The organism is Rhizobium sp. BK418, assembly GCF_004341105.1.
Lineage (GTDB): Bacteria > Pseudomonadota > Alphaproteobacteria > Rhizobiales > Rhizobiaceae > Rhizobium.
Window position 1 is genome coordinate 559,984 of sequence record NZ_SLZK01000001.1, and the last position, 227,650, is coordinate 787,633.

Annotated in this window: 214 protein-coding genes, 4 tRNA genes, 3 pseudogenes and 1 riboswitch (2 of these 222 running past the window's edge); of the genes and pseudogenes, 128 read left to right on the plus strand and 93 right to left on the minus strand. The window is 59.9% G+C overall.

What is annotated here, in order from left to right; translation table 11 throughout:
- The 13 genes from eno to EV281_RS02885 all read left to right on the plus strand — a co-directional run.
- Positions 1–680: the 3' portion of a phosphopyruvate hydratase gene (eno, locus tag EV281_RS02825; protein ID WP_132651410.1), read on the plus strand. The gene continues 595 nt to the left of window position 1, outside the view; 680 of the gene's 1,275 nt are visible here — the last part of the coding sequence; its start codon lies off the left edge, out of view; its stop codon occupies positions 678–680.
- A gap of 145 nt (positions 681–825) precedes the next feature.
- Positions 826–1,146, plus strand: coding sequence for a septum formation initiator family protein (locus EV281_RS02830; RefSeq protein ID WP_132651411.1), 321 nt, complete (start codon positions 826–828; stop codon positions 1,144–1,146).
- A gap of 146 nt (positions 1,147–1,292) precedes the next feature.
- Complete coding sequence (gene pdhA / locus EV281_RS02835) at positions 1,293–2,339, plus strand: pyruvate dehydrogenase (acetyl-transferring) E1 component subunit alpha (protein WP_132651412.1); 1,047 nt, start codon at positions 1,293–1,295, stop codon at positions 2,337–2,339.
- Between the two features lie 15 nt (positions 2,340–2,354).
- Positions 2,355–3,752, plus strand: a complete 1,398-nt coding sequence (locus EV281_RS02840) for a pyruvate dehydrogenase complex E1 component subunit beta (protein WP_132651413.1) — start codon at positions 2,355–2,357, stop codon at positions 3,750–3,752.
- Between the two features lie 15 nt (positions 3,753–3,767).
- The gene (locus EV281_RS02845) at positions 3,768–5,126 is read left to right on the plus strand and encodes a pyruvate dehydrogenase complex dihydrolipoamide acetyltransferase (protein WP_132651414.1); all 1,359 of its coding nucleotides are present in this window, start codon (positions 3,768–3,770) and stop codon (positions 5,124–5,126) included.
- 21 nt (positions 5,127–5,147) lie between these two features.
- Positions 5,148–5,789: an SGNH/GDSL hydrolase family protein gene (locus tag EV281_RS02850; protein WP_132651415.1), complete on the plus strand. Its 642-nt coding sequence runs from the start codon at positions 5,148–5,150 to the stop codon at positions 5,787–5,789.
- A 2-nt stretch (positions 5,790–5,791) separates the two neighbouring features.
- Entirely contained in the window at positions 5,792–6,370 is a 579-nt protein-coding gene (locus EV281_RS02855; RefSeq protein WP_132651416.1) for a GNAT family N-acetyltransferase, read from the plus strand.
- A gap of 16 nt (positions 6,371–6,386) precedes the next feature.
- Positions 6,387–7,832: a dihydrolipoyl dehydrogenase gene (gene lpdA, locus EV281_RS02860; protein ID WP_132651417.1), complete on the plus strand. Its 1,446-nt coding sequence runs from the start codon at positions 6,387–6,389 to the stop codon at positions 7,830–7,832.
- A 101-nt stretch (positions 7,833–7,933) separates the two neighbouring features.
- Positions 7,934–8,188, plus strand: a complete 255-nt coding sequence (locus EV281_RS02865; protein WP_007822459.1) for a GlsB/YeaQ/YmgE family stress response membrane protein — start codon at positions 7,934–7,936, stop codon at positions 8,186–8,188.
- Positions 8,189–8,201: 13 nt separating this feature from the next.
- Positions 8,202–8,450 carry a GlsB/YeaQ/YmgE family stress response membrane protein gene (locus EV281_RS02870; RefSeq protein WP_112547158.1) on the plus strand — a complete coding sequence of 83 codons (249 nt, stop codon included), beginning with the start codon at positions 8,202–8,204 and terminating at the stop codon, positions 8,448–8,450.
- Between the two features lie 104 nt (positions 8,451–8,554).
- Complete coding sequence (gene lipA, locus EV281_RS02875) at positions 8,555–9,526, plus strand: lipoyl synthase (RefSeq protein ID WP_132651418.1); 972 nt, start codon at positions 8,555–8,557, stop codon at positions 9,524–9,526.
- 162 nt (positions 9,527–9,688) lie between these two features.
- A complete protein-coding gene (locus EV281_RS02880) occupies positions 9,689–10,282 on the plus strand; it encodes an AAA family ATPase (RefSeq protein ID WP_132651419.1) in 594 nt (197 codons plus the stop codon).
- A gap of 9 nt (positions 10,283–10,291) precedes the next feature.
- A complete protein-coding gene (locus EV281_RS02885) occupies positions 10,292–10,738 on the plus strand; it encodes a type II toxin-antitoxin system RatA family toxin (RefSeq protein WP_132651420.1) in 447 nt (148 codons plus the stop codon).
- A 3-nt stretch (positions 10,739–10,741) separates the two neighbouring features.
- On the opposite strand, the gene EV281_RS02890 is transcribed toward EV281_RS02885, so the two are convergent.
- The 3 genes from EV281_RS02890 to EV281_RS02900 form a co-directional block, all read right to left on the minus strand.
- A complete protein-coding gene (locus EV281_RS02890; RefSeq protein ID WP_132651421.1) occupies positions 10,742–11,047 on the minus strand; it encodes a hypothetical protein in 306 nt (101 codons plus the stop codon).
- Between the two features lie 78 nt (positions 11,048–11,125).
- A complete protein-coding gene (locus EV281_RS02895; protein ID WP_132651422.1) occupies positions 11,126–11,620 on the minus strand; it encodes a CinA family protein in 495 nt (164 codons plus the stop codon).
- Positions 11,617–12,837, minus strand: a complete 1,221-nt coding sequence (locus tag EV281_RS02900; RefSeq protein ID WP_132651423.1) for a bifunctional 2-C-methyl-D-erythritol 4-phosphate cytidylyltransferase/2-C-methyl-D-erythritol 2,4-cyclodiphosphate synthase — start codon at positions 12,835–12,837, stop codon at positions 11,617–11,619. The genes EV281_RS02895 and EV281_RS02900 overlap by 4 nt, the downstream gene beginning before the upstream one ends.
- A gap of 144 nt (positions 12,838–12,981) precedes the next feature.
- Between EV281_RS02900 and dusB the strand changes: the two genes are divergently transcribed.
- The 8 genes from dusB (at position 12,982) to hflX (ending at position 23,097) form a co-directional block, all read left to right on the plus strand.
- Positions 12,982–13,998 (plus strand): tRNA dihydrouridine synthase DusB, encoded by a 1,017-nt coding sequence (gene dusB, locus EV281_RS02905; protein ID WP_184327081.1) that lies wholly within the window; start codon positions 12,982–12,984, stop codon positions 13,996–13,998.
- A complete protein-coding gene (locus EV281_RS02910) occupies positions 13,995–15,149 on the plus strand; it encodes a nitrogen regulation protein NR(II) (protein ID WP_132651425.1) in 1,155 nt (384 codons plus the stop codon). Before dusB ends, EV281_RS02910 begins: the two co-directional genes overlap by 4 nt.
- Positions 15,146–16,597 (plus strand): nitrogen regulation protein NR(I), encoded by a 1,452-nt coding sequence (gene ntrC, locus EV281_RS02915; protein ID WP_132651426.1) that lies wholly within the window; start codon positions 15,146–15,148, stop codon positions 16,595–16,597. Before EV281_RS02910 ends, ntrC begins: the two co-directional genes overlap by 4 nt.
- Before the next feature lie 184 nt (positions 16,598–16,781).
- Positions 16,782–19,052 carry a PAS domain-containing sensor histidine kinase gene (locus tag EV281_RS02920; RefSeq protein WP_132651427.1) on the plus strand — a complete coding sequence of 757 codons (2,271 nt, stop codon included), beginning with the start codon at positions 16,782–16,784 and terminating at the stop codon, positions 19,050–19,052.
- A complete protein-coding gene (locus EV281_RS02925) occupies positions 19,042–20,406 on the plus strand; it encodes a sigma-54 dependent transcriptional regulator (RefSeq protein WP_132651428.1) in 1,365 nt (454 codons plus the stop codon). Before EV281_RS02920 ends, EV281_RS02925 begins: the two co-directional genes overlap by 11 nt.
- A gap of 70 nt (positions 20,407–20,476) precedes the next feature.
- Positions 20,477–21,340, plus strand: a complete 864-nt coding sequence (locus tag EV281_RS02930; protein WP_132651429.1) for a D-amino-acid transaminase — start codon at positions 20,477–20,479, stop codon at positions 21,338–21,340.
- 110 nt (positions 21,341–21,450) lie between these two features.
- Positions 21,451–21,693: an RNA chaperone Hfq gene (gene hfq / locus EV281_RS02935; protein ID WP_003539403.1), complete on the plus strand. Its 243-nt coding sequence runs from the start codon at positions 21,451–21,453 to the stop codon at positions 21,691–21,693.
- 78 nt (positions 21,694–21,771) lie between these two features.
- A complete protein-coding gene (gene hflX / locus EV281_RS02940; RefSeq protein WP_132651430.1) occupies positions 21,772–23,097 on the plus strand; it encodes a GTPase HflX in 1,326 nt (441 codons plus the stop codon).
- Between the two features lie 16 nt (positions 23,098–23,113).
- On the opposite strand, the gene mazG is transcribed toward hflX, so the two are convergent.
- Complete coding sequence (gene mazG, locus EV281_RS02945; protein ID WP_132651431.1) at positions 23,114–23,959, minus strand: nucleoside triphosphate pyrophosphohydrolase; 846 nt, start codon at positions 23,957–23,959, stop codon at positions 23,114–23,116.
- A gap of 6 nt (positions 23,960–23,965) precedes the next feature.
- Positions 23,966–24,553 carry a nucleoside deaminase gene (locus tag EV281_RS02950; RefSeq protein WP_132651432.1) on the minus strand — a complete coding sequence of 196 codons (588 nt, stop codon included), beginning with the start codon at positions 24,551–24,553 and terminating at the stop codon, positions 23,966–23,968.
- Positions 24,554–24,842: 289 nt separating this feature from the next.
- Between EV281_RS02950 and cysG the strand changes: the two genes are divergently transcribed.
- The 5 genes from cysG to EV281_RS02975 are packed head-to-tail and all read left to right on the plus strand — an operon-like array spanning position 24,843 to position 30,049.
- Positions 24,843–26,279 carry a siroheme synthase CysG gene (gene cysG, locus EV281_RS02955; RefSeq protein ID WP_132651433.1) on the plus strand — a complete coding sequence of 479 codons (1,437 nt, stop codon included), beginning with the start codon at positions 24,843–24,845 and terminating at the stop codon, positions 26,277–26,279.
- 1 nt (position 26,280) lies between these two features.
- Positions 26,281–26,595, plus strand: coding sequence for a DUF2849 domain-containing protein (locus EV281_RS02960; protein ID WP_132651434.1), 315 nt, complete (start codon positions 26,281–26,283; stop codon positions 26,593–26,595).
- Positions 26,596–26,603: 8 nt separating this feature from the next.
- A complete protein-coding gene (locus EV281_RS02965; protein ID WP_132651435.1) occupies positions 26,604–28,274 on the plus strand; it encodes a nitrite/sulfite reductase in 1,671 nt (556 codons plus the stop codon).
- A 10-nt stretch (positions 28,275–28,284) separates the two neighbouring features.
- On the plus strand, positions 28,285–28,797 hold the full coding sequence (locus EV281_RS02970; protein ID WP_132651986.1) for a DUF934 domain-containing protein: 513 nt from the start codon (positions 28,285–28,287) through the stop codon (positions 28,795–28,797).
- Between the two features lie 40 nt (positions 28,798–28,837).
- A complete protein-coding gene (locus EV281_RS02975; protein ID WP_132651436.1) occupies positions 28,838–30,049 on the plus strand; it encodes a UbiH/UbiF family hydroxylase in 1,212 nt (403 codons plus the stop codon).
- 99 nt (positions 30,050–30,148) lie between these two features.
- On the opposite strand, the gene EV281_RS02980 is transcribed toward EV281_RS02975, so the two are convergent.
- Positions 30,149–30,898, minus strand: a complete 750-nt coding sequence (locus EV281_RS02980) for a cytochrome c biogenesis CcdA family protein (RefSeq protein ID WP_132651437.1) — start codon at positions 30,896–30,898, stop codon at positions 30,149–30,151.
- 485 nt (positions 30,899–31,383) lie between these two features.
- Between EV281_RS02980 and EV281_RS31540 the strand changes: the two genes are divergently transcribed.
- On the plus strand, positions 31,384–31,563 hold the full coding sequence (locus EV281_RS31540) for a hypothetical protein (RefSeq protein ID WP_132651438.1): 180 nt from the start codon (positions 31,384–31,386) through the stop codon (positions 31,561–31,563).
- A gap of 87 nt (positions 31,564–31,650) precedes the next feature.
- On the opposite strand, the gene EV281_RS02990 is transcribed toward EV281_RS31540, so the two are convergent.
- Positions 31,651–31,926, minus strand: coding sequence for a hypothetical protein (locus EV281_RS02990; RefSeq protein WP_132651439.1), 276 nt, complete (start codon positions 31,924–31,926; stop codon positions 31,651–31,653).
- A 248-nt stretch (positions 31,927–32,174) separates the two neighbouring features.
- Here EV281_RS02990 and EV281_RS02995 point away from each other — a divergent pair.
- Both EV281_RS02995 and EV281_RS31015 read left to right on the plus strand, forming a co-directional pair.
- Positions 32,175–32,250 (plus strand) — tRNA-Lys (locus EV281_RS02995).
- A gap of 37 nt (positions 32,251–32,287) precedes the next feature.
- Entirely contained in the window at positions 32,288–32,455 is a 168-nt protein-coding gene (locus EV281_RS31015; protein WP_165911827.1) for a hypothetical protein, read from the plus strand.
- A 14-nt stretch (positions 32,456–32,469) separates the two neighbouring features.
- On the opposite strand, the gene EV281_RS03000 is transcribed toward EV281_RS31015, so the two are convergent.
- From EV281_RS03000 to EV281_RS03010, 3 genes are read right to left on the minus strand one after another with little or no spacing between them, the layout of a single operon-like run.
- Positions 32,470–33,336: a DMT family transporter gene (locus EV281_RS03000; RefSeq protein ID WP_132651440.1), complete on the minus strand. Its 867-nt coding sequence runs from the start codon at positions 33,334–33,336 to the stop codon at positions 32,470–32,472.
- Between the two features lie 10 nt (positions 33,337–33,346).
- Complete coding sequence (locus tag EV281_RS03005) at positions 33,347–35,743, minus strand: PIG-L family deacetylase (RefSeq protein WP_132651441.1); 2,397 nt, start codon at positions 35,741–35,743, stop codon at positions 33,347–33,349.
- A 37-nt stretch (positions 35,744–35,780) separates the two neighbouring features.
- The gene (locus EV281_RS03010; protein WP_132651442.1) at positions 35,781–37,001 is read right to left on the minus strand and encodes an ROK family protein; all 1,221 of its coding nucleotides are present in this window, start codon (positions 36,999–37,001) and stop codon (positions 35,781–35,783) included.
- 261 nt (positions 37,002–37,262) lie between these two features.
- On the opposite strand from EV281_RS03010, the gene EV281_RS03015 reads away from it, so the two are divergent.
- From EV281_RS03015 to EV281_RS03060, 10 genes are all read left to right on the plus strand, one after another.
- Entirely contained in the window at positions 37,263–38,519 is a 1,257-nt protein-coding gene (locus EV281_RS03015) for an extracellular solute-binding protein (RefSeq protein ID WP_132651443.1), read from the plus strand.
- Positions 38,520–38,603: 84 nt separating this feature from the next.
- The gene (locus tag EV281_RS03020) at positions 38,604–39,476 is read left to right on the plus strand and encodes a sugar ABC transporter permease (protein ID WP_165911844.1); all 873 of its coding nucleotides are present in this window, start codon (positions 38,604–38,606) and stop codon (positions 39,474–39,476) included.
- Positions 39,473–40,330 (plus strand): carbohydrate ABC transporter permease, encoded by an 858-nt coding sequence (locus tag EV281_RS03025; protein ID WP_184327078.1) that lies wholly within the window; start codon positions 39,473–39,475, stop codon positions 40,328–40,330. The genes EV281_RS03020 and EV281_RS03025 overlap by 4 nt, the downstream gene beginning before the upstream one ends.
- A 3-nt stretch (positions 40,331–40,333) precedes the next feature.
- Complete coding sequence (argH, locus tag EV281_RS03030) at positions 40,334–41,848, plus strand: argininosuccinate lyase (RefSeq protein WP_132651445.1); 1,515 nt, start codon at positions 40,334–40,336, stop codon at positions 41,846–41,848.
- Positions 41,848–42,879, plus strand: a complete 1,032-nt coding sequence (ugpC, locus tag EV281_RS03035) for a sn-glycerol-3-phosphate ABC transporter ATP-binding protein UgpC (protein WP_132651446.1) — start codon at positions 41,848–41,850, stop codon at positions 42,877–42,879. Before argH ends, ugpC (EV281_RS03035) begins: the two co-directional genes overlap by 1 nt.
- Positions 42,876–43,772, plus strand: a complete 897-nt coding sequence (locus EV281_RS03040) for a PfkB family carbohydrate kinase (RefSeq protein WP_132651447.1) — start codon at positions 42,876–42,878, stop codon at positions 43,770–43,772. The genes ugpC (EV281_RS03035) and EV281_RS03040 overlap by 4 nt, the downstream gene beginning before the upstream one ends.
- Positions 43,773–44,065: 293 nt before the next feature.
- On the plus strand, positions 44,066–45,361 hold the full coding sequence (locus tag EV281_RS03045; protein ID WP_132651448.1) for an efflux RND transporter periplasmic adaptor subunit: 1,296 nt from the start codon (positions 44,066–44,068) through the stop codon (positions 45,359–45,361).
- Positions 45,362–45,373: 12 nt separating this feature from the next.
- Positions 45,374–46,090, plus strand: a complete 717-nt coding sequence (locus tag EV281_RS03050; RefSeq protein ID WP_132651988.1) for an ABC transporter ATP-binding protein — start codon at positions 45,374–45,376, stop codon at positions 46,088–46,090.
- Positions 46,080–47,282, plus strand: a complete 1,203-nt coding sequence (locus EV281_RS03055) for an ABC transporter permease (RefSeq protein WP_132651449.1) — start codon at positions 46,080–46,082, stop codon at positions 47,280–47,282. The genes EV281_RS03050 and EV281_RS03055 overlap by 11 nt, the downstream gene beginning before the upstream one ends.
- 101 nt (positions 47,283–47,383) lie before the next feature.
- On the plus strand, positions 47,384–47,998 hold the full coding sequence (locus EV281_RS03060) for a GntR family transcriptional regulator (protein ID WP_132651450.1): 615 nt from the start codon (positions 47,384–47,386) through the stop codon (positions 47,996–47,998).
- 48 nt (positions 47,999–48,046) lie between these two features.
- Here EV281_RS03060 and EV281_RS03065 read toward each other — a convergent pair whose 3' ends face one another.
- A complete protein-coding gene (locus EV281_RS03065; RefSeq protein WP_132651451.1) occupies positions 48,047–48,859 on the minus strand; it encodes a ferredoxin--NADP reductase in 813 nt (270 codons plus the stop codon).
- Between the two features lie 243 nt (positions 48,860–49,102).
- Between EV281_RS03065 and pcsA the strand changes: the two genes are divergently transcribed.
- The 14 genes from pcsA (at position 49,103) to EV281_RS03135 (ending at position 65,228) form a co-directional block, all read left to right on the plus strand.
- Positions 49,103–49,828 (plus strand): phosphatidylcholine synthase, encoded by a 726-nt coding sequence (gene pcsA / locus EV281_RS03070; RefSeq protein ID WP_132651452.1) that lies wholly within the window; start codon positions 49,103–49,105, stop codon positions 49,826–49,828.
- 11 nt (positions 49,829–49,839) lie between these two features.
- The gene (locus EV281_RS03075; protein WP_132651453.1) at positions 49,840–50,820 is read left to right on the plus strand and encodes a quinone oxidoreductase; all 981 of its coding nucleotides are present in this window, start codon (positions 49,840–49,842) and stop codon (positions 50,818–50,820) included.
- A gap of 39 nt (positions 50,821–50,859) precedes the next feature.
- Positions 50,860–52,428, plus strand: coding sequence for an ABC transporter ATP-binding protein (locus EV281_RS03080; RefSeq protein WP_132651454.1), 1,569 nt, complete (start codon positions 50,860–50,862; stop codon positions 52,426–52,428).
- Complete coding sequence (locus EV281_RS03085; protein ID WP_132651455.1) at positions 52,418–53,503, plus strand: ABC transporter permease; 1,086 nt, start codon at positions 52,418–52,420, stop codon at positions 53,501–53,503. Before EV281_RS03080 ends, EV281_RS03085 begins: the two co-directional genes overlap by 11 nt.
- Entirely contained in the window at positions 53,500–54,420 is a 921-nt protein-coding gene (locus EV281_RS03090) for an ABC transporter permease (RefSeq protein ID WP_132651456.1), read from the plus strand. The genes EV281_RS03085 and EV281_RS03090 overlap by 4 nt, the downstream gene beginning before the upstream one ends.
- A gap of 54 nt (positions 54,421–54,474) precedes the next feature.
- A complete protein-coding gene (locus EV281_RS03095; protein WP_132651457.1) occupies positions 54,475–55,551 on the plus strand; it encodes a BMP family ABC transporter substrate-binding protein in 1,077 nt (358 codons plus the stop codon).
- Positions 55,552–55,697: 146 nt separating this feature from the next.
- Positions 55,698–56,660, plus strand: coding sequence for a galactofuranose ABC transporter, galactofuranose-binding protein YtfQ (ytfQ, locus tag EV281_RS03100; protein ID WP_132651458.1), 963 nt, complete (start codon positions 55,698–55,700; stop codon positions 56,658–56,660).
- Positions 56,661–56,776: 116 nt separating this feature from the next.
- The gene (gene ytfR, locus EV281_RS03105; RefSeq protein ID WP_132651989.1) at positions 56,777–58,300 is read left to right on the plus strand and encodes a galactofuranose ABC transporter, ATP-binding protein YtfR; all 1,524 of its coding nucleotides are present in this window, start codon (positions 56,777–56,779) and stop codon (positions 58,298–58,300) included.
- Positions 58,297–59,307, plus strand: coding sequence for an ABC transporter permease (locus tag EV281_RS03110; protein WP_132651459.1), 1,011 nt, complete (start codon positions 58,297–58,299; stop codon positions 59,305–59,307). Before ytfR ends, EV281_RS03110 begins: the two co-directional genes overlap by 4 nt.
- On the plus strand, positions 59,304–60,272 hold the full coding sequence (gene yjfF, locus EV281_RS03115; RefSeq protein ID WP_132651460.1) for a galactofuranose ABC transporter, permease protein YjfF: 969 nt from the start codon (positions 59,304–59,306) through the stop codon (positions 60,270–60,272). Before EV281_RS03110 ends, yjfF begins: the two co-directional genes overlap by 4 nt.
- A gap of 13 nt (positions 60,273–60,285) precedes the next feature.
- On the plus strand, positions 60,286–61,059 hold the full coding sequence (locus tag EV281_RS03120) for a FadR/GntR family transcriptional regulator (protein WP_132651461.1): 774 nt from the start codon (positions 60,286–60,288) through the stop codon (positions 61,057–61,059).
- Positions 61,060–61,122: 63 nt separating this feature from the next.
- Entirely contained in the window at positions 61,123–62,484 is a 1,362-nt protein-coding gene (gene glmU / locus EV281_RS03125) for a bifunctional UDP-N-acetylglucosamine diphosphorylase/glucosamine-1-phosphate N-acetyltransferase GlmU (RefSeq protein WP_132651462.1), read from the plus strand.
- A gap of 107 nt (positions 62,485–62,591) precedes the next feature.
- The gene (gene glmS, locus EV281_RS03130; protein WP_132651463.1) at positions 62,592–64,418 is read left to right on the plus strand and encodes a glutamine--fructose-6-phosphate transaminase (isomerizing); all 1,827 of its coding nucleotides are present in this window, start codon (positions 62,592–62,594) and stop codon (positions 64,416–64,418) included.
- A 123-nt stretch (positions 64,419–64,541) separates the two neighbouring features.
- Positions 64,542–65,228: a DUF502 domain-containing protein gene (locus EV281_RS03135; protein ID WP_132651464.1), complete on the plus strand. Its 687-nt coding sequence runs from the start codon at positions 64,542–64,544 to the stop codon at positions 65,226–65,228.
- Here EV281_RS03135 and recG read toward each other — a convergent pair.
- Positions 65,225–67,330: an ATP-dependent DNA helicase RecG gene (gene recG / locus EV281_RS03140; RefSeq protein WP_132651465.1), complete on the minus strand. Its 2,106-nt coding sequence runs from the start codon at positions 67,328–67,330 to the stop codon at positions 65,225–65,227. The genes EV281_RS03135 and recG overlap by 4 nt on opposite strands.
- A 94-nt stretch (positions 67,331–67,424) precedes the next feature.
- On the opposite strand from recG, the gene EV281_RS03145 reads away from it, so the two are divergent.
- Together EV281_RS03145 and mfd are read left to right on the plus strand one after the other, a co-directional pair.
- Positions 67,425–67,727, plus strand: coding sequence for a succinate dehydrogenase assembly factor 2 (locus tag EV281_RS03145; RefSeq protein ID WP_132651466.1), 303 nt, complete (start codon positions 67,425–67,427; stop codon positions 67,725–67,727).
- Entirely contained in the window at positions 67,724–71,233 is a 3,510-nt protein-coding gene (gene mfd, locus EV281_RS03150; protein WP_132651467.1) for a transcription-repair coupling factor, read from the plus strand. Before EV281_RS03145 ends, mfd begins: the two co-directional genes overlap by 4 nt.
- Positions 71,234–71,289: 56 nt before the next feature.
- On the opposite strand, the gene EV281_RS03155 is transcribed toward mfd, so the two are convergent.
- The gene (locus EV281_RS03155; protein WP_132651468.1) at positions 71,290–71,961 is read right to left on the minus strand and encodes a DsbA family oxidoreductase; all 672 of its coding nucleotides are present in this window, start codon (positions 71,959–71,961) and stop codon (positions 71,290–71,292) included.
- Between the two features lie 125 nt (positions 71,962–72,086).
- A complete protein-coding gene (locus tag EV281_RS03160) occupies positions 72,087–73,889 on the minus strand; it encodes an extracellular solute-binding protein (protein ID WP_132651469.1) in 1,803 nt (600 codons plus the stop codon).
- A gap of 284 nt (positions 73,890–74,173) precedes the next feature.
- Between EV281_RS03160 and EV281_RS03165 the strand changes: the two genes are divergently transcribed.
- A complete protein-coding gene (locus tag EV281_RS03165; protein ID WP_132651470.1) occupies positions 74,174–74,845 on the plus strand; it encodes an invasion associated locus B family protein in 672 nt (223 codons plus the stop codon).
- Between the two features lie 111 nt (positions 74,846–74,956).
- On the opposite strand, the gene hspQ is transcribed toward EV281_RS03165, so the two are convergent.
- From hspQ to EV281_RS03180, 3 genes are all read right to left on the minus strand, one after another.
- Positions 74,957–75,286, minus strand: coding sequence for a heat shock protein HspQ (hspQ, locus tag EV281_RS03170; RefSeq protein WP_132651471.1), 330 nt, complete (start codon positions 75,284–75,286; stop codon positions 74,957–74,959).
- A 153-nt stretch (positions 75,287–75,439) separates the two neighbouring features.
- Positions 75,440–76,849: a type I glutamate--ammonia ligase gene (glnA, locus tag EV281_RS03175; protein ID WP_132651472.1), complete on the minus strand. Its 1,410-nt coding sequence runs from the start codon at positions 76,847–76,849 to the stop codon at positions 75,440–75,442.
- Positions 76,850–76,929: 80 nt separating this feature from the next.
- Positions 76,930–77,268 carry a P-II family nitrogen regulator gene (locus tag EV281_RS03180; RefSeq protein WP_003539626.1) on the minus strand — a complete coding sequence of 113 codons (339 nt, stop codon included), beginning with the start codon at positions 77,266–77,268 and terminating at the stop codon, positions 76,930–76,932.
- A gap of 344 nt (positions 77,269–77,612) precedes the next feature.
- On the opposite strand from EV281_RS03180, the gene EV281_RS03185 reads away from it, so the two are divergent.
- Positions 77,613–79,085, plus strand: coding sequence for an NAD(P)H-hydrate dehydratase (locus EV281_RS03185; RefSeq protein WP_132651473.1), 1,473 nt, complete (start codon positions 77,613–77,615; stop codon positions 79,083–79,085).
- Positions 79,086–79,089: 4 nt separating this feature from the next.
- On the opposite strand, the gene EV281_RS03190 is transcribed toward EV281_RS03185, so the two are convergent.
- From EV281_RS03190 to uvrA, 3 genes are read right to left on the minus strand one after another with little or no spacing between them, the layout of a single operon-like run.
- Complete coding sequence (locus EV281_RS03190; RefSeq protein ID WP_132651474.1) at positions 79,090–79,896, minus strand: DUF72 domain-containing protein; 807 nt, start codon at positions 79,894–79,896, stop codon at positions 79,090–79,092.
- A gap of 24 nt (positions 79,897–79,920) precedes the next feature.
- The gene (locus EV281_RS03195) at positions 79,921–80,382 is read right to left on the minus strand and encodes a GNAT family N-acetyltransferase (RefSeq protein ID WP_132651475.1); all 462 of its coding nucleotides are present in this window, start codon (positions 80,380–80,382) and stop codon (positions 79,921–79,923) included.
- Positions 80,379–83,303 (minus strand): excinuclease ABC subunit UvrA, encoded by a 2,925-nt coding sequence (gene uvrA / locus EV281_RS03200; protein WP_132651476.1) that lies wholly within the window; start codon positions 83,301–83,303, stop codon positions 80,379–80,381. Before uvrA ends, EV281_RS03195 begins: the two co-directional genes overlap by 4 nt.
- Positions 83,304–83,557: 254 nt before the next feature.
- Between uvrA and EV281_RS03205 the strand changes: the two genes are divergently transcribed.
- Positions 83,558–84,109, plus strand: coding sequence for a single-stranded DNA-binding protein (locus EV281_RS03205; protein ID WP_132651477.1), 552 nt, complete (start codon positions 83,558–83,560; stop codon positions 84,107–84,109).
- Between the two features lie 47 nt (positions 84,110–84,156).
- On the opposite strand, the gene EV281_RS03210 is transcribed toward EV281_RS03205, so the two are convergent.
- Positions 84,157–84,804, minus strand: coding sequence for a MarC family protein (locus EV281_RS03210; RefSeq protein WP_132651478.1), 648 nt, complete (start codon positions 84,802–84,804; stop codon positions 84,157–84,159).
- Positions 84,805–85,028: 224 nt separating this feature from the next.
- On the opposite strand from EV281_RS03210, the gene gyrA reads away from it, so the two are divergent.
- Positions 85,029–87,830 (plus strand): DNA gyrase subunit A, encoded by a 2,802-nt coding sequence (gene gyrA, locus EV281_RS03215; protein WP_132651479.1) that lies wholly within the window; start codon positions 85,029–85,031, stop codon positions 87,828–87,830.
- A 341-nt stretch (positions 87,831–88,171) separates the two neighbouring features.
- Here gyrA and EV281_RS31020 read toward each other — a convergent pair whose 3' ends face one another.
- Together EV281_RS31020 and EV281_RS03220 are read right to left on the minus strand one after the other, a co-directional pair.
- Positions 88,172–88,315: a hypothetical protein gene (locus tag EV281_RS31020; RefSeq protein ID WP_165911811.1), complete on the minus strand. Its 144-nt coding sequence runs from the start codon at positions 88,313–88,315 to the stop codon at positions 88,172–88,174.
- Between the two features lie 163 nt (positions 88,316–88,478).
- Positions 88,479–88,754, minus strand: a complete 276-nt coding sequence (locus EV281_RS03220; protein ID WP_132651480.1) for a hypothetical protein — start codon at positions 88,752–88,754, stop codon at positions 88,479–88,481.
- Positions 88,755–88,845: 91 nt separating this feature from the next.
- On the opposite strand from EV281_RS03220, the gene coaD reads away from it, so the two are divergent.
- The 5 genes from coaD (at position 88,846) to tgt (ending at position 92,759) form a co-directional block, all read left to right on the plus strand.
- On the plus strand, positions 88,846–89,340 hold the full coding sequence (gene coaD, locus EV281_RS03225; protein WP_132651481.1) for a pantetheine-phosphate adenylyltransferase: 495 nt from the start codon (positions 88,846–88,848) through the stop codon (positions 89,338–89,340).
- A 26-nt stretch (positions 89,341–89,366) separates the two neighbouring features.
- Positions 89,367–89,939, plus strand: coding sequence for a peptidylprolyl isomerase (locus EV281_RS03230; RefSeq protein ID WP_132651482.1), 573 nt, complete (start codon positions 89,367–89,369; stop codon positions 89,937–89,939).
- A 25-nt stretch (positions 89,940–89,964) separates the two neighbouring features.
- Complete coding sequence (locus EV281_RS03235) at positions 89,965–90,474, plus strand: peptidylprolyl isomerase (protein WP_132651483.1); 510 nt, start codon at positions 89,965–89,967, stop codon at positions 90,472–90,474.
- 72 nt (positions 90,475–90,546) lie between these two features.
- Positions 90,547–91,632 carry a tRNA preQ1(34) S-adenosylmethionine ribosyltransferase-isomerase QueA gene (gene queA, locus EV281_RS03240; RefSeq protein WP_132651484.1) on the plus strand — a complete coding sequence of 362 codons (1,086 nt, stop codon included), beginning with the start codon at positions 90,547–90,549 and terminating at the stop codon, positions 91,630–91,632.
- The gene (gene tgt, locus EV281_RS03245; RefSeq protein WP_132651485.1) at positions 91,629–92,759 is read left to right on the plus strand and encodes a tRNA guanosine(34) transglycosylase Tgt; all 1,131 of its coding nucleotides are present in this window, start codon (positions 91,629–91,631) and stop codon (positions 92,757–92,759) included. Before queA ends, tgt begins: the two co-directional genes overlap by 4 nt.
- Here the strand turns inward: tgt and EV281_RS03250 are convergent, their stop codons facing one another.
- From EV281_RS03250 to EV281_RS03270, 5 genes are all read right to left on the minus strand, one after another.
- A complete protein-coding gene (locus tag EV281_RS03250) occupies positions 92,760–93,188 on the minus strand; it encodes a DUF4864 domain-containing protein (RefSeq protein ID WP_132651486.1) in 429 nt (142 codons plus the stop codon).
- Between the two features lie 63 nt (positions 93,189–93,251).
- Positions 93,252–94,517 (minus strand): beta-ketoacyl-ACP synthase II, encoded by a 1,266-nt coding sequence (gene fabF / locus EV281_RS03255; RefSeq protein ID WP_132651487.1) that lies wholly within the window; start codon positions 94,515–94,517, stop codon positions 93,252–93,254.
- 116 nt (positions 94,518–94,633) lie between these two features.
- Positions 94,634–95,140, minus strand: a complete 507-nt coding sequence (locus tag EV281_RS03260; RefSeq protein ID WP_132651488.1) for a helix-turn-helix domain-containing protein — start codon at positions 95,138–95,140, stop codon at positions 94,634–94,636.
- Positions 95,141–95,186: 46 nt separating this feature from the next.
- A complete protein-coding gene (locus EV281_RS03265; protein WP_132651489.1) occupies positions 95,187–95,495 on the minus strand; it encodes a hypothetical protein in 309 nt (102 codons plus the stop codon).
- Between the two features lie 143 nt (positions 95,496–95,638).
- The gene (locus tag EV281_RS03270; protein ID WP_132651490.1) at positions 95,639–97,465 is read right to left on the minus strand and encodes a calcium-binding protein; all 1,827 of its coding nucleotides are present in this window, start codon (positions 97,463–97,465) and stop codon (positions 95,639–95,641) included.
- A gap of 258 nt (positions 97,466–97,723) precedes the next feature.
- Between EV281_RS03270 and EV281_RS03275 the strand changes: the two genes are divergently transcribed.
- Both EV281_RS03275 and EV281_RS03280 read left to right on the plus strand, forming a co-directional pair.
- Positions 97,724–99,439: a type I secretion system permease/ATPase gene (locus EV281_RS03275; protein WP_132651990.1), complete on the plus strand. Its 1,716-nt coding sequence runs from the start codon at positions 97,724–97,726 to the stop codon at positions 99,437–99,439.
- The gene (locus EV281_RS03280) at positions 99,439–100,734 is read left to right on the plus strand and encodes an HlyD family type I secretion periplasmic adaptor subunit (protein ID WP_165911828.1); all 1,296 of its coding nucleotides are present in this window, start codon (positions 99,439–99,441) and stop codon (positions 100,732–100,734) included. Before EV281_RS03275 ends, EV281_RS03280 begins: the two co-directional genes overlap by 1 nt.
- A 71-nt stretch (positions 100,735–100,805) precedes the next feature.
- Here EV281_RS03280 and fdhA read toward each other — a convergent pair whose 3' ends face one another.
- Both fdhA and EV281_RS03290 read right to left on the minus strand, forming a co-directional pair.
- Entirely contained in the window at positions 100,806–101,996 is a 1,191-nt protein-coding gene (gene fdhA / locus EV281_RS03285; protein WP_132651492.1) for a formaldehyde dehydrogenase, glutathione-independent, read from the minus strand.
- A gap of 397 nt (positions 101,997–102,393) precedes the next feature.
- A complete protein-coding gene (locus EV281_RS03290) occupies positions 102,394–105,201 on the minus strand; it encodes a M16 family metallopeptidase (protein WP_245508207.1) in 2,808 nt (935 codons plus the stop codon).
- Between the two features lie 152 nt (positions 105,202–105,353).
- On the opposite strand from EV281_RS03290, the gene EV281_RS31025 reads away from it, so the two are divergent.
- Positions 105,354–105,491: a hypothetical protein gene (locus tag EV281_RS31025; protein WP_165911829.1), complete on the plus strand. Its 138-nt coding sequence runs from the start codon at positions 105,354–105,356 to the stop codon at positions 105,489–105,491.
- A 741-nt stretch (positions 105,492–106,232) separates the two neighbouring features.
- Here EV281_RS31025 and EV281_RS03295 read toward each other — a convergent pair.
- Together EV281_RS03295 and EV281_RS03300 are read right to left on the minus strand one after the other, a co-directional pair.
- Positions 106,233–107,771: a helix-turn-helix domain-containing protein gene (locus EV281_RS03295; protein ID WP_165911830.1), complete on the minus strand. Its 1,539-nt coding sequence runs from the start codon at positions 107,769–107,771 to the stop codon at positions 106,233–106,235.
- A 293-nt stretch (positions 107,772–108,064) separates the two neighbouring features.
- Entirely contained in the window at positions 108,065–109,366 is a 1,302-nt protein-coding gene (locus tag EV281_RS03300) for a glycosyl hydrolase family 28 protein (protein ID WP_132651495.1), read from the minus strand.
- 211 nt (positions 109,367–109,577) lie between these two features.
- On the opposite strand from EV281_RS03300, the gene EV281_RS03305 reads away from it, so the two are divergent.
- Genes EV281_RS03305 through EV281_RS03315 form a run of 3 tightly spaced genes read left to right on the plus strand, consistent with a single transcriptional unit; the run spans position 109,578 to position 112,584 of the window.
- Positions 109,578–110,819 (plus strand): extracellular solute-binding protein, encoded by a 1,242-nt coding sequence (locus EV281_RS03305; RefSeq protein WP_132651496.1) that lies wholly within the window; start codon positions 109,578–109,580, stop codon positions 110,817–110,819.
- Positions 110,816–111,769 (plus strand): sugar ABC transporter permease, encoded by a 954-nt coding sequence (locus EV281_RS03310; protein WP_132651497.1) that lies wholly within the window; start codon positions 110,816–110,818, stop codon positions 111,767–111,769. The genes EV281_RS03305 and EV281_RS03310 overlap by 4 nt, the downstream gene beginning before the upstream one ends.
- The gene (locus EV281_RS03315; RefSeq protein WP_132651498.1) at positions 111,766–112,584 is read left to right on the plus strand and encodes a carbohydrate ABC transporter permease; all 819 of its coding nucleotides are present in this window, start codon (positions 111,766–111,768) and stop codon (positions 112,582–112,584) included. The genes EV281_RS03310 and EV281_RS03315 overlap by 4 nt, the downstream gene beginning before the upstream one ends.
- A gap of 63 nt (positions 112,585–112,647) precedes the next feature.
- On the opposite strand, the gene EV281_RS03320 is transcribed toward EV281_RS03315, so the two are convergent.
- Together EV281_RS03320 and EV281_RS03325 are read right to left on the minus strand one after the other, a co-directional pair.
- On the minus strand, positions 112,648–114,393 hold the full coding sequence (locus tag EV281_RS03320) for a glycogen debranching protein (RefSeq protein ID WP_184327069.1): 1,746 nt from the start codon (positions 114,391–114,393) through the stop codon (positions 112,648–112,650).
- A 17-nt stretch (positions 114,394–114,410) separates the two neighbouring features.
- Entirely contained in the window at positions 114,411–115,382 is a 972-nt protein-coding gene (locus EV281_RS03325) for an ROK family protein (RefSeq protein ID WP_245508208.1), read from the minus strand.
- Positions 115,383–115,536: 154 nt separating this feature from the next.
- Here EV281_RS03325 and EV281_RS03330 point away from each other — a divergent pair, with 154 nt between their 5' ends.
- Together EV281_RS03330 and ugpC (EV281_RS03335) are read left to right on the plus strand one after the other, a co-directional pair.
- Positions 115,537–116,736 (plus strand): ROK family transcriptional regulator, encoded by a 1,200-nt coding sequence (locus EV281_RS03330; RefSeq protein WP_132651499.1) that lies wholly within the window; start codon positions 115,537–115,539, stop codon positions 116,734–116,736.
- A gap of 259 nt (positions 116,737–116,995) precedes the next feature.
- The gene (gene ugpC / locus EV281_RS03335; protein WP_132651500.1) at positions 116,996–118,132 is read left to right on the plus strand and encodes a sn-glycerol-3-phosphate ABC transporter ATP-binding protein UgpC; all 1,137 of its coding nucleotides are present in this window, start codon (positions 116,996–116,998) and stop codon (positions 118,130–118,132) included.
- 86 nt (positions 118,133–118,218) lie between these two features.
- Here ugpC (EV281_RS03335) and EV281_RS03340 read toward each other — a convergent pair.
- Together EV281_RS03340 and EV281_RS03345 are read right to left on the minus strand one after the other, a co-directional pair.
- Positions 118,219–119,051, minus strand: a pseudogene (locus EV281_RS03340) (IS30 family transposase); the annotation flags it as partial.
- A 125-nt stretch (positions 119,052–119,176) separates the two neighbouring features.
- On the minus strand, positions 119,177–119,845 hold the full coding sequence (locus EV281_RS03345; protein ID WP_132651501.1) for a DUF2161 domain-containing phosphodiesterase: 669 nt from the start codon (positions 119,843–119,845) through the stop codon (positions 119,177–119,179).
- Positions 119,846–120,049: 204 nt separating this feature from the next.
- Between EV281_RS03345 and EV281_RS03350 the strand changes: the two genes are divergently transcribed.
- Positions 120,050–120,664, plus strand: coding sequence for a TerC family protein (locus EV281_RS03350; RefSeq protein WP_132651502.1), 615 nt, complete (start codon positions 120,050–120,052; stop codon positions 120,662–120,664).
- Here EV281_RS03350 and EV281_RS03355 read toward each other — a convergent pair.
- Genes EV281_RS03355 through metG form a run of 3 tightly spaced genes read right to left on the minus strand, consistent with a single transcriptional unit; the run spans position 120,661 to position 123,818 of the window.
- Positions 120,661–121,473, minus strand: coding sequence for an MBL fold metallo-hydrolase (locus EV281_RS03355; protein ID WP_132651503.1), 813 nt, complete (start codon positions 121,471–121,473; stop codon positions 120,661–120,663). The two genes, EV281_RS03350 and EV281_RS03355, sit on opposite strands and share 4 nt — an antisense overlap.
- Before the next feature lie 4 nt (positions 121,474–121,477).
- The gene (locus tag EV281_RS03360; RefSeq protein ID WP_132651504.1) at positions 121,478–122,260 is read right to left on the minus strand and encodes a TatD family hydrolase; all 783 of its coding nucleotides are present in this window, start codon (positions 122,258–122,260) and stop codon (positions 121,478–121,480) included.
- A 4-nt stretch (positions 122,261–122,264) separates the two neighbouring features.
- Positions 122,265–123,818 carry a methionine--tRNA ligase gene (gene metG, locus EV281_RS03365; RefSeq protein WP_132651505.1) on the minus strand — a complete coding sequence of 518 codons (1,554 nt, stop codon included), beginning with the start codon at positions 123,816–123,818 and terminating at the stop codon, positions 122,265–122,267.
- A gap of 233 nt (positions 123,819–124,051) precedes the next feature.
- Between metG and EV281_RS03370 the strand changes: the two genes are divergently transcribed.
- A complete protein-coding gene (locus EV281_RS03370; RefSeq protein ID WP_132651506.1) occupies positions 124,052–124,840 on the plus strand; it encodes a sulfite exporter TauE/SafE family protein in 789 nt (262 codons plus the stop codon).
- On the opposite strand, the gene EV281_RS03375 is transcribed toward EV281_RS03370, so the two are convergent.
- The 4 genes from EV281_RS03375 to EV281_RS03390 form a co-directional block, all read right to left on the minus strand.
- Entirely contained in the window at positions 124,841–125,866 is a 1,026-nt protein-coding gene (locus tag EV281_RS03375; protein ID WP_132651507.1) for a DNA polymerase III subunit delta', read from the minus strand.
- A complete protein-coding gene (gene tmk / locus EV281_RS03380; RefSeq protein ID WP_132651508.1) occupies positions 125,859–126,536 on the minus strand; it encodes a dTMP kinase in 678 nt (225 codons plus the stop codon). The genes EV281_RS03375 and tmk overlap by 8 nt, the downstream gene beginning before the upstream one ends.
- Before the next feature lie 135 nt (positions 126,537–126,671).
- A complete protein-coding gene (locus EV281_RS03385) occupies positions 126,672–127,865 on the minus strand; it encodes a D-alanyl-D-alanine carboxypeptidase family protein (protein ID WP_132651509.1) in 1,194 nt (397 codons plus the stop codon).
- 83 nt (positions 127,866–127,948) lie between these two features.
- Positions 127,949–129,115, minus strand: a complete 1,167-nt coding sequence (locus EV281_RS03390; RefSeq protein WP_132651510.1) for a septal ring lytic transglycosylase RlpA family protein — start codon at positions 129,113–129,115, stop codon at positions 127,949–127,951.
- Between the two features lie 453 nt (positions 129,116–129,568).
- Here EV281_RS03390 and EV281_RS03395 point away from each other — a divergent pair.
- Both EV281_RS03395 and EV281_RS03400 read left to right on the plus strand, forming a co-directional pair.
- Positions 129,569–129,658 (plus strand) — tRNA-Ser (locus EV281_RS03395).
- 140 nt (positions 129,659–129,798) lie between these two features.
- Complete coding sequence (locus EV281_RS03400; protein WP_132651511.1) at positions 129,799–130,911, plus strand: NAD(P)/FAD-dependent oxidoreductase; 1,113 nt, start codon at positions 129,799–129,801, stop codon at positions 130,909–130,911.
- A 58-nt stretch (positions 130,912–130,969) separates the two neighbouring features.
- Here the strand turns inward: EV281_RS03400 and EV281_RS03405 are convergent, their stop codons facing one another.
- A complete protein-coding gene (locus EV281_RS03405) occupies positions 130,970–131,869 on the minus strand; it encodes a DMT family transporter (RefSeq protein WP_132651512.1) in 900 nt (299 codons plus the stop codon).
- Between the two features lie 350 nt (positions 131,870–132,219).
- On the opposite strand from EV281_RS03405, the gene EV281_RS03410 reads away from it, so the two are divergent.
- Positions 132,220–132,474, plus strand: a complete 255-nt coding sequence (locus tag EV281_RS03410) for a GlsB/YeaQ/YmgE family stress response membrane protein (RefSeq protein ID WP_132651513.1) — start codon at positions 132,220–132,222, stop codon at positions 132,472–132,474.
- Between the two features lie 65 nt (positions 132,475–132,539).
- On the opposite strand, the gene EV281_RS03415 is transcribed toward EV281_RS03410, so the two are convergent.
- Positions 132,540–132,821, minus strand: coding sequence for a hypothetical protein (locus EV281_RS03415; protein ID WP_132651514.1), 282 nt, complete (start codon positions 132,819–132,821; stop codon positions 132,540–132,542).
- A 217-nt stretch (positions 132,822–133,038) separates the two neighbouring features.
- On the opposite strand from EV281_RS03415, the gene EV281_RS03420 reads away from it, so the two are divergent.
- Genes EV281_RS03420 through glp form a run of 5 tightly spaced genes read left to right on the plus strand, consistent with a single transcriptional unit; the run spans position 133,039 to position 138,503 of the window.
- Positions 133,039–134,931: a SurA N-terminal domain-containing protein gene (locus tag EV281_RS03420; RefSeq protein ID WP_132651515.1), complete on the plus strand. Its 1,893-nt coding sequence runs from the start codon at positions 133,039–133,041 to the stop codon at positions 134,929–134,931.
- Positions 134,932–134,945: 14 nt separating this feature from the next.
- The gene (gene trpD / locus EV281_RS03425; protein WP_132651516.1) at positions 134,946–135,962 is read left to right on the plus strand and encodes an anthranilate phosphoribosyltransferase; all 1,017 of its coding nucleotides are present in this window, start codon (positions 134,946–134,948) and stop codon (positions 135,960–135,962) included.
- A gap of 9 nt (positions 135,963–135,971) precedes the next feature.
- On the plus strand, positions 135,972–136,784 hold the full coding sequence (trpC, locus tag EV281_RS03430) for an indole-3-glycerol phosphate synthase TrpC (protein WP_132651517.1): 813 nt from the start codon (positions 135,972–135,974) through the stop codon (positions 136,782–136,784).
- A gap of 1 nt (position 136,785) precedes the next feature.
- The gene (gene moaC, locus EV281_RS03435) at positions 136,786–137,283 is read left to right on the plus strand and encodes a cyclic pyranopterin monophosphate synthase MoaC (protein ID WP_132651518.1); all 498 of its coding nucleotides are present in this window, start codon (positions 136,786–136,788) and stop codon (positions 137,281–137,283) included.
- Positions 137,280–138,503 (plus strand): gephyrin-like molybdotransferase Glp, encoded by a 1,224-nt coding sequence (gene glp / locus EV281_RS03440; protein WP_132651519.1) that lies wholly within the window; start codon positions 137,280–137,282, stop codon positions 138,501–138,503. The genes moaC and glp overlap by 4 nt, the downstream gene beginning before the upstream one ends.
- On the opposite strand, the gene EV281_RS03445 is transcribed toward glp, so the two are convergent.
- The 3 genes from EV281_RS03445 to EV281_RS03455 all read right to left on the minus strand — a co-directional run bounded on the left by EV281_RS03445 (position 138,472) and on the right by EV281_RS03455 (position 140,918).
- Complete coding sequence (locus EV281_RS03445) at positions 138,472–139,713, minus strand: multidrug effflux MFS transporter (RefSeq protein ID WP_207896865.1); 1,242 nt, start codon at positions 139,711–139,713, stop codon at positions 138,472–138,474. The genes glp and EV281_RS03445 overlap by 32 nt on opposite strands.
- Positions 139,710–140,162: a MarR family transcriptional regulator gene (locus EV281_RS03450; RefSeq protein ID WP_132651520.1), complete on the minus strand. Its 453-nt coding sequence runs from the start codon at positions 140,160–140,162 to the stop codon at positions 139,710–139,712. Before EV281_RS03450 ends, EV281_RS03445 begins: the two co-directional genes overlap by 4 nt.
- 99 nt (positions 140,163–140,261) lie before the next feature.
- Complete coding sequence (locus tag EV281_RS03455) at positions 140,262–140,918, minus strand: 50S ribosomal protein L11 methyltransferase (RefSeq protein WP_132651521.1); 657 nt, start codon at positions 140,916–140,918, stop codon at positions 140,262–140,264.
- A 172-nt stretch (positions 140,919–141,090) separates the two neighbouring features.
- Here EV281_RS03455 and EV281_RS03460 point away from each other — a divergent pair, with 172 nt between their 5' ends.
- Entirely contained in the window at positions 141,091–141,864 is a 774-nt protein-coding gene (locus tag EV281_RS03460; RefSeq protein WP_132651522.1) for an alpha/beta hydrolase, read from the plus strand.
- Between the two features lie 54 nt (positions 141,865–141,918).
- Here the strand turns inward: EV281_RS03460 and EV281_RS03465 are convergent, their stop codons facing one another.
- The 4 genes from EV281_RS03465 to EV281_RS03480 form a co-directional block, all read right to left on the minus strand.
- On the minus strand, positions 141,919–143,841 hold the full coding sequence (locus EV281_RS03465) for a DEAD/DEAH box helicase (protein WP_132651523.1): 1,923 nt from the start codon (positions 143,839–143,841) through the stop codon (positions 141,919–141,921).
- 100 nt (positions 143,842–143,941) lie between these two features.
- Positions 143,942–145,798, minus strand: a complete 1,857-nt coding sequence (locus tag EV281_RS03470; RefSeq protein WP_132651524.1) for an adenylate/guanylate cyclase domain-containing protein — start codon at positions 145,796–145,798, stop codon at positions 143,942–143,944.
- Between the two features lie 8 nt (positions 145,799–145,806).
- Positions 145,807–146,325, minus strand: coding sequence for a FecR domain-containing protein (locus EV281_RS03475; RefSeq protein WP_132651994.1), 519 nt, complete (start codon positions 146,323–146,325; stop codon positions 145,807–145,809).
- A gap of 135 nt (positions 146,326–146,460) precedes the next feature.
- Complete coding sequence (locus EV281_RS03480) at positions 146,461–147,600, minus strand: citrate/2-methylcitrate synthase (RefSeq protein WP_132651525.1); 1,140 nt, start codon at positions 147,598–147,600, stop codon at positions 146,461–146,463.
- Positions 147,601–147,684: 84 nt separating this feature from the next.
- Between EV281_RS03480 and EV281_RS03485 the strand changes: the two genes are divergently transcribed.
- Positions 147,685–148,773, plus strand: coding sequence for a citrate synthase/methylcitrate synthase (locus EV281_RS03485; RefSeq protein ID WP_132651526.1), 1,089 nt, complete (start codon positions 147,685–147,687; stop codon positions 148,771–148,773).
- Positions 148,774–148,820: 47 nt separating this feature from the next.
- Here EV281_RS03485 and EV281_RS03490 read toward each other — a convergent pair whose 3' ends face one another.
- The 4 genes from EV281_RS03490 to EV281_RS03505 all read right to left on the minus strand — a co-directional run bounded on the left by EV281_RS03490 (position 148,821) and on the right by EV281_RS03505 (position 153,053).
- Complete coding sequence (locus EV281_RS03490; protein ID WP_132651527.1) at positions 148,821–150,449, minus strand: CTP synthase; 1,629 nt, start codon at positions 150,447–150,449, stop codon at positions 148,821–148,823.
- Between the two features lie 143 nt (positions 150,450–150,592).
- The gene (gene secG / locus EV281_RS03495; protein ID WP_132651528.1) at positions 150,593–151,171 is read right to left on the minus strand and encodes a preprotein translocase subunit SecG; all 579 of its coding nucleotides are present in this window, start codon (positions 151,169–151,171) and stop codon (positions 150,593–150,595) included.
- 108 nt (positions 151,172–151,279) lie between these two features.
- Positions 151,280–152,050 (minus strand): triose-phosphate isomerase, encoded by a 771-nt coding sequence (tpiA, locus tag EV281_RS03500; RefSeq protein ID WP_132651529.1) that lies wholly within the window; start codon positions 152,048–152,050, stop codon positions 151,280–151,282.
- Between the two features lie 124 nt (positions 152,051–152,174).
- Positions 152,175–153,053 carry an alpha/beta hydrolase gene (locus tag EV281_RS03505; RefSeq protein WP_132651530.1) on the minus strand — a complete coding sequence of 293 codons (879 nt, stop codon included), beginning with the start codon at positions 153,051–153,053 and terminating at the stop codon, positions 152,175–152,177.
- A 201-nt stretch (positions 153,054–153,254) separates the two neighbouring features.
- On the opposite strand from EV281_RS03505, the gene parE reads away from it, so the two are divergent.
- The 3 genes from parE (at position 153,255) to EV281_RS03520 (ending at position 157,886) form a co-directional block, all read left to right on the plus strand.
- Positions 153,255–155,306 (plus strand): DNA topoisomerase IV subunit B, encoded by a 2,052-nt coding sequence (parE, locus tag EV281_RS03510; protein WP_132651531.1) that lies wholly within the window; start codon positions 153,255–153,257, stop codon positions 155,304–155,306.
- A 145-nt stretch (positions 155,307–155,451) separates the two neighbouring features.
- A complete protein-coding gene (locus tag EV281_RS03515; RefSeq protein ID WP_132651532.1) occupies positions 155,452–156,585 on the plus strand; it encodes an esterase-like activity of phytase family protein in 1,134 nt (377 codons plus the stop codon).
- Between the two features lie 119 nt (positions 156,586–156,704).
- Entirely contained in the window at positions 156,705–157,886 is a 1,182-nt protein-coding gene (locus EV281_RS03520; protein WP_132651533.1) for an AI-2E family transporter, read from the plus strand.
- Positions 157,887–157,907: 21 nt separating this feature from the next.
- Here EV281_RS03520 and EV281_RS03525 read toward each other — a convergent pair whose 3' ends face one another.
- Positions 157,908–158,369 (minus strand): GNAT family N-acetyltransferase, encoded by a 462-nt coding sequence (locus tag EV281_RS03525; RefSeq protein WP_132651534.1) that lies wholly within the window; start codon positions 158,367–158,369, stop codon positions 157,908–157,910.
- 130 nt (positions 158,370–158,499) lie between these two features.
- Between EV281_RS03525 and EV281_RS03530 the strand changes: the two genes are divergently transcribed.
- Positions 158,500–158,913 carry a hypothetical protein gene (locus EV281_RS03530; protein WP_132651535.1) on the plus strand — a complete coding sequence of 138 codons (414 nt, stop codon included), beginning with the start codon at positions 158,500–158,502 and terminating at the stop codon, positions 158,911–158,913.
- On the opposite strand, the gene EV281_RS03535 is transcribed toward EV281_RS03530, so the two are convergent.
- From EV281_RS03535 to EV281_RS03545, 3 genes are all read right to left on the minus strand, one after another.
- Complete coding sequence (locus EV281_RS03535; RefSeq protein WP_132651536.1) at positions 158,910–160,040, minus strand: DUF2336 domain-containing protein; 1,131 nt, start codon at positions 160,038–160,040, stop codon at positions 158,910–158,912. The genes EV281_RS03530 and EV281_RS03535 overlap by 4 nt on opposite strands.
- A gap of 124 nt (positions 160,041–160,164) precedes the next feature.
- Positions 160,165–160,767 carry a flavin reductase family protein gene (locus tag EV281_RS03540; RefSeq protein WP_132651537.1) on the minus strand — a complete coding sequence of 201 codons (603 nt, stop codon included), beginning with the start codon at positions 160,765–160,767 and terminating at the stop codon, positions 160,165–160,167.
- On the minus strand, positions 160,767–161,351 hold the full coding sequence (locus EV281_RS03545) for a nitroreductase (protein WP_132651538.1): 585 nt from the start codon (positions 161,349–161,351) through the stop codon (positions 160,767–160,769). The genes EV281_RS03540 and EV281_RS03545 overlap by 1 nt, the downstream gene beginning before the upstream one ends.
- Before the next feature lie 113 nt (positions 161,352–161,464).
- On the opposite strand from EV281_RS03545, the gene EV281_RS03550 reads away from it, so the two are divergent.
- Positions 161,465–162,574: a hypothetical protein gene (locus EV281_RS03550; protein ID WP_132651539.1), complete on the plus strand. Its 1,110-nt coding sequence runs from the start codon at positions 161,465–161,467 to the stop codon at positions 162,572–162,574.
- A 26-nt stretch (positions 162,575–162,600) separates the two neighbouring features.
- On the opposite strand, the gene EV281_RS03555 is transcribed toward EV281_RS03550, so the two are convergent.
- From EV281_RS03555 to EV281_RS03580, 6 genes are all read right to left on the minus strand, one after another.
- Positions 162,601–163,440, minus strand: a complete 840-nt coding sequence (locus EV281_RS03555) for a lysophospholipid acyltransferase family protein (protein WP_132651540.1) — start codon at positions 163,438–163,440, stop codon at positions 162,601–162,603.
- A 110-nt stretch (positions 163,441–163,550) separates the two neighbouring features.
- Complete coding sequence (gene thrS / locus EV281_RS03560) at positions 163,551–165,557, minus strand: threonine--tRNA ligase (RefSeq protein ID WP_132651541.1); 2,007 nt, start codon at positions 165,555–165,557, stop codon at positions 163,551–163,553.
- Between the two features lie 120 nt (positions 165,558–165,677).
- Positions 165,678–166,205, minus strand: a complete 528-nt coding sequence (locus tag EV281_RS03565; RefSeq protein WP_132651542.1) for a DUF1697 domain-containing protein — start codon at positions 166,203–166,205, stop codon at positions 165,678–165,680.
- Positions 166,202–166,621 carry a DUF2267 domain-containing protein gene (locus tag EV281_RS03570; RefSeq protein ID WP_132651543.1) on the minus strand — a complete coding sequence of 140 codons (420 nt, stop codon included), beginning with the start codon at positions 166,619–166,621 and terminating at the stop codon, positions 166,202–166,204. Before EV281_RS03570 ends, EV281_RS03565 begins: the two co-directional genes overlap by 4 nt.
- A 5-nt stretch (positions 166,622–166,626) precedes the next feature.
- Positions 166,627–167,028, minus strand: coding sequence for a membrane protein insertion efficiency factor YidD (gene yidD / locus EV281_RS03575; protein ID WP_132651544.1), 402 nt, complete (start codon positions 167,026–167,028; stop codon positions 166,627–166,629).
- Between the two features lie 3 nt (positions 167,029–167,031).
- Positions 167,032–167,478 (minus strand): iron-sulfur cluster assembly scaffold protein, encoded by a 447-nt coding sequence (locus EV281_RS03580; RefSeq protein WP_132651545.1) that lies wholly within the window; start codon positions 167,476–167,478, stop codon positions 167,032–167,034.
- 302 nt (positions 167,479–167,780) lie between these two features.
- On the opposite strand from EV281_RS03580, the gene folE reads away from it, so the two are divergent.
- The 3 genes from folE (at position 167,781) to EV281_RS03595 (ending at position 169,959) form a co-directional block, all read left to right on the plus strand.
- Positions 167,781–168,395 (plus strand): GTP cyclohydrolase I FolE, encoded by a 615-nt coding sequence (folE, locus tag EV281_RS03585; protein WP_132651546.1) that lies wholly within the window; start codon positions 167,781–167,783, stop codon positions 168,393–168,395.
- Between the two features lie 25 nt (positions 168,396–168,420).
- The gene (gene hisI / locus EV281_RS03590; protein WP_132651547.1) at positions 168,421–168,873 is read left to right on the plus strand and encodes a phosphoribosyl-AMP cyclohydrolase; all 453 of its coding nucleotides are present in this window, start codon (positions 168,421–168,423) and stop codon (positions 168,871–168,873) included.
- A gap of 117 nt (positions 168,874–168,990) precedes the next feature.
- Entirely contained in the window at positions 168,991–169,959 is a 969-nt protein-coding gene (locus tag EV281_RS03595; RefSeq protein ID WP_132651548.1) for a patatin-like phospholipase family protein, read from the plus strand.
- A gap of 68 nt (positions 169,960–170,027) precedes the next feature.
- On the opposite strand, the gene EV281_RS03600 is transcribed toward EV281_RS03595, so the two are convergent.
- Complete coding sequence (locus tag EV281_RS03600; protein WP_132651549.1) at positions 170,028–170,462, minus strand: CBS domain-containing protein; 435 nt, start codon at positions 170,460–170,462, stop codon at positions 170,028–170,030.
- 97 nt (positions 170,463–170,559) lie between these two features.
- A complete protein-coding gene (locus EV281_RS03605) occupies positions 170,560–171,345 on the minus strand; it encodes a rhomboid family intramembrane serine protease (RefSeq protein ID WP_132651550.1) in 786 nt (261 codons plus the stop codon).
- Between the two features lie 394 nt (positions 171,346–171,739).
- Between EV281_RS03605 and EV281_RS03610 the strand changes: the two genes are divergently transcribed.
- The 7 genes from EV281_RS03610 to EV281_RS03640 all read left to right on the plus strand — a co-directional run bounded on the left by EV281_RS03610 (position 171,740) and on the right by EV281_RS03640 (position 178,424).
- On the plus strand, positions 171,740–172,354 hold the full coding sequence (locus EV281_RS03610) for a PAS domain-containing protein (protein ID WP_132651551.1): 615 nt from the start codon (positions 171,740–171,742) through the stop codon (positions 172,352–172,354).
- Between the two features lie 133 nt (positions 172,355–172,487).
- Positions 172,488–173,099: a PilZ domain-containing protein gene (locus EV281_RS03615; protein WP_132651552.1), complete on the plus strand. Its 612-nt coding sequence runs from the start codon at positions 172,488–172,490 to the stop codon at positions 173,097–173,099.
- A 326-nt stretch (positions 173,100–173,425) separates the two neighbouring features.
- On the plus strand, positions 173,426–174,385 hold the full coding sequence (gene pip, locus EV281_RS03620; RefSeq protein ID WP_132651553.1) for a prolyl aminopeptidase: 960 nt from the start codon (positions 173,426–173,428) through the stop codon (positions 174,383–174,385).
- Between the two features lie 383 nt (positions 174,386–174,768).
- Entirely contained in the window at positions 174,769–175,377 is a 609-nt protein-coding gene (locus tag EV281_RS03625; protein WP_132651554.1) for a transglutaminase-like cysteine peptidase, read from the plus strand.
- Positions 175,378–175,593: 216 nt separating this feature from the next.
- The gene (locus EV281_RS03630) at positions 175,594–176,358 is read left to right on the plus strand and encodes a hypothetical protein (RefSeq protein WP_132651555.1); all 765 of its coding nucleotides are present in this window, start codon (positions 175,594–175,596) and stop codon (positions 176,356–176,358) included.
- Positions 176,359–176,458: 100 nt separating this feature from the next.
- Complete coding sequence (locus tag EV281_RS03635) at positions 176,459–178,036, plus strand: SPOR domain-containing protein (protein WP_132651556.1); 1,578 nt, start codon at positions 176,459–176,461, stop codon at positions 178,034–178,036.
- Between the two features lie 112 nt (positions 178,037–178,148).
- Entirely contained in the window at positions 178,149–178,424 is a 276-nt protein-coding gene (locus EV281_RS03640; RefSeq protein WP_112547680.1) for a hypothetical protein, read from the plus strand.
- Between the two features lie 15 nt (positions 178,425–178,439).
- Here EV281_RS03640 and EV281_RS03645 read toward each other — a convergent pair whose 3' ends face one another.
- Positions 178,440–178,877, minus strand: a complete 438-nt coding sequence (locus EV281_RS03645; RefSeq protein WP_132651557.1) for a DUF1489 family protein — start codon at positions 178,875–178,877, stop codon at positions 178,440–178,442.
- A 61-nt stretch (positions 178,878–178,938) separates the two neighbouring features.
- Positions 178,939–180,345 carry an L-serine ammonia-lyase gene (locus EV281_RS03650; RefSeq protein ID WP_132651558.1) on the minus strand — a complete coding sequence of 469 codons (1,407 nt, stop codon included), beginning with the start codon at positions 180,343–180,345 and terminating at the stop codon, positions 178,939–178,941.
- 212 nt (positions 180,346–180,557) lie between these two features.
- On the opposite strand from EV281_RS03650, the gene EV281_RS03655 reads away from it, so the two are divergent.
- Together EV281_RS03655 and EV281_RS03660 are read left to right on the plus strand one after the other, a co-directional pair.
- Entirely contained in the window at positions 180,558–181,325 is a 768-nt protein-coding gene (locus EV281_RS03655) for a DUF599 domain-containing protein (RefSeq protein ID WP_132651995.1), read from the plus strand.
- Positions 181,326–182,351, plus strand: coding sequence for a heparan-alpha-glucosaminide N-acetyltransferase (locus tag EV281_RS03660; protein WP_132651559.1), 1,026 nt, complete (start codon positions 181,326–181,328; stop codon positions 182,349–182,351).
- Here EV281_RS03660 and EV281_RS03665 read toward each other — a convergent pair whose 3' ends face one another.
- A complete protein-coding gene (locus EV281_RS03665) occupies positions 182,352–182,738 on the minus strand; it encodes a MerR family DNA-binding transcriptional regulator (RefSeq protein WP_132651560.1) in 387 nt (128 codons plus the stop codon).
- A gap of 69 nt (positions 182,739–182,807) precedes the next feature.
- Entirely contained in the window at positions 182,808–184,223 is a 1,416-nt protein-coding gene (gene mgtE, locus EV281_RS03670) for a magnesium transporter (protein WP_132651561.1), read from the minus strand.
- A 238-nt stretch (positions 184,224–184,461) separates the two neighbouring features.
- Between mgtE and EV281_RS03675 the strand changes: the two genes are divergently transcribed.
- From EV281_RS03675 to sugE, 14 genes are all read left to right on the plus strand, one after another.
- Entirely contained in the window at positions 184,462–184,956 is a 495-nt protein-coding gene (locus EV281_RS03675) for a peptide deformylase (protein WP_132651996.1), read from the plus strand.
- A 79-nt stretch (positions 184,957–185,035) separates the two neighbouring features.
- Entirely contained in the window at positions 185,036–185,533 is a 498-nt protein-coding gene (locus EV281_RS03680) for a BON domain-containing protein (protein WP_132651562.1), read from the plus strand.
- Between the two features lie 328 nt (positions 185,534–185,861).
- A complete protein-coding gene (locus EV281_RS03685; protein WP_132651563.1) occupies positions 185,862–186,233 on the plus strand; it encodes a hypothetical protein in 372 nt (123 codons plus the stop codon).
- Positions 186,234–186,429: 196 nt separating this feature from the next.
- Positions 186,430–186,514 (plus strand) — tRNA-Leu (locus EV281_RS03690).
- A gap of 422 nt (positions 186,515–186,936) precedes the next feature.
- Positions 186,937–187,509: a DUF1190 domain-containing protein gene (locus EV281_RS03695; RefSeq protein WP_132651564.1), complete on the plus strand. Its 573-nt coding sequence runs from the start codon at positions 186,937–186,939 to the stop codon at positions 187,507–187,509.
- Between the two features lie 10 nt (positions 187,510–187,519).
- Positions 187,520–188,683 (plus strand): glutathionylspermidine synthase family protein, encoded by a 1,164-nt coding sequence (locus tag EV281_RS03700; protein ID WP_132651565.1) that lies wholly within the window; start codon positions 187,520–187,522, stop codon positions 188,681–188,683.
- A gap of 115 nt (positions 188,684–188,798) precedes the next feature.
- Entirely contained in the window at positions 188,799–189,524 is a 726-nt protein-coding gene (lipB, locus tag EV281_RS03705) for a lipoyl(octanoyl) transferase LipB (RefSeq protein ID WP_132651566.1), read from the plus strand.
- Between the two features lie 63 nt (positions 189,525–189,587).
- Positions 189,588–190,547, plus strand: coding sequence for a DMT family transporter (locus tag EV281_RS03710; protein WP_132651567.1), 960 nt, complete (start codon positions 189,588–189,590; stop codon positions 190,545–190,547).
- A 64-nt stretch (positions 190,548–190,611) separates the two neighbouring features.
- Positions 190,612–191,316 (plus strand): hypothetical protein, encoded by a 705-nt coding sequence (locus EV281_RS03715; RefSeq protein ID WP_132651568.1) that lies wholly within the window; start codon positions 190,612–190,614, stop codon positions 191,314–191,316.
- 99 nt (positions 191,317–191,415) lie between these two features.
- Positions 191,416–193,425 carry an acetyl/propionyl/methylcrotonyl-CoA carboxylase subunit alpha gene (locus EV281_RS03720; RefSeq protein ID WP_132651569.1) on the plus strand — a complete coding sequence of 670 codons (2,010 nt, stop codon included), beginning with the start codon at positions 191,416–191,418 and terminating at the stop codon, positions 193,423–193,425.
- Positions 193,426–193,496: 71 nt separating this feature from the next.
- Positions 193,497–194,624, plus strand: coding sequence for an S-(hydroxymethyl)glutathione dehydrogenase/class III alcohol dehydrogenase (locus tag EV281_RS03725; RefSeq protein WP_132651570.1), 1,128 nt, complete (start codon positions 193,497–193,499; stop codon positions 194,622–194,624).
- Entirely contained in the window at positions 194,624–195,097 is a 474-nt protein-coding gene (locus EV281_RS03730; RefSeq protein WP_132651571.1) for a GNAT family N-acetyltransferase, read from the plus strand. The genes EV281_RS03725 and EV281_RS03730 overlap by 1 nt, the downstream gene beginning before the upstream one ends.
- A gap of 10 nt (positions 195,098–195,107) precedes the next feature.
- Entirely contained in the window at positions 195,108–195,551 is a 444-nt protein-coding gene (locus EV281_RS03735) for a YaiI/YqxD family protein (RefSeq protein WP_132651572.1), read from the plus strand.
- A gap of 162 nt (positions 195,552–195,713) precedes the next feature.
- A complete protein-coding gene (gene sugE / locus EV281_RS03740; protein WP_132651997.1) occupies positions 195,714–196,028 on the plus strand; it encodes a quaternary ammonium compound efflux SMR transporter SugE in 315 nt (104 codons plus the stop codon).
- A gap of 67 nt (positions 196,029–196,095) precedes the next feature.
- Here sugE and EV281_RS03745 read toward each other — a convergent pair whose 3' ends face one another.
- The 7 genes and pseudogenes from EV281_RS03745 to EV281_RS31545 all read right to left on the minus strand — a co-directional run.
- Positions 196,096–196,491: a DoxX family protein gene (locus EV281_RS03745; protein WP_132651573.1), complete on the minus strand. Its 396-nt coding sequence runs from the start codon at positions 196,489–196,491 to the stop codon at positions 196,096–196,098.
- Between the two features lie 126 nt (positions 196,492–196,617).
- The gene (locus tag EV281_RS03750; RefSeq protein ID WP_132651574.1) at positions 196,618–198,150 is read right to left on the minus strand and encodes an acyl-CoA carboxylase subunit beta; all 1,533 of its coding nucleotides are present in this window, start codon (positions 198,148–198,150) and stop codon (positions 196,618–196,620) included.
- 79 nt (positions 198,151–198,229) lie between these two features.
- Positions 198,230–198,682 carry a hypothetical protein gene (locus tag EV281_RS03755; protein WP_132651575.1) on the minus strand — a complete coding sequence of 151 codons (453 nt, stop codon included), beginning with the start codon at positions 198,680–198,682 and terminating at the stop codon, positions 198,230–198,232.
- 67 nt (positions 198,683–198,749) lie between these two features.
- Positions 198,750–199,535 carry an ATP12 family chaperone protein gene (locus tag EV281_RS03760; RefSeq protein WP_132651576.1) on the minus strand — a complete coding sequence of 262 codons (786 nt, stop codon included), beginning with the start codon at positions 199,533–199,535 and terminating at the stop codon, positions 198,750–198,752.
- Positions 199,536–199,544: 9 nt separating this feature from the next.
- On the minus strand, positions 199,545–200,198 hold the full coding sequence (locus tag EV281_RS03765) for an HAD-IA family hydrolase (RefSeq protein WP_132651577.1): 654 nt from the start codon (positions 200,196–200,198) through the stop codon (positions 199,545–199,547).
- Positions 200,195–201,193 (minus strand): RluA family pseudouridine synthase, encoded by a 999-nt coding sequence (locus EV281_RS03770; RefSeq protein ID WP_132651578.1) that lies wholly within the window; start codon positions 201,191–201,193, stop codon positions 200,195–200,197. The genes EV281_RS03765 and EV281_RS03770 overlap by 4 nt, the downstream gene beginning before the upstream one ends.
- A gap of 96 nt (positions 201,194–201,289) precedes the next feature.
- Positions 201,290–201,446 (minus strand): annotated as a pseudogene (locus EV281_RS31545) (CrcB family protein); the annotation flags it as partial.
- 88 nt (positions 201,447–201,534) lie between these two features.
- On the opposite strand from EV281_RS31545, the gene EV281_RS03780 reads away from it, so the two are divergent.
- Positions 201,535–201,798: a hypothetical protein gene (locus EV281_RS03780; RefSeq protein WP_132651579.1), complete on the plus strand. Its 264-nt coding sequence runs from the start codon at positions 201,535–201,537 to the stop codon at positions 201,796–201,798.
- A 62-nt stretch (positions 201,799–201,860) separates the two neighbouring features.
- Here EV281_RS03780 and EV281_RS03785 read toward each other — a convergent pair.
- Positions 201,861–202,253: pseudogene (locus EV281_RS03785) on the minus strand (copper chaperone PCu(A)C); the annotation flags it as partial.
- Positions 202,254–202,548: 295 nt separating this feature from the next.
- Positions 202,549–202,640, plus strand: a riboswitch (glycine riboswitch).
- A gap of 153 nt (positions 202,641–202,793) precedes the next feature.
- On the opposite strand from EV281_RS03785, the gene gcvT reads away from it, so the two are divergent.
- The 5 genes from gcvT to EV281_RS03810 all read left to right on the plus strand — a co-directional run bounded on the left by gcvT (position 202,794) and on the right by EV281_RS03810 (position 207,889).
- The gene (gene gcvT / locus EV281_RS03790; RefSeq protein WP_132651581.1) at positions 202,794–203,930 is read left to right on the plus strand and encodes a glycine cleavage system aminomethyltransferase GcvT; all 1,137 of its coding nucleotides are present in this window, start codon (positions 202,794–202,796) and stop codon (positions 203,928–203,930) included.
- A gap of 24 nt (positions 203,931–203,954) precedes the next feature.
- Positions 203,955–204,317 (plus strand): glycine cleavage system protein GcvH, encoded by a 363-nt coding sequence (gene gcvH, locus EV281_RS03795; protein WP_132651582.1) that lies wholly within the window; start codon positions 203,955–203,957, stop codon positions 204,315–204,317.
- Positions 204,317–207,181 (plus strand): aminomethyl-transferring glycine dehydrogenase, encoded by a 2,865-nt coding sequence (gcvP, locus tag EV281_RS03800; protein WP_132651583.1) that lies wholly within the window; start codon positions 204,317–204,319, stop codon positions 207,179–207,181. The genes gcvH and gcvP overlap by 1 nt, the downstream gene beginning before the upstream one ends.
- Positions 207,182–207,301: 120 nt before the next feature.
- Positions 207,302–207,547, plus strand: coding sequence for a DUF982 domain-containing protein (locus EV281_RS03805; RefSeq protein WP_165911846.1), 246 nt, complete (start codon positions 207,302–207,304; stop codon positions 207,545–207,547).
- A 266-nt stretch (positions 207,548–207,813) separates the two neighbouring features.
- Positions 207,814–207,889: transfer RNA gene (locus tag EV281_RS03810), tRNA-Thr, on the plus strand.
- A 52-nt stretch (positions 207,890–207,941) separates the two neighbouring features.
- On the opposite strand, the gene EV281_RS03815 is transcribed toward EV281_RS03810, so the two are convergent.
- Complete coding sequence (locus tag EV281_RS03815; protein ID WP_132651585.1) at positions 207,942–208,910, minus strand: SDR family NAD(P)-dependent oxidoreductase; 969 nt, start codon at positions 208,908–208,910, stop codon at positions 207,942–207,944.
- Between the two features lie 135 nt (positions 208,911–209,045).
- On the opposite strand from EV281_RS03815, the gene EV281_RS03820 reads away from it, so the two are divergent.
- Together EV281_RS03820 and EV281_RS03825 are read left to right on the plus strand one after the other, a co-directional pair.
- Complete coding sequence (locus tag EV281_RS03820; RefSeq protein WP_132651586.1) at positions 209,046–209,630, plus strand: TetR family transcriptional regulator; 585 nt, start codon at positions 209,046–209,048, stop codon at positions 209,628–209,630.
- Between the two features lie 123 nt (positions 209,631–209,753).
- A complete protein-coding gene (locus tag EV281_RS03825; RefSeq protein ID WP_132651587.1) occupies positions 209,754–210,059 on the plus strand; it encodes a flagellar basal body protein in 306 nt (101 codons plus the stop codon).
- A gap of 14 nt (positions 210,060–210,073) precedes the next feature.
- Here EV281_RS03825 and EV281_RS03830 read toward each other — a convergent pair whose 3' ends face one another.
- From EV281_RS03830 to EV281_RS03865, 8 genes are all read right to left on the minus strand, one after another.
- Entirely contained in the window at positions 210,074–210,694 is a 621-nt protein-coding gene (locus EV281_RS03830; protein ID WP_132651588.1) for a LysE family transporter, read from the minus strand.
- Between the two features lie 107 nt (positions 210,695–210,801).
- Entirely contained in the window at positions 210,802–211,197 is a 396-nt protein-coding gene (sufA, locus tag EV281_RS03835) for a Fe-S cluster assembly scaffold SufA (RefSeq protein ID WP_132651589.1), read from the minus strand.
- Positions 211,198–211,273: 76 nt separating this feature from the next.
- A complete protein-coding gene (locus EV281_RS03840) occupies positions 211,274–211,648 on the minus strand; it encodes an SUF system Fe-S cluster assembly protein (protein WP_132651590.1) in 375 nt (124 codons plus the stop codon).
- A gap of 10 nt (positions 211,649–211,658) precedes the next feature.
- Positions 211,659–212,900 (minus strand): cysteine desulfurase, encoded by a 1,242-nt coding sequence (locus EV281_RS03845; protein ID WP_132651591.1) that lies wholly within the window; start codon positions 212,898–212,900, stop codon positions 211,659–211,661.
- 12 nt (positions 212,901–212,912) lie between these two features.
- The gene (gene sufD, locus EV281_RS03850; RefSeq protein ID WP_132651592.1) at positions 212,913–214,187 is read right to left on the minus strand and encodes a Fe-S cluster assembly protein SufD; all 1,275 of its coding nucleotides are present in this window, start codon (positions 214,185–214,187) and stop codon (positions 212,913–212,915) included.
- 23 nt (positions 214,188–214,210) lie between these two features.
- On the minus strand, positions 214,211–214,966 hold the full coding sequence (gene sufC / locus EV281_RS03855) for a Fe-S cluster assembly ATPase SufC (RefSeq protein ID WP_132651593.1): 756 nt from the start codon (positions 214,964–214,966) through the stop codon (positions 214,211–214,213).
- Between the two features lie 234 nt (positions 214,967–215,200).
- On the minus strand, positions 215,201–216,670 hold the full coding sequence (sufB, locus tag EV281_RS03860) for a Fe-S cluster assembly protein SufB (RefSeq protein ID WP_132651594.1): 1,470 nt from the start codon (positions 216,668–216,670) through the stop codon (positions 215,201–215,203).
- A gap of 146 nt (positions 216,671–216,816) precedes the next feature.
- Complete coding sequence (locus EV281_RS03865; protein WP_132651595.1) at positions 216,817–217,983, minus strand: cysteine desulfurase family protein; 1,167 nt, start codon at positions 217,981–217,983, stop codon at positions 216,817–216,819.
- A 216-nt stretch (positions 217,984–218,199) separates the two neighbouring features.
- Between EV281_RS03865 and EV281_RS03870 the strand changes: the two genes are divergently transcribed.
- Complete coding sequence (locus EV281_RS03870) at positions 218,200–218,877, plus strand: alpha/beta hydrolase (RefSeq protein WP_132651596.1); 678 nt, start codon at positions 218,200–218,202, stop codon at positions 218,875–218,877.
- Here the strand turns inward: EV281_RS03870 and EV281_RS03875 are convergent.
- Both EV281_RS03875 and EV281_RS03880 read right to left on the minus strand, forming a co-directional pair.
- A complete protein-coding gene (locus tag EV281_RS03875) occupies positions 218,870–219,397 on the minus strand; it encodes a GNAT family N-acetyltransferase (protein WP_132651597.1) in 528 nt (175 codons plus the stop codon). The genes EV281_RS03870 and EV281_RS03875 overlap by 8 nt on opposite strands.
- Positions 219,394–220,518, minus strand: coding sequence for an anhydro-N-acetylmuramic acid kinase (locus EV281_RS03880; protein WP_132651598.1), 1,125 nt, complete (start codon positions 220,516–220,518; stop codon positions 219,394–219,396). Before EV281_RS03880 ends, EV281_RS03875 begins: the two co-directional genes overlap by 4 nt.
- Before the next feature lie 121 nt (positions 220,519–220,639).
- On the opposite strand from EV281_RS03880, the gene tyrS reads away from it, so the two are divergent.
- The gene (gene tyrS, locus EV281_RS03885) at positions 220,640–221,896 is read left to right on the plus strand and encodes a tyrosine--tRNA ligase (protein ID WP_132651599.1); all 1,257 of its coding nucleotides are present in this window, start codon (positions 220,640–220,642) and stop codon (positions 221,894–221,896) included.
- Positions 221,897–221,968: 72 nt separating this feature from the next.
- On the opposite strand, the gene EV281_RS03890 is transcribed toward tyrS, so the two are convergent.
- Together EV281_RS03890 and EV281_RS03895 are read right to left on the minus strand one after the other, a co-directional pair.
- A complete protein-coding gene (locus EV281_RS03890; protein WP_132651600.1) occupies positions 221,969–222,451 on the minus strand; it encodes a GNAT family N-acetyltransferase in 483 nt (160 codons plus the stop codon).
- Positions 222,452–222,466: 15 nt separating this feature from the next.
- A complete protein-coding gene (locus tag EV281_RS03895; RefSeq protein ID WP_132651601.1) occupies positions 222,467–225,856 on the minus strand; it encodes a DUF3971 domain-containing protein in 3,390 nt (1,129 codons plus the stop codon).
- A 139-nt stretch (positions 225,857–225,995) separates the two neighbouring features.
- Here EV281_RS03895 and EV281_RS03900 point away from each other — a divergent pair, with 139 nt between their 5' ends.
- The 3 genes from EV281_RS03900 to EV281_RS03910 all read left to right on the plus strand — a co-directional run.
- The gene (locus EV281_RS03900; protein WP_132651998.1) at positions 225,996–226,469 is read left to right on the plus strand and encodes a peroxiredoxin; all 474 of its coding nucleotides are present in this window, start codon (positions 225,996–225,998) and stop codon (positions 226,467–226,469) included.
- Positions 226,469–227,284, plus strand: coding sequence for a ferritin-like domain-containing protein (locus EV281_RS03905; protein WP_132651999.1), 816 nt, complete (start codon positions 226,469–226,471; stop codon positions 227,282–227,284). The genes EV281_RS03900 and EV281_RS03905 overlap by 1 nt, the downstream gene beginning before the upstream one ends.
- A 106-nt stretch (positions 227,285–227,390) precedes the next feature.
- Positions 227,391–227,650, plus strand: the start of a protein-coding gene (locus EV281_RS03910; RefSeq protein ID WP_132651602.1) for a peptidoglycan DD-metalloendopeptidase family protein. 1,060 nt of this gene lie beyond the right edge of the window; the window shows 260 of its 1,320 coding nt (coding positions 1–260); its start codon is at positions 227,391–227,393; its stop codon lies beyond the right edge, outside the window.

Below are 227,650 nucleotides of genomic sequence, written 5' to 3' on the forward strand. Positions count from 1 at the left end.
CCAACGTCGGCGACGAAGGCGGTTTCGCGCCGGGCCTGAAGAGCGCTCCGGAGGCTCTCGACTTCATCATGAAGTCGGTCGAGAAAGCCGGCTACAAGCCGGGTGATGACATCTGCCTCGGCCTCGACTGCGCCTCGACGGAATTCTTCAAGGACGGCAAGTATGTGCTGGAAGGTGAAGGCCGCACGCTCGAATCCGGCGCCATGGCTGAATACCTTGCCGAACTCGTTGCCAAATATCCGATCATCTCCATCGAAGACGGTATGGCCGAAGACGATTGGGAAGGCTGGAAGACGTTGACCGATCTCGCCGGCAAGAATTGCCAGCTCGTCGGCGACGACCTCTTCGTCACCAACTCGGCGCGTCTGCGCGACGGTATCCGCATGGGCGTCGCAAACTCGATCCTCGTCAAGGTCAACCAGATCGGCTCGCTGACGGAAACGCTCGATGCGGTCAACACCGCGCACAAGGCTGCCTACACCGCCGTCATGTCGCATCGTTCGGGCGAAACCGAGGACTCCACGATCGCCGATCTCGCAGTTGCCACCAACTGCGGCCAGATCAAAACCGGCTCGCTGTCGCGCTCGGATCGTCTTGCCAAATACAACCAGCTTATCCGCATCGAAGAAGGTCTTGGTCCGCAGGCACAGTATGCCGGCCGTTCCATCATCCGCGGCTAATACGAACTGTTAAATCAGGGATTTGGAACCCGCGCTCCGGCGCGGGTTTTTTGTTGAGTCTGTGCCGGAGAGCTTCAGAGTCAACGAACGGTTAATCTCTGCGCGTTAAATTGAGATGATTGGTAATGCGTTAGAGCATGCGTGTATGTGGACAAAGCATCATAAGAAGAGAAAGACCGGTCGCTTCGTCATTCCGGCCATGACGGTCGCCTTCCTCTCCTATTTCGGCTATCATTGTATCCATGGTGACTATGGTCTGCGTGCGACGGAGGCGTTCGAGCGCCAGCGTATCGCGCGCGAGAAGGAATTGGCCGTGTTAAAGGCCAAACGCGAGCATCTGGAGGCGCAGGTGGCGTTGCTCAGTGACGGCTCGCTGGACAAGGATATGCTTGACGAAAAGGCCCGGTATCAGCTCAATATGTCGCGCGCGGACGAGATTGTCATTTACAATCATTACCGCAATTAACCGAATTCAAGTTAATTTAATATTTTTGTTTTTTATCAATAATTTACTGGTGAATATGAGCCATGCAATTATGGCATTGCTGTGGTCATTTTTCTTCCCTATGGTACGCGCCACCTGAGAACCGATAAATCCATAGGGAGGGTTGAATGGCGTTGCGCAAAACCGCGACCGTTTCCAGCCGCAAAACCAGTGCGAAATCTGCAGCCAAGGCGTCGAATGGCGGTCCCATCGCCGATTTCGATCGCGATGAGGAGCTGAAGGCCTATCGCGAGATGCTGCTCATCCGCCGTTTCGAAGAAAAGGCGGGCCAGCTGTACGGCATGGGTTTCATCGGTGGTTTCTGTCACCTTTATATCGGCCAGGAAGCTGTCGTCGTCGGCATGCAGATGGCGCAGAAGGAAGGCGATCAGGTCATCACGGCCTATCGCGACCACGGTCATATGCTGGCTACCGGCATGGAAGCCCGCGGCGTCATGGCAGAGCTGACCGGCCGTCGCAGCGGTTATTCGCGCGGCAAGGGCGGCTCGATGCACATGTTCTCCAAGGAGAAGCATTTCTACGGCGGTCACGGTATCGTTGGTGCGCAGGTGTCGCTCGGCACCGGTCTCGCCTTCGCCAACAAGTATCGTGGCAACAATTCAGTCGCTGTCGCCTATTTCGGTGACGGTGCGGCCAACCAGGGGCAGGTCTACGAGAGCTTCAACATGGCTGCTCTCTGGAAGCTGCCGATCGTCTATATCGTCGAAAACAACCGCTACGCCATGGGTACCTCGACGGCCCGTGCCACCGCGCAATCGAACTACTCGCTGCGCGGTTCCGGCTTCGGCATTCCCGGCGTTCAGGTCGACGGCATGGACGTTCGCGCCGTCAAGGCGGCTGCCGACGAAGCACTTGAGCATTGCCGCTCCGGTAAGGGCCCGATCATCCTGGAAATGCTGACCTATCGTTATCGCGGTCACTCCATGTCCGACCCGGCGAAATACCGTACGAAGGAAGAAGTGCAGAAGATGCGCTCCGAGCAGGATCCAATCGAGCAGGTGCGCGTGCGCGTCATGGAAAAGGGCTGGGCGACCGAAGACGATCTGAAGGCGATCGACAAGGAAGTCCGCGATATTGTCGCCGACAGCGCCGATTTCGCCCAGGCCGATCCAGAACCGGATGCATCCGAACTCTACACCGACATTCTGCTCTAATCGGGGAGGGAACCCATGCCTATCGATATCCTCATGCCCGCCCTCTCTCCGACGATGGAAGAAGGCACGCTGTCCAAGTGGCTCAAGAAGGAAGGTGACAAGGTCACATCAGGTGACGTGATTGCCGAAATCGAAACCGACAAGGCGACGATGGAAGTTGAAGCCGTCGATGAAGGCATCATCGGCAAGCTCCTGGTTCCGGCCGGTACCGAAAACGTAAAGGTCAATGCCAAGATCGCCGTCTTGCTGCAGGACGGCGAATCCGCCGACGCGATTTCCGCCGCGCCGGCTGCCGCTCAGCCGGCTCCGGCCGCTGCCCCACAGGTTGCCCAGGAAGAGAAGCCGACCAACACCGGTTCGGCCGCTGCTCCCGTCCCGGCTGAGCCCAAGGCATTCGTACCGAACGATCCGGAAATTCCGGCTGGCACCGAGATGGTCTCGACCACGGTTCGTGAGGCGCTTCGCGATGCCATGGCCGAAGAAATGCGCGCAGACGAAAGCGTTTTCGTCATGGGTGAAGAAGTCGCCGAATACCAGGGCGCCTATAAGGTGACCCAGGGCCTGCTGCAGGAATTCGGTGCACGCCGCGTCGTCGATACGCCTATCACCGAGCATGGTTTTGCCGGCGTCGGCGTCGGTGCGGCTATGGCCGGCCTGAAGCCGATCGTCGAATTCATGACCTTCAACTTCGCCATGCAGGCGATCGACCAGATCATCAACTCCGCTGCCAAAACGCTCTATATGTCCGGCGGCCAGATGGGTGCTCCGATCGTCTTCCGCGGTCCGAACGGCGCTGCTGCTCGCGTTGCGGCCCAGCACAGCCAGGATTACGCCGCATGGTACAGCCATGTCCCGGGTCTCAAGGTCGTCATGCCTTACACGGCATCCGACGCTAAGGGCCTTCTCAAGGCTGCTATCCGTGATCCGAACCCGGTCATCTTCCTCGAGAACGAAATTCTCTACGGCCAGCATTTCGATGTCCCGAAGCTCGACAATTTCGTCCTGCCTATCGGCAAGGCCCGCATCCACCGTCCGGGCAAAGATGTCACGGTCGTTTCCTTCGGCATCGGCATGACCTATGCGACGAAGGCGGTTGCCGAGCTCGAAAAGATCGGCATCGACGTCGAACTGATCGACCTTCGCACCATCCGCCCGATGGACCTTCCGACGGTCATCGAGTCGGTCAAGAAGACCGGCCGTCTGGTCACCGTCGAGGAAGGCTATCCGCAGTCGTCGGTCGGCACGGAAATCGCCACGCGGGTCATGCAGCAGGCCTTCGATTACCTCGATGCGCCGATCCTGACGATTGCCGGCAAGGATGTTCCGATGCCTTACGCCGCCAACCTCGAGAAGCTCGCGCTTCCGAATGTCGGCGAAGTGGTCGATGCGGTGAAAGCCGTTTGCTACAAATAAGGGGAGGGCCTTTCGATGCCGATCAATATCACGATGCCCGCCCTCTCTCCGACCATGGAAGAAGGCAACCTGGCCAAGTGGCTGGTCAAGGAAGGCGATACGGTCAAATCTGGTGATGTGATCGCCGAGATCGAGACCGACAAGGCGACGATGGAAGTCGAAGCTGTCGACGAAGGCACTGTTGCCAAGCTCGTCGTTCCCGCTGGCACCGAAGGCGTCAAGGTCAATGCCCTGATCGCCGTTCTGGCAGGCGAAGGCGAAGATGTCGCCGCTGCTGCAAGCGGTGCTGGTTCGGCCGCCCCTGCGCCGAAAGCAGAAGCTGCTCCGGTGCAGGCCGAGGCGCCGAAGGCTGAGGCAGCACCTGCGCCGGCGCAATCGGCTCCGACAACTGCTCCGGCACCGGCTGCCGTTTCGTCCAGCGGCGCGCGCACTTTCTCGTCGCCGCTTGCCCGTCGTCTCGCCAAGGAAGCCGGGATCGATCTTTCCGCTGTTGCCGGCACTGGTCCCCATGGACGTGTCGTCAAGAGCGATATCGAAGCCGCCGTTGCCGGCGGAGCCAAGCCCGCCCCGGCCGCCGCTGCTGCGGCTGCCCCGCAGGCCGCTGCACCGGCTCCGGCCGCTGCCGCTCCGAAGGGCGCTTCGGACGAAGCCGTCCTCAAGCTCTTCGAGCAAGGTTCTTACGAACTCGTACCGCATGACGGTATGCGCAAGACGATCGCCCGCCGCCTCGTGGAATCCAAGCAGACCGTTCCGCATTTCTATGTGTCGGTCGATTGCGAGCTCGATGCACTGATGGCTCTGCGTGCCCAGTTGAACGATGCCGCTCCCCGCAAGGACGGTGCTCCGGCCTACAAGCTCTCGGTCAATGACATGGTCATCAAGGCCATGGCCCTGGCGCTACGCGATGTTCCGGACGCCAACGTTTCGTGGACCGAAAGCGCCATGGTCAAGCACAGGCACGCCGATGTCGGTGTGGCTGTCTCGATCCCCGGCGGCTTGATCACGCCGATCGTCCGCAAGGCCGAGGAGAAGACGCTGTCGACCATCTCCAACGAGATGCGCGATCTCGGCAAACGAGCGAAGGACCGCAAGCTGAAACCTGAGGAATATCAGGGCGGTACGACTTCGGTCTCCAACATGGGCATGATGGGCGTGAAGAACTTCGCAGCCGTCATCAACCCGCCGCATGCGACAATCCTCGCAGTCGGCGCAGGCGAACAGCGCGTCATTGTCAAGAATGGCGAAATGGCGATTGCAACGGTCATGACCGTGACGCTCTCGACCGACCATCGCTGCGTCGACGGCGCTCTCGGCGCCGAGCTGCTGCAGGCTTTCAAGGGCTACATCGAAAATCCGATGGGCATGCTGGTCTAAGCAAGACGCGGGAGGGCGGACATGACGAAGACTGTTCTTTGCTATGGTGATTCGCTGACCTGGGGCTATGACGCCGACACGATCGGCCGTCATGCCTACGAGAACCGCTGGCCGAGCGTGCTTCAGGCAACGCTCGGAAGCGAGGCTCGCGTCATCGCGGAAGGCCTGAATGGCCGCACCACTGCTTTCGATGACCATCTTGCCGATTGTGATCGCAACGGCGCACGCATCCTGCCGACTATACTGCAGACGCATGCGCCGCTCGATCTCGTCATCCTGCTGCTCGGCACCAATGACATGAAGCCGGTCGTCGCCGGCTCCGCCTTTGCCGCATGCCAGGGCATCGGTCGTCTGGTGCGTCTGATCCGCAACCATGCCTGGCCCTTCGAATTCGACGGGCCGGAGATCCTGATCGTGGCGCCGCCGGCGATCTGCGAGACGGGCAACGTGCCCTTCGCAGCATCATTTCCCGGCGGCATCGAGGAATCGGCAAAGCTTCCGACGCTTTACCGTGACCTTGCCGACGAACTCGGATGTGGCTTCTTCGACGGCAATTCCGTCGCAAGGACCACGCCGCTCGACGGTATCCACCTCGATGCCGAGAATACGCGTGCGCTCGGTCGCGGTCTCGAGCCAATCGTTCGGATGATGCTGGGTCTCTGACGGTGGTGGCCTTCCTCGCCCTCCGAACAGCTTCCCGAAGGGATGCCTCGGAGCTGGCGATCCTGGCGGACATTGCCTCACATGGCTTTGCCTCGTGGCTCTGGTTTGCCGATGTTGCAAGCGGCATGAGCGATACGCCGCTCGAGCGGGGCCGGCTGAAGATGAGCGACGAGGCGCTGGGCGGCTGGAAGAATGCGGTCATCGGCGAGGCCTATGACGAGATCGCCGGAATGGCGATCGGTTATGAAGTGGATGAAGGCATCCGCGATCTCGAAGCGCGGCATCCGGCCATAGCGCCGATGCTGGCGATGCAGAGATCGGTGATTGGACACTGGTTTATTGGCAGTCTCGCGGTCTATCGCCATATGCGCGGTATCGGCATCGGCAAGAGATTGCTTGGGGACCAGATAGAGAGGGCAAGTGGGCTGCCGGTCAGCCTGATCACCTCCGATAATAATGAAGCGGCTCTGTCGCTTTACGGAAGAAACGGATTTTCGGAAGCGGCGCGCATGGACGCTGTGCCGTTCTTCGATAACAGCAAGAAGCACGCCTGGGTTCTGATGACCCGCGCGGGAGCGTAACAAAGGCAGGGAAGCAATGGCTCAATCCTACGACGTCATCGTCATCGGTTCCGGTCCCGGCGGTTATATCGCCGCCATCCGCGCCGCACAACTCGGCCTCAAGGTCGCCTGCGTCGAGCGCGAACATCTTGCCGGCATCTGCTCCAACTGGGGCTGCATCCCGACCAAGGCATTGCTGCGCTCCGCAGACGTCCTGCATGCCGCACAACACGGCAAGGATTACGGTCTGACGCTTGAAGGCACGATCAGGCCTGATATCAAGGCGATCGTCGCCCGTTCGCGCGGCATCGCACATCGCATGAACAATGGCGTCGGCTTCCTGTTCAAGAAGAACAAGGTCGATGTCATCTGGGGCGAAGCCAAGATCACCAAACCCGGCGAGATCGTCGTTTCCAAGACGACGAAGAAGCCGATGGAGCCGATGGGTCCGGTGCCGAAGAATGCGCTGGGCGAAGGCACCTACACCGCAAAGCACATCATCGTCGCGACCGGTGCCCGTCCGCGTGCCCTGCCGGGCATCGAGCCGGATGGAAAGCTGATCTGGACCTACTTCGAAGCGATGAAGGCTGACGAATTGCCGAAGTCCCTGCTCGTCATGGGCTCGGGCGCAATCGGCATCGAATTCGCAAGCTTCTACCGCACCATGGGCGTCGACGTCACCGTGGTCGAAATCATGAGCCAGGTCATGCCGGTCGAGGATGCGGAAATCTCTGCCTTCGCCAAGAAGCAGTTCGAGCGCCAGGATCTGAAGATTCATCTGGAAGCCAAGGTCGCCAAGGTGGAGAAGGGGGCAAACTCGATCACCGCCACCATCGAGAAGAAGGATGGCACGACCGAGACGATCACTGCCGACCGCATGATCTCGGCCGTTGGCGTACAGGCCAACGTCGAAGGCATCGGCCTTGAAGCTATTGGCGTGAAGACCGATCGCGGTTTCATCGCCGTCGACGGTTATGGCAAGACCAACGTACCCGGAATCTATGCGATCGGCGACGTTGCCGGCCCGCCGCTTCTGGCTCATAAGGCCGAGCATGAAGGCGTCATCTGCGTCGAAAAGATCGCCGGTCTGCCGAATGTTCATCCGATGGACAAGCTGAAGATCCCGGGCTGCACCTATTGCAACCCGCAGGTGGCTTCCGTCGGACTGACGGAGGCCAAGGCCAAGGAGCAAGGCCGCGATATCCGCGTGGGCCGTTTCCCTTTCAGCGCCAACGGCAAGGCTGTCGCGCTCGGCGAGGATCAGGGGCTGGTCAAGACGATCTTCGACAAGAAGACCGGCGAACTGCTCGGCGCCCATATGGTTGGCGCTGAAGTCACCGAACTCATTCAGGGCTTCGTGGTCGCCATGAATCTGGAGACGACCGAAGAAGAACTGATGCACACGATCTTCCCGCATCCGACAATTTCAGAGACGATGAAGGAAAGCGTGCTCGATGCTTACGGCCGCGTGCTGAACGCTTGATAATTTCCTAAGCTGCCCTCTATCCGGGCGGGGCGGAAAGCCGCTGCCCGGGGTGAGAAATCGATCCCTTCCCGGGCTGGAAAAAACGAGAGGAAATCATCATGTCTATGGGCACGCAGTCGCTTCTCATCTTTCTGCTGATCGGCCTGGTCGCGGGCTTTCTCGCAAGCCTGGTCGTCGGCGGGGGTGGGTTGATACGATGCCTCCTGAGCGGCATCATCGGCGCGTTCGTGGGCGGGTTTCTGTTCAATGCGCTGGGGATATCGCTGGGCATTGAAAATGCATTGGTGGTTCAGATCATCCATGCAACAGTCGGCGCCATTGTCGTGGTGCTGATTGCAAGGGCGATAGCGTAGGGCAAGAGATAGGATGGAAGGCGTCGGCTGGATTTCGGCAATCATCATCGGCGGACTTGCAGGCTGGCTTGCGGGCAAGCTGATGGAAGCGCGTTACGGCGTCTTGCTGAACATTGTGCTCGGCATTGTCGGTTCGGTTGTCGCTACCGCTATCCTGGCGCAGTTCCATATCGAGGTCGCCGGCGGAAGGTTCGGCTATTTCGTGACGGGCTTCATCGGCGCCTGCCTGCTTATATTCTTTGCACGGCTCGTTCGAAGATGAAGTGCGAAGATAGCGCGCATCCCTCCGGATCGAAGATTTGAATTAAGGGACGATGCGCAATATGAGAAGCCGGGCCGCATGGGGCGGCGGAAAGTTGAACTGACATGGTCACCATTCTCGACACGATCAATCCCGATGTTAAGCGCGTGCGGCATCCGGAAAAGGCGCATCGCCCCGATACGGAAGTCTTGCGAAAACCGGACTGGATCCGGGTGAAGGCGCCGACATCGAAAGGCTACGCCGAAACCCGCTCGATCGTGAAGGAGCACAAGCTTGTCACCGTCTGCGAAGAAGCAGGCTGCCCGAATATCGGCGAGTGCTGGGACAAGAAACACGCCACCTTCATGATCATGGGCGAGATTTGTACCCGCGCCTGCGCCTTCTGCAATGTCGCCACCGGCAAACCGAATGCGCTCGACATGGCAGAGCCTGAAAATGTTGCCAAGGCCGTCAAGGAAATGGGCCTGTCGCATGTCGTCATCACCTCCGTCGACCGTGACGATCTGGAAGATGGCGGCGCCGAGCATTTCGAGAAGGTGATCTGGGCGATCCGTGCCGCCTCGCCGATGACGACCATCGAAATCCTGACCCCCGACTTTCTGAAGAAGCCTGGCGCGCTGGAACGGGTCGTTGCTGCCAAGCCCGACGTCTTCAACCACAATCTGGAAACGGTCGCCGGCAACTATCTGACGGTTCGCCCCGGTGCTCGCTACTTCCACTCCATCCGCCTGCTGCAGCGCGTGAAGGAACTCGATCCCACTATGTTCACCAAATCGGGCATCATGGTCGGTCTCGGTGAGGAGCGGAACGAAGTCCTGCAACTGATGGACGACCTGCGCACCGCCGATGTCGACTTCCTGACAATCGGCCAGTACCTGCAGCCGACCCGCAAGCATCATGCGGTCATGAGCTTCGTCACGCCGGAAGAGTTCAAGTCCTACGAGACAGTTGCCTACACCAAGGGCTTCCTGATGGTGGCCTCCAGCCCGTTGACCCGCTCCTCGCACCATGCCGGCGACGATTTCGCCCGCCTGAAGGCTGCGCGCGAGAAGAAGCTGCTGATGGCAGCCGAGTAAAAGCTTACCCCCAGTTTTTAACAGGACCGCGGCGATTTTCGCCGCGGTTTTTCTTTGTGCGCTTCACTGTCATCATTAGGTCATGCGAAGCAGCTAGCCAGCACGCCGCTCTTCGCAAATAGATCAGTCCGCGAAGGCGATCCTGTCGAAAGCGAGCCTGCCATGCATCAAGTGACGACGTCGCCTGAACCCATTCGTGCGGTCTCTGTTGCCGAGGCTGCCGATATCATTCCACATGCCGAGCGTATCATGGTCATCGGCTGTTCGGGCGGCGGCAAGTCGACGCTTGCCCAGAAGCTGGCAAGCCATTTCAGCCTGACTTACCTGTCCATTGACCGCGACATCCTGTGGCTGCCGGGCTGGGTCCAACGCAGCAAAGAGGAACAGCGCCAGCGTATCATTGATAGGATTGCCGATGAGCGCTGGATTATGGATGGCACCAATACGTCCACGTTCGATATCCGCCTGCCGCGCACGGATATCGTCATTTGGGTGCGAATGCCGCGCCTGCTTTGCGTTTGGGGCGTGCTGACGCGCTGGCTGAAGCATCTTGGCCGCACGCGTCCGGAGATGGCACTCGGCTGCGTCGAAAAAGTCGACTGGCAGTTTCTGGAGTTCATCTGGACTTTCGAGAAAAAATTTACGCCGCGCATCACTGCCGCGATTGCTGCCCACGGGCCGCAGGTGCCGGTTTTGCAGGTGAAATGCCGCCGCCAGATGCGCGCGCTTCTTGATCTTCTCGGTGTGCCGGCTTAACTGCGCTTCATGCCGCAATTCGAAACGCATCGCTCCGTCCCGCACACGCCCGACCAGATGTTCGACCTAGTGTCCGACGTCGAACGTTATCCGCAGTTTCTGCCATTGTGCGAGGCCCTTGTCGTGAAGAGCCGCAAGGAGCGCGACGGCAAAGAACTACTGATTGCCGACATGACCGTCGGTTACAAGGCGATCCGCGAAACCTTCACGACCCAGGTTCTGCTGAACAGGGCGGAGCGTATCATCGACGTCAAATATATCGACGGCCCGTTCCGCTACCTTGATAACCGCTGGCGGTTCGTCGAGGCAGAGGGTGGCGGCTGTACGGTCGATTTTTTCATCGACTATGAGTTCAAGAGCCGCATTCTCGGTGCGCTTATGGGATCAATGTTCGATAGGGCTTTCCGCATGTTCACGGAAGCCTTCGAAAAGCGGGCGGCGACGATCTACAGTTGATGGTCAGCGATCGAAGAAATGATCGAAGACACGGTTCGCGGGATAAGCGAAGGCGCCACGATCGGTGAAGCCGTGGCGATAGAGGCAGCCTCTGAGCGCGGCGTTGTAGATCAGACCGTTCGTGTCAGGCGAACCGCGCTTGCCCATGGCTTCCGGCTCGCAGCGGCCGAGTGCGTGGTCATACTTGCGCAGCAGAACCGGATCGGAATCCACCCGGACGCCGCCACGGACCTGATAATTGGAGGGGGCTTCTGCTGCCGATACGCAGGCGAGGCTAAGTACAACACCGATGCATGCAAGATATTTCATCTGAATGGTCCCCAAACCGGATCTTGCTTTAGACGGAGCAGAAATCGGAATTTCTGCCTTATATTTCTTTACCCTATCTCACGCGATTCTAATAAGCATTTGAAGTGCCGTCCGGATTGTCGCCAGCCGCACTTCTGTGCGACCGATGTCTCCGTAATGCATCTTGCTGTGTACGAGCTTACCTGAGCGTGATTTCGCTGCAAGATGCACCAGGCCGACAGGTTTATCCGTCGATCCGCCGCCAGGACCGGCAATGCCGGTGACGGCAACCGCAAGATCAGCCCGTGAGCGGAAGAGGGCGCCATGCACCATCTGGCGCGCCGTTTCCTCCGAAACCGCCCCAAATCGGGCAAGCGTTTCTTCCTGCACGCCGAGCATCTGCATCTTAGCGGTATTCGTATAGGTCACGAAGCCGCAGTCGACGACGGCAGACGATCCGGAGATTTCCGTCAGCGCTCCGGCGATCAGCCCTCCAGTGCAGGATTCTGCCGTCGAGACCATCAGACCCGCAGCCGTGAAGTCGCGGATGATGCTCTCCGCCGTCGCAGTGATATCTGCGGGGAATAGGCTCATCGCTTCATGCCTCCATAGACGACGGTTGCGGTCGCGATCGCGGCGATCCCTTCGCGTCGGCCCACGAAACCGATCTTCTCGTTGGTGGTCGCTTTGACGGAGCAGCGTTCGATATCGATGCCGAGGAATTCGGACAGATTGGCGCGCATAGCCTCGCGGTGCGGCCCGACTTTTGGTGCCTCCGCGATCAGCGAAATATCGGCGTTGGTAATCGTGCCGCCGTGCTCACGCACGATCTTTGCCGCATGTTCGATGAAGATGCGAGAAGCCGCACCCTTCCATTGCGGATCGGATGGCGGAAAATGGTCGCCGATATCGCCGGCGCCACAAGTGGCGAGCAGCGCATCCGTCAGCGCATGCAGCGCTACGTCGGCATCCGAATGGCCCTTGAGCTTCTGGTCATGCGGAATGAAGACGCCGCAGAGGGTCACGCCGTCGCCGGGCTCGAGTTGATGCACGTCATAGCCGTTGCCGGTGCGCACATCGGGAATACGGGCGCCCGAGAGCTTGTCGTCTGCCATGGCAATATCGCTCCTGACCGTCAGCTTCACGTTTGTTGCAGCACCCTCGACGATAACAACGGGGATATCGAGCCATTCGGCGATCGAGGCATCATCGGTGAAATCCGTCCGGCCGCTGGCGGCTGCCTTTTCATGAGCTGCGAGAATGGTGCGGAAATCGAAGGATTGCGGCGTCTGGGCCGCGTAGAGCTGACTGCGCGGAATGGTCTTGATCACGGTTCCATCGCTGCCGGCCTGTTTCAGCGTATCGGCCACCGGGACTGCAGGCAGGACTGCGGGTGCGCCCGCCGAAAGCGTATCGGCGATCCGATCAAGAAGCTGGTGATCGAAGAAGGGGCGCACCGCATCATGGATCAGCACATGGCTGATGCCTTTATCCTTGAGATGCCTCAGCCCCGCGAGCACCGATTGCTGGCGCGTGGGACCGCCATGGACGGTGTCGATCGGGATTGCTGAGATGATGTGCCGGGAGGCTCTGGCAAAGAGCGTCTCATCATCCGGGTGGATGACCACAACGATGCGAGTTGCCGGCTCCCATGTCATGAAGTTTTCAAGCGTATGGACGATAACCGGTTTGCCGCCGACCATCCGGTATTGCTTAGGGCCTTCTTCGGGCGATCCGGCGCGTTCGCCGCGGCCCGCCGCAACGACAACAATTCCAGCCGATATCGGTTGCTTACTATGCATTTGCAGCATAAATCCCTGAAATATGCGGAATGGATGTCAGTTGCTCTATCGTCTTGCTCGGCCCTTTTCCAGCATCTGCCCAAAAAATATCAATTCGAGCCCGACCCTCTTGGCAAGTCATGGATCTATGGCTAAAAATAATGCAGTTACATCGTGTGCCTGAAAGATAATCATTTGATATCCAAGGACCTCGCAACGCCTTTTCGAATCGGATCCGTATCCGTGCGCAACCGCGTTGTGCTTGCACCGATGTCCGGCGTGACGGACATGCCGTTCCGCGAACTTGCCTGGCGCCATGGCGCCGGGCTCGTCGTCACCGAAATGGTGGCAAGCCGGGAATTGGTAAACGATACCGCCGAATCCTGGGCGCGCCTGCGCGCCGCTGGTTTCCGTCCGCATATGGTGCAACTCGCCGGCCGCGAGGCTTACTGGATGGCGGAAGCTGCGAAAATCGCCGCCGATAATGGCGCCGACATCATCGATATTAATATGGGCTGCCCGGCCAAGAAGGTCATCGGTGGCTATTCTGGTTCGGCCCTGATGCGCGATCCCGATCATGCACTCGAGTTGATCGAGGCAACCGTCAAGGCGGTCGATATCCCGGTGACACTGAAGATGCGCCTTGGCTGGGACGAGAACACCCTTAACGCTCCGCATATTGCCAAGCGCGCGGAAGAGGCGGGCATTCAGCTCATCACAATCCATGGCCGCACCCGCATGCAATTCTATACGGGCAGGGCGGACTGGGATGCAATCCGTCCCGTGCGCGACGTCATTTCCGTGCCGCTGATCGCCAATGGAGATGTAGAAACGGCTGATGATGCGCAAGAGATCCTGCGCCGTTCAGGCGCCAATGCGGTCATGATTGGCCGCGGTTGTCAGGGCAGGCCGTGGCATGCCGGTGTTCTTGCCGGCGCTCGCAAACCGTTGCGCTCGGAGATCGTCGCAATTGCCATCGAGCATTACCGCATGATGTTGGAATTTTACGGCGAGACCGTTGCCGTCAGGCACGCCCGCAAACATCTCGGCTGGTATCTGGAGCGCTTTGCGCCGGACCTGTCGGGCGAACATAAGGCTGCCATCATGACATCGCGCGATCCTGACGATGTGATTGCCCGCTTCGGCGATGCAATGGCGGCAGGTACAGGGGAACAGCGGGAGGCAGCATGAGCACGGACGGCACATCTTCTTCCGAGGGCGCAGTCAATGCCGTCGCAATGTCGGTGCTGAACGCTATCCAGAACCCTGTTGTCATGGTGGATGAGGGTGGCTTTATCGCCTTTGCCAACTGGGAAGCCGAAGCCTTCTTCGGCGCCAGCGCCGCACACCTTTCCCGCTATCGCATTTCAACCTTCATTCCCTTCGGCAGCCCGCTTCTGGCATTGATCGACCAGGTGCGCGAACGCAAGGCACCGGTCAATGAATATCGCGTGGACCTGAGCTCGCCGCGTCTCGGCCAGGACAAGCTCGTCGATATCTATGTCGCCCCCGTCATTACCGAACCAGGCTCGGTCGTTGTGGTCTTCCAGGAACGGTCGATGGCCGACAAGATCGACCGGCAGCTCACGCATCGGGCGGCTGCTCGTTCAGTGACGGGCCTGGCCTCCATGCTGGCACATGAGATCAAGAACCCGCTCTCCGGCATCCGCGGCGCTGCGCAGCTTCTCGAACAATCCGTAGTTGACGATGACCGCGCCCTGACCCGGCTGATCTGCGACGAAACGGACCGCATCGTCTCGCTGGTCGATCGCATGGAAGTCTTTTCCGACGAGCGCCCGGTCGATCGCGTGCCTGTCAATATCCATTCCGTGCTCGACCATGTGAAGGCCGTTGCCAAGGCAGGCTTCGCCCGCAATATCCGTATGACGGAGAATTACGACCCGTCGCTGCCGGCTGTTTATGCCAATCGCGATCAGCTCGTACAGGTTTTCCTCAATCTGGTGAAGAACGCAGCCGAAGCCGTCGGCGACCGGCCGGACGGCGAGATCATCCTGACGACGGCCTATCGTCCGGGCATCCGGCTGTCCGTTGCCGGTACGCGCGAGAAGATCTCGCTGCCGCTGGAATTCTGCGTCATCGACAATGGTCCCGGCGTGCCGATGGACCTTCTGCCGCATCTTTTCGACCCCTTCATCACCACAAAGACGAATGGCAGCGGCCTCGGCCTTGCCCTCGTTGCCAAGATCATCGGCGATCATGGCGGCATCATCGAATGCGACAGCCAGAACAACCGCACGATTTTTCGCGTCCTCATGCCGGCCTCCAAGGATGCCTCGCTTGATGATGCTGGTATTGCAAGCTCGACAGGACCCAATAGATGACAGCCACGATCCTCGTTGCAGATGACGATGCGGCCATCCGCACGGTGCTCAATCAGGCCTTGAGCCGCGCCGGTTATGATGTGCGCATTACCTCCAATGCCGCTACGCTGTGGCGTTGGGTTTCGGCCGGCGAGGGCGATCTCGTCGTGACCGACGTTGTCATGCCCGATGAGAATGCTTTCGATCTTCTGCCCCGCATCAAGAAGGCGCGGCCGGAACTGCCGGTTCTCGTCATGAGCGCGCAGAACACCTTCATGACGGCGATCAAGGCTTCTGAAAAAGGTGCCTATGACTATCTGCCGAAGCCTTTCGACCTGACGGAGCTGATCGGCATCATCGGCCGGGCGCTCGCCGAGCCGAAGAAGAAGCCTGCAAAGCTCGACGAGGACATGCAGGATGGCATGCCGCTCGTCGGCCGCTCGGCCGCCATGCAGGAAATCTACCGCGTTCTCGCCCGCCTGATGCAGACCGATCTGACATTGATGATCACTGGCGAGTCCGGCACCGGCAAGGAGCTTGTCGCCCGCGCGCTGCACGACTACGGCAAGCGCCGCAACGGGCCGTTCGTCGCCATCAACATGGCCGCCATCCCGCGTGACCTTATCGAATCCGAACTCTTCGGCCACGAGAAGGGCGCCTTCACTGGTGCGCAGACCCGCTCGACCGGCCGTTTCGAACAGGCTGAAGGCGGCACGCTCTTCCTCGATGAAATCGGCGACATGCCGATGGACGCCCAGACGCGCCTTCTGCGCGTGCTGCAGCAGGGCGAATATACGACTGTCGGCGGGCGCACCCCCATCCGCACCGATGTGCGCATCGTTGCGGCGACCAACAAGGATCTGAAGCAGGCGATCAATCAAGGTCTCTTCCGCGAAGACCTCTACTATCGCCTCAATGTCGTGCCGCTGCGTCTGCCGCCGCTGCGCGACCGCGCCGAGGACATCCCGGATCTCGTTCGCCATTTCGTCCAGCAGGCAGAGAAGGAGGGTCTTGGCTCCAAGCGCTTCGATCAGGAAGCGCTGGAGCTGATGAAGGCCTATGCTTGGCCGGGCAACGTGCGTGAGCTCGAAAACCTCATCCGCCGCCTGATGGCGCTTTATCCACAGGATGTCATCACCCGCGAAATCATCGATGCCGAGCTGCGCTCCGACGTTCCCGACAGCCCGATCGACAAGGGCCCGATCCGCAGCGGAACGATGACGATTGCCCAGGCGGTCGAAGAAAATATGCGCACCTATTTCGCAAGTTTCGGCGAAAATCTACCGCCGCCTGGCCTGTACGATCGAGTGCTGACGGAAATGGAATATCCGTTAATACTTGCGGCGTTGACGGCCACCCGCGGCAATCAGATCAAGGCTGCCGATTTGCTCGGTCTGAACCGCAATACGCTGCGCAAAAAGATCCGAGAACTCGGTGTTTCCGTCTACAGAAGCTCGCGCACTGCCTGACCTTCGACCTTGACATTGTGGCAGACCGCGTTGCATTTTCGCCACAATGCGTTGCTTAAAGGTCACGCATAAGGTTTGGACATTCGCCCACGATCGAGTCGTTTGGACGCCGGTTTTCGTAAGCCGATGCCGTTCGATTTCCCGTTGGGCGCGGCGGCAGAAATGCCGTTCGAAGAGAGGCTGAATGGACGAAGAAGGGCTATCGCCAGAATCGGCGAACGAGGCGGTGACAACGGTGACCGACCGTCGTGCCCTGTTTGCCGTACCTGGCCTGGTGCTTGCCGGCGGCGCATTGGTCTGCGCGACCGTCACGCTCTTCGTGTTGCTCGGCGTCACACCGATCGCGCCGACGTCGCATGTCGTCATCGGCTCCGTCGTCATCAATTCCTTTTTCGTGCTCGGGCTGATCGCGCTGATCGGTCGCGAGGTCGCGCGGCTTTTCAAGGCCCGCACACGTGGCCGCGCCGCAGCACGCCTTCACATTCGTATCGTCGTGCTTTTCTCGATCGTCGCAATTACGCCGGCGATCCTGGTGGCGATCTTTGCCAGTATCACGCTGAATGCCGGTCTCGATCGCTGGTTTGCGCTGAGAACCCAGGCGATCGTCAGCTCGTCCCGCAATATCGGCCAGGCCTACATGCTGGAAAATGCCAGCTATCTGCAGGGCCAGACGGTTTCGATGGCAAATGATCTGGAGCGCAACCGCGCGCTCTACAGCCTCGACAAGACCGGCTTTGCCGACTTGATGACGCGCCAGGCAAGGGGCCGTGGTCTGCTCGGCGCCTTCCTTGTCGAGCGCGACGGCTCGGTCAATGTTCAGGCCGACATCACGACGGAAAAGCCGCTGCCCGCCATTCCGCAGGATGCGCTGGAAAAGGCCGCGGCCGGTCAGCCGACGCTGATTCCGCCCGGCGTGACCAACCTTGTCGGCGCCATTATCCGGCTCGAAGCGATCCCCGGAACGTTCCTCTATACGGTGCGTGCAGTCGACCCCAAGGTCATGAACGCCATGCGTATGATGGAGGAGAACGCCACAGAATACCGTTCGATGGAGGCCGGTCGCGTCTCGCTGCAGATCGCCTTTGCGGTTCTCTATATCGGTTTTGCGCTGATCGTGCTGCTGGCGGCGATCTGGACCGCGATTGCCGTCGCCGACCGTATCGTGCGGCCGATTCGCCTGCTGATTACCGCTGCCGACAGCGTTGCATCGGGCAATATGGATATCGTTGTGCCCGTCCATGCCGTCGACGGTGACGTTGCCAGCTTGTCGCGCACCTTCAACAAGATGATCTCGGAAATTCGTACGCAGCGCGACGAGATCCTCGAGGCCAAGGACGAAGTGGATGACCGCCGCCGCTTCATCGAGGCCGTGCTGTCGGGCGTGACGGCTGCCGTCATCGGCGTCGAGCAGGATCGGCGCATTACCATCGTCAACAGTTCGGCCGAGACGCTGATGGCGCTGAAGGCCGACGAAATGCTCGGCAAGCAGCTGTCGGAAATCGCCCCCGAAGTGGATCAGGTGCTGACGGAAGCTGCCTCACGCTATCGCGGTGATTTCCGCAAGCAGATAGCGCTGGTGCGTGGCGGCACCGTTCGCACGCTGAGCGTCCAGGTGACCCGCGAGGAAGTGCGCGATCTCAGCGAATCCTATGTGATTACGCTCGACGACATTACCGATCTCGTCATTGCCCAGCGCTCCACCGCCTGGGGCGATGTTGCGCGCCGCATCGCCCACGAGATCAAGAATCCGCTGACGCCGATCCAGCTTTCGGCCGAACGCATCCGCCGTCGTTACGGCAAGCAGATCGACCAGAACGATCGCGCCGTCTTCGACCAGTGCACTGACACCATCATCCGACAGGTTGGCGATATCGGCCGCATGGTCGATGAATTCTCGGCCTTTGCGCGCATGCCGAAGCCGACGAAGGAGCCGAGCGACCTGCGCGCCATTCTTCATGATGCAATCTTCCTGCGCGAGATGGGCAATAACCATATCACCTTCCTGCAGGAACTTGGCGAAGAGCGGCTGGAAGGTTTGTTCGACAGCCGCATGCTGGGGCAAGCATTTGGCAATCTGATCAAGAATTCTGTGGAGGCGATCGAAGCCGTGCCGAGTGAGGAGCGCGAAGAGCGCAAGATCCTCGTCCGCACGTCCAAGGATGAAGCGCGCGACCGCTTCACGGTCGATATCATCGACAACGGCCGCGGCCTGCCGGTCGAGAATCGCCATAGCATTCTGGAGCCGTACATGACGATGCGCGAGAAGGGCACCGGCCTCGGCCTCGCCATCGTCAAGAAGATCATCGAGGAACATGGCGGGCAGCTCGAACTGCATGATGCGCCCGCAGATTTTGACCAGGGAAGAGGGGCCATGATCCGCGTGCATCTGCCGCGCCGGGATGTGACTTCCTCTACCCCGTCAGCTAGTGACAAGGAAAGCGTTTATGGCCTCTGATATTCTCGTCGTCGACGATGAACATGACATTCGCGAGATCGTCGCCGGTATCCTGTCGGATGAGGGCCACGAAACCCGCATGGCGCATGACAGCGACAGCGCGTTAGCGGCAATTTCTGACCGCGTGCCGCGTCTCGTCTTCCTCGATATTTGGATGCAGGGCAGCAAGCTCGACGGGCTCTCGCTGCTGGACGAGATCAAGACGCGCCATCCCGACCTTCCGGTTGTCATGATTTCCGGTCACGGCAATATCGAGACGGCTGTCTCCGCCATAAAGCGCGGCGCTTTTGACTTCATCGAAAAACCGTTCAAGGCCGACCGTCTGATCCTGATCGCCGAAAGGGCGCTGGAGAATTCCAAGCTGAAGCGTGAAAATACCGAGCTGAAGCGCCGGACCGGTGATGCTCTGGAACTGATCGGCACGTCGGTTGCCGTTTCGCAGCTGCGCCAGACGATCGAAAAGGTTGCCCCCACCAACAGCCGCATCATGATCTTCGGCGCATCCGGCTCCGGCAAGGAGCTGGTGGCGCGCATGATCCACAAGAAGTCGGCTCGTGCCAACGGTCCCTTCGTGGCGCTGAATGCCGCCAACATTACACCTGACCGTATGGAAGTGGCGCTTTTTGGCACGGAAGGCGGGCCAGGACAGGCGCGCAAGATCGGTGCCCTCGAAGAGGCCCATCGTGGTATCCTTTATCTCGATGAAGTCGGCGAGATGCCGCGGGAGACGCAGAACAAGATCCTGCGCGTGCTGGTCGATCAGCAGTTCGAGCGTGTGGGCGGTTCCAAGCGCGTAAAGGTCGATGTGCGCATCATCTCTTCAACCGCCTATAATCTGGAAAGCCGCATCGCCGAGGGCTGGTTCCGCGAAGATCTCTATCATCGTCTTGCGGTCGTGCCGGTGCGCGTGCCCCAGCTTGCCGAGCGCCGCGAAGATATCCCTTTCCTCGTCGATCAGCTTATGCGCCAGATTTCGGAACAGGCAGGCATCCGGCCGCGCCGCATCGGCGATGACGCCATGGCGGTGCTGCAGGCCCATGATTGGCCGGGCAATATCCGCCAGCTTCGCAACAATATCGAGCGGCTGATGATTCTTGCCCGCACCGACGGCCCGGATGCGCCGATCACGGCAGATATGTTGCCGACCGATCTCGGCGACATGCTGCCGAAGGTTTCAGCCAAGAACGATTACCACATCATGACGCTGCCGCTGCGCGAGGCTCGCGAGATGTTCGAGAAGGATTACCTGATCGCCCAGATCAACCGCTTTGGCGGCAACATCTCCCGCACGGCCGAATTCGTCGGCATGGAGCGCTCGGCGCTGCACCGCAAGCTGAAGTCGCTCGGCGTCTGACTTTCTCCGGCGCGGTCGGCCGCGCAGGCTCCTCCTTTTGCCCCAAGCAGGTTTTCCAAACAGGGTTTCAATGCCAAGAATTGCCTATGTGAATGGACGTTACTTGCCGCATTCAGACGCCATGGTGCATGTCGAGGATCGCGGCTATCAGTTTGCCGATGGCGTTTATGAGGTATGCGAGGTCCGCCACGGCCAGATTGTTGATCTCACCCGGCATCTGAACCGCCTCGATCGTTCCCTGGGTGAATTGCGCATCGCCTGGCCGATGAGCCGTGCGGCTCTGACGCAGGTGATTCGCGAGACGCTGCGCCGCAACCATGTCCGCAACGGTCTCTTCTATTTGCAGGTGACGCGCGGCGTTGCCCGCCGCGACCATGTCTTTCCGGCCGAAGGCACGCCGCCTTCGGTCGTCGTGACCGCCAAAAGCACCGATCCCTCAGTCATCGCCAGGAAGAACGCCACCGGCATCAAGGCAATCACCGTTCCCGACAATCGCTGGGACCGTGTCGACATCAAGTCCGTCGGCCTGCTGTCGAACGCCCTTGCGCGCCAGCAGGCGAAGGAAGCCGGCGCTCAGGAAGCGATCTATATCGATGTCGATGGCATGGTGAAGGAGGGGGCGGCGACCAATGTCTGGATCGTCGATGCTGATGGTACACTGGTAACGCGGCCTGCCGAACATGGCATCCTGCGCGGCATCACGCGGACCACTCTCATCGATGTTGCGGCCAAACTGGGGGTGAAAATCGTCGAGCGGAAGTTCTCCGTTTCGGAGATGATGGCCGCCCGAGAGGTCTTCATCACCGCGGCCACAAGCATTTGTTTTCCAGTGGTTTCCATTGACGGACAGGCCATTGCCAACGGTCATCCGGGAAGCTTGTCACAGAATATTCGGGAAGCCTTTTTCGACGTTGCGGAAAAGATTGCGATTTGATACCAAGATTTGCTGGGCTGGAGGAATGAGGGTGCCACCTGCCTTGCTGGAGAGGTTGATTGATATTCTACCGGCTTGATCAGGTCGGCAATAAAGAAAGAAGCGGCGCGATGGCGGAACGTTCTCAGAATCTGCAGGACTTATTTCTCAATACTGTACGCAAGCAAAAGATTTCCCTGACAATCTTTCTGATTAACGGTGTAAAGCTGACGGGTGTTGTCACCTCCTTTGACAATTTCTGTGTTTTGCTTCGCCGTGACGGCCATTCGCAGCTGGTGTATAAGCATGCGATCTCGACTATCATGCCAGGCCAGCCGATGCAGATGTTCGAGAGTGAAGAAGCTGCGTCCTAAGTAAGGTCAGCCGTCATTTCGACACGCGATACAAAAAACGATTCCATCATCCCTGAAGCCGCCAAGCACAGGGATGACATGCGCGCGACAGTCGTCGTGCCGGTGCTAAAGTCACGCTCGCGCGGTGGACAGACCGAGTCGGCATCGACCCGTACACCTGAAAGCCGTCTCGACGAAGCGACAGGTCTTGCGCAGGCGATCGACCTCGACGTCGTCAATGCATCCATCGTGCCGGTCAACGATCCGCGTCCTGCAACGCTTCTCGGTACAGGCAAGATCGAGGAGATTAAGCACCTGCTCGATGAGCGCGATTCCGGTCTGGTCATTGTCGATCATCCGCTGACGCCGGTGCAGCAGCGCAATCTGGAAAAGGAGTGGAACGCCAAGGTTATTGACCGGACGGGCCTGATCCTCGAGATCTTCGGCCGCCGCGCCTCCACGAAAGAAGGAACGCTGCAGGTCGATCTTGCGCATCTGAACTACCAGAAGGGTCGGCTGGTCCGAAGCTGGACCCACCTTGAGCGCCAGCGTGGCGGCGGTGGCTTCATGGGTGGCCCGGGCGAAACCCAGATCGAAGCCGACCGGCGCCTGCTGCAGGATCGTATCATCAAGCTGGAGCGCGAGCTTGAGCAGGTGGTCCGTACCCGGCAACTTCACCGCGCCAAGCGCAGGAAGGTGCCGCATCCGATCGTGGCGCTCGTCGGCTATACGAACGCCGGCAAGTCGACGCTCTTTAATCGCATCACCGGGGCAGGGGTTCTTGCGGAGGACATGCTCTTTGCGACGCTCGACCCGACGCTGCGCCGCATGAAGCTGCCTCATGGCCGCACCGTCATCCTGTCCGATACCGTCGGCTTCATTTCCGATCTGCCGACCCATCTGGTCGCCGCCTTCCGAGCGACGCTCGAAGAGGTGTTGGAAGCCGATCTTATCCTGCATGTGCGCGACATGTCCGATGTGGACAATCAGGCTCAGAGCGCCGACGTGTTGCGCATCTTGAACGACCTCGGCATCGATGAAGCCGAAGGCCAGCGTCGTATTCTCGAAGTCTGGAACAAGATCGACCGGCTGGAGCCGGAAAGCCATGACGCCATCGTGCAGAAGGCTTCGGGCACACAGAATGTCATCGCCGTTTCCGCCATCAGCGGCGAGGGCGTGGACAGGCTGATGGACGAGATCAGCCGTCGTCTCTCCGGCGTTATGACGGAAACGACGATTACGCTGCCCGTCGATAAGCTGGCGCTGCTGCCATGGCTCTACGACCACGCTGTTGTCGACGGCCGTGAGGACAACGAGGACGGCTCGGTGACCCTGGACCTGCGTTTGTCGGAAACCGAGGCTGCCGAACTTGAGCGTCGCATCGGCAACGGTCCGAAGCCCGCAAAGGAAGATTGGGAGCGATAAGCCCGTTTGGGCGGAGTTATTCCGCCCCGGCTACGACGGCGCGCTCGATCGCTTTTGCTGCCTGCCAGATCTCTTCCATCCGCTCCAGGCTTGCTGCCTCGAGACTCTCGCCTTCCGCGTCAAGAACCGTCTCGATAAGGTTGAATCGGCGCCTGAATTTCGTATTCGTGCCACGCAACGCCTGTTCCGGATCGGCCTTGACATGCCGCCCGATATTGACCACAGCGAAGATCAGGTCGCCGAGTTCATCGCTGACCTTTGACTTATCGCCTTCGCGCAGCGCAACCCGCAGCTCACCGACCTCTTCCTCGATCTTGTCGAGGATAGGTTCGGGCGCCGACCAGTCGAAGCCAACCTTGGCTGCCCGTTCCTGAAGCTTGAGTGCTTCGGTCAGGGCCGGAAAACTACGCTGCACCGAGCCGAGGAAACCGGCCTTGAAATCTTCACTGATGCCGCGGCGTGCCCGGCGCTCCGAGCGCTCGCGTTTTTCAGCCTGCTTGATCTCGTCCCACTGCTTTTTGACGGCATCGGGCGTGTCCGCATCCGAACGCGCAAAGACATGCGGATGCCGGCGGATCATCTTGCGGGTGATCGCCTCCACGACATCCCCGAAGGAGAACTCGCCGGCCTCTTCGGCCATGCGCGCGTGAAAGACGACCTGCAGCAGCAGATCGCCCAGCTCATCGCAAAGATCGTCCATATCTTTGCGTTCGATCGCGTCAGCAACCTCATAGGCTTCTTCGATCGTGTAGGGTTTGATGCTCTCGAAGTCCTGCTCGATGTCCCACGGACAGCCGGTCACAGGATTGCGAAGTGCCGCCATGATCTCGATCAGGCGCGAAATGTCGTTCGAAGGTTCCATGGTCTCTCAGTTCAGCGGAATGTCGTTGGCGCTCTTGGTGGCCTGATAGGTGTTGGAAAGGGCGGCATAGCGCGACTTGATCCGCGCCGTCTGCTCCTTGAGTTCGGCTTTGAGCCGTTCATCCTCGGTCTCGACCAGATCGGCGATTGCAAAGCTCTTCCAGAAGGCGTTCTGCCGCCGGTAGCCGCCGGGTTCGAGCCCGAAGACTTCCTTCAGGATTTTTAGATCGTGCGGGATCGCGAAGCTGTCACGCGAATCCTCGTGACTGAAGAAATAGTAGAAATTATCGAAGCCGGCCCAGGTAATCGCCGACATGCACATGGTGCAGGGTTCGTGCGTCGAAAGAAAGATCAGGTCCTTCGTCGCCGGCTTGTCGTTAAGCTCGTAGAAGCGCTTCAGCGTATGCACTTCTCCATGCCAGAGCGGATTTTCGAGTTCGTTATTGGTTTCGGCAACGATGAGCGCCAGATCGGACTTGCGCAGGATTGCGGCGCCGAACACCTTGTTGCCGGAGGCGACGCCGAGTTCTGTCATTGGCAGGATATTGTCTTCCATAACCTGCAGGAGGCGGTTGGCGATTGTCTTTTCCGGCATGAAAATCTCCTGTTTTGTCCATCCTATCGCCGTCTGGAATGAAGCGGAATGCATAAGTCCGGCACTCGGAAATTTGCCACAGGCTTTATCCCCTTCGCGGTCGAGGTTCCTCTCGGGAAACCGGCGCGGCGGCCTCAAGATATGTGCTTTTTGCGTCGCACGGGTCAGTTTTCTCAAATCATTGATCAACCGGGTAAAAGAATACGCCGCTGGCCGGCCTTTGGAATTCTGTTTCTTCATTCGCTTGCCTGGAGAATGCATATTCGGCCATCTTCGAAGTGGATTGAGAATGCCCTCCAGGACTGAACAGCTTTCGGTGTTTCCCGCCTTCTTTCGCGTGGAAGGTCAGATCGCGGCCGTTTTCGGCAATGGCGATGAAGCTTTCGCCAAGGTTCGCCTGCTGTTGAACACGAAGGCGCGTATCGTCGTGCATGCCGATAGCCCGGAAGCCGATTACCACGCGTTTCTGATAGCTAACCGCATCGAGACCGTCCGCGAAGTGTTCGCGCCCGAACAGGTCGAAGGCGCGGCACTGGTATTCGCCGCGACTGGTGAGGCTGAGCAGGACCGCCGAATTGTCGAAGCTGCGCGCGCCGCGCGGATTCCGGTCAACGCCGTCGACCAGCCCGATTATTGCGATTTCTATACACCGGCTCTCGTCAATCGGGCGCCTGTTGCTGTTGCGATCGGTACGGAAGGTGCGGGTCCCGTGCTCGCCCAGATGATCCGCGCCCAGATAGATCAGCTTCTGTCGCCGTCCCTGGGGCGCCTCGCAACGCTTGCGACCAGCTATCGCAAGACGGTCGAGCATCTCGTTCCGCGCGGTGTTTCCCGCCGCATCTTCTGGCGTCGTTTCTTTTCCGGCCCGGTCGCTGATGCCGTTGCCAACGGCAATCTCCCGCAGGCCCGCCGATCTGCTAATGGCCTGCTGCGCTCACTGGATCGCGTCGAAGGCCATGTCTGGCTCGTCGGTGCCGGCCCCGGTGCCGAGGATCTTTTGACCTTGCGCGCCCAGCGCGTGATGATGGAAGCCGATGTCATTGTCTATGATGCGCTGGTGCCGCAGGCGATCGTCGATATGGGCCGCCGCGACGCCGAGCGTCTTTCGGTCGGCAAGCGCAAGGGCTGCCATTCGAAGTCCCAGGAAGAGATCAACGATCTCCTGGTCGATCTCGGCCGCCAGGGCAAGCGCGTCGTGCGCCTGAAGAGCGGTGATCCGCTTGTTTATGGCCGGGCAGGGGAAGAAATGGCCGCTTTGCGCGCCGCCGGCATCTGCTATGAGATCGTGCCTGGTATTACCTCTGCCTTTGCGGCTGCCGCCGATTTCGAGCTGCCGCTGACGCTGCGCGGTGTTGCCTCCTCGCTGGTCTTCACGACTGGTCACGATCTGACCGGCGACGTTCTGCCGGATTGGGCAAGCCTTGCTGTGTCCGGTGCCACGATAGCTGTCTATATGGGCCGAACAGTCGCGGCCTCCGTCGCCGAGCGGCTGATGCAGGCGGGCATTCCCGCCGAAACCACGGTTGCCGTCATCGAGAATGCCAGCCGCGCCGATCGTCGGCTGCTGCACGGTACTCTCCGCGATCTTCCCGACCTGCAACATCGCGACGAGTTGACCGGACCGGTCATGGTCATTATCGGCGATGCAGTCGCAGGCGCCAATTTCGAACTGTCCGAACCGCTGGTGCGAGAACGCGTCCGGTTCGATGAACTTGCAAGGAGCTGACATGGTAGACAAGGTTCTGACCGCCAACCGCCTGACGGACGGTGTTGCCGTCTGGCTGAATGCCAACGGCGAGTGGGTACTCTCGTTGCAGGAGGCGCTCGTCGCTCGCCATGCCGAAGCCGTTGCGGCCTTGGAGGAGATCGGCAAGAAATCCTACGCCGACAACAAGGTCGTCGACGTTGCAGTCGTCGACGTCCAGGAAACCAACGGTCAGCTCTGGCCGCTGCGCCTGCGCGAGCGCATCCGCGCCCAGGGGCCGACCATGGAATATGCGCCGGGCTACAAGCCGGCTGATCCAGAATTCATTGCAGTCTGAGGAAGACGATGTACCGTTACGACGAATTTGACCACGCCTTTGTCGCCGAGCGCGTCGAGCAGTTTCGCGACCAGGTCCAGCGCCGCCTTTCCGGCGAACTGACTGAGGATGCATTCAAGCCGCTGCGGCTGATGAACGGTGTCTACCTGCAACTCCATGCTTATATGCTGCGCATCGCTATTCCCTACGGCACGCTGAGCTCGCGCCAAGTGCGCATGCTCGCCCATATTGCCCGCACGTATGACCGGGGTTATGGCCACTTCACCACGCGTCAGAACTTGCAATTCAACTGGCCGAAGCTGTCCGAAATACCCGATGCGCTTGCCGACCTCGCGACCGTTGAGATGCATGCCCTTCAGACCTCGGGCAACTGCATCAGAAATGTGACAGCCGATCACTTCGCCGGCGCCGCTGCCGATGAAGTTGCCGATCCGCGTCCTTACGCCGAAATTCTGCGCCAATGGTCGTCCGTTCACCCGGAATTCTCTTTCCTGCCGCGCAAGTTCAAGATTGCCGTGACCGGCGCAGAGCGCGACCGCGCCGCTATCCAGGTTCACGATATCGGCCTGCATCTGAAGAAGAACGACAAGGGCGAAATCGGCTTTGCCGTCTATGTCGGCGGTGGTCAGGGCCGCACGCCGATGATTGCCAAGCTGATCCGGGATTTTCTGCCCGAGGAGGACCTGCTCTCGTATACGACCGCCATCGTGCGCGTGTACAATCTGCATGGCCGCCGCGACAACAAGTACAAGGCGCGCATTAAGATCCTCGTTCATGAGACCGGTGCCGAAGAGCTCGCCCGCCAGGTCGAGGCCGAGTTCGCACAGCTGAAGGATTCCGAGCTGAAGCTGCCCGAAGAGGACGTGCAGGCGATTGCCGCCTACTTCGCGCCGCCGGCACTGCCGGAGCGTGCCGAGGGCTGGGAAAATCTGGCGCGTTGGAAGAAGGCAGACCCGGCATTCGCTCGCTGGGTCCAGCAGAATGTCCAGCCGCACAAGAACCCCGATTACGGCATGGTGACGATTTCGCTGAAACCGATCGGCGGTATTCCGGGTGATGCGTCCGATGCGCAGATGGACGCCGTTGCCGATATCGCCGAGGAATATGCTTTTGACGAGATTCGCGTCAGCCATGAGCAGAATCTCATCCTGCCGCACGTCGCGCTCGCCGATCTCGAAGCCGTCTATCGCGGCCTCGTTGCTATTGGTCTTGCCGAGGCCAATGCCGGTCTCATCACCGATATCATTGCCTGTCCGGGTCTGGACTATTGCGCGCTCGCCAATGCGCGCTCCATTCCCGTCGCGCAGGAAATCTCCCGCCGCTTTGGCGATCCGGCCCGCCAGGCCGAGATCGGCGAACTGAAGATCAAGATCTCCGGCTGCATCAATGCCTGCGGCCACCACCATGTCGGCCATATTGGGCTTCTGGGTGTTGAGAAAAAGGGTGCCGAACTCTACCAGATAACGCTCGGCGGTTCTGGTGACGAACATACGTCGATCGGTGAAATCATCGGTCGAGGCTTCGAGCCGGACAAGGTGACAGATGCGATCGAGACGATCGTCGATACCTATCTCGGCCTGCGCCTCGATCCGTCAGAAAGCTTCCTCGCCGCCTATCGCCGCGTCGGGCCGCAGCCTTTCAAGGATGCGCTCTATGGCTCGGCAGCGGAAGCGGCATAAGGAGGGGATGATGACGAAGATTTGGAGAGAAACCGGTTTTGTCGAGAACGATCCCTGGGTAATCGAGACGGACGAGGTGAAGGCGACGGGCGATCAGAAGCCGCTTCTGACGCTCGACGAACTGATCGCCAAGGCCGATGAAAGCAATGATGGTGGCTTTGGTGTGCTGATCAAGCCGGCCGACAATATTCTGAAGCTCGAGCCCTATCTCTATCGCCTTGAAATCGTAGCCGTGGCGTTCCCGGCCTTCAACGATGGCCGTGCCTTCAGCCATGCTTCGCTGCTGCGTCAGCGCCTTGGTTACACCAACGAATTGCGCGCAGTCGGCGACGTTTTGATCGACCAGGTGCCACTGATGTTGCGCGTCGGTATCGACAGTTTCGCTGTCACCAACGAGACGGCGATCCGCCGTCTGTCGGAAAAGCGCCTGCCGTCCATTCCGCATCATTATCAGCCGGCGGTGCGTGACGCCGAAGCCGGCAAGGGCTATAGTTGGCGCCGTCAGGCAAAGCCGGCTGCCTGAGGCTGCCGGGTTGCCGTCTTTTTGATGACGGAATGATAGCATGAGCAAATTCGAAGTGGCGGTGATCGGCGGCGGTCTCGCCGGTATGATCGCTGCGGTCGCCCTGGCACGCGGCGGTCGCGACGTGGCGCTGGTCGCCCCTCCATCTCCCAAGGAAGATCGCCGCACCACGGCCTTGATGGACCAGTCGATTCGATTCCTGGATCGCCTCACACTCTGGGAAAAGCTGCGTCCCGCAGCCGCACCGCTCGCCAGCATGCGCATCATCGACGGCACCAACCGCCTGTTGCGTGCGCCGACCACGACCTTCCGCTCCACAGAAGTTGGACTCGATGCTTTCGGCTATAACTTTCCGAACAAGGCATTGATGGACGTGCTTGAGTCAGCAGTCGCGGCCGAAAGCAATATCACCTGTTTCACCGGCATGGCTGAAGCGATCGACATCGCCTCAGAAGGCGTGACGATCATGCTTGCCGGTGGCGAAGAGATCAGCGCCGATTTCGCTGTCGGTGCCGACGGCCGCAAATCCAAGCTCAGGGAAACCGCCGGCATAGATGTGCGCACCTGGTCCTATCCGCAGTCAGCCATGGTGCTGAATTTCGCCCATACATTGCCGCACCAAAATACCTCCACAGAGTTCCACACGGAGCACGGCCCGTTCACGCAGGTGCCCTTGCCGGGAAACCGATCCAGCCTCGTCTGGGTGCAGAATCCGTCAGATGCGACGGCGCGTATAGAGCTTTCGCTCGCCGAGCTCGGCAATGTCGTGGAAGAGCGCATGCAGTCCATTCTCGGCAAGGTCGAGGTTGAGGAGGGCGTACAGATCTGGCCGCTGTCAGGCACGATGGCCCATCGTTTCGGCAAGGGGCGCATCGCGCTGATCGGTGAGGCTGCCCACGTCTTTCCGCCCATTGGGGCGCAAGGCCTCAATCTTAGCCTGCGCGACATCATGGCGTTGACCGACCTTTTGTGCGCGCGAGCCGAATTGCCCATTCCTGCCGACGCCGGCAGCAGCTTCGATCGTAAGCGCCGCGCCGACATCATGACGCGCACTGCTAGCGTCGATCTCCTCAATCGATCTCTGTTGTCCGATTTCCTGCCGATGCAGATGCTGCGCGCCGCTGGCCTGCATGTCCTCTCGGTCGTTCCGCCGCTGCGCAATATCGTCATGCGCGAAGGCATCCAGCCGGGCCAAGGCTTTCGCGACATTCCCGATGCGATCACGGGATACTTTAAGCGAAAGAAAGCCTGATTTTATCGCAGCCGGAGTACCGCGGCAGATGGGAGCTCGTAGCCGCGGCAGGTTCCTGCTCACTACCTTAGGCATTTCGCGGAGCGGAGAGACTTACCCCTAGCCGATTTGCATCAGGATCGGAAAAGTCTGCTGGAACCAGATTGCGACATAGCTCACCCAACCGAGCAGGAAGGCGAGGCCTGTCAGCACGAGGAAGACGCCCATAATCTTCTCTACCGTGCCGAGATAGCGGCGGAAGCGAGCCAGGAAGCGCATGAAGGCCCCTGAAAAGCCGGCCGCAATCCAGAAGGGCACGGCAAGGCCGAGCGAATAGACCGCAAGAAGCCCAGCGCCGGAGCCGACAGTTTCACGCGATGCCGCGACACCGAGGATCGCCCCGAGCACGGGCCCGATGCACGGCGTCCAGCCGAATGCGAAGGCCAGCCCCATGACGTAGGCGCCCGTCACCGTCGCCGGCTTGCAGCTGCCCTGGAAGCGGGCCTCCCGCGCCAGGATGCCGATACGGAAAAGCCCGAGGAAATTGAGACCCATAATGATGATGATGAGGCCGCCGATCTTGGCAAGCAGGTCGAGATGCTGGCGCAGCACCATTCCGATTGTGGAAGCGCCGGCGCCGAGCGCCACGAAGACAGTCGCAAAGCCGAGCGTGAAGAAAAGTGCTGAAAAAAGTACGCCGCGCCGGACATCCGGAGCAGCGGCAACGGCACCGCCGCCGCGGAACTGCTCGACGGAAATTCCCGCCATATAACAGAGGTAAGGCGGAACGAGTGGAAGCACGCAAGGCGAGAGGAAGGAAAGCGCCCCGGCAAGCAGTGCGCTCCAAAGGGAAATATCGGCAATCGACACGCATTCTCTCCGGCAGCAATCGAGTGATGTTCCTAACGCCGCAGCGGGGGGATTGCCAATCACCTTTTTGCGCTGATCGGAGCTGGCCGGCGGCTCTGTACGATCCGAAGCGGGACAGAACATGTGGATATTAACTGGGCATAAACCATAACGGGCACTGTCTATGGATCGACTCGGGCGCTCTCGCTGGTATGGCCGGGCATTTGCGAACACCCCACCGCAAATGCCGGGAGGTCCGGCCAGGTATGCGAGAGGCCGATGCCGGATCTCCCGCTGCGCCGCCAGCCCGTTACTGGCGCTACTAACGATGTGAAGCTGGAAGTTGCGACTGGCAGTTCCGATGCCCGGCCATGGGGTGCAAATACGTAATGGTCACAGGGGTCAGCGCCGAGGAATTGGCTGTAAGACTTTTCCGGTATAAAGCGCATTAAGTTGCGGTGATCGCGTGATAGATTGCCGTCGGAGATCCATAAGGAGATGTATTTATGAGCAGATTTCGGGCATTTGTGGCAGCCGGAGCGCTGATTGGTATTTCGGTGTTGACGGCATGTGCAACTCCCCCGAATTCATACGGCTCCGCATCGGGATACGTGCCGGGAGATTCGATGAACCTCGCTTGCAGGGATGGCTTCAGGCCGAATGATGGCCGTTCCTGCAGCTATTGATGGTAACCGGACAAAACATCGACCTGCTGGGATTGCGGCGAGCCGCGTAAAACATCGTCTCGCTCATTTGCAGCCCGGCAGCGGCTATCAGTGCAGCTGCGGCTCATTCTCGTCCTCTTCGAGAAAGCTTCGCACGCCATCTCGTTCAGCGGTGGCCAGAAACTCTTCCCATGCATCCAGATCTGTGGCGAATTTATCTTCCCAGATCGTTACGACTTCGGTTTGGGAGATGACTTCAAGGGTCCAATCTCCATTGGTGCCCGCCGGCCGAAATATATCGACTAGCACGGTTACGCCGCCGTCTTCGAACTCGCCGGAGAAATCGGAGTGCTCGAGTTTCGGTTCTCTAGTCTTTTTCGTCATTTCAATCTCCAGCACCGAAAGGTGCATCATTCTCACAAAGACAGCGATACAGAACGTTTCGTACGTGCGCACTAGCTATAATCGCCCGTGCGCTTTATCGAGATGGGTTAGGAATGCGGGTTGTGAAAATGTCTGCCAAAGAAATGTGTCCAATACAATGAACGAAAAAATTTTTCGGTTGACCGCGATAGGTCGCCTGCATATGTTCCGCGCACTTCCAGCCGGGGTGCTTCGCACCTGCGGAGCGGGAGAGCGTAGCTCAGCCGGTAGAGCAACTGACTTTTAATCAGTAGGTCTCGGGTTCGAACCCCGACGCTCTCACCATAACTCCCTTTCTTTTCGCCGCAGTAAAGATAACGATTTGTGGATCGCTTGGCGCGCCGGAAGCCCAGGCGACAGCCTTGATCCGCTCGTCCGACGATCGGCGTCCGAACCCTGCATCGTGCTGGTGCCGGCAGTTATCATCATCGTCGTCACCACGCTTTCGGTATCCCTGGTCGGCGACTGGCTGGATATGACGCTGCGCTAAATAGACGAAAGGCGCTAGCGCCGGCGCCGCTCCAATAGAGCGACCGCTTGTAAGGTGGTGATGATCACGGCGATGCCGAAAAGCGTTCGAAGATCGGGCACCTCATCGAAGAAGATGTAGCCGCTGGCGGTCGCAAAGACGATCGACAGATAGCCGAACGGGGCAAGCAGGCTGGCGCTCGCAACTTGATAGGCCCGCAGGAAACAGAATTGTCCAAGCTGCGCCAGAAGGCCGATGCCGAGCAGGGCGGGCCAGTCTTCGCTGCGCACGGGTTGCCAGACGAAGAGGGCAGGAATGAAGGTGATGACAGTCAGGCCAGCCGTGTAGAAGACCATCATGACGGTGGTATTCTCGTAATGCAGCATCCGCGTCTGGATCGTCGCCAATGACCCGAAGACGATCGAGAGCAGCACTGCCATCAGCCCGATGTTCCACGCGAACGTATCTGGCGCCAGCATGATCAGCACGCCGACAAAGGCGAACACCGCGCCGATCCACCGCCAGCCGCTGACCCTCTCGCCGAGCATGACGACCGCCATTAGCATAGAGACCAGCGGTCGCGTGAAGCCGAGCGCATTAACCAGCACCAGCGGCAGCATCGGGAGCGCGACGAAATTGCTGGTCAGCGCAACCGCATTGCAGCTGATGCGCATGATGTTGCGCAACGGATCTCTGGAACTGGCAAGCTGCCGGCGATGGCGCCAGATCAACGGCAGGATGAGCATCAGCCCGATCAGCGCGCGAACGAAGACGAGCTGGATGGCCGGATAGGATGCGCCCTGCATCTTCACCAGCACTGTCATGCCAGTCACTAGCGTCGTATCGGAAAGCAGCCAGACGATGCCGAAATGGCTGTCCCTGGCTGCGACAGAGCGATCCATTTCGATTGCCTCAAGCGGGCTGCACGAGATTGGCAATCAGCCGGAAGGCGCCCGATGTCAGCTTGTCGAGCTGGTGATGCAGCACGAGGCTCGTATGCGTATGCCGGCCCTTGCCGATTTCGGCGGATAAAAGCGCCCCCTTGAGCGGCTGCTCCTCGGGGTCGTGCATGGCAACGAGCGGGACATAGGCATCGTCCCAGCGGGCGGCGAAATAGAGGCCGCGCTCCTTGTCCCAGCCATCCCAATCTGCGGATGTGATCCTGTTCGGCCCTTGCAGCAGCGGGTGCGTGGGCTCCAGGACGGTGACCTCCGATGTCGGATCGGTCACGCGCCAGCGGAGAGAGGGTGAGCCGATATCGATCCGCCGCGGCGGTGTGGCATCCGGCCGCCAGCCGTCACTCGGGCGATGATAGAGCGTCAGCAGATGTCCGCCTTCTTCGACGAAGCGATGCAGGCGGGCTGTCGCGGCGGCGAGATCCTTACGGATGCCGAAGGCAAATATACCGATGACGATTGTCGTAAAGCGAGAGAGATCGCCCGACAAAGTCTGTGCATCGAGCTCGGTGACATCGAGCCCCATACGATCAAGCCAGAGGCCAACGCGATCGGCGCCGCCACCAACATAGCCGATCTTCGCTCCATCAGGCAGTTTAAGATCGAGCGCCAGAACGCGCAGCAATTCCGGCTCGCGAAAGCTGGTGCGACCGATATGCGGATAGGCGATCGGCGATGTCCGCATGGCCGGTTGACCGTCTACAAGCGGTGTGATCGCGACGAGGCCAGCTGTTATCATTGCCGGAGGCGATAACCTGAGGAGACCGTTTTCTTCCTTGATCGTCCAGCCGGCGGGAGCGGAAAAGCCGATGCGTCCTGCTGATGCCGCCTTGACCAGCAGCTCTTGCCTGTCGCCTTCAACGGGAACAATGAAGGCATTGGGCTGAAGGCTCAGCGAGTGCTGCGGTGCGACGACAAGTAGTTCCTCGAGATCAACAGCCACCTCTGCCAGACGGCTGCCGATTTGAGCCCTGACAGCGACGAACGCATTGCCGTTGCCGCCGAGGCTCGACCATACCGGCAGAAATTGCCGGGTGAGGGGGGCATCTGCCGCCGATTTCAGTTCGTAAACGATCCGGTGCGGCGAGGTTTCCTTCAGGCTCGCCGAAACGCCCTCTGGCAATCTCATATCTGCATCTGATATCGCAGTGCATGCATCGCCGCTGAGGTGCAGCGTCAGTTTCCCGATTGAGCCCGGCGAAAGGTCCGCGGGGTCGGCAACAGCCCGGACGAAGACGTGCTCGGCCTCGCAAAGTGCTACATCGATTTCTACGAGCTTGCGCCGCAGACGATGGCCGTGTGCATCGAGGAATGCTGCAGGCGCCTCTGCGAGAGCTCTTTCAATTTCCGCAGCCGCCTTCAAGAGCGCATCCACGATGGCGGATCTTTCCGGGAAACGCTCGATCGCCTTGCTGATCGCGCCATCTGCTCTCATCAGTGCATCGACGACGGTTTGCCGCAGGTCCGCCTCCCGTGCAAGATCGGCGAGCGTCGAGGGAAGAGATTCGAGGATGGACGTCTCCGTAACGGAGCCTCTGGCGCTGAGCTTCAGATGCAGCGGCCATTCATTGTCGCCAATATCATGCCAGCGGCCCATGCCCTGTGAGGCATGGTAATAGCGCGACCATTCGCCGATGTGCGCGTAGCTGACGCCGCTGACGGATTCGAGGCCCGCGGCGTCGAGTGGCAGCGTCGTGGCCGGAGGCGGCACTTCGTCATCGTAGGTATCGCCGCCGCCTGGCCATGCCGGCAGGTAGAATTTTGCCACCTGCCAGGGTGTCAGCCCCTCGCCGAAATGTTCAGAAAAGGCGACGGGATCAGCGGCAAGATGGATCGCGGTTTCCGCCGCACGCGTCATGGCACGGTGGTGCCCATGCTGGCCCGGACCATCGAGGAAGGTCGGCAACACGATATCGGGACGTTCTGCGCGATAGGCGCGCACCAGCCGCTCGACAATACGCTTTTCGCCCCAGCGGTCAAACGTCCGGTCGCCATTCTTCGAGAAGCCGAAATCATGGATCGGATCTTCAGGACCGTGGCCGAGCCAGTGGATATCGGCATCGAGCTCGCGCGCCGCTTCCTCCATCTCCCGGCTGCGCACAATGCCGAGTGCGCCGAGCCGCTCTGGTCCGAGCGCATTCTGCCCGCCTTCGCCGCGTGTCGAGCAGGCAACGATGACGCGCATGCCAAGGCCGAGGCGCAGATAGGCGAGCAGGCCGTTATGCTCGTCGTCCGGATGCGCGCCGGTGTTCATCATGGTGACGGTCGAGGTCAGACGCGACAGCGCTCGATGCAGCCGCACGAGCGAAAGGCTCTGCTTCTGTTTCTCAATACGATCTCGATCGGTCAGCATGGTTCCTCCATTGGGGCGGACCGGGCGGCGCGCTTTCTTAGGCTGCGTTATCGGCGACGGCGGTCGGTGAAATGTCGAGTTTTGGGGTGACGGCTTCGAAGAGCGGCAGGGCAGCCGCGCCGAGTGCGGCGGTCAGCTGGCCCGTCTGGCCGCGAATGACACGGGGAAGCGCACGCGTACGCCGGCTGGCCACGGAAACCGGAAGCGCCTGCATGGCGGCGACGATCTCGTCAATGACCGCATCAGGGAGCGCACCGCCAAGGATGACGGTTTCCGGATCGAGGACGTTTTCCAGCATCCCCACCATCGGCGAAAGATAGTCGGCCGTCTCTGCGATCCATTCCTTCACGACAGGATTGCCGTTCCGGTGCAGCTCTTCGATCGCCGCAAAATCGGCATTCTCATAACCGGCCTCGGCAAGCTTTTCCTTCAGCGCATGTAGTGAGGCGTAACGTTCCAGGCAGCCGCGCTGGCCGCAGGGGCAGGGTTTTCCGCGCGGGGCGACGACCACATGGCCGATTTCGCCGGCATTGCCGAATGCGCCGCGGAAGGGCGCGCCATCATGGATGAGGCCGAGACCGACGCCGACGCCGAAATAGATCATGCAGAAATTGGAGATCGCGCGTCCCGCCCCAAACAGCCTTTCGCCGACGGCGGCCGCATTCGCATCGTTTTCGACGATCACGGTTTCGCCGCTGGCGTCACTCAGCACATCAGCCGGACTGATACGGCTCCAGCCGGGCAGGGTGGTGGGACCGACCGAGCTCATGCCCTCGATTTCGAAAGGGCCGGGCATGACAACGCCAATGCCAAGCAACTTGGAAGGGAAACGCTTTCGGACCTTCTTCACCTCGCCGGCAAAGAGCGGAACGATATGTTCAGGGCTGGTATTCTCCACCGGCATGATGGTCTCGGAGCGCACCTTGCCGGAGAGGTCGAGCACCGTCGTTACCATATGGTCGGCAGCGATTTCGACGCCGATGGTTACGGCGCCGTCAGGATTGACTGCAAACTGGATCGGTGGCTGGCCGCGGCCGGAGCGCAGCCGGCCAATCTCCATCAGCAACTGCTCGCTGACGAGTTCGTCGACGATATTGGCGACGGCCTGTGCAGTCAGATGCGTGAGCTTGGCGATATGCATGCGGCCAAGCGAACCGTGCATGCGCACGACATCGAGCACCACACGGCGATTGTGATCGCGGCTGCGCTCGGGATTCTTCCCCATCGCGATCTGCTGCTTGCCGGATTGCCGTGTCATCTCTCCGCCCTCGCCTCTGCCGATATGGATAGCGCCAATATCACGAAATGAGCAATACAATAATTAAACTAAATTATCTTATTGACAAAACGCCCTGTCCGAACCAGCCTGAAGGGGTCGCAATGCGATGCCGAGGAAGGAGGAGCCTCAGTTCCATCTTCCCGAGCCAATCAAATCGGGGCGCCGCTGATCTGCGGGATGCCCTGGGGAACTGGATGAGCGCGAGCGGCATGAAGGCTGGCTCGGCAATGGAGGGATAATATGCGTCGCGGAATCTTATTTGCCGGGCTGTTTGCTGGCATCAGCATGGTTGCGGTCAACAGCGCCCAGGCCGTCGAAATCGAATATTGGCAGTATGTCTACGACACGCGCGTCAAGGCGATGGATCAACTCATCGCCAATTTCGAGAAGGCCAATCCCGACATTACCGTCAAGCAGACGACCTTTCCTTACGCCGACTATCAGACACGCGTCGTTGCCGCCAATCTTGCCGGCAATGGCCCTGACGTGATGCAGCTTTTCTACGGTTGGCTCGACCAGTTCATCGCCGGCGGGCTGCTGCAACCGCTGCCGACAGACGCTTTCCCGCATGATCAGATCGAGAAGGATTTCTTCCCGATCGTGACCGCCATGAAGCGCGGCGACGATTATTACGGCCTGCCGACCGCCGTCCGTTCGCTGGCGCTCTTCTACAACAAGAAGCTCTTCCAGGAGGCCGGCCTCGACCCGAACAAGCCGCCGCAGACGATCGACGAATTCGTGGCTGCCGCCGAAAAGACGGTCAAGCGCGATGCCGCCGGCAACATTGCCGTCGAAGGCACGACGCTCGATATGGGTGGCCAGGATCACCAGTGGTGGCGCGAAGTGCTGATCCGCCAGTATGGCGGCGAGCCTTACACCGCCGATTATTCCAAGGTGACCTATAACAGCGATGCCGGCCTGAAGGCGCTGAAATTCTACACCAGCCTGCAGACGGAAAAGAAGGTCGGCCAGACCGGTTTCATGGATGAAGGCCAGGCTGCCTTCCGCGGCGGCAAGGCAGCGATGACGATCGACGGCACCTTCCGTCTCGGCTCCTTCGGCAGCATCAAGGATTTCGAGTGGGGCGTCACTGAGCTTCCGGCCAATGCTGACGGCATGCGCTCCAACTATGCGAGCTATTTCGCCAATGGTATCGGCGCCAAGGTCTCCGGCGAAAAGCTGGAAGCTGCCAAGAAGTTTCTCGCTTACGTGACTTCGCCGGAAGCCATGAAGATCTGGCTTGGCACCGTCGGCGAACTGCCGGCACGTCGCGAAGCAGCTCTGACCGATGAAAACCTCAAGAACCCGATCTATGCGCCCTTCCTGAAGGCCCTCGCTTATTCCCACACCTCGCTCTTCGTGGATGAAGCCGGCCAGCGCCAGAACGCCATCGATATGGTCAACCGAGTTCTTCTGGAAGGTCAGTCGCCCGAGGATTCCCTTGCTCAGGCCGCAACCGCCGAGCAGGAAATCATCGACAACGCCAAGAGCAAATAAGGGACGGCCATGAGCTCCGCACCCGCGAATACGGAGGGGACGGCTATCAGCCGTCCCGCCGGATCGTTCTGGGATCGGCTGACGATGCGCCAGAAGCGCCTCGTCTGGGTCTGGACATTCCTCGCCCTGCCGATCCTGTTTTACTGCGTGATCCGCTTCTATCCGACGCTGCAGGCCTTCTACCTGTCCTTCACCAATTGGAATCTGATGAAGCCGCCAAAATTTATCGGCGTCGCCAATTACGTGAAACTTTATAATGACCCGCAGTTCTGGAAAGTTTTCCGCAATACCTTCACCTATCTGATCATCGGCACGCCAATCAGCCTCGTCGTCTCCTTCGTCGTCGCTTTCTTCCTGGATCGCGTCCGTTTCCTGCACGGTCTGATCCGAGCGCTTTATTTCCTGCCGTTCCTGACGACGGCGGCTGCCATGGCCTGGGTCTGGCGCTGGTTCTACCAGCCGGCCCCGATCGGCGTCATCAACGACGTGCTCGGGATGATCGGCCTGCCGCAGCAGCAGTTCATCCGCTCTGTCGATCAGGCGCTGCCCTCGATCATGGTCACATCGATCTGGGCCGGTCTCGGCTTCCAGATCATCATCTTCATGGCGGGCCTGCGCGCCATTCCGAACACGTTCTATGAGGCAGCGAAGATCGATGGCCTCGGCGAATGGCCGATCCTCTGGAAAATCACGCTGCCGCTTCTGAAACCGACGACCGTCTTTCTCGTCGTCTTCTCCTCGATCGGCTTCCTGCGCATCTTTGACCAGGTTTACAACATGACGACCAACGATCCCGGCGGCCCGCTCGGATCGACCAAGCCTCTGGTTCTGATGATCTATCAGACGGCCTTTTCATCCTACAACATGGGTTATGCGGCAGCTCAGACCGTGGTGCTCTTCGCCATCCTGCTTTGCGTCTCCCTGCTGCAGCTCTGGATCCTGAGGGAGCGCAAATGAGTGCCGTGATGTCCAATACGGCAGCACCGCTGCCGAAAGCCAATATCCGCCCCGGCGCGATCATCATCTGGACGCTGCTCTTCATCGGCGGCCTCATCATGGTCTCTCCGCTGCTCTTCATGTTCTCGACCTCGTTGAAGACGGCAGGCCAGGTCTATGACTTGCGTCTCATTCCGGCTGAGCCGACGTTGCAGAACTACATCGCCGTTCTCTCCGACGGCCGCTTCATGCGCTGGTTCTTGAATTCGACGATCGTTGCCTGCATCGTGACGCTCTCGAACGTCTTCTTTGACAGTCTGGTCGGCTATACGCTCGCCAAGTTCGAATTCCGCGGCCGCTATCTGATTTTCCTGGCGATCCTCTCGACGCTGATGATCCCGACGGAAATGCTCGTCATCCCCTGGTACCTCATGTCGGCCCAGCTCGGCTGGCTAGACAGCTACTGGGGCATCATGTTCCCCGGTATGATGACAGCCTTCGGCACATTCCTGATGAAGCAGTTTTTCGAGACCGTACCGAACGACTTTCTGGAAGCCGCGCGTATCGATGGTCTCAACGAGTTCCAGATTTGGTGGAAGGTGGCCATGCCGCTGGTGACGCCTGCGCTCTCGGCACTGGCGATCTTCACCTTCCTCGGCAACTGGACGGCCTTCTTCTGGCCGCTGATCGTCACCACTAGCCGGGAACTCTACACGCTGCCGGTCGGCCTATCGAGCTTTGCCGTCGAGCAATCCATTCAATGGGAAATGATCATGACCGGTGCGGCGCTTGCGACATTGCCGACGCTCATCGTCTTCCTGGTGCTGCAGCGCTACATCGTGCGCGGCGTCATGCTGGCCGGCCTGAAGGGATAAGAGATGACCGAATCCAATCCACGCCTTGCCGACAAAAGCGTCTTTCCTGATCCGGTCTATAAGGAAACGGTGCTGAAGCCGCTCTTCGATGGCACCAAGTCACACCACGTCGAGGGTTTCCGCCGCATTGACCGTGCTCACCTGGTGATGCTCGTCGAAACCGGCATCCTCGACCGCGAGCAGGCCGGCAAGATCGCCAGCGCACTGGAAGCGATCGATCACGACATCAATCCGGAAAAGCTCGTCTATACTGGCGAGGTGGAGGATTTCTTCTTCCTCATCGAGAAGGAGCTGAAAGCCCGTATCGGCGTCGACATTGCTGGCCGCCTGCATACGGCGCGCTCGCGCAACGATATCGACCATACGCTGTTCAAAATTGGCCTGAGGGAGCGCCTCGATGCGCTGATGGTCAAGGCGCGCAAGCTGCTCCACGCGATGATTGCCACCGCCGACGGGGAAAAGGAGACCTTGATCGTTGCCTATACTCACGGTCAGCCGGCCCAGCCGACCACCTTCGGCCACTATCTTTCGGCGGCGATCGAAGTGCTGATCCGTGATATCGAGCGTTTCGCGGAGGCTCGCAGTATCGTCAATCTCAGCCCGATGGGCGCTGCGGCGATCACCACCTCGGGTTTTCCGATCGACCGTGCTCGCGTTGCCGAATTGCTCGGCTTTGCAGCGCCACTGCGCAATTCCTACAGCTGCATCGCAGCCGTCGACTACACGACCTCGACCTATAGTGCGATCGAACTGATGTTCCTGCATCTCGGCCGCCTGATCCAGGACTTCCAGTTCTGGACGAGCTTCGAGGTCGGTCAGATCTATGTGCCGAACGCGCTGGTACAGATCTCCTCAATCATGCCGCAGAAGCGCAACCCGGTGCCGATCGAGCATATGCGCCACCTCGCAAGCCAGACCTTCGGCCGCGCCCGCACCGTGCTCGATGTCATGCACAACACGCCCTTCACCGACATGAACGACAGCGAGGGTGAAACGCAAGGCATGGGCTACGAAGCCTTCCACTCGGCAGGCCGCGTGCTCGACCTGCTCGCCGCCTTCATCGCCCAGATCAGCATCGATCCGCAGCGCGTGGCAGACAATATCCGTCGCTCTTGCATCACCATCACCGAGCTTGCGGATTCGCTGGTGCGCCTTGAAGGGCTGTCCTTCCGGCAGGCGCATGAGATTGCCGCAACGGTTGCCCGCGCCGTGGTCGCCAAGGGCGGCGGTCTTTCGGATGATGGGTACGAGCCGTTCCTTGCCGCTTTCGAGGAACTGGCCGGCCGCAAACCCGGTGTCGACAAGGCGCAGTTTGCCGAGATCGTCTCGCCGGAACATTTCGTTGCCGTCCGTGCCCGCTTCGGCGGTCCCGCGCTGGCGCCGATGGCGGATGCGCTTGCAGCTTACCGGGAAAAGGCTGCCGCATTCGCCGCACAAGCGCAGGAGAATGCAGCGCGCGAAGCCGCCGCTGCTGAAGAACTTCAAACCAGATTCAAGGCATTGATGGGGACCGCCTGATGGCAAATATCGAACTGCAGGGGCTCGTCAAACGCTACGGCAAGCTCAATGTCGTGCACGGCATCGATCTCGCGATCGCCGATGGTGAATTCGTCGTCTTCGTCGGCCCATCCGGCTGCGGCAAATCGACGACGCTGCGCATGATCGCCGGTCTCGAAGATATCTCGGGCGGCACGCTGAAGATCGGCGGCGAGGTAGTGAACGAGCGCGAACCGAAACAGCGCAATATCGCCATGGTGTTTCAGAACTACGCCATCTATCCGCATATGAGCGTACGCCAGAATATCGGCTTCGGCCTTTACACCTCGAAGCTCTCGCAGGCGGAAAAGGATAAGCGCATCGACGAAACCGCACAGATCCTCGGCCTGACGGACTATCTCGCCCGCCGTCCGGCAGCCCTGTCAGGCGGCCAGCGCCAGCGTGTCGCGATTGGCCGCGCCATGGTGCGTAATCCTTCCGCCTTCCTCTTCGACGAGCCGCTGTCGAACCTTGATGCACAGCTGCGCACGCAGATGCGCATCGAGATCAAGCGCCTGCACCAGCGCTTGGGCACGACGATCGTCTATGTCACCCATGATCAGGTCGAGGCCATGACCATGGCCGACCGGATCGTCGTCATGAAGGACGGCCATATTCTGCAGGCGGGAACACCGATGGATATCTATGAAAATCCCGCCGACGTCTTCACCGCGCGCTTCATCGGCAGTCCGTCGATGAACCTTCTGCCGGGTACCGCTGCAGCCGATGGCATCCGCATCGGCGAGGGCGGTCCGCATCTGGTCGGCATACGCCCCCATGATCTCGTCATCGGCGAGGGCACCGGTATCCTGTCATTGTCGGGCATGGTAAGTGCCGTCGAGCCGCTCGGTGCCGAAACCCTGGTGCATTTCGATGTCGCGGGCGCGTCTGTGATTGCAACCGCACCCGGTAAGGTGATACCGGCCGTCGGCAGCGTCGTGAACGCCCATGCGGCGTCCGGAGCTCTCTATGTTTTCGATGCAAAAACGGAAAAGGCCCTCGGGCGCCAATGACATCTGATAATGACATGCGGTCCGCGGTGCTCAGCATCGGCCGGATCTATTGCGACCTGATCTTCACAGGACTGAAGACCATGCCCGTTCTCGGGCGTGAGATTTTTGCCGATAACCTGCGCATTGCTGCAGGCGGCGGGGCTTTCATCATGGCAGCTTATTCGGCCCATATCGGACGCAAGACCGCTCTGCTCTCTCGCCTCGGAACCGATGGGCTTTCGAATGGCCTGACCACGGAACTGCAGGCGAGCTGCGTCGATTTACGTTTTCTCGATCGGGCCGCCGATGCCGGTCCGCAGGTCACCGTCGCAATCAACAATGGTGAGGAGCGGGCCTTCCTCTCCCGCCGCGCCGGAGGGGCGGAGCCGGCAACGCTTGGTGAGGCCCTTACCTGGAGCGAGGCGCGCCACCTGCACATTGCCGAATTCGCGACACTGGCGGAAATCCCTAGGCTCATCGGAAAAGCCAAGGAGAATGGATTGACCGTATCGCTCGACCCGAGTTGGGATGAGACGCTGATCTACCAGCATGATTTTCTCGATCGCTGCGAAGGCGTCGATCTCTTCCTGCCGAATGTCGAAGAAGCCGTTGCCATCACCGGATACTCTGACCCGGCCGAAGCGCTGGACAGGCTTGCGGTGCGCTTCCCGATGGTGGCGCTGAAGGCAGGCGCTGGCGGTGCATATTATGCCGCCGGTGATATGCGCCTCCATCAGAACGCCCCGACCGTCAAGGTCGTGGATACGACCGGCGCGGGCGATGCCTTCAATGCCGGGTTCATCGACGCCTGGCTTGGCGGCGCGAGCCTCGATATCTGCCTGCGCGAAGGTATTGCCATGGGCAGCCTCGCGGTTCAGGCTGCAGGCGGCGCCGCAATCCTGCCCGCCCGGTAAAGCTTGGACAATGCCGCGGCCTTTCCACAGCCGCAGATCGCTCTAAGTTGATCGGGAGCTGCGCCGAATTTGCCACATTGATCCAACCCTGAACACTCTCGTCGACCCTGTGGTCTTCTTGCGGAACAGCTTGCACCGACTGCGCCATCCAGCTGTTTCCTTACGAATATTTCATGTTTTTCAGCCGCATTTCCGTACCATCACGGGGGCATCGGTAATGTTGGGTTCATCTTCATTATGATTATTTCGGCGTGAAGCAGACCCAACATGGCGAAGCATATATCGAGGATTAGATGGACAATTTGGAGGCTGGCAAAGAGACCGGTTCCGTAGCAGGCGCAAACGCCGACCTAGCTGCCGTGCTCGCCGCCGGCCGGCGGAGCAGGGGGCGTCGCTGGCGTGGCCGGCTGATCCTCTTGGTGCTTTTGATCCTTGCCGCAGCCGCTGCTACCTATTTCTACATGGGCCGAAGCCGTGCCGAATTCAGCTACACGACCCAGCCGGTCAAGCGCGGCGACCTGACAGTGCTCGTCACCGCCACAGGTTCAGTCCAGCCGACCCAACAGGTGGATATATCGAGCGAACTGTCGGGCACGATGCGCGACGTCAATGTCGACTACAACAGCACCGTTAAGGCAGGCGATGTTCTCGCCGTTCTTGATACAAACAAGCTGGAAGCCGACGTGAAGAGTTCTCGCGCCAAGCTCAATTCGGCAAAGGCCAACGTGGTCAAGGCGAACGCCGATTTGCAATCGGCTGCGACCTCGCTCGACCGTCTGAAAAGCCTCGTCAAGAGCAACGTTTCCACCCAGCAGAGCCTCGACGACGCGACCTACAAATATGACTCGGCTGTCGCCGCCAAGGATATTAACGAGGCCGACGTGCTGGCCTCCGAAGCCAACCTCCAGCTTGCCGAAGTCAATCTCGGCAAGGCGAAGATAGTCTCGCCGATCGATGGCGTGATCCTGACGCGCTCCGTCGATCCCGGCGCAACCGTTGCCGCCTCGCTCTCGGCACCGGTGCTGTTCACAATTGCCGGCGATCTGAAAAAGATGGAACTGCAGGTGGATGTCGATGAAGCCGATGTCGGTCAGATCGCCGTCGGCCAGAAGGCGAGCTTTACAGTCGATGCCTATCCGGATCGCACTTTCCCTGCTGTCATCGAGCAGATCCGCTTTGCTTCCGAGGTGGTGAACAACGTCGTCACCTACAAAGCCGTCCTCTCGGTCGACAATGCCGATCTGCTTCTCCGCCCAGGAATGACGGCGACCTCTGATATTACCGTCGAAGCCGTCAAGGATACGCTGATGGTCCCGAATGCGGCTCTGCGTTATGCGCCGCCGCAAACGGAAGCGCGCGGCGGCCGCGGCATTTTCAGCCTGTTCCGCCCGCCGCGTCCGTCGCGCAGTGGTGGTGCCGATTCGACGCTGAGCGGCACGCAGCGCCGGGTCTGGGTGCTCCGTAACGGCCACCCCGCGCCGGTCGTGATCCAGGTCGGGTCGTCCGATGGCCAATTCACGCAAGTCACCTCGGGCGAGATCACCGAAAAGGATGCTGTTATCACCGATGCCGCGGCGCGGACGAATTGACGGGAGCCGATGATGGAACGCCCGCCGCTTCTCGAATTCAGGCAGGTCTCGAAAATCTACGGCGAAGGCGTTGCGGCGATCCGCGCCCTCGACCATGTGGACCTTTCGATCCGCACGCATGAATTCGTCGCGATTATGGGACCTTCCGGCTCCGGCAAGTCGACGGCGATGAATATTCTCGGGTGTCTCGATGTGCCGACCTCTGGCGACTATGTCTTCCAGGGCATTTCGACCGGCGGTTTCGATCGCAGCCAGCTGACGCTTCTGCGCCGCCATATGCTGGGTTTCGTCTTTCAGGGCTTCAACCTGTTGTCGCGCACATCGGCGGTCGAGAACGTCGAACTGCCGCTGATCTATCGCGGGATGGCGGTCGGCGAGCGGCGTAAGCGCGCGAAAGAGGCACTCGGCCTCGTCGGCCTGTCTGGCCGGGAGCATCACAAGACACAGGAACTCTCCGGCGGTCAGCAGCAGCGTGTGGCGATCGCCCGTGCCATCGTCACCGAACCCGCACTGCTGCTCGCTGATGAGCCGACCGGCAATCTCGATACCAAGACCAGCATCGAGATCATGGATCTGATGACGCGGCTGAACCGCGAGCAGGGCATCACCATCGTCATGGTCACGCATGAGCCTGATATCGCTGCCTATGCGGGACGCCTGTTGCGCTTTGTCGATGGCAAGCTGGAAACCGAGGTGGAGCATCAGCGGAGGGCGGAGCATGTTCTTTGAAACGCTGAAGCTCGCGCTGCGCGCCATCAGCCGCAATCTGCTGCGTTCCTTCCTGACTGTACTCGGCGTCGTCATTGGTGTTGCCGCCGTCATCGCGCTCGTCACGATCGGCAACGGCACGACGGCGCAGGTTTCGACCGAGCTGTCGCGCCTCGGCACCAACATGCTCTTTGTGCGTCCCGGTCAGTTCGGTCCCGGCCGCGCCAGCGCCGAGGCGCGGCGCTTTACGCTGAAAGATGTCGAGGCGATCCGCGATCAGGTTCCCGGTCTGCGCGCCGTGGCGCCGTCCAACCAGTCGACGGCAACCGTCATCTTCGGCGGGCAGAATCATTCCACCACCGTCTACGGCACGACCAACGACTATTTCATCGCGCAGGACTGGGATCTGGCGCTTGGCCGCAATTTCACGCCGGCCGAAGAGCGCGGCCAGTCGCGCTGCATCATCGGTGAGACCGTGCGCGAGCAACTTTTTGGCGCCGCCGATCCGACCGGCCAGCAGATTCGTGTCGGCAAAGTTTCCTGCCCCGTTATCGGCGTGTTGGCAAAGCGCGGTCAGTCCGGCATGGGCAATGACCAGGACGATGTCGTCATCATGCCGGTAAAGGTTTTCCAGCGCCGCATCAGCGGTAGCTCCAATGTCCCGACCATCCTCATCTCGGCGCGCGACGGCGTGTCAACCTCAAAGGTGCAGGCCGATGTCGAGAACCTTCTTCGTGAACGCCGCAAAATCATTCCCGGCCGCCAGGATGATTTCAACGTCAATGACATGACGCAGATCGCTGAGGCGATGACCGGCACGACGACACTGCTGACTGGTCTGCTTGGTGCGGTCGCCGCCGTCAGCCTGCTCGTCGGCGGCATCGGCATCATGAATATCATGCTGGTATCGGTGACCGAGCGCACCCGTGAGATCGGTATTCGCCTTGCCATCGGCGCGCTCGAAAATCAGGTGCTGACGCAATTCCTCGTCGAGGCGGTCGCCCTGTCGCTCTTCGGCGGCATAGCCGGCATCATGCTTGGCCTGACGCTTGCCTACGGTACGGTCAGTTTACTGAATGTGCCCTTCGTCGTCAGCCCGCTCATCATCTTCATCGCCTTCGTCTTTTCGGCGGCCATCGGTATGATCTTCGGCTTCTTTCCGGCGAGACGCGCAGCCCAGCTTAATCCCATCGAGGCATTGCGCCACGAATAAGGGATTGTTCTCGCATGCTGCATGCTTTTGATATATCAGGATAACTTGTCTTTGGCGTTCAACCGTGCCAGTATTGATATATCAGCCTCGGATCCGCCCGCATGCAGGAATCGCTTAGCCATCTCGCCTATCTGGCGCTCGAGCATGCCATAGTGACGCTGGCTTTGGCGCCCGGTGCTCTGGTGACGGAAAAGCAGCTCATCGATCTTGCAGGCCATGGCCGCACACCGGTGCGCGAAGCGATCCAGAAACTCGCCTGGCAGGGGTTGATCGTGGTGAAGCCGCGTGTCGGTTTGCAGATCGCCGAGATCCGCGCCGAAGACCATGCGAATGTCATGCAAGTGCGTCGCAAGCTTGAGCCGGCAGCGGCGGCATTGGTCGCCGACGCGGCGAATGACGAAGAGAGGGCGCGGCTCATCCAATGTGCTGCCGCTATGGAGAGATGCGCTGTCGGCGGCGATCTGAAAGGTTTTTTCGCCGCGGATAAGGCTTTCGACGAGATTCTTGAGGATGCGTGTCCGAACCGCTTCATCACCGCGGCCCTCGGGCCCGTGCAGACCCACTCCCGGCGTCTGTGGTATTCGACTGCTAATCCGGAAAAGATGGATCGCTCCATTTCTCTCCATGTCACAGTGATCACAGCCATTCATCAGGGCGAGGTCGATCAAGCACGCGTGACGATGGCGGCGCTGATCGATTATCTGAGCCAGAAATAAGAACGGCCCCGTTTCCGGAGCCGTTGCCTGGAAAATCGTTTCGCAGCCTCAGCCGACGAATGCGCGCTCGATCACGAACTCCGCGGGTTTGCTGTTGGCACCCTCTTCGAGGCCGGCCTTTTCCAGAAGCTCCTTGGTGTCCTTCAGCATCGCGGAAGAACCGCAGATCATGCCGCGGTCAACCGCCGGATCAATTGGCGGGACGCCGAGATCGGTGAAGAGCTTACCGGAGGAAATCAGGTCGGTGATGCGGCCGCGATATTCGAAATCCTCGCGGGTGACGGTCGCATAGTGGCGCAGCTTGTCGCCGACCACTTCCTGGAGAAGTTCGTCATTCCGGATTTCGTCGAGAAGATCGAAGCCGTATTTTAGTTCGGAGATCTCGCGCGTCGTATGGGTGAGGATGACTTCGTCAAACTTCTCATAGGTTTCCGGATCGCGGATAAGGCTCGCGAAAGGTGCAATACCTGTGCCGGTCGAGAACATGTAGAGGCGCTTGCCGGGAGTGAGTGCGTCGAGAACCAGCGTGCCCGTCGGCTTCTTGCGCATCAGCACCTGGTCGCCCGGCTTGATGAGCTGCAAATGCGAAGTCAGCGGACCATCCGGCACCTTGATGGAGAAGAATTCAAGCTCTTCGGCCCATGCCGGGCTTGCGATCGAATAGGCGCGGAAGATCGGCTTGCCATCGACCATGAGGCCGATCATTGCAAATTCGCCCGAGCGGAAACGGAAGCCATCGGGCCGGGTCATCGTGAAGCGGAAGAGCCGGTCGGTATAATGCGTCACGCTCAGCACCGTCTCGGCATAGACGCCGGCGGGAATGGCGGAGGCGAATTCTTCGGTCTTTGCAGGAGCGTTCATTAGATATCGGGCTCGTCGTTCGCAAGATAATCATCACATGCGAGGCAGATATTACAAAACCCCGCTAAATTAAAGGCAATCCATTCCATCGCACGGCTGAGGAGCGAAATATGCATGTCACGGTCAGGATTTGCTGGCGGTGGCGACCTGTCGCTTTTGCGCTGGCTAAGCTCTTCAAAGGATGCATATTAGGCAAAAAAACGCCCGCCGCGGCGCGGGGCGTAACAGGTAGTACGGGGGAACATGAAAATTTTCAATTATAAGCGTGTTCCTTACGCGGAAATGCGCGCATTCTCCGTGCATATTCTGACGGCCTCCGGTTCCTTTCTCGCTTTTCTCGGTGTGGTCGCTGCTGCCGAGCACCGTTTCGTCGATATGTTCTGGTGGCTGGGCCTTGCGCTTCTGGTCGATGGCATCGACGGACCGATCGCCCGCAAGGTGCGCGTCAAGGAAGTGCTGCCGAATTGGTCTGGTGATACGCTCGACAATATCATCGATTACGTCACCTACGTGCTGCTGCCGGCCTTCGCGCTCTATCAAAGCGGCATGATCGGCGAGCCCTGGTCCTTCGTTGCCGCCGGCATGATCGTCGTATCTAGCGCCATCTATTATGCCGATACAGGCATGAAGACGGAGGAATATTTCTTCTCGGGCTTTCCGGTCGTCTGGAACATGGTGATCTTCACGCTCTTCGTCATGCATGCAGGCGAGATGACCGCTTTTATCGTCGTCGCCGTCTCCGTGATCCTGACCTTCCTGCCGGTCAACTTCCTGCATCCGGTGCGGGTCCAGCGTCTGCGCCCGCTGAACCTTGGCGTCTTCCTGCTGTGGTCGGCGCTCGGCGCCTATTCGCTGCTGATGTATTTCGATATGCCGCAATGGGCGGTCGCTCTCTTCATCGTGAGCGGCATTTATCTTTACGTCATCGGCGCGGTGCTCCAATTCTTTCCGGCGCTTGGACGCAAGTGAGGTAGAGAGCTATGGCAAAGACGAAGGCGGTTTCTTTTTCCAGGAACGGTGGACCCGAGGTTTTCGACTATGTCGATATCGATCTGCCGCCCCCGTCGGAAGGCCAGGTGCAGATCCGCCAGGAAGCGGTCGGTCTGAATTTCATCGACGTCTATTTCCGTGATGGTACCTACAAAGCACCGCATCTGCCCTTCGTGACTGGCAAGGAGGCCGCAGGTGTCGTTACGGCAGTAGGCTCCGGCGTAACCGATTTTACCGTGGGCGACCGCGTTGCCTATGCGGGCTCTGATGGGGCCTATAGCGCGGAGCGCAACATCGACACGAAACATCTGGTCCAGGTGCCCGAAGGCATCAGCCTCGAAACCGCAGCCGCCATGATGCTGAAAGGCATGACGGCCGAGTACCTCTTGAACCGCACCTTTAAGGTCGGCCCTGAGACGGTGTTGTTGTTCCATGCCGCAGCCGGCGGCGTCGGCCTGATTGCCGGCCAGTGGGCAAAGGCGCTCGGCGCCACCGTCATCGGCACGGCAGGCTCCGCCGACAAAGTCCAGCTGGCGCTCGAACACGGCTATGACCATGTCATCAACTACAGGACCGAGAATTTCGCCGAACGTGTGCGGGAGATCACCGGCGGCAAGGGGGTTGATGTGGTCTATGACTCGATCGGCCGCGACACTTTCCCGCAATCGCTGGATTGCTTGAAGCCGCGCGGGCTCTTTGCGTCCTTCGGCCAATCCTCCGGCGCGATCGAGAATTTCACCATGGGCCATCTCGCCCAAAGGGGCTCGCTCTATGCAACGCGCCCGACGCTCTTTACCTATATTGCCACGCGCCAAGAACTTACCGATTGTGCAAACAATCTATTTGATGTTGTGCGCAGCAACAAAGTGCGTATCAATATCAATCAAACCTATCCGCTGCGTGAGGTTGGGCGGGCCCACGCAGATCTGGAAACAAGAAAAACAACCGGAACGACGCTGCTGATTCCATGAGATCCAAACGGACCGGTCGGCAGAAGAAATGAGGGGAACGTGTCGCCATTGAATGTGCCGGATTCCGGCGCGTTATTATCGGTTCAGAAGCTGACGAAATTTTTCGGTAGCTTTGCCGCCTGCAATGAAATCGATCTCGATATAGCGCCGGGCGAAATTCATGCGCTTCTCGGCGAAAATGGCGCAGGCAAATCCACGTTGGTCAAGATGCTTTTCGGCGTTCTGGAGCCGACTGACGGGCAAATTCTCTGGGAGGGCAGGCCGGTCACGATCACGTCTCCCGGGGAGGCCCGCAAGCTTGGCATCGGCATGGTCTTTCAGCATTTTTCGCTGTTTGAGGCACTGACCGTTGCCGAAAACATCGCGCTTTCTCTCGATGACGGCATTCCGATCGGCAGGATCGCAGAGGAGGCGAGGGCGCTGTCGCAGGCCTATGGCCTGCCGCTCGACCCGCATGCGCATGTCGCGGATCTTTCGGTTGGCGAACGCCAGCGCATCGAGATCGTCCGCGCTCTGCTGCAGAACCCGAAGCTCATCATCCTCGACGAGCCGACCTCGGTGCTGACGCCGCAGGAAGCCGACAGGCTCTTCGAAACGCTCTTCAAGCTGCGCGCCGAAGGCCGCTCGGTTCTATATATCAGCCATCGCCTGGAAGAGGTGCAGCGCATCTGCGACCGCGCTACCGTGCTTCGACATGGCCGCGTGACAGGCGCCTGCGATCCGAAGCAGGAAACGCCTTCCTCTCTCGCCCGCATGATGGTCGGCAACGAAGTGGCGGCTGTCACCCATCCCGAGCGCAGCGACAAGGGAGAGGTGCAGCTTGCCGTCTCGAACCTCTCGGTCGCCGCCCGCACCCCCTTTGCCATGCCGTTGCGCGATGTTTCCATGGCTGTGCGCTCCGGTGAAATCCTGGCCATTGCCGGCGTTGCGGGGAATGGGCAGAGCGAGCTCTTTGATGCACTGTCGGGCGAGTATCCAGTTTCTTCGGCCGAAGCGATCGTCATTCGCAAGAAGCCCGTCGGCAGGCAGGGCATCACTGCCCGACGTCTGCTCGGCGCCGGCTTCGTGCCGGAGGAGCGGCATGGCCATGCCGCTGTTTCCGCGATGAAACTGTCCGACAATCTGGTGCTGGCCCGCAGCCAGTCTGATCGCAAGGCGTTTCTGGGTGTCCTCGGTATTATCAGGTATGGTGCGGTGAAATCCGCAGCACGCCGCATTTCCGAGGCCATGGACGTGCGCAAGAGCGGCGATGATCCAGCCGCAGGTTCGCTCTCCGGCGGCAATCTGCAGAAATTCATCGTCGGCCGAGAGCTTGACCGACAGCCGGCGGTGCTGGTCGTCAATCAGCCGACCTGGGGTGTGGATGCGGGTGCCGCAAGCCGTATCCGCCAGGCGCTCGTCGATCTCGCAAAGGCCGGTTCTGCCGTCGTCGTCATCAGCCAGGATCTCGACGAGATCTTCGAGGTGGCGACCGATATCGCCGTAATTTCTGAAGGACGGCTGTCCAAGCCCTATCCGGCCGGTGAGCTGACGCGGGAAAAAATCGGTCTGCTGATGGGCGGCCTGCATGAAGGCAAACACGCCGGGGAGCCCGCACTTGCGCATTGAACTGGAAAAGCGCCCGCAGGTCTCGAAGCTCTTTGCTTTCGTCTCGCCGCTCCTGGCCCTCGTTCTGACGCTGGTCGTCGGCGCGATAATGTTCGCCACGCTCGGCAAGGATCCGGTCGAGGCACTCGACGCCTTCTTCCTCGAACCGCTTCTGGAAATCTGGTCGCTGCATGAATTGGCAGTCAAAGCCGCGCCGATCATCCTGATCGCTGTCGGCCTTGCCGTCTGTTACCGATCCAACAACTGGAATATCGGCGCCGAAGGCCAGTTCACCATTGGCGCGATCACCGGCTCCTATATCCCGATCGTCTTCTACGACTGGCATTCGCCGTTGGTGCTGCCGCTGATGCTGATCCTTGGCGCGCTTGGCGGCGCGCTTTTTGCGGCCATTCCGGCGCTGCTGAAGGCGCATTTCAATACCAACGAGATTCTGACATCGTTGATGCTGGTCTATATCGCCCAGCTCTTTCTCGATTGGCTGATCCGTGGCGCATGGCGCGATCCGAAGGGCTTCAACTTTCCGGTCTCTCGGGACTTTGCTCCAGAGGCGATCGTGCCGGCGATATGGGAGGAATCTGGCCGTGCCCACTGGGCCTTCATTTTCGCCGTCGTCGCGGCCATCCTGGTCTGGTTTATGATGCGCTTCACTCTGAAGGGCTTCGAGGTTGTCGTGCTCGGCCAGTCGGAACGGGCGGGGCGCTTCGCAGGCTTCTCTTCGAAGAAGATGATCTGGTTCAGCTTCCTCTTTTCAGGCGCGCTGGCCGGGCTTGCCGGCATTTGCGAAGTGTCGGGCTCGATTGGTCATCTGCAGCCCGCGATTTCGCCGGGCTATGGCTTCACCGCCATTATTGTCGCCTTCCTCGGCCGTCTCAATCCGCTCGGCATTATCGCTTCGGGTTTGGTACTGGCATTGACCTATCTAGGTGGTGAGGCGGCGCAGTTATCGATCGGTGTTTCGGACAAGGTCACCCGCGTCTTCCAGGGGTTGATCCTCTTTTTCGTGCTCTCGTGCGACACGCTGATCTATTACAAAATCCGTATCGTCTTGTCGCGGGTAAGGGGTGGCGCGGCGTGAGCATTTTCGAAGCCATTCTTCTGACCGTTATCACCGCCTCCACGCCGCTCGTCATCGCAGCCCTTGGCGAACTCGTGACGGAGCGCTCCGGCGTCCTCAATCTTGGCGTCGAGGGTATGATGATCATGGGGGCAGTAGCCGCCTTTGCCGGCGCGCAGATGTCGGGGTCGCCCTATGCCGGCATCATCTGCGGCATCCTCGCGGGCGCGCTTTTCTCGCTGCTCTTTGCATTCCTGACGCTGACGCTGGTCGCGAACCAGGTGGCCACGGGCCTGGCGCTGACCCTTCTCGGTCTCGGCCTATCCGGCCAGCTCGGCGAACCCTATGTCAGCGTGCCCGGCATTCAGCTGAAAGAGATCGCCATCCCGCTGCTGTCCGATATCCCCGTTATCGGTCCGGTTCTTTTCAAGCAGGATCTGATTTTCTATCTATCGATCGCCTTGCTCCTTGGCGTCAGCTGGTTCCTGTTCAGAAGCCGCCTGGGCCTGAAGCTGAGAGCGATCGGCGACAGCCACGGCTCGGCCCACGCGCTCGGCATTCACGTCATCCGCACGCGCTATCTGGCGGTCATCTTCGGTGGTGCCTGCGCGGGTCTCGCCGGTGCGCAGCTCTCGCTCGTCTATACGCCGCAATGGGTGGAAAACATGTCGGCCGGCCGCGGCTGGATCACGCTGGCGCTGGTCGTCTTCGCCTCTTGGCGCCCGTGGCGGGTCTTTGCCGGCGGTTACCTCTTCGGAGCGGTCACGATCCTGCAGCTCCACGCGCAGGCCTTCGGCCTCGGTATCCCCGCGCAATTCCTCTCTATGTTGCCTTATGTCGCGACTATTGTAGTTCTCATCATCATTTCTCATAATCGGCGCACGACGTTGATCAATACGCCCGCGTCGCTTGGAAAAGCCTTCGTCCCGGAGCGATAAAACAAGAATACCAAGACGGGTTTCCGGAATAACTTCAAACCAACAGGGGTCATCATGAAGAAGTTCGCATTAGCACTTGCCGCATCGGCCGCAGCCGTGATCGGCATCTCCTCCGCAGCCGAGGCAGCAGAAAAGACGAAGGTCTGCTTCGTCTATGTCGGAGCGCACAACGACGGCGGTTATTCCCAGGCTCACGATGTCGGCCGTCAGCAGGTCCAGGCCGAGTTTGGCGACAAGATCGAAACGCCTTATCTCGAAAACGTGCCGGAAGGCCCGGATGCCGAGCGCGCCATCGAGCGCCTTGCGCGCTCCGGCTGCCAGCTGATTTTCGCGACGTCCTTCGGCTTCATGGACGCGACGGTCAAGGTTGCCGCCAAATTCCCGAAGGTCAAGTTCGAGCACGGCACCGGCTACAAGTCCGGCCCTAACCTCGCGACCTATAATTCACGCTTCTATGAAGGCCGCTACATCCTCGGCCAGATCGCCGCCAAGACCTCGAAAAATCACGGTGCCGCCTACATCGCCTCCTTCCCGATCCCGGAAGTTGTGATGGGCATCAACTCCTTCGAACAGGGCGCCAAGTCGATCGACCCGAGCTTCAAGCTCAAGGTCATCTGGGTCAATACCTGGTTCGATCCGGGCAAGGAAGCTGATGCCGCCAAGGCGATGATCGACCAGGGCGTCGACGTGCTGACGCAGCACACCGACACGACAGCGCCGATGCAGGTTGCCGAAGAGCGCGGCATCCACGCCTTCGGCCAGGCATCCGACATGATCGCAGCCGGCCCGAAAGCGCAGCTGACGGCAATTGTCGATACCTGGGGCAACTATTATTCAAAGCGCGTCCACGCGCTTCTGGACGGCACCTGGAAGTCTGAACAGAGCTGGGATGGCCTGAAGGATGGCATCCTCAAGATGGCGCCCTATACCAACATGCCCGACGACGTGAAGAAGATGGCTGAGGAAACCGAAGCCAAGATCAAGTCCGGCGAACTGCATCCCTTCACCGGCCCAATCAACAAGCAGGACGGCACGCCCTGGCTGAAGGCCGGCGAAAAGGCTGATGATGGCACGCTGCTTGGCATGAACTTCTATGTCGAAGGCGTAGACGACAAGCTGCCTGCGCAATAAGGCCAAACCTGTAACTCGCAGTTGCGAAAAGGCGCTCTGAAAAGGGCGCCTTTTTGCTGCAATGCATGCTAAAATGCTCATTTACAAAAGTATTACTATATGATTTTTTGATCCTGCGCCGCGAGACGCGGCATTGGGAGGACATCATGAAATTGAAGACTGCACTTTTGAGTGCCACGATTTTGGCTGCCTGCATGTTCGGTTCGGCTTCGGCCGCCGGCTTGACCGTCGGCTTCTCGCAGATCGGCTCGGAATCGGGCTGGCGCGCGGCTGAAACGACCGTCACCAAGCAGCAGGCTGAAAAGCGCGGCATCGACCTCAAATTTGCCGATGCTCAGCAGAAACAGGAAAATCAGATCAAGGCTCTCCGCTCGTTCATTGCCCAGGGCGTGGATGCCATCCTTATCGCTCCCGTCGTTGAAACTGGCTGGGATGCTGTTCTCAAGGAAGCCAAGGAAGCCAATATCCCGGTCATCCTTCTCGACCGTACGATCAAGGCTCCTGAAGACCTCTATCTGACGGCCGTCACCTCCGATCAGGTCCATGAAGGCAAGGTCGCCGGCGACTGGCTGGTCAAGACCGTCGGCGACAAGAAATGCAACGTCGTCGAGCTGCAGGGCACGACCGGCTCTTCACCGGCCATCGCTCGCAAGAAGGGCTTCGAGGATGCAATCAAGGGCCACGACAACTTCAAGATCGTCCGCAGCCAGACCGGTGACTTCACCCGCACCAAGGGCAAGGAAGTCATGGAAAGCTTCCTGAAGGCTGAAAACGGCGGCAAGGATATCTGCGCTCTCTACGCCCATAATGACGATATGGCTGTCGGCGGTATTCAGGCGATCAAGGAAGCTGGTCTGAAGCCCGGCAAGGATATCCTCGTCGTCTCCATCGACTCCGTGCCTGATATCTTCAAGGCCATGTCCGCAGGCGAAGCAAACGCATCCGTCGAGCTGACGCCGAACATGGCCGGCCCGGCCTTTGACGCCCTCGACGCATACCTGAAGGACAAGAAAGCTCCGCCGAAGTGGATCCAGACGGAATCCAAGCTCTACACGCAGGCTGACGATCCGATGAAGGTTTACGAAGAGAAGAAGGGTCAGGGTTACTGATTGATGCCGGAACCGCACCGGTCCATCATGGACCGGTGCGGAACTGCCAGTACCATCAAGGCATCATGCCCGTTCTGGTACAGGCTTCGGCGCAATATCAGGAAACAGCAGCCCTCATGGTTCACAATTTCGAGAATATTCTCGCAGCTTCGGGCATATCGAAATTCTTCCCCGGTGCCATCGCCCTGGATAAGGTGGATTTCACGCTGAGGCGCGGCGAGGTACATGCGCTTCTCGGCGAAAACGGCGCAGGCAAGTCGACTCTCATCAAATGCATTACGGGTGCCTATCGCCGCGATGCCGGAAGTCTGACGCTGGAAGGCAACGAGATCGATCCGGCTGACACGCTGGCGGCTCAGAAGCTCGGCATTGGCACCGTCTATCAGGAGGTTAACCTCCTCTCCAATCTCAGCATTGCGGAAAATCTGTTCCTCGGCCGTCAGCCGAAGCGCTTCGGCATGATCGATGCCCGAACCATGAACTGCAATGCCCGCGAGCTTCTGGCGGGCTACGGCCTCGATATCGACGTGACCGCTCAACTCGACCGTTTCTCGGTTGCCGTCCAGCAGATCGTGGCGATTGCCCGTGCCGTCGATCTCTCCGGCAAGGTCCTCATTCTCGATGAGCCCACCGCGAGTCTCGACACGCACGAAGTAGAGATGCTTTTCCGGGTTGTGAACGACTTGAAGAAGCGCGGATTAGGCATTGTCTTCATTACGCATTTTCTTGAGCAGGTATATGCGATCAGCGATCGCATCACCGTGCTGCGCAATGGCCGGTTGGTGGGAACGCATGACGCCGCCGAACTGCCGCGCCAGAATTTGATCGCCATGATGCTCGGGCGTGAACTGGCGCAGACCGAGCACGCCGCCAAGGAGCGCACGATTGACGCCGGCGCGGTGAAATATGCCTTCGAAGGATATGGCAAACGCGGCAAGGTAAGGCCCTTCGATCTCGAAGTTCGCGTCGGCGAGGTCGTCGGCATAGCGGGACTTCTCGGTTCCGGACGCACGGAAACCGCTGAACTGATGTTCGGCATAGAAAGCGCCGATAGTGGTGTCGCCAGCATCGATGGAAAGCCGGTGACGCTGTCGAGCCCGCGTGCGGCAATCGCCAGGGGCTTTGGTTTCTGCCCGGAAGACCGCAAGACCGACGGGATCATCGGTGACCTGTCGATTCGCGAGAATATCGCGCTCGCCCTGCAGGCCCGGCGTGGCTGGGCACGGCCGCTCTCTCGCGCCGAGCAGAATGCGATTGCCGACGAATATATCAAGGCGCTCGATATCCGCACGACGGACCGCGAAAAACCCATCCGGCTCCTCTCGGGTGGCAATCAGCAGAAGGCAATCCTTGCCCGCTGGCTCGCCACCAATCCGGATTTCCTGATCCTGGACGAGCCGACGCGCGGCATCGATGTCGGCGCGCATGCCGAAATCATCAAGCTCATCGAGCAACTCTGCGCCAAAGGCATGTCGCTGATTGTCATCTCCTCGGAACTGGAGGAACTGGTCGCCTACAGCTCACGCGTCATCGTGCTGCGTGATCGCGAGCATATTGCGGAGCTGACCGGTGAGCATATCAGCGCTGGCAGCATCGTCGACGCCATTGCTGCAGCCGACAAACGAACGGAGGATGCATGACTGCCTCGCTAAAGGCGCTTGGCTTTCGTCTTGCGCCACAATTGATTGCGCTTTTGGTTGTTCTTCTTTTGAATTTCAGCTTTTTCCCGCAATTTCTTAATGTGATTGCTCAAAATGGACGCCTCTATGGCAGCCTCATCGATGTGCTCAATCGTGGCGCGCCGGTAGCCCTGCTGGCGATCGGCATGACGCTGGTGATTGCCACCAAGGGCATTGACCTGTCGGTCGGTGCTGTCATTGCTATCTGTGGCGCCGTTGCCGCCTCCTCGATCGTTGAAGGCAATTCGCTTGCTTACACGCTCGTGCTGACTGTCATCATTGGCCTGCTCTGCGGTGTCTGGAACGGCTTCCTCGTCGCCGTCCTCAATATCCAACCGATCATTGCGACCCTCGTGCTCATGGTCGCCGGCCGCGGCATCGCCCAGCTCATCACCGAAGGCGCCATTATGACCTTCAACGATGACGGGCTGATCTTTTTCGGCAGCGGTTCTTTCGCCTTCCTGCCCATGCCTGTGGTCATCTGGCTGATCGTCGGCCTGCTGGTCATCCTGCTGGTTCGCCGCACCGCACTCGGCATGCTTATCGAAGCAGTCGGCATCAACAGGCGTGCCAGCACGCTGTCCGGCGTGCAGACGCCGGTGCTGCTGATGGCTGTCTATATGCTGAGCGGCCTCTGTGCTTCCATCGCCGGAATCATCGTTGCCGCCGACATCAAGGGGGCTGATGCCAACAATGCCGGTCTCTGGCTGGAGCTCGATGCGATCCTTGCGGTGGTCGTTGGCGGCAATTCCCTGCTTGGCGGCCGCTTCAGCATCATCGGCTCGCTGATTGGCGCCATGATCATTCAGTCGGTAAACACCGGCATCCTGCTGTCCGGCTTCCCGCCGGAATTCAATCTCATCATCAAGGCGATCATCATCATCGTCATTCTCGTCATCCAGTCGCCGGCGATGTCGTCGCTGACCGGCTTCCTGACCCGCCGGACGGACACTGGAGGGCGCAAATGAATTCCAAATACCTGCCGCTCCTTGCGACGATCGTCATCTTCGTGCTCGCCTATGCGGTCTGCACCCTACAATATCCGAACATGCTATCGACGCGTGTCATCGGCAACCTGCTGACCGACAACGCCTTTCTCGGCATCGCCGCCGTCGGCATGACCTTCGTCATCATCTCCGGCGGCATCGACTTGTCGATCGGCTCCGTCATCGCCTTTACTGGCGTCTTTTTGGCCGTGATCCTGCAGAACACCAGCATTCATCCGCTGGCTGCCTTCGCGATCGTTCTCATCATCACCACGGCCTTCGGCGCAGTTATGGGCATGATCATCCATTTCCTGCAGATGCCGCCCTTCATCGTGACTTTGGCCGGCATGTTCCTCGCCCGCGGCATGGCCTATGTCCTGTCGATCGACAGCATTCCGATCAATCACGAATTTTATTCGACGCTGACGAGCCTCTATTACCGTCTACCCGGCGGCGGCCGCCTGACGCTGATCGGCGGCATCATGCTGGTCGTTTTCGCAGCCGGCGTCTTCATCGCCCACCGCACCCGCTTCGGAACCAATGTCTACGCACTGGGTGGCGGGGTGCAGACAGCACAGTTAATGGGCGTACCGGTGGCACGCACGACGATCCAGATCTATGCCTTGTCGGGTTTCCTGGCGGGCCTATCCGGAATCGTTTTTTCCCTATACACGTCTGCCGGATATTCTCTTGCGGCGGTGGGCGTCGAACTCGATGCCATTGCGGCAGTCGTCATCGGAGGGACGCTGCTGACAGGAGGAGCGGGATTCGTGGCAGGGACCTTCATCGGTCTGCTGATCCAGGGGCTAATTCAGACTTACATCACCTTCGACGGTACGCTGTCGAGCTGGTGGACGAAAATCCTGATTGGCCTGCTGCTTTTTGCATTCATGGTTATGCAGAAGGCTATCCTTTTCCTTTCCAGTCTGAACAGGAGATACGGTTAGGAGGAGTGACGGATTGCGCAATAGATCGCTTGAAACCCGTAGGGCAGGGCGAAGAACCCGAACAAGCCACGCGCATGTCGTTGATGAACTCGGCCGGGCAATCGTTGCCGGCACCTATCCCGTCGGTACCATCCTGCCTGGAGACGGAGAGCTCGCTCAGCGCTTCAAGGTCTCTCGCACGGTGCTTCGCGAAGCGATGAAGACGCTTGCCGCCAAGGGTATGGTCGTCGCGAAGGCTCGCGTCGGTACACGTGTGACGGAAAAGAACTTCTGGAACATGTTCGACACCGAAATCATCTCCTGGCATTTTGCAAGCGGCGTGAGCGAAGAATTCCTCCTGCAGCTCTACGATATCCGCCTCGCTTTCGAACCGTTTGCTGCTGGTCTTGTGGCCGAACGTGCAAACCCGGCGGAGATCGAACTGCTGCGCGGCCTGGCGCTCGACATGGCCGCAAGCGGCCACACGTCTGAAAGCCTGGCACTCGCAGACTTGCGCTTTCATCTTGCGGTTTCCGAAGCATCCCACAATCCCTTCATGCGCACGCTCGGCGGGCTCATCGAGGCAGCCCTCGTCGGCATGTTCCGCATGAGCACGCCGCCCACGCAGAACGGTTTCGCCAACATAGCCGAAACTCATATGCGTATCGTCGAGGCCATCGCCGCCGGCAATACCGCGGCGGCGCGCAAGGCGATGGAAGATGTCATTATCGAGGGCAGGGAGCACGTCCACGAAGCCTTCTCCGCGCTCGCTGAGCCCACCATTTCCCTGCCGATTTCGTCTTTTTGAAGCCTCGCCTTGCTGCTATGAGCGGCAGAACAGCCGCCTAGCAATGGATTCTCGGAGTCTGCCATGGAACGCACCTGCCTTGCCGTCATTCTCGCCGCCGGCGACAGCACGCGAATGAAATCCGCAAAATCGAAAGTGCTGCATGAAGTTGCCGGCCGGCCAATGATCGCCCATGTCGTCGATGCCGTAGCGGCAACAGGAGTTTCCTCCATCGCCCTCGTCGTCGGTCGGGATGCGGAGAAGGTGGCGAAGGCTGCCGATGTCGGCGGTGTGACGATCAAATCTTATGTCCAGGAGCAGCGCCTCGGTACAGGCCATGCCGTTCTCGCCGCCCGCGAAGCGATTTCCGAGGGCTACGACGATATCATCGTGACCTATGGCGACGTGCCGCTGCAAACGGCAGGCCCGCTGCTCGAGGCCCGCAAGGCGCTCGCCGAAGGCAGCGACATTGTCGTCATCGGTTTCCATACCGACCGCCCAACGGGCTACGGTCGCCTGCTTGTCAAGGATGGCGAGTTGATGGCCATCCGCGAGGAAAGGGATGCGACGGATGCCGAGCGCGCCGTCAACTGGTGCAATAGCGGCCTCATGGCGATCAACGGCCGAAAGGCGCTCGACCTCCTGTCGCGCATCGGCAACAGCAATGCCAAGGGTGAATATTATCTGACCGATCTCGTGGAAATCGCCCGCGCGCTTGGCGGCCGCGTCACCGCCGTCGATGCGCCTGAGGTCGAGATGACCGGCTGCAACAACCGCGCCGAACTCGCCGCGATCGAGCGTTTCTGGCAGGAGCGCCGCCGCCACGAGCTCATGCTTTCGGGCGTGACGATGATCGCCCCGGAAACCGTTTTCCTCTGCTATGACACTGTCATCGGCCAGGATGCGCTGATCGAACCGAACGTCGTCTTCGGCCCCGGCGCCGTCATCGACAGCGGCGCAGTTATCCATGCCTTCTCGCATATCGAGGGTGCGCATGTCAGCGAAGGTGCAGCCGTCGGGCCGTTCGCGCGGCTGCGTCCGGGTGCGGATCTCGCCGCCGGTTCCAAGGTCGGCAATTTCTGCGAGGTCAAGAATGGCAGGATCGGCGAGGGCGCCAAGGTCAATCATCTGACCTATATCGGTGATGCTACCATCGGATCAGGCACCAATATCGGCGCTGGTACGATCACCTGCAATTATGACGGGGTGAACAAGTTTGAGACTGTTATCGGCAAGGATGCCTTCATCGGCTCGAATTCTTCGCTGGTCGCCCCGGTGACGATCGGCGATAGCGCTTATATTGCCTCGGGCAGCGTTATCACGGCGGATGTACCGCCGGAGGCGCTTGCTTTGGGGCGCGCCCGGCAAGAAATCAAGCCCGAGCGGGCCAAGCTCCTGCGCGAAAGGGCGCTCGCCGTCAAGGCGGCGAAGAAGGCCAAGGGCTGAGCCTTCTTCTTAACGTGCGGAAACTGAAAGTGACCGCTCTACCAATTGAGAAATAAACGAGAATCGCTAGGACTGGCGTCGATATTGGTGCCTGAGGGGATAGTTGCATGTGCGGAATTGTGGGGATCGTCGGAAATGCGCCGGTTGCGGGCCGTCTTGTCGATGCGCTGAAGCGGCTGGAATATCGCGGTTATGATTCCGCCGGTGTTGCCACAATTCATGAGGGCGTCATGGATCGCCGCCGGGCAGAGGGCAAACTCTTCAACCTCGAAAAGCGGCTGGACAGCGAGCCGCTGCCGGGAACGACGGGCATTGCTCATACCCGCTGGGCAACCCATGGCGTGCCGAACGAGACCAACGCCCATCCGCATTTCGTTGAAGGTGTCGCGGTCGTCCATAACGGCATCATCGAGAACTTTTCAGAACTGCGCGATGAACTGAGCCATGAAGGCGCTGCCTTCCATAGCCAGACCGATACGGAAGTCGTCGCCCATCTCATGGCGAAATATCTGCGTGAGGGCCTCTCTGCGCGCGAAGCCATGTTGAAGATGCTGAACCGCGTCACCGGCGCCTATGCGCTCGCCGTCATGCTTAAGAACGATCCCGGTACGATCATGGCGGCCCGCTCCGGCCCGCCGCTAGCCGTCGGCTACGGCAAGGGCGAAATGTTTCTGGGTTCGGATGCCATTGCTCTTTCGCCCTTCACCAACGAGATCACTTATCTCGTCGACGGCGACTGGGCGATCATCACCCGCGACGGCGCGACCGTGCTCGATTTTTCTGGCAAGGTCGTCAAACGTCCGCGCCAGATTTCACAGGCGACCGCCTATGTGGTCGACAAAGGCAATCACCGTCATTTCATGGAAAAGGAAATCTACGAGCAGCCGGAGGTCATTTCCCACGCGCTCAGTCATTATGTGGATTTCGCTGCCAACACGATCAGCCCCAATGCATCCGCCATTGATTTTAGGGCAGCGACCGGCCTTGCGATCTCTGCCTGTGGCACCGCCTATCTTGCCGGCTTGATCGGCAAATACTGGTTCGAGCGCTACGCGCGCCTGCCGGTCGAAATCGACGTCGCCTCCGAATTCCGCTATCGCGAAATGCCGCTGCAGCCTTCCCAGGCAGCCCTTTTCATTTCGCAATCGGGCGAGACTGCCGACACGCTGGCTTCGCTGCGCTACTGCAAGGATAACGGCCTGAAGATCGGCGCCGTCGTTAACGTGCGGGAATCGACCATCGCCCGCGAAGCCGATGCCGTCTTCCCGATCATGGCAGGCCCGGAAATCGGTGTGGCCTCCACCAAGGCGTTCACCTGCCAGCTTGCCGTGCTTGCCTCGCTGGCAGTCGGCGCCGGTCGCGCCCGCGGCGCGATTAGCGCTGACGACGAGAAGGCGATGGTGCGCCATCTGGCGGAAATGCCGCGCATCATGAGCAAGGTTCTCAATCTCATCCAGCCGCAGATGGAAGGCCTCTCCCGCGAGCTCTCCAAGTGCAAGGACGTGCTCTATCTCGGCCGCGGCACTAGCTTCCCGCTTGCCATGGAAGGCGCGCTGAAGCTCAAGGAAATCTCCTACATCCACGCCGAAGGATATGCTGCCGGTGAGCTGAAACATGGGCCGATTGCGCTGATTGACGAAAACATGCCCGTCATCGTCATCGCGCCTTATGACCGGTTCTTCGAAAAAACGGTGTCCAACATGCAGGAAGTCGCGGCCCGCGGCGGGCGCATCATCTTCATCACCGATGAGGCCGGCGCTGCTGCCTCCAAGCTGCCGACGATGGCGACGATCACGCTTCCCAATGTCGATGAGATCATCGCGCCAATGATCTTCTCGCTGCCGATCCAGCTGCTCGCTTACCATACTGCAGTCTTCATGGGGACGGACGTCGACCAGCCACGGAACCTCGCAAAATCGGTAACTGTGGAGTAAGTCCAAACGGGCTGAAACATGTTGTGCGACAAGGCGAATTCTGGCAGTTTTGTGCTCACGGACACAGGGGGAAGGCCGTTTCGACGGCCTGTCTGAAGACTGAAACGGAGTTCATCAGAAAAGATGACCGAGAAGGCTCCCCGAGTGCCGGTCGCAATGCGGCTGAGGAACAATTTTCTCGCCGGACTGATCATCTGCGCGCCGATTGCAATTACCATCTGGCTGACCTGGACCTTCATCCATTGGTCGGACAGCTGGGTGCGGCCCTATATCCCGGCGCGTTGGAATCCCGAGAGCTACATCAACTTCGCCATTCCCGGTTTCGGCCTGCTGATTGCCGTGGTGCTGATCACCATTGTCGGCTTTCTCGGAAAAAATCTTATCGGGCAGAGCATCGTCCGCTTCGGCGAATCCATCGTGCATCGCATGCCGCTGGTGCGGACTATCTACAGAAGCGTCAAGCAGATATTCGAAACAGTGCTGAAGGAGCAGCCGAACTCCTTCAAGAAGGTCGGCCTCATCGAATATCCGGGACCGGGCCTCTGGGCACTGGTCTTTGTCGCGACCGATGCCAGGGGCGAGATCGCATCGAAGTTCAACGCGATGGGACAGGACATGGTCGCTGTCTTCATGCCGCCGACGCCGGTGCCGACGGCGGGCTTCCTCATCTTCGTGCCGCGCGAAAAGATTGTCATGCTCGACATGAGCCCGGAGGATGCGGCTAAATTCTTGATTTCGGGTGGCCTCGTCGCCCCGGAACACTTGCCTGTCATGCGCCCCAAGCCGAAGGCGGTATCCAAAGTCGACTAACCAGCCCGGAGGAAGCGGATCGCCTCATCACGGCGGAACAGGTAGAGCAGGGTGCGTATTGCCTGCCCGCGCTCGCTCGTCAGCTCCGGATCGCGTTCGATCTGATAGGCTGCATCCTTGCGGGCGATTTCCAGGAGATCGGCATGCGCTTCGAGGCTGGCGATGCGAAAGCCCGGCGTGCCGGACTGACGCGTCCCGAGAACTTCGCCTTCCCCGCGCAGCTTCAAGTCCTCTTCCGCAATCCGAAAGCCGTCTTCCGTCTCGCGCATGATGGAAAGCCGCGCATGGCCCGTCTCGCCGAGTGGTCCCTTATAGAGCAGGATGCAGGTCGAAGCCTCATCGCCGCGCCCGACGCGCCCGCGAAGCTGATGCAGCTGTGCCAGCCCGAAGCGCTCTGCATGTTCGATCACCATGATCGTCGCATCCGGCACGTCGACGCCAACTTCGACAACGGTTGTCGCCACCAGCAGTCGCAATTCGCCGTTCTTGAAGGCGAGCATGACCGCATCCTTTTCGGGCCCGCTCATGCGCCCGTGGATGAGGCCGATGCCGGGGCCAAGCGCCGAGACCAGCGTCGAATGCCGCTCCTCCGCGGACATGAGGTCGACCTCTTCGGATTCTTCGACCAGAGGGCAAATCCAGTAGGCTTTCTTACCTTCGGCAAGCGCGCTCTTCAGTCGTCCGACAATTTCACCGGTTCGCTCAGTCGGCACGGTGATGGTCTGAATCGGCTTTCGCCCCGCGGGCTTCTCTGTCAGTTTCGAGACATCCATATCGCCGAAGGCGGCCAACACCAGCGTGCGGGGAATCGGCGTTGCCGTCATGACCAGCATATGAGGCGAGATGCCCTTTGCCGTGAGCCGAAGGCGCTGATGCACGCCGAAGCGGTGCTGCTCGTCGACGACCGCTAGCATCAGGTTCTTGTAGTTGACGCTATCCTGGAAGAGCGCATGCGTACCGATGATGATCTGCGCTTCGCCCGAGGCGATGCGTTCGAGAATATCTTCCCGCTCGCGGCCCTTGGTGCGCCCCGTCAGCACCTCGAGACCAAGGCCGGCGACAGCCGCAAATTTCGAGATCGTCGCGTGATGCTGTCGGGCGAGGATTTCCGTCGGTGCCATCAGTACGGCCTGTCCGCCGCTCTCAATGACGGCGGCCATCGACAGCAACGCAACCAGCGTCTTGCCGGAGCCGACATCGCCCTGCAGGAGCCGCAGCATGCGCTCCTCGCCGGCCATATCCTTCAGTATGTCGGCAACGGCATCCGTCTGGCTACGCGTTGGAGAAAACGGAAGGCTTTGCAATATCTTGCTGCTGATTTCTCCAGTAGCATGTACGGGCTGGCCGGCCACTTTACGCAGTCGTTGCCGCACCAGCGACAGCGATAGCTGGCCAGCTAGAAATTCGTCATAGGCAAGCCTGCGGCGGGCAGGAGTCTGCGGGTCGATGTCGGACGTATCCCGCGGCTCATGAAGCATATGGAAGCTGTCGCGGATCGAAGGCAGGCCCTGCTTTTGCGCCAGCGAAAGATCGATCCATTCCGGCAGGTCCGGCATGCGTGGCAATGCCACCTCGATGATCTTGCGCAATGTCTTGGGGGAAAGCCCCGCCGTCAGCGGATAGATCGGTTCGACCAGCGGCAGGTTCTCGCCTTGGCTGACCTTGACGATATAATCAGGATGGACCATCGAAGCGCGGCCATTGAACCAGTCCACCTTGCCGCTAACGGTTACCTCTTCATCGACCGGAAGCTGTTTTTCCAGCCATGCCGCCTGGCCACGAAAGAAGACAAGCGTAAGCTCGCCGGTTTCGTCATGCAGGAACACACGATAGGGGACGTTGCGATTGCCGCGCGGTGGCGCCTGATGTCGGTCGACACGCGCCGTGATCGTTACGATTGCGCCTTGTGGCGCACGAGCAATGCCCGGCTGATTACGCCGGTCAATCAGCGAGGAGGGCGCATGGAACAAGAGATCGATGATCCGGCAATCCTCGGGAGAGTCGCGCCCGAGCAGCTTGACGAAGAGCTCAGAGATCTTCGGGCCGACGCCTGGAAGCCCGGAAACGGGCGAAAACAGCGGATCGAGAATGGTGGGGCGCATGGACGCCAAAATGCGATGAACAATAGGGCCTTGGCAAGGCTGACAAGCCGCTTTCGAGGGTCTATAGAGGCGCATCAACAAGGAAGGTGATGCCATGACAGGTGTAACACTCACGAGCGCCGGTCTCGACCCCCGCCGCCGCCGGATCCTTTTCCGCTGCTGGCATCGCGGCATCAGAGAGATGGACCTTGTCTTCGGTCAATTCGCGGAGAACGAACTTCCCTCCATGAGCGAGGCTGAGCTTGATGAGTTCGAGAGGATCATGGCCGAAGAGGATAACGACCTGGTGCGCTGGATCATGGGAACCTGGCCGACGCCCGAGCATTTACAGACACCCATGTTTGCCCGCATCACCGCCTACAAGCCTGATTTCGACCTGCCCAGGAAGCCGGAATGATCCCTGGATTTGATGCTAGGAAGCTTGCAGCCGCCGCTGAGCCGCTGACGATCGGCAACGTGCCTGCGGGCATGGAGCCACTGCTGCTTGCCGAGCTCGCCCGCAACGGCGAACCGGTCGCTTATGTGCTGTCAGATGGCCAACGCATGGCCGATCTGGAACAGATGTTGGGCTTCATAGCGCCCGATATCCCAGTTCTGACGCTGCCTGCCTGGGACTGTCTTCCCTATGACCGCGTCTCGCCGAGCGCTGATACCTCTGCACGCCGTCTCGCCGCCCTTTCCGGCCTGATCGCCCATCACAAGAAGCCGCACGCGGCGATTGTTCTGGTCACGGTCAATGCAATGCTGCAGAAGGTGGCGCCGCAGGATATTATCGAAAGTCTGGCATTCTCTGCGCGCCCTGGCAATCAGGTGCGTATGGACGATATTGCCGGCCGGCTCGAGCGCAACGGCTTCGAGCGCGTCGCAACCGTGCGCGAAGTCGGCGAATATGCCGTGCGCGGCGGCATTCTCGATGTCTTCGTGCCCGGTTCAGAGGAGCCGGTCCGCCTCGATTTCTTCGGTGATACGCTGGAAAGCATCCGCAGCTTCGATCCGGCGAGCCAACGCACCACCGGGCAGGTGCGCTCCCTCGACCTCAATCCGATGAGCGAGGTAACGCTGACACCGGATACGATCAGCCGTTTCCGCAAGAATTACCTCTCCACCTTCGGTGCAGCCACGCGCGATGACGCGCTTTACCTCGCCGTCTCCGAGGGCCGCCGATATCCAGGCATGGAACACTGGCTGCCGCTTTTTTACGAGAAGCTGGATACGGTGTTTGACTACCTCTCCGGCTTCCGCATCGTTACCGATCATACGGTGCGCGAAGCGGCTGAAGAGCGCTCCAAACTCGTCTACGACTATTACGATGCCCGCCTGAATTCCGGCCAGCAGCAGGGCAAGGGCCAGATGGCGCAGGGCACACCCTATAAGCCTGTTACGCCAGGCCAGCTTTATCTCGATAGCAAGACCTTCGCGCGCACGTTGGATGCGATCAATGTCATCCGCGTGTCGCCCTTCAACGAGCATGAAGGGGAAGCTCGCCGCGTCGTCAATATTGATGCACGTCAGGGCCAGCGCTGGGCGCGTTCCAATGTAGAGAGCGGCGGCGATGTTGAGCGGATCAACGTCTTCGATGTTGTCGTCAAGCACGTAGCCGACCGGCGCGCCAGCGGCGCAAAAGTTGTTATCACCGCCTGGACCGAGGGATCGCTGGAACGCCTGCTGCAGGTGCTGAACGAACATGGTCTCGATCGGGTCAAGCCAATCGCAGCGCTTAAAGATATCGCAGGGCTTGCGAAGGGCGAGGTGGCGGCGGCAGTGCTCAGCCTCGAATCCGGTTTCGAAACCGGCGATCTGATCGTCATCGGCGAGCAGGACATTCTCGGCGACCGCATGGTGCGCCGCTCTCGCCGCAGGAAGCGCGCGGCTGACTTCATCTCAGAAGTTTCCGGCCTCGATGAAGGCTCGATCGTCGTCCACGCCGAACATGGCATCGGCCGTTTCGTCGGCCTGCGCACCATTGAGGCCGCGGGCGCTCCGCACGCCTGCCTCGAGCTGCAATATGCCGATGACGCAAAACTCTTCCTGCCGGTCGAAAACATCGATCTGCTCTCGCGTTTCGGTGGCGAAAGCACCGAGGTTCCTCTCGATAAGCTCGGTGGCGGCGCATGGCAGATGCGCAAGGCCAAGCTCAAGAAGCGGCTGCTGGATATGGCCGATGCGCTGATACGCATCGCTGCCGAACGCCTGACGCGCCATGCGCCTGTTCTGACGACCCCGGAAGGGCTCTATGACGAGTTCGCCGCCCGGTTCCCCTATGACGAAACGGAAGATCAGGAAAATGCCATCGAGGCTGTGCGCGGCGATCTTGGCGCCGGTCGCCCGATGGACCGCCTCGTCTGCGGTGACGTCGGCTTCGGCAAGACCGAGGTCGCATTGCGCGCCGCCTTCGTGGCGGCGATGAACGGCGTACAGGTCGCCGTCGTCGTTCCGACCACACTGCTCTCCCGCCAGCATTTCAAGACATTTTCCGAGCGCTTCCGCGGTCTGCCGGTCCGCATCCAGCAGGCCTCGCGCCTTGTTGGCTCCAAAGAGCTGGCGCTGACGAAGAAGGAAGTAGCCGAAGGCAAGACAGATATCGTCGTCGGTACCCACGCATTGCTCGGCGCAGGCATCAAGTTCGCCAATCTCGGCCTGCTGATCATCGACGAGGAGCAGCATTTCGGTGTCAAGCACAAGGAACGGCTGAAGGAGTTGAAGAGCGACGTACACGTTCTGACCCTCTCGGCAACGCCGATCCCGCGCACGCTGCAGCTTGCCATGACCGGGGTGCGCGAGCTTTCGCTCATCACCACGCCCCCGGTTGATCGCATGGCGGTGCGCACCTTCATTTCGCCCTTCGACAGTCTCGTCATCCGCGAAACGCTGATGCGCGAGCACTATCGTGGCGGCCAGAGCTTCTATGTCTGCCCGCGTCTTGCCGATCTTGCCGATGTGCATGCCTTCCTGCAGTCCGACGTGCCGGAACTGAAGGTTGCCGTCGCCCACGGCCAGATGCCGGCCGGCGAACTGGAAGACATCATGAACGCCTTCTACGAAGGCCGCTATGACGTGCTGCTCTCAACCACCATCGTCGAATCCGGCCTCGACGTGCCGACCGCCAACACGTTGATTGTTCATCGCGCCGATATGTTCGGTCTTGCCCAACTCTATCAGCTGCGCGGTCGCGTCGGCCGTTCCAAGGTGCGTGCCTTCGCGCTCTTCACTCTGCCGGTCAACAAGGTGTTGACGGCGACTGCCGAGCGCCGCCTCAAGGTGCTGCAGTCGCTGGACACGCTCGGCGCCGGCTTCCAGCTGGCAAGCCACGACCTCGATATCCGCGGCGCCGGCAATCTGCTCGGGGAGGAACAGTCCGGCCATATCAAGGAAGTCGGCTTCGAGCTTTACCAGCAGATGCTGGAAGAGGCCGTTGCCGAGGTGAAGGGTGTCGACGAGATCGCCGATACCGGCTGGTCGCCGCAGATCTCCGTCGGCACACCGGTCATGATTCCCGATGATTACGTGCCGGATCTGCATCTGCGCATGGCGCTCTATCGCCGCCTCGGCGAACTCACCGATCTCAAGGAAATCGACAGCTTCGGCGCTGAGATGATCGACCGTTTCGGGCCAATGCCATCAGAAGTGCAGCACCTGCTGAAGATCGTCTACATCAAGTCGCTCTGCCGCACCGCCAATGTCGAAAAGCTCGATGCCGGCCCGAAGGGCGTTGTCGTGCAGTTCCGCAACAAGGAATTCCCGAACCCGGCCAATCTGGTTGGCTATATTGGCAAGCAGGGCACGATGGCGAAAATCCGCTCCGACCATAGCCTATTTCTGACGCGTGACCTGCCGACCCCGGAAAAGCGCCTGCAGGGCGCGGCCGTCATCATGACTCAGCTTGCGGAGCTTGCAAAAAGCTAAGGGCAGCCCGGCTTCTCCAGGCTGCCCCTAACTCGCGTCTCTTTATCGCGCTAGAGTCAGTTCATGCCGGCGCGTGCTTCGGCCTTTGCCTTGGCGATTTCACGCAATGCGCCTGCAAGCACGTCCGGCGTCTGCGCGCCACTGACGGCATATTGCTGGTCGAAGATGAAGAACGGCACGCCGTTCACGCCCATGCGCTGCGCCGCATCGATTTCCGAAAGAATGACGCTGCTATCGGCATCGGAGGCGAGCAGGGCGGCAATGACCTGGCGCTGCAGACCAGCCTTCTCAGCAATATCGAGCAGCACTTCGTGGTCGCCGACATTGCGGCCTTCCTCAAAATTCGCTTTGAACAGCGCAGAGACAACGGCTTCCTGCTTTTGTCTGTCTTCAATGACAGCCCAATGAATCAGTCGATGCGCATCAAGCGTGTTCGGGCCGATCTTGATAGCTTCGAAATTGAAGGCGATACCGACCTCGCGGCCGTATTCGGTCAGCATCTTGTGTGCTTCCGCCACGCGTTCAGCACCACCGAGCTTCTGTTCCAGCATCTTCTTCTGGTCGACGCCTTCGGGCGGATAGTCCGGGTTGAGGCGATAGGGGCGCCAGTTGATATCGACTCCGACTTCATCCTGCACCTCGGCGATCGCCAGCTCCAGCCGTGCCTTGCCGAGATAGCACCAGGGGCAGACGACGTCTGACACAACGTCGATGGTGATCCGTTCCATTGCTGTTTCCTTCTTCCGCCGGCTTTCGATGACGGCCGGCCCAATCTCGTAGAGGATGTTTTCGACATCTTTAGAGGAAGGTCGAGGCAAGAGGAAGGAAATAGAACCAGGCGTCGAATGATGCCCTATTGCGCGCTCGTATCCCACCAGGTCTGCAGCTGGTAGCCATAGAGCGGCATCACGTCGGGACGGCCGATACGTTTGTTGCGCGCCACCCACTGCTGATCGATGTGGTAGAGCGGCAGCACATAGTGATTGGAGATCAGCAGCCGGTCATAAGAGCGCACCGAGGCTGTGAAATCCTCGGTCGAGCGTGCCCGCAGCAGGTGATCGATCAGCGTATCGATGTTGGGATCGTTGGCCCCGGCGAAGCTGTCCGAACCCTGAACCGACCGGTTGGCGGAGGACCAGCGACCGATCTGTTCGGCGCCCGGCGACAGCGACGAGGTGTAGGCCTTCATGATCATATCGTAGTCGAAACTGTTCGTTCGACTCTGGTACTGCGAATCGTCGACGGTTCGGATGGAGGCGGCAACGCCGATTGTCTGCAGCGAGCGCTGGTAGGCAACGGCGAGTTTTTCCTGATCCGGGTTTTGCGTCATGATCTCGAAGGCAAGCTGCTTGCCGCTCGCATCCGCCATCTTGCCGCCCTGGATCGTGTATCCCGCCTGTTTCAGAAGATCGACGGCCTGCTTCAAGACCTTGCGGTCGCGTCCCGAGCCGTCGGTTTCCGGCAGCTTGTAGCTGCCATTGAGAATGGCAGGGTCGATGTGATCCTTGATGGGGCCGAGCAGTTCCAGCTCGCGCGCATCTGCCGGCACCCCGAAGCTCGAAAGATCGGAATTCTGCCAGAAGCTCTGCGTACGCTTATAGGCGCCGGAGTAGAGGTTCTTGTTGGCCCACTCGAAATCGAAAACCAGCGACAAGCCTTCACGCACCTTGATATCGGCAAAGATCGGTCGCCGCGTATTGAAGACGAAGCCCAGCATGCCGCTCGGTAGTTTTGGCTCGAACGAATCCTTCACGATCGCGCCTGACGTAGCGGCAGGGAAATCATAGGCATTGGCCCAGTGCCCGGGATTGCCGTCGAGATAGATATCGATGTCGCCTTTCTTGAAGGACTCGAACAGAGTCGTATCCTGCAGGAAATATTGCACGCTGATCTGGTCGTAATTATCCATGCCCACCTTGGACGGAATGTCTTTGCCCCAATAATTAGGGTCACGCTCATAGGTGATGCTCTCGCCAGGCTTGAGGCTCTTCACTTTGTAAGGGCCGGATCCAACAGGCGGCGTCAACGTCGTGCGGTCGAAGGTATCGGCATCGATCGCATGCTTCGGCAGCACGGGAAACAGGCCGAAGATCAGCGGTGTCTCGCGATCGGCCTTCTCGTTGAAGGTGAAGCGCACGCCATGTTCGCCGACCTTCTCCATCTTTGAAACGAGATCGAGGCGTTTGGAATACGGCGGACGACCCTTGTCGCGCAATAGCTCGAACGAGAAGATCACGTCCTCGGGCGTTACAGGCTGTCCATCCGACCACCTGGCCTTGGGGTTGAGATTGAACTGAACGAACGTCCGGTCCTCGTCCCATTCCACCGTCTCTGCCAGCAACCCATAGAGTGTGAAGGGCTCGTCGCTGGAACGCTGCAGCAGCGCCTCATAGACCAGATTGCCGAACTGCGGATCCCACATGCCGCGCGCCGTCGTTCGGTTGCTTTTGATGATGAAGGGATTCAGATTGTCGAACGTGCCGACCACGCCATAGTTGACCTTTCCGCCCTTCTTCACATCAGGATTGACGTAAGGGAAGTGCTTGTAGTCGGCGGGCAGTGCCGGTGAACCGTGCATGGCGATGCCATGAACGGGTTCTGCTGCGGCGGCACCGCTGATCAGCGTGAAAGCGGCGAGAAGGGCGATCCGGAGCATTGCTGAAATTCCTTGATGCGCGGCAATGGGCACGATTCGCCGGCAGGGTAGCATGTGACAGCTCGATTCCAACCGCAGCCGCCGCTTTCTTTACCTATGTGCCAAAATGCCCCCGAAATTGCCAAAGAAATGCTGGATATCTTCAACGGTGCGATGTAACACGTGACCCGAAGTTTTTGGGGTCATGCATTTGCCTTAATTTTCCATGAGGTGAAGTGCCGAACGAACCCGGTGGTTGGGGCCGAACGTAGCCCCGCAACGGATATCAGGAGACGGAATTCGTTATGATGTTCAAGTCTGAAAAGAAAATGCGGGCAGCACTGTCCGTTATGGCAGTGATCTTCGGCGCTTCGGCTCCGGTCTCGTCCTTTGCACAGGATGCGGCCGCCCAGGCTCCGGCGGCGTCGGCTGACGCTCCCGCACAGGCCGTGGGTGCCCCGCGTCTCGGCTGGTACAAAACCTGCAGCAAGCAGGAAGACAACGACATCTGCGTTGTTCAGAACCTGATTCTCGCCAATGGCGGCCAACTCGTTACGGCTGTTGGCCTGATCTCGGTTTCCGGCAAGATCAACCGCAAGATTCTCCAGGTTTCAGTTCCGGCCGCGCGCCTGATCCCTCCAGGCATCAGCATGCAGATCGATGGCGGCAAGGGCCAGAAGCTCGACTACGCTGTCTGCCTGCCGGACAAGTGCACAGCTGAAATCCCGCTGACGGATGCCATGATCGCCAGCCTCAAGAAGGGCAGCGATGTAGTCTTCACCTCGATCAATTTCCGCCGCGCTCCGAACCCGATCAAGGTTTCACTCGAAGGCTTCACCGGCGCTTATGATGGTGAACCGGTTTCCGAATCGAAGCTCGCCGAAAGCCAGCGCAGCCTGCAGGACAGCATGCAGAAGAAGGCTGAGGAAGCCCGCAAGAAGCTGGAAGACGCGCAGAAGGCAGCTAAGGCCCAGTAATAGGAGCCTTTGATGAATTCATGAAAGCCCGGCTTTGAGCCGGGTTTTTTATTGCCAAATGAAAAAGGCCCCGACATGCGGGGCCTTGTCATGGAGGTTATATGATCCGACTTAGTGGGCGAAGCTCATCTTGGGTTTAAACTGGCCCGTCGGGCTGCGGTCGAAGATCTGCTCGACCTGCGGATTGCGAAGCGGTGTGTCGCTTTCGTCGCTCACCAGATTCTGCTCGGAAACGTAGGCGACATATTCGCTGTCATCGTTTTCGGCAAGCAGATGGTAGAACGGCTGATCCTTGCTGGGGCGGACTTCCGCGGGAATGGAATTCCACCATTCTTCCGTATTCGCAAACTCCGGATCTACGTCGAAGATGACGCCGCGAAACGGAAAAACCTTGTGCCGGACCACTTCGCCTATACTGAACTTTGCAACTCTTTCTTTCATGGTACGACTTCCTTTCTCACCTGATTTGGTGATCGGTCCCGCCTAAATCAAGATTTTTGCGGGTTTTCGTCACATGACTGTCACATGTGCCCGTGGGGCTTTATGACCTTCGGATCGAAAAAGCCCCGGCGAACCAGGGCTCTTCTTGTTGTCTTATGCCGAGTAGTACATGTCGTATTCGACAGGATGCGGCGTCATCTCGAAGCGCATCACCTCAGCCATCTTCAGCTCGATGAAGGCATCAATCTGATCGTCGTCGAAGACGCCGCCGGCCGTCAGGAACTTGCGGTCCTTGTCGAGGCTTTCGAGCGCTTCGCGCAAGCTTCCGCAGACGGTCGGGATCTTCTTCAGTTCCTTCGGTGGCAGATCGTAAAGATCCTTGTCCATGGCCTTACCGGGATGGATCTTGTTCTTGATGCCGTCGAGACCGGCCATCAGCATCGCGGCGAAAGCGAGATAGGGGTTAGCGGTCGGATCCGGGAAGCGGACTTCGACGCGCTTTGCCTTCGGGTTGGAGCCGAACGGTATGCGGCAGGAGGCAGAGCGGTTACGGGCCGAATAGGCAAGCAGAACCGGTGCTTCGTAGCCCGGGACGAGACGCTTGTAGGAGTTGGTCGACGGATTGGTGAAGGCATTGATTGCCTTTGCATGTTTGATAATGCCGCCGATATAGTAGAGGCAGGTTTCGGAAAGGCCTGCATATTCGTCGCCGGCGAAGGTCGGCTTGCCGCCCTTCCAGATCGACTGGTGCACGTGCATGCCCGAACCATTATCGCCGAAGATCGGCTTCGGCATGAAGGTTGCCGTCTTGCCATAGGCATTGGCGACCTGGTGAACGACATACTTGTAGATCTGCATCTTGTCGGCGTTGCGAACGAGCGTGTCGAACTTGATGCCGAGCTCATGCTGGGCAGCAGCCACTTCATGATGGTGTTTTTCGACGACGACGCCCATTTCGGAAAGAACCGTCAGCATTTCAGAACGCATGTCCTGGGCACTATCGACGGGGGGGACCGGGAAGTAGCCGCCCTTGACGCGCGGACGGTGGCCGAGGTTGCCGGTTTCGTAATCGGTGTCGTCGTTGGAGGGCAATTCGGTGGAGTCCAGCTTGAAGCCCGTATTGCAGGGGTCAGCCTTGTATTTGACGTCGTCGAAAACGAAGAACTCGGCTTCCGGGCCGACGAAGACCGTGTCGCCGATGCCGGATGCCTTCAGATAGGCCTCGGCCTTCTTGGCGGTGCCGCGCGGGTCGCGGTTATAGGCTTCGCCGGAAACCGGATCGAGAATGTCGCAAACGATGACCATGGTCGACTGAGCGAAGAACGGGTCCATGTGCACCGTTTCGGTGTCGGGCATCAGCACCATGTCGGACTCGTTGATGGCCTTCCAGCCGCCGATCGAGGAACCGTCGAACATGACGCCGTCGGCGAACATGTCTTCGTCGACGCAGGCTACGTCCATCGTTACGTGCTGCAGCTTGCCCTTGGGATCGGTGAAGCGCAGGTCGACGAACTTTACGTCGTTGTCCTTGATCTGCTTCAGGATTTCGCTTGCACTCGCCATGAAATGCTTCCTCTGTTTTGTGATGACGTTACGATATGTGCGATGAGGATTGGGTGAGCTTTGCCGGAAGGTAAAGCTGGTCAGATGGCATCGATACCGGTTTCACCGGTGCGGATGCGGATAACCTCTTCGACGTTGGAAACGAAGATTTTTCCGTCGCCGATGCGCCCTGTCTGCGCGGCTTTGCGGATCGCGTCGATGACGGCCTCCGCATTCTCGTCTGCGAGCACGACCTCGACCTTCACCTTCGGCAGGAAATCGACGACATATTCGGCGCCACGGTAAAGCTCGGTATGGCCCTTCTGGCGACCGAAGCCCTTCGCTTCCGTGACCGTGATACCCTGCAGGCCGACTTCCTGAAGGGCTTCCTTCACCTCGTCCAGCTTGAAAGGCTTAATGATCGCTTCGATCTTTTTCATGAGAAAATGTCTCTCCGCTTCTCCCGTTATAGCAGGAACTGTCCCGCTCGCGGGATATGATGCAGATATCGTGCCAGTTTGAAATCCGTCTCCGCCAAAAAACCGCGGAAATTTATCCTCTGAGCCCTGTTTGCCAACGTTTAGGTGTCGTTTCAGTAAAAAACGAGGTGAACAAGGCGATGTTTTTCGCAAAAATGATCCGAAAATTGAAAAAATGCTGCCGGATTCGATTTTCTGACAGCCGCTTCGATTCGATGCAAAAATAGGCAAATGCATAAAATATAGCCTTCTGTTTTTGCGATCATGCGGTTGTTTTTTAGGCTCTTTTTGAATTGAATGGAGTCATGAGCGAACGTCTTTCCGATCTCCTCCTGACACCTGCCGAGATGGCCGCAGCCGATAAGGCTGCCGCGCGGTCCGGCATCGATTCCTATGGCTTGATGGAGAAGGCAGGTAGCGCGGCCGCGGCAGCGGCGCTGCGCCTTTATCCCGGTGGTTCACGCTTTATCGTGCTCTGCGGCCCTGGCAACAATGGCGGCGATGGATATGTCGTCGCCAGGCTCCTGCAAGAAAGCGGCGCACGGGTGGAGATCTTCCATCTCGGTGATCCGCAGAGATTAAAGGGTGACGCGGCGCGCGCGAGGGCGGTCGTTACGGTGAAGGGGCAGGATCTCGGCTACTATGATCCGCGGCAGGGCGATATCGTCATTGACGGCCTCTTCGGCGCCGGCCTTGCGCGCGAGGTGCCGCCGGATGTGGCCGATCTGATCCGCAGGGTAGATGAGGCAGGAGTTCCGGTCATCGCGATCGACTTGCCCTCAGGCCTTGATGGACGCACCGGCATTATCCTCGGAGCCGCCTTCCGCGCTGCCCATACGGTGACGTTCATGACCCGCAAGCCCGGCCATCTACTGATGCCGGGCAGAGAACTCTGCGGTACCCTTGAAGTCTTCGACATCGGCATTCCCGGCCGTATCGTCAGGGGGCAGACGAGGGGCTTGGTAGCAGAAAACACCCCAGCTGCCTGGCGCGCTGCCATGCCGGCGGAACAACTGGAAACCCATAAATACAAGCGCGGCCACCTTGTCGTATTTTCGGGAGAAGCGAGCAAGACGGGGGCTGCCCGCATGTCTGCTATGGCTGCTCTGAAGGCAGGAGCAGGGCTGGTGACGATCGCCGCGCCGACCGAGGCTCTCGCTGCCAACAGCGCCCATCTGACCGCAATCATGCTCCATGCCATTGATGACGCAGCCGCATTGAAGAAGTGGCTTGAAGATACGCGCCTTCAGGCGTTCGTTCTCGGCCCCGGTTTCGGCATTGGAAAGAAGGCCCGAAAATTCGTGTCACTGCTGAGTGACCGCCATTTGGTTCTCGACGCCGATGGCATCAGCTCCTTCAAGGAGAATCCGGAAGCGCTGTTCGACCTATTCAAGGGAGAGCCACGCCTCGTGCTGACACCGCATGATGGCGAGTTTGCACGCCTCTTTCCCGATATCGCTGCCGACAAGAAAGCAGGCAAGGTGGACAAGGCTCTGGCCGCTGCCCGCCGCTCCAATGCCACGATCATTAGCAAGGGCGCCGATACCGTCATCGCCTCACCGGACGGTCGTGCGCTGATCAACACTAACGCGCCGGTCTGGCTGGCGACCGCCGGTTCCGGCGACGTGCTGGCGGGCATAATCGGTGGCCTGCTCGCCCAAGGCCTGCCAGCCTTCGAGGCGGCGGCCGCTGCTGTCTGGTTGCATGGCGAGGCAGGGCATCGCGCCGGCAAAGGGCTGACGGCGGAAGAGCTCGCCGCGCACGTCCTGCCCTTCTGAAAGATTATTTATCGATCAGTTTCTGCAGCGCGATTGCCCCATGCGGCGCGTTGACTTTGCCTTCGTGGATCATGAAGGCAAAGACGTCGCGCGGCTCGGTCTTGACCTTCCTGTTCTTGTCGATCAGTGGCAGATCATCAGGCACTTTGCCTTCGGCCCAGATTTCAAGGCGCTTTGCCCAGTCCTTCAGTTCCGGTTCCGCGTAGCAGGTCGGAATATCATCCGATCCTTTCTGCAGACGTGTGTAGACGAAATCAGCCGTCACATCGGCAATCATCGGATAATCGAAATGCTCGGCACAGACAGGCGCAACGCCATATTTCTCGAGCAATGCGATGAATTCCGGCACCTTGAAGGAATCGTGTCGGACTTCCACGACGTGGCGAAGCTTCAGCCCATCCTGCTTTTCCGGCAACAGCTTCAGGAAGGCTTCGAAATCATCGGGATCGAATTTCTTCGTCGGCGCGAATTGCCAGAGCAGGGGACCGAGATGGTCTCCGAGTTCGCTGATGCCGGAGGAGAGAAATTTCTCCATCGATTCACCGGCCTCGGCCAGTACGCGCCGGTTCGTGGTGAAGCGCGTTGCTTTCAGCGAAAAGATGAAGCCATCGGGCACGTCCGCAGCCCATTTGGCGAAGACTGCGGGCTTCTGCGTGCTGTAATAGGTGCCGTTGACCTCGATGACTTTGAGCTGGCGGCTGGCATAGTGCAGCTCGTCCTTTTGCTTGAGGTCGTCAGGAAAGAAATGACCGCGCCACGGCTCGAAGGTCCAGCCGCCAATGCCTACGCGGATTGTGCCCGATTTGCTCATCTGTTCCTCCTCGCTTGCGATCCCTCAGGTCGCGCCAACCTTTTTCGTCATATCGACGATGGTCCATCCTGGCCGATAGGGATTGGGCCGGCGACCCGTTTCCTTAAAACCGAAAGCAGAATAGAGAGCGATGTTCCGCTCCATCCGCGCATTGGTGTAAAGCTGGATCTCCGGCACGGCCCATTCCCGCGCCTTGTCTTCAAGCCAGGTGAGCATCGCAACGCCATGTCCTGCTCTTTGAAACTCAGGCGAGACGGCGATGCTGAATAGCATCACGTGATCGGTATGGCGCTCGATGACCGAAAGCCCGGCCACAGCGCCACCGGCATCCCGCAGCCAGACTTCGCTACGCTCGATCCGCGGCGCATAATCTTCCGTCACCGGGATCGGCGGATAGCCAAACAGGTCAGTATAAGGCTGATAGGCAGCCGTCGTCAGCGCCACGACCACAGGCAATTCCGCAATCGTGGCAAGCCGCATGGTCATTCCGCCGCCGCGACCGTCTTCTTGACCGGACGTCGCTCCAGCAATTCCTTGAGGAATTGGCCTGTATAGGAGCGCTTCTCCTTGACGATCGTCTCGGGCGTGCCGACGGCTACGATCTCTCCTCCGCCGTCGCCGCCTTCGGGGCCGAAATCGAGGATCCAGTCGGCGGTCTTGATGACCTCGAGATTGTGCTCGATGACAACGACCGAATTGCCCTGATTAACCAGTTCGTGCAGCATTTCCAGAAGCTTGGCAACGTCATGGAAATGCAGACCGGTGGTCGGCTCGTCGAGGATATAAAGCGTGCGGCCGGTCGATCGCTTCGACAATTCCTTGGCAAGCTTGACGCGCTGCGCCTCGCCACCCGACAGCGTATTGGCCTGCTGGCCAACTTTGATATAGCCGAGGCCGACATCGAAGAGCGATTGCAGCTTGTCACGCACCGCCGGAACCGCCGCAAAGAATTCGACGCCTTCTTCGACGGTCATATCCAGTACGTCGGAAATCGACTTGCCCTTGAAGGTGACGTCGAGCGTTTCGCGGTTATAGCGCTTGCCATGGCAGACGTCGCAGGTGACGTAGACATCGGGCAGGAAGTGCATTTCGATCTTGATGACACCGTCGCCCTGGCAGGCTTCACAGCGGCCGCCCTTGACGTTGAAGGAGAAACGGCCCGGCTGATAACCGCGCGCCTTCGCCTCCGGCAGACCGGCAAACCAGTCGCGGATCGGCGTGAAGGCGCCGGTATAGGTCGCCGGGTTGGAGCGCGGCGTGCGGCCGATCGGCGACTGGTCGATGTCGATCACCTTGTCGATATGCTCGAAGCCGTCGATTCGGTCATGATCGGCAGGGATTTCACGCGCGCCCATGACACGGCGCGCGGCCGACTTGTAGAGCGTTTCGATGAGGAAGGTGGACTTGCCGCCGCCGGATACGCCGGTCACAGCTGTGAAGACACCGAGCGGGATGGCTGCGGTGACATTCTTCAGATTATTGCCGCGGGCGCCGACGACCTTGATCTCCTTGCCCTTTTTCGGCTTGCGCCGCTCATCAGGCAGTCCCACGCCGAGTTCGCCCGACAGATATTTGCCGGTGAGCGACTTCGGATTGGCCATGATCTCCTGTGGCGTGCCATGCGCCACCACCTGACCGCCATGCACACCGGCAGCAGGACCGATATCAACGACATCGTCAGCCGTCAGAATCGCGTCCTCGTCGTGTTCGACGACGATGACCGTATTGCCGATATCGCGCAGGTGCTTCAGCGTATCGAGCAGCCGGGCATTATCACGCTGGTGCAAGCCGATCGACGGTTCATCGAGCACGTAGAGGACACCCGTCAGACCGGAACCGATCTGCGAGGCAAGACGGATTCGCTGGCTCTCGCCGCCCGACAGCGTGCCGGAATTGCGCGACAGGCTGAGATATTCCAGGCCGACATCATTCAGGAAGCGCAGGCGGTCGCGGATCTCCTTGAGAATGCGAACAGCAATCTCGTTCTGCTTGGCATTGAAGGTGGCCGGCAGCGCCTCGAACCAGTCGCGAGCGACGCGGATCGACATCTGCGTGACTTCGCCGATATGCAGCCTGTTGATCTTGACCGCGAGCGCCTCTGGCTTGAGGCGAAAACCATTGCACGACGGGCAGGGAGCTGCCGACATGAAGCGCTCGATATCCTCGCGCGCCCAGGCGGAATCCGTTTCCTTCCAGCGCCGCTCGAGATTGGGCACAATCCCCTCGAAATTCTTCGAGGTCGTGTAGGACCGCGCGCCGTCAGCATAGTGGAATTCGATCTTTTCTTCGGTGCCATTCAGGATGACGTCCTTGGCCTTTTCCGAGAGATCATTCCAGCGGCTGCCGAGCTTGAAGCCGAAATGTTTGCCGAGCGCTTCGAGTGTCTGGTTGTAATAGGGCGAGGTCGACTTGGCCCATGGCGCAATAGCGCCGTCGCGCAGCGTGCGCTCCGGCTCGGGGACGATCAGGTCAGGATCGATCTTCTGCTGCGAGCCGAGACCATCGCAGGTCGGGCAGGCGCCGAAAGGATTGTTGAACGAGAAGAGCCGCGGCTCGATTTCCGGAATGGTGAAGCCGGAGACCGGGCAGGCGAATTTTTCCGAAAACAACACGCGCTCATGCGTTTCGTTGAGCGATTTGTTGGCCGATCCGCCGGCCGCGGTTTCCTCCGCCGGCAGTGGCTTGTCGGCAAACTCGGCAACAGCAAGACCGTCCGCAAGCTTCAGCGCCGTTTCGAAACTGTCGGCCAGGCGCGAGGCCATGTCCGGTCGCACGACGATACGGTCGATAACGACATCGATATCGTGCTTGTATTTCTTGTCGAGCGTGGGTGCATCAGCGATTTCATAGAACTGGCCGTCCACCTTGACGCGCTGGAAGCCCTTTTTCATGAGCTCCGCCAGTTCCTTCTTGTACTCGCCCTTACGGCCACGGATCATCGGCGCCAATATATAAAGGCGCGTGCCTTCCTCGAAGGCGAGTACCCGGTCGACCATCTGGCTCACCGTCTGGCTTTCGATCGGCAGGCCGGTGGCGGGCGAATAGGGAACGCCGACGCGTGCAAACAGCAGTCGCATATAGTCGTAGATTTCGGTGACGGTACCGACCGTGGAGCGCGGGTTACGTGACGTCGTCTTCTGCTCGATCGAAATGGCCGGCGAAAGCCCGTCGATCTGGTCGACATCGGGCTTCTGCATCATTTCCAGGAACTGGCGTGCATAGGCCGAAAGGCTCTCGACGTAGCGGCGCTGTCCCTCGGCATAGATCGTATCGAAGGCAAGCGAGGATTTGCCGGAACCGGACAGGCCGGTCATGACGATCAGCTTGTTGCGCGGCAGATCGAGATCAATGCCCTTCAAATTATGCTCGCGCGCGCCGCGGATGGAGATCGTCTTCAGTTCGCTCATCGTCTCTGCTTCAGTCGTTTGGGGAATAACAGCCCTTATTTAGTGATGCCAACGGGCGAGTCGAGGCTGAATGTCCGGAACAACAAAGGTTTTCGATTCTGTTGACAGGATCATAGCGGATAATTAGAACAAATAAAGAACAAAATTCCTTTGTGGATTAAGAGGACCTGGATACGCACCGCCAGTCCTCTATGGTTTAAGGTGCGCCGATGATTTTGAACGTCGCCGGGCAGGGCGGCAGTAAGGTGAATGATATGGCTGGCAGTGTGAACAAGGTAATTCTGATCGGAAACGTGGGTGCTGACCCTGAAATCCGCCGCACGCAGGATGGCCGGCCGATCGCCAACCTCCGCATCGCGACCTCGGAAACCTGGCGCGACCGCAACTCCGGCGAGCGCCGCGAGAAGACCGAATGGCACACCGTCGTCGTCTTCAACGAAGGCCTCTGCAAGGTCGTTGAGCAATATGTAAAGAAGGGTGCCAAGCTCTATATCGAAGGCGCGCTGCAGACCCGCAAGTGGCAGGACCAGAACGGCAACGACCGTTATTCGACGGAAATTGTGCTGCAGGGCTTCAATTCGACCCTCACCATGCTCGACGGGCGTGGCGAAGGCGGCGGCGCAAGTTCCGGCTTCGGCGGCGGTCGTGGTGGCGATGATTTCGGCGGCGGTGGCTATGGGGACGATTACGGCTCTGGTTCGTCCTCCGGCGGTGGCCGCAGCAGCGGTGGTGGTCGAGGCGGCAGCAGCAACAACAGCGGTGGTAGCAACTTCTCGCGCGACCTCGACGATGACATCCCGTTTTGATCGATCCTGCTCGATTGGTTCGAGGACGGCGCCTTCAGGCGCCGTTTTTATGCCGGCGTGGCGCTGATCAGGTTGAGGGCGGATTTGGCGCCGTCCACAACGAACTGCGCGGCGAGGGCCGCTAGGATGACGCCGAGCAGGCGCGTCAGGATCGCGCGGCCCGTGACGCCGAGGAAGCGATCCAGGCGGTCGGCGAGGAAGAGCACCAGCAGGGTGATCAGCAGGCAGCCGGCAATGACGCCGATCAGTTGCGCGCGCTCGACCGTGGAGGGCAGGGTGCCGCCAAGTAGAATTGTCGCCGAGATCGCTCCCGGCCCGGCAATCAGCGGCAGCGCCAGCGGGAAGACGGCAATATTCTCGATATGATCTTTGGTGATGGCCACTTCCGTGGTTTTTTCCTTCCGGTCCTGCCGCCGTTCGAACACCATTTCGAAAGCGATCCAGAAAAGCAGCAATCCGCCGGCGAGCTTGAAGGCGCCGATCGAAATGCCGAGCACGCCGAGCACGCTGGAACCGAACAGCGCAAAGACGGCAAGGATGATGAAGGCGATGGTGGTGCCACGCAGCGCCACCTGTTTTCGCTCCGGCCGGCTCATGCCGACAGTGAGGCCGAGAAAGAGGGGCGCAAGGCCTGGAGGATCGATGGTGACGAGCAGCGTCGTGAACGCGTTGATCAATTGGTCGGAGCTTGTCATCGGCTCTCCAGAACCCCATATAGTGCTTGCTTTTTGATGATTGTGATGCGCGGTTTCCGATTTGGCAAATACATGATCTCCTTTCGTCTTTTGCGACCGGCAAATGCTGTCTTTTGCCCTCTTTAGACCGCAAAAGCCTGTTCAAAACTGCGAGGCAAATTGGCGCGGGAACAGGCTTTCCGCTATAAATCTTCGAGTGATTCTAGAAGAGAACGTGAACCGTTTTGACTGAGCAAACACCCCCCGGCGGCGGGAAGCTCCCGCCAGGCATCGAGCCGATCTCCATTATGGAGGAAATGCAGCGGTCGTATCTCGATTACGCGATGAGCGTGATCGTGTCCCGTGCGCTTCCCGACGTGCGCGACGGCTTGAAGCCCGTGCACCGGCGCATCCTCTATGGCATGTCCGAGCTCGGCATCGACTGGAACAAGAAATACGTCAAATGCGCCCGCGTTACCGGGGATGTGATGGGTAAATACCATCCGCACGGTAACGCTGCGATTTATGACGCGCTCGCCCGCATGGCGCAGGACTGGTCGCTCCGCCTGCCGCTTATCGACGGGCAGGGCAATTTCGGCTCCGTCGACGGTGACCCGCCGGCGGCCGAACGCTACACCGAATGCCGGCTGCAGAAAGCCGCGCATTCACTGCTCGACGACCTCGACAAGGAAACGGTCGACTTCCGCGACAACTATGACGGCACTCTGTCTGAGCCGGTCGTCGTTCCTGCCAAGTTCCCGAACCTGCTCGTCAACGGCGCGGGCGGTATCGCCGTCGGCATGGCGACCAACATTCCGCCGCACAACCTCTCGGAAGTCATCGACGGCTGCATCGCGCTGATCAACGATCCCGCGATCGAGTTGCCGGAACTGATGCAGATCATCCCCGGTCCGGACTTCCCGACTGGCGCCAAGATCCTCGGCCGTGCCGGCATCCGTTCGGCCTATGAAACCGGCCGCGGCTCCGTTGTCATGCGTGGCGTTGCCACGATCGAGCCGATGCGCGGCGACCGCGAGCAGATCATCATCACCGAAATTCCCTACCAGGTGAATAAGGCGACGATGATCGAGAAAATGGCCGAGCTGGTGCGCGAAAAGCGCATTGAAGGCATCTCGGACTTGCGCGACGAATCCGACCGGCAGGGCTACCGCGTTGTCGTCGAGCTGAAGCGCGACGCCAACGCCGACGTCATCCTGAACCAGCTCTATCGCTATACGCCGCTGCAGACCTCTTTCGGCTGCAACATGGTGGCGCTGAATGGCGGCAAGCCGGAACAGCTGACGCTGCTCGACATGCTCCGCGCTTTCGTCTCCTTCCGCGAAGAAGTCGTTAGCCGGAGAACGAAGTTCCTCCTTCGCAAGGCACGTGAGCGCGCCCACGTCTTGGTTGGTCTCGCCATCGCGGTTGCCAATATCGACGAAGTCATCCGCGTCATCCGCCAGGCGCCGGATCCGCAGTCCGCTCGCGAAGAGCTGATGACTCGCCGCTGGCCGGCGGAAGATGTGGAAAGCCTGATCCGTCTCATTGACGACCCGCGCCACCGCATCAATGACGATCTGACCTACAATCTCTCGGAAGAGCAGGCCCGCGCGATCCTCGAGCTGCGTCTCGCTCGCCTGACGGCTCTCGGCCGTGACGAAATTGGTGATGAACTCAATAAGATAGGCGAGGAAATCAAGGATTACCTCGATATCTTGTCCTCGCGCGTCCGCATCCAGACGATCGTTAAGGACGAGCTCGCTGCCATCCGCGACGAGTTCGGCACGCAGCGCCGCACCGAGATCGTCGACGGCGGCCTGGAAATGGACGATGAAGACCTCATCGCCCGCGAAGACATGGTCGTGACCGTTTCGCACCTTGGCTACATAAAGCGCGTGCCGCTGACGACTTACCGCGCGCAGCGCCGCGGCGGCAAGGGCCGATCGGGCATGACCACGCGCGATGAAGATTTTGTTAGCCGGCTGTTCGTGGTGAATACTCACACGCCGGTTCTGTTCTTCTCCTCGCGCGGCATCGTCTACAAGGAGAAGGTCTGGCGCCTGCCGATCGGCACGCCGACCTCACGCGGCAAGGCTCTTATCAACATGCTGCCGCTCGAACCCGGAGAGCGCATCACCACTATCCTGCCGCTGCCGGAGGACGAAGACAGTTGGGATAACCTGGACGTTATGTTCTCGACGACGCGAGGCACTGTCCGTCGCAACAAGCTCAGCGACTTTGTCCAGGTGAATCGTAACGGCAAGATCGCGATGAAGCTGGACGAAGAGGGCGATGAAATCCTCTCCGTCGAGACCTGCACGGACCAGGACGACGTTCTGCTGACGACGGCGCTCGGCCAGTGCATCCGCTTCCCGGTCGATGATGTCCGCGTCTTCGCGGGCCGCAACTCGATCGGCGTACGCGGCATCAATCTTGGTGATGGCGATCGCATCATTTCGATGACGATCGTTGGCCATGTCGATGCCGAACCGTGGGAACGCGCTGCTTACCTCAAGCGCTCCGCCGCCGAACGTCGCGCGACGGGCGTGGACGAAGAGGACATCGCCCTGGTCGGCGAGGAAGTCACCGAAGAGGGACAGCTTAACGACGATCGTTACGAAGAACTGAAGGCACGCGAGCAGTTCGTGCTGACGGTTTCCGAAAAGGGCTTCGGAAAGCGCTCGTCCTCTTACGACTTCCGTATCTCCGGCCGCGGCGGCAAGGGTATCCGTGCCACTGACACCTCGAAGACGGGCGAAATCGGCGAACTCGTCGCCGCCTTCCCGGTCGACGATGGCGACCAGATCATGCTCGTCTCCGATGGCGGCCAGTTGATCCGCGTGCCCGTTGGCGGCATCCGCATCGCCAGCCGTGCAACAAAGGGCGTCACGATTTTCTCCACCGCCAAGGACGAGAAGGTCGTCTCGGTCGAGCGCATCAGCGAGCCGGAAGACGAAGAGACGACGGAGAACGGCGAAGAAGCCGTGGCTTCCGAAGGCGGAGCGCCTGCCGTGGGCGAAGCTGACGAAACCCCATCGGGCGAATAATTTCCCAGTTATACATCACAGACCGGGCGGCTCTGCCGCCCGTTTTTTTATTGCTCTAGAAGAACTTGCCGATGCGGCGACTTGGCTCCGCATCCTACACGACAGGCATAGAAAAAGCCGGATGCAGAACACCCGGCCTTCTCTTGATTGTATTGCGGTAGGCGGAGTTAAAATACGCTATGCTTCTCGTTCAGCGATTTTCCTTCCTTGCTCTCACGGCGTAGCGCGGAAATCGTCGAAGTCACCGACACTATGAACATGACGCTGATGAGTGCTGTGAGGACTGTCAGGATCGTGAACACGGTGGCGTTCCTTTCTGAAGAGAGCTGCGGTCAAGCTCCTTAGTATTGGCCGAGTACGCTTACGGAGCGAGCCGAAGCGTAGGGGCCATATACTTTGGAAGCATCGATCTTCTGGTTGTCATAGAGAGCGACTGTCGCAGTCAGCATGCCCGTAACCATTACCATCCAAAGCACGTTAATCATGGTGATTTTGTCAGGCATGTTCATTCCCTTCCTGCCGCGCTTCCGCATCTCATATGTCTCGATCAAGTGAACGCATCCGTCTTAAAATGGTTCCCGCCGGATGTTGCGGGGTGTTTAGCAATCGTGTTCTGAAGCGACCTTGAATGCCTTGTTCATCTGCCGTTCAGAATTCAAATCGATTAGAACGCATGCGGCCGAGCTGACGCATGATGGCCGCATGTTCATTGATGTCAGGTCGTACCCAGCCAAGCTGGCGCCGATTTGCGAGACAGCTGTAGAAAAGCTCGCCAACGAGCGAGAAAGTAACGGCTATTGCAATCAGGATGATCAGCATGATCGAGGTCTTTCCGGGGGAGACGCTGCCAGGATCGGCGGCGCCTGCGTTGATGTCAGGAGTAAAGCAGACCGCATCTGAGCGGGCCTTGAACGCCCCGTTCATTCATCGTTCAGCCGCGCCCGCCGGCATGGCTAAATGACTTGCGGGAAACGGTCTTCCGTGACAAAAGGCGTGAAACAACCGGCCGGGCCAGATGACGACAGCTTTTTATCCGGGGTCCTTCGACCCGATTACCAACGGACACGTTGACGTACTGGTCCAGGCGCTCAACGTCGCCGAGCGGGTAATCGTCGCGATCGGCATTCACCCCGGCAAGGTACCGCTCTTCTCCTTCGAAGAAAAAGCGGCGCTAATCCGCGCGTCTCTTGCCGAGGCGCTTCCGGAAAAGAGTGCACATATCGACGTCGTCTCCTTCGACAACCTCGTTGTCGACGCCGCACGCAAACATGGCGCAAGCCTTCTGATCCGCGGCCTGCGCGACGGCACCGATCTGGATTATGAAATGCAGATGGCCGGCATGAATCGGCAGATGGCGCCCGACATCCAGACCATCTTTCTGCCGGCGGGCACGGCCTCGCGGCCCATTACCGCCACATTAGTACGCCAGATCGCAGCCATGGGCGGCGATGTCAGCGCTTTTGTGCCTGCGGCCGTCTTGCAAGCCCTGAAATCCAAGCGCAAAGCCTAGGTCGATACCGCCTCAACGGAGCTCACATGAAACTCTTCTATCTTGCATTTGCCGGCGTGCTCTATCTCGCCTCCTTCGCGGGCGACGCTTTTGCGCAGGCTGCCGATCACTACATCACCATCCAGCTGAAGAGCGGTCCGGTCGTCATCCAGCTGATGCCCGACGTGGCGCCGAAGCACGTCGCACAGATCGAAGCGCTGGTGAAGAAAGGCGAATATGACAATGTCGCCTTCCACCGCGTCATTCCCGGATTCATGGCCCAGACTGGCGACGTGAAGTACGGCAACATGGAAAAGAACTTTGATGCGGGCCTCGCAGGTACCGGCGGGTCCGACCTTCCAGACCTTCCGGCCGAATTCTCCAAGTCGCCCTTCGTCCGCGGCACGGTCGGCATGGCGCGTGCCCAGGATCCGAATTCCGCCAACTCGCAGTTCTTTATCATGTTTGCTGACGGCTCCTTCCTGAACGGCCAGTACACGGTCGTCGGCAAGGTTGTGTCGGGCATGGAAAACGTCGACAAGATCAAGAAGGGCGAAGGCCAGAACGGCGAAGTCAGCAATCCTGACCGCATGATCAAGGTCACGATGGGCAAGAAGTAAGTTCAAGACGAGAAGGAGAACGACAATGGCCGAGATCAAGGATCCGGAAAACACCATCATTCTGGAAACCACCAAGGGCAAGGTTGTCATCCAGCTTCTGCCGCAGGTCGCCCCCGAACACGTCAAGCGCATCAAGGAACTCGCCCGCGAGAAGGCCTATGACGGCGTTGTTTTTCACCGCGTTATCGCCGATTTCATGGCACAGACCGGTGACGTCGAGTTCGGCAAGAAGGGCGGCGAGAATTTTAACCCGGGCCGCGCAGGCATGGGTGGTTCTTCCAAGGACGACCTGAAGGCTGAATTCTCCGCAACGCCGCATGTTCGCGGCACGTGCTCTATGGCACGTTCGCAGAACCCGAACTCGGCCAACTCGCAGTTCTTCATCTGCTTCACCGACGCTCCGTGGCTGAACAAGCAATATTCCGTCTGGGGCCAGGTCATCGAAGGCATGGAAAACGTCGACAAGATCAAGAAGGGCGAGCCCGTCTCCGATCCAGATTCGATCGTCTCTATGCGGGTTGCCGCCGACGTCTGATTGTGATTTCTGCTGAAACCCGCCCTTGCGTGCGAGCGCGGGGCGGGTTTCGCTTTGTCTGAAAGTACATTAATGCGCGTAGACCTTTTCGATTTCGACCTGCCGGATGAACGCATTGCGTTGCGGCCCGCCGAGCCGCGCGACAGCGCACGCCTGCTTCTCGTCGATCCGAACGGGCAGCCAGTTCTATCCGATCATCACGTCTTCGACCTGCCGTCCTTCCTGCGGGCAGGGGACGCGCTGGTCTTCAACGACACCAAGGTTATACCGGCCCAGCTTGAAGGCATTCGCCATCGCGAAGGCGCCGGCGGCCAGCAGATTTCGGCCACTCTTCACATGCGACTAGGCGCCAACAAGTGGAAAGCCTTTGCCAAACCCGGCAAGCGCATCAAGGAAGGCGATCGCATTGCCTTCGGTCATGGTGGCGAAAGCTGCATGATCGGCTCGCTCGATGCGACCGTCGAAGAAAAAGGTGAGGCGGGAGAAGTGACGCTCGCCTTCGATCTCTCCGGCCCTGTACTGGACGAAGCGATCGCCGCGGTCGGCCATATTCCGCTACCGCCCTATATCGCCGCCAAGCGGCCGGAGGACGAGCGCGACCGCGCCGACTACCAGACAATCTATGCGCGGGAGGAGGGCGCTGTTGCCGCCCCGACCGCCGGCCTGCATTTCACGCCCGCCCTGTTTGAGGCGCTCGATAAGGCCGGGATCGAACGGCATTTCGTGACGCTGCATGTTGGCGCCGGCACCTTCCTGCCGGTCAAGGTCGACGACACTGACGACCATAAAATGCATCTGGAAAGCGGCTATGTCAGCGCCGACATCGCTGCAAGGCTGAATGCCGTGCGCGGAAGGGGCGGGCGTATCGTCTGCGTCGGCACGACCTCGCTGCGGCTGATCGAGAGCGCTGCCGAGGAGAGCGGCGAGATCAAGCCTTGGGCGGGCGCCACCGGGATCTTCATTACACCCGGTTACCGCTTCAAGGCGGTCGACATATTAATGACCAACTTCCACCTGCCCCGCTCGACGCTTTTCATGCTGGTCTCGGCCTTCGCTGGTTTCGATACCATGCACGCGGCCTACCAACATGCCATTTCGACAGGCTACCGCTTCTACTCCTATGGCGACGCGAGCCTTCTTTTCCGGAAAGACAAATGACCGAGAACTTCCAGTTCACCCTGAAGAAGACCGATGGAGGCGCTCGCCTCGGTGAAATTTCCATGCCGCGCGGCACGATCCGGACGCCGGCCTTCATGCCCGTCGGCACGGTCGGTACCGTCAAGGCCATGTATCTCGACCAGGTACGCGAGACCGGCGCCGATATCATCCTCGGCAACACCTATCACCTGATGCTGCGCCCGACGGCGGAGCGCGTTGCCCGCCTTGGAGGGCTGCACAAACTCATCCGCTGGGACCATCCGATCCTGACGGATTCCGGCGGTTTCCAGGTCATGTCGCTTTCCGGCTTGCGCAAGCTCGATGAGCAGGGCGTAACCTTCAAGTCGCATGTCGATGGCAGCCTGCATCACATGTCGCCGGAGCGCTCCATCGAAATCCAGGGTCTGCTTGGCTCCGATATCCAGATGCAGCTTGACGAATGCGTGGCATTGCCGGCCGAGCCCAAGGAAATCGAACGTGCGATGGAACTATCGCTGCGTTGGGCCGAGCGCTGCAAGGTCGCTTTCGGCAACCAGCCGGGCAGGGCCATGTTCGGCATCGTTCAGGGTGGCGATGTACCGGCCCTGCGTGTCCGCTCGGCCGAAGAACTCGCAAAGCTCGATCTCAAGGGTTACGCGGTCGGCGGTCTTGCCGTCGGTGAGCCACAGGATGTGATGCTGAAGATGCTGGAAACGACGCTTCCGGTGCTGCCCGGTGAAAAACCGCGCTATCTCATGGGCGTCGGCACGCCCGACGATATCCTGAAATCGGTTGCCCGCGGCATCGACATGTTCGATTGCGTGATGCCGACGCGTTCGGGCCGCCATGGCCTGGCCTTCACCCGCCGCGGAAAGGTCAATATTCGCAACGCCCGCCATGCGGAAGACATGCGCCCGCTCGACGAGCAGTCGAACTGCCCGGCAACGCGTGACTATTCCCGCGCCTATCTCCACCATCTCGTGCGCGCCAATGAGGCGCTCGGTGGCATGCTGCTCTCCTGGCACAATCTGAACTACTATCAGGAACTGATGCAGAGCATCCGCAAGGCGATCGCCGAAGACCGCTTCGCCGATTTCATGGCCGAGACGATTGAAGAATGGGCGAAAGGTGACCTCGAACCCGTCTGATCAGATGCCCTTGCTGTCGGTATTCGGCACGATCTGTACGCCATTGATCTTGTAACTGCCGTCGGGCTGGCGGGCGACCTGATAGATCGCCGTCCAGTCCTTGCCGTCGCGGGCGGAAATCAACACTTCCTGATAGATCAAGGCGCCGTTGTCGATCGACCGGCTGCGCCCGAATGCATAGTTGCCGGGATGATAAACCGGCTCGTAGCTCCTCTTCACCATCGCGAAGAAGACGTTCTTGTCCGGATACATCGCCTTAATGCCGGGCGCGGCGAAGGAATAGGCTGTATCAGCGTCATCCTTCAGGAATGCCCGAATCTGCTCCTCGATCATCGTCTGTGTCGCCTGTACGGGATCTTCGGCGAGCACTGCCGCTCCTGACATCACGGATACGGCACATAGAACCAGCACTGCGAAGAAAGCGCGCATGGGATCATCTCCGGCAATATCCGGAGAAGTGTAGGCCATTTTGCGCGCAAGGAAAGAGGCGGGTTACGACCAGCGGCGGAAGAGGGCGCTGGCATTCACCCCACCGAAACCGAAACCATTGGTGATCGCATATTCCGCCGTTACCTTGCGGGCCACTTTGCCGACGAGATCAATACCTTCGGCGGCCGGATCGGCCGTCTCCAGATTGCGCGTCGGCGGGGCGAGCTGGTCGCGCAGCGCGAGGATCGTGAAGATCGCTTCCAGTCCGCCGGCAGCACCCAGGAGATGGCCGGTCGCCGATTTCGTGGCGCTGACGGCAATGCCGCCATCGCGGCCGAAGACTGTGCCGATTGCCGCGATTTCACCCTTGTCGCCCACCGGCGTCGAGGTTGCGTGCGCATTGAGATGCCTGACCTCGGAGGCTGGAACCCCCGCCTGCCGCAGAGCCGCTTCCATCGCCCGGCGAGCGCCCTCACCATCCTCCGGTCCCGCCGTCATGTGATAGGCATCGGCCGCCGTTCCGTAGCCGACGAGCTCGGCAAGTGGTGTTGCACCGCGCGCCAGTGCATGCTCCAGCGTCTCGACGACGAGAATGCCGGCGCCTTCACCCATCACAAAACCGTCACGCGCTGTATCGAAGGGGCGTGAGGCAAGTTCAGGCCTGTCGTTGAAACCGGTCGAGAGCGCCCGCGCGGCAGCAAAACCGCCAAGGCTCACCTTGTCGATACAGGCTTCCGAGCCACCGCAGATCGCAACGTCAGCTTCACCCGACCGGATCAGCCGGGCTGCATCGCCGATCGCCTGAACGCTGGCGGCACAGGCCGTAACCGGCGCTCCGAGTGGCCCTTTGAAGCCGTAGCGGATGCTCACCTGGCCGGCTGCCAGATTGACGAGGAAGGAGGGGACGGTGAAGGGCGAGAGCCGCCGAACGCCGCGCGTCTCAGCCGTGCGGACAGCATCGGCGATTGCGGGAAAACCGCCGACACCGGAGGCGATGATCGTTGCGGTGCGTTCGCGCTCATCCGTGCCCTCGGGCGTCCACCCGGCCTGACGCACGGCTTCGTCTGTCGCCATCATCGCGAACTGGATGAAGCGATCCATCTTCTTCTGGTCCTTGGGCGGAACGGCACGGTCGGGATCGAAACCGGCTTCGGTATCTTCTTCGATGGAGGGAACGACCCCACCGACCTTGGCCGCGAGATCGCCCACCATATCCTCGGGCAGAACACGCAGGCCAGAGGCGCTATCCACAAGCCGCTTCCATGCCGTCTCGACCCCAACTCCGAGCGGCGAAACGAGTCCCATGCCGGTGACAACGATGCGTTCCATGGTTTTGTCCTTTCTAGAGTATTTCCGCCAAATGTGCGCGGCGGCTTTGCGTCCGGAATTGCGTAAAAACAAAAAGATAGGGCATATTTGCAACTCGAAGAAAAAGCGGAAATGCCCTAGGCGTCGATACCGAGGTAATAGGCGCGCATGCGGGCGATCCGTTCGCGGTCGCCATCATTAGCGGCCGGTCCAGGCAGCAGGCAGGTATTTTCGGGCTTCAGTTCTTCACCGCTGGCTGCGTCTACCACCACCGGTCGCCGTTCCTTGCCTGAGGCGGTATCGCCGAGCAGGAAGGCAAGATCGTCTTGCGGAACGTGCCGACGCCCCCACGAAAACAGGGCCATGAGCACCGGGAAGAAATCACGTCCCTTGTCAGTCAGCACATATTCGTAGCGGGCAGGGCGCTCATTATAGAGGCGTTTCTCGAAAAGCCCCTCGTCGATCAGATGCGCAAGCCGTCGTGTGAGGATGTTCGGCGCCACACCGAGGCTTTTCTGGAATTCGTCAAAGCGCGTAAGCCCGTGGAAGGCATCACGAAGGATCATCATACTCCACCAGTCGCCCACGCTGTCGAGCGCGCGGGCGGCGGGGCATTTGAAATTGGCAAAGCTCGTCCGTCGCATGATGCTAGTCACTATCGAAGTAACTTGCATGATGCAAGTCACTAGTTCAGGGCTGATCCCGCTCGAAGATCCGCGCCAGGAGAACGCCCGCCACAAGACTGCCTGCCGCGACAAAAATCGTATCGCCGGGCGTGCCGATATAGAGCGGCCCTATATTAGCAAAGAGCAGAAAGGCGATGAGGAAGTTGAACCAGCCCCAAACGACATTGGTCACGGGTGAACTGAGATTCGTTCCCTGCAGGTGGACGAAAGGTGTGCGAAACGGCCGGCCGCTGACACCGCTGACGAAATGCGGCACGCCGTTGGTGAGGCATGCGGCCGCGATGAAGTGAACGACATAGGCGATCCAGGGCAATGGTCTCTCCGCTGCTTGGGGGGCGTATCGACTATGTGGCGCAGGATCGCTATGCGACAAGCAGAATAAGAACTCCGTGAGAGGAGCCCCGTGCAGGCCTGCTGCTTAAAGACGTCAGGTTCCGATCTCAGACGAACAAAATCTCAGAGAAACAGGAAATCGTCGTGATGAAGCATCGCCAGGTTGGTGAGTGTTGCAATTTGGACCGCCGCGCCGCTACCGTTACCGTCGGCATCATAAAGAAGAGAGCCGCTAGACCGGTTGTAGATCAGCCTGTCATTCGCATCCATTGCTTTGATGCCGACAACAAAATTGGCCGATGAGAAACTTGCCGGATCAATTGCGGTGAAGACATTGTGGTCGAGCACGATCTTGTCGCCGGAAGCAGCTGAGAAATCCTCTATCTTGTCGACATTGCTCGTCTTGCTCGGCTTCGTGTTGAATATGAAATAGTCAGCTCCAACCCCGCCGTTCAGGGTGTCTATACCGCCGCCACCAATCAGCCGGTCGTTTCCGAGGCCGCCATAGATGATGTTGGCGCCGCTGTTGCCAGTGAGGATATTGTCCGCATCGTTGCCAGTGGCGTTGAGCTGCGCCGAACCCGACAGTGTCAGATTTTCAACGGTGCCTAACGTATTCGCCAGATTGAAGGAAATGGAGGAGATGACGGTGTCGGTTCCGCCCCCGCGGCTTTCGTCGACAATCTCGGTTGGGGAAGTGATGGTGAAGACGTCGTCTCCGGTGCCGCCGTAAATATGGCCGGGTTCCTGTGGTGCGCCGCCCCCACCTGAAACATTGATAATGATCGGATGATCGATCACATCAACATTCAAGGATGATATGTTGCTGAAGCTTTTGATCAGTGTGTCGCCCTTCAGCGGATCGTGGACCTGCACCGTCCCGAACGTCGCGCCCAGATTGACATTGATGCTGGCCGCTGCCACCTGGATCGCCTTGTCGGTCGTCTGGTTCCATATATCGGGTTCGTTCCAGATGATGATCTGGTAGCTGCCATCTGATTTTTCCGTCAGATAGCTGCGCGCGGTGGACGGCAGCCCGCTGATCGAATAATTGAGCGCCCCGGGAGCAAAAGTCGCCTGCGTCGCGCCATCGTCGGCCAGAATTTCCGTCAGATTATGGATCGCCGTCGCGGCCGGCTTGGGGGAGTAATCCAGGCGGAAGAGCCCGAAATGCTTTTCCTGGTCGGAGCCCTGCGGATCCGAATAGGCGTCGAGCAGCTGGTAGATGAACGTACCCTTCGATCCGAGAAAGGCGCCATCCATTAGCGTATTGAGGAGCAGTTTTGCCTGCGTTGTCTCGTCGACACCTTCCCATCCGCCATTGGTGTCGGCTGTCAGGGACGTATGGTAGCCGGTTTCCGTAATCGTGAACGGCTTGCCGGTGTCGGCATTCATCTGCTCGCCCGATTCGCGCTGGAGCCAGGTGAAGGGCTGGTCGCCATCCTTCGCATAGGTGTGGATTGTCGTGTAATCGTTGGAAGAGGCGACCGTGTAGCCGGTAAAGCCGAGAACCGGAATGTTCTTCAATAGCGGATCAGCGTTCACTGCATTGAACAGATCCTTTTGATAGGCGAGCGCTGCCGCCTCTCCCGACAGGCCATTATAGGAGACCGGCCAGTTATTGACCTCGTTCGGCCCTTCGATGCCGACGATCGAACCGGGGTGGGCATCCAGGAAGGCATGCAGCCGTTGGACCACGATATCGGGAGTGTCGTCGCGTCCCGAGACGAAAACGAACTTCACGCCGGCATCGGCCGCGTCCCCAAGATGGCCTTGACCGTAGGAGTCGGAGGCCGGGGTAGGCGCATGATCGCGAACTGTATCAATGCCGAGGTATCCCAAGGTTTTAACAACTTCCGCGAGATTTGAGTACTTCCCGTCGGTGTAGTCGATGTGTGTATCGATCCCGAAAGAGGAAATAACATCATTAATTCTAGCAGCTTGGGCCATTATCTCGAACCTCGCCTGGAAGTAGAATTTATTACTTTGATGGTATAGCGATTCTCTCCGAATGCAATTTGTCTTTATACAGTCGGCTCTGCCAAAGTTATGATGCATTTACCATATCATAGTGCGCGCATCATATTCGCGAAGCTGTGACTGATTTGTCTGTACAATCAGTCCTCAACATTCCACGGAGATTTGATATTGAACGGACTTGGCATCTCGCCAGCTCAAAAGGGCGGGAAAGACCTCAGCGCGGAAGCGATGCGACGCAGCCGCGGAGGCTTAATCGCGGTCGGCGCTGCAAGTGCGCTGGTCAACGTGCTCTATCTTACCAGCTCGTTTTTCATGCTGCAGGTTTATGACCGCATCATACCGAGCCGCAGCATTCCATCGCTGATCGCGCTCATTCTTCTGGCACTCCTGCTCTATGCATTTCAAGGCGGGTTCGACCTCGTGCGTGGGCGCATTCTCGTCCGGATATCGGGGGTGTTCGACGAGGTGATGAGTCGCCGCATCTTCAAGGCAACGCTCAAAGCACCGCTCAAGGGCAAGGTGGCCGGTGACGGTCTCTCCCTGCTGCGGGACTTCGATCAGGTTCGCAGCTTCCTTTCCAGCCCCGGCCCCTCAGCCTTTTTCGATTTGCCCTGGGTGCCGCTCTACGTCGGCATCTGTTTTCTGTTCCATCCGATCATCGGCATCATTGCCATCTGCGGTGCGCTTATCCTGATGGTGCTGACCTATCTGACGAACCGAAGCTCGCAGGCTTCAGCCAAAAAGGCCTACGAACTTGCGACCGAGAGGAATGCGCTCGCAGGTGCAGCGCAGCGCAATGCGGAAGTGGTCCAGGCCATGGGCATGGCCGACGAGCTCTCGGATAACTGGTCGGCGCGCAACGATGCCTATCGCGAAGTTCAATCCAGCAACGCCGATACGGTCAATGGCTACTCGATTGTCTCCAAGGTCTTCCGCATGGCACTGCAGTCGGGCGTACTCGCCGCCGGTGCCGTGTTGGTCATCGAAAACCTGGCTTCGGGTGGCATCATCATTGCTGCTTCGATCCTGACATCACGGGCGCTCGCACCTGTCGAGCAGGTGATCGCCAGCTGGAAGGGCTTTGTTTCAGCCCAGCAATCTTGGAAGCGGCTGCGCCAGACCCTTGCCCTGCTGCCGGAGACTGTTTCGCCGCTCGAGCTGCCTGCGCCAACCCGCGAGCTTGCCATCGAGGCGTTGTCGAGTGGCGCGCCCGGCAAGCAGGAACTTATCGTGCAGGGTGTCAGTTTCACGCTCCGGGCAGGGAACGCGCTGGGCGTCATCGGCCCGAGCGCTTCGGGAAAATCCTCGCTGGTGCGTGCTATCGTCGGCCTTTGGCCGGCCTATCGCGGATCGGTGCGCCTTGATGGCGCCGCACTCGACCAATGGGACGATATCTCGATCGGGCGCCACATCGGCTATCTGCCGCAGGATGTGGAACTCTTCGCCGGCACCGTCGCCCAAAATATTTCGCGCTTTCGCAGCGATGCGCAGGCAGCAGAAATCATCGCGGCAGCCCGAAAGGCCGGGGTTCATGAGCTGATCCTGCGGCTACCGAAGGGCTACGAGACGGAAATAGGGTCAGGCGGCTCCATGCTTTCGGCCGGCCAGCGTCAACGCATCGCACTTGCCCGTGCGCTTTATCGCGATCCCTTCCTCGTCGTGCTCGATGAGCCGAATTCCAATCTGGACATTGACGGAGAGTCGGCGCTCGCCGGCGCGATCCTGAGTGTCCGCCAGCGCGGCGGCATCGTCATTGTCGTCGCTCACCGGCCAAGCACACTCTCCAGCGTCGATCTCGTGCTGGCAATGCGCGAGGGGCAGGCGCTCGCGTTCGGGCCGAAGGATCAAGTGCTCGCCAAGGTGCTCCGCGCCGATAATCTGACAGAGCAGCCAAGACATGGATCGCTGAAGGTCGTCGGCGATAGCAAGGAGCAGGGTCGATAATGAAGAGATCTCAACATTCGCTGAACCGCCACATCCTGTCTGTCTGGGTCCTGTCGATCGCACTTGTCGGCGGCATGGGCGGATGGGCCGCCTCGACGTCGCTTTCCAACGCCGTGGTCGGCCAAGGTACCGTGATTATCGACCAGAACGTAAAGAAGATTCAGCACCTTACCGGCGGTATCGTGTCGGAATTAAAGGCGATGGAGGGGGCTCACGTCCAGGCCGGCGATGTCCTTCTGCGTCTCGACAGCACCTCTGTGAAAGCCAATCTCGCCATTATCGACAGCAATCTTGCCCAGCTCTATGTCCGTCGCGCTCGCCTGCAGGCCGAACGCATCGGTGCAACGAAATTCTCCGCCGACGATATTCCCGCAAACGACCTGGGTATCGCCATCAGCAAAAGTCTGATCGACGGCGAGGTCCAACTCTTCAATGCCCGCCAGTCATCACTTGTCGGGATGCGTAAACAGCTCGAAGAACGCAAAGCGCAGCTTTCTCAGGAGATACAGGGCGATACGCTGCAGCTCGCATCGATCGACGAAGCCACAAAACTCGTCGATCAGGAATATGATGCTGCCAGCAAGCTCTACGATCAGAAGATCGTCACCATGCAGAAGGTTAACGGCCTCAAACGCCAGCGCGTCGAACTCGACGGCAATCGTGGCGAGCGGTTGTCTTCACGGGCGCAGGCGGAAGGCAAGATCGCCGAGATCAACCTGCAAATATTGCAGCTCGACGAAGACCGCAGGACCGAGAATTCGAAGGACTTGACGGATGTCGACGCCAAGACCTCCGAAATGCAGGAGCGTCGCATCGCAGCCGTCGACCAGATGAATAGGCTGGAGCTGCGCGCACCGATGAGCGGCCGCATCTATCAGATGACAGTCCATACTGTCGGCGGTGTCGTCAATCCGGGCGAGGTGTTGATGCTGCTGGCGCCAGATCAGCGCGACCTCACCATCGAGGCGAAGATTGCCACACGCGATATCGACCAGCTGACGATTGGCCGGAAAGTCGATATCCGTTTCAGCGCCTTCGATCAAAAAACGACACCAGAGGTGCAGGGCGACGTCGTATCGATTTCGCCCGACGTCGTGACCGATCAGCGCAGCGGCGCCGATTATTACCCCGTGCGCATCAAGCCTGAACCGGCCAGCCTGGCAAAGCTTACCAACTTGGCGCTCTACCCCGGCATGCCGGCCGAGGTCTTTATCAAAGTCGCGGATCGCACCGTCCTTTCATACATGACGAAGCCGCTGATGGATCAGATCAGCCATACGTTCCGCGAGCAGTGAATTTCCCTGCGCGAGCAGGGATCTTCGCAATGGCTGTGCCGGGGCACTACCGCCCCGGCACTTAATCCCGATCAGGCTGCCTTGGCGACCTCGCCATGCGGGTCGAGAACGAATTTCGTCGCGGCACCCTGGTCGAAGCTCTCATAGCCTTCGGCAGCGTCTTCCAGCGAAATCACCTTGGCATTGACGATGTCGGCGATCGGAAGACGGTCATGCAGGATCGCCTGCATCAGCTGGCGATTATATTTGAGCACCGGCGTCTGACCGGTGTGGAACGATTGTGCCTTCGCCCAGCCTAGTCCGAAACGCAAGGAGAGGCTGCCATGCTTGGCCGCATTGTCCACTGCGCCGGGGTCTTCCGTGACATAGAGGCCGGGAATGCCGATGGAACCGGCGGCGCGGGTGATCTCCATCATCTGATTCAGCACGATCGCCGGCTGCTCGCCGCCCGAATGTCCGCGGGCTTCGAAGCCGACGGCATCGATCGCGCTGTCCACTTCATTGGTGCCGATCACCTGCGCAATCATATCTCCGAGCCGGTCGCTCTTGGACAGGTCGATGGCTTCGAAGCCGACGCGGCTGGCATGGGCGAGGCGATCCTTGTTGAAATCACCGATCATCACCACGGCCGCGCCGAGGATGCGCGCGGAGGCCGCGGCGGCAAGGCCGACGGGCCCGGCCCCTGCGACATAGACGGTCGATCCGACGCCAACCCCGGCTCTGACGGCGCCATGAAAACCTGTCGGAAGGATATCGGAGAGCATGGTGAGATCGCGGATCTTGGCCATCGCCTTGTCGCGGTCGGGCAGTTTCAAGAGGTTGAAATCGGCGTAGGGGATCGTGACATAGCGGGCTTGCCCGCCGATCCAGCCGCCCATGTCGACATAGCCATAGGCGCCGCCGGCGCGCGATGGATTGACTGTCAGGCAGACGCCGGTGTCCTGTGATTTGCAGCAGCGGCAGCGGCCGCAGGCCACGTTGAAGGGCACCGACACGATGTCGCCGACATCGAGCATTTCCACGTCGATCCCTTTTTCGATGATCTCGCCGGTAATCTCGTGACCAAGTACGAGGCCTGGCATGGCCGTCGTGCGGCCACGGACCATGTGCTGGTCCGAACCGCAAATGTTAGTGGAGATGACTTTCAGAATGACGCCATGTTCGATACGGCGCCCATCCGGTGCCTCGAGTTTCGGATCGTCGATGTCGCGGACTTCCACCTTGCCGGGCCGCAAATAGACGACGCCACGGTTCTTGCTCATTTCCGTCTCCTCCGTTGAAATCGGGCCAACGCGCTAGCAGCTCCTCCCGCAGCGGTCGCCTGTTACAGAGTAGACCAGAAAGATCGATGCGCCGTCCCGAAAGCGACGCCTTGCGGGCGAAAATCGCAAACCATGCAAAAGGACAGGGCGCGCCGCTGGATCGACGGAAAGAAGACGAAGTTTCAGGAGGTTTTTCTCGCGCACGATGCGCGCATATTCCTAGCGGGCATAAGAACGATCGGAAGGCATGTGGAGACCGGTGAAATTTGCTTGCGAATCTAGCCGGCCCACCCCAGCTCCGCCATCAAAACGATTCTATCGTTTTGACGCAGACGGGCGAAACAAAATTGAAAGCAGATCCTGAAGCGTGCAATCGCTTCGGGATCCAGTCTGAAACCTATCTTATCGCTGCCGGCAACACCTCGAATTTCCAGAATTTGTCCGGCTGGAAATAGGTCGTGGCGAACCGGCGAATGTCCTCGGCGGTGACCTTGTCATAGCCGCTTAGATTGTCGCGTATCCGCTCAAGACGGCGAGGGTCCGTTTGGGCGCCTTTGAGATACTGCACCCAATATTCGTTGCTCTGCTGCTGGCGCTTCAATGTCTCGATAATCGGCGCGCGGGCACGCACGAGTTCGTCAGACGAGACGTCGTTCGACCTGAGATCGGCAGCGATCTTGTCAACGAGCGCATAGAAATTCTCGATCTTGGCCGGCGTCGTTTCGACATAGAGATAATAGTAGCCATAGCCTGGGATGTCCCACGACAGATCCATATCGCCCTGCGGACTGTAGGTCGCGCCTTCAGCGATACGGAACTGGTCGATCAGCCGGTTTTCGAAGATCTGACCGACGACATTTGCGACAAAGCCCCGCTGGATGTCCGAAAGCATATCGCCGACGGGAGCCGCGACGATGGCTGCGGCGTTATCGGCTCGGCCGCTGTGGGTTCGCATGACAGGTTTTTCGGTGGGAGCGGGGAAACGTATGTCGTCTGTTGCCGTGGCTTGAGTCATGTCCGCGCGGGCCGGCAAGCTGCCGAAGGTTTCGGCTGTCAGGCGGATTGCCTCATCCGCCGTTATGTCGCCGACAACTGTGACATCGATCGGCCCGGTGGAAACTTGCGGCCCGAACAGCGCTTCGAAATCTTCCTTTTTCGTAGCGGAGAGTTGTGCCCGGTCGGGGAAGGTCCAGCGCGGGTCGCCGGAATGGACAAGGCCGGCAAAATCGCGGCTGATGACGGCACCCGGAGTCGCCTCATATTGATCGAGGTTGTTGAGATAGGCCTGCTGGACGCGCTTGAATACTTCCGGCCGGTAGGCTGGATCGGTCGTGTAGGCGGTCATGATCTGCAATTGCGTCGCCAAATCCTCGGTCCGCGTCCGACCGGTGAACTGGAACGAACTGTCATCGACCGAGAAGTCTATCCCGGCGATTTTGGCCGCGAGCGCTTTCTGCAAATCCGGATAATCCATCGCCTTGGTGCCGGACAGGACGACGGCGGGCGATGTCCAGATCGCCAGGGCATGATCGTTCGGCAAATCCAGTCTGCCACGGCCGATATCCGTGCGTACAAGCACTTCGTTGTCACGCAGCTTGGTCGGCTTGACGGTGAGCCTGACACCGTTGGCAAAGCGCACCATCGTCAGGCCGAGATCCTCGACGATACGGCGTTCGGAGACCGTGCCGGGTTCGCCAAAATGGGTATAGGGCCAGACCACGGCTGCCGCACTGGACGGCGCCGTGACCGGAACGGCGCGGGATGCGTCATAAACCTGCCGGACGTCATCTGCGCCGCCCTGCGGTGTTTGTGCCGTCTGCAGCACAAGTTGCGGGCCATTGCCGGAGAAGAGACGCGCGAGCGTCTTGTTGACCTCTGTCGCCGTTAGTCCCCTAGTTATCGTCTCGAACATCGAGAGATCGTCCGCTGGTGATGTGAAGACCTGATTGTCATCGACGCTGTTTGCCAGCATGGATGCGATGTCGGTGCTGGTGCGTGTCGCAGCCCCGGCAGACGCTGCCTGGAGAAGCGAGCGATATTCGGTGATTTCGCGATCGAGCTCGGCCTGATCAACCCCGAATTGCTGGAAACGGCGCTGTTCCTGATCGATCGCCGCAAGCGCTGCCTGCCACTTGTCAGTCTCGGCATTCGCCATCACGACGACGATGTGGGCAGAATCGAAAAGATCCTGCGAGCCGACAGCAGCGCTGATGAAGGGAGCATTGGGCCTGTTTGCCATAGCGCCCAGCCGGCGTTTGAGCACCAGAAGACCGAGATCTTCAACGAGCTGCTGGCGGCGCTTGGCGAACGTATCGTGCGAGGCGTCATAGGGACGTGTCCATGCGATCTGCACACTCGTCGTGCTGCCCGGAACCGCGATGACCTCGGCGCTTTCGCCTTTTTCTCTTAGCGTGCCGAGATCGGGTTTCTGCGGGGCAGGGCTTGCGGCTTTCCAATCGCCGAAGCGCTGCCTGATCTGGGTCTCGATCGCCGCGGGATCGATATCGCCGACGACGATCAACGTGGCGCGTTCCGGCCGGTAGTTGGAATGGTAATAGGCGCGCAGCAGATCGACGGGCGCGTGGCTAATGATGTCGACCTTGCCGATCGGTGTGCGCGACGCCACGCGCTTTCCGGCGAGCAGGGAATTGGTGACGCCGATTGCGGCACGATATTGTGGTGTGTCGCGCAGCCGCTCTTCCGATAGAATGACGCCACGCTCGCGCTCAAAGGCATCGGCATCGAGCGTCAGCTCGCTCGCCGTTTCGCGCATCAGCATCAGGCCGGTGGAAAGCGTATCCGCATCGACCTCGGGCAGATCGAGTGAATAGACGGTCTCGTCATAAGATGTGTTGGCATTGGTATCCGGCCCGAAGGCAAGGCCCTTGCGCTGCAGGATACGGATCATTTCGTCCTGCGCGACATGCGTCGAGCCCTTGAAGGCCATATGTTCGAGGAAATGCGCCAGCCCTTGCTGATTGTCGTTCTCATCAAGCGAGCCGGCACCGATGCGGAAGCGGATTGCGGCCTGGCCCGACGGCGTAGCGTTTCGCATGATCGCAAACCGCATACCATTTTCGAGCGTACCGAAACGGACCCCAGGTTCAGCCGGAAGATCGCTCAGCGTCTGTGGCCAGGGTGCCGACGGGCTCTCAGCACGGGCCGACAACCCCGACATAACTGTTGCGCCAAGCGCGATTACCATCAGGAATCGCGGAAAACTGGGAGATCTCATGGGTTTAAAGCATTCTGTTCTGCAGGTGGGCATGGGTGTGATGTGGGCCACACTATCAGACAGGTTGCATCTCACATCAACGTATATTTTCCCGGATAGGCGCTTCGCCATAAATCATCGCCGTGCGCACGTCCATTACCTTCGCCAACCTCGACATGACGGCGATTCCGCTCGGAGGCGGCGTGCTGAAGGCCGCTCTCGGTACGGTTTGCGAGGAGGAGCGGGGTGTAGTGAGGAAACTGACTATACTGTCATCGTAATATGACAATCTTGGCCGCCGCCAATCGACAGCCAAGATCGCGAAAGCAAAGAAGCCTGGCATTGAATAAGGCCGAGCAGAAACGCACCATTGAAGACGCGCAGCGTTGCATCAGAGCCCTTGTTCAATCGAGCATTCGGCCAATTATCTCAATATTACTGGCGACGCCGTTGCCAAAATGTGAGGATTCTAGTGCGTAACCCCACCGGTGCCGGTAGTGGGTGTGCCGCTCGGAGTAGTCGGCGTGGTAGGGGTCGTCGCAGCAGTCGGGGTACTCGCGCTCGGCGATGTGCTTGAACTGCCGTTTGCTTCACTTCGCCCAAATGCTGCGTCCGCTGATCCCTTTTGGGATTTTTCCTTCGCCCACTTATCCAGCTCTTCTTGAAATCGCGCGCAACCCTGCAGGAGCGTTGCTGTGCTTAACAGCACTGCTGAAAGCACGACGATATATCGGATCCGCCCGACTTGAATTGGCATGTGATATGGCCCTCAAAAAAGATTGGTGCGCGGACTTTGTTCGACGCATCGCGCCCGTGAGATTTCAACCAGTTGTTGCCCGGACGTCCCCGTTCTCAGCCAATACGTGATATTCGGATGGGCAACTGCGGTCGTCGCTATCAGGCAATTGTTTGTGCAATATTTGAGAATTGAAAAAACAGTGTCGTAATTGGCCGGAGCGAGCGGCGGGCGCCGCTGACTCTCAGAGCGCTTTTACAGATCTTCTGATTTGGCCGTTGGTGGCCTAGAGGGCGGCGACAGAGCCGATGCTGCGAAGCACAAAATCAGGAATGACTCGTTTGCCGTACAATCGCGACACATGCGCAATCATGTTGCGCATGACATTTGCGCGGCCCTGTTCCAGGGTGACGTGGCGCGCGGAGGTGAAGTAGAGATATTCGATAGCCCTGGCAGCGTGATCTGGACCAAGTGCCGCAAGTGCGTGCTCCGACGCTTCCGGCAATTTCTGATCCGGCGCAGCGACCATCCAGCCGATCATCAGCCGGATCTGAGGCGGGCAATCCGAACCGAGATCAGCCATGTCGGTGGCCCGGGCTGCCGAAGACGCGCTGTGGCCCGCAGCCAGCAGTGCGATATACTTAAGAACTCTCATGTGGCGGTGAAACTCCGAACCCGGTTCGGCCGCTCTGATGCCTTGATCGAAGATTCCGACAGCTTCATCAAAACGCCCGCGCGCATATCGCAACTGCCCGAGAATGGGCAGGCCGGCAGTGGAATCCAGTGTGCGGGCGAGGGCGCGCTCGGCAATTTCCTCGGCGAGATCAAGATGGCCCCGGTTGATGAAGTAGAGAAGCTTGGCAGCCCCCAGCATCAGCAGAGGCTTGTCCTCGATTTCAGGCAGGCACTCCAGGACGGTTGCTTCGATCTCGCCCTCGATGCGATCGCGTTCTTCCAGGCTCATGCCGCCATCGAACGGACTGGTCAGGACAAGGCGTGCAAAGAGATGCAAACCCCACTGAATCGCGGCGTCGGCATTGAGGGGGTCCTGCGAGCGGCCTTCGGCAAGCCGCTCGCCGCTTGCCAGCCATTTCGGATTCGAGGTCGACAGCAGATTTGAGGCGCTTCGGAGCCGGGCTTCAGGCGTTTCATCCAAAAGTATGCCGAGCCCGTTCGAAGCCTCTTCGAGGGCCTGTTGCAACGCATCGACGACGCCTTGGGATACGCGCGTCGCCTCGTTCACGAATGAGATATTATCAGTGACATCGAGATGCAGACGAAACGCTTTCACGATGCGCTTCGACGGCATTTCCCGCAGAGTGGCCGCACAGTTGAGCCGGTCGGTGTCGGCGTGAAAACTCACCTGCAGAAAATAGCGCGACTTGTCGTAGGCAGAGAGAAGATTTCTGTCGGCAATAGCGACCTTGCGACTTCCGCCGATACCGACAGCAATCAAGTCGCGCAGCTTGTTCATCAAGGACAGGCCCTGTTGACCCAGGGGATGTTTCTGAATCTCGAAGCTCGAGCCGATAATCAGGAATGCATCGATTGGACCGGGCCGAGATGGGGTGGCAATCCAGACATAACCCTCGCCGTATTGGGTCGCGATGTAGATCGGTGATTTTGCATTATCACCCAGCTTCAGCCGCAACCTGTTGACCAGAAAATCGATATTGCGATCGGAGGAATCGGAGCCCGGTTGAGCGATTTCATCCAGCAGACGGCTGCGCGTCATAAGACGTTGCGGATTGCTGGTGAAAGCGAGCAACAGGGCGCGCTCGTTTTTGGTGAACTGGAGTGTCTGCCCGTTGCGATGGGCAAACATGCAAGCTTCATCGATTGTCAGATCTCCAAAATGGAGACTTTTTGCCTTGCCTGTATCCGCAAATGAAATCATGTCAATTCCAACCGCCCTGACGGGCGATCACCGCAACTCGGGCACTGGACCAAACCTAAAGTGCAAGGCTTATAAGACCGGCTTGCGTAAAACAATATACGTCGTTTGACAGAAGCGAGGCGAGGGGACACTTATCGGCGTTAGCTCTGATGGCAGAATGAAGCCGCGGCTTCGAGATGAGCGCGCGCGCCACCTGCCGCGGAACGGAGGCTTGGCCGTCTTCAGGAGATCAACGCGACTGTTGCCGGATTCCATCCTGCAGGCAGCGGTTCGGGCCGGCGGATCGTCACGTCTTGCAGCTCGAGTCCTGTCACATTTTGCGCAAAGACGCCCGGCAATCCACCCGGATAGTCGAAAAGCCCGACGATCTTCCCATCCTGTCCGCGCACCCAGGCGTTGCCGCGCCCTTCAGCCCCTTTCGGCGGCGCGAGATCAGCATTTGTCGGTCGCAGGTCGTACTGCTTCGCTGTTCCAAGCGGTCCCTCGTCCATTTTGATATCGATACCGTGCAGAACGATACCGTCGATACCGCCAGCTTCCTCCGCAAAAAGATTGATGGCACCGTGACTTCGCCCTGAGACGTTCTCGACCAACACCGTTTGGACCGCTCCTGCAGGACGCTCCGGACGGCGCGTGAGCTTGGTGATTGTAAATGGTTCGCCAGAGCCCCAGAACCCGTCAGGCGTCTCGCTGCAATCGAGCTCGATGTCGCGAAAGACGACATCTTCAACCTTGCCGCCATCGCGCGAAAAGATGCCAAGGCCACGGTTGGAATTCTCGATCCTGCAGCGCAGGAAGCGGACCTGAGATATATCGCCGAAGCTCTCCGTGCCGATTTTGAGAGCGCAGCTCTTGCTCTCGATCACGCTGTCGGAGATCTCGATCCGCTCGCAGCGCCCAATTCCTTTGTCGCTCAAGCTCGTCTTCAGGCACACACCGTCATCGGCGGTGCGAATGACCGCCTCGGAAATAGCGACATCGCTGCAACTGTCGATGACGATCCCGTCCGTATTGGGCAGCTGGCGGTTATTGGCGACCCGAAATCGTCGTGCGACGATATGGCGGCAACGCACGAGGTGGATCGTCCACATCGGTGAATCCGCGATATGGATGTCTTCCAAACGAATGTTCGTGCAATCCTCAAAAACGATCACACGTGGGCGTGCGGCTACCGGAGTGAAGGTACCGACTTTATCGTTAAAGCCAGTGTGGTAGGCATCGCCATGTCCGTCGATTGTGCCTTTGCCGACAATGGATATGTTCGTGGCGTTCTGCGCGACGATATAGGCACAGTTTGAGGACTCTGCGAGCACGCTGACGGTGTTTTCGGAATAGCGTTCATAATCAGCGATGAATGTGAGGATAGCACCTTCCTCGATATGCAAGGTAACATCGCTTCTCAATCGGAGCGCACCTGCCGAGTGGCGGCCGGGTCGCAGGAAGACCGTTCCGCCGCCTGCGGAAGCGATCCTGTCGAGCGCCGTCTGGATACCGCCGTCCATCGCTTCAACGAATATTTCCATCACGCGCCTCCCGTCTATTTTCCACATTTCATAGGCGTGCGAAATTTATTCGTCAACAGGACGAACTAAATAGCATCGAACCGAATGTGTTATGTTGACAGTCGGTAAAACTCGTATTTAATTCGTCATGGTTACGAACAAAGCCTGCGGGAGTAATGGTTACAGGCGGTTCATGTAGAATGTCGGAAAGACAAACCAGAGAGGGAGAACTATGAAAACGTTAAAGACAATTCTAATGGCCGCTAGCGCCATGGCGATGACGATGTCGCTCGCCGCAGCCTCTGAACTCAAGCTCGTTTGGTATGTCGATAACGATCAGGAAGAGGCGAATACGCGCGCTCTGCTCGATCAGTACACGAAGCTGCATCCCGAAACGACTTTTGATCTGGAAATCACGCCCTATGACGGGATGGTCCAGAAATTCCAGCAATACGCTGCATCCGGAATCATGCCGGACCTGTCGCTGACCTCCTCGATGGAGCCAGTCATCAGGCCCTTCCTAGTTGACCTCGGCAAGGAGATCGGACCGGAGTGGATCAACGACTTCGTCAAGGGGTGGGGCGATGGGGCCAAGCTCGGCGACAAGGTGATCGCCGCCCCTCTGCGCGTCACCTCGACGGGCATCTTCCTGAACGCTGACGCCTTCAAAAAGGCAGGCGTTGCTATCCCTGATGCGGCGACCGGTTGGACATGGGAAGAGTTCATTCCGAAAATCAAGGAAGTCGCAGAGAAATCCGGCACCCGTTATCCGTTGGTCTGGGACGTTTCTGCGAGCCGCTGGATCGTTCATGAATATCAATACGGCAATCACATCTACACCGAGAAGGAACCCGTGAAGGTCGTGATGGACGAGGCGGCGTGGACTGCCACCCTCGACAAATTCATCGACATCACCAAGGCAGCCATGCCGCCGGGCCTATGGAGCGGGGCAAGCTCGGACAATCCGAAAGAGTTGTTCACGGCCGGTCAGGCGGTGGCCTACATGTCCGGCAGCTGGCAGATCGCCGGGCTGGCAACCAATGCGCAGTTCGCCTGGCAGGCCGGACCGACGCCCCGCGGGACCGTCGCCTCATCGATCTACGGGGGTGATTATATCGTCGCCTTCAACACCAGCCAGCATCTGCCGGAAGCCGTGGAATTCATAAAGTGGATCACGTCGCCGGAGATCCAGGCCCAATATGCCAAGACCTTCGGCATGATCCCCGCCAACCTCAAGGCGCCGCCGGTCAAGTATGACAATCCGGCTGCGACAGCCGCGATCACCGCGATGCAGAATGAACTGAACGCGAGCCCGGCCTATGCGGCAACGGACCAGGCCTGGCCGCAGATGCAGTCGGTTTGGGGCACGGTGAAGTCAGCCGTCACTCAAGCCGTCGCCGGCCAGATTTCATCAGCCGATGCCATCGCGCAGATCAAGAAGGCTGCCGACGACTCGCTCGAGGCGAGCAAGTGACGGCGGTGATCCCGCAGCAAGGCAGTTCGGCACTGGGTTTTCACCCGGTGCCGAAAGGCCGACGCAATAGCCTTTTCAATGTCAGTTGGCCGTATCTGCTCATGCTGCCGACGATCGTATTGCTGGTCACCTTCACGCTTTACCCACTGGTGCAAGGCCTCCTGATGGCATTCTTCAGGCGAGGCGTGGTGGTGGTTCCGCAGGTGCCAAGCACCCTGCCGCAATATGTGGGCTTTGATAACTTTCTGGGGCTCTTGAGCAATGCCGACTTTCAGACGTCGCTCGTAAAGACGGTGCTCTTCGTCGTCATTGCCGTGCCGCTGAACATCGTCGCCTCCCTGGGGCTGGCGCTGCTTCTGTCGCCTCAGACGAGGTTCTTCGCGGTTGTCCGGACGATCGTCTTTTTCCCCTCGATGATCAGCCTGTTGATCATCGGAGTCTCATGGCGCTGGCTCTTCGGCCTGAACAACGGCCTCGTCAATTATCTGCTGTCACTAGTGGGAATTGCTCCGGTTCCGTGGCTGGAACAAGATACCATGGCTCAGATTGCAATGATCATCGCCTGGGTTTGGGCTCAAGCCGGCTTCAATATGATGATCTTCATCGCCGGCCTGACTGCGATTTCGTCGGACTATTATGAAGCCGCCTCGATCGACGGCACCAGCAAATGGCGGCAGTTCACGCATATCACATTGCCGCTTCTCAAGCCGACGATGGCGGTGGTTCTGGTTCTGTCGTCGATCGAAGCCTTCAAGGTTTACGAACTCGTCGTGTCATTGACCGGGGGAGGGCCCGGCAAGGCGACCGTGTATCTCATTCAGACGATCTATGACACGGCATTTCAAAAGCCGATGCAGGCCGGAGTCGCCGCTGCCCAGTCGATGGTTCTCTTCGTCATTCTTCTGCTGCTGACGATTGTCCAGTTGCGCTTGTCGAGGAGCGAGAAATGACACGGATTTATTCGCCCTGGCGGCTTGTCTTCGTGGCACTGACACTCTTCATTTTTCTCATGCCGCCGGTGTGGCTCTTCCTGTCATCGCTGAAATCGCAACAGGAAATATTCCAGTGGCCGCCGACCATTTTTCCGGCCCAAGTAACGCTGCAGAACTTTATTGAAACAGTGTCGCGGGCGAAATTTCTCGTCTTCTTCCGCAATTCGGCAATCGTTTCTGTGCTCTCGGCGCTGCTGTCCGTCACGATCAGTGTCATGGCGGGTTATGCGCTCGCGAAATTCAGGTTCAAAGGCGACACCCTGTTTTTCCTGCTGATCATGTCGTCTCTGATGGTGCCGCTGCAGATCGTCATGATCCCGGTATTTCTTGTTCTACGCGATCTGCACCTTCTCGATACGCTCGCGGGCATTATCATCGCTCCAGCCGCCACGCCCACAGGGGTATTCCTGATGCGGCAATACATCACCAACATTCCCGATAGCCTTTTGGAGGCTGCCCGGATCGATGGGACGCCGGAGTGGCGCATCCTGCTGAGGATCATAGTGCCGCTCTCCATACCGGCGATCGGCACGCTTCTGGCTTTCAATCTCGTTTGGCGCTGGAACGACTATCTCTGGCCGTTCCTAATCATCACCGATCAGGACAAATGGACTGTCCAGGTCGCGCTCGCCAATACGGTTGGACGATTCGGCATCAACTGGCCCCGGCTGTTATCGATGTCGGTCCTCTCGGTTCTACCGGTGCTTGTCATGTTCACGGCGCTTCAGCGGATGCTGATGAGCGGGCTGATGGCCGGAGCGACCAAGGAATAAAGAGAGCATCCAGATCAATGAAAAAGCCGCCTCCGGGCGGCTTTTTCATTGATTGTCTGGCCTTTAGGTCAGCGCCGCCGAGCGGAGCTTGTCCTTGTGGGCGAGGGCGGCCATGGCAGGCATGCTGCTCCATCCCTGAAGCAGCGAGCCACGGCCCCATGGCGGCGCAAAATATTCGACAGCGCCCATCCACCCTTCTTCCAGGCAGGTTTCCCACCAGCGCAGCAACGGGTATTCCGCACCTGCAAGGCCATGCGTCAGGCGCTGTTCCGCATAAAGACCGGACAGGTAGGGCCAATCCGATCCATTGTGATAGCGATAGGCGAAGGCCGACTTCGAGCGGGTGTCTTTGGACCGCTTGAAGGGCGGGAAGGCGCACATCACGCCCCAGTCGCCGTAGGGCTGCTCGCTGTTGTTGCGGCTTTCCAGCAATGCCTCCACCTTGCCAAGAACAGTTCGCGCGCGCTCGGGCGAAACGGCGCGATAGCGAAGCAGGGTGAGGCTGTCCAACGTCAGGTGGTCCTCCACGAAATCATCCTTCATGCCGTAATCTGCATAAGTTCCGGCTGGCTGAAGAAGGGCTTCATCGACCGAAGCTCGCGCCGTCGCAACCGTCGCTGCCGCCTTTGCGGCAATTTCGCTATCGATTGCAGCGCCATATTCGACGATGACATCGAGCGCGCCGATCCAAAGGCCGATATCGTACGAGACGTAGCCGTGCCGATAGACGTTGTCGGCCCAATCGCGGTCGTGGTTCGGTTTGACCGGCAGGCCGTTTCCGTTCACGGCCAAATCGCGATAGCGGTTGAAGATTGCGACGACCTTGTCCCAATGGGCCGACAACGGGGCACAGTCTCCAGTCGCGCGGACATAATCACCGATTGTCAGAATGAAGAATAGGGGGCTATCAAAATGGTCGCTCCACCAATCGCCGGGTCGCAGATGCTCCTCCTTGATGCGAGGATCCGTTCGGCGAACCTTTTCCCATTCTTCGGCTTGACCCGGGCCGGTGAGGATGACACCGCTCGGGGCTTCCCCATCTGGCTGAATGCCACGCGCAAGCAGCTCGATCTGCGAGCGTATGGCCTCGGGCGCCCGTTCCAGCAAGGCCTGAAGTGTCCAGTATCCGTCGCGATAATAGGTTCGTGCTGGTGCGCTGTAGGCTTGGCCGGCAGCAAGGCCGCCAAAATCACCATGCTGGTCCTGACGAATGCTTGAAAGGGCGGCATGAAGGCTCTGCGAGATCATGCTGCGCATCAGCGGGGGGGCTTCAGGCATCTCGTCGCAGCGCGCCACGTAGGCGTTCGCTTCGGCGATCACGTCCTCCGGAGTGAGGTCGAGAGCCCGGGTGGCTTCTTCGATCGATGCGCCGGCGCTGAGAAATATTCCGTCCGGCCGTTGTTCGGCGATCACCACCCCCCATCCGGTTCGGACAATCCGTCGTTCACTGAGCCGCTCGACCGGTTCCCGCTTCGTCGTGCTTCCCCACCAGGCACAGCGCTGCGAGGCTACGATTGTCCGCAGTCTCGCTCCCTTCAAAAACAGCGCCGGCGCCGATTGGGCCACATAAAGGCCGCCGCCGCCGGTCTCGACGCGGTTCGGAGCATAGGTGAACGGCCGACGCCAACCGCTGAAGGTGAGGTTTGCGATCTTTCCACAGCCCCAGAGGGAAATCTCGATCTTCCCGTCGGGCCAGCAGTCCCCTTGTAGGCGCGGAGCCATGAACGGCAGCAATACCGGCTTTTCCGAGACGAGTTGCCCGTCGGCAATCGGAGTAAGGATACGCGGCTTTACACTTGGCTTCGTCATGGGCGAGCTTCCTGTGTTCATGGGGCTGTCCGGATGGAAAGTTCGTGCAAACCAAGCATGAGGGCGCCGCGCATTCCTGCCTCCGGGCCGAGAGAAGTCGGTTCGATCTGGACCGCAAACGGCAGCAAGGACGATACGTGCTGCGAGACGAGTTCGACAAATTCGGGGCGCGAGCCGATACCGCCTCCGAGCACCATCAATGCCGGATCGAATACCGCCTGAACGGACGCGAGGCCGACCGATGCGGACTTTGCAAGCATCGCAATGGCGGCGGACGCCTCGGTATCCCCCGATCCTGCTCTGCGGAAGATCTCGCTCACCGGCACAGTTCCATCCCGATAGAGGGCACGCACGGCCGGTGAATCGACCTGGTCCTCGAAGAGGCCAGCCCTTGCTTTCGGTGCGGCATCGTGCGGATTTGCTCCGAGCGGCAGAAGACCAAGCTCCCCGGCGCGGCCGTGGTGACCGCGAAAAAGTCGGCCATCGATAACGAGCCCCATGCCAACCCCCGTTCCGAAGGCGATGAAGGCGAGGGACCTGCAATCGCGCGCCTTTCCAAGGGTAGCCTCGGCAAATGCCGCCAGATTGACGTCATTTTCGACAATCACGCCACACGGCAACCCGGCCCCGAGGAGCCGAGCCAGCGGCTGGTCCGCGGGGATTGCGAGATTCGGCGACAACGAGGCAAGACCAGTGCAAGGCGAAACGGCGCTTGGCACGCCAACGACTGCCTTGAGCAGGGGGCCGCGAACGTCGTGTCGCTCCGCGAGCGTCAAGATCATGCGCACAATCTGCTTGAGAACAGGAGCGCCTTCGCCGTGTGCGGTTGGCTCTTCCATTGTTGCCAGGAGCTCACCGTCAAGGTCGGACAGGCCTGCGAGCACCTTGGTGCCACCAAGATCAACGCCAGCAACCAGACCCAAGGCTTTCGTGCGACGATTGCCAACCGCCGGCCGCAGATCTGGCGCGATAGTTGAAATATTTGACAAACGCAGCTCTTTTCATATATTTGTTCGGCAGGTTGACGAATTTATTATTGCCGAGCCTCTGGTCTGTCAACAACCAGTTTGAAATTGACGGTCATTCGAGGAAAAGGCAGAAGCAGACGAAAAGCGGAACGTACATCACCGGGAATATTGGCCCATGGCATTGACTGAGAACGCACCCCCGGTGCTGCGACAAATTTCGGTTCGCGCCGTCATGGACGTGTTGCTGCATACCGGTCCAACATCGCGGGCAGACCTGTCGAAAATCACCGGGCTCTCAAAGCAGACAATGTCCGAGGTTATCCGGAACCTGGAAGAGGCCGGCTGGGTTCGGGAAAAAGGCGTTACGACGGGCCGCATCGGCCGCAGCGCTATTACCTACGAGGTGAACGGCGCTGCCGGCTACGCCGTCGGCATCGATATGGGCGCAACGACGACGCGGATCGTGCTCGGCAACATCGTGGGCCGCGTCGTCGGGGAGGTGGAGTATCCCTCAGATCGTCGTGGCGGCTATCATCAGTTGGAACAGGTTCAGACAGAACTTGCTCGGATCCTTGACGACAGCGGAGTCGCGCGCGAGCATGTCCTCGTGGCCGCTATTGCTACTCCTGGCGTCGTCGAACCTACGACCGGCGCACTGTCGATGGCGCCGAACCTTGTCGATCTCGACGGCATCGATATCGTCCGCACGCTCGGAGACCGGCTTGCTTGTCCGGTAGTCCTGGAGAACGACGTCAACGCAGCCGTTATCGGCGAGTCCTGGCAGGGCCACGCTGTCGCGATCGATACGATGGCATTTATCTCGCTTGGCACAGGTATCGGCCTTGGCGTGCTTCACGATGGCAAACTGATGCGGGGAGCGAGCGGCGCGGCCGGCGAGATCTCTTACCTGCCGTTCGGTGCCGATCCCTATGCCGAGGACAGCCTGGAACGCGGCGCGCTGGAATGCGCTATTGCAGCACAAGGAATCCGCGACCTCTACCACCGTTCAGGCGGTGCAAAGGATACGTCCGTTCGAGACATTCTGAGGCTTGCCGAAGAGAAAGATCCGATTGCCACCGAAGTTATCCGGAGGGTGGGGGATATTGCGGCACTACTGGTCGTGTCCGTGAATGCCATCGTCGATCCCACCATTGTCATCATTGGCGGCAGCATCGGCAGCCACCCTTTGATGGTCGAGCGCATTCGCGAAGGCATCGCCAAGGCCAGCCGGCGCAGGATAGCGGTCGAAGCAAGCGCCCTTGGCAATCGCGCAACACTGGTCGGGGCGCTCGCGATCGGTCTCAACCACCTGCACAACCTTCTCTTTTCTCCGCAAGCTCTTCCCGAGCAACGGCGCCTCCCGCCGCCGGTCTGAACGAATGCGCAGTAGCGCGTCCGCCCATCTAGGGCCGACATTCGATTCCCGAGCAGCCACAAAGGCCAGCCGTTCCGGATGCAAATATACTGGAACTTCTAGGCGTTTGGAGCGAATGCACCCCGCACGGAGAGCACATATCAACGCAAAGTTCATGTTCGTCATCTTGACGAACTAATTCAATCCCCGCAAAGTGCCAGCTGGATTACACCTCGATCAGCGACCTTCGCTCGAAATAGCTTACTAGGAGAACGTGGACATGGCGGGCTTGAGATTGAACGATGTCAGAAAAAGCTTCGGTCACCTCGATATCTTGCATGGCATCGATCTCGAAGTGAACGAGGGTGAATTCGTCGTTCTGGTCGGCCCGTCCGGCTGCGGGAAGTCGACACTTCTGCGATTGATCGCAGGACTTGAGAGCGTGACAGGCGGAAGTGTTCTGATCGGCGACAAGGATGTTACGCAGGCAGCCCCGGGCGAGCGGGAAATTGCGATGGTGTTTCAGTCCTATGCACTCTATCCGCATATGACAGTCGCAAGAAACCTGTCATTCGGCCTCGAAAACCTCAAAATGACGCGGGCTGAAATCGATGCCCGTGTCATGGAAGCGGCACGAATGCTGGCGATCGAACCGCTTCTTGACCGGCGTCCAAAACAGCTGTCGGGGGGGCAGAGGCAACGCGTCGCGATCGGACGCGCCATCGTTCGAAACCCCAAGTTGTTTCTTTTCGACGAACCGCTCTCCAACCTTGATGCAGCGCTTCGTGTCCAGACGAGAGGCGAGATCAGCCGTCTCCACAAGCGCCTGGGCGCAACGATGATCTACGTCACGCACGATCAGATCGAGGCGATGACGATGGCGGACCGCATCGTCGTGCTGAACGCCGGCCGCGTCGAACAGATTGGCACGCCGCTCGAACTCTTCGAGACGCCGGCCAATCGGTTTGTCGCGGGGTTCATCGGATCTCCTCAGATGAATTTTTTCGAAGGCGAGTTAATTTCCTGCGGCCCGGGTGGGGTAGCCTTGCAGGTACCCGGTTTCGGTGCGCTTAACGTGCAGATGGAGGCTCCGGACGCCAAGATCGGCCAGACGGTCACGCTCGGCGTTCGCCCAAGTCATTTCGGCCTGGCACGTGATCGAGCCCGCGACGGTCTTCGCGTTCGCTTTCACGTCGACTATGCCGAAAGCATCGGAACGGAAACCTATGTTTACGGGACCGTCGAATCCAGCGAAACCGCCGCGGTCGTCCATCTTCCCGATCATGTAGCGATCGCAGATCGGTCAATTCTAGAACTCGTCGTCGAGCAACATCGCGTCCATGTATTCGACACACAGTCGGGCGCGGCGTTTCCAAGACTGAAAGACGACCCAGCGATTGCCGTACGCGCTGACTAGACTGGCTGCCATCGGCAGAGGGGCGAGGGAGTCGCCTGTGGTGCAGCGAACTAAAGTCAGGGCGATCAGACCGCGCCGTTGTTGGCGTTTTCGACAGTTCCCTTTTGCCACGGTGCACTCGGGTCGCAGAACCAGCTACGCGCGCCGATCCCTTCTTCCAAAGCCCTGAATCCGGCAAACTCGGTACCGCGATCAAAGGTGAAGCTTTGACGCGCAAAGGCTGGCAGAGGAGAAAAAGCTCTGATGATCTTGTCCATGATCGGGCGAGAATGCCGGCTTGGTTCTTGATGAGAACGGTATAGCGGCTCTTGCGCTCCACCAGAGATGTCACATTGGCATGGCCGAGTGGACGTTCGAAGATGAGGAGGTCGCCTTCCCAATGCCCGAATTGCGATCGATCTCCAATAAAATCAGGACGTTGAGATATACGATGCGAGGCCGGAAACACACCGTCGCGCGGCTTCCTGGAGCGCAGTGGACGACGTTTGCGGCGCGCTTCCGGGAGATACTGATAGAGGCCAAGCCCGTAATCTTCCTTGCTGTAAATGAACCGGTAGATTGTCTCTTTACAGACGCGCACGAGGCTGCGCCCCTCCAACAACAGGCGACCAGCGATCTGCTCAGGAGACCAGCGTGCCTCCAACTAGGTGATGATCTCCTGGCGCAAATTCGGGTGCCGCCGCAGCTTTCTCAGCCGGCGTCGTCGGTCCTTAGAGATATCGTGCGCGACCGTGCTGTAGTAGCCGTCATAGTCCGGCAGTTCGCGATCATGAAACGTGTTGCGCTTGATCTCGCGGTAAATGGTGGAGCGGTGACGGCCAAGTTGGCGGGCCATTTCGTGGACGGGAACATTTGCCGCCATCAGCTGCTGTAGGCGTCGTCGGTCGGCGAGAGCAAGCTGCGTATAGCATCGGGACATGCCAAAATCTCCAAAGTGAAGCCATTGAAATCATTGGCATGTCGCACTTGGAAATAGAATGTACCCCCCTTACACACGCAGATCGCATAAGATAGATTATGGAACTTAAACGCATGCCCGATAAGCTATTGTGCCGCCTGCATTTCCGGCTGCGGCCATCGCTGCAGCGCTTCTCGTCCAGCATCCGTCAAGCCGTAGATGCCTCTGTCGTGCCGCTCGAACCAGCCGTAGACATTCGACTGCAGGATCTTCCCGGCCTCCGGTACGTAGGATCTGACATCGCGCATCCGCAGCGGTCCTGATGCCAGCGCAGCGGCACAGCTGAGCGCCTGCTGGCGGTATGCCGTCATGACCGGCGCGCGCGTGCTGCCGCCGAGCGCCGGATCACCGCGCCGTTTCTGGTGTTCGCGCATCAGCCTCGAACGGCGCTTCGGATTGGTGCGTGGCATTGGTGATACGGAGCCGACGATGACGCTGACATCGCCGGCGTCCGAAATGCCGAGCATTCCGATGCCGAGCCTGCGGCAGAGATCCCGGTAGCGCTTATCGGCCTCGCGACCCTTGCCCTTGGCCGATATCCTGGCTGCGATCCAGACTTCGTCTGAGACAGCTGCGCGATCGACGGCCTGCAGGATCAGCTCGAGATTGAAGCTCATCTTCAACTCGCAGACCACGACCACAGGCGGATCACCATCACTTAGGCCCACGAGATCGCAGCCGCCGACTTCGCCTTTGACGACGTAACCTGCCTTTTCGAGGAAGCCTTTGACGGGCAGATAAAGCGACGTTTCCATGAGCCTGCGGATAGAAAAAGAATCGTTCCATAATCTACATGGATCCGCCGCCGCGCGACACCGCATCTAGTGTAGCGTGCCGGATTTGCACGGCCCAGATTGCGCGAAATGGCCGTGGAAGCGGCCGCAAATGCATCCCTTCGCCGGTTGACGGAAAAGGCTCAAGACGGTAGCACCCTCGGAGCTTATTGGGGGTAATGCAATATGGATATTTTCACAGCGGCCGGCTTGACGGCCTTGCTGCAGGTCATTGCTATTGACCTTGTTCTCGCCGGCGATAACGCCGTCGTCATCGGCCTCGCTGCTGCTGGCCTGGAAGCCGCGCAGCGCCGCAAGGCGATCATTGTCGGCATTCTGGCGGCAACGGTGCTTCGTATTCTCTTCGCGTCTGTCGCTGTTTATCTTCTGGCAATCGTCGGGCTGCTGCTCGCCGGCGGCCTGCTGCTGCTCTGGGTCTGCTGGAAGATGTGGCGTGAGCTGCGCGCCGGTCACAACAGCGAAGAACACGCGACCGAGGCCGGTGCATCGGCGCCGAGAAAGACCTTCCTCCAGGCGGCGACGCAGATCGTCATTGCTGACGTTTCCATGTCGCTGGACAATGTTCTTGCCGTTGCGGGGGCAGCGCGAGAGCATCCGAGCGTCCTGGTCCTTGGCCTCGGCCTTTCCATCGCGCTGATGGGCATCGCTGCAAACTTCATCGCCCGCCTGCTCAACAAGCATCGTTGGATCGCCTATGTCGGCCTTGCTATCATTCTCTATGTCGCAATCGACATGATCCATCGCGGATATCTCGAGGTCGCGCCGTTCATCGGCGCCTAAACCTCGACTTCGAAGCTCATCTGGTCGAACGCCGGAACCACATGGTCCGGCGTTTGCGCCATGACCACATCGTAGTCGAGCGGCGTATGCATATGCGTCAGGATCGCTCGCCGGGGCTTGAGGCGATCGATCCAGTCCAGCGACTGTTCCAGCGAAAGATGGCTGGGATGATAAGCATATTGCAGGGCATCGATGATGAGCATGTCGAGACCTTGCAACTTCTCCACCGTTTGCGGCGGAAAGTCGCTGACATCGCTGCAATAAGCCACATTCCCGATGCGGAAGCCGAGCGAATGGATGTCGCCGTGCTGTTGCAGATGCGGCACGCAAGCGATCGTTCCGCCGGGTCCGTGGATTTCGACGGGCTTTTCCAGATCCTCGATCACGATCGGCAGCGCAATCGGCGGATAGTTGCTGCCCGGCGGCGTCTCTAGGCAGTAGCTGAAGGCCTCCCGCAACCTGTCCATGGTGAACGGCTCGGCGAAGATCGGTACGCGCCGGCGGGTATTGTGGAAATAGCCACGAAGATCGTCGATGCCGTGAATATGGTCGGCATGCGGATGGGTGTAGAGGACCGCATCGACATGGTCCACCCCTGCCCTGATCATCTGTTCGCGGAAATCCGGACCGGTATCGACGACAACAGTCGTCGAAGCGCCATCATCGGCGAATTGCTGGATCATGAAGGAAGCGCGCGTCCGGCGGTTTTTCGGGTTGTCCGGATTGCAGGCGCCCCAGTCACCGGTGATGCGCGGCACGCCGGGTGACGACGAGCAGCCGAGAATAGTGAACCGCTGCCGTCGTGCCACGCCGCTAGATCCTTGGCATCTTGGAAAACAGCCTGAAAGCATTCTCAGTGGTGATCCGCGCAACCTCCTCGTAAGGAAGGCCGATCGTATCGGCCAGGACCTCAGCGGTATTCACCACGTAAGACGGCTCGTTGCGCTTGCCGCGCCAGCGCTTCGGCGCCAGATATGGCGCATCCGTCTCGACGAGCAGCCTGTCATGTGGAATGGTCTTGGCGATCTCGCGCAGCTCCTCCGACTTGGGGAAGGTCAGGATTCCCGAGAAGGAAATGTAGCCGCCGAGCTCCACGCCGGTCTTTGCCAGCTCCGGGCCGGCCGAGAAGCAGTGCAGGATGAAGGGGAAGGCCCCCTTCCCTGTTTCCTCGGTCAGGATCGCAGCCATATCGGCATCGGCGCTGCGGCTATGAATGACGAGCGGAAGCTGCGTTTCCCGTGCAGCGGCGATATGGCGCCGAAAACCGGTCTGCTGGTCCTCCGGCGTCTGCGTGTCGTAGAAATAGTCGAGACCAGCCTCGCCGATCGCAACTACTTTCTGATGAGCATCGGCGAGCCGCACCAGATCTTCTGTCTGAATATCCAGTTCGTCACCTGCATTATTCGGATGCGTACCGACGGAACAGAAGACCGAAGGATATCTCTTGGTGATCGCGAGCAGCCCGTCGAGCTTCCGCACGCGGGTGCAGATGGTCACCATCTGTGCCACGCCAACCTCATGGGCGCGTGCCACGATTTCGTCGCGTTCCGCATCGAAATCGGCGAAATCCAGATGACAATGCGTATCGATCAGCACGTCCTCAAGCCTCCCCAGGGGCCACGTAACGCGGGAAGACCGGCTTCGGCGCTTCGAGCGGCGTTCCCGGCACCAGACGACCGGCTTCGCCGAGTGCGGCGAAATTGCGTTTGTCGGCACGCGCGGCCACGAGATCGAGCAGTTTACCAGCCGATTCCGGCATGAACGGCTGCAGCAGAATGGCGATCTGGCGAACAACTTCTGCGGTCACATAGAGCACCGTGCCCATCCGCGCCGGATCGGTCTTCTTTAGCGCCCAAGGCTCCTGGCCGGCGAAATAGCGGTCGGTTTCGGACACCACGGCGATGATGGAAGCCAGAGCGCGGTGGATCATCTGCTTGCCCATGTCTTCGCGTGTCGAGGCATGCAGTGCATCGGCCTGCGCCAGCATCGCCTTGTCCTCGTCGGTCAGCGGCCCGCAGTCCGGTATCTTGCCGTCGCAATTCTTGACGATCATCGACAGCGAGCGGCTGGCGAGGTTGCCGATGCCGTTAGCAAGGTCGGAATTGATGCGCGTGCCGATCGCCTCTTCGCTATAGCTGCCGTCCTGGCCGAAGGAGACTTCGCGCAGGAAGAAGTAGCGCACTTGGTCGAGGCCGAAATGGTTCACCAGGTTGACCGGATCGACGACGTTGCCGAGCGACTTCGACATCTTCTCGCCCTTGTTGAGCAGGAAGCCATGGGCAAAGACGCGCTTCGGCAGCGGCAGCTTTGCCGACATCAGGAAGGCCGGCCAGTAGACTGCGTGGAAGCGGATGATGTCCTTGCCGATGATATGCACATCGGCCGGCCAGTATTTGGCACGCGGCCCGTTGCGGTCTTCGATATAGCCGGTCGCGGTGATGTAGTTCGTCAGCGCGTCGACCCAGACATACATGACATGCGAGGGATCGTTCGGTACCTTGATGCCCCAGTCGAAGGTGGTGCGCGAGATCGACAGGTCCTTCAGGCCCGACTTGACGAAGGAGATCACCTCGTTGCGACGTTCGGCGGGGCCGATGAAATCAGGATTTTCCTCGTAATGCTTCAGCAGACGGTCCTGATATTCCGAGAGCTTGAAGAAATAGCTCGCCTCTTCCACCCATTCGACAGGCGTGCCCTGCGGCCCGTAGCGCACGCCATCGGCGCGCAGCTCCGTTTCGTTTTCCTGATAATAGGCCTCGTCGCGCACGGAATACCAGCCGGCGTAGGAATCTTTGTAGATGTCGCCATTGTCGGCCATCAGGTTCCAGATATTGCGCGAGGTTTCGTGATGGCGCTCCTGCGTGGTGCGGATGAAATCGTCGTTCGACGCGTTGAGCAGCTTCGCCATCGCCTGGAATTCACCGGAATTGCGGTCGGCAAGTGCCTGCGGCGTGATGCCTTCGGCGCGTGCCGTCTGCTGCATCTTCTGGCCGTGTTCGTCCGTACCCGTCAGGAAGAAGACATCCCTGCCGTCGAGGCGCTGGTAGCGCGCCATGGCATCGGTCGCAATCAGCTCATAGGCATGGCCGATATGCGGCTTGCCATTGGGATAGGAGATCGCGGTTGTGATGTAGAAGGGGGTCTTGTCTGTCATGGCGGCCAATTCCGGCTTACTCTATAAAAATCGTCAGCCGCTATTAGCGCATGTCTCGGGTAAGCGAAACATCAAGTTTGCCAACCGCCTACGATTTCGCGGACATCGGTCGTGAACTTGACTCGCGTTCTGACGCAATCTACCTCTTGTCCGGCAACAGGGCGGGACAGAAGCGAAGTGCCATTTTTCTTGATCTTGAATCGTCGGGGCCGCGCGCCATTGGGGGCGCATATTTGACGTTCGAGCCTCTTTATTCCTTGTCCGGTCTTATGGTGGGAGCGCTGGTCGGCATCACTGGCGTCGGCGGCGGTTCGCTCATGACGCCGCTGCTCGTGCTCCTCTTTGGCGTCCATCCGGCAACCGCGGTCGGAACCGATCTTCTCTATGCGGCGATCACCAAGACGGCGGGTACGGCAGTTCACGGCATGCACGGACGCGTCAACTGGAAGATCGTCGGCAGCCTTGCCACCGGCAGCGTACCAGCTGCGCTCCTGATGCTCTGGGTGATGGCTGGTGTCGATCGCAAGAGTATCGGCGTCACGAGTTCCATCACAATAGCGCTTGGCTGGCTTCTGGTTATGACCGCGATAATGTTAGTCTTCCGTAGCCAGATCCTTCAATTTGCTCGCCGGGCGATCGGCGAACGCATGCCGCCGAAACCGGCGACTATCGCCGTCTTTACCGTCATTCTCGGCATCGTGCTCGGCGTGCTGGTGACCCTGACTTCGGTCGGCGCCGGCGCCATGGGCGTCACGATTCTGCTGGTCCTCTATCCGCGGCTCGATGTGCGCGAAATCGTCGGCTCCGATATCGTCCATGCCGTTCCCCTGACGCTGATCGGTGGCATGGGATACTGGCTTATCGGAGAGATCGACTGGGCGATGTTGCTCGCCCTGCTCGTCGGCTCCATTCCTGGCATCATTATCGGCAGCCTTCTTGCGCCGAGACTGCACGAGCGCACCATCCGCATCGTGCTGGCCGTCACACTTGCGATCGTCGCCTGGAAACTGCTGGCCGGTTGATCAGGCGCGCGGCTGCTTGATCTCGGAAAGCACTTCCATGATCGTCTGCTTGCGGTCGAGATTGTAAGCGGCGGAGACGGTCAGCTTCTCGGTGATTTCGGAATAGAGCCGCGCCAGTCGCTCGGCGGCTGCGATCTGCCCCTCGCCCGCAGCAATGCGTGCGCGGTTCATCACGTCGTCGCCGACATGGCTCACGAAGAAATCGAAGATCGTATCGCTCTCTTTGCCGGAAAGTGCATCCGCAAGCCTGTGCATGGCCTTGCGCGCCGCAGGCCCTTCGGAGGACAGAACCGCGTTATAAGCTTCGATGATCTCGCCGCCGCCATAATTCAGCAATTTCAGCGCCTCGCCGACACTGCCCTTGGCGGCGGAGAGCAGGGCCTGCCCCTCCCCCTGAATGCCGAGATGAGCGAGAGCGGAAACCAGCGCCTGATCGTCGAGCGGCGCAAGCTTCAGCGGCAGGCAGCGTGAACGGATCGTCGGCAGCAGTTTGCCCGGCGCATGCGAGAGAACGAGGAACATCGCACGCTTCGGCGGCTCCTCCAGGATCTTCAAGATGGCGTTTGCCGCGTTCCGGTTCATATCGTCAGCCGGATCGATGATGACGATACGCCAGTTGCCGGTGCCCGAGGTCTGAGAGAAGAACTTGCCGGCACGGCGCACCTCATCGACGGTGATCGCCGATTTCACTTTCCCGGTCTTTTCATCGATCGGCCGCGACAGATGCAGGAGATTATGCGAGGCGCCTGACGCTATCTGCCGGCTGACCGCAGAGTTGGGGTCCGGATCTCCAATCTGGGACGGCGCGCTCGCCGGATCGGGATGCGACAACACATGATTGGCGAAGCGGAAGGCGAGCGTCGCCTTGCCGATACCCTCGGGGCCTTCGATCAGGATCGCATGATGGCCTTTACCAGAACGGTAGAACTGCGCGAGGAAATCCTCGGCCCCTTCATGGCCGAAGAGCTTCGTGTTCTCGGCTGGCCATATGGCTCCGTCGAGCAGTCCATGCCTGTCCTCACTCATGATGCGCCGCTTCCGGCATCCGCTCTTCGGTCGTTGGCTTCAGCAATTGCCTGACGATGCCTAGAATTTCCGCGGCAATCGCCTCTTCCGGCTGCGTGGCGTTGACGATATTGCAGCGCTCCGGCTCGCGCGCGGCGATATCGAGATAAGCTTCGCGGCGCTTCTCGTGCGTTTCCAGCGTTTCCTTCTCGAAACGGTCAGGGCCGCCGGCATTTCGCTTGATAACACGCTCCAGCCCCAGCTTTGCGGGAATATCGAGGATCACCGTACAGTCAGGCATGACTCCGTTGATGGCGATGCGCTGCAGCGTCTCGATGAATTCCGGCTCCAGATTGCCGGTGACGCCCTGATAGACGCGGGAGGAATCGATGAAGCGGTCGCAGAGTACGATCTTGCCCTTGTGAAGCGCCGGCCGAATGACCTCTTCCACGTGATCGTTGCGGGCGGCGGCAAAGAGGATCGCCTCCATGCGCGTGCCGAAGGCTTCCGCGGCACCCGAAAGAAGCACATGGCGCACCGCTTCGGCTCCCGGTGAGCCGCCGGGTTCTCGGGTCAGCAACACGTCATGACCTTCGGCCTTCAGGGCCTCGGCAAGGCGGCGGATTTGCGTGGACTTCCCAGCGCCTTCTCCGCCTTCAAACGTAACGAACAATCCCGTACCGGACGACAATGATACTTTCCCGCATTCTGAGCGACACGCTCTTCCTCTATCTATCCGAAGATAGTGCGGAGCGAAACCTTTTGCCGCGGCGACATATTCACCTTCCCCGGCAAATTGCCGGAAAATTCGATCCTGACAAGAGGCTTAGCTCTGTTCGGATGTGTCCCAAAGCCAGGAGAAGAACAGCGATTCGCCAAGCTCCAGTAGCGCATCCACCGCCCGGCTGCTGAGCGATCCCACATCGACGGATTGCACCGTATAGAGCGGTACTTCACGCAGCATCCTGTTGCCGGAAACAATGCGCAGCGTCCCGACTTCCGTATCGGCCTTCACAGGAGCCTTCAGCGGCCAGTGATAGACAATGCGGGCTGCGAGCCGGTCCGGATTGTTGATCGGAACATAGACGCTGACCGGTGTTTTGGCGATGAGATCGACCGTGCGTGCTGTGCCGCCATAGACGCTGGCAGCGCCGATCACTTCATTGTCGGCAAAGACCTGATGGCTCTCGAAGGCCGTCAATCCCCATTCCAGTACCCGCTTGGCCTCCTCCGTGCGCTCCTTGTCGGAGGCTATGCCGGCAAGTGCCACGAAGAGCCGCCGTCCATCCCGCTGTACAGAGGCGACGATCGAATAGCCCTCGCCTTCCGTAAAGCCCGTCGCCAGGCCGTCGGCGCCGAGGTCCATGCCGAGCAGCGGATTACGGTTGCGCTGGAAGATCTTATTCCACTCGAAGTCGGGCTGGGCGAAATAGGAATAGAGATTGGGGTAGGATGTCTGCAGGTCGGTCGCCAGCGTCACTAGCTCTTTGGCCGTCACCTTACTCTTGCCATCAGGAAGGCCGGTGGAATTGCCGAAAACGGCTTTATCCATACCCAGATCGCGTGCTCTTCTTGTCATGGATGCGGCGAACTGGTCCTCGCTGCCGGCCATGCCTTCGGCAAGGATGATGCAGCCGTCATTGGCCCCCTGGATCGCTACACCCTTGATGAGATCCTCGACGCGAACCCTCGATTTCAGCGCCGCAAACATGGTCGCCGCGCGTGAAGGTGCGCCGCCGGTACGCCAGGCATATTCGGAGACGGGATATTCGGTATCGAGTGAAATCTGCCCCTTGCTGACGGCATCGAAAACGAGGTCCATCGTCATCAGCTTGGCAAGCGAGGCTGGGGCAAAGACCTGGTTCTCGTTCTTGGCGAGAAGCACTGTGCCGGTTGAGGCTTCAATCATATAGGCCTGTGCGGCCTTGGTGACGAAACCAGCCTCGGTGCCTTCGGCGGCAGCGGCTGCGGAAGCAGGCAAAAGGAGGCATGCAAGGAGGCGAAGCAACGGCTTCAACATCGCTAATCCCATTGATCGTGCGGGTTGATTCAGGAGGGTAAAGCGAGCCGTAAGCCGATGCAATTATACTTTGTTGTACGCTTTTATCGTGCCTTTGCGCTGCCGCCATTCTGGCGCTTGAAGGATGCGAGGATCGATTCCTGCGTCAGGCCGTCATTGCGCACCATCACCGCATCGAAAGCGAGCGGAACCTTCACAGTCACTGCCTCCTGATAATTCATCGCAAGCGATGTACCTTTCGACCAGCCGTTCGGGCGCTCATAGGGAATGGGACCGATTTCCGGCAAAACGACCATCTGCTCCATCGCCTGCCCGCCATTGGTGAAAGCCGGCGGCGGCGTCAGGAAATGGCCGCCTGCCGGCGCCTGCATCGGTACGGGCGCCAGCTGCCGAGCCGGCGCCGCGTTATACCTTGCGGTCTGCACAGAGGAGCCTGGATACTTGGCGCTTGGCGTCGAGCCCGCATAGGCGGTCGAAGAGAATGGTACCGGAACGCTGTCAGGCGACGGGCTGGAATAGTCGCCGAGGCTCTGGAGTTGGTCGCCGGTAATCTTCTTACTGTTGGAAGCCACCATCACGCCGGTTGCGATCTGACCTTCACCCGGATTGATGCCCGGAAGGCGGCTGCCCTTCGGAATGTAGGAGGCCATCAGATAGGGCATGTCATGACCGTCGAGCGGCGCCTTGCCGACATATTGCACCCGAACCTTGCCGGTGCCGCTGTGCTGCAGGTCGAGCATGGAGGCGGTCTTGTTGGAGAGGTCGATGATACGGCCTTCATGATACGGACCGCGGTCATTGACGCGCACGATGACGGAAGAGCCATTTTCGATATTGGTCACCCGCGCATAGCTCGGAAGCGGGAAGGTCGGGTGCGCCGCGGACAGATGCATCTGATCGTAGACTTCGCCATTGGCCGTCAGGCGGCCGTGGAAGGCCGAACCGTACCAGGAAGCAATGCCCACCTTGTTATAGGAATAGTCTTCCCTGGGGTAATACATCTTCCCCTTCACCACATAGGGATCGCCTACCATGTAGCGGCCACCGCCCTTGGGAATATTGTTGCCGTTGGCAACGCGCGGGCTGGCTTTGACGCCATATTCGCTTTCGGAGAAATATTCCTTGCCGTGGGATTTCTTCTTGGGAACTGCCTGTGTCGTGCCGCAGGCCGCCACTGTTGCGCACATAGCCGATATCGCCAGCCACCGTGCTGCCGTTGCGAAAGACGTCGCCCCGTAAATCAGTTTCATATGCCCCACGCCACTCAAGACCGTTATGGTTAAGGAACTCACTCGTGAATGAGTTGGAGTTGCCTTATGCCCTGCCTGCCTAACGAGACTTTAATCTTGTGGATATCGTGGCGAATTTGCGAACGATTTCGGGGCGATAGCGCGAATTCTAATGATTATGGTTAATGCTTGGTTGATTTTAACCTGTGCAGGAATGAAATCCCAAATGTATTTTCCCATTTTTGGACCGTTTCGGATCGTGACAGCCCTGCCGGCGGCCGCCGCCGCCTTGCCCCGCGGCGAGACACATTAAAGCAGTTTAATCTGCTCAATTGTTGCTCGATCGATCAGAGCACGTTGACGCTGAAGTGCGAACCGCTATAAAGCCTGCGAAACCGCGATTTGGCCATCGGCGGAAGTAGCTTTCGTCACGCACGAGCGCCTTCCAGCAAAGTCGAGCCAGGCCAATTGGATGGAAGAGTGTCCGAGTGGTTTAAGGAACCGGTCTTGAAAACCGGCGTGCGGGAAACCGTACCGTGGGTTCGAATCCCACCTCTTCCGCCATCCTCAGCCTGCCACGACCCCATCACCCTCTTGATTTGAAGATAGGTTCACCCGACGATACCCGAAGCTAAATTGCGTTTCGGGGCACCAAAAGATTGGAAGCCCCTCACTGCGCAGTTGGACAACGAGAGGGGAATCGCATGGCGGAGGTACTGGACCTCGACTGCGTAGTCGTGGGTGGAGGCGTCGTGGGGCTCGCGGTGGCGCGCGAACTTACCATGAAGGGCCGCCAGGTGGTTCTTCTCGAGGCGGAGCCTATGACCGGCAGCATTACCTCGGCCCGCAATAGCGAGGTCATCCATGCCGGGCTCTACTATGCCACCGGCAGTTTGAAGGCGCAGCTGTGCGTTGTCGGAAAACACAAGCTCTACGAATATTGCCGAGAGCGACGCGTCCCCCACAGAGCCTGTGGCAAACTCGTCGTCGCCACCAGCGAGCAGGAGCTTGGCTATCTCGAAAAGCTGTCGAGGCAGGCTGAAGCAAATGGAGTAGAGGACTGCTATCTGATCGATGCGGCGGAACTCTTTCGCCGGGAGCCCGAGATCCGGGGCGTGGCCGCTCTTGTCTCTCCGTCGACAGGTATCGTCGACAGCCACAGCCTCATGCAGGCATACATTACGGACGTAGAGGCCGACGGCGGAACCATCGTCTGCAATTCGCCTGTCATCGAAGGTGAATTCACTGCGGACAAGATCCGTCTGTCCGTTGGTGGCCGCGATCCGGTCAGAATTGAAGCAGGCCTCGTCGTAAATGCTGCCGGTTTGAATGCCTGGACCCTTTCCGAGAGATTGTCGGGCCTAGATGCAAGCACCATCCCGCCACGTTACTACGCCAAGGGATGCTATTTTGCATTGGCTGGCCGTGCGCCGGCAAAGCAGCTGATCTATCCGGTCCCTGAACCCGGCGGTCTCGGTGTGCACCTGACGCTCGACCTGGCGGGCCAGGCGCGCTTCGGTCCTGATGTCGAATGGGTGGAGGCAATCGATTATGACGTCGATCCGAGCCGCGCCGATAAATTCTATTCCGCAATCCGCCGCTATTGGCCCGATCTGGTCGATGGCGCGCTGCAGCCTGCCTATTCGGGCATACGTCCGAAAATCGCCGGCCCGGCTGCGGGCGGCGGCGGTGACTTCGTGATCCAGGGGCCGGAGCAAACCCGTCACCCTGGCTATGTAGCGCTCTATGGAATTGAAAGCCCTGGCCTCACCGCTTCGCTGGCGATCGGGCAGAAGGTTGCGCGACTTGCGGGGTGAGACAAAGCGTTTTCGGTCCGCCCCGATAGCGGCCGGTTACCCGCCTGATCACGTCGCGTCAGCAGGGCGCACGCTTCTTTCGGACGAGTACGCCCTGGCGTTCCCAGGCGACCAGTACCAAACTTGAGGCAATGATGATGAGCGCACCGACGAAGACATTTATCTCAGGGACTTCCGCCCAAATGGCATAGCCGTAAACGAAGGCCCAGATGAGCCCACTGTATTCGACGGGTGCGAGCGCCGAGGCCGGCGCGTATCGGAATCCCTCATAGAGAAGGAATTGCCCGAGCGTGGAGACGAGCCCGAGGCCGATCATCAAGGCCCAGCCGATGACGTCGGGCGTCTTCCAGATCCAGGGGAACGACAAGGTGCAGGCAATCCCGAACAGCAGGCTGGTTGCGAACATCTGCGTCAGCGTTGTCTCGCTGCGACTGACAAGCCGGATGAGGATCGTGCTCCAGGCCCAGCAGAAACCAGCGATGAGACACATGACAGCCGGCACGAGATTGGGTGAATGCGTGGGGTTGGCAGCGATGGCAACGCCGATGAAGCCGCCGATACAGGCAATCCAGCGCCCCGTTCCGATTGCTTCCTTGAGAACCAGGATTGACAGGAACATGACGATGATGGGCGCCGAGAAGTAGAGCGTGGTCAGCTCGGCAAGACCCAGATATCGCGCGGCATTGTAGAATAGCAGCCAGGCGATCAGCATCAGCATCGCGCGAAGGACGACCGTGCCTCTATAGGGGCTTTTGAGGATCGAAGGATGGCGCCGGTAATGCACGAGAACGCCGGTGACGACAACGATGACCAGGCTGCGCATGAACAGGATTTCAGGAACTTCATAGTCGGCCACGAGCCACTTGACCAAGGCATCCTGCATGGCAAAGCAGGCGTAACCGGCGCAGGCGAGCGCTATGCCTGCCAGCGGCCGTGATTCGACTTTTTCGGAATTCATCCAAACCTCGCAGCGCCTGACTTTGCGATGGGGAGTCTCTATCGCGAGGCTCATCGCAGAACATGTCTTATCTGCGGACCGTCAGTAAAGCTACAGCCATCGATGCGAGGTCATGACGTCCCGCTGTCAGCCATTCCGGCAGGGCTTGCGCAGTTGAGGCGATAAACTATGGTTAGTCCGGCAAAGGGGAAATCTGATCTTCAAGAGGAGTTTGCCGATGCCCGCCGGCTTTGCCGCGGTGGCGTTTTCAGGACAGCTTCGTTCCTGACCGCGCTAAGCCGCTGCTAGGGCGGAACTTATTTCGATTGTGCGCGTTTCATCTCACGTTTTGCCCAGGAGGGGAGATTGCCATGGAAAGTGCAGGCGTAGGTTGGATTGCAGCCATCATTATCGGCGGCATCGCCGGCTGGCTGGCGGAGAAATTCATGAACAGCAATATGGGCGTGTTCATGAACATAGTGCTCGGTATCGTGGGCGCGATTGTCGCCAACTGGATTCTTAGTATCCTTCACATCCAGCCACTCAGCGGCTGGCTCGGATACCTGATCACGGGCTTTGTCGGCGCATGCATACTGATAGCGCTCGGACGCCTTGTCCGCCGCTGACCTAACACGGAAAGATTGCGGGGAAAGGTTGAAAGCCGGATGTCACGCGTCCGGCTTCTTTTCACCTAGCGACGGCTGAGGAGGCCGAAGAGATAAGCGATACCCGCGGTAATAGCGACCGCGGTCAGCGGTTCTTCGCGCACCCTGTCACGGAAGCGTTCGGTCATGACCGAAGCCTCGTCGGCAACTGCCGTCTTGGCGCCCTGCCCCAGCGCGATCACGCTTTCCGAAAGGCGGGCCAGATCTTCGCGAAGCGCGGCAACCTGCGCGGACAGATCGTCGGCGGCAGCTTCAGCCTTGACGCGCGCAGCGGCGGATTCGGCGGAAGCGGGTTTCAGTTCGGCCATGGTCTGCTCCTGTTTAGATGGAATGCCGCATCAACGAAATGAAGGCTGGAAAGGTTCCGCAATCAAGCATCTTTTGTCGCTCAGGGCAGGTTAGCGAAAGCGCGTGCAAGGCCTATACGCTTTTCGCGCGACAAGCCTTCATTTCCTTGCAGCTTTGTTTTATGGAACGACGAATGTCTGCCCTCTGGGCCAATGATAATGTGAGGTTTGCCTTTCCATGTTCCATTTTCTGAGAAGAGCTGCTCAGACCTGGGTTGCCAAGTTGCTCCTGCTCCTGCTCGTCGCCTCCTTCGGTATCTGGGGTGTGTCGCGTGAGCTTGTAAACGGCGGCAGCAGCACGACGGTCGTCACCGTCGGCAATCAGCACGTGGACGTCAACGAGTTCCGCCTCGCCTATCAGCGTCGGATTGCAGCTTTGAGCCAGCAGTTCGGCATGCGCCTGACGCCCGAACAGGCCCGCGCCTTCGGTGTCGAACAGCAGGTTCTCGCCCAGCTCGTGGCTGGTGCCTCGCTCGATCAGCTCGCCGATGATATGGGGCTCGGACTTTCCGAAGACCGCCTCGCACGGTTGATCGGTGACGATCCGGCCTTCAAGGCAATCAACGGCCAGTTCGACCGCCAGCTCTTCACTTCGCGCCTGCGCAATGCCGGCATCCGCGAAGACGATTATATCAAGGAACGCAGCAAGGAGGCCGTTCGCGGCCAGATCGTCGATGCCGTTGCCAATGGCTTCCAGGCTCCGGCAACGCTCATCGACGCACTCAAGCTCTACGGCAATGAAAGCCGCAGCGTCGATTACCTGCTGCTGACCAACGCCAATATCGAGCCGATCAAGGCGCCGGCCGACGACGTGCTCGCCAAGTGGTTTGAAGGTGTCAAACAGCGCTACCGCGCGCCGGAATACCGCAAGATCGCCTATCTCAAGCTTCAGCCGGACGACATTGCCGATCCCGCGACCGTTACCGACGAGCAGATCAAGGAAGCCTTCGACAAGGCCAAGGCGACCTACACGACGCCGGAAAGCCGCACGCTGGAACAGCTCACCTTCGCCAGCAAGGACCTAGCCAATGCGGCGGAGACTGCGCTGAAGAGCGGAACGAGCTTCGATCAGCTCGTCACCGATCAGGGCAAGACTGCAAGCGACGTGCTTCTCGGTGAATTCACCAAGGATAAAGTTCCGGATCAGGCCGTCGCCGATGCCGCTTTCGCAGTGAAGACGGATGGCGGCACGACCGGGGTCATCGACGGCACCTTCGGACCTGTCATCCTGCGCGTGACCAATATCAAGCCGGAAACCACCAAGAGCTTCGACGAGGTCAAGGAAGAACTGCGCAAGCAGCTTTCGGTTGCCAATGCCTCGCAGGAAGTCATCAACGTTCATGACCGCATCGAGGATATGCGCGCCGGCGGCACGTCTCTCGAAGAGATTGCCAATCAGCTCAAGCTGAAGGCCGTCGTCATCGACGCCATCGACATGGCGGGCGCGGACAAGGATGGCAATCCGGTCAAGGATATCCCAGCCCAGCAGCAGCTTCTGCCGGAAGCCTTCAAGACCGATGTCGGCGCCGATGCGGTCGCCATTTCCGTCGGCAATGACGGCTATGTCTGGTTTGATGTCCGCGATATCATGCCGGAGCGTGATCGCCCGCTCGCCGAAGTGCGTGACAAGGCCGTGCAGGACTGGACCGCCGAGCAGCAGAAGGCCGAACTTGCCAAGAAGGCAGACGAGCTGAAGGCCCAGGCGCAAAAGGGCACTTCGCTTGCCGATATCGCCACCCCGCTCGGCATCGCTGTCGAAAGCAAGAGCGGCATTACCCGCTCCACCGACGACCCTGTTCTCGGCCGCGCAGGCATCAATGCCGCCTTCTCCGGCCCTGTCGATACTGTTGCAACCGCCGTTGGCGCCGACCCGAGCACACAGATCCTGCTGAAGGTGACCGAGGTCAACGACCAGCCAACGACCGATGCCTTGAACAATCGTGACCAGCAGATCACTGCCATGGCAAATGCTGCCGGCGACGATATTCTGGATCAGATGGTCAACGTGCTGCAGGCCCAGTATGGCATGCAGGTCAACCAGAAACTCGCCGAGCAGGCGACCGTCCGCTAGGGGGAAGCGACGCCATGACCGATCTGAAGCCGCTTTTGGCCAAGGCAGCAAGCCGTGAGCCGCTGACCCGTGACGAGGCCCGTCAGGCCTTCGATATCCTGATGTCCGGCCAGGCAACGCCTTCTCAGATCGGCGGTTTCCTGATGGCGCTGCGCGTTCGTGGCGAGACGGTCGACGAGATTGTCGGCGCCGTCACGACGATGCGCTCCAAGATGCTGCGGGTGGAAGCGCCTGAAGACGCGATCGATATCGTCGGCACCGGCGGCGATGCCAGCGGCACTTACAATATTTCGACGCTGGCGGCGCTGATCGTCGCCGGTGCAGGTGTTCCTGTCGCCAAACACGGCAACCGCGCACTGAGTTCGAAATCGGGTGCGGCCGATAGCCTTGCCGCACTTGGCGTCAATCTCGAAGTCAGCCCGGAAATGATATCCCGCTGCATCGCCGAGGCCGGTGTCGGCTTCATGTTTGCGCAACAGCATCATTCGGCCATGCGCCACGTCGGCGCCTCGCGCGTCGAGCTCGGCACGCGCACGATCTTCAACCTGCTTGGCCCGCTCTCCAATCCGGCTGGCGTCAAGCGCCAGCTTCTCGGCGTCTTCGCGCCGCAATGGGTCGTGCCGCTAGCCGAAGTCATGCGTGATCTCGGCTCCGAAAGTGTCTGGGTCGTTCACGGCGACGGCCTCGATGAAATCACTACGACGGGCAAGACCAGCGTCGCAGCCCTCGAAAACGGCCAGATCCGCACCTTCGAACTGTCGCCCGCCGATTTCGGCGTGGCGCCCTGCGTGCTTGCCGACATCAAGGGTGGTGACGGCACTGCGAACGCCGCCGCACTTCGTGAGGTGCTTGCCGGCGCAAAGAACGCCTATCGCGATATTGCGCTCGCCAACGCCGCTGCTTCGCTCGTGATTGCCGGCAAGGCCGAAACGATCCGCGACGGTATGAAGCTCGCAGCCCAATCGCTCGATAGCGGCGCCACGGCATCTGCTCTCGACAAACTGATCGCCGTTTCCAACGATATCGACTAGGATCGCCTCATGACCGATATCCTGAAGAAGATCGAAACCTATAAGCGTAAGGAAATCGCCGCCGCCAAGGCGAAGACTTCGCTTGCGGATCTGAAGGCCATGCAGGCCGGTCAGTCTGCGCCGCGCGGCTTTCACAAGGCGCTCGTTGCCAAGCGCGATGCCGGAGAGATCGGCCTGATTGCCGAGATCAAAAAGGCAAGCCCATCCAAAGGCCTGATCCGTCCGGATTTTGATCCGCCTGCGCTCGCTAGGGCATACGAAGCCGGTGGCGCCGCCTGCCTTTCGGTGCTGACTGATGCACCGAGCTTCCAGGGCGCGCCGGAGTTCCTGACGGCAGCCCGCGCTGCTTGCGCCCTGCCCGCCCTGCGCAAGGATTTCATGTTCGAGACCTATCAGGTCCATGAGGCGCGCGCCTGGGGCGCCGACTGCATTTTGATCATCATGGCCTCGCTCAGTGATGACGATGCGGAACGCCTGCAGGACGAAGCTTTCTCGCTTGGCATGGACGTGCTGGTGGAGGTCCATGATGCGCCGGAAATGGAACGCGCGCTGAAGCTGTCGTCGCCGCTCGTCGGCATCAACAACCGCAATCTGCGTACCTTCGAGGTCAGCCTTACTGTGAGCGAGACGCTGGCATCAATGGTTCCGGCAGACCGGTTGCTGGTCGGCGAAAGTGGCATCTTCACCAACGAAGACTGCAAGCGTCTGCAGGCTGCCGACATCAACACCTTCCTCGTCGGCGAGAGCCTGATGCGCAAGGACGATGTGACGGCCGCCACCCGCGCGCTGCTCTTCGGCGAAGCCGCCATCGCGGCCGAATGATATGAGTGGCGATAAGCCAAGCCTCACTCATATCGGCGCCTCCGGAGAGGCGCATATGGTCGATGTCGCCGACAAAGCTGAGACCGTTCGCATCGCCACTGCCGAAGGTCACGTGAAAATGGCGGCGGAAACGCTTGATCTCATTCGGGAAGGCAATGCGAAGAAGGGCGATGTGATCGGCACGGCCCGCCTTGCTGGTATCATGGCCGCCAAACGCACCGCGGATCTCATCCCGCTCTGCCATCCGTTGATGCTGACGAAGATCACGGTCGAGATCGAGGAAGATGTCGCCCTGCCCGGCCTGCGTGTCACCGCGACCGTCAAGCTCACCGGAAAGACCGGTGTGGAGATGGAAGCGCTGACTGCCGTTTCCGTCGCATGCCTGACGATCTACGACATGGCCAAGGCAGTCGATAAGGCAATGGAGATCGGTGGCGTCAGACTGCTCGAAAAATCCGGCGGCAAATCCGGCGATTTCCGTCATCCGGAGGCGAAATGAATCTTCTTCTGGTTGCTGAGGCCCTGAGCCGATTGCTGTCTCGTGCAAAGCCCATCACGGCATCCGAAATGTTGCCGCTGGCCGAGGCCGAAGGTCGCGTGCTTGCTGGCGATCTGACGGCAGGCCTTACTCAGCCGCCCTTCAATTCCTCCGCCATGGACGGTTATGCGCTGCGCCGCCAAGACGCGCCGGAACCGGGTGCCGTGCTGAAAGTCATCGGCGCGTCTTCAGCTGGCCACGGCTTCGAAGGAACCGTCGGCCGCGGAGAGGCTGTGCGCATCTTCACTGGAGCGCCTGTTCCGTCAGGCGCCGATAGCGTGCTGCTGCAGGAGGACGCCGAAAAGATTGAGGGCGGCATCCGAACCAAATTCGCAGTCCGTCAGGGCCAGCATATACGTCCCCGCGGCCAGGATTTTGCCGAAGGCGAAGCCGTGCTGCCGGCCGGCACCGTACTCGATTTCTCGCGGTTGACGGTTGCTGCCGGCATGAACCGGCCTGATGTGAAGGTACTGCGCCGTCCGCTGATTGCAATCCTGGCAACCGGCGATGAATTATTGCCGCCGGGAAGCACGCCCGGTCCATCGCAGATCATTGCATCCAACACATTCGGTGTTGCCGCCCTTGCCCGCAAAGCTGGCGCCGATGTACTCGATCTCGGCATCGTGCCCGACGATAAGGCCAGGATCACCGCGGCGATCGATAAGGCGCGCAGCGCCAACGCCGATGTTATCGTCACGCTCGGCGGCGCTTCGGTCGGCGATCATGATCTGGTGCAGGCCACGTTGATTGAAGCGGGCATGGAGCTCGATTTCTGGCGCATCGCCATGCGTCCCGGCAAGCCGTTGATGGTCGGCAGCTTCGGCGAAATCCATGTGCTCGGCCTTCCTGGCAATCCGGTCTCGAGCCTCGTCTGTTCGCTTCTCTTCCTCGAGCCGTTGATCCGCAAACTCGCTTCCTTGCCGCCGGTCCAGCGCGAGGCGACGGTGGAAGCCGCCGTCACGCTGCGCGCCAATGACCAGCGTCAGGACTATGTCCGCGCCAAGCTTTCGAAATCCGCTGCTGGCAACTGGCTTGTCGAACCCTTCGATAAACAGGATTCATCGATGATGAAGATTTTCGCCCGTGCGGATTGCCTCATCATCCGCCCGCCGCATGCGCCCGAACTGCCGGCAGGGGCGACCTGCCCGGTCATGCTTCTGCGGCCAGACCTTCTCGCCTGACGTTTCCCGCGGCCACGGCGATCCAAAAGCAGATCTGTGCCAGCACGCTTGCGCCGAGAATGACGGTTGCTGCCGCAAGGCCCGGATCGCCGCCAATGCCTGACAGAGCGCTGCAGACGGCCCCGATAGCCATCTGCGTCGAGCCGTAGAGCCCGGACGCCGAACCGGTAACCTTCGGATTGACGCTGACGGCGAGCGTCAGTGCATTGGGCGAGGCCACGCCCGCACCGATCGTATAGATCATGATCGAGGCCATCATCGGCAGCAGCGTCAGATGATCGGTGGCGGCAAAACCGAAGAAGACGAGCGCGGCTGCGATGCTCACGAGGTTGGAAATCACCATCAGCCGTTTCATCGCAATCCGGCCGATCAGCCGGGTGGCGATCATGCTGCCGATCCAGTAGCCGAAGATAAGCAGGGCCAGACAGATACCGACTTCCGTCGCCGGCCGGCCCAGCTCGTTGATCACGATGAAGGGCGCAGACGCGGTGAAGGCGTACATCGACGTCGTCGCGCAACCGCCGCCGATCGAATAGCCAACAAAAGAGCGGGATGCGAGGAGGCCAAGATAGTCACGGCTCAGTGACTTCAGCGAAGTCTCTATGTTGCGTGTGCCGGTCTCCGGCACCTTGCGCCAAGTCAGCAGCAGGTTGGCGACACCGAGGGCGCACAGCGCCGCAAAGATCGAGCGCCAGCCGAGCGTGGAAGCAAGCGCCCCGCCGAGGATCGGTGCAAGTCCCGGCCCGACCGTCACCATCAGGTTCATGATGGCAAGCCGTTTGGCCGTTTCATCGGGACTGGAGGTGTCGCGCACGATGGCGCGGGCAATCACCAGGCCGGCGCAGCCGCCGAAGGCCTGGAAGAGCCGGGCCACGATAAGCGCATGTACACCGGGCGAGATTAGCGCTGCCACGCCGGCGATCGTATAGAGCACAAGGCCGCTCATCAGCACCGGCCGCCGTCCGTAACGGTCTGAAAGCGGTCCGTAGATCAGCTGGCCGACGGCGAGGCCGAAAATGTAGAGGCTGACGGTCAGCTGCATCTCGCCGATCGATGCGCCGAGATCGGTTGCCGCCGCCGGTAGTGCCGGCACGAAGATGTGCATGGCGAGCGTGCCGCTGAAAGTGATGAGCCCGAGCAGCCAGATCGGTATATGAAGCTTGGTACCGAACCGTCGGGCTTCGGTCATCGGGCCGGGATGCGGATTCACTGTTCAGGCTCCTCGAGCTGTCGGGCAAGAACGTCGCTGACGTGGTTGAGCACGCGCCATGTAGTTTCGATGTCCTCGCGCGGGATAAGAGCAAGCGCCTCCTCGCGGATACCCTGTGCCACGCGCTCGACCTCCTCCACGGTCTTCCTGCCCTCCTCCGTCAGCAGGATCTCCTTTGCGCGCCTATCCTCGCCCTCGCGCCGCTCGACCAGCCCTGCCTTCTCCAGATTGTCGATCAGGCGTACGACCGAGGAATTGTCGAGCGAGAGCGAGGCTGCCAACTCCTTCTGATGCATCGGTGTTGGCGAGCGGGCGATGCGCAGCAGCGGCAGCCATGCGGCTTCCGTCAGCCCGAAAGGCTGCAGGCGCAGATTGGCGACGCGGCGCCAGTAGCGCGCGGTCTGGGAGACAAGGCTCCCGAACGAGGTTGTGATCTTGTCGTCGGTCATGGGAACATCGATGGGATAACAATAAATGACATGTCATCTATTTCAGCGCAAGCCGAAAAGATAATCGGCAGATAGCCTGAGCAGAGGGATTTGCGTAGCTTATTTCAACCGGAAAACGGCACTGTTGGCGCTGCCGTTGCCTCCGCCGAAATCCGGCACCGGATAGTCCGCAACCTGCAGCAGGAAATCCGTCGGAAGAGGTGCCCTCCCCGGATCGCCGATAAGCACATCGAGGCCGGCGCTACGGCACCGTTGCAGGAAAGGCAAAATACGCTCCGCCAGCGTCTCGTCATAGAATACATCACCGGCCAGGATCATATCGGCGGCCGGTGGTGCGTCCTCGATGATGTCGCCGAGCCGCGTCTCGATCACCACATCATTGGCCGCAGCATTCAGCTGTGCCGCGGCGATCGCCTTCGCATCGATATCGACGGCCAGCACGTGGCGCGCACCGCATTTCATCGCCACGATGGCGACGAGACCGGAGCCGGTGCCGAGGTCGAGGACACGCTTGCCCGAGATCATTTCGGGATGGTCGAAAAGATAGCGCGCGAGCACCGCGCCGCCCGCCCAAGGGTAGGCCCAGTACGGCGGCACAAGATCGGAATCATCAGCCATTGCAAGGCGATAGAGGCCGCTTTGCGGTGTCGCCATATGCAGCCTTACGTTGGGGATGGAAGGCGCGCTGGCGAGCGGCAGGTTTGCCTCGATGAAGGCCTTCAGGTCGAGACGATCATCTGCGGAATCCGCACTCATCTGGTAACGATTGCCCTCGTTGCGACAGGCATCCGGCCTTTGGCACGGCATAATACCTCGCTGGACTTTTGTATAGTTATCGAGGCCCGGGTCTCGGCGTAACTTTTCCCTAGCGACCCCGGAGGGGTTCGCTCCAATTTCCTAGAAGCTGGAGGACTCCATGATGTAATCGATCACCAGACGTTCATTCTCGGCCGCGCTCGTTGCAGGGGCCACACTCAGCATATTTCCGGCCGCCGGCCGGGCCGCCGCCGTCGCCAAGGCAAATAATGTCGTTCTCGTCCATGGCGCCTATGCAGATGCATCCTGCTGGCTGGATGTCATCCCCCATCTCCAGTCCGCCGGCCTGAATGTCATGGCGGTCCAGAACCCCCTCACCTCCTTTGCCGACGATGTCGAAGCCACCAAGCGCGTTCTGGCACTGATGGACGGCCCGACTGTGCTTGCCGGCCATTCCTATTCCGGCATGCTCGTCACCGAAGCCGGCGTCGATCCGAAAGTAACGGCGTTGGTCTATATCGCCGCCCGCGCACCTGATGCCGGCGAGGATTATACAGCACTCGCCAAACAGTATCCGACGCCACCAGCCAGCGCCGGCCTCGTTCACAACGGCGGTTACGCTCAATTGAGTGAAGAAGCTTTCGTGAGAGATTTTGCCGGCGACCTGCCGGTGCCCCGTGCCAAGGCGCTCTATGCCGTCCAGGGGCGGATTTCCGATATGTTGTTTAATGCCAAGACGACGGTCGCTGCCTGGCGCTCCAAGCCGTCATGGTACGCGGTCTCAAAGAACGACCGCACCATCAATCCCGATCTTGAACGTTTCATGGCAAAACGCATGAACGCAACGACGGTGGAACTCGACGCCAGCCACGTTTCGCTGATCTCTCAGCCCCGCGCCGTTGCCAATCTCATCCTCGCAGCAGCCGGCCACAGCGATCGCAGCTGAGACCTTTGGTGTGCGCCGGCCGCATCGCCTTACCGGTGCGGCCGGCAGACCGTTTCAGCGGTCCTTCTTCTTGCCGAACTTGCCCTTGGGGCCATCAACTTTAGGGCCGTCGAACTTGTTGCCGCTTTCGAACCTGTTCTTGCCACCCTCGAACCTAGCGCCTTCAACTTTCGGCTTCGGACCTTTCTTCGTCCAGGGCCTGTCGTCTTGACGTTCGGCGCCGGCGGCCCTGTCCTTGCCGAACTTGCCCTTCGGCTTGTCACCGCGGAAACGATCATCACCGCGATCTTCGAACGACTTCTTCGCATACGGCTTGGCGGCCGGCTTGCTGAAATCGGGCGTGCCGTTCAGCCTGGCCACGCGGATACCGCGCTCCATCGTCTTGTTCGGACCGAGGGCACCGAGAAAACCGTCGGCGCTGTCGGCGGCGATTTCCACGAAAGTTTCGTCCGGCTGCATCTTGATCGCGCCGATTTCCCGCTTGGTCAGGTTGCCATTGCGGCAGAGCATCGGGATCAGCCAGCGCGGTTCGGCATTCTGCTTGCGACCGACGGAGACCGAGAACCAGACGCTGGGGCCGAAATCGTCGCGTGGTCCCTTCTGCGCCGGCGCAAATTCGCGCAACTCGCCGTCGCGGCGCTTGCGGGCGCGATCGTCCTGCACCGAAACCTCGATAAGGTCTTCCGGGGCCGACTGGTTGGCGCGGTAGAGACGAACGAAAGCGGCGGCGAGTGTCTCGGCGCCACGGCTTGCGATGAGCTTCTGCACCAGCCCCTGCTCTTCTTCCTGGGGCTTGTCCGCGAAGATCGGGTCGGCCAAAAGCCGCTCGTCATCACGCTCCGTTACTTCCTCGACCGAGGGCGGCCGCGCCCAGGTAGCGGCGATGCCGGCATTGTCGAGCAGGCGTTCGGCCTTGCGGCGAACGTTGAGCGGCACGATGAGGGCGCTAACCCCCTTGCGTCCGGCACGCCCGGTACGGCCGCTGCGGTGCAGCAGCGTTTCCGGATTGGTCGGCAGATCGGCATGCACGACGAGGTCGAGTCCCGGCAGGTCGATGCCGCGGGCAGCGACATCGGTTGCGATGCAGACGCGGGCGCGTCCGTCGCGCATCGCCTGCAGCGCGTGGCTGCGCTCGTTCTGGGTCAACTCGCCTGACAGTGCCACGACATTGAAATTGCGATTGTGGAACCGCGCCGTCAGGTGATTGACGGCTGCTCGCGTCGAACAGAAGACGATCGCGTTGCGCGCCTCGTAATAGCGCAGCACGTTGATGATCGCATTTTCGCGGTCGCTCGGTGAGACGACGAGTGCGCGATATTCAATGTCGATATGCTGCTTTTCTTCCGCCTGTGTGCTGATTCGCACGGCGTCGCGCTGATAGCTTTTCGCCAGCTTCGCAATTGCGGCGGGTACGGTTGCAGAAAACATCAGCGTCCGGCGATCGTCGGGCGCCGATTCGAGGATAAATTCCAGATCCTCTCGGAAACCGAGATCGAGCATCTCGTCCGCCTCATCCAGTACTGCTGCCTTGAGTTCGCTCATATCCAGTGCGTTGCGGCGGATGTGGTCGCAGAGACGTCCAGGTGTACCGACGACGATATGAGCGCCGCGCTCCAGCGCCCGGCGTTCGCTGCGGATATCCATGCCGCCGACACAGCTGACGATGGTTGCGCCTGCCATTTCATAGAGCCATTCCAGCTCGCGCTTGACCTGCAGCGCCAGTTCGCGCGTTGGCGCTATCACCAGAGCCAGGGGTGCGGCTGCCGGCGCAAAACGTTCGACGCCGTCAAGAAGCGTCGGCGCAAGCGCCAGACCGAAGGCGACGGTCTTGCCCGAGCCGGTCTGCGCGGAAACGAGAGCATCCGACGCTGCGAGCGCCGGATCGAGCATTGCTTTCTGGACGGGAGTGAGCTCGGTGTAGCCGCGCTTCTGCAACGCCTTAGCGATCGCCGGAACGACGCCGTTATATTCAGTCATTTTTGTTCGATCTTTCGGAGCGTTCAGGCGCGTCACGCGCCGGAGCCGGAATTTTCCGGCCGGAGAGTCGCGGAGTTCCTACTCGCTCTGGCTGCGAATGTCAAAGCCCCTCGCCGCGCCAGGCATAGATAGTGATGCCGTGGGAGCGTCCGCGCAGTTTCGTTTCGAAGGGACCGGTCAATTGGCCTGCCTGCGATGGTGCGGCATCTGCTCCGGCCTCTCGCAACAGATCGGCGCTGAGCGCCAGTTCAGCGCGGCGGCTTGCCGCCACCTCCATGAGCCGCTGGGCGACATTGACGGTATCGCCCGTCGCGGAGATCTGCTGGCGGTCGCCGCTGCCGAGACGGGAAGCGACGATCGGCCCGCAATGGGCACCGAGCTTGAATCCTATCTTCCTGCGGCGAAGCTCCGGATGGCCTGCAAGGAAGCTGCGGGTGCGGTCGGCAAGCCGCACGGCGCAGGCTGCCGCACGCGCGGCATCGTCGTCGGCCGGTTCAGGCAGCCCGAAGAGGATCATGGCGCCATCGCCCATGAAGCTGGTGATCGCTCCGCCATGCTGGCGCGTCTCGTCGTCGATCAGTTCGAAGAAGCCGCTGAGGATTTCCCTGACGGCCGCCGGTCCGACGGCTTCGCTGAGGCCGGTGAAACCCGAGAGGTCGATGAAGACGACGGATGCATTCTGCCGCACCGGCTCGGCCAGGAATGCCGGGTCGCGCGCCAGCCACTCCCCGAGGCCAGGCGCCTCGATGCGCTGCAGCCGGTCGGACTGATCGGCGAAATGCCGCGCACGGGTACGGTCCCGCCTGAGTTCTGCAGCACCGAAAATGAGCGCGGGCGGAAGGGCGGCCGCAATCGGCAATGCGGCACTCAGCCAGTAGCCGTTGGCGAAGGCGGCAAGGTTGAGCATCGCCCAGACGATGACCGTCAGACCGATGACGGCGAAACCGAGCGCACTGCGGCGCCATGCGATCAGTGCGACCAGGAGAATAGGCAAGGCTATCGCGATACCGGCATCCGCCTGTCGTGTCCTGGTGTCGCGCACCATGCCGTCGCCGGCGATCAGATGCGTGATTGCCGTAGACATCACTTCGACACCTGGCAGGATGGGATCAAACGGTGTGGGAAAGACATCGCCGCCGCCGGCCACGGTGGCGCCGATCACCACCACCTTTCCGGTGATGGCATCCGTCGGCAGTTTGCCATCAAGCGCATCGGTAGCGCTGAAGGTGCGAATACTGCCTGCAGGTCCGTAGAAGGTCAGCGGCAGGCGCTGGCCCGTATCAGTTGGGATGCGCCGGGTGCTGAGCCGGATGCCATCGTTTTCGATCAAGGGTTCGGCGTCGAGCGCAATCGAGGCGACCCGCAGTGGAAAGGCGGCATCCAGACGTTCGGCGGCGCGCGAAAACAGCGGAATGAAACGCGGCACACCGCTCTGGTCCGTCGCGACATTGACGATGCCGAGCGCTGCAGCCTCTGCGAAGCGCGGCTGTGGCAGAAGAAGCTGCTGCGCTTCGGGAATTCCGGCAAGCGGATCTTCTGCATTTTCTTTCACCACTTGGAGACTTTTCGGGAAGGTCGCTGCACCTGCGATGATGCTGGGCGTGGCCTTGAGGGCCGCTTCAAGGGCTGCATCGCCCTCTTCCGTGGCGGCGTCGACAAGCAGGATATCCAGCGCCAGTGCCCTCGGCCTCATAGCCCCGATGGACGTGACGAGTTGCGCAAGGATATCCCGCTTGAGCGGATAGCCATGCGCTGCGGCGGTACGGTCGTCGATCGCGATAATGGAAACGATGTCGGGCGGAGGCCGGACGCCGACGATCGTGCTGCGCAGATCGGCAAGCGTGGCCTCCATGCGCTCCAAGAGGTCCGAATTCGACTGCAGATGGAAATAGCCGAGTGCCGCGCCCCACAGACCGGCGAGCAGTAGCGCGATCACGGTCTGGAGGCGATGGTTCATGAGACGACTTATTGACCGAGACGTGAGAGAAGGGCCGCGACGCGGGGTGCCGGCCATGTGCGGACGATGAGTGCTGCGGTTCCGCTCGTGACATCCACGCCCTCGCCCGGTCCCAGCACGACGGCCGAGCCTGTTGGACGGCGCACCCCGACACGACCGCGGGTGACCAGCACGGAAGTCGTGTCGCCTTTGACATCGACGGCCCATTGCGTACCGCGGACAGCGGCGATCGCCTGCGGTGTCACCACCTGGAATCCGCCGCGATGCTGGTTACTGTCGACGTCAACGAGGGCAGCCTTTCTGCGCAGCGACAGCGAATCCGGACTGCCGTCGCGATTGCGGTCGGTGAGCGTGAAAGATGCGCCACGTTCGGCGGTGATGTTGACGCCGCCGGGGCAACGGAAAATCTGATTGCCGTCTGAGGCGCGCGAAATGGCGCAGCCGGCCGACTGGGCGTGGGCTGCGCCATCCGGCAGCATGCCGATGATCAGCACGGCGGAAAACAGGCTGCAGGAGATTGCTGACATGGCTTTCATGGTCCGCCCCTCGTGACTCGCCGGGCATCCTCGAATGCGTCGGCTAGCCCCATACTAGCTGAACTCGCCCGTTTCCTTATGCAAAAACGTGAGACTGTGCAAGCTGTTCGGCAAGACGCGCGACAGTCACAAATCGGCAGGCGAAGGTCCGACATAGCGGGCGCGCGGGCGGATCAGATGGCCGCTTTCGATCTGCTCCATGGCATGCGCCAGCCAGCCGGTCGTCCGTGCCAGCGCGAAGATGATGATTGGTGCCTCCTCAGGCAGACCGAAGGCGGCGGTCATGGCGGCAAGCGCGAAGTCGGCATTGACCTTCTCGCCTACCATCTCCTCGCCAACTTGCTGCACATCGAGAAAAACCGGCGGCACGTCGAAGGAGGACAGCAGCACGTGCGCCCGCACATCGCCATTAGGATAAAGCGGATGTCCGAAAGCCACTGGTTGGCCTCCCCGCAGCAGCAGGCGGCGGATCGCATGTTCCGCCCCGGCTTCGGAGGCGGCTTCGGCAAGGGCATCGACACTCCGCCACGCCGAACCATGCAGCGGGCCCGTCAGGGTTGCGAGGCCAGAGAGCACGGCGGCAGAAAGTGCCGCCCCCGTAGAAACCGTGACACGTACGGCGAAGGTGGAGGCATTGAGCTCATGATCGGCAAACATGACAAGCGCCCGCCGCAGGCAATCGGCAGCCTCCGGTCTGCCCCAGCATGCGGCGAGACGGTAATGCAGTGGATGGTTCGGAGGTCCCGGCGCCAGCGCATCGGCAACGGTGGAAAGCACGCTGCATGCCTCCATCTGCAAGGCGGGGCGCGCGCGTCCGAGAGATGGCAGATCAGTGCCCGCCCGTCCTGCCAGCGCCAGAAGCACCGCCTGAATGGAAGGTGATGCCGGCTCCGGAGCAGAGGCCTGTGCGCAGGCAAAATTCTCCGCATTCCACAGTAGCAGAGCAGTCTCCTCCAGCGTCGCATGAGTTGAAAGCTTCGCCGCATCCTGCCCCCGATAGAGCAAACGTCCGGCGGAGATGGTGGAGATGGACGATGTCAGCACCGGGTCGCCCCAACTGATCGCTTCGGCCGCGACTGTCTCGCTCTTGCGCCGACCCGCATGTCGTTCGGCAAGCCGTTTGACGTCACTTTCCTGATAGAGGCTGCGGCGCGGATCGGCTGGGTCCGCTTTGGCGCGGATCCGCCCGCGACTGACATTTGCATAAAGGGTCTGCGGCTTGGTACCGAGCTCTGCCAGTGCTTCCTCTGCCGTTAGCCAGGTCACATCAGCCTCACATTGATCGATTGCGTCAAGATTGACGTCAACTAAACTAGGTCCGATCTTTCGTCCGGTAAAGGAGAAAGACCCATGAAAAATGGTTTGGAAGATGTCATTGCCGCTGAAACACAGCTCTCGGATGTCGACGGCGAAGCCGGCCGGCTGATCATCCGCGGTGTGTCGCTGGATCATCTGGCAGGACGCAGCACCTACGAGGATGTTGCTGCCCTGCTGCTGGACGGCCTGATCGAGCCGCATCTCGACGCGCAGGAACTGCGCCGCCGGCTTGGCCGGGCGCGAAGGGAGGTCTTCGCGGAAATCGAAGCCGCTGATTCCCGCTTGCTGGCGCTGCCGCCGGTCGATGCCATGCGCGCTCTTGTCGCCCGACTGCCTGATGGAGAGGATATCGATACCGTGCTTCGCCTGCTTGCCGCACCTGCCGTCTTCCTGCCGGCGGTACTGCGCCTGCAGGGCGGCAAAAAGCCGGTGAAGCCTGATGCAGGCCTTTCGCAGTCAGCCGATATCCTACGGATGCTTTCACGTGTGCTGCCGAGCACGGAGCAGATCGGTGCACTCGACACCTATCTTGTAACGATCTCGGATCACGGCCTGAACGCTTCGACCTTCGCCTCGCGCGTCATCGCCTCGACGCGTGCCGGCCTCACCTCCTCGGTGCTGGCGGCAGTCAGTGCGCTCAAGGGGCCGCTGCACGGCGGTGCACCCGGGCCGGTGCTCGATATGCTCGATGGTATTGGCAGCGAAGACAATGCCGGCCTGTGGCTGCGTTCCGCGCTCGATCGCGGCGAACGGCTGATGGGCTTCGGCCACCGCGTCTACCGTGTCCGTGATCCGCGCGCTGATGCCTTGAAAAACGCTCTAAAGCCTCTCGTTGCCGCCGGCCAGATCGATGCCGCCAGAATCGCGCTTGCCGAAGCCGTGGAGCAGGCAGCACTTGCCATCCTCAGGGAACGCAAACCGGACCGACCGCTGGATGTGAATGTGGAATTCTGTACGGCGCTTCTCTTGGAAAGCCTCGGCTTCCCACGTGAGGCCTTCACCGGCGTCTTCGCGATCGGCCGCACCGTCGGCTGGATTGCGCACGCCCGCGAGCAGGCGCTGGAAGGCCGCCTCATCCGTCCGCGCTCGGTCTATGTCGGGCCGTTGCCCGAAGCAGCATGACGTAAAGAGAAAGGCCGCTTCCTCGTCCTGAAGAAGCGGCCCATATTTTAGACCAGTCGGCTCTGTTCCGTTGCCGCTTCGATGAAGCTCGCAAAGAGCGGATGCGGGTCGAGCGGACGGGACTTCAGTTCCGGATGGTATTGGACGCCGATGAACCACGGATGGTCGGGATATTCAATCGTCTCCGGCAGCACACCATCTGGCGACATGCCCGAGAAGACGAGGCCACAATCTTCCAGCCGGTCCTTGTAGTCGACATTGACTTCATAGCGGTGCCGGTGACGTTCGGAAATATCGGTCGAGCCGTAGATTTCTGAAATCTTCGTCCCCTTCTTGAGCGCTGCCTTATAGGCGCCAAGACGCATCGTGCCGCCGAGATCGCCCGATGCCGTGCGCTTCTGCAGCTCGTTGCCCTTCACCCATTCGGTCATCAGGCCGACGACCGGTTCCGGCGTCGGGCCGAATTCGGTCGAGGAAGCATTCGCAACATCGGCGAGGTTACGGGCAGCCTCGATGACCGCCATCTGCATGCCGAAACAGATGCCGAAATACGGCACCTTGCGCTCGCGGGCGAAGCGGGCCGCATGGATCTTGCCTTCCGAGCCGCGCTCGCCGAAACCGCCCGGTACCAAGATACCGTGAACCTTCTCGAGATACGGCGCCGGATCTTCCTTCTCGAAGATCTCGGACTCGATCCATTCGAGCTTGACCTTGACGCGGTTGGCGATGCCGCCATGATGCAGCGCTTCGATCAGCGACTTATAGGCATCCTTGAGGCCGGTATATTTGCCGACAATCGCGATCGTCACCTCGCCTTCCGGCGTGCGGATACGGTTGCAGACCTCTTCCCACTGGTCCAGGCGCGGCTTCGGCGCCGGCTCGATGCCGAAGGCGGCCAGCACTTCGTCGTCGAGGCCTTCCTTGTGATAGGCCATCGGCACGTCATAGATATTGGCAACGTCGAGTGCCTGGATGACAGCGGACGGACGCACGTTACAGAACAGCGAGAGCTTACGGCGTTCGGCTTCCGGGATTTCCCGGTCGGCACGTACCAGCAGGATGTCGGGATGAATGCCGAGCGCCTGCAGCTCCTTGACCGAATGCTGCGTCGGCTTAGTCTTCAATTCTCCGGCGGCCGGGATATAGGGCATCAGCGTCAGATGGACGTAGATGGCGGTGCCGCGCGGCAGGTCGTTGCCGAGCTGGCGGATCGCTTCCATGAAGGGCATCGCCTCGATGTCGCCGACCGTGCCGCCGATCTCGCAGATGACGAAATCATAGTCGTCATTGCCTTCGGTGACGAAATCCTTGATCTCGTTGGTCACATGCGGAATGACCTGAACGGTCGCGCCGAGATAGTCGCCGCGGCGTTCTTTGTCGATGATGTTCTTGTAGATGCGGCCGGTGGTGATGTTGTCGGTCTTGGTCGCCGAGCGTCCGGTGAAGCGCTCATAGTGTCCAAGATCGAGATCGGTTTCCGCGCCGTCGTCGGTGACGAAGACTTCGCCGTGCTGGGTCGGGCTCATAGTGCCCGGATCCACGTTCAGATAGGGGTCGAGTTTGCGAAGCCGCACCCGATAACCACGGGCCTGCAACAACGCTCCGAGAGCTGCGGCCGCAATTCCTTTTCCGAGGGAGGAAACCACGCCGCCAGTGATGAATACGTATCGCGCCATGGGAGTCACCGGATACCTTTTCAAAAACGATTCCACCAGCCCAAAAATTCTTTTCCGGAATTTTTGGCGCGTGGCGCAGGAATCTGAACAAAAGAAAACCGGCAGACCCGAGGGCCTGCCGGCGGTTGATCTTATGGCCCGGCTTATTGTCCCGTGGGGACGCCGGAAGGCTGGGCCGGCTGGGTTGTGGCCGGGGCCTCGGGCTGAGCCGGAGCAGTCGTCGACGGAGCTGCCGGCGCAGTCGCCGCAGGGGCGCTTGCAGCTGGAGCCGGTGTTGCGGGTGCCTGCGTTGCCGGTGCAGCAGGCGCAGGTGTTGCCGGAGCCTGAGCAGCCGGTGCCTGCGGAGCGGCCGGAGCCGGAGCAGCAGCGCCGCTATTCGGAATGCCGCTGTTGTCAGCAGGCTGAGCCGGGGCCTGCGTGCTACCGCCGCCCAGCGAATCGAGAATACCGTTGCCCTGGCCGCTCGTTGCCGGAATACGGTTGAGAATATCCGTCGGGCGGCTTTCGTAACGGGTCAGGATACCGAGGCCGAGCGAGGTGAGGAAAAACAACGTCGCGAGAATCGCGGTCGTGCGCGTCAGCGCATTGGCCGTGCCGCGGGCCGACATGAAGCCCGATCCGCCGCCGATGCCGAGGCCGCCGCCTTCGGAGCGCTGGATGAGCACGACGCCAACGAGCGCGAGCACGATCATGAGATGGATGACAATCAATACTGTCTGCATGGGTCCAGTCCTGCCCGTCGCAGGACGGACATAAAATAGAAATCTGGCGGCTCTTTACATGAGGTCATCTGCTATTCCAAGCCCTTCGGCCAGGAATATGCAATCGCCTCAGGCGAGCAGCGCTTCGTATGCGCCGTAGATGGCGAGGAAGTCGGTGGCTTTCAAGCTCGCCCCGCCGATCAGCGCGCCATCCACGTTGTCGACGGCGAGCAACTCGCTGGCATTGCCGGGCTTGACGGAACCGCCATAGAGGACGCGCATACCCTTGCCCTCGTCGCCGAAGCGCAAGATGAGTTCGTCGCGGATGAAGGCGTGGACGATTTCCACATCCTTTGCGGTCGGTGTGAGTCCGGTGCCAATCGCCCAAACGGGTTCGTAGGCAATGACCGTATTGCCAGCCGTTGCCTCTTCCGGCAACGAACCGAAAAGCTGGCGCTTGAGCACCTCGAGTGTCTGATAGCCGTCGCGCTCGTCACCGGTTTCACCGATGCAGACGATTGCAGTCAGATCCGCCTTGTAGGCGGCCTGCGCCTTGGCTCGGATCATATGGTCGGTCTCGGCATGGTCGATGCGCCGCTCCGAATGGCCGACGATCACGTAGGTGCCGAAGCAATCGGCAATCATCTCAGCTGAAATATCGCCGGTATGCGCGCCGCATTCTTTCTGGTGGCAATCCTGCGCGCCGATCGCGAGCGGGCTGTCGGTGGCGAGTGCGGTTGCCACATAAAGCAGCGTCGCCGGCGGGCAGATCAGAGCTTCGACTTTTTCCGACAAGGGGGAACTGACGCCTTGGGCAATCGCCTTGATCTGGTCCAATGAGGCGCGCGTGCCGTTCATCTTCCAGTTCCCCGCCACGAGCGGGCGTATGTCAGGTGTCATGCTGCTCCTCCAAATCCGCATATTCGGGCGGCCTTAGCAAAAGCCTGCAGCAAAGGAAAGCGCCCACGTAACGTCGGGGAAATATGATCGTTTGAAAGTTCCAGACAGCGTCGAATTTGCTCGTTCAGGACGCCAATATCCAGTTCAGCACCTTGCGCCAGTCGATCATGCGGATCGGCGTGCCGTGATTGCCGCTCTCAAAAAGCGTGAAATGCGTGGGGTATTTTGTCTTGTAGAGCTTGTCGAACAGCGACTGCTGATCGGTTGCAGCATAGACTGGATCGCGGCTGCCATGCGCAAACCAGAGCGGCAGCTTTGCTTTGTAGAAGGGGCTTTTCACGAAATCCGGGTCCGAGACACCGCTCATGACCAGCATGCCCTTCAGCCGCTTGACGCTTTCTGCATCGCGCGTGATGCCCCAGCAGATCTGGCTGCCCATCGAAGCACAGCTCAGAATGACGGGGCGGCCGGGAGACTGGACGCTCGCATAGCGGATCAATCCGGCAATCGCCGCGACGCCATTGGCGTCGAAGGTTTTGACGCTCGGCGAATAATAGACGCCGCCATTGCCGGCTGCGAGATTCTTCAGCCGGTTGAAATTGCCGCCGAACGTATAATCGTTGGCGCCGAGCCGCCGGTCGCCGTCGCGGCCGTGGATGAAGATGACCGTGAAGGCGGCATTCTGCGCCGGTCCCACCCTGGTGACATCGAGCCTGACGCCATCGAGGGAGAGTGTCTCATCCGCCTGCAGCTTCTTCACACCGAGAGTGACATATTTCTGCTGCACCCGCTTTTCAGGGATCTGGTCGCGCCCGTTGATGTCGCGCATCTCGTCGTAATCAACGACTTCGAAGGCACCGTCATCGCCCGTCTGCAACACCGTCTGCTTCGAAAACAGATCGTCCTTGTAGGGCGGAAGCGCATCGGCAGCGGCGACGGCCGCGGACAGGAAAAAGGCCGCAATTGCTGTGATTATGGTGCAATGACTTGTGGACATCGGCATCGAGATGGTTCCCAGAGAGCTGCCGCGACTTGCCATTCGTCGCCCGGCAACGCAAATCACATCTTGAAAAGCTCCGCAAATACGGGGCGCGTCGCGTATCGGGGCGCTTTCTGTCAGAATCCCCCTGATTCGCAAACGCGATGCCGAATGCTGATATTGTGGGCCAGCGGCCCTTCACGAGAATAAGATCTGAACGGTTCCATGGAAGATAGCAACGACCTCTTTTCCGGAATGCCCCTGACGCAGAAGCAGGAGGAGGCTGCGAAGCCTGCTGCGCCCGCGGCACCCGCCACCCCTCGCCCGGCGCCTGCGGCTTCGAACGGCGATGATTACGGCGCATCCTCGATCCGCGTGCTGGAAGGTCTGGAACCGGTGCGCATGCGCCCGGGCATGTATATTGGCGGCACCGACGAAAAGGCGCTGCACCACCTCTTTGCCGAAGTCATCGACAACTCGATGGACGAAGCAGTGGCCGGCCATGCCGATTTCATTGATGTCCATCTCGACATCCAGGGCTATCTCACGGTGACAGATAACGGCCGTGGCATTCCAGTCGAAAACCATCCGCAGGTTCCCGGCAAGTCGACACTCGAAGTCATCATGACCAAGCTGCATGCCGGCGGCAAATTCGACGGCAAGGCCTACGAGACCTCGGGCGGTCTGCACGGCGTCGGTGTCTCCGTCGTCAATGCGCTGTCGGATTATCTCGAAGTCGAGGTGGCGCGAAACCGCAAGCTCTATCGTCAGCGCTTCTCGCGCGGCCTGCCGCAGGGCGGGATCGAAGATCTGGGTGACGTGCATAACCGCCGCGGCACCAAGGTTCGCTTCCATCCCGACCCGCAGATCTTTGGCGAGCATGCGAAGTTCGATGCGGGCCGTGTGTTCCGCATGGCTCGCTCCAAGGCCTATCTCTTCGGCGGTGTCGAAATCCGCTGGAGCTGCGATCCAGGCGTGCTTCCGGAAGGATCTGACGTGCCCGACAAGGCCGTCTTCCACTTCCCGGGTGGCTTGAAGGATTATCTGCAGGCGACGATGGGCAAGGAGTTCACGGTCACCCGCGAAATCTTCGCCGGCAAGAGCGAGAAGGTCGCCGGCCACGGCGCGCTGGAATGGGCGATCACCTGGTATGGCGGCGATCCGCAGGTCCACTCCTATTGCAATACGATTCCGACGCCCGAAGGCGGCACGCATGAAGCGGGTCTGCGCGTCGCGCTCACCAAGGGCCTGAAGAGCTATGCAGAGCTGACGCAGAACAAGCGCGCCGCGCAGATCACCACCGATGACGTGATGATCTCCGCGGTCGGCATGCTTTCGGTCTTCATCCGCGAGCCGGAATTCGTTGGCCAGACTAAGGATCGCCTTGCGACCGTCGAAGCTCAGCGCCTCGTCGAAAACGCGCTGCGCGACCCCTTCGACCATTATCTCGCCGACAATCCGGCCGAAGCCGAAAAACTTCTCGACTGGGTGATCGAGCGCGCCGAAGAGCGCCTGCGTCGCCGCAAGGAAAAGGAAGTCAACCGCAAGACTGCGGTTCGCAAGCTGCGCCTGCCCGGCAAGCTTGCAGACTGCTCGCAGAACACCGCCGAAGGCGCCGAGCTCTTCCTGGTCGAGGGTGACTCGGCAGGTGGCTCCGCCAAACAGGCGCGAAACCGCGCCAACCAGGCGATCCTGCCGCTGCGCGGCAAGATCCTCAACGTTGCCAGCGCTGGCCGCGAAAAGCTGTCGGCCAACCAACAGATATCAGATCTCATCCAGGCGCTCGGCTGCGGCACGCGCTCGAAATACCGGGAAGAGGACCTGCGCTACGAACGCATCATCGTCATGACCGATGCCGACGTGGACGGTGCGCACATCGCCTCGCTGCTCATCACCTTCTTCTATCAGGAAATGCCGGAGCTGGTGCGCGGCGGCCACCTCTTCCTCGCCGTGCCGCCCCTCTACAAGATCACGCAGGGCGCAAAGTCCGCCTATGCCCGCGACGACGATCACCGCGCCGAGCTCATGGAGACGGAATTCAAGGGCAAGGGCAAGATCGAGATTAGTCGCTTCAAAGGTCTCGGCGAAATGCTGCCTGCCCAGCTCAAGGAAACCACCATGGATCCGGCCAAGCGCACGCTGCTGCGGGTACTAATTGACGAGGTGGATTTCGAGGGCACGCGCAATGCCGTCGACGACCTCATGGGAACCAAGGCCGAAGCCCGTTTCCGCTTCATCCAGGAACGTGCGGCTTTCGCGGAAGATTTGGATATTTAAGCCACAGCGAATTCATCGAACTGACGAAGAACCGTTACAAGTCCGTCAAATTACCGGCGCAATAGAACGGCCGGCGCTTGAGGCCTCTCCCGAGGGTTTCGTAGGCGCCGGCCGTTTTGTTTCAACCCTTTGCCGGATATTTGCCATGACCAAGCGTTTTCTTGCGACTGTCGCACTTGTTCTCCTGTCCAGCACCGCCTCCGTCTATGCCACCGATCTTGGTGCGACAGTCGAGACCGCCTGCCCCTTCGGTGATTGCGCAGCGGCTATTTCGCTGTCCTATCTTGGTGAATTCGTCATCCCGACCGGCCAGATGGAAAATGGTGTCGAATTCGGCGGCATTTCCGGCCTCGATTTCGATGCTGCCACCGGCCACTATATCGCCATCAGCGATGACCGCTCCGAAAAGGCCCCCGCCCGCTTCTACGATCTCGATATCGATGTCAGCGCCGCCGGCTTGAAAGGCGTCACCATCGTCAAGCACACCATCTTCCAGGACAAGAACGGCCAGCCCTTCGCCATCCGCACCGTCGATCCGGAATCCATCCGCCTCGGCAAGGACGGCATCTATTGGGGCAGCGAAGGCGACGGCAAGGCGTTGATCGCCCCCTTCGTCCGGGTCACCTCGCCGGACGGCGCCTTCGTGCGCGAGTTCAAGCTGCCTGACGGACTTGCACCGACCGCCGACAGGTCGACCGGCATCCGCGACAACCTCGCTTTCGAGGATCTCGCCGTGTCTCCGTCCGGTGACGTTTTCGTGGGCGTCGAAGCAGCCCTCTATCAGGATGGCCCGAACCCGAACCTGACCACCGGTAGCCTGTCGCGCATTATTCGCTATGACGGCGCAACCGGCGAACCGAAGGCACAATATGTCTACACGGTGTCGCCGATCCCGCAGGCTGCCAGCAAACCCGACGGCGGCAACGACAACGGCATCTCGGAAATGATCGCTCTTGACGATCACCGCCTGCTCGCCGTCGAACGCAGCTATGCGCAGGGCTTCGGCAACAACGTCAAACTGTTCATGATGGACCTTGACGGTGCAACCGATGTTTCCGGCATCACATCGCTTGTCAAGACCGACCAGCGCGTTGTCCCAGTACGCAAGAGCCAAGTGCTGGATCTCCGCGCCATCGGCCTGACGCCCGATAACATCGAGGCCATGGCGATTGGCAAGGCGAAGGACGGCACCGGCGTCCTGGTCCTTGGCTCGGACAATAACTTTTCGACTGGCCAGAAGACGCAGTTCTATGCCTTCAAGATCAACCGTCGGCCCTAATAATAACGAGGCGATCAGAGGCTGAGACAACCACGCTCTGTATACGCTTTATCCGGGCGGACCTTGAATCCGCCCGGTTCATAGCCCATAAAACAGGACAACAATAAAAAGAGGCGCGCGTGGGTGTGTTTGATCGTCAGAAAACCAATATCGAGCCGCGATGGCTGGGGCCGTCGGCGACGATACGTACGCCGCTGATCCCCTCGATTTCGGCTGCCCGCTGGCTGCTCGTACTCGTCGCTGCCGCCGGCGTCTATTTCTTCTACGGCTTTGTCGTGCCGATACTGGCAGCCCTCGTCATCGGTTTTGCGAGCTGGCCGCTTTACCGCAAGCTCCTTGCCCGCGTCGGCGGCAATACGACGGTCGCCGCCACGATCGCGATCATCCTCATCATCACCTTTCTCGTCATTCCTATCAGCCTTGCGGTCGCCTATACGACCGGCGAAGTACGCACCTGGGTCGCATGGGCGATCCATGCCAATCGCTTCGGCGCTGAAACGCCGCAATGGATTATCGCGCTGCCGCTCGCTGGTCCCTATCTCGACGAGCTCTGGACGAAATATATCGGCAGCCCCGGTACGATGGGAGAGCTCATCCAGGCCGTCAGCGGCGCCAATATCGGCGGTATCTACCGCGCGGTCCTGGCTGCCGGCGGCGGCGCCTTCCACCTGTTTCTGACGCTGCTCTTCATGCTGATCGCGCTGTTTTTCGTCTATCGCGACGGCTTCTCCTTCTCCAAGCAGATCGACATGCTCGGCGAGCGTATCCTGCCGAACCGCTGGGAGCGGATTTCCCGTGTCGTGCCTGCCACAATCAGCTCGACGGTCATGGGCATGACATTGATTGCCATCGGCGAAGGCATCGTGCTCGGCCTCGCCTACTGGATTGCCGGTGTTCCCTCGCCGGTCACCCTTGGCGTGCTGACCGGCGTCATGGCGCTGATCCCCGGCGGAGCACCGCTCTGCTTCACGCTCGTCTCTGTTTATCTACTCGCGAGCGGCGCGCATGTCGCCGGCATCGGCCTGTTCGTCTGGGGCACCGTCGAACTCTTCGTCGTCGATAAGACACTGCGTCCGAAGCTCGTCGGCGGACCGATCAAACTGCCTTTCCTGCCAACCTTTTTCGGCCTCGTTGGCGGTGTGAAGACGATGGGCTTTCTCGGCCTGTTCATCGGCCCGGTGCTGATGGCCCTGCTGGTCGCGATCTGGCGCGAATGGATACATGAAGTCCGTACCGCCGATGCAGGCCCGCAAATCGTCCTCGACGAACAGGCGCCGCCGGTGCATCGCGCTGCCGAATGATCTCCCGCCAGTCGAAGGCCGTTACGCGATCAGGCGCTTTTCCATGAAAAGGCTCAGCGGGTCCGGCTGATACGAGCCGAAAGGCTCGATCTCAAGATATCCATACTTCCTGTAGAGGCCGATCGCCTCCGGCTGGTAGATGCCTGTTTCCAGACGGATTGCCACGAGCCCTTTTTCCCTGCCAATCTCTTCCAGCCGGTCCATCAGCCGGCTTGCGACCTTCAGTCCCCTCGCCTCCGGATCGACGAACATGCGCTTGATCTCGGCCGTTCCGTCGCCCGCCTCGACCAGCGCGCAGCAGCCGACGATCTCGCCGCCATTACGCGCCACGAGGAAGCTCACGGATGGCTTCTCGAGCGTGGAAATATCGACAAGGTGATTGCTTTCAGGCGGATACAGTGACTGAGCATAGGCATCCGAGAGATCGAGAAGGCGGATGACGCCATCCTGACGCGGCGGTTCGAGGGCAATGGTGACGGACATTTTCACTCCAGTTCCTGTGAAGGCCACGCAATTTTTGTTTGGCTGACGATGAGTTGGTGGCCTTGCCTTCATTCCGTTGAAATTCAGCTTTCGAAGATGATGGCACGCTCAATAGCCATGGAGGCAGAATATGCAAGCCGTCCTCATCGCCATGACGATCCTCGGTTGCGACGATTCCGTCAGCCAATGCAATTACGTCGCCACGGTGGACAAACACTGGGAAACCGTCGTCGCCTGCGATGCCGAGGCCGAGCAGCGGCTGAAGACCTATGCCAATGCCAGCTATCCGACAGTCATCGCCGTCTGCGAAGCGCCGAAGTCGCTGGCCGCTGCCGAACCGCCTAAGCCGGCTCCTAGCCTGGAACTTGTCGGAGCGCCCGAGTTGACGAAACAGCGGAATGGTCTCGGCGGTTTTGTGGACAATATTGCTGGGCGCGTTCGCGCCAATTTTCCGTCCGGCCAGGATGTGAAAAACACGCTGACCAAGCCGCTGCATTTCGTCTCCGCAAGCTATTCCTGGGCCGCAGCGCGGTTTGCCGATTAGGCGGCCGCAAGCGACGCATAGACGCGAGCCGAACGGCGTTGCTCGGCCACATGCAGCTTCTCCACGATGTCGAGCAGTTCGCCAACGGCATCGTGCTGCCCTATCCGGCTATCGAATCTCTGGAGCAGACGCCCACATATGCTGCCGAGCACCGAGGCCGGTGTTCTACGCGACGCATCACGCCATAGGAGCGTCGCTTCCACGAATATGATGCTGATATCGCGCGGCAGGCCGGCGGATTCATAGAGCGCGCGCACCGCGTGCATACGGCCGGTTGCCAGAATGGCCCGCACGCGGCGATCGCTGCAGCCCGACAGATTGACGATGGCGCAGGCGAAGAACTCCACCTTGCCGCTGCAGAGCGCATGCATAAGAAAGGATGGCGTCAGCCGGTCGTTCAGGCGGAGATGTTCGACGAGGTCAGGAACCTCGATCGGCGCGATGTCGCCCGCAATGGAAACGATTGCCGCTTCCGTCGCCTCACGGCTGATGCGCTGCAGCCTCTGCAGGCCGATCGCAGCCTGTGCCAGCGGCAGGCCGACGAGTGCATTGCTGACATGCTGGGTCAGAAGCTGGCGTGCATCGGCCGGCAGGTCGTTGCGGTCGAGAAGCAGGTTTCTGATATCGCTGACATCGCCAAGCCGTTCGGCGATGCGCTTCAGCGATTGGGCGGAGATCGCAGCACCATCATTTTCCAGCAGGCAGAGAACTTCATCTTCGTCACCGACTTCCGCAAGAGCTGCCGAGACCGGACGGTTCACCTGGGCGCGCGCCGCAATCAGCATGCGCGTTGCGCCGCTGCCGCGTGCTGCGAGGTCGACGAGATCGGCATCCGTCAGCAGTGGCGAGCAGGTCACCGCATGGCAGGCGATCTCAGGCTGATCCTCGGCGAGTGAAAGGATGATGTTGCGTGGCGCCTGCGGCGCCCAGGCGATCGCTTCGGCGAGCGCAAGTCGCACACGCGGCGACGGGTCATCGAGCAGATAGGTCATCGCCTTTTCAGCCGCCTCGCGCCGCTCGTCTGACATTTCGGATCTGAGATAGACTCGTCCAAGAGCATTTGCAGCGGCCGCCCTATCAGCGGCCTTGGCCGTTTCGGCCCAACGAAGAAATGCCTCAATGATCACGACCACGCCCCAGCACTGGACGCGATTCCCTCGCGTCCTACTCAATACGAGGACGGTAGCCGGAAAAAGTTTATGATTGGTTCACCATATCCGTTAGGATTTATCCGCCCTTACGTGGCAGCTGTCAGACTTTCGGCCTGAACATTTCGAAGACGTCGCTGCCCTCGCAATAATCCATATAGCCCATGCGTGCGACCGGCCGCGCCAATGCCGCATCGAACCGGCCATCTCTGATGATGGCTTCATCGATATGGATGCCGATGACCTGCCCGAAAACGAAGACATTTTCGGTCGCCTCACCAGACAACGTCTTCGGCTCAATGATCTCGGTCACCCTGCATTCCAGCACGGCGAAAGCCTCGGCCACATAGGGCGCATCGATCAATTCCGCCCGCTTTGGCGTCAATCCGGCGAATTCGAATTCGCTCGTGCCATAAGGCAGGGCGGCTGAGGTAAGGTTCATCTTTTCCGCCAGATTGCGGCTGACGAAATTGCAGGTGAAGACGCCGGTTTCCCTGGCGTTTCGCTGGCTGTGCTTGTGCCCGCTCGACGAAAACATCACCAGCTTCGGCTTGTCGGCGACCGCGTTGAAGAAGGAATAGGGTGCGAGATTGATCGACCCGTCCCTGCCCTTGCTGCCGATCCAGCCGATCGGGCGCGGCGCGACAATCGCCTTGAAGGGATCGTGCGCCAGTCCGTGCTGGTTAGTATCCGTCGTATAGAACATCACACTTCGCCGCCGACCCAGGTGACCGTCTCGGTCAGCTCGGGGCGTGGACGCTCGACGGGCGGGAACGTGCTGGAGCCGATATGGATGAAGCCGGCAACCTTCTCACCCGGCTGGACGCCGAGCAGCGGATAGGCGCGCTCGTCATAGGCAAACCATTCCGTCAGCCAGTTGGCGACATAGCCATGCGCATTGGCAGCCAGGATGACGTTGAGGCAGAGCGCGCCAGCCGACATGATCTGCTCCCATTCGGGGATCTTGATATGCGGGCCGGCCTTGCTGACGATGCCGACGACGACGGGCGCACGGGTAAAGCGGGTGCGCTCCACCTGGATCATTTCCTCGGAAAGGTCTGGCTTGGCTTCGAGTGCGAGCTTCAGCAGCTCTCCGCCGAGCCGTACGCGCTCTTCGCCGCGATAGACGATGAAGCGCCAGGGGGCGAGCTTGCCGTGATCGGGAACGCGCGAAGCAAGGCGCAGGATTTCTTCGATTTCAGCTCTTTCCGGTCCCGGCTCACACATCTGGAACGCGGGGATGGAGCGGCGCACGGCGAGATAATCGATCAGCTTGATGTCGGATTTCATACGGGAGAAACTCTCATTTGTATGCAGAGGGTGGCCATAGGTCTTGAATTTGCCATGGCATTGGTCTTGAAGTGGACTCTGCGATTTCAGAAGTCAATCGGTTCACGAACAGGATGTTTGGCATTTTGCCTTTTGCACGGATCGGCCTTGCTATTGCGCTTCTCATGCTGACGCCGTTTGGCGCTGCTGCTCAGGATGCATTCAAGGAATTCAAGCAGCTTGAATCGACGCCGAAAATGCCGAAGCTCAACGCGTTCATCGCGCCGGGTTCGACACAGGAAGGTGTCCGCCTCCGCGACGTTTCGTTGGAAGCCAAGCTCACGGCCGATGGTGCGCCTGTCGAGGACGGGCTTACCTGGTATGTATTCAGCCCAGTCGCCGGAACCGATGGCAAGCTGCCGCTTATCGCCAGCTCCAAGGGCGGCTCGGCAGCCTTCCAGCTCGCTGCCGGCGATTATTTCGTCAACGTCTCCTTCGGCCGCGCCGGCGTGACGAAGAAGCTGACGGTGCCGGATGATGGCCGGGTCGACAAGCAGGTGATGGTGCTCGATGCCGGTGGCCTGCTGCTCAATGCGGTTTCCGGTTCCGATGTCCGCATTCGCCCGGATCAGCTGAGCTTCTCGATCTATTCTGCCGAGGTGCGTGACGACGGCGAGCGCGGCCTCGTCATGGCCGACGTGCCGCCGAATACCGTGGTTCGCCTCAATGCCGGCACCTACCACATCGTTTCCGAATACGGCAATGTCAACGCCAGCATCCGCGCCGATATCCAGGTCGAGGCCGGCAAGCTCACCGAAGCGACCATCCAGCACAGGGCTGCACAGATCAATTTCAAGCTCGTGTCGGAAACGGGCGGCGAAGCGATTGCCGATACCGCCTGGTCGATCCTGACGGCGGCAGGCGATAGCGTCGGCGAAAGTGTCAGCGCCTTTCCGACCATGGTCCTGTCTGAAGGCGAGTATACGGCTGTCGCCCGCAACAAGGACAAGATCTACCAGCGTGACTTCACGGTCGCTGCCGGCGTCAATACTGATGTCGAAGTGCTGATGAAGGACCAGCAGGCTCAGCAGCCGATTGCCCCTGCTGCCACGGCCCTGCCGTCGGGACAGACTGCGGCGGCACCCAAGGGCGTGCCCCAGCCGGGCGGCACCATCCCACCGCAGCAATCCCTGCCCTCATACGACGATCTTCAGAACAACAGCGACGGCGACAGCCTCGACTGACACCGCCTCTGCAATATCGGGAAATTTCAGCTTGCGCGCTTGAGGAAGGCCTTCTTCCTCGGCGCCATCGAGAAGACGGCGTCAAAGAGACGGGCGAGCAGATCCTTGCGGTCGCTGCCGCTGCTCAATTCTTCGAAGGACAGGACCTTGCCGACATGCGCCGTTATCGTCGTGCCGGAAAGGCGGCGGAACTCGCGGATGAGCAGCGACAGGCGCAACGTCATCGAGACGCGGCTGGCAAGATGGAAGAGACGACCGTTCTGGCCCTCGAAATAGATCGGCAACACACTGGCACGCGCCGCCTGGATGAGCTTTGCCGGGAACATCTTCCACGGCAGGTCTTCGGCACGGCCGAAGCCTTTCTTGGCGGTGGCGACACCACCAGCTGGAAAAACGACGATCGTCGTGCCTTCCTTCAGGAGGCGAACCGCCTCGTGCCGGCTCTTCATGTTCATCGCCATCGCTTCCTTGGTCTCCTCGAAGGAGATCGGTAGCGAGTAAGGCGCCATTTCTGGCACCTTGAGAAGATCGTTATGGATCAGCACGCGGAACGGGCGGCCGAGCTGTTCGGCAAGCGCCAGCACCGCAATGCCATCGCCGATGCCGAAAGGATGATTGGCAACGATGACGATCGGCTCGGCCGGCACCGGCTCCAGCGGCCAATTGCCCTTCACGCTGATCTCGACATCGATGAGGTCGAGCATCTTGCCGAAGACGCGGTCGCTCTTACCGACGATATCAGAGCGCCAGATGTCATAGAGCCGCACGTAACGGTCACGGCCCGAAAGCCCCTCGATGGAGCGGATGAGCCATCGCTTCAACCGTGGATCCCGTTCGTTCGCGTAGGAAAGCTCTTTGAAGCGCACTGAATGCTTGTCGGGATGAACCCGTCCCTGTTTGTGGCGGCTATATAACGGTTACATGTCGCATTTCTGACAGCGCCCGGCCGGCGCTGTCATTGTTCAGAAGCGATCGATCAGGCAGCTTTCGCCTTCTTTGCCTCGAGCTTGCGACGGATATCGGGCGGTGTTGCCTCCAGGGCAAGGCTTTCGATCGCCGAATCGAGCGACATCGACGTCTGTTCCTGGCTGCCGAGGCGGCGGATATTGACCGTGCGCTCTTCCGCTTCCTTCTTGCCGCAGACGATGATGACGGGAACTTTCGTAACGGAATGTTCGCGGATCTTGTAATTGATCTTCTCGTTGCGGAAGTCGGTCTCGACATGGAGGCCGGCGTCTCGCAGCGCGTCCGCCACTTCCTGGCCGTAGCTATCAGCTTCGGACGTGATGGTGGCGACGACGACCTGCAGCGGCGAAACCCACAGCGGCAGATGGCCGGCGAAGTTCTCGATCAGGATGCCGAGGAAGCGCTCCATCGAGCCGCAGATGGCGCGATGGATCATGACAGGCTGCGTCTTCTCGGAATTGCTATCGATATAGAAGGCACCGAAACGTTCCGGCAGGTTGAAGTCGACCTGCGTCGTGCCACACTGCCATTCGCGGCCGATGGCATCCTTCAGCGTATATTCGAACTTCGGCCCGTAGAAAGCGCCCTCGCCCGGCAGAATGCCGGTCTTGATACGGCCTTCGGATTGCGCCTCGATCGTCTTCAGCACATCGGTCATGACTGATTCCGCCCGATCCCAGAGAGCGTCCGTGCCGACGCGCTTGTCCGGACGAGTGGAAAGCTTGACGACGATTTCCTTGAAGCCGAAGTCTTCGTAGACCGACAGGATCAGGTCATTGATTTTCAGGCATTCGGCAGCCATCTGCTCGTCGGTGCAGAAGATGTGCGCATCGTCCTGGGTGAAGCCGCGTACGCGCATCAGCCCATGCAGCGCGCCCGACGGCTCGTAGCGATGCACGAGACCGAATTCGGCGAGACGGATCGGCAACTCGCGATAAGACTTCAGGCCATGCTTGAAGATCTGCACGTGGCCGGGGCAGTTCATCGGCTTCAGCGCAAATACGCGGTTATCCGCTTCCTTGTCTTCCGGATGCGTCATGGCATGTGCCGATTTCACGGCGAACATGTTTTCCTGATACCAGCCCCAGTGACCGGAGGTTTCCCAGAGTGCGGTGTCGAGCACCTGCGGCGCGTTGACTTCCTGATAGTCGACGGCGAGCCGCCGGCGCATGTAGGCGACGAGAGTCTGGAAAATACGCCAGCCCTTGCCATGCCAGAACACGACGCCCGGGCCCTCTTCCTGGAAATGGAACAGGTCCATTTCGCGGCCGAGCTTGCGGTGGTCGCGCTTTTCGGCTTCCGCCAGCATGTGCAGGTAGTTGTCGAGATCGGCCTGATCAGCCCATGCCGTGCCATAGATGCGCGACAGCATGGCGTTGTTGCTGTCGCCGCGCCAATAGGCGCCGGCAACCTTCATCAGCTTGAAGGCGGTACCGATCTGGCCGGTGGAGGCCATGTGCGGGCCGCGGCAAAGGTCGAACCATTCGCCCTGATTGTAGATCTTCAGATCCTGCCCTTCGGGAATGGCGTCGACGAGCTCGACCTTGTATTGCTCGCCCTTGGAGGCAAAAACTTCCTTGGCCTTCTCGCGCGACCAGATCTGCTTGGTGAAGGGAGCATTGCGAGCAATGATCTCCTTCATCTTCTTTTCGATCTTCGGCAGATCGTCCGGCGTGAAAGGCTCGTTCTTGGCAAAGTCGTAATAGAAGCCGTTCTCGATCACGGGGCCGATCGTCACCTGCGTGCCGGGCCACAGTTCCTGCACGGCTTCGGCCATCACGTGTGCGGCGTCATGGCGGATGAGTTCCAGAGCGCGTGGGTCCTTGCGCGTGATGATCTCGATCTTGCCGTCGGTGACGGCATCGGAAAGGTCGCGCACGGTGCCGTCGATCGCAATGGCGACGGCACTCTTGGCAAGCGACTTTGAAATGGATTCGGCGACATCCTTGCCGGTCGCGCCAGCCGGGAAGCTGCGGACCGAACCATCGGGAAATGTCAGGGAAACGGATTGGGACATCGAAATTCTCCTTGTCCAGTCCCGCCAACGAATGCGGGTGGTTGAAACGGAAGCGTCATCCGCTCGGGAATGCGCTGCCGCCTGATACTGATATTTGGTGCCTGAGTAAAGGAAAAGGCGCTAGACCACCATTTCGAAAAGCCCGCGCACCGTGTTCCAGTTGCGCAGCGTGCCGACACCCATGCGTTTGGTGCTAAGTGCTGACAGCAGCTTCGATTGGCTCGGTTTGCCGTGGAAATCAATCCAGAGATCGCAGCCGATCAACTCCATCCGCTGCCCTTCGGAAAGAAGCGGCTTCAGCGCTTCGACTTTTTGCGGATCGATCGGCAGTCTGTTGACGCGCACGATCACCTGGTCGCCCTTGCCGTCCTTGAACGGATTGGCGCTGCATAGGGCCATCCATGTGCATTCGCTGCGCACGATGATATCGACATGCTTGCCGAACTTTTCCTCGAAGGCCTCCTCGAGGCGTTCTTCGACTTCATGTGGCCGCACCTCATCCGCCTCGAAGACGAGATTGCCGGTCGAGACCAGCGTGCGCGGCTCACGATAGCCGAGTCCTTCGGCAAGCTTTCGCAGATCCTCCATGATCACGCGACGCTCGGATGTCAGGACAATACTGTGCAGAAGTGCGATAAAGGTGCTCATGGCCGCCAGAATTCCTCCGCTCCCTCAGGAAGGGTTTTCAGCAGGCGTTCCAGTGCCGCTGCATCAATATGTTTGCGTAGAACCGTTGCCACATCGCGTATCGCGGTATCGGGAGAAAAGTTGTGGTCACCGCGCAGTGACTGTGCTTCGCGCGTCATGATTTCGCGGTCTTCAAAGGAATGCTTAGTCTCGTCAGGATTCCAGTCGGCGACGAAGATTGCACGCAGCACCGGAGGTAATATGTCGGCGAACCGCAGGGCATCGGCAGTATCGAGCCGGCGCCGGAATGTTTGGAAGACACCCTGCGTCATCGTATAGACGACATTCCGGCTTTCGATCAGCGTGTGCCTTCTGACGTCGTCGAGATAGCGCTCGAAATCTTCGGAGGCACGCCTGTATTCGCCGGGTATCGTCATGGCACCTACCCCGCTTTGCGCCCGAGTGCAAAATAGCGCCAGGGCGTAAACCAGCGGAAGCGCAAGTCGAGACTGTCAGGAACTGGGTCAAGACCGCTCGTCCCTCCCGGCCAGCAGCGGCCGACGCGAAAGAGCGTCATCCAGCCGCCGGCCCAGAGCCCGTGGCGGGCGATAGCCTCATAGCCATATTCGGAACAGGTGGGGATATGCCGGCAGGAGTTGCCGACGAAGCCGGAAAGCGTCAGCTGATAGAGACGAATCAGCCCCATTCCGAAAAGGCGGTCCGGTGTCTTGCGGAAAGGTCCGCGGTAATTGCGGGAAAATTTCTGCCGCGGCGCTGGACGAGGCTTTGGTGCCGCCGCCCCACCCTCTTCTTCCTCTTCACGCAGCAAGCAGAATTCGCACATGGTTCACGCCTCGACGGCTTCGGCGCGGCGAGCCTCGATCTGGCCGATGGCGTCGACGACCGCGTCGAAAGTCAGCATGGTGGAGGCGTGACGCGCCTTGTAATCACGCACGGGGAGAAGATAGCGCATATCGGCAAATCGTCCATCCGGCCCCTCGCCGTCTGCTTTCAGCATGGCGAGCATATCTTCGCGCGCCTTGCGCACTTCGCCTGATGTCGCGCCGACGACGTGGCGGGCCATGATCGAGGAGGAGGCCTGGCCGAGCGCGCAAGCCTTCACATCATGTGAAAAGGCGCTGATCGTATCGCCGTCCATCTTCAGCCAGATGCGTACTTTCGAGCCGCAGAGACGGGAATGTGCCTGTGCGCTCGCATCGGCGTCTTCAAGCGTTCCAGTCAGCGGAATATTGCCGGCAAATTCGAGAATTTTGCTGTTATAGATATCATCCATGACGGATTTGGCTCCAAAACGCCTGAAACGACGCTAATTCCTATGTGATTGTCGTGTAAACAAAAAACACACAGTCTCACGACAGAATACTTACATAGCCGGGTCGTCTTCCTATATGTATGTCGTTCGAGGGCCATGAAAATGCAATGGCCTCTGATGAGATTGATTGGGAAACCGTGCCGGAAGGGTTCGAGGAAGGAGCCTGGAAAGCCCCGGAGCCTGCCAGGTGCAAGAATTCCCTCTTGGGGTACCAGTGGCTAGTCCGAATACGGTCCGCGTTGCGGGCCAGGAGACCATTGAATATGGACGCCATCGTCAAGAATTTTCCGCAGACCGCCCGTGAAACCAATCGCCCCTCCCAGCAGGAGGCAGAGGATGCCGTTCGCGTCCTGCTACGCTGGGCTGGCGACGATCCGGAACGTGAAGGCCTGCTGGATACGCCTGCCCGTGTCGCCAAGGCCTATCGCGAGCTCTTTGCCGGTTACGAAATGAGCCCCGAAGATGTGCTCGGCCGGACCTTCGAAGAGGTTGCCGGCTATGACGACATGGTGCTGGTGAAGGATATCCCCTTCTTCTCCCATTGCGAACATCACATGGTGCCGATCATCGGCAAGGCGCATGTCGCCTATATGCCTGACGGTCGTGTTCTCGGCCTTTCCAAGATTGCCCGCGTCGTTGAAATCTATGGTCGCCGCCTGCAGACGCAGGAGACGATGACTTCGCAGATCGCCAAGGCCATCGACGAAACGCTGCGTCCGCGCGGCGTCGCCGTCATGATCGAAGCCGAACATATGTGCATGGCCATGCGCGGCGTTCAGAAGCAGGGCTCGACCACATTGACGACAACCTTTACAGGAACGTTCAAGAGTGAACCGGCCGATCAAGTCCGATTCATGACAATGGTAAGGGGCCGCTGATACCGGCTCCCTCAGGAAGGCCGCCATGAGTGAATTGATTTTCAATCAGCCGTCGGAAGACAAATCCGAGCTGGAGGATGCCGGCGATTTTACGCCGCGCTTTGACGATCGCGGCCTGATTACGGCTATCGTCACCGATGCCGGCGACGGCGAACTCCTTATGGTCGCCCACATGAATGCGCAGGCTTTGGCGCTCACCATCCAGACCGGCATCGCCCACTATTTCAGCCGCTCGCGCGGCAAGATCTGGAAGAAAGGCGAAACCTCCGGCAATCTCCAGACCGTCAAGGAAATCCGTACGGATTGCGATCAGGACGCCATCTGGCTCAAGGTGGAGGTTGCCGGCCACGACGCCACCTGTCATACCGGCCGCCGCTCCTGCTTCTACCGCACAATTACGCTCGAAGATGGAAAGCCGATGCTGACCATCATCGATGACGATCTGCACTTCGACCCCAAGGATGTCTACGATAAATAGCCCGAATCCCGGCCGCCTGCCCCTTATTGCGACACAAGTCGCCTCTATGTACAATTTAGTAAGGGTTCGGGGCGACTAATTAGCAATCCGAGTGTTCTGCCGGGAGGGAGGAACGCCATGCTGGGCTGGAATATGCACCGTCAAAGCGCCGAAGGCGGTAGTTCCGGCACGGCAGCGCTTCAGGATACGGCCATTCCCCCAGTTCAATCCCCATCCGAAAAGAAAGCAAAGCTCGCATTGGCGCTCGGCGGCGGGGCTGCACGCGGCTGGGCACATATTGGCGTGCTGCGCGCGCTCGATGAGGCCAAAATCGAAATCGGCATGATTGCCGGCACCTCGATCGGCGCGCTCGTCGGCGGTTGTTATCTGGCCGGCAAGCTGGACGAGCTGGAAGATTTCGCCCGTTCGCTCACCATGCGCCGCATCGCAAGCCTTCTCGATCTGACGATCGGCGGTTCCGGCCTCTTCGGCGGAATGCGGCTGACCAAGCGCATGCAGGAACATCTGGAAGGCCTGACGATCGAGGATCTCGACCAGCCCTTCGTCGCTGTCGCCGCCGAAGTCAACACTGGGCACGAGGTCTGGATCGCCAACGGCTCGCTGATCACGGCCATCCGCGCATCCTATGCCCTGCCCGGCATCTTCGAGCCGGTCCGCAGCAATAATCGCACGCTGGTCGATGGCGCGCTCGTCAATCCCGTGCCGGTTTCGGTCTGCCGCAGCTACGAACAGCCGCTCGTCGTCGCCGTCAATCTCAACTATGATCTCTACGGCCGTTCCGCCGTCGTGCGCCACAATGCCAGCCTCTCGCCTGCCGAGGTGCAGCAGCAGAAGAACGCGCCCTATGCTGCAAGGCTCGGCATGACCGGCGTCATGGTGCAGGCTTTCAACATCATTCAGGATCGTATTGCGCGTGCCCGCCTTGCCGGCGATCCGCCTGACGTTTCGCTGCAGCCGCGCCTGTCGGATATCGGCCTGTCGGAATTCCACCGCGCCGGGGAAGCCATCGAACGTGGCTATGAAGAGGCTCGGGCAAGGCTGCCCGAACTGCAGCGCATGCAGGAAATCTACGCCAGGCATCCCTGACGCCCAAGCAATTCCAGCAAAAGTGTGTAGCGGTTTTGCGTCCGGAATTGCGTAGAACAACGAGTTATTCAGCTTGCGATATAGGCCTTGATATCTTCAGCCTCGCGCTCGACTTCGGCGATGCGCGACTTCACGACGTCACCGATTGAGACGATTCCGACGAGCTTGCCGTTGGCTTCGACCGGTACGTGGCGGAAGCGCTTGCTCGTCATCAGCTCCATGAGCTCGTTGACCGAGGTCTGTTCATTGCAGCGCAACACCTTCGAGGTCATGACGGAGGAAAGCGTCTGGTCAAGCCCGTCCTTGCCGTATTTTGCAATGACATGCACGAGATCGCGCTCGGTGAACATGCCGGAAATCTTGTTTTCCATGCCGACAACGACGATCGCGCCGATCTTCTTCTTGCTGAGAATCGCTGCCGCTTCCGAGACCGTGGTGTTCGGCTCGGTGGTAACGACGTTGCGACCTTTCAGATCGAGTATTGCTTTGACGGAACTGGCCATTTGGACCTCCCATGGCGAAATGAAGCACTTCGGAAACACAGGCTCCGCGGCGGTCTCTCCTCCCATCGCGGAATAGGTCAATGGTGCACTTCTTGGCTCAGGATTGCAACTCGTCGCCGGGCAAAGGCACCTCGAAATGCTCCTCCGGCGGCTTCCGGTCGAAGAGCGCAAAGAGGAGGAAGCCGAAGGCGAAACCACCGATATGCGCATCCCAGGCGATTTCCTGGCTGCCGTCGCCGACAAGCGGGATGCCGACGGCGATCAACGCGTTGCCGACCAGCCAGAACAGCATGAAGATGATCACCGTGCGGCTCTGCATCGCCTGCAGCACGGATAGCCGTGGATTGAGATGCGCGGGACCGAACATCTGACGGCCGGAGGGGAAGGCAAAGCGGCAGGCCGCACCCATCAGGCCGGACACCACACCCGAAGCCCCGATGAGCAGCCCCTCGCTTCCCCAGTTCAGGGCCGCATGCAGTGCCGCCGAGGCGACAGAGGAAAGGATCCAGAAGATGATATAACGCGCCGTGCCGATGCGGCGCACGACCGGCGCTCCGAAAGCCATCAGCCAGAGCCCGTTGAAGACGATATGCTCGATGCTTCCATGCAGCAGCGAGTAGGTGACGGGCGTCCAATAGAGTTCTGGCCCCTGCTCTGCGAGCGAAACCGCATAACGCAGCGGAATGAAGCCGAAGCTGAACAGGAACCAGTTGAACCAATCGACCGGCAGAAGCGATTGCACGGCATAAATCAGGATCAGAAGCAACAGCGTGGCCACGAGTGGCGGCGGAAGATTGAAGACCGGCTGGCGCGGCGGCCGGGCCGGCGGTTCGGGCCGCGAAGGCTCAACTGCCTGATCAGGCCCGGACATCTTTTCGTTCATGCGCTTCTCGCCTCGTTGGAGGCCTCAGCCATACAGGAGCGGGCTTCAAAAAAAAAGCCGTCCGGACTTGGCCGGACGGCGTGCCTGGGCTCCCCCCCGCATCGGTCCGAAAATCGAAATCGATTTTCGGAAAGCACGATGCTCCCGTTTAGAGAGTTAGAGCGTCCTTTGTGCGTCCGAATGGACGCACGGCGCTCTAGGGATGATCCTTCCTCTGGCAGTCTTGTGCAGAACTTCACTGTTCGAAGTCATGAATAGACAGTCTCATGATGGGCCTCTCCGCTCAAGCGGAACCGTTTCTTAACCTTAACCCACCGGATTTGGCATGAAATCCGCAAGGTAGAAGGTGAAGGGGCGAAAACCGCCCGCCAATGAACCGAAATGAGACAGTGTCATGCGCCTTCAGACCACGATCGATATTTTCGACTACTGGAATGCTCTGCGCGGTGAACATGATGCGCCCTTGAAAACGCAGATCGAGCCCCGCGCGATCCGTCATCTCCTGTCGAGCCTCTTCATGCTGGAGACCAAGGCAGACCGGCATATCCGATTCCGCCTCGCCGGAACGAAGATCTGCGATCTCTTCGGCCGCGACCTAGGCAGCGAGCGCTTTTCCGCCTTGTGGGCCAACGGTCAGCAGGAGGATATTGAAAGGACGGCAGCGGGCGTCATGGATCACGCCATCCCGACGCTTTTCAATGCGACCGGCTACAGCATCGCCGGCCATCACGCGGCCTTCGAGATCATTCTAATGCCGTTGCGCTCGCCCGAAGGCGGCTGCGGTCGACTGCTTGGCGCCATCGCGCCTGCCGTTGCCGCGAGTTGGCTGGAGGTCGTGCCGCTGGAGCTTCTCGCCCTCGACCGCAGCCGCCTGCTGCACGACATGTTCGCCCGCGCGGTCCAGGCCGAGCCTCGTGGCCCAGTCGAAATCACTGCCGAAAAACATGGTACTTTCAGTCGGGTCGTGCGTGCCATGTCGCATTTCCTGCATGGCACGGACGCCCGCTGATTGTCCCGTTTCGGGTCAATTGCCTGGGTATCCCATAGTACTTTAGGGTTATACCGCGGTTGGCTTCTACAACCTTCTGTTAATGGATTGCGGATAAGGATTGGATATAGCGATTTCATGAAGAAGCCCTTTGATGCACTCGTTCCAGACCGCTCAGACGCACCGACCTGCGCAGCGCCCTGAACAGGGAGTGTTCCAGCGCGTGCCCATCAACATGCAGGGCCGCCTGATGCTTGCGAACTACGAGGAATTCGAGTGCATGGTGATCGATATGTCGCCCGGCGACATGTATGTCACCTGCTCCGGCCGCCCGCGCGCCAACGAACGCGTCGTCGCCTATATCGACCATCTCGGCCGCGTCGAAGGTCATGTGCAGACGGTCGACATGCGTGGTTTCACAATGTCGATCAACGCCACGGAGCGTAAGCGCGAGAAGCTCGCGGCCCAGCTTACCTGGCTCGCCAACAAACACGAGCTCGGCCTGCCGGAAGATCGCCGTCATGATCGTCTGACGCCACGCGAGACCAAGACCGAACTCACCCTCGATGACGGCACACGCTATGCCTGCCGCATCATGGACCTTTCGCTCTCGGGCGCAGCCATCGATTGCGAGGTACGTCCGCCGCTCGGCACGCCCGTTCGTCTCGGCAACATGCGTGGCCGCGTCGTCCGCCACTTCTCGGAAGGCGTTGCGATCGAGTTCCTGTCGGTCCAGTCGCGCGAAACATTGCGCGAATTCCTCTAGTCCAGCACCTTTCCCGGTCAGAGCGCCGTGCGCCCGTTCGGATTCACAAACGCCGCTTTCATCGTTCCAGGCGCCCCTTGCGTGGAAAGCGGAGCCGATCTTCCGGCCGATACTGTGTGGCCTGCATAGGATGAATAGGCTGCATAGCCAGTTCAGACACGCCCTGGCAAATGTCAATTTCATTTCGCCTGAGATTTCCGCGCGGAGGTCGGAATCGGCCCCTGCCGCCCATGCATCCTGTACGGCAGAGACCTGAAATCCTACGTCCGTCATTTCTCCGTCACAAACTCGAAAGATACAGCGCGCCTCAACGAATGGCGCGGTCAATGTCAGTCCTGTTTCCTGAAATCGAACCTTACGATCACGGCCTGCTCGATACCGGGGACGGCAACCTCATCTATTGGGAAGCTTGCGGCAATCCCGCGGGCAAGCCTGCGCTCGTCCTGCATGGCGGACCGGGTTCCGGCTGTTCCACCGCATCACGCCGTTACTTCGATCCGTCTGTCTATCGCACCGTCCTCTTCGATCAGCGCAATTGCGGTCGCAGCCTGCCGAACGCCGCCGACGCCGCGACCGACCTCTCCCGCAACACGACTGACCATCTCGTCGCGGATATTGAGAGACTGCGAACCCTCTTCGGCGTTGAGAAGTGGACCATCTTCGGCAATTCCTGGGGCTCGACGCTGGCGCTTGCCTATGCGCAATCCCATCCTGATCATGTCAGCGGCATTGTCATTGCCGGTGTCACCACGACACGGCGCTCCGAAATCGACTGGCTCTATCGTGGCATGGCGCCGCTCTTTCCAGAGGAATGGCATCGTTTCGGCGAGGCGCTGCCATCAGAACTCCGCGACCTCGACCGGGTGAACGCCTACCATCAGCTGCTCAACGATCCCGATGAGCAGGTACGGCTGAAGGCGGCGCGCGATTGGCATGAATGGGAAGCGGCCACGATCCTCCTTGCCGATCCTGCCGGCCTGCCGCGGCGCTGGTCCGATCCGCGCTACCTTCTGACGCGCGCTCGCATCATCACTCATTATTTCCGGGAGGATGCATGGCTGGAGGACGGGATACTGCTGAAGAATGCCGGTCGCCTCGCCAGCATTCCGGGGATCCTCATCCACGGACGTTTCGATATAGAGGCCCCTCTTGTCACCGCATGGGAACTTGACCGCGCGTGGCCGGGCGCGGAGCTTGTGGTGCTGCCAAAAGCGGCTCATTCCACTGCAAATGCCGATATTGCCGCCGCGATTGTCGCAGCGACGAACAGATTTCGCGATCTGTGACGAAATTATTTTTTCGGCCGCCAATCCGGACATGAGCCGGAATCGGCTTTCAGAGCAGCGATTCCGTGCTCTTGTGAGCCTCGGTCAGATTTGCCCCAGCTGCCATTCCCGCTGCCGGTCATCGTCGAAATTTAGACGACTTATCGAAAATCGTTAACGGCCTGTCCGTTTTCTGGCCATTTCCGGCCCGAAAGCCTTTTTCCAGTTCCTCCAATTTTAATCGAATTCGAGACGAATACGTCTTTAATTTAACGCGTATTCGAGATGCATTTGATTCAAGTTTATCGTGCGTTTGAATAAACTAAGCCATTAATTTGATTGCGTAATTTTGCGTGAGATAAAAACGTCCGTGTCATTGTCGCCCTCACAACGGGGAGACGATAATGTCAATTCGAAACCTTCTGAAGGGCGGCCTTCTGGCCCTCGGCATGACAGCGGCAATGGCGGGCGCAGGACAGGCATCACCCGCCGCCAGCATGACGCTTGCCGGCAATGCGAGCCCACCGATCGGACACTATGAATTCTGTCAGGCCAATCCGCGTGAATGCGCCTTTGCCGGCGGCGATGCCGGCCCGGCTATCCTGACCGAGGATCGCTGGAAGGAAATTCTCAAGGTCAACTATACCGTCAATTCGACGATCCAGCCAATGACGGACATGGAGATCTACGGTGTCGAAGAGCGCTGGGCCTATCCGAAAACCGCCGGCGACTGCGAGGATTTCGCGCTTCTGAAGCGCAAGATGCTGATCGATGCCGGCTTCTCGCCGTCCGATACGCTGATGACCGTCGTGCTGCAGCCGAATGGCGAAGGTCATGCCGTACTGACGGTTCGCACTGATCATGGCGACTTCGTGCTCGACAACATGCGCAACAAGGTGCTGCTGTGGTCGGATACCGAATATACCTACCTGAAGCGCCAGTCCGCCGACGATCCGGCCCGCTGGACCAAACTGCAGGATGGCCGCGCCGTCGCTGTCGGTAGCGTCAAGTAACAGGCATACCGGCCCCGGTCCGTCCCGCATCCCCGTCCCGACCGGTGCCCAGAGCCGTTCCCGCTGTCCCGGGAACGGCTCGCTTCTTTTCTGGCACGTCCTTTTGGTTGAGTTAACGGCCCATTAACTCTCGCTATCTCATCATACTCACCAGATTCATCACCGGCACCGACGACTCGCGTTTTTCTTACGGCGGCCCGATATTCGAGGACGACGATGAGCCATTCCGCCGTGGGCCATCCTGGTGAGCAGCCCCTTCTTTCGACTCGCTTCCTGCTTCGTGTTACCGCGACGATTGCTGTTCTGGCTTTGCTGACGGTTGCGATCAGCGTTGCCGGGCGATGGTTCGGCCGTCACATCTCACTCGCCGGCAATACGGAAAACACCACCGGGATCACGGTGATCATCGGCCGCGATACGCTCGGCCTGCCCGCCAATACGATTCGCTTCCCCAGCGAACGGCATGACGGCGCGGCCGAGCGGGTCGATCTTTACCTCGCCTGGCCGGAAATGCAGGGCTATAGCAAGGACATGCGTCAGCGTTTCGACGACATCTCCCAATCGTCGGATCTGATTTTCCTGCAGATTACCCAAGGCACGATGTCACGCGACATGTCGGGCCGGCTCGAGCCGATCTATTCGCATCTCATGGATGGCGCGCCGCAACCGTTTGCGCATGACCTGACGCTGCACCGTCTGCGTGCCAATGCCGGCTACAACGGCGAGGTTCTGCTGACGGCCTCACGTCAAGGTGCCGTCGATTATGTCGTGCGCTGCGTGCTGCCCTCGTCGGTGGAAACGGCGACCAGCGGAGATTGCCAGCGCGATATCAAGGTCGGGAAGGATTTAAGTGTGCTTTACCGGTTCTCAAGCCGTCATTTGGCCGACTGGGACCATATTGATGCCGCGATCAGGACCTTTGTGGAAACCCGGCTCGTGAGCCGGTCTGCGACAGCCGCTAAAATCCCGCCCAATGTCTGAAGAAACGATTCATCATAAACGGATTGGTAACGCCCAACCTGTAGTTTTCCGGGACAGCCGGTTACGCGGTAGGGGGTGCGTAGCCCGTCGAACATCTGAAATGCAAGCGAAGAGTGGAATAGTGTCAAGGTCAATTTCCTCCGTATCATCGCCGTGGTCTGCCGGTTTCCTCGCAAAGGTGCTGACGATCCTCTCGATGGCTATCGCGATCGTCGCGGTCGACTCGGTCAATGCCGAAGCGGAAGCGGCGAATCCGAAATATGCCGGTATCGTCGTCGATGCCCGAACGGGAAATGTTCTCTACAGCGAGAATGCCGACCGTCTTCAATACCCGGCGTCACTCACGAAGATGATGACGCTCTACATGACCTTTGAGGCCCTTGAGCAGGGTCGTATCCGTCTTGATACACCCGTCCCCTTCTCCGCTCACGCCGCAGCCCAGGCACCGACCAAACTCGGCGTTCGCGCCGGCGGCACGATCACCGTCGAACAGGGTATCCTCGGGCTCGTGACGCTGTCGGCCAATGATGCTGCGACCGCGCTCGGTGAACTGCTCGGCGGCTCGGAAGATCGCTTCGCCCAGATGATGACCGCAAAGGCGCATGCGCTCGGCATGACACGCACCACCTATCGCAATGCCAATGGCCTGCCGAACACCGCGCAGATGACGACGGCACGCGATCAGGCTCGCCTCGGCATCGCCCTTCGTCAGCATTTCCCGCAGTATTACGGTTATTTCTCGGCGCGTGCCTTCAAGTTTGGTAACCGCGTGATCCGCAGCCACAACCGTCTCGTCGGCTCCGTGCGCGGCGTCGATGGCATCAAGACCGGTTATACACGCGCTGCCGGCTTCAATCTGGTCAGCTCCCTGCAGATCGATGGCAAATCGATCGTCGGTGTGGTTCTGGGTGGCGCTTCCACTCCTGCCCGCGACGCACAGATGCGCCGGCTGCTCGACGCCTATCTGCCCAAGGCTTCCACCAGCGGCGGCACGCTCGTTGCCCAGTCGAAGCCGATGCCTGATATGATCGAAACGCCTGCCCCGGTCTCCCCCGCCAAGGTTGCCCAAGTGGCGGAAAAGAAGACGATCACGTCCGATCAGCAGCCCGTCGCGGCCGCAGCAGCAACCGATGTCGGCCTGCCGCACAAGGGGCCGCTTCCGGACCGCCGCTATCAGGCGGCGAACACCGAGGTTGCCTATGCGGAAACCGCGGCACCGAAGACCGACAATCCTCTCCTGACGCAGCCAATGCCGTCTCCGAGCAAGGTCAAGACCGTGGCGATCAAGCAGCAGGAACAGGCATCCGTTCAGAAGTCGGCATCTGCCTACGTGCCGCCGGAACAGGGCGACACCTCGGTTGACGACCTGACCACAGCTTCCACCAAGCCGGCTCCTGCCAAGGAAGTTGCCGCCAGAGAGGTGCCGCAGCCATCCGGCTGGGTTGTCCAGATCGGCGTCTCTTCCAGCCGTGAATCGGCGATGGATCTTCTGCAGAGCGCCAAGGCCAAGGGCGGCAAAGCACTGAGTGCTGCCAAGCCTTTCGCCGTCGCCTTTGCCAATGGCGGCGACCAGGTCTTCCGCGCCCGATTCGGCGGGTTTGAGGACCAGCGTGATGCAGTCAACGCGTGCAAGGCGCTCAAGAAGGCCGGCGTCAAGTGCTGGGCGGCTGCCCAATGAGATATCCGGCGCTGCCTATGACTGATTTGGCGGCGCCCCTGCCTGCCGGTTGCGGTGTTCGCGCCGCCGGCAGTCGATCCTAGTTCGATTTGTATTGCGTACGAGGAAGATGATGTCGATCAACGAGAATGTCCCAAATGCGCCTGCCGGGCGCCGGGCGGTCAACAAGGGCCGCTCCGGCCTGCATCCGCTGCACGAAGCGGCACTTCGCCTTGCCGAAATCGGCCTGCAGCGCCCGAAGGCGAAATCGCCGAAGACCCGTGATCTCATCAATCTGTTGCTTTGCCACGGCGCACGTGCCTGGCGCTATTCCCAGCCGGAAGCGCATATCCATTTGCACATCACGTCGCCCGACGGCAATTCCCCGGTCGTGCTGCGCCTGCGATAGAGTGAAGGAAAGGCTTTAGAGCAATCCCAATTCCGAAAGCTCGCGGCGAAGATCCGCGGGCATTTCTGCAATGCCAGCGCCGAGACTGTCGAGGTCACGTGGCACGTCTTCATCGGGATAATAGCGCCAGCCCTGGAAGGCGCGCTTGGGCTGGACTGAGGTTTCGATCACCTCCGGACCGAGCACCAGATGGCAGCGGCCGATCCCCTCTCCATCCGTAAATGTCTGGATATCGAGAATCTTCTGGCGGGCCTGCACCTGCCCCTTGATGACCCAATAGAGCGAACCGCCGTCGAGCAGTTCTTCCACGCGCTTCGGCACCATGCGCGTCGTATGGACCGAGTGCGGTTCCAGTCCGGCGGCAATGGCGCGCAGCGAGCGTTCGGCCACCCATTCACGCAGGTCTTCGATCGAATCGCAGCCGACGCAGAGTTTGATGAGATTTAGTGCCATGCTGCCGTTGAAATCCTTTTGGCCGGCAGCGTCAAGCAAGAAGCTTTATACTTCCACAAACTCAGCATTCGACGACGTTGACGGCAAGGCCCCCGGTCGAGGTTTCCTTGTACTTCTCGCTCATGTCATAACCCGTCTGGCGCATCGTCTCGATGCAGGCGTCGAGCGGCACGAAATGCTGGCCGTCGCCCTTCACAGCGAGCGAGGCCGCCGTGACTGCCTTGACCGCCCCCAGCGCATTGCGCTCGATGCAGGGAACCTGCACCAGGCCGGCGACCGGGTCGCAGGTCATGCCGAGATGGTGTTCGAGTGCGATTTCGGCGGCATTCTCGATCTGCGCCGGTGTGCCGCCCATGACGGCTGCAAGGCCGGCGGCTGCCATGGCGGCGGCCGAGCCGACTTCGCCCTGACAGCCGACTTCCGCGCCTGAGATCGAGGCATTGTGTTTGATAATGCCGCCGATCGCCGCTGCGGTCAGCAGATAGTCGTGGATGCCTTTCTGATCCCAATCCTCATGGAAATGCTCGTAATAGCGGATCGTCGCCGGAATGACGCCTGCTGCACCATTGGTCGGCGCCGTCACAACACGCCCGCCAGCGGCATTCTCCTCGTTGACGGCCATCGCGTAGACGCTCAGCCAGTCATTGGCGAGCAGCGGATTGATGCGGTTGCTGCGCCACTCCTCCTGCAGCTTGTCGTGAATATGCTTGGCGCGGCGCCTGACGTTGAGACCGCCAGGCATGATGCCCTCGACCTTCAGCCCGCGCTCGATACACGACCGCATCGCTTCCCAGATGCGGTCGAGACCGGCATCAAGCTCTTCGCGGCTGCGCTGGCTTTCCTCATTGGCGCGCTTCATCTGCGCGATCGACAAGCCCGAACGTTCGGCCATTTCAAGCATCTGTCTGGCGGTGGCGAAGGGGTAAGGCACCTTGTAATTGCCCTGCGCCGTCTTCTTGCGCGCCCGCATCTGCTCCAGTTCCGTATCGGTGACGACGAAGCCTCCGCCGACGGAATAATAGATGCGCTTGACGAGCAGCCGGCCGTCCTTGTCATAGGCGGAGAAGGTCATGCCGTTCGCATGGCCGGGCAGCGGCTGCTTCTTGTCGAAGAACAGGTCCGTCTTCGGCTGAAATTGATAGGCCGGATGTCCCTCGGGTGCGATACGGCCGCTTTTCTCCACCTCGTCGATAATGGCATCCATGCGATCCGGATCGACTGTATCGGGCGCCTCGCCCATCAGGCCCAGGATGACCGCCCTGCCCGTCCCGTGGCCGATACCCGTATGGGCGAGCGAACCGTGCAGGCTGACGTTGATGGCCGCCACCTGCGCGCCGGTGGAAGGGCGCGGCCATTCGTTGGACAGGATGAGCTCGAGGAACCGGTTGGCAGCTGTCATCGGCCCCATCGTATGCGAGCTCGACGGCCCGACACCGATCTTGAACACATCGAATACCGAAAGAAACATGGAGGCGCCTTCTAAACTTGATGATGCAGATTATGCGAACCCGGTTCGGCATCCGCGTGGCGGACCGACATCACCTTGAACCGGTGCGACATAGCGCTGGACACTAGTTGGACGCGGCCCGTCTTGCCAGCAATTCTCGTCTTGCCGGTCATTGCAGCATTCGAACGCATCTGTAGAGTGGCCGCATTTATACGGGAACTGACTCGCTGATGATGACGACGGCGGACTATATCGCGCTTGCCTTCTTTATCTTTATCTGGATGGGCTATTCGTGGCTGCTGCACGGACAAACCTTTTTCGGCCGCACGAGTCTCACGCATGCCATGGCGCAGCGGCGGCGTGAATGGATATATAATTCCCTACGCCGCGATTTGAAGATGATCGACACCCAGATCATGGCCGGGCTGCAGAATGGCACGGCGTTTTTCGCCTCGACATCCATCTTCGCGATCGGCAGCTGTTTTGCCCTGCTCGGTGCGACGGAAAAGGTGGATGCGGTCTTTGCAGACCTGCCTTTCGTCTTTCACAGCGGCCATGCCGCCTTCGAAATGAAGGTCGGTGGGCTTGCTGCCCTCTTTGGCTATGCCTTCTTCAAATTCGGCTGGTCCTACCGTCTGTTCAATTATTGCACCATCCTGTTCGGCGCGATACCGATGATGCACGATACTGACAAGGACATCATCGCCGCCGAGCGCGCCGCAGAACGTGTCATCCGCATGAATGTCCTTGCCGGAAGCCATTTCAATGAAGGTCTCAGGGCGATCTTCCTGTCGATCGGCTATCTCGGCTGGTTCATCAATCCCTATTTTTTCATTGGAACGACATCGATCGTCGTCTTCGTGCTCACCCGCAGACAGTTCTTTTCGGCAGAGCGCCTGGCGATCATGGAACCCCAGCTGCCACCAAATCTCCATCTTTCTCCTGTCCTGCCCGATAAGCCGTCGGTGAGCGACGGTGACGAACTGTCGGGGGGACTTTGAATGACATCGCCGACAACGCAAGCGACGGCTTACGCAAAACCACCGCGTATCGGGCTCGTGGATACGGCGCGCGGCGCGGCCCTCATTGCCATGGCCACCTACCATTTCAGCTGGGATCTTGAATTCATGGGCTACCTCGCGCCCGGAACGGCCGAGACCGGCTGGCTGAAGATCTACGCCCGGGCGATCGCCACCACCTTCCTGTTCATCGTCGGCGTCAGTCTCGTGCTATCAAGCCGGCCGGAAATCCGCTGGCGTGCCTTCTGGAAGCGTTTCGGGATGATCGCGGGCGCCGCCGTGCTGATATCAGCCGCCACCATGTATTTCGTGCCCGGCGAATGGATTTATTTCGGCATTCTCCATTCCATCGCGGTTCTGAGCCTGATCGGCGTGGTCTTCCTGCGCCTGCCGTTGCCGGTGACGCTGCTCGTCACGCTGGCACTGCTTGTCGGCTGGATCGCCGATACGTTCGTGATGCCGGGCGTGCTCGATTCTCATCTGTTCGATCCGAAATATCTCGCCTGGCTCGGTTTTGCGGCGACGCCCGACCGGTCGAACGACTTCGTGCCGCTTTTTCCGTGGGCGACGCCCTTCTTCCTCGGCATAGTCCTTACGCGGCTGACCTTTCTCACGAGCCTGCCGCAACGTCTCGCCGCATTGGGTACGGGTGGCACATGGCTTGCGTGGCTCGGCCGCCACAGCCTCGCCTTCTATCTTATCCATCAGCCGGTGCTGATCACGGTCGCCTATGGCCTGACCTTCGTGGTGGCGCCGCCGAAGCCCGATCCGGTCGCGACCTATCTGCGCCAGTGCAACACGTCCTGCACGGTCGAACAGGGCGAAGCGGTCTGCCGCAGCTTCTGCCAGTGCACGCTCGATCAATTGCAGGCGCAGCAGCTCTTCACGCAGTTCCAGGCGGGACAGGTGAAGGCGGATGATGAGCGGATCATGGCGCTTGCCAGCCAGTGCAGCGCTCAAATAGAGCCTGAGCCGGCGCCGCAGTCTGAACCGCGGCCCCAGCAATGATCAGGTGGTAACACCGATTTCGGCGAGGCGTCCGAGGCAGGCCTCCTCAATATTGTCGAGCTCGGTGATCGTTTCGTCGATATCTTTGCGCTTCTGGCGCAGGTCTTCGCGTTTTTCGTCTACACGCTTCATCAACAATTTGAGCTGGCCGAGCTCGCCCGGCGGCTCCTTGTAGACCTGAATGATTTCGCGGATTTCGGCGATGGTAAAGCCGATGCGCCGGCCGCGCAGGATTTCCTGAATGAGGCGCCTGTCGGCAGGGCGGAACAGGCGTGTGCGCCCGCGGCGCTCCGGTTGGATCAATCCCTCGTCTTCATAGAAGCGAAGCGTGCGCGTCGACACTCCGAATTCGCGCGTCAGCTCCGTTATGGTATAGTATTTGTTCACCAGTATCTCATCCCCGTCATCGGCCTGACATAATATTGACTTTTACGTAATAGTCAATTTCGCCATCCGTCATATGCCGAACCACCAGGTTGCGAGACCCAGGAAGGCGAAGAAGCCGGTGCAGTCTGTTACGGTCGTGACGAAGACAGACGAGGCGATCGCCGGGTCCGCGCCCATCTTATCGAGCAGCAGTGGCAGCAGGATGCCGGCAAGCGCTGCCGCCATCAGGTTGATGATCATGGCCGCCCCGATGACCGCACCAAGCTGGTAATTGTGGAACCAGATGCCGGCGATTGCGCCGAGGAGGATGGCGAAGAGTATCCCGTTCAGAATGCCGACGCCCGCCTCCCTTCGAATGATGCGGCCAGCGTTGTAAATGTCGAGGTCGCGGGTCGCGAGCGCGCGCACCGTCACGGTCATCGTTTGCGTGCCGGCATTGCCGCCCATCGAGGCGACGATCGGCATCAACACCGCAAGCGCGATCATCTTCTCGATAGAGCCGTCGAACAGGCCGATGACGCTGGCAGATAACATTGCCGTGCCGAGATTGATCAAGAGCCAGAGAAAGCGCGAGCGCACCGTCGAAATGACGTTATCGGAAAGTTCTTCGTCGCCAACACCGCCGAGGCGCTTGATATCCTCATCCGCTTCTTCATGGATCACGTCGACCACGTCGTCGATGGTGAGCACGCCGACGAGCCGCTCGTTCTCGTCGACGACGGCGGCGGATAGAAGGTCGTATTGTTCGAAGAGCTGGGCGGCCTCTTCCTGGTCCATCTCGGCAGGGATCGGATGGTTCGTTTCCCGCATGATGGTTTCGATCTTCGTCTGCCGCTTGGTGCGCAGGATCTGGTCGAGATCGACAGCGCCGAGCAACTTGAAGGTCGGGTCGATGACGAAGATCCGCGAGAAGGAATAGGGCAGATCCTCTTCCTCGCGCATGTAATCGATCGTCTGCCCGACCGTCCAGAATGGCGGCACGGCGACGAATTCCGTTTGCATGCGTCGGCCGGCCGAGCTTTCGGGATAATCCAGCGCACGGCGGAGGCGCACCCGCTCCGTAAACGGCAGCTGCGCGAGAATCTCTTCCCGGTCTTCCTTGTCGAGGTCTTCGAGAATGTAGACGGCGTCGTCCGAATCCAGTTCGCCGATGGCAGCCGCAATCTGCTCGTTCGGCAGCTGGTCGACGATCTCGCGGCGGATCGTTTCGTCGACCTCCGTCAGCGCCGTCATGTCGAAATCGTCGCCGAGCAGGCGCACCAGCGCCAGGCGTTGATCCGGCTGGATCGATTCGAGCAGGTCGCCTATTTCCGATTCGTGCAGGCGCGCGACGTTCTGGCGAAGAAACAGCGTGTCGCGATCGGCAATGGCTGCACCGAGCCGTGCCAGGAAGTCGCTGCGCACATTGCCGTCTTCGTTATAGATATCGACGTCTTCGTCGGATGGACGTTTGCGATTGCGGTCTTCGGTGTCGGTCGTCGTCATCTGCCGCCCTCGCATCCCAGTTTGATTTAGACTATCGAGCTGCATTCGAGAATGTCGGCTGAAAATGCATTGTCAACAAGCGGATACGCGAACTCCGCCCTGCCCTGCGCCGCCGGAATCCGCACCGACCAGCTAGCCGAAAGCACTACTGCCGTAAAGCGCAAACCCGTGCTTTCTGATGACAATGTCTGTGGTCGGCTATAGTTTCCGCCGCCATCAGTCGAAAGGAACTTCACCCGTGCCGATCCGCCCGATTCTCCGCTACCCGCATCCCGGCCTGAAGACGCTCTGCGCGCCGGTGACGGCATTCGATTCGGTTCTGTCACGACTGGCGGACGACCTGCTGCAGACGATGCGTGCAGCGCCCGGCGTCGGCATCACTGCGGCTCATATCGGCGTCTTTGAACGCCTGACGGTGCTGGAGCTCGACAAGGCGGACGGCGTACGCACCTACGTCAATCCGCAGATCACATGGTTTTCGGACGAGACGATGGTTCATATGGAAGGCAGCGTCTCCATGCCGGGCGCCACGGGCGAGGTCACGCGCCCAAACGCGATCCGCTTCCGCTATCAGGACCTCGACGGCCAACAGCACGAGGAAGAGGCTTCCGGTTTCCTCGCCATCTGCGTCCAGCACGAGGTCGATCAGCTCGACGGGATTTTCTGGCTGCAGCGCCTGTCACGACTGAAGCGCGACCGGCTGATCAGGAAATGGGAAAAGGCGAAAAGCTGAGGCCTGGCCACCGTCGGGCGAACCAACAGCACCCTTCGGGCGTTTGTCTTGCAGAACGGTAACCCGGAAGGAGACCGCAATGCCTGGGAATAAAGACAAGTCCTCGCGCTCTCGCGAAGAGGATTATCGCGACTTCGAGGAACGCAATCTGGACGATGGCTGGCCCTATGCCGATGATAGCGGCGCCAAGTCTGCGGGCAGCGAAAACCGCCCATATGGCGAAACCGCCGCCAATTTCGACCGCGACCGCAACAGCGGTTTTCGCATTGACGGGACCGACGAGGACGGCAATGAAAACCGCCTGAAGGATTCACTCGAGCCGGATACGATCGACCGCGATGACAGCGACGAGCTCGAAGCGCGCGTGCATGACAATCTGGAAAATATTCCCGACGTCGATATCGACAGTGTGGAGGTTCATGCCGATGGGCATATCGTGACGCTGGAGGGGTCCGTAGAGACGATCGGCATCGCCCGCAAGGTCGAACTCGGTGCGCTGTCGGTGGACGGGGTCCATCATGTTCGAAACCGCCTAGAGGTGACCGGCGTCGACGCCCATATCCCCAACGAGGATTGAGGCAAAAAACACGAAATCGCCACATTTGAAAACCGGGAAGCGTCTGCTTTCCGGTTTCCAAGTGTGTAAAATTACAAATAGTTAATCAATTAAAGATTGCAGATGTGTAATCTTGGCGAAAGCGTCGGAACCTCAGGCAATTAACTATGCCGGCTAAGGTAACGAACCCCTCAAGATCATTGACAAATATGTGATTTTATTCGGACGAAACGTCGCACGCTGCCCGTCATCTTTCTCTCAAAATTGCCCTAATTGGGGCGCGGACTCAATCTTGCCGGGGGTCGGTTCTGCGTTGTTGAATTCAACAACAGATTGAGGAGATAGATCCATGCGCATGAAATTCGCAGTCGCTGCCACCCTATTTGCCGCCAGCATGGCAAGTGCTGCTTTTGCCGCGCCGAAATACTCGGATGACTATTCCAACGGCGGTGATGGCCTCTACCAAACTCCGGTCGCACCATCCAAGTCCGTTCACTATCCGACCCATGTGACACGTCCGGCCTATTCCAGCGACTATACGAATGACAGTGATGGTTTCGCGCCGACGGCGATGGCGAAGCCGGCGAAGGTCGACACCGCCGCAACCGGCAGCATCAAGCCGCTTCCGGATTGCCACAGCATGGTTGGCCCGAAGGGTTCTCGCCAGAAAGGTGCCGACAGCGGTGCCACTCGCACCGAAGCTTGCCGCGAAACGCACTGACATGCCTTGAGAAAGGGCCGGTTTCCGGCCCTTTTCTTTTTTCGGATTTCCGGTTTTCCTCTTTAAATTCAACGCTTCGCACGGCGTAATCCACACCTCGATCAAGCATTTAAAAAAAACTGTCACATCGTGCTTGTGTCCGTCTGAGGCTTTTGCTACATGCTGCCTCGCCGACGCAAATCGGCCCTACCACGATGCGGTCGTGGCGGAATTGGTAGACGCGCAGCGTTGAGGTCGCTGTGGGGCAACCCGTGGAAGTTCGAGTCTTCTCGACCGCACCAAGAAACCCGCTTCGGCGGGTTTTTTCTTTTTCGGCCAAACGCTTAGTGCCTTGATCTGTCTGCCATAAGCCGTAACGCGCTTGGCGCCCCCTTGCCGCTCATTTCGTCGATCGCGGATGACAGAGCGTTACCTTCCCGCAACGACCACAAGTCTGATGCGCAATCTCCTGCTTGACTTGCATCTGGAATTGAGAACATAACTGGAACAGTTAAGGGTTCAGGGGTGTTCATTTTCATGAAGATAATTTTGATCAGCAATTTTTGATGGGTCGGTAGAAGAACTATCGGCTGCCACATCGGTCTGTGCGGCTAACGCGCGCCGGCATCCAGTCTCCTCACGCACTCGAACACAAGCCGGACGTCTTGGCCTGGCGCTCATCTCTACCTGCGCACTTGCATGGCATCTAACGATTGGGGATCGCATGACACCGGAAGATCGCTACCGATACACAAAGGGAGGTGTGAAGCTCGCCATTCTCGGAACGTTTATTTTCGCGATTTATCTCGTCGAGCGTTCCATGGGCGAGACCGAGACGGCCGCCTATAGGACGCTTGACGAGTGTCTGAAGGATAGCAAGTTCGGTCCGGACGATTGCAAGAGCAGCTTCGAGACTGCCCGTGCCGAGCATCTAAAAAACGCACCTTCCTATCAGAACCGCGAGGATTGCGAGGAGGAGTTCGGCACCGGCCACTGTGAGCAGACAAGTTCAATGCATGGTGCCGGTGGAGGACATTACGTCCCCTATCAATCAGGCTATCTCATCGGCCAGCCCGAAAAGGACGTCAATGGCGTCTACTACCCGGCTGTACCGGCATCGGCACTTTACGAAAGCAGCCACGTCTCGGGCTTCGTCAATGCTGCTGGCGTATTGGTCACTAACAAGGTCGGCGGCTTTAAGATGACTTATGGCAATGGAGCGCTCGTCAGGCCTGATGCCACTACGACGACACTTGCCCGCTCTGGCTTCGGCACGCGCCACTCTTCCGCGTCCTGAGGGCTCCAAGATGAAGCGTATCGCGACTGGCGAAAGGCCGGACTGGATCCAGAAGCTCGAAGCGCTGGATTTCACCATTCACCATATGTATGGCGAACTCTATTGGGACGAGTGTAACGCCTACCAGTTCACGCTCACTCAGATCGAAGACGATCTGGAAGATCCGACCAATGAGATCCTGGAGCTCTGCTACAAGGCAGTCGATCGCATTTGCGCTGATTCCGCATTGATGACGCGCATGGCGATCCCGACCGAATTCCACGAGGCTGTCAGGAAATCCTGGAAATGGTCCGACCGTGACATCTACGGTCGTTTCGACCTGCGTTACGATGGCAAGAGCCCGGCGAAGCTTTTCGAATTCAACGCCGATACGCCGACCTCCCTCTTCGAAAGCGCTGTGATCCAGTGGGAATGGCTTCAGGACATGAAACGATTGGGGCGGTTTAGCGCCGATACCGATCAGTTCAACTCCATCCACGAGAAGCTTATCGGTGCCTTCCAGTATTTCAAGAATGCCAGCGACAGCGGCGTCTTCCATTTCGGCTGCATCACCGACAACGAGGAAGATTATCTGACGACCAAATATCTGGCCGATGTCGCCTTCCAGGCGGGCTTCGAAGTAGTGCTGCTCGACATGGAAGAGATCGGTATCGATCCGGAAAAATGGTTCACCGATCTGGAAGACCGCCGGATGGAGAACCTTTTCAAGCTCTATCCGCTGGAATTCATGGTCCACGAGGATTTTGGCGCACATCTCATCTCCACGGGCACGAAGATCCACGAGCCCCTGTGGAAGATGACACTGTCGAACAAGGGTCTCCTGCCCGTCCTCTGGGAAATGGCGCCCAACCATCCGAACCTGCTGCCGGCCTATTTCGCTGACGATCACCGGTCACAGCGCCTGGAAAACTCCGTAAGAAAACCGCTCCTGTCTCGCGAAGGCGCGAACGTCACGCTGACATCGGAGGGAAAGACGATCGCGGTGGACGGTGAATACGGCGAAGAAGGTTATATCGTGCAGGAAGCCTGTCTGCTTCCGCAATTCGGCGACGATTATGCCGTCGTCGGTTCCTGGGTGGTGGCAGGAGAGGCCTGCGGCATCTGCATCCGCGAGGACAAATCGCCCATCACGCAGGACCTCTCCCGCTTCGTCCCGCATTTCATCATGGATTGATTGCATATCTGAGATGGCTGCCCGCCGCAAAGAGCGATTGAATCGCTCTTCGCCCAAGTCCATATAGAAGCCCGCGCCCGGCCCTCCTCTCCGCATGATGGCGCCAAGGACTGCCATGCTACGCACCGATCTCGATTTCTCCATGCTCCCGAAACTTGGCTCGCGCCCCGTTCGCTGGCGAATCTCCGATGGGCTCATTCCTTATGCGGAAGCGGTGGAGACTATGGAACGGGAGGTCGCCAATATTGCCGAAGGCGGCGATGAGCTCGTCTGGCTGCTGGAACATCCGCCGCTTTACACGGCCGGCACCAGCGCAGACGCCAAGGATCTCGTCCAGCCGGATCGTTTCCCGGTCTTCGCCACCGGCCGCGGCGGCGAATATACCTATCATGGTCCCGGCCAGCGTGTTGCCTATGTTATGCTCGATCTGAAGCGCCGAAGGCAAGATGTGCGTGCCTTCGTGGCCGCCCTTGAAGAAGTCATCATCCGCACGCTCGATTCGATGAATGTGCGCGGCGAGCGGCGTGAGGATCGCGTCGGTGTCTGGGTCCGTCGGCCGGAAAGGCCCTTGCTGCCTGATGGCACGATGGCCGAAGACAAGATCGCTGCTCTTGGCATTCGCTTGCGCAAATGGGTGACCTTCCACGGCCTGTCGCTGAACGTCGATCCTGATCTCGATCATTTCAACGGCATCGTGCCTTGCGGCATCTCGGCCTATGGCGTCACCAGCCTCGTCGATCTTGGTCTGCTGGTGACGATGGCCGATGCCGATATCCGCCTGCGTGCCGCCTTCGAAGAAGTCTTCGGGCAAACCGTCAACGATAGAGCGCACTGTCCCTGATTGCTGGCCTTGATCCGCTGAACGTCCTGTGATTGATGACATCATCCGCGGGAAGCAGCCGTCATGTCCGAATCTCCCTCCACCCAGAATCCGCTCCAGGGCATGGCCATCATGGCTGGCGCCATGGCGATCCTGCCAACGATGGACGCAATCGCCAAATATATGGCGACCTTCGAGGGCATGTCGCCCGGACAGGTAACTTTTTACCGCTTTTTCTTTCAGCTCGTCTGTACCCTGCCGATCCTCTTTGCGATGTTCGGTATGCAGGCGCTCTCGGCTAGGCGCCCGTGGATGAACCTGCTGCGCGGCGCGCTGCATGGCGCAGCCAGCCTGCTCTTCTTCGTCGCCGTCAAATACATGCCGCTCGCCGATGTTTTCGCCATCTATTTCGTCGAGCCCTTCATGCTGACGGCGCTCTCGGCGCTGTTCCTGGGTGACAGGGTCGGCTGGCGGCGCTGGATGGCAATCGTCGTCGGCTTCGGCGGCGCCATGATCGTCATTCAGCCGAGCTACGAGATCTTCGGCCTGAAGGCGCTGCTGCCGGTCTTCTGCGCCTTCCTCTTCTCGCTCTATCTCTTTCTGAACCGCGCGATCGGTGAGGCGGATTCGCCGCTGACGATGCAAACGATGTCGGGCATCGGCGGCACGATCTTCATGGCCGGAGCGCTTTTCGTCGGAAACAGCCTCGGCAGTGCGGACTTCACCCCCTCCCTGCCCGCCTCTTGGCTCGGCCTCGTCCTGCTGCTGATCCTCGGCACGATTTCCGGCTATGCACATATGCTGGTTGTTAAGGCTTTCCGGTTGGCACCACTCTCGCTGCTGGCTCCTTTCCAATATTTCGAAATTATCTCGGCAACCGTTCTCGGTTACGCCCTCTTCGGAGATTTTCCAAATGTTTCCAAATGGATCGGCATCGCGATCATCGTCGCGTCCGGCCTTTTCATCATCTGGCGCGAGCGGCTGCAGGCGCGATTGCTAAAATCCACACAAAACGGCGCATCGACAGTTAACCCTGCTTCTTGACGGATATTCAATTCGGCGCCGATAAAGCCATTTCCGGCTTCATGATGAAGTCTGGAGATAAAACATGAGTGAGTTCCGTCTCGCGTTTCCGGCGTGTGTCATTGCCGGGAAGCATCGGCTGACGGCCGAAGACATCGTGCTTTTGCGCAAACACACCTTCCCGGAGGGAATCCGGACTTCCGATCATGTCGTGGTGATGTTGGCGCTCAATAATTCCTGCCCCGAAAAATGCTCCGAATGGAACACGTTCTTCGTCGAACAACTGGCAGGCTTCATCGTCGATTACACCTATCCGCAGGGCTCGCTGGACGAGATCAATGTCGCGTGGATCATGCGCATGTTCACGACTGACGGCGTCGTCAACTCCGTCCTCGAACTCGAGCTCATCCTGCACGTCATGGAGCTGTCCGCCCATGTTCCCGACGAACTCCGGGCACTGGCACTCGACCAGCTCCGCCTGGCGCTATCGGAGAATATCGGCGGTTACAGGCTGACCCGCGCCACCGACCGCAAGAACATTACGCGGCAGGACGTGGATTACGTCATGCGGGTTTTGAGAAGCGTCAGCGAAGGCGGCATTATCGGCGTATCGCCGGTCGAATACGGCGTCCTGCAGCGCATCGAGGCAGAAACCCAGCCCGGCGCCAATCATCAGCGCTGGGGCGAGATCATGGCTGCGGTCGAACTCCGGGATTATGCCCAGCCGAGGCGGAGCCGCTGGCTGCGCATCATTGACGAAGAGCCGGTCGTCGCTGCAGCTGTTGCCTGACCGGTCGAGCCTCCAGACCCCTCTGATTCTTCAAGCCAATTGTACGTTCCGGCTTTTTATGCGTAAAACTCCGGAACGCATTTCCTGGGTGGAGTCTCGATGTTCAAGAAAATCCTGATCGCAAATCGCGGCGAGATTGCCTGTCGCGTGATCAAAACCGCGCGCCGCATGGGCATTGCCACCGTTGCGGTCTATTCTGATGCGGATCGGGATGCCCTGCATGTCGAAATGGCCGATGAGGCCGTCCATATCGGTCCAGCGCCTGCTGCCGAAAGCTATCTCGTTGCCGACAAGATCATTGCCGCCTGCAAGCAGACCGGCGCCGAAGCCGTTCATCCCGGCTATGGCTTCCTGTCCGAGCGTGCTTCCTTCTGTGAGGCGCTCGAGAAGGAAGGAATCATCTTCATCGGCCCGAAGCCCAAGGCGATCACGGCGATGGGCGACAAGATCGAATCGAAGAAATTCGCCAACGCTGCCAAGGTTTCGACCGTGCCCGGCTATCTCGGTGTGATCGAAGATGCCATTCATGCCGAAAAGATCGCCGCCGAGATCGGCTATCCCGTGATGATCAAGGCATCTGCCGGCGGCGGCGGCAAGGGCATGCGCATTGCCTGGAACGAAGCGGAAGTGCGTGATGGTTTTGACCGGGCCCGCTCGGAAGCGAAAAGCTCCTTTGGCGACGACCGCGTCTTTATCGAGAAATATATCGTCGATCCGCGCCATATCGAAATCCAGGTGCTGGCGGATGCTCACGGCAATGTGGTCTATCTTGGCGAGCGCGAATGCTCCATACAGCGCCGGAACCAAAAGGTGGCAGAAGAAGCACCCTCGCCCTTCCTCGACGAGAAGACGCGCGCCGCCATGGGCGAACAGTCCGTGGCGCTGGCGAAGGCCGTCGACTATCAGAGCGCCGGCACGGTGGAGTTCATCGTCGACCGCGACCGCAATTTCTATTTCCTCGAAATGAACACCCGCCTGCAGGTCGAGCACCCGGTGACGGAACTCGTGACCGGCATCGATCTCGTTGAGCAGATGATCCGCGTCGCCGCCGGCGAGCCGCTACCCTTCGCTCAGAAGGATATCAGGCTGAACGGCTGGGCGATCGAGAGCCGTCTCTATGCGGAAGATCCCTACCGCAACTTTCTGCCCTCGATCGGCCGTCTGACGCGTTACCGCCCGCCGGCGGAAGGCCGCAACGGCGATGTGGTCATCCGCAACGATACCGGCGTCTTCGAAGGTGCGGAAATCTCCATGTATTACGACCCGATGATCGCCAAACTCTGCACCTGGGCTCCGAGCCGGTTGCAGGCAGTGGAGGCCATGGGACAGGCGCTCGACGCTTTCGTCGTCGATGGCATTGAGCACAATGTTCCCTTCCTCGCAGCACTGATGAAACATCCGCGCTGGCGCGAAGGTCGTCTCTCCACCGGCTTCATATCAGAGGAATATCCAGACGGTTTCGCCCCGATGGCGCCTGACGCCTCGGAAGAAGCAGCCCTTGCTGCCATCGCGCTGTCCTGCTCCCTGATCGATACCATCAGGCGTGAAGGCTTCGCCGATCGCCTGCGCCATCCGAACGGCCCCCTACGCGAAGAATGGGTCGTTAAGCTCGGCAGCGACTATGTTCCGGTGAAGCTGGTCGATGGCCTCGTCACCATTCCTTTCGAGATGGAAATGGAAGTCGGCGGCCGCACGGAAACCGTTATCACCGACTGGAGACCGGGGGATGCGGTCTGGCACGGCAGAATCGCCAGCCGACAGGTAACGGCGCAGATCCGTCCGATCCTGAACGGTCTGCGCATTGACTGGCAGGGCCTCTCTGTCAAGGCGCGCGTCTTTACGCCCCGTCATGCCGAGCTTGATCGCCTGATGCCCGTCAAGCTGCCACCCGATACGTCCAAGCTCTTGCTCTGCCCCATGCCCGGCCTCGTCGTCTCGATTGCGGTCGGAGAAGGCCAGGAGGTCAAAGCGGGCGAAACGCTCGCCGTCGTTGAAGCCATGAAGATGGAAAACGTGCTGCGCGCCGAGCGCGACCTCGTTGTCGGGAAGATCAAGGCCGCTCCCGGCGAGAGCCTCGCCGTCGATGCCGTCATCATGGAATTTGCCTGAGGCTTTTTCCCCTTGAGCCGTCCTCGCGGAGCGTGCAAAAGTCGCGCTCACAAATCATGAGGAGATCGAAGATGGATGTTCGCGCCGCCGTTGCCGTTCAGGCAGGAAAACCGCTCGAGGTTATGACCGTTCAGCTTGACGGCCCCAAGGCCGGCGAAGTGCTGATCGAGGTCAAGGCGACCGGCATCTGCCACACCGATGATTTCACCCTCTCCGGTGCCGATCCCGAAGGTCTCTTTCCGGCGATCCTTGGTCATGAGGGCGCGGGCATCGTCGTCGATGTCGGCCCGGGCGTCACGTCGGTGAAGAAGGGCGACCATGTCATTCCGCTCTACACGCCGGAATGCCGCGAATGCCCCTCCTGCCTGTCGCGCAAAACCAATCTCTGCACCGCCATTCGCTCGACCCAGGGCCAAGGCGTCATGCCGGACGGCACCTCGCGATTCTCGATCGGCAAGGACAAGATCCACCACTATATGGGCTGCTCGACTTTCGCCAATTTCACGGTTCTGCCGGAGATTGCCGTCGCTAAGGTCAATCCGGACGCGCCGTTCGACAAGATTTGCTACATCGGCTGTGGTGTCACGACCGGTATCGGCGCCGTCATCAATACGGCCAAGGTCGAAATGGGCGCGACGGCGATCGTCTTCGGTCTCGGCGGCATCGGCCTCAACGTCATTCAGGGCCTGAAGCTTGCAGGCGCCGATATGATCATCGGCGTCGATCTCAACAACGACAAGAAGGCTTGGGGCGAACGTTTTGGCATGACGCATTTCGTCAATCCGTCCGAAGTCGGTGCCGATATCGTCCCCTATCTCGTCAACATGACCAAGCGTGGTGCCGACCAGATCGGCGGCGCCGATTACACGTTCGACTGCACGGGCAATACCAAGGTCATGCGCCAGGCGCTGGAAGCCAGCCACCGCGGCTGGGGCAAGTCGGTCATCATCGGCGTCGCCGGCGCCGGCCAGGAAATCTCCACCCGTCCGTTCCAGCTCGTCACCGGCCGCACCTGGATGGGCACGGCCTTCGGCGGTGCGCGCGGCCGCACCGATGTGCCGAAGATCGTCGACTGGTACATGGAGGGCAAGATCCAGATCGATCCGATGATCACCCACACCATGCCGCTCGAAAAGATCAACGAAGGCTTCGAACTCATGCATTCCGGCAAGAGCATCCGCAGTGTGGTCCTCTATTGATGGCTGCTGTTGCCTACACGGCCGATCTCAAAAGCCTCGATGAGCTCTCCGCACGGGAGCTCTACGATCTCTTGCGGATGCGCGTGGACGTCTTCGTCGTCGAGCAGAACTGCCCCTATCCGGAACTCGACGGCAAGGATATCGATGCCCTGCATCTGCGGCTCATGGACGGTGACGAACTGATCGGCTCGACGCGGCTCCTGAAGCCCTACAGCGTCGAGCATCCGGTAAAGATCGGCCGCGTCGTCGTCTCACCTGCCCATCGCGGCAAGCGGCTCGGCGAGGCGTTGATGAAGGAATCGATCGCAGCCTGCGAAAAGTTCTTCCCGGCCAATTCCATTGCGTTGTCGGCACAGGCGCATCTGCGCCGCTTCTACGAATCTTTCGGCTTCGTCAAAACCTCGGAGGAATATCTGGAAGACGGCATTCCCCATATCGACATGGTTCGCCAGCTGGCTACCCAGCCAGCGTGAGGATATCGCCATGATCTATGTCGATGCCGACGCCTGCCCTGTAAAGCCTGAAATCCTGAAAGTGGCCGAACGTCTCGGCATGGAAGTGACTTTCGTCGCCAATTCAGGCCTGCGTCCCTCCCGCGATCCGATGGTGCACAACGTTATCGTCTCTAACGCTTTCGACGCCGCCGACAACTGGATTGCCGAACATACCGGCCCGACAGACGTGGTCGTAACCGCCGACGTGCCCCTCGCGGTTCGCTGCGTCGCCAAGGGCTCCTTCGTCACAGGTCCGACTGGTCGCGTCTTCGATGAGACTACTATCGGCATGGCAAGTGCCATGCGCGATCTCGGTGCGCACCTGCGCGAAACCGGCGAGAGCAAGGGCTACAATGCCGCCTTCAGCCCGAAGGATCGCTCACGTTTCCTCGAAACCTTCGATCGTCTCTGCCGCAGGGCGAAAAGCGCCTGAGCCTCAAGCGGAAATCGGGTGGCATGGCAGCCATGCCAATTCCTAGCTTGAAGTGAGCCGTTCCCTCGTCCATATGAGCTGTGACGCAGACGACTGCGGCGCTCGGGCGTTCCGGGTCGCAAAAGTCGCGGGGACGGCCTCGCTCTTAACAAGGAGAGTATGATGGCCTGGTTCCTGCTTTTTCTCGCTGGCCTTTTTGAATGCGGTTGGGCAATCGGTCTGAAATATACCGATGGTTTCACCCGCCCGATGCCGACGATCCTCACGGTCGTTTCGATGGTGGTGAGTGTCGTGCTGCTTGGTCTTGCCGTCAAAACCCTGCCGATTGGCACCGCTTATGCGATTTGGACCGGTATCGGCACGGTCGGTACCGTGCTGCTTGGCGTCTGGCTTCTGGGGGACGCAACGAGCGCCTCCCGCCTGATCTGCATAACGCTGATCGTCGCCGGTATTGCCGGCCTCAAACTGACGGCCTGACAAGGCGCAATCTGAATGAAAAGGCTGCGGGCGCTGAACCCGCAGCCCCTTTTGTCTCTGAGATGCTTTAGGCCGCCGCGTTTCTATTGTCGACAGACCATGCACCTGCGCCCGCAAAGAATATGTAGAGGAAGACGAAGCAGAACAGGATGGCGGCATCGCCCTGGTTGATCGCCGGGAAGAAGCTGCGTGGCATATGTGCCATGAAATAGGCTATCGCCATTTCACCGGCCAGCAGGAAGGCCACCGGTCGCGTTGCGAAACCGATCAGCACCAGAAGGCCGCCGACGAGTTCCAGTAATCCCGCAACCACGAACAGTGTGGGCAGCGGACCATCGCCCTGGGCGGCCGGAAAGCCGAAAAGCTTCATCATACCGTGCTCGATGAACAGAAGCGCGGTCATGATTCTGAGAGCGGCCAGACCATAGGGGCGGTAGGCAGAAAGACGCTCGAAAGTGGACATTAAGACTCTCCTTAAGGATGTACTGCCGAGCGTTACCGCGTCTCCAGGGGGGATTGAAGACACGGATTGCTGACAGGTGTTCACAACTTCGACAGTGGGCAAACACCTGAAGAGACAGTTATTCGCTCAGAGCGGAATGTTGTCGTGCTTCTTCCAGGGATTGCTGAGATCCTTGTTCTTCAGCATCTTCAGGCCACGCGCCAGTCGCCGGCGCGTCGAATGCGGCATGATCACTTCATCGACATAACCGCGTTCGGCGGCCACAAAGGGCGACAGGAAGCGGTCCTCGTACATTTTCGTGTGAGCGGCAATCTTCTCGGGATCGGCAATGTCCTTGCGGAAGATGATCTCGACCGCACCTTTGGCGCCCATGACGGCGATCTGCGCCGTCGGCCAAGCATAATTCAGGTCACCGCGCAGATGTTTCGAGGCCATCACGTCATAGGCGCCGCCGAAGGCCTTGCGGGTGATGACTGTCAGCTTCGGCACCGTCGCCTCTGCATAAGCAAACAGCAGCTTGGCCCCATGCTTGATAAGGCCGCCATATTCCTGCGCCGTACCCGGCAAGAAGCCCGGCACATCGACGAAGGTGACGATCGGAATGTTGAAGCAGTCGCAGAAGCGCACGAAGCGTGCAGCTTTCCGGGAAGCGTCGCTGTCGAGCACGCCAGCGAGCACCATCGGTTGGTTGGCGACGAAACCGACCGTGGAGCCTTCGATGCGCCCGAAGCCGCAGACGATATTCTTGGCAAAGCTCGCCTGGATCTCGAAGAAATCCCCCTCGTCCGCAACCTTCTGGATCAGTTCCTTGATGTCGTAAGGCTTGTTGGCATTGGCCGGGATCAGCGTATCCAGCGAATTATCGGCGTCAGTCACCGACTGGTAACATTCGATCTCGGGCACCGGCGACGTGTTGGATTGCGGCAGGAAATCCACAAGCCGGCGCACCTGCAGGAGCGTATCGACATCATTGTCATAGGCGCCGTCGGCGATCGACGAACGCGTTGTATGAACCACCGCGCCGCCAAGCTCCTCTGAGGTCACCGTCTCGTTGGTGACGGTCTTCACCACGTCGGGACCGGTGACGAACATGTAGGACGTATCACGCACCATGAAGATGAAATCCGTCATCGCGGGTGAATAGACGTCGCCGCCGGCACACGGCCCCATGATCACGGAGATCTGCGGAACAACACCTGAGGCCAGCACATTGCGCTGGAAGACTTCTGCATAACCGCCAAGCGCCGCCACACCTTCCTGAATACGCGCCCCGCCCGCATCGTAAATGCCGATGATCGGCGCACGGTTCTTCAGCGCCATATCCTGCACCTTGATGATCTTCTCGGCATGAGCTTCCGAGAGCGAACCGCCGAAGACGGTGAAATCCTTGGCGAAGACGAAGACGGTGCGGCCGTTGACGGTGCCCCAGCCGGTCACCACGCCATCGCCGGCAATGCGGCTCTTGTCCATGCCGAAATCGGTGGAGCGGTGCTCGACGAACATGTCGAACTCCTCAAAGGAGCCTTCGTCGAGGAAGAGATCGATGCGTTCGCGCGCCGTCAGCTTGCCGCGCTGGTGTTGCGCGTCGATACGTGCCTGCCCGCCACCGAGACGGGCGATATCACGGCGGCGTTCGAGCTCTTCCAGAATGTCCTTCATGATCTCCCCTCGCCGCTTTCCGCGGTATGTAGCAATTCCGGCAAAGTGTGCAGCGGTTTTCGCGTCCGGAAGAATAAAGCTACCGTCCGCTGAGTGCGAAGGCGGAGCGTATGCGCGCTGCGATATCTTCCGCCAGAATCTCATCTGCCAGATTAGGATCGGCGGTCAAGCTTGTGACTTCGAAGGAGGTGACGGCGATGACGGATCCGTCCTCCACGGAAGCGGCATCGATGCTGACCTTCGCGACGTTGCGGTCTTTCTGGAAGCCGAGCCCCTTCTGGACGGAAACAATGCGGATGGTCAGCACCACCCGCGGCAATTCGGTCGTGCGGACTGTGGCACGGATGGCGGCGTTGACGCGGTCGCTGATGCCGGAGAGCAACTCTGCCGACATCGTCGTGCTGGATAGCACGACGGCGCTGCGCACGTCATATACGGGCTTTTCCTGCTTCTTCGGCATAAGGTTGGCGCAGGCCGTCAGCGCCACGCAAACAAGCGCTATCAGGCAAAATCTCGACCTCGGCCAGTTCATTCCAAATTCCTGCATATCCCGTCTGGAATCGCAGATTTCGTCATAAAGCCCATCAAAGCAATATGATTCAGGCCCTTAGCGCGAAAAAAACATCCGTTGCTGCTTTGAAATCTTCAAAACGCTTGGCGCGGCGCTGCTCGGCTTCTTCGTCGCTTCCCCAGTGCTCGATGGTCCAGTCTTCGTCGAGATGAGCGAGCGACCAGGCTTCTGCAGGCGTGATCTGCCCTTCGGCGATCGCGAGCGCCAGAAGTGCCGAACCGGTCAGCGTTGTCACCGTATGGAGAGATGCAAGCTCGAGGGCGCTATCATGCCTGCGCAGCGCTGAGCCGAAGGCGGCGATCGCCTCACGCGGCTGCTCGTGATGCATGACGCCTTCGACGAGGATGAAGCGCGCACCGAGATCGGCTGCCGCCCAGTCGAGCACCGGATCCCAGCGCTCGGTCTGCCGCTCTACCAGCTCTTGCGGACTATCGGCGCGGTAGCAGAGCAGATCGCTCGAGGAGAAGCGCAGGATGTCTTCGAACACGGCCTGCGTGTCGGTCGCCACGCCGTCGATCGCCGTATTGACGAGGCGCGTGACCGGCATCAGCGTCGGGTCGATCACCTCAGCCTGCGCATCCCATTCGGTGGCGATAAGCTTTGCCAGTGCCTCATTCGGCACGGCCAGCACTTGCCTTGCGGGCGTGCGCACGGCCTTGCCATCGAGCGCAATGGCGAAGCCTTCCTCGTGCGGAGCCACGGAAACCGTCTGATAGAAACGCTTCGGCAGCGGTTTCTTCATCTGGATCTGCGCGCGGCGCACAGGATCGGGATGGCTCAGATCTTCGGAAAGGTCGTTCAGCAGGTCGCGCATGGGCTCACCTCAGGAAAAATGGCGCAATATCTCATTTGGATGGTAGGCGATCGCATCGGCGCCGTTGGCGATCAGCTCATCCACGCTGGCATAGCCCCAGGCAACGCCGATCGCCTTGGCGCCGGCAGCCTTTGCCATTTGCATATCGTAAACCGCGTCGCCAATGACAATGGCATCGACCGCATTCATGCCGGTTTCGTCGCAGCATTCCCTCACCATGGCCGGATGGGGCTTGGAGGGGCAATCGTCGGCGGTGCGCGCGACGATGAAATGCTTGTCGAAACCGTGCGTCTCCATCACCAGCTTCAGCCCTCGCCGGGATTTGCCGGTCACGGCGCCGATCAGCAGATCCTCACGCCCGCTGATCGCGTCGATCATCTCGCGGATGCCGGGAAACAGCGGTTCCCGGTAATCGAGATCCTGACGCACGACCGTGAACAGCGATTTGTAATGTGCCGTCATGTCGATATCTTCTTGCTCGACATGTGGCCTGCCCTGCATGCGGGCAATCGCGATATCGAGCGTCAGGCCGATAATCGCCTTTGTGTCTTCGAACCGCGGTTCCGCTTTCCCGAATTTCGCAAACGTGCGGCGCATGGTTTCGTGGATCAGCCCGGCACTGTCGACCAGCGTGCCGTCGCAATCAAAAAGCGCAAGTTTCATTCTTCGTCATCCAGGATCGGGGCGGAATTCTCATCGAAACCGAGCAGGTTCCAGCTCTGCACCATATGCGGCGGCAGAGGCGCGGTGACGCGCAGGCGCCCGCCGGAGGGATGGGGGATGTCGATATGGCGGGCGTGCAGATGCAGCCGCTTTTGGATGCCGCCGGGAAAATCCCAGTTCGGATCCTCGTCGAAATATTTGGGATCGCCGATAATCGGATGGCCGATATGCAGCGCATGGACGCGCAGCTGGTGCGTGCGGCCCGTATAGGGCTCCATCTCCAGCCAGGCGAGACGCTGGGCCGCCGTCTCGATAATGCGGTAATAGGACACCGCATGATCAGCGCCGTCCTCACCGTGTTTGGCAATCCGCATGCGGTCGCCGTCAGCCGTCTGTTCCTTGACGAGCCAGGTCGAGATCTTGTCTTCACGCTTGCGTGGCACGCCCTTCACCAGCGACCAATAGGTCTTCTTGGTGTCGCGCTCACGGAAGGCGGCGGTCAGTTTCTGGGCCGCACCGCGTGTGCGGGCAATGACGAGCACTCCCGACGTATCGCGGTCGAGGCGGTGAACGAGCCGGGGCTTCTCGCCCTTGGGGCTGGTCCATGCTTCCAGCATCTGGTCGATATGGCGCGCCACGCCTGAGCCGCCCTGCACCGCAAGGCCGGCCGGCTTGTTGAGCACGATCACCTTGGCATCCTCATGCAGCACCATGCGCGCGAGAAGTTCGGCATCACCGGAATGTTTGAGATCCCTGCCGGCGATCGGGCCGGATTTGACCTTGGAGTCGACATCGAGCGGCGGCACGCGCACCATCTGGCCGGGCTGGACGCGCGCATCGGTTTTGACCCGTCCGCCGTCGACGCGAACCTGGCCGGAGCGCAAGAGCTTCTGAAGCTGGCCGAAGCCCAGACCCGGATAATGGATCTTGAACCAGCGGTCGAGCCGCATGCCCGCTTCGTCGGGATCCACCTTGATGTGTTCTATGCCTGCCATGGAATACTTTCGGAAAATACGGGCGCGATCAAAGCCAGCGCCTCTCTTGCCGCTGCCTTTAGAGCATTTTTCAGAAAACGGAAATCGGAATCGAATTCAGAGCAATACGCGCATCAGGTCGAGGCCGGCCATGACGGCCGCCATCGAAAACCCAACGCCTATGGCAATAGGTACCGCCGGCAAAAACATCGCCGCGCTCGAAGAGCGAGATCGCATCCAGCGAGAAAGCGGAGAAGGTGGTGAAACCGCCGAGAATCGCGTCTGTGGAATTCTTACCATCCAGTAAAATATGAAGGATTTTCTTAAGCGGAACACGAGGGTTGTGGCGGTATGACAGCCCCATGACACAACTTGCTTCCATATCCGCGAGCACTGCCGCCCTCGCTTTCGAGTCCCTGCGCATTCCTCAGCGTGTGGCGACCGGCACGGCTGCGCGCGAGGCCCGCAAGCTGGCGGACCGCCAGCTCAATCAGAGCGGCGAAGATCCGGAAGAACCTACCAGCGTCATCCAGAATACCGAAGTGGCACTCGATCTCATGACCAAGGGCTTTCACCAGCCGCAGGCGGGCTTGAAGCAGGCCCTTCAGTCCTACGAAGACGTCTGAGAGCTAGTTCCTGCTCAGAGGAGCAAAGCCGCGCGATGCCGCGGGCTTTTTGTCTGGCGCTTTTATTTGCCCTGCGCCGACAGCACGTTCAGCACCAGATCGACCTTGCCCGCCTTTTCGAAAGTCAGCGTAACCGGCACCTTGTCGCCCTGCTTGAAGGGCGATTTTACCTGGAGGAACATCAAATGCAGGTTTCCGGACGCAAGTTCGACGGTCTGGCCGGCGGGAACGACGATACCGTCCTTCAACTGGCGCATCTTCATCACATTGTCCTGCATCGCCATTTCATGGATCTGCACTTCGCCTGACATAGGCGACGTGACCGAAACCAGATGGTCATCGGCCGAACCGTTGTTCTTTACCGTGAAGCCGCCACCGCCAACGGGCTGGCCGGGCAGCATCGCCTTGGCGAAACCGCCGGAGATTTCGAGATCGCCGAGCTTCACCACGTCGCCACCCATGGGTATGTTCATGGAGCCCATATTGCCCATGTCCATGCCCTGCATGTTGTGATGGTCCTGGGCAAGCGCGGATCCGGCAAAGCCGCAAACGCAAAATAGGGCAGTAAAACCGAACGTTCTGGCAATCTTCATCCAAATATCTCCTCGCTCTGCGCCGCGTTAGCCAATTTTGCCCGCAAATGCAAAAGCCCATTTGCCGCTGATCGCAACCGGCTTCTTTGAGCCGCGACAAAAATTTGTACGGTCGCGACATTTCGCTTGCCAAGGCCCGCTGCCCCCGGATAATTGCCGCAACCTTGTTGGGAGAAGCCGGTTCGCGATACCGGTGCCGAAGGAGCAACCGCCCCGGAAACTCTCAGGCAAAAGGACCACAAGGGGCAGACGGAACTCTGGAGAGAGACGTTCTCGGAACGTCCGCCGAAGGGATAACAATCTCAGGCACAGGGACAGAGGGGGCTCAAGGAGACAAGGCGCAGCCGCGCCTTCAGTTTTGAGCCCGCGCCGGATTTCCGGCGCAAACCCCGGAGGCGTCGTTTGGACGATACTGCTGCCCTTAAGAAAACCCCGCTTCATGCGCTTCACCTGTCGCTCGGCGCCCGCATGGTGCCGTTCGCAGGTTACGACATGCCGGTACAATATCCGGCCGGCGTCATGAAGGAGCACCTGCAGACCCGCAACGCTGCTGGTCTTTTCGATGTCTCCCATATGGGTCAGGTCGTCATCAAGGCGAAGTCCGGTAAGTATGAAGATGCAGCTCTTGCGCTTGAGAGCCTTGTGCCGGTCGATATCCTGGGTCTTGCCGAAGGCCGTCAGCGCTACGGTTACTTCACGGACGAGAATGGCGGCATCCTCGACGATCTGATGATCACCCATCTCGACGAGCATCTTTTCGTCGTCGTCAACGCCGCCTGCAAAGAGCAGGACGTCGCGCATCTGCAGAAGCATATCTCCGACACCTGCGATATCACCGTCCTCGACCGCGCGCTGATCGCCCTTCAGGGGCCGCGCGCGGTGGAAGCGCTGGCCGAACTCTGGGCCGATGTCGCTGCCATGAAATTCATGGATGTGCGCCACTGCCGCCTGCACGATGTTTCCTGTCTCGTCTCGCGCTCGGGCTATTCCGGCGAAGATGGTTTTGAAATCTCCATTCCCGCCGACAAGGCCGTAGATGTCACCAACCGGTTGCTCGAGCATCCCGATGTCGAGCCGATCGGCCTCGGCGCCCGTGATTCGCTGCGCCTCGAAGCCGGCCTCTGCCTCTATGGAAATGATATCGATACGACGACCTCGCCGGTTGAAGCCGCCATCGAATGGGGCATGCAGAAGGCTCGCCGCACCGGCGGTGCCCGCGCCGGTGGTTTTCCGGGTGCCGAACGCATTCTTGGCGAACTGGACAAGGGCGCTTCCCGCAAGCGTGTCGGCCTGAAGCCCGAGGGTAAGGCGCCGGTGCGCGGCCACGCCAAGCTCTATGCCGACGCCGAGGGCAAGACCGAGATCGGCGAAGTCACCTCGGGCGGTTTCGGTCCCTCCGTCGAAGGTCCCGTCGCCATGGGCTATGTGCCGGTTTCTCACGCCGCACCCGGAACGCAGATCTATGCCGAAGTGCGCGGCAAGTACCTGCCCGTGACGGTCTCTGCCCTTCCGTTCATCACGCCGACCTACAAACGCTGACCTTAATTGCGAGAGGATTTTTCCATGCTGAAGTTTACCCAGGAACATGAATGGCTGAAGCTCGAAGGCGACGTCGCGACCGTCGGCATCACCACCTACGCTGTCGAGCAGCTCGGCGACCTCGTTTTCGTGGAATTGCCTGAGGTCGGCGCCACCTTCTCCAAGAATGACGATGCGGCGACCGTCGAATCCGTCAAGGCTGCCTCGGAAGTTTACTGCCCGCTCGACGGCGAGATCGTCGAAGTCAATCCGGCGATCGTTGCCGATCCCTCGCTCGTCAATTCGGATCCGCAGGGCGCCGGCTGGTTCTTCAAGCTCAAGCTGAAGAACCTCTCCGATATCGACGGCCTGCTCGATGAAGCGGCCTATAAGGAGCTCACTGCGTAATGACGACGCCTACCGAATTCCAGTTCACCGACTATCAGCCCTATGACTTCGCCAACCGTCGTCATATCGGCCCCTCGCCGTCTGAAATGTCGGATATGCTCGGTGTCATCGGCTACAAGAGCCTCGATGCGCTGATCGATGCAACTGTGCCGCCTGCCATCCGCCAGAAGGCGCCGCTCCTCTGGGGCGCGCCGATGACGGAGCGCGAGGCGCTCGACAAGCTGCGGGAAACTGCCAACAAGAACAAGGTTCTGACCTCGCTGATCGGCCAGGGCTATTACGGCACGATCACGCCGCCGGTCATCCAGCGCAACATCCTGGAAAACCCGGCCTGGTACACGGCCTACACGCCCTACCAGCCGGAAATCTCGCAGGGGCGTCTCGAAGCGCTCCTGAACTACCAGACGATGATCTGCGACCTGACGGGCCTCGATGTCGCGAACGCCTCGCTGCTCGATGAGGCGACGGCTGCTGCCGAAGCGATGGCCATGGCGGAACGCGTCGCCAAGTCGAAGGCAAAGTCCTTCTTTGTCGACGCCGACTGTCATCCGCAGACGATTGCGCTGATCCGCACCCGCGCCGAACCGCTCGGCTGGACGGTTATCGTCGGCAATCCCTTCACCGATCTTGATCCTGTCGACGTCTTCGGCGCGATCTTCCAGTATCCGGGCACGCACGGTCATGTGCATGATTATACTGGCCTGATTTCCCGCCTGCACCAGACGGGTGCGATCGCCGTTGTCGCTGCCGATATCCTGTCGCTCACGCTGCTGAAGTCGCCGGGCGAAATGGGCGCCGATATCGCCATCGGTTCCTCGCAGCGCTTCGGCGTTCCGGTCGGCTACGGTGGCCCGCATGCGGCCTATATGTCGGTCAAGGATGCTATCAAGCGCTCCATGCCCGGCCGTCTCGTCGGCGTCTCTGTCGATGCCCGCGGCAACCGTGCCTACCGCCTGTCGCTGCAGACGCGCGAGCAGCATATCCGCCGCGAAAAAGCGACGTCGAACATCTGCACCGCGCAGGTCCTGCTCGCCGTCATGGCCTCTATGTACGCCGTCTTCCATGGTCCCAAGGGCATCAAGGCGATCGCTCAGCAGGTCCACCAGAAGGCCGTGCTGATGGCCAAGGGACTGGAAAAGCTTGGCTACAAGGTCGAGCCGGAAACCTTCTTCGACACGATCACCGTCGATGTTGGCCACATGCAGGGCCTGATCCTGCGCGCGGCCGTCGCCGAAGGTGTGAACCTGCGCAAGGTGGGCGAGACGAAGATCGGCATGTCGCTCGACGAGCGTACGCGTCCGGCAACGCTGGAAGCCGTCTGGCGCGCCTTCGGCGGCAATTTCCAGATCGCCGATTTCGAACCGTCCTATCGTCTGCCGAAGGATCTGCTGCGCACCAGCGAATACCTGACGCATCCGATCTTCCATATGAACCGCGCCGAAAGCGAAATGACCCGCTACATCCGCCGGCTCTCCGACCGCGATCTGGCGCTCGACCGCTCCATGATCCCGCTCGGCTCCTGCACGATGAAGCTGAACGCGACAGCCGAAATGCTGCCGATCACCTGGCCGGAATTTTCCGACATCCATCCGTTCGTGCCAGCCGACCAAGCGCTCGGCTACCGTGAAATGATCGATGATCTCACGGAAAAGCTCTGCGCCGTCACCGGCTACGACGCTTTCTCGATGCAGCCGAACTCCGGCGCGCAGGGCGAATATGCTGGCCTCTTGACCATCCGCAATTACCACATTGCCAACGGCCAGGGGCACCGCGACGTTTGCCTCATTCCGACCTCGGCGCATGGCACCAACCCGGCGTCTGCTCAGATGGTCGGCATGAAGGTGGTTGTCGTCAAGGTGCGTGAAAACGGTGATATCGACCTCGACGATTTCCGCGCCAAGTCCGAGCAGTATGCGGATAATCTCTCCTGTTGCATGATCACCTATCCCTCGACGCACGGCGTGTTCGAGGAAACGGTCAAGGAAATCTGCGACCTCGTGCATAAGCATGGTGGCCAGGTCTATCTCGACGGCGCCAACATGAACGCCATGGTTGGCCTGTCTCGCCCCGGTGACATTGGCTCCGACGTCTCGCACCTCAACCTGCACAAGACTTTCTGCATCCCGCATGGCGGAGGCGGTCCCGGCATGGGCCCGATCGGCGTCAAGTCGCATCTGGCACCTTACCTGCCCGGCCATCCGGAAACGGACGGCCGTTCGGGTGCGGTTTCCGCGGCAGCCTTCGGCTCGGCTTCCATCCTGCCGATCTCCTGGAGCTACTGCCTGATGATGGGCGGCGAAGGCCTGACGCAGGCAACGAAGGTGGCGATCCTGAATGCCAACTACATCGCTGCCCGCCTCAAGGGCGCCTACGACGTGCTCTACAAGTCGGCTGCCGGCCGCGTGGCACATGAATGCATCATCGATACCCGCCCGCTGGTCGACAGCGCCGGCGTCACCGTCGATGACGTCGCCAAGCGTCTGATCGACTGCGGGTTCCATGCGCCGACCATGAGCTGGCCGGTTGCGGGGACGCTGATGATCGAGCCGACCGAGTCCGAAACCAAGGCCGAACTCGACCGCTTCTGCGAGGCGATGCTGGCGATCCGTCAGGAAGCCCGCGACATCGAGGAAGGCCGTTCGGACAAGCTGAACAACCCGCTGAAGAACGCCCCGCATACGGTCGAAGACCTCGTCGGCGAATGGGATCGCCCCTATTCGCGCGAGCAGGCCTGCTTCCCGCCCGGCGCTTTCCGTGTGGACAAGTACTGGTCGCCGGTCAACCGCGTTGACAACGTCTATGGCGACCGCAACCTGATCTGCACCTGCCCGCCGGTCGAGGCTTATGCCGAGGCTGCCGAGTAACCATCGGGCCAAGCCCAACGGCTGAGCAATCCGAGCCCCTTCCATCATGGGAGGGGCTTTCTAATTCTGATAGAGAATGCAAGAGGAAACCCCATGACCCAGGATCAAAGCGAAGCAAGAATGCAGGCGCCCTGGTCGAAACCTGTGCTCGTTGCCCTCGACGAGCCCGGCCGGTATGTGACAATCGATACCACCCAGGCTGCGTCTTGGGCGATGATCGAGGATTGGCCGATCGAGGATGGCGCCGCGCTCGACCAGGCGCTGCTGGTCTGCGCCGATGTCATCAAGGGCAAGCGCACCGGCGAAGATGCACGCAGGGCATTCATCGCGGCAGCAGTTGAAGCAGGCCTCGATATCAAGAGCTGAATGGCCACACGCCCGCAATGGTGGCAATGACGGAATGCAGGCAGATTTTTTCGAGATTCTACGAGGGCCGGTGAACTATTTCGGCTCCGCCGCGTAAGTAGCTTTGCTGGATGCTGCACAGCCAGCATGGAGAAGGGTTGCCTGCCCCTGTACTGGGCGCCCTTCTCCTTCATCAGCCTTGTTGCAGCAGAGGTTAACCTTACCCCCTAACCGTCGATCGAAGCTTCGCTCGCTTGCGAGCGTCATTTCTGCCATAGAGACATCACGCCCCTCGTAGCTCAACGCAAGAGCAGCTGTCTGGTTTGCAGCCGATCCAGGTTCAATTCCTCGGCAGGGGCACCAGTTTTCCGGTCCCCCTGCTCTTCTTCAACGCTGAAGCATGCCGGTTCGCAACTTAGAAGCGCTCGCCGACCATATTTTCGCTCTTGACCCACAATGCCTTCGCCGTCTCGGGATCGAGCGCATAGGGACGCACGCCCTCGGAAATCGGGCTGATTTCCGCGTCCGTTACTTCAGAGACGTGGCAGTTCTCGCAATATTTGCCGCCGACCTCGTCTGCCGGGGCAACAAAACCGGCCCAGACCGAAGTTGCCGCGCCCTGCGGTACCGTCTTCCACTCGAAAGGCGGCTTGCCTTCGGCGGCAAGGGCCGCGTTGATCTGTGCCATCATGCCCTCGATCATGGTGGGGTCAAGGTGGCGGCCGAGTTCGGTATGGATGCCGCCGGGATGCAGTGCCGTCGCACGGATGCCGCGCTCCTTGAGGCGCCGGTCGAGTTCGACTGCGAACAGGATATTTGCGGTTTTCGACTGGGCATAGGCCGCCCAAGGTTCATAGGTCCTGTTCTCAAAATTGAGGTCGTCGAGGCTGAAGGGCGCCATGCGGTGACCCGACGACGCGACGATGACGACGCGCCCGCCCGATTTGATGAGCGGCGCGATGCGATTGATGAGTACGAAATGACCAAGATGATTGGTGCCAAACTGCGTCTCAAAACCATCGGCAGTGCGGCCGAAAGGCGCGGCCATGACGCCGGCATTGGCGATGACGACGTCAAAGGGGCGGCCATCGGCAAGGAGCGCATCCGCAGCGGCGCGCACGCTTGCGAGCGACGCAAGATCGAGCTCGACGATATCAAGGCTGCCGCCGTTGGCCACCTCGGCGCGCACGACCTCGGTTGCCGCCCTCGCCTTTGCAAGGTCGCGGGCGGTGCCCACCACCTGAGCCCCATGGGCGGCCAGTACGCGTGCGGTTTCTACGCCGAGGCCGGCGGAAACGCCCGTCACCAGGACGCGCTTGCCCGAGAGGTCGACGCCGGCGAGCACCTCGTCGGTCGTCGATGTTGCGCCAAAATGTCCATTCATGATTATCTCCTTGATCAATGGACGCACCGCTCCGAGCTGGTGGACCATTGCCCACCGGCCTCTAATGGAATAAAAGGAGGATGCCTCCAGATAAATACGGAGGGTGCCTCCGTTTATCAAGGGGACGTCCCGGAAATGGCCGAAAAAAGTGACGGGTCCGCCGCCCGAAAGCCGCGCGCGGATGCCGAACGCAATCGAATTCTGCTGATCGAAACGGCCAAGATTGTCTTTGCCGACAAGGGTTCCAGCGCTAGCCTCGAGGAAATTGCCCGTTCCGCAGGTGTCGGCATCGGTACGCTCTATCGCCACTTCCCGACCCGCGATGCTCTGGTTTCTGCCGTCTACCGCAATGAGACGGCGCAGCTTGCTGCTGCTGCAAAGAGCCTTACCGAGATGCATCCGCCCGTCGAGGCGTTGCGGCTGTGGCTGGTGCAGTTCGTGGACTATGTTGTGGCGAAAAAGGGCATGTCCGAGCTGCTGGATTCGCTTGTTGGCGGCACATCCGAGCTCTATGCGGAGTCCGTTGCCCCGATCACCGATGCCGTCAATCTGCTGATCGACCGTGCAACGGTGTCCGGTGAAATCCGCCTGACGATGGATCCGCTCGACCTTCTGCGCGCGCTCGCCGGTGGCGCAAGCATCAGCTGTGGCCCCGCCTGGCGGGAGGCGGCACGGCAGCTCATCGATATCCTGATTGCGGGCATGAAAGCCAACCGCTGAGGCTTCGTACCATTACGGCACAGCCGTTCTCAATTCCTTCTCCTTTCGCTAACCGAAGCCTTTCAGCTTTCCCTAAATCCTTGCCGGTAAAACACCTGGTGTCCGGAAACAGGGAAACGGTCGATGAGCATTTCTGCAATCACGCATACGGCTCTCTCGGGAATGCTCGCACAGACGAGGCGCGCAGGCGCGGTCGCCAACAATGTCGCCAATGCGAGCACGCCGGGCTATGGCCGGCTGAACACCAGCTTCCAGTCCTTCGAACCCGCAGGCGTTCAGGCTGATGTCACCGAGACGGATCAGCGCGTGGATTTTGCGACAGAGCTCACCGATCTCATCGAGACCGAGCAGAGCTACAAGGCAAATGCCACGGTTTTCGAGACGGGCGCCGATCTCTGGGACGTCTTGATGAGCATCAAGCGCGACTAAAGCGCCTCGGGCTTTCAGACAATCGAATAGGCCACGGAGCCGAGTGCCACGGCGCCGAAAGCGATCAGCATATAGCTCGTCGCGCGGCCAACCCTGGCCGTGAAATCGCTCGATAACCGGTCCCGTGCAACGCTGACGGCTGCACTCAGACAGAACCACCAGAGCAGCGACCCGATAAAGACGCCGGAGACGATCACGGCCGAGCTGTATCGGCGTGTCTCCTCTGTCAGGCCAAACCCGGCAAACAATGCGCCGAAAGACAGGATCGTCGCCGGATTTGAGATGGTCAGCAGGAAGGTTGAAATGGTCGTATGCAGAAAGTCGGCCGCATCGATCTTTGCCGCCTTCACGATCCCCCTGTTCTGCAGTCCGCGCCAGCCGAGCCAGAGCAGCATCATTCCACCGCCGAGTGCCAGCGGAATGGTGGCCGTCGACATGGTCTCCGAGAAGACCGCAAGCCCGGCAACCGCGACCAGCGCATAGGTCGCGTCACCCAGTGCCGTTCCGAGCCCGCCGGAAAAGCCGAACCAGAAGCCCTTCTCGAGGCTGCGATTGATGCAGAGCGTTCCAATCGGCCCGAGCGGCGCGGTGATGATGACACCCAGCAGGGCGCCTTTCAGGAATAGAAAGAGCATTGTCCGCTTTTCTTCTTCTTGGTCGCTTGTCGGTCTTCGGACAGGCTCGTCAAAATCAAAAGGCCGCCAATTATGGCGGCCATCAGGCAAATTCAACGAAAAAATGCTTAATGCTGCGCTGGAACCACAGCATCGCCGCGTGCAGCAAGCGCTGCGAGATCGGCAGGTTTGAGTTCCACGGATTCGCCGCAGCCGCAGGCCGAGGTCTGGTTCGGGTTGGTGAAGGTGAAGCCGGACCGCAGCGTGGTCGTTTCGAAGCCGAGTTCGGTGCCAAGGAGGTAGAGAACGGCCGATGGCTCGATCCAGACCTTGGCGCCATCGCGCTCGATCAGATCATCCTTGGCATTGGGCTCGGTCACCATGTCGATGGTATATTCCATCCCGGCGCAGCCGCCCTTCTTGATGCCGACGCGAATGCCCTTGGCATCCGGTCCGCCGTTCGCAACGATCGCCTTCACGCGGTCTGCGGCGGCTGTCGTCATGCTCATCACTGCAAAGCCCATCGGCTCTTCTCCTTCCACAACCGGGTTCAAGATCCGGTGCTTCGTGATTCAAATGTAAGGCGATGACCTTAATCGATCAATACCAGCCAACCGCGACCTGCGCCTCTTCGGACATGCGGTCCGGTGTCCACGGCGGATCGAAGGTCATTTCGACTTCGACGCCCGAAACGCCTTCGACGGCGCCGACGGCATTTTCTACCCAGCCCGGCATCTCGCCGGCAACCGGGCAGCCCGGTGCCGTCAGCGTCATGACGATCTTGACCATGCGGTCGTCTTCGATGTCGATCTTGTAGACGAGGCCGAGCTCGAAAATATCTGCCGGAATTTCCGGATCGTAGACCGTCTTGAGAGCGCCGATTACGTCATCGCTGAGACGCGCCAGTTCCTCTTCGGGAATGCTGGAATGCACGATGCCTTCGCGCACGTCGATCTTCTCTTCATTCAGGCTCATGGCTTCTTCCTCAAGCAAAGAACTTGCGCGCATGGTCGAGCGCATCGGCAAGCGCATCCACCTCGGCGCGGGTATTATACATGCCGAAAGATGCCCGGCATGTGGAGGTCACGCCGAAGCGTTTCAAGAGCGGCATGGCGCAATGCGTGCCGGCGCGAACGGCGATACCCCGGCGGTCGATAACCATCGAGACGTCGTGGGCGTGGATGCCCGCAAGCTCGAAAGAGAAGATCGCGCCCTTGCCCGGTGCACTGCCGAAGATGCGCAGCGAATTGACCGCCCGCAGCCGTTCTTCCGCATAGGCCGTCAGATCCGCCTCGTGGGCTGCAATATTCCCGCGGCCGATCTTGTCCATATAGTCGAGCGCATAACCAAGCCCGATCGCCTGCACGATCGGCGGCGTGCCGGCCTCGAAACGGTGCGGCGGATCGTTGTAGGTGACGATATCCTCGGTCACTTCGAAGATCATCTCGCCACCACCCTGGAACGGCCGCATCTCCTTCAGCCGATTCTTCTTGCCGTAGAGCACGCCGATGCCTGAGGGACCATAGAGCTTGTGGCCGGTCATGACATACCAGTCACAATCGATATCCTGCACGTCGACGGGCAGATGCACCGCGCCCTGCGAACCGTCGATCAGGACCGGAATGCCGCGCTCATGGGCGATGCGGCAGACTTCCTTGACAGGAACAATGGTGCCGAGCGCATTCGACATATGGGTGATCGCGACGAGCTTGGTCCTGTCGGTCAGGCTCTTCTCGAATTCTTCGATATGGAAGGCGCCTTCATCGTCGACCGGCACCCAGACGAGCTTGGCACCCTGCCTCTCGCGGATGAAATGCCAGGGCACGATATTGGAATGGTGCTCCATGATCGTCAGCACGATCTCATCGCCCTCGCCGATCTTGGGCATGCCCCAGCCGTAAGCGACCGTGTTGATCGCCTCGGTCGAGTTCTTGGTGAAGACGATGTCGTTGATATCAGGTGCATTTAGGAAGCGGCGCACCTTTTCGCGCGCTGCTTCATAGGCTTCCGTCGCCGCATTGGAGAGGTAGTGAAGGCCGCGATGCACATTGGCATATTCGTGGCCGTAGGCATGCGAGATCGCATCGATCACCGCCTGCGGCTTCTGGGCGGATGCGCCGTTATCCAGATAGACCAGCGGCTTGCCATGCACCTTCTCCGCAAGGATCGGGAAATCCCTGCGGATGGCTTCTACATCATAGGCGGTTGCCGGTACGATCTTGTCCATGGCGCTGTCCGATCAGGCGTGCTTGTCCAGCCAGGCCGAGATGACGCCTTCCAGCGCCTCGACCAGGGCTTCGTCTTCCAGTTCTTCGACGATCTCGGCAACGAAGGCGTTGACCAGCATGGCGCGCGCCTTCTTCTCCGGGATGCCGCGGGCCATCATGTAGTAGAGATGGTCGTCGTTGATATCGGCAACCGTCGCACCATGGCCGCACTGGACGTCGTCGGCGAAGATTTCGAGTTCCGGCTTGACCGAGAACTCGGCATCGTCCGACATCAGCAGCGTATTGCAGGCCATCTTGGCATCGGTCTTCTGCGCATCGGGTGCGACACGGATCATGCCCTGGAAGATCCCTTTGGCACGATCGAAGACGACATTGCGGATCACTTCGGTCGAACCGGTGTGCGGCACGTCGTGGCCGAGCACCATCGTCACGTCGGTATGCGTGTCGCCGCCGAGCAGATTTATGCCGCGTAGTGTGAGATCGGCGCCTTCGCCTGTGACCTTGAGGTTCAGCTCCTGACGGACCAGCTTGCCGCCGGCGTTGATGACGAAGAGCTTCAGTTTGGCATCAGTGCCGAGATCGACGCGGATCTGGCCGAGATGCGTATCTTCGGTCCCCTGCTGCTGCAGGATGATCCAGGTCAGCTCCGTGCCCTCGCCGACCGTAATGTCACTGACATGCGACACGAGCGCGGCATCGCCAGTCATCGACTGGTGACGCTCGATGACGACACCCTTCACATTGGCGCCGAAGGCAACCGGCAGGCGGGTATGAACATCGCCCCCGGCATGCACGAACTGGATTTCCAGCGGCTCTTCAAGCTCGGCGCCATCTGGCACCTCGACGGCGTATCCGTCCTTGACGAAGCTGCCATTGATGCGGCCGACCGCATCGTCACGACCGAGCGCGTCGAGGCCCGCGACAGCCGAGCCGTCCGTCAATTGTTCCGAATAGGGGAAAACCGTCAACTCGCCGACTGAGGCCTTGTTGACAGCCCTGCCCTGAATGACGGCAAGAACCGGAGAACCCTCGACCAGCGGCTCCAGCGCTTCGGAGCCGGCGTCACCGGCAGGAGCCGGAACGGTGCGCAGCAGGTTCTTGAGGTCCGTATAGTGCCAGGCCTCAATGCGGCGTGTCGGCAGGCCCTGCTTCTTCAGATCGTCGAGCAGTCGGTCGCGCAGCGCAGTCACCGCGCCATTGCCCGGCAGTTCGCCGATCTTTTCGTTGAACGCTTCGATCAGCGCCGTTTCGGCCGCTGTCAGGCGGCTCGTCGTTTGCATGTTCATGGACGTCGTCCTTTCCGCCACGGTCAGGCTGCGGCGCCGATGATATCGGCATAACCGTTGGCTTCCAGCTCATGCGCCAGCGTCTTGTCGCCGGACTTGATCACCTGGCCCTTGTAGAGAACGTGGACGGTGTCCGGCACGATATAGTCGAGCAGGCGCTGGTAGTGCGTGATGACGACGACAGCGCGATCGGGCGAACGCAGCGCGTTGACGCCATCGGCAACGATCTTCAGCGCGTCGATGTCGAGGCCGGAATCGGTTTCGTCGAGCACGCAAAGCTTTGGCTCGAGCAGTGCCATCTGCAGAATTTCGGCGCGCTTCTTTTCACCGCCGGAGAAGCCGACATTCAGCGGGCGCTTCAGCATATCCTGGTTGATCTGCAGCTTGGCCGCAGCGTCCTTGACGCGCCGCATGAAATCCGGCGTCGTCAGCTCGTCTTCACCGCGCGCCTTGCGCTGCTCGTTCATCGCAACCTTCAGGAACTGCATCGTGGCAACACCTGGAATTTCGACCGGATATTGGAAGGCCAGGAAGATACCTTTGGCAGCACGTTCGGCAGCGTCAAGCTCGAGGATGCTCTCACCATTATAGAGGATATCGCCTTCGGTCACTTCATAGTCTTCGCGGCCGGAGAGGATATAGGAGAGCGTCGACTTGCCGGAGCCGTTCGGGCCCATGATGGCGGCAACTTCGCCGGCCTTCACGCTAAGGTTCAGGCCACGGATGATCTCGGTGCCGTCTTCGGCGATGCGGGCATGAAGGTTCTTGATTTCAAGCATCTTTATTCTTTCCTGTTATCCGGCAGGTTTCAAAGACCCACCCAATTGACCGTCGCACCGGTCTCGATCCGTCATCCTCGGGCTTGTCTCGAGGATCTAAGCCTTCAATTGTAATCGCTCCACCCCCATGTGTTGGGATATGGCCGATAGATATTCTCGATTTCATCGATCCGTCGCAGAGGCCTTCGGCCGCAGCAGATCCTCGGGACAAGCCCGAGGATGACGGAGCCGTATTTAGCCGACCGAGCCTTCCAGCGAAATGCTGATCAGCTTCTGCGCCTCGACGGCGAATTCCATCGGCAGTTCCTGCAGGACTTCCTTGACGAAGCCGTTGACGATCAGCGCGATCGCCGCTTCCTCGGGAATGCCGCGCTGCAGGCAATAGAAGAGCTGATCTTCGGAGATCTTCGAGGTGGTTGCCTCGTGCTCGAACTGCGCCGTCGAATTCTTCGCCTCGATATAAGGCACTGTATGCGCGCCGCACTTGTCGCCGATGAGCAGGGAGTCGCACTGCGTGAAGTTGCGGGCGTTCGTGGCACGCCGGTGGGCCGAAACCTGACCGCGATAGGTATTCTGCGAAACACCGGCAGCAATGCCCTTGGAGATGATGCGGCTCGACGTGTTCTTGCCGAGATGGATCATCTTGGTGCCACTATCGATCTGCTGATGGCCGTTGGACACGGCAATCGAATAGAACTCGCCTCTGGAGTCATCGCCGCGCAGGATGCAGGACGGATATTTCCAGGTAATTGCCGAACCGGTCTCGACTTGCGTCCAAGAGATCTTCGAGCGGTCGCCACGGCAATCGCCACGCTTGGTGACGAAGTTGTAGATGCCGCCCTTGCCGTCCTTGTCGCCAGGATACCAGTTCTGGACCGTCGAATACTTGATCTCGGCATCATCAAGCGCGATCAGCTCGACCACGGCGGCATGTAGCTGGTTCTCATCGCGCTGCGGCGCAGTGCAGCCTTCGAGGTAGGACACGTAAGCGCCTTCCTCGGCGATGATCAGCGTACGCTCGAACTGGCCGGTATTCTTCTCGTTGATACGGAAATAAGTAGAAAGCTCCATCGGGCAACGCACGCCCTTCGGCACGAAGACGAAGGAGCCGTCGGTGAAGACCGCCGAGTTCAGCGTCGCATAATAGTTGTCGGTCGTCGGAACGACGGAACCGAGATATTTCTGCACCAGTTCGGGATGTTCGCGGATCGCTTCGGAGATCGACATGAAAATCACGCCGGCCTTCTTCAGCTCTTCCTTGAAGGTCGTCACGACCGAGACGGAATCGAAGACCGCATCGACGGCGATTTTCGACTTCTCGACGCCGGCGAGAATTTCCTGTTCCTTCAGCGGAATGCCGAGCTTTTCGTAGACCTTGAGGATTTCGGGATCGACTTCGTCCAGCGACTTCGGACCCGAAGTGCTCTTCGGTGCCGCATAATAGTGGATCTCATTGAAATCGATCTTCGGATAGTTGACGCGGGCCCAGGTCGGCTCTTCCATCGTCAGCCAGCGCTTGTAGGCTTCCAAGCGCCATTCGAGCATCCATTCCGGCTCCTGCTTCTTGGCGGAGATGAGGCGGATGATGTCTTCGGACAGGCCCTTGGGTGCCTTGTCCATTTCGATGACGGTTTCAAAGCCGTATTTATACTGGTCCACATCGATCTGACGAACGCGATCGACTGTTTCCTGGACAGCAGGCATGTCGTTCTCCAATCTCGCCGGAGAAAAGGTCCGGCAGCTTGTCGTGCGGGCAATTTTCTTTTGCCCCTGATATAAGCGGCCAAAAGGGACTTTTCAGCCCTGATAGCAAGCAGAAAATTGCGTTTCCGCAAGATTATATGAGGCGTTCAGGCCGCCTCGCCCGCCGGCTTTCGCCGAGAGGCAATTTTCGCAAAGGCGGCAATCGCCCGATCCACGTCTTCTTCCGTCGTCGAAAAACCGAGCGACATGCGCAAGGCCCCGAGCTTCGGGTCGCACCCCATCGCCATTAGCACATGGCTTTCACCGACCTTGCCGGAGGAGCAGGCGGAGCCCGCCGAAAGCGCCACACCTTCGAGATCGAAGGCAATCTGGCCGGTTTCCGCCTTCAGGCAGGGAAGCGTGAAGAAGATGGTATTGGCGACACGCGGACCACTGGCGCCGTGAATGATGACATCGGGCGCTGCAGCGCGCATGCCGGCTTCCAGCCGGTCGCGCAGTGCTGCAATCGCAGCGTTCCGTTCCTCGATATTCTGCGTCACGGCTTCCGCCGCTGCCCCGAAGCCGATTAGCGCCAGTGAATTCTGCGTCCCCGAGCGGTGACCCTTTTCCTGTCCGCCGCCACGGATCAACGCCTTCGGCATCAACGCCTCGCCACGGGCAATCAGCGCCCCTGCACCCTTCGGACCGCCGATCTTGTGGGAGGAGATGATCATGAAATCCGCGCCGATGCGCTCGATCTCGATCGGCAGACGGCCGACCGCCTGCACGGCATCGACGACGAAGAGCCCGCCATGGGCGCGCACGATCCTGGCTGCTTCTTCGACAGGCTGGACGATGCCCGTCTCGTTGTTGACGAACATGATCGCCACCATAGGCAGGCCCGTCGCCTTGTCATGAGCGTCGAGAAGTGCTGCAAGCGCCTTCAGGTCGACGATGCCGGCATCCGTCACCGGTACCTCGGTCGTCTTGTCCTTCGGGAACCGGCCGCCCTCGCGGACAGCCAGATGCTCGACGGCGGAATGATAGAGACGGCCGAGTTTCAGTGGCGTGCGGCCCATGCTGAAATCAGGCGTGAGAACCATATTGGCAGCTTCCGTCGCGCCGCTCGTAAAGACAACGTTGGCCGGGTCGGTGCCGGTCAGTAGCGCCACCTTGCGGCGCGCGCCCTCGATGGCTGCGCGCGCAGCACGGCCCTCGCCATGCACGGAATTGGGATTGCCGAAGATATCCACGGCGCGCATGACGGCTTCACGCGCCGCGGGATGCATCGGCGATGTCGCGTTCCAATCGAGATAAAGGCGTGACGGCGCCATTGTCTTTGGTCCTGCGCTTGACGAGCTTGCTCTGGCGTGGCGGCGCATTTTCCTTGAAATTTCCGCCGGGCTTGCCGTATGACACGTTCCACGCTGCGTGGATTGCCATGCAAGTTTCGAATTGTTCTAAACTGCGTTTTAGAAAAGTTGACAACTGTCGTCAAGTCATGTTGTCGCCAAACGTGGTGCGAACGCGAAATAAAACCCGGAGTACCGATGCCCGAAGTTATTTTCAACGGCCCAGCCGGCCGTCTTGAAGGTCGTTACCAGCCCTCCAAGGAAAAAAGCGCACCGATTGCCGTCATTCTGCACCCGCACCCGCAGTTTGGTGGCACGATGAACAACCAGATCGTCTACCAACTCTTCTACATGTTCCAGAAGCGCGGTTTTACGACACTGCGCTTCAATTTCCGCGGAATCGGTCGCAGCCAGGGCGAATTCGACCATGGCGCTGGCGAACTTTCGGATGCCGCCTCCGCCCTCGACTGGGTGCAGAGCCTGCATCCTGATTCGAAGACCTGCTGGGTTGCCGGCTATTCCTTCGGCGCCTGGATTGGCATGCAGCTTCTGATGCGCCGTCCGGAAATCGAAGGCTTCATGTCGATCGCGCCGCAGCCGAACACCTACGACTTTTCGTTCCTGGCGCCCTGCCCGTCTTCCGGCCTGATCATCAATGGCGAAGCGGACAAGGTGGCACCGGAAAAGGATGTCAACGGCCTCGTCGAGAAGCTGAAGACCCAGAAGGGTATCCTTATCACCCATCGCACGGTGCCAGGTGCCAATCACTTCTTCAATGGCCAGGTGGAAACGCTGATGGCCGAGTGTGAGGACTATCTCGACCGCCGCCTCAACGGCGAACTGGTGCCGGAGCCGGCAGCAAAGCGAATCAGGTAACGGCCTGCCGCATGGCGGCCGTTATCTCGAATTCCACACCCTGAACACCTTCGATAAAGATCGGCCCGCGCTCCCGCATGCCGATCTTTTTCAAAATGTGCTGTGAGACAAGATTGTCGGGGTGGGTGAAGGCGACGAAATGCTGCGCAATCCCCTTGGCAAAGAACCAGTCGGCGAGACCTGCCGCGATCTCCGTCGCATAGCCCTTGCCCCATTCGCGGGCGTAGAAGGCATAACCAAGCTCGTATTCGCCGGTATGAAAGAGCGATATGCCGGCACGCCCGATATAACGGCCGTCCTCGCGGCTAAGCATTTTGTATTTCGTGGTGCCGTCGCGTGCCTGCTCGGTGAGATAGGACCGCAGCCGTTCCTCCGCCTTTTCGCGTGACCAGGATGCGGCGCCGGACATGTAGCGCGTTGTCTCGATCGTTAAATGCAGATCGTGGATCAGATCGGCATCACCGTCTTCCCACATTTGGGCGACAAGGCGCGGCGTTTCGAAAATGACCTCGCCGCTCATCGCACCGGCTCCGCTAACACACCGCCAGTGACTGGATGACTGACGCCCGTCGTGCCGGGATAGGTGAGCGGCAGGCCTTCCAGCGAGCGCACGGCAAGATAGGCCCAGGCTTCCGCTTCCATGGCATCGCCGTCAAAACCGGCCTGTTCGGCGCTCATGACCGATGAACGATTCCTGGCAGCCATATCGGCAAACTCCGCCATGATCGTACCATTCAGCCGTCCGCCGCCGCAGACGATATAGACGGACGGATTTTCCGGCAGATAGGAGGCGGATTTGATGATAGAGGCAGCGGCGACATGCGCCAGCGTGCGAGCGCCATCCTCGAGGCTCGCCTCGCCATCGGCAAGTGGCCTGAAATCGCCGCGGTCGAGCGAGCGGCGGATATTGCCGCCGAAGAATGGGCTGCCGAGATAACGGGCTGCGATATCAGGCACCACCTGCCCACGGCCGGCGATCTTGCCGCCAGGATCGAAGGTCTGGCCAGTCTGCATCTCCACCCACTGATCGATCAAGGTATTGCCGGGGCCGCTGTCGAAGGCGGCGATGCGTCCTTCCGCGCCGATATAGGTGAGGTTGGAGATGCCGCCGATATTGACGAAGCAGACGCTCTGCCCGTCCCTCTGGAACCGGCCGGCGAGTGCGGCATGATAGGCTGGCACCAGCGGCGCGCCCTGCCCGCCGTGCACCATGTCATTGGCGCGCATATCACAGACAACAGGAATGCCCGATCGCTCGGCCAGCAGCGCTCCGTCGCCGATCTGGATCGTCAGCGCATCATCCGGCCGGTGCAGCACCGTTTGACCGTGGAAGCCGAGCACGTCGATCTCGTCTTTGCCGAGCCCGAATTTATCGAGAAATGCCGTCAAGGCATCCGCATGACGTTCGGTGAGTTCAATCTCGATCTGCCGAAGTTCGTCCGGCCGTGCAGCACGATCCGTCAGCGGCCGCGCCAGATCGAGCGCGCGCTTCAGTCGCTCGCGAAAACCGCCATCATAGGGCACGCCCAAAAAAGCGCCGCGTTCGATGAAGCCTCGCCCGTCTGTCCTGAGCAATGCCACATCGATGCCGTCCATCGAGGTGCCGCTCATCAAGCCGATCGCAGTCCTGACGATATCCATTGCGCCGCGAGCCTTTCATGCGATTCCCGGATGCACTTTGGGAAAAACAGTGCTAAACGCGCCGCGACGGTTCAACAAGCGTCAATTCCAAATCCCGTTCGACGTTCAAGAGACGAAGCCCATGTCCGAGTTCAAGTCCGATTTCCTCCGCACGCTGCAAGAGCGCGGCTTCATTCATCAGATCTCCGATGAACGCGGCCTCGACGACCTCTTCGCCAAGGAAACCGTGACGGCCTATATCGGCTTCGATCCGACTGCGCCTAGCCTGCATGCCGGATCGCTCATCCAGATCATGATGCTGCACTGGATGCAGAAGACCGGCCATCGCGCCATTTCGCTGATGGGCGGCGGCACCGGCATGGTCGGCGACCCCTCCTTTAAGGAGGAAGCCCGCCAGATGATGACCGTCGATACGATCGAAGGTAACATTGCCTCCATCAAGCGCGTCTTCTCCAACTACCTCACCTATGGTGAAGGTCCGAAGGACGCGCTGATGATCAACAATGCCGAATGGCTGCGCTCGCTGAACTACCTCGAGTTCCTGCGCGATGTCGGCAGGCATTTCTCGGTCAACCGCATGCTGTCCTTCGACAGCGTCAAGACACGCCTTGATCGCGAGCAGTCGCTGTCCTTCCTGGAATTCAATTACATGATCCTCCAGGCCTACGACTTCGTCGAACTTGCCAAGCGCTATGATTGCCGTCTGCAGATGGGCGGTTCCGACCAGTGGGGCAACATCGTCAACGGCATCGATCTCGGTCACCGCATGGGGACAAAACAGCTCTATGCGCTGACCTCGCCACTGCTGACCACCTCTTCCGGCGCCAAGATGGGCAAGTCTGCGACGGGCGCGGTCTGGCTGAATGCCGACATGCTCTCGGCCTATGATTTCTGGCAGTACTGGCGCAACACCGAGGATGCCGACGTCTCGCGCTTCCTGAAGCTCTACACCACGCTGCCGATGGATGAGATCGCTCGCCTTTCCGCCCTTGCCGGCTCCGAAATCAACGAGGTCAAGAAGATTTTGGCGACCGAAGTCACGGCGATCCTGCACGGCCGTGAAGCCGCCGAGCAGGCGGCCGAAACGGCCCGCAAGACTTTCGAAGAAGGCGGCCTTTCCGAGAACCTCCCCTCCGTCGACGTTCCCGCCTCCGAATTGGACGCCGGCATCGGCCTGCTCTCCCTGATTGTGCGCGCTGGTCTCGCCGCCTCGAACGGTGAAGCCCGCCGACACGTTCAGGGCGGTGCCGTGCGTATCAACGACCAAGCCGTCAGCGACGAGCGCAAGGTCATCGGCAGCGGCGAAATCACGGCGGATGGCGTCATCAAGCTGTCGCTCGGCAAGAAGAAGCACATTCTGATCCGCCGCGCAGCCTGAGCCGCACAAGGATACAAAGCAAAAAGCCGGCCTTCGCGCCGGCTTTTTGCTTGTCTGCCTTGAGCCGAAAGCTCAGCAGCACCGTGAGTAGAATTTCTCCATCACGAAATTATCGAGCCGCTGCCCGCGCCGTTCGACGGTTTGCCGTGTGAAGACCCGGAATCCCTTGCGCTCGAAAAATGGCCGCACCGTCAGGCTGGCTTGCGTGTAGATCCGCTCCATTCCCAATCGCCGCGCCTCTTCCTCAACGCGCGTCAGTAGGCGGCCAGCAACGCCGAGCCCCTGAAATTCTGGATGCACGAACATCATGTCGAGGCAGCCGTCGGGCGTGAGATCGGAGAAGCCGACTGGCTTGCCGCCAATCTCCGCAATCCAGGCCGGGCGGCTGATCCTGCGCTCGGCCCATTTGGCAGGATCTTCCACCTGCGCCCAGGCATTGATCTGGTCGGGCGAATAGTCTTTCGAGGAGACCTCGCGGATGGCGCGCAGAAAAATCTCGATCGTCGCATCGCTATCTGTGGGCCTATAGGGCCTGATCAGGATCGAGCTCTTCATTGGAGCATCCGCGATTTACTGGAACTCGAAAATCTGCCGGAAGACGCCGGGCGCTATCACCGAGAGCGGATTGATCTGCAGGTTCGGCTGGTCGAACTTGCCGGTCAGCTTGAAGGTAATGCCGATCAGGCCGCGGTCCGAACCATTGCCAAGGATGACGCCGATCAGCGGCAATTCGGCAAACAGCCGGTTGAGGCCGTAAGCCGGCATGAAGGTGCCGGTCATGTCCATGTTGCCTCTCGCATCGCGCACCACGCCTTGGAAGGTGGCGCCGATCTGGTCGCCGCGCAGTACGCCGTTTTCGATGGAGACTGCTCCGCCGCGTGAGACGACGCGGGCAAAGCCGCGCTGGAAGTGCTGCGAGGACGTATCGATGTCGCGTTTGACCGCCTCGCTCAGGCTGCGTTGATCCGATCCAACCGGCGTCGAGACGATGGACCGCAGCCGCTGTTCGTTGATGATCGAGAAGCGGCGCACATCGAGCGAGCCGTCCCAGCCGCCGCCGGCACCGAGGCGAATCGCCAGGTTGAGCAGGCCACCCTGCATATGCTGGTAGAGATCGGCGAAACGCGAGACGGAGCCGGCATCGCCGCTGGTGATGTTGATGACGCCGCCGCCTTGCATCTTGCTGACGACCGCCTCGCCACTATCGGTGATGCCGGAGAAATTCAGTGACTGCAGCCGGCTGCCGCTCATGGCGATCTGCGCCTGGAAATTGCCAATCTGTTCGTCGTTGAAGCCGATGATCTTCTGCAGTTTCGCCTTCACGGTGACGCTGCTGCTGTCGCTGCCGTCGCCGCTGCTCGAATCTGATTTCAGCCGAGCGATGATCGGCCGTGCGTCTGCGCTGGCGCCGGAGACGGAAATATCGAAGCCGCCCTTGCTGCGCTTCAGCGACAGCCCGAAATCATCGACCGAAGACAGCTTTACGCTGTCGAAATCTGCCGAGATCAGGCCGCTCTTGCCGATGGCGAGCGCCCCGGTTGCTCCAAAGCCATCCCCTTTCAGGCGGAAATTCTTGATCTGCGTGTTGTCAGCCGGACCTGAAACCTCGAATTCGGCATTAGCGGGAATGCCGCTGCCCTTCGACCAGCCAATCCAGGGCAGATCGAGCGATGCCTTTCCGAGATCGAGCTGCACGTCCTGCCGGTCTTCATCAAGGCGTGTCAGCACCATCTTGACGCTGCCGCCGAGGATATCGGACAGGCCAGGCAGCAGCCTGTCGCGCTGCTCGCCGTTGAGTGTTGCCGTAATCACGCGCTGCGGCTCGATGCCGGAAGACTTGTCGACGGGCTCCAACATATCGATATCGGCGGAAACGCCGTCGATGGCAGCCTTTCCCTTGACGTTCACCTGCTGCGGATCGGCATCGAGCATACCGTCGAGATCGGTGATGACACGCCCTGAAAACGGCTTGGCGAGCGCGACATCGGTGAGCTTCATCTGCGCCTTCCACTCAGGCGGCGGCGGGTTCTGCGAGGAGAGCAGGCCGAAATGCGCCTGCACATGCGCCTCGATATTGCCCTTGAGGTCGTCGGGCACGAAACCTGCGCGCTGCAGAACCTTGATCGGCTTGTAGGTCAAAAGCTCGCCTACTGCATCGGCTGAGCCTGAAACGAAAATGTCGGCATCGGCCATCAGCGGCTTGTCGTAGACTGACGGCATTATGAAGGTACCCGGCTGCAGCGCTACCGCACGCCCGGATTGGAAATAAGAGGTGCCGCTTTTGAGTGAGATCGTCGCCTTTCCGCCCGTCAGGTCGAAATGCGCCGCTGTATCCCGCACCGGCGGAATATCGCCTGCCACATTCATGCGTGCGCCGGCAATATCGAAGGCAATGCGGAGCTGGTTTTCATCCAGCCGTAGACCGCGTCCTCCCGCCGCCTCATCCAGACGCCCTGGCGGAATGTAGACGGAAATTGAGGCGTCGGTTACCGTGCCGCCGAAGAGGTTTGCGAGCACCCAGACCCGCGCTTTGGATGCCATCCAGAATGGCCAGAGCTGCTTGACCGCCGTCGTCTGCATCTGCTGCGACTGACCGGCAAAGCTGATTTCCGGCGATTTTTCATTCAGCCGTATATGCAGCGCCCCATAGAGGGAACCGAGCGGCGAGGAAGCCACCATGTTGGTGAACTGGAATTCGCGCCCGGCGACGAGATAGCGTCCGGTCGCCTGAAGGTCGAAGGAAAGCGGCTGCTCGCCGGAATTGGGTGCTGCCGTGCCGCCGCTGATCAGTGCGTCGATACCGAAGCCTTTGCCGGCATTGGGGTCGAGCTTGTCGAGATCGATCAGCGCGCCGCTGAACGGCAGTATGGTCGCGCCAAGATGCAGCTGCGATTTGGCGATCTCGAGCGTCTGCTTGTCAAAATCATAGGCAAGGTTGAGTTGCCCGTCCGTCAGCTCCTGAGAGTCGCCGTCGACATAGATGAGACCCGGATCGAGTCTGAGCGCCGCATCGAGCGACGGCTTGACGCCGTCGGCGGCCCTGACCGCGGAGATGGTGAGATCGCCGAACGTGTTGAGACCCTGGCGGATCTCGCCCTGTTCGTTGCGCTTGAGTGCAAAGGGTGTCAGGTCGGCATGCGACAGTGTCGCGACGAGCCTGGATGCCCGTCCGCCTGCCTGCTCGGTGACGACATTGAGATTAGCTGTCTCACCATTGATGGAAATCTCGCCGTTCAGCTGCAGCGAGTTCGGCCCGACACGTTCGAAGGCGAGATTGTCCACGACAAGCGAAACCGGCCCGTTCGCTGTATCTGCCAGCTTGATGTCGATGCCTGAAATGCGCACCGTGTCGGTGCCGCCCCGCTCGACGAAGGTCTCGAAAATGTCGAGATGCGAGAAGATCGTTTCCGCGGCCGCTGGAATGGCATCGACCCTGAGATCGTCAAGCTTCACCGGATTACCGGAGGGAAGCAGCGAGGTATCCAGCGCAATGTCGTCAGCTTCCAACGATGTCACAGCGATCCGGCCGCGGAAGAGCTGCAGCGGATCGAGCGCCATACGCATGGACGATGTCGTGGAAAGATGCTGGCCGCTTTGCTGGTCGACCATGTTGACGTCGCGCGCTTCCAGCGCCAGCCGCAGCCCTGAGGTGAAGCGGATGGCGGTGGAGCCGACTTCGGCTCGGTAGCGTGGACCGAGCGCGCTGTTCAGCGCCGACTGCGCCTGCTGTGACAGCGGCGCGTCGATGACCCCGCTTTCAATCGTGAAAACGATTGCCGCCAGGATGAACAGGATGACCGCGCAGAATCCGCCCGTAGCCTTCGCCGTGCGGCGAACGCGCGAGCGCGGCGGCGGGCAGTGCACGATAAGAGGATCCTCAACTTGCGCTGAAGGCAGGTTATGCAAGGCGACGATGTCCTTCTTACGGAACGTAACCTTCTCGCCGCGGATGGCTGACATGCGCGTTGGGAAACTCCTGAACTTGTTCGAATCGCCCCAATTTCGTTTGAAACAGCTGGGCGGGACGCCGGGTCGTCCACTATATACCGGTTCGTTCGATATAGTATCTCTCCTAAACCCGGCAAAAGAAAGTTCTGTGATGTCCGCTCCCGGTATTGGCTCCGTTGCTCCTGATTTCAGCCTCCCGCGCGATGGCGGCGGCCGCATTTCGCTTTCCGATTACCATGGCAAGCCGGTGGTTCTGTTCTTCTACCCCAAGGATGATACGACGGGCTGCACGACCGAATCGCTGGATTTCACAGCGCTTGCCGATGATTTCGCAGCAGCGGGTGCTGCTGTCGTCGGCATGTCGCCGGATTCGGCGGCGTGCCACGATCGCTTCATCAAGAAACACAAGCTGACGGTCGCTCTGGCCTCCGACGAGGAGAAGACCGTGCTGCAGGCCTATGGCGTGTGGAAGGAGAAGAAAATGTATGGGCGCACCTTCATGGGTGTCGAGCGCACGACCTTCCTGATCCGCAAGGACGGCACCATCGCCACCATATGGCAGAAGGTTCGAGTGCCGGGTCATGCCGCAACGGTGCTGGAAGCCGTGAGAAATCTGGCCGCGTGATGACGATCACCTCGCTGCGCGGCGGCGCGATCGATGCGATCCGGTCCGCCGACCTCGACCGCAAGACGGAACTGGCGCAGGAAAGCGCCGACAGATGGTTCGCCCGTCGCATCTCCCTGCGCTCGCCGCTCGACGCACCTCTGCCGGAACGTCCCGGCCGCCCGGCGAAGCCGGTTCTCGTGCCCCCGACCCAGGTCGAGAAGCGCTCGCTGCACACCCTGCCCGGTCGCATCGCGTTGTTGCATGCTATCGCCCATATCGAGCTTAACGCCGTCGATCTGGCGCTCGATATCGTGGCGCGATTCGCCTCCGCCCATGTACCAAACTCCTTCTTTGACGGCTGGATGCAGGTGGCTTACGAAGAGGCCAAGCACTTCCGTATGGTGCGCAAGCGGCTCAACGATCTCGGCGCCGACTATGGTGACCTTCCCGCCCATGACGGTCTCTGGCAGGCGGCGCATTCGACACGCAACGCTCTCACGGCACGGCTTGCCGTCGTGCCGCTGATCCTCGAAGCCCGCGGCCTCGATGTCACACCGTCGCTGCAGGCCAAGATGCGTGAGACCGGCGATCTCGAAAGTGCCGCGGTTCTGGATGTGATCTATAACGACGAAAAGGGCCATGTTGCCGTCGGCGCCAAATGGTTCCGCTTCCTCTGCGCCCGTGAAAAACGCGATCCGGCAAGGACATTCCAGGAGCTGGTGCGTGCCAATTTCCGCAGTCCGCTGAAGGCTCCGTTCAATGATGTGGCGCGCGCCGAAGCCGGGCTGACGCCCTCCTTTTACCGCGCGCTGACGTCGACCAGCCAAAGCTGACCGCCAAGCTCCAACAGGGCTGCGTAAACCGACTATTAACCATAAATGTATGTAATCGTTTCCCAATGAGGCGGGCGCTGAAAAGCGAATCTTTGGGAGACCCTCCGTGACGAGCGGACATCACAGTCGGGTATTCGGCAAGAGGGCACAGGAGTATGTCCTCATTCTCGCCAGCGGCGACAAGGTGCGCCACATGACGGTGAAGCCGTGGATGGCGGCGCTGGCCTTCTGCTTCGTTGGGGTCTTCGCAATCGGTTATCTGCTCGCCACCTCCTACCTTGTCCTGCGCGACGACCTGATTGGCGCGACCATGGCCCGGCAGGCACGCATGCAGCACGATTATGAAGACCGCATCGCGGCACTGCG

Excerpts from the sequence above, each read along its gene's own strand:
- sufA (WP_132651589.1), bottom strand. The coding sequence starts at position 211,197 with ATGGGCTTTGCAGTGATGAGCATGACGACAGCCGCCGCAGACCGCGTG.
- EV281_RS03280 (WP_165911828.1), top strand. The coding sequence starts at position 99,439 with ATGAAGAGATCTCAACATTCGCTGAACCGCCACATCCTGTCTGTCTGG.
- EV281_RS03010 (WP_132651442.1), bottom strand. The coding sequence starts at position 37,001 with ATGACACGGCAATCCGGCAAGCAGCAGATCGCGATGGGGAAGAATCCC.
- EV281_RS02830 (WP_132651411.1), top strand. The coding sequence starts at position 826 with ATGTGGACAAAGCATCATAAGAAGAGAAAGACCGGTCGCTTCGTCATT.
- EV281_RS03065 (WP_132651451.1), bottom strand. The coding sequence starts at position 48,859 with ATGAACGCTCCTGCAAAGACCGAAGAATTCGCCTCCGCCATTCCCGCC.
- EV281_RS02930 (WP_132651429.1), top strand. The coding sequence starts at position 20,477 with ATGCCAAGAATTGCCTATGTGAATGGACGTTACTTGCCGCATTCAGAC.
- pip (WP_132651553.1), top strand. The coding sequence starts at position 173,426 with ATGTCAGTCCTGTTTCCTGAAATCGAACCTTACGATCACGGCCTGCTC.
- yidD (WP_132651544.1), bottom strand. The coding sequence starts at position 167,028 with ATGTGCGAATTCTGCTTGCTGCGTGAAGAGGAAGAAGAGGGTGGGGCG.
- glnA (WP_132651472.1), bottom strand. The coding sequence starts at position 76,849 with ATGGCGAGTGCAAGCGAAATCCTGAAGCAGATCAAGGACAACGACGTA.
- coaD (WP_132651481.1), top strand. The coding sequence starts at position 88,846 with ATGACGACAGCTTTTTATCCGGGGTCCTTCGACCCGATTACCAACGGA.
- EV281_RS03025 (WP_184327078.1), top strand. The coding sequence starts at position 39,473 with ATGAGTGCCGTGATGTCCAATACGGCAGCACCGCTGCCGAAAGCCAAT.
- mgtE (WP_132651561.1), bottom strand. The coding sequence starts at position 184,223 with ATGACGACGACCGACACCGAAGACCGCAATCGCAAACGTCCATCCGAC.
- EV281_RS03040 (WP_132651447.1), top strand. The coding sequence starts at position 42,876 with ATGACATCTGATAATGACATGCGGTCCGCGGTGCTCAGCATCGGCCGG.
- EV281_RS03470 (WP_132651524.1), bottom strand. The coding sequence starts at position 145,798 with ATGAACCATCGCCTCCAGACCGTGATCGCGCTACTGCTCGCCGGTCTG.
- EV281_RS03220 (WP_132651480.1), bottom strand. The coding sequence starts at position 88,754 with ATGAACGGGGCGTTCAAGGCCCGCTCAGATGCGGTCTGCTTTACTCCT.
- EV281_RS03260 (WP_132651488.1), bottom strand. The coding sequence starts at position 95,140 with ATGCGACGGACGAGCTTTGCCAATTTCAAATGCCCCGCCGCCCGCGCG.
- gcvH (WP_132651582.1), top strand. The coding sequence starts at position 203,955 with ATGCTGAAGTTTACCCAGGAACATGAATGGCTGAAGCTCGAAGGCGAC.
- EV281_RS03895 (WP_132651601.1), bottom strand. The coding sequence starts at position 225,856 with ATGTCAGCCATCCGCGGCGAGAAGGTTACGTTCCGTAAGAAGGACATC.
- EV281_RS02990 (WP_132651439.1), bottom strand. The coding sequence starts at position 31,926 with ATGACGAAAAAGACTAGAGAACCGAAACTCGAGCACTCCGATTTCTCC.
- EV281_RS03345 (WP_132651501.1), bottom strand. The coding sequence starts at position 119,845 with ATGGAAACGTCGCTTTATCTGCCCGTCAAAGGCTTCCTCGAAAAGGCA.
- lpdA (WP_132651417.1), top strand. The coding sequence starts at position 6,387 with ATGGCTCAATCCTACGACGTCATCGTCATCGGTTCCGGTCCCGGCGGT.
- EV281_RS03230 (WP_132651482.1), top strand. The coding sequence starts at position 89,367 with ATGAAACTCTTCTATCTTGCATTTGCCGGCGTGCTCTATCTCGCCTCC.
- EV281_RS03700 (WP_132651565.1), top strand. The coding sequence starts at position 187,520 with ATGAAGCGTATCGCGACTGGCGAAAGGCCGGACTGGATCCAGAAGCTC.
- gcvP (WP_132651583.1), top strand. The coding sequence starts at position 204,317 with ATGACGACGCCTACCGAATTCCAGTTCACCGACTATCAGCCCTATGAC.
- thrS (WP_132651541.1), bottom strand. The coding sequence starts at position 165,557 with ATGTCCCAATCCGTTTCCCTGACATTTCCCGATGGTTCGGTCCGCAGC.
- EV281_RS03290 (WP_245508207.1), bottom strand. The coding sequence starts at position 105,201 with ATGGTAATCGCGCTTGGCGCAACAGTTATGTCGGGGTTGTCGGCCCGT.
- EV281_RS03880 (WP_132651598.1), bottom strand. The coding sequence starts at position 220,518 with ATGGATATCGTCAGGACTGCGATCGGCTTGATGAGCGGCACCTCGATG.
- EV281_RS03235 (WP_132651483.1), top strand. The coding sequence starts at position 89,965 with ATGGCCGAGATCAAGGATCCGGAAAACACCATCATTCTGGAAACCACC.
- cysG (WP_132651433.1), top strand. The coding sequence starts at position 24,843 with ATGCCCTCCAGGACTGAACAGCTTTCGGTGTTTCCCGCCTTCTTTCGC.
- hisI (WP_132651547.1), top strand. The coding sequence starts at position 168,421 with ATGAGTGAATTGATTTTCAATCAGCCGTCGGAAGACAAATCCGAGCTG.
- EV281_RS03420 (WP_132651515.1), top strand. The coding sequence starts at position 133,039 with ATGTTCCATTTTCTGAGAAGAGCTGCTCAGACCTGGGTTGCCAAGTTG.
- EV281_RS03870 (WP_132651596.1), top strand. The coding sequence starts at position 218,200 with ATGCCCGAAGTTATTTTCAACGGCCCAGCCGGCCGTCTTGAAGGTCGT.
- EV281_RS03000 (WP_132651440.1), bottom strand. The coding sequence starts at position 33,336 with ATGGATCGCTCTGTCGCAGCCAGGGACAGCCATTTCGGCATCGTCTGG.
- ytfR (WP_132651989.1), top strand. The coding sequence starts at position 56,777 with ATGGTTCACAATTTCGAGAATATTCTCGCAGCTTCGGGCATATCGAAA.
- EV281_RS02920 (WP_132651427.1), top strand. The coding sequence starts at position 16,782 with ATGGACGAAGAAGGGCTATCGCCAGAATCGGCGAACGAGGCGGTGACA.
- EV281_RS03195 (WP_132651475.1), bottom strand. The coding sequence starts at position 80,382 with ATGACCATGCGGCTTGCCACGATTGCGGAATTGCCTGTGGTCGTGGCG.
- EV281_RS03375 (WP_132651507.1), bottom strand. The coding sequence starts at position 125,866 with ATGAGTGAGGACAGGCATGGACTGCTCGACGGAGCCATATGGCCAGCC.
- EV281_RS03075 (WP_132651453.1), top strand. The coding sequence starts at position 49,840 with ATGGCAAAGACGAAGGCGGTTTCTTTTTCCAGGAACGGTGGACCCGAG.
- EV281_RS03300 (WP_132651495.1), bottom strand. The coding sequence starts at position 109,366 with ATGGAAATATTCGTTGAAGCGATGGACGGCGGTATCCAGACGGCGCTC.
- EV281_RS02850 (WP_132651415.1), top strand. The coding sequence starts at position 5,148 with ATGACGAAGACTGTTCTTTGCTATGGTGATTCGCTGACCTGGGGCTAT.
- EV281_RS03770 (WP_132651578.1), bottom strand. The coding sequence starts at position 201,193 with ATGGCAGGCATAGAACACATCAAGGTGGATCCCGACGAAGCGGGCATG.
- recG (WP_132651465.1), bottom strand. The coding sequence starts at position 67,330 with ATGCGCCCCACCATTCTCGATCCGCTGTTTTCGCCCGTTTCCGGGCTT.
- glp (WP_132651519.1), top strand. The coding sequence starts at position 137,280 with ATGAATCTTCTTCTGGTTGCTGAGGCCCTGAGCCGATTGCTGTCTCGT.
- EV281_RS03600 (WP_132651549.1), bottom strand. The coding sequence starts at position 170,462 with ATGGCCAGTTCCGTCAAAGCAATACTCGATCTGAAAGGTCGCAACGTC.
- EV281_RS03410 (WP_132651513.1), top strand. The coding sequence starts at position 132,220 with ATGGAAAGTGCAGGCGTAGGTTGGATTGCAGCCATCATTATCGGCGGC.
- EV281_RS02975 (WP_132651436.1), top strand. The coding sequence starts at position 28,838 with ATGAGCAAATTCGAAGTGGCGGTGATCGGCGGCGGTCTCGCCGGTATG.
- EV281_RS03750 (WP_132651574.1), bottom strand. The coding sequence starts at position 198,150 with ATGAAGGACATTCTGGAAGAGCTCGAACGCCGCCGTGATATCGCCCGT.
- EV281_RS02910 (WP_132651425.1), top strand. The coding sequence starts at position 13,995 with ATGAGCACGGACGGCACATCTTCTTCCGAGGGCGCAGTCAATGCCGTC.
- EV281_RS31540 (WP_132651438.1), top strand. The coding sequence starts at position 31,384 with ATGAGCAGATTTCGGGCATTTGTGGCAGCCGGAGCGCTGATTGGTATT.
- EV281_RS03330 (WP_132651499.1), top strand. The coding sequence starts at position 115,537 with ATGGCATTGACTGAGAACGCACCCCCGGTGCTGCGACAAATTTCGGTT.
- EV281_RS03765 (WP_132651577.1), bottom strand. The coding sequence starts at position 200,198 with ATGAAACTTGCGCTTTTTGATTGCGACGGCACGCTGGTCGACAGTGCC.
- EV281_RS03905 (WP_132651999.1), top strand. The coding sequence starts at position 226,469 with ATGACGATCACCTCGCTGCGCGGCGGCGCGATCGATGCGATCCGGTCC.
- EV281_RS03715 (WP_132651568.1), top strand. The coding sequence starts at position 190,612 with ATGAGTGAGTTCCGTCTCGCGTTTCCGGCGTGTGTCATTGCCGGGAAG.
- EV281_RS03045 (WP_132651448.1), top strand. The coding sequence starts at position 44,066 with ATGGACAATTTGGAGGCTGGCAAAGAGACCGGTTCCGTAGCAGGCGCA.
- hflX (WP_132651430.1), top strand. The coding sequence starts at position 21,772 with ATGCGCGCGACAGTCGTCGTGCCGGTGCTAAAGTCACGCTCGCGCGGT.
- hspQ (WP_132651471.1), bottom strand. The coding sequence starts at position 75,286 with ATGAAAGAAAGAGTTGCAAAGTTCAGTATAGGCGAAGTGGTCCGGCAC.
- EV281_RS03780 (WP_132651579.1), top strand. The coding sequence starts at position 201,535 with ATGACACAACTTGCTTCCATATCCGCGAGCACTGCCGCCCTCGCTTTC.
- mazG (WP_132651431.1), bottom strand. The coding sequence starts at position 23,959 with ATGGAACCTTCGAACGACATTTCGCGCCTGATCGAGATCATGGCGGCA.
- EV281_RS03385 (WP_132651509.1), bottom strand. The coding sequence starts at position 127,865 with ATGTTGAAGCCGTTGCTTCGCCTCCTTGCATGCCTCCTTTTGCCTGCT.
- EV281_RS03250 (WP_132651486.1), bottom strand. The coding sequence starts at position 93,188 with ATGCGCGCTTTCTTCGCAGTGCTGGTTCTATGTGCCGTATCCGTGATG.
- EV281_RS03825 (WP_132651587.1), top strand. The coding sequence starts at position 209,754 with ATGAGCATTTCTGCAATCACGCATACGGCTCTCTCGGGAATGCTCGCA.
- EV281_RS03610 (WP_132651551.1), top strand. The coding sequence starts at position 171,740 with ATGCGCCTTCAGACCACGATCGATATTTTCGACTACTGGAATGCTCTG.
- sufB (WP_132651594.1), bottom strand. The coding sequence starts at position 216,670 with ATGCCTGCTGTCCAGGAAACAGTCGATCGCGTTCGTCAGATCGATGTG.
- parE (WP_132651531.1), top strand. The coding sequence starts at position 153,255 with ATGGAAGATAGCAACGACCTCTTTTCCGGAATGCCCCTGACGCAGAAG.
- EV281_RS03545 (WP_132651538.1), bottom strand. The coding sequence starts at position 161,351 with ATGAAATCCGACATCAAGCTGATCGATTATCTCGCCGTGCGCCGCTCC.
- sufC (WP_132651593.1), bottom strand. The coding sequence starts at position 214,966 with ATGCTTGAAATCAAGAACCTTCATGCCCGCATCGCCGAAGACGGCACC.
- EV281_RS03650 (WP_132651558.1), bottom strand. The coding sequence starts at position 180,345 with ATGTTTCTTTCGGTATTCGATGTGTTCAAGATCGGTGTCGGGCCGTCG.
- EV281_RS02895 (WP_132651422.1), bottom strand. The coding sequence starts at position 11,620 with ATGAGCCTATTCCCCGCAGATATCACTGCGACGGCGGAGAGCATCATC.
- EV281_RS03505 (WP_132651530.1), bottom strand. The coding sequence starts at position 153,053 with ATGCCGATGTCCACAAGTCATTGCACCATAATCACAGCAATTGCGGCC.
- EV281_RS03475 (WP_132651994.1), bottom strand. The coding sequence starts at position 146,325 with ATGTCAGCAATCTCCTGCAGCCTGTTTTCCGCCGTGCTGATCATCGGC.
- EV281_RS03165 (WP_132651470.1), top strand. The coding sequence starts at position 74,174 with ATGATGTTCAAGTCTGAAAAGAAAATGCGGGCAGCACTGTCCGTTATG.
- sufD (WP_132651592.1), bottom strand. The coding sequence starts at position 214,187 with ATGAACATGCAAACGACGAGCCGCCTGACAGCGGCCGAAACGGCGCTG.
- EV281_RS02865 (WP_007822459.1), top strand. The coding sequence starts at position 7,934 with ATGTCTATGGGCACGCAGTCGCTTCTCATCTTTCTGCTGATCGGCCTG.
- EV281_RS03275 (WP_132651990.1), top strand. The coding sequence starts at position 97,724 with ATGCGACGCAGCCGCGGAGGCTTAATCGCGGTCGGCGCTGCAAGTGCG.
- EV281_RS02880 (WP_132651419.1), top strand. The coding sequence starts at position 9,689 with ATGCATCAAGTGACGACGTCGCCTGAACCCATTCGTGCGGTCTCTGTT.
- EV281_RS03660 (WP_132651559.1), top strand. The coding sequence starts at position 181,326 with ATGACATCGCCGACAACGCAAGCGACGGCTTACGCAAAACCACCGCGT.
- EV281_RS03760 (WP_132651576.1), bottom strand. The coding sequence starts at position 199,535 with ATGCGCGACCTGCTGAACGACCTTTCCGAAGATCTGAGCCATCCCGAT.
- queA (WP_132651484.1), top strand. The coding sequence starts at position 90,547 with ATGCGCGTAGACCTTTTCGATTTCGACCTGCCGGATGAACGCATTGCG.
- EV281_RS02845 (WP_132651414.1), top strand. The coding sequence starts at position 3,768 with ATGCCGATCAATATCACGATGCCCGCCCTCTCTCCGACCATGGAAGAA.
- fabF (WP_132651487.1), bottom strand. The coding sequence starts at position 94,517 with ATGGAACGCATCGTTGTCACCGGCATGGGACTCGTTTCGCCGCTCGGA.
- EV281_RS03205 (WP_132651477.1), top strand. The coding sequence starts at position 83,558 with ATGGCTGGCAGTGTGAACAAGGTAATTCTGATCGGAAACGTGGGTGCT.
- EV281_RS03160 (WP_132651469.1), bottom strand. The coding sequence starts at position 73,889 with ATGCTCCGGATCGCCCTTCTCGCCGCTTTCACGCTGATCAGCGGTGCC.
- EV281_RS03450 (WP_132651520.1), bottom strand. The coding sequence starts at position 140,162 with ATGACCGACGACAAGATCACAACCTCGTTCGGGAGCCTTGTCTCCCAG.
- EV281_RS03485 (WP_132651526.1), top strand. The coding sequence starts at position 147,685 with ATGAAAAATGGTTTGGAAGATGTCATTGCCGCTGAAACACAGCTCTCG.
- EV281_RS03465 (WP_132651523.1), bottom strand. The coding sequence starts at position 143,841 with ATGACTGAATATAACGGCGTCGTTCCGGCGATCGCTAAGGCGTTGCAG.
- trpD (WP_132651516.1), top strand. The coding sequence starts at position 134,946 with ATGACCGATCTGAAGCCGCTTTTGGCCAAGGCAGCAAGCCGTGAGCCG.
- trpC (WP_132651517.1), top strand. The coding sequence starts at position 135,972 with ATGACCGATATCCTGAAGAAGATCGAAACCTATAAGCGTAAGGAAATC.
- folE (WP_132651546.1), top strand. The coding sequence starts at position 167,781 with ATGGACGCCATCGTCAAGAATTTTCCGCAGACCGCCCGTGAAACCAAT.
- pdhA (WP_132651412.1), top strand. The coding sequence starts at position 1,293 with ATGGCGTTGCGCAAAACCGCGACCGTTTCCAGCCGCAAAACCAGTGCG.
- EV281_RS03840 (WP_132651590.1), bottom strand. The coding sequence starts at position 211,648 with ATGAGCCTGAATGAAGAGAAGATCGACGTGCGCGAAGGCATCGTGCAT.
- EV281_RS03605 (WP_132651550.1), bottom strand. The coding sequence starts at position 171,345 with ATGAACGAAAAGATGTCCGGGCCTGATCAGGCAGTTGAGCCTTCGCGG.
- EV281_RS03190 (WP_132651474.1), bottom strand. The coding sequence starts at position 79,896 with ATGAGCAAATCGGGCACAATCCGCGTAGGCATTGGCGGCTGGACCTTC.
- EV281_RS03020 (WP_165911844.1), top strand. The coding sequence starts at position 38,604 with ATGCGCCAGAAGCGCCTCGTCTGGGTCTGGACATTCCTCGCCCTGCCG.
- EV281_RS03630 (WP_132651555.1), top strand. The coding sequence starts at position 175,594 with ATGAGCCATTCCGCCGTGGGCCATCCTGGTGAGCAGCCCCTTCTTTCG.
- EV281_RS31020 (WP_165911811.1), bottom strand. The coding sequence starts at position 88,315 with ATGATTAACGTGCTTTGGATGGTAATGGTTACGGGCATGCTGACTGCG.
- secG (WP_132651528.1), bottom strand. The coding sequence starts at position 151,171 with ATGCAGACAGTATTGATTGTCATCCATCTCATGATCGTGCTCGCGCTC.
- EV281_RS03060 (WP_132651450.1), top strand. The coding sequence starts at position 47,384 with ATGCAGGAATCGCTTAGCCATCTCGCCTATCTGGCGCTCGAGCATGCC.
- EV281_RS03155 (WP_132651468.1), bottom strand. The coding sequence starts at position 71,961 with ATGGAACGGATCACCATCGACGTTGTGTCAGACGTCGTCTGCCCCTGG.
- EV281_RS03550 (WP_132651539.1), top strand. The coding sequence starts at position 161,465 with ATGTTTGGCATTTTGCCTTTTGCACGGATCGGCCTTGCTATTGCGCTT.
- EV281_RS02960 (WP_132651434.1), top strand. The coding sequence starts at position 26,281 with ATGGTAGACAAGGTTCTGACCGCCAACCGCCTGACGGACGGTGTTGCC.
- EV281_RS03640 (WP_112547680.1), top strand. The coding sequence starts at position 178,149 with ATGTCGATCAACGAGAATGTCCCAAATGCGCCTGCCGGGCGCCGGGCG.
- EV281_RS03390 (WP_132651510.1), bottom strand. The coding sequence starts at position 129,115 with ATGAAACTGATTTACGGGGCGACGTCTTTCGCAACGGCAGCACGGTGG.
- EV281_RS03415 (WP_132651514.1), bottom strand. The coding sequence starts at position 132,821 with ATGGCCGAACTGAAACCCGCTTCCGCCGAATCCGCCGCTGCGCGCGTC.
- EV281_RS03565 (WP_132651542.1), bottom strand. The coding sequence starts at position 166,205 with ATGAGCACCTTTATCGCACTTCTGCACAGTATTGTCCTGACATCCGAG.
- EV281_RS03695 (WP_132651564.1), top strand. The coding sequence starts at position 186,937 with ATGACACCGGAAGATCGCTACCGATACACAAAGGGAGGTGTGAAGCTC.
- EV281_RS03730 (WP_132651571.1), top strand. The coding sequence starts at position 194,624 with ATGGCTGCTGTTGCCTACACGGCCGATCTCAAAAGCCTCGATGAGCTC.
- EV281_RS03655 (WP_132651995.1), top strand. The coding sequence starts at position 180,558 with ATGACGACGGCGGACTATATCGCGCTTGCCTTCTTTATCTTTATCTGG.
- hfq (WP_003539403.1), top strand. The coding sequence starts at position 21,451 with ATGGCGGAACGTTCTCAGAATCTGCAGGACTTATTTCTCAATACTGTA.
- EV281_RS03455 (WP_132651521.1), bottom strand. The coding sequence starts at position 140,918 with ATGAGTGCGGATTCCGCAGATGATCGTCTCGACCTGAAGGCCTTCATC.
- EV281_RS03180 (WP_003539626.1), bottom strand. The coding sequence starts at position 77,268 with ATGAAAAAGATCGAAGCGATCATTAAGCCTTTCAAGCTGGACGAGGTG.
- EV281_RS02925 (WP_132651428.1), top strand. The coding sequence starts at position 19,042 with ATGGCCTCTGATATTCTCGTCGTCGACGATGAACATGACATTCGCGAG.
- EV281_RS03645 (WP_132651557.1), bottom strand. The coding sequence starts at position 178,877 with ATGGCACTAAATCTCATCAAACTCTGCGTCGGCTGCGATTCGATCGAA.
- EV281_RS03015 (WP_132651443.1), top strand. The coding sequence starts at position 37,263 with ATGCGTCGCGGAATCTTATTTGCCGGGCTGTTTGCTGGCATCAGCATG.
- EV281_RS03865 (WP_132651595.1), bottom strand. The coding sequence starts at position 217,983 with ATGGCGCCGTCACGCCTTTATCTCGATTGGAACGCGACATCGCCGATG.
- ytfQ (WP_132651458.1), top strand. The coding sequence starts at position 55,698 with ATGAAATTGAAGACTGCACTTTTGAGTGCCACGATTTTGGCTGCCTGC.
- mfd (WP_132651467.1), top strand. The coding sequence starts at position 67,724 with ATGATCCCTGGATTTGATGCTAGGAAGCTTGCAGCCGCCGCTGAGCCG.
- EV281_RS03515 (WP_132651532.1), top strand. The coding sequence starts at position 155,452 with ATGACCAAGCGTTTTCTTGCGACTGTCGCACTTGTTCTCCTGTCCAGC.
- EV281_RS03405 (WP_132651512.1), bottom strand. The coding sequence starts at position 131,869 with ATGAATTCCGAAAAAGTCGAATCACGGCCGCTGGCAGGCATAGCGCTC.
- EV281_RS02900 (WP_132651423.1), bottom strand. The coding sequence starts at position 12,837 with ATGCTGCAAATGCATAGTAAGCAACCGATATCGGCTGGAATTGTTGTC.
- EV281_RS03720 (WP_132651569.1), top strand. The coding sequence starts at position 191,416 with ATGTTCAAGAAAATCCTGATCGCAAATCGCGGCGAGATTGCCTGTCGC.
- lipA (WP_132651418.1), top strand. The coding sequence starts at position 8,555 with ATGGTCACCATTCTCGACACGATCAATCCCGATGTTAAGCGCGTGCGG.
- EV281_RS03270 (WP_132651490.1), bottom strand. The coding sequence starts at position 97,465 with ATGGCCCAAGCTGCTAGAATTAATGATGTTATTTCCTCTTTCGGGATC.
- EV281_RS03055 (WP_132651449.1), top strand. The coding sequence starts at position 46,080 with ATGTTCTTTGAAACGCTGAAGCTCGCGCTGCGCGCCATCAGCCGCAAT.
- argH (WP_132651445.1), top strand. The coding sequence starts at position 40,334 with ATGACCGAATCCAATCCACGCCTTGCCGACAAAAGCGTCTTTCCTGAT.
- EV281_RS03315 (WP_132651498.1), top strand. The coding sequence starts at position 111,766 with ATGACACGGATTTATTCGCCCTGGCGGCTTGTCTTCGTGGCACTGACA.
- EV281_RS02970 (WP_132651986.1), top strand. The coding sequence starts at position 28,285 with ATGACGAAGATTTGGAGAGAAACCGGTTTTGTCGAGAACGATCCCTGG.
- EV281_RS03095 (WP_132651457.1), top strand. The coding sequence starts at position 54,475 with ATGAAGAAGTTCGCATTAGCACTTGCCGCATCGGCCGCAGCCGTGATC.
- EV281_RS03735 (WP_132651572.1), top strand. The coding sequence starts at position 195,108 with ATGATCTATGTCGATGCCGACGCCTGCCCTGTAAAGCCTGAAATCCTG.
- EV281_RS03580 (WP_132651545.1), bottom strand. The coding sequence starts at position 167,478 with ATGGATGATATCTATAACAGCAAAATTCTCGAATTTGCCGGCAATATT.
- EV281_RS02870 (WP_112547158.1), top strand. The coding sequence starts at position 8,202 with ATGGAAGGCGTCGGCTGGATTTCGGCAATCATCATCGGCGGACTTGCA.
- EV281_RS02890 (WP_132651421.1), bottom strand. The coding sequence starts at position 11,047 with ATGAAATATCTTGCATGCATCGGTGTTGTACTTAGCCTCGCCTGCGTA.
- tpiA (WP_132651529.1), bottom strand. The coding sequence starts at position 152,050 with ATGACACCTGACATACGCCCGCTCGTGGCGGGGAACTGGAAGATGAAC.
- EV281_RS03005 (WP_132651441.1), bottom strand. The coding sequence starts at position 35,743 with ATGCTGACCGATCGAGATCGTATTGAGAAACAGAAGCAGAGCCTTTCG.
- EV281_RS03805 (WP_165911846.1), top strand. The coding sequence starts at position 207,302 with ATGCAGGCGCCCTGGTCGAAACCTGTGCTCGTTGCCCTCGACGAGCCC.
- moaC (WP_132651518.1), top strand. The coding sequence starts at position 136,786 with ATGAGTGGCGATAAGCCAAGCCTCACTCATATCGGCGCCTCCGGAGAG.
- EV281_RS03890 (WP_132651600.1), bottom strand. The coding sequence starts at position 222,451 with ATGAAGAGCTCGATCCTGATCAGGCCCTATAGGCCCACAGATAGCGAT.
- tgt (WP_132651485.1), top strand. The coding sequence starts at position 91,629 with ATGACCGAGAACTTCCAGTTCACCCTGAAGAAGACCGATGGAGGCGCT.
- yjfF (WP_132651460.1), top strand. The coding sequence starts at position 59,304 with ATGAATTCCAAATACCTGCCGCTCCTTGCGACGATCGTCATCTTCGTG.
- EV281_RS03295 (WP_165911830.1), bottom strand. The coding sequence starts at position 107,771 with ATGTTTGCCCATCGCAACGGGCAGACACTCCAGTTCACCAAAAACGAG.
- EV281_RS03540 (WP_132651537.1), bottom strand. The coding sequence starts at position 160,767 with ATGTTCTATACGACGGATACTAACCAGCACGGACTGGCGCACGATCCC.
- EV281_RS03635 (WP_132651556.1), top strand. The coding sequence starts at position 176,459 with ATGCAAGCGAAGAGTGGAATAGTGTCAAGGTCAATTTCCTCCGTATCA.
- EV281_RS03530 (WP_132651535.1), top strand. The coding sequence starts at position 158,500 with ATGCAAGCCGTCCTCATCGCCATGACGATCCTCGGTTGCGACGATTCC.
- EV281_RS03820 (WP_132651586.1), top strand. The coding sequence starts at position 209,046 with ATGGCCGAAAAAAGTGACGGGTCCGCCGCCCGAAAGCCGCGCGCGGAT.
- EV281_RS03110 (WP_132651459.1), top strand. The coding sequence starts at position 58,297 with ATGACTGCCTCGCTAAAGGCGCTTGGCTTTCGTCTTGCGCCACAATTG.
- EV281_RS03680 (WP_132651562.1), top strand. The coding sequence starts at position 185,036 with ATGCCTGGGAATAAAGACAAGTCCTCGCGCTCTCGCGAAGAGGATTAT.
- glmS (WP_132651463.1), top strand. The coding sequence starts at position 62,592 with ATGTGCGGAATTGTGGGGATCGTCGGAAATGCGCCGGTTGCGGGCCGT.
- EV281_RS03615 (WP_132651552.1), top strand. The coding sequence starts at position 172,488 with ATGCACTCGTTCCAGACCGCTCAGACGCACCGACCTGCGCAGCGCCCT.
- uvrA (WP_132651476.1), bottom strand. The coding sequence starts at position 83,303 with ATGAGCGAACTGAAGACGATCTCCATCCGCGGCGCGCGCGAGCATAAT.
- metG (WP_132651505.1), bottom strand. The coding sequence starts at position 123,818 with ATGACAGACAAGACCCCCTTCTACATCACAACCGCGATCTCCTATCCC.
- EV281_RS03050 (WP_132651988.1), top strand. The coding sequence starts at position 45,374 with ATGGAACGCCCGCCGCTTCTCGAATTCAGGCAGGTCTCGAAAATCTAC.
- ugpC (WP_132651446.1), top strand. The coding sequence starts at position 41,848 with ATGGCAAATATCGAACTGCAGGGGCTCGTCAAACGCTACGGCAAGCTC.
- EV281_RS03595 (WP_132651548.1), top strand. The coding sequence starts at position 168,991 with ATGCTGGGCTGGAATATGCACCGTCAAAGCGCCGAAGGCGGTAGTTCC.
- EV281_RS03145 (WP_132651466.1), top strand. The coding sequence starts at position 67,425 with ATGACAGGTGTAACACTCACGAGCGCCGGTCTCGACCCCCGCCGCCGC.
- EV281_RS03185 (WP_132651473.1), top strand. The coding sequence starts at position 77,613 with ATGAGCGAACGTCTTTCCGATCTCCTCCTGACACCTGCCGAGATGGCC.
- EV281_RS03725 (WP_132651570.1), top strand. The coding sequence starts at position 193,497 with ATGGATGTTCGCGCCGCCGTTGCCGTTCAGGCAGGAAAACCGCTCGAG.
- EV281_RS03135 (WP_132651464.1), top strand. The coding sequence starts at position 64,542 with ATGACCGAGAAGGCTCCCCGAGTGCCGGTCGCAATGCGGCTGAGGAAC.
- EV281_RS03745 (WP_132651573.1), bottom strand. The coding sequence starts at position 196,491 with ATGTCCACTTTCGAGCGTCTTTCTGCCTACCGCCCCTATGGTCTGGCC.
- tyrS (WP_132651599.1), top strand. The coding sequence starts at position 220,640 with ATGTCCGAGTTCAAGTCCGATTTCCTCCGCACGCTGCAAGAGCGCGGC.
- lipB (WP_132651566.1), top strand. The coding sequence starts at position 188,799 with ATGCTACGCACCGATCTCGATTTCTCCATGCTCCCGAAACTTGGCTCG.
- EV281_RS03710 (WP_132651567.1), top strand. The coding sequence starts at position 189,588 with ATGTCCGAATCTCCCTCCACCCAGAATCCGCTCCAGGGCATGGCCATC.
- EV281_RS02885 (WP_132651420.1), top strand. The coding sequence starts at position 10,292 with ATGCCGCAATTCGAAACGCATCGCTCCGTCCCGCACACGCCCGACCAG.
- sugE (WP_132651997.1), top strand. The coding sequence starts at position 195,714 with ATGGCCTGGTTCCTGCTTTTTCTCGCTGGCCTTTTTGAATGCGGTTGG.
- ntrC (WP_132651426.1), top strand. The coding sequence starts at position 15,146 with ATGACAGCCACGATCCTCGTTGCAGATGACGATGCGGCCATCCGCACG.
- EV281_RS03320 (WP_184327069.1), bottom strand. The coding sequence starts at position 114,393 with ATGACGAAGCCAAGTGTAAAGCCGCGTATCCTTACTCCGATTGCCGAC.
- EV281_RS03755 (WP_132651575.1), bottom strand. The coding sequence starts at position 198,682 with ATGAACTGGCCGAGGTCGAGATTTTGCCTGATAGCGCTTGTTTGCGTG.
- EV281_RS02965 (WP_132651435.1), top strand. The coding sequence starts at position 26,604 with ATGTACCGTTACGACGAATTTGACCACGCCTTTGTCGCCGAGCGCGTC.
- EV281_RS03490 (WP_132651527.1), bottom strand. The coding sequence starts at position 150,449 with ATGGCGCGATACGTATTCATCACTGGCGGCGTGGTTTCCTCCCTCGGA.
- EV281_RS03570 (WP_132651543.1), bottom strand. The coding sequence starts at position 166,621 with ATGACGATACCCGGCGAATACAGGCGTGCCTCCGAAGATTTCGAGCGC.
- EV281_RS03210 (WP_132651478.1), bottom strand. The coding sequence starts at position 84,804 with ATGACAAGCTCCGACCAATTGATCAACGCGTTCACGACGCTGCTCGTC.
- fdhA (WP_132651492.1), bottom strand. The coding sequence starts at position 101,996 with ATGAGCAAGAACCGTGGCGTCGTCTATTTGCGGCCCGGCAAGGTGGAA.
- EV281_RS03525 (WP_132651534.1), bottom strand. The coding sequence starts at position 158,369 with ATGTCCGTCACCATTGCCCTCGAACCGCCGCGTCAGGATGGCGTCATC.
- ugpC (WP_132651500.1), top strand. The coding sequence starts at position 116,996 with ATGGCGGGCTTGAGATTGAACGATGTCAGAAAAAGCTTCGGTCACCTC.
- EV281_RS03815 (WP_132651585.1), bottom strand. The coding sequence starts at position 208,910 with ATGAATGGACATTTTGGCGCAACATCGACGACCGACGAGGTGCTCGCC.
- glmU (WP_132651462.1), top strand. The coding sequence starts at position 61,123 with ATGGAACGCACCTGCCTTGCCGTCATTCTCGCCGCCGGCGACAGCACG.
- EV281_RS02950 (WP_132651432.1), bottom strand. The coding sequence starts at position 24,553 with ATGCCGGAAAAGACAATCGCCAACCGCCTCCTGCAGGTTATGGAAGAC.
- EV281_RS02840 (WP_132651413.1), top strand. The coding sequence starts at position 2,355 with ATGCCTATCGATATCCTCATGCCCGCCCTCTCTCCGACGATGGAAGAA.
- EV281_RS03875 (WP_132651597.1), bottom strand. The coding sequence starts at position 219,397 with ATGAGCGGCGAGGTCATTTTCGAAACGCCGCGCCTTGTCGCCCAAATG.
- EV281_RS03400 (WP_132651511.1), top strand. The coding sequence starts at position 129,799 with ATGGCGGAGGTACTGGACCTCGACTGCGTAGTCGTGGGTGGAGGCGTC.
- EV281_RS03625 (WP_132651554.1), top strand. The coding sequence starts at position 174,769 with ATGTCAATTCGAAACCTTCTGAAGGGCGGCCTTCTGGCCCTCGGCATG.
- EV281_RS03685 (WP_132651563.1), top strand. The coding sequence starts at position 185,862 with ATGCGCATGAAATTCGCAGTCGCTGCCACCCTATTTGCCGCCAGCATG.
- pcsA (WP_132651452.1), top strand. The coding sequence starts at position 49,103 with ATGAAAATTTTCAATTATAAGCGTGTTCCTTACGCGGAAATGCGCGCA.
- EV281_RS03900 (WP_132651998.1), top strand. The coding sequence starts at position 225,996 with ATGTCCGCTCCCGGTATTGGCTCCGTTGCTCCTGATTTCAGCCTCCCG.
- EV281_RS03830 (WP_132651588.1), bottom strand. The coding sequence starts at position 210,694 with ATGCTCTTTCTATTCCTGAAAGGCGCCCTGCTGGGTGTCATCATCACC.
- EV281_RS03350 (WP_132651502.1), top strand. The coding sequence starts at position 120,050 with ATGGATATTTTCACAGCGGCCGGCTTGACGGCCTTGCTGCAGGTCATT.
- EV281_RS03305 (WP_132651496.1), top strand. The coding sequence starts at position 109,578 with ATGAAAACGTTAAAGACAATTCTAATGGCCGCTAGCGCCATGGCGATG.
- EV281_RS03845 (WP_132651591.1), bottom strand. The coding sequence starts at position 212,900 with ATGGACAAGATCGTACCGGCAACCGCCTATGATGTAGAAGCCATCCGC.